The sequence below is a fragment of the Desulfovibrio sp. ZJ746 genome (assembly GCF_011039155.1).
GTDB lineage: Bacteria > Desulfobacterota > Desulfovibrionia > Desulfovibrionales > Desulfovibrionaceae > Desulfovibrio.
Map to the genome: position 1 here is coordinate 446,316 of NZ_JAAKEK010000001.1, position 223,500 is coordinate 669,815.

Genomic DNA, 223,500 nt, shown 5'->3' on the forward strand with positions numbered 1-223,500 from the left:
GCAGCCGGGGAAATGGATGCAGATCAAAGTGCGGAAGAAGACGAAAGCGCGAAAACGCCGCCGGCCCCGGCCCTCAGGCCCCTCACCGAAGCCGACGCCACCACCAGCCTTTTCTCCGGCATTCCCATGCTGAACGAGCTCATTGCCGTCATCAAGCTCACCTGGAAGCTCATGCGCCGCACGCGCTAGCGGAAAGCGTCGCGCCGCCTACGAAAGCCCGAGCAGCCTGGGCAGGAAGGTGGAAAGGCCCGGAAAGAGCACGATGACGATGAGCGCCAAAAGCGCCGCGCCAATGAGTGGCAGCGCCGCCTTGCTGATCTGCTCCATGGTCAGGCCGCTGATATTGGCGCCCACATAGAGGTTGACGGCCACCGGCGGCGTGACCTGCCCGACGGCGAGGTTGACGGTCATCATGATGCCGAACCAGATGGGGTCCCAGCCGAAATGGGCCATGATGGGCAGCATGAAGGGCAAGAAGACATAATAGATCGAAATGGCGTCCAGCAGCATGCCCGCGAGCAGCAGGATGATGTTGATCATCAAGAGCACGACCCACGGGTCGCTGGAGACGGAAAGCAGCAGCGCCGACCCGCGCTCCACAAGCCCTACCGTGGACGCCACCCACGAATAGAGCCCCGCGCACGTCACCACGATCATCACCACCGCCGTGGCCTGCATGCTGGCGGAAAAGATCTCGAACAGTATCTTCACGCTGTTGATGGTGCGGTAGATGAAGATACCTACGAAGAGCCCCCAGAAGACCGCCACAGCCGCGGCCTCGGTGGGCGTGAAGATGCCGCCGTAGATGCCGCCGAGGATGACCGCCGGGGTGAGCACCCCCCAGAAGGCCTCCCGAAAGGCCTTGCCCACCGGCTTGGTGCCGCGCTTGCCGCGATAGCCCTTCCTGCGGGAGATGAGGTACACCGCGCCCATGATGCACAGGGCCACGATGAGGCCGGGCACGAAACCGGCGGCAAAGAGCGCGGGAACGGACACGTTGGCGATGCCGCCGTAGACGATGAAGGCGATGCTCGGCGGGATGACGATGGCGAGGCCCGAGGTCACGGAGACCGTGGCGGCCGCGAAGTCGCGGTCATAGCCCACGCGCGTCATGCCGGGGATGAGGATGAGCCCGAGCGCAGCCACGGTGGCCGGCCCCGAGCCGCTCACCGCGCCCCAGAAGGTGGCGACGGCAACTGTGGCGATGGCGAGGCCGCCCGTCATGGTGCCCATGAGCGATTCCATGAGGGTCACGATGCGCGAGGCGATGCCCGCGCGCTCCATGATATAGCCCGCAAGGATGAAGAAGGGGATGGCGAGCAGCGGAAACTTGGCGATACCCGCGAAAAAGTTGTAGGAAAGCATGTTCAGGCCCATGTCCCACTTCCAGACGACCATCAGCGCCGCAACGCCCAGGGAGAGCGCGATGGGAACGCGCAGGATGAGCGGCACGAGGAAGAGCGTCAAAAGCCAGAAGGCGGGGTCCTGAAAAAGCGTACTTTCCATGGCAGGTTCGGGGGCGCGCCGCGGCCAAGGCCGTAACGCGGGCGCGGGGTTTCGGCCGCGCCGTCGCTAAAAGTTGCCCGTGCGCAGGTCAAGCCAGGAGCGCTGGCACATGCGCACGATGATCAGCAGCGAAAACAGCGGCGTCGCAATGGTATACCACCACACGGGCACGCCGAGGGACTCGGAAATGGAGTCGAGCTCGTATTCATCGAGGACTTCAAGCGTGCCCGTCCAGCAGAGCGCGCCGAAAAAGAGCACGCAAAGGGCGCAGCCGAGCCAGTAGCACGCCTTGCGGGCCGGCTTAGGCAGCGCCTCGTACACGATGTTCATGCCGAGGTGCGTGCCCTGGCGGAAGGCGCGCGCCGTGCCGAGCAAGACCACCCAGACAAAGAAGTTCACCGTCAGTTCCTCGCTCCAGGCAAAGGAAAACGAGGTGCAGTAGCGCACGATGACATTGATGAAGGCCACCGTGGCCATAACGGCGAGCAGGATGGAGCCGAGCACTTCCTCGAAATGCTCGTTCAGGTAGTGGAGCGGGTGGCGCATGGCCTACCTCCCGGCAGTCCCGGATGTCTGCGTGGGCGCTTGCGGGGAGCCGATGTCCTCATCGTTGATGACGACAAAAAAGATGGCCGAGCCGAGAATGATGAGCGCAAAAAGAAGCAGCATCTTGGGAATGGGGCGCATGGTTCGTTCCTCCCTCGCGGCCCCGCGGCCGCCCCGGCTGATGCGCGGGGGGCCGCAGGGCGCAAACGTCGCGCCGTGCTACTTGACGGCGGCCATGTCGCTTTCGGCCGCCTTCACGAGGTCGGGCCCGATCTTGGCCGTCCAGTCGTCACGCACCTTCTGCGTGGCCTTGTGGAAGGCCTGGATCTGCTCGGGCGTGAGGCGGGTGACGGTCATGCCGTTTTCCTTCATGGTGGCGTAGGGGTCCGCCGCTTCGGGCAGTTCGCCGATGCTCTTCAGGTAGGCGGCGGAAGCGCCGTCATCCATGCCGAGGCGCGAAAGCGCCTTGCCGTACTTTTCCGCTTCGGCCGCGCATTCCACGAGCAGCTTCTGGTCCTCGGGGCTGAAGCTCTTCCACACCTGCGGGTTCACGCCCATGAGCAGGGGGTCGATCATGTAGTGCCAGTCGCTGTGGTGCTTGTGGAAATCCCAGATCTTGAGCGGGATGTTGATGCCGTTGGTCGGGTTTTCCTGGCCGTCCACCACGCCCTGCTGGAAGCCCGTGGTGGCCTCGCTCCAGTTCATGTTCACCGGGTTGGCGCCCAGCTCGCGGAAGGTCTCGATGAAGATGGGGCTGCCCACCACGCGGATCTTGAGGCCCTTCATGTCCTCGGGCGAGGCGATGGGCCCCTTGCTGGTGGTGAGCTCGCGGAAGCCGTTCTCGGCCCAGCCGATGATCTTGACGCCCTTGTCCTCGATGGCGTCCACCATCATCTTGCCGGACTTGCCGGCCTCAATGGCGTCCATGGCCTTGTAGCGGTCGGGCTGGGCGGCGATGAAGAAGGGCAGCGCGGGGAGGTTGAGTTCCTTGATCTGCGGCGACCAGTTGATGGTCGAGGCCAGCGCGAAGTCAATGGCGCCGTTGCGCAGCATGAGGAATTCCGAGGTCTGCTTGCCGGAGAGCAGCTGGCTCGAGGGATAGACCTTGATATTGATGCGCCCGTCGGAGCGCTTGCGTACGAGGTCCGCGAAATAGGTGGCCGTCTTGCCCCAGCCGGAGGTGGCGCCGGGCACCACGCTCAGCTTGTATTCGCCCTTGTACGGTTCCGCCTTGGCGGCCGTGAACGGCGCCGCCACAAGGCAGGCGCAGGCCGCCAGGGCGAGAAAGAGTTTTCCGCGTTTCATAAGACCTCCTCGGGTGTTTGCGCCCGTGCCATTTTTCGCACGCGGCCCGGGCAAGTGCCCTACAGGGCGGGCAGAAGAAGCAACAGGAGCGGCAGCACGGCCACCAGCCCCAGTGTGCTGAAGATCCAGCAGGCATTGGCAAGGTCGACATCAAGGTGGAAGAGGGTCGGCGGCACCAGTGCGGTCATGGCCACGGGCATGGCAGAGAGGATGGCCACCACCCTGAGCGGCAGGCCGCCCTCCATATTGCCGAAGCCGAGCGCCGCCGCCAGGCTGATGATGACCACCGGCACCGCCACGAACTTGATGGCGCAGACGGCAAGGCTCGGCGCAAGATAGCACGAGAGCCGCGAAAGGCGCAGGCTCAGGCCGATGGCGAAGAGAAAGAGCGTGGTCGCCAAGATCATGGCGCCCGAGGCGAGCGGCCCGCAAAAGTCCGGCCGGGGCGCGCCCGCGAGGTTGAGCAAAAAGCCCGTGCCGAGCGCGCAGACGATGACACAGAGGATGGGGTCGAGCCTGAAGGCGCGGAAGGAGAGCTTCGTTTGCGTATTTTCCGGGCTGTACCAGCGCGCGATGGGGAAGGAAACGCTGAAATAGTAGAGCTCTTCGCAGAGGCGGTAGAGCGCCACGAGGGCGATGGAATTTTCCCCCAGGAAAAGCAGGCTCGTGAGCCCGCCCACGGCGCCGATATTGGTGAAGGTGCCGCAGCAGTAGAGGCTGCCCGTCTGGGGGCGGTCGAGATGGAGTTTTTTCGCGGCCACAAGGGCGATGGCGCCGCCGAGCACCCAGGCGGCGAGCCCCAGGACGGGCAGGGCGATGAGCCGCGGGTCGGGCTTCGGGAGGCCCCAGAGCGAGAGCATGGCCGAGAGTGGGATGAGCACGAAGACCGCCAGCACCTGCATCTTCTTGCGGGCCTCCTCCATGCGGGCGGCGCTCCAGGGCAGCTTCCCGGCCTCCACTGCATGGCGCGAGGCATAGCCCGCGGCCAGGCTGGCGAAGATGATGCCGAGAGTGAGGAGGAGCCGTTCCATATTTCTCCCCGGTGGCGGCCGGCGGGCCGGCGCCCCTGCGGGCACCGAAAAGGCGCGCCCGTGGGCGCTTGCGATGCGGAAAGGGAACACATAGCCCCGGGCGCCGCTTTTGTCAAAAAAACCACATGCGTTGCAGAGGCATTTTCGGCCTTTCGGCTTGCAGGAGTTTGGGACAGCCTGAAGGGCACGGACAACGCCGCCTTCCGTTTGCAATCAGTTGTCCTTCGCGCCCTCGTGCAAGGTGGAGGAGATTTTTTCCAAAAGGCGGATGACAGTTTCCACCTCTTCAGGTGTCATGTCCCGGCAGGCGCGGGCCACGGTTTTGCGGATGGCGCCGTCCAGCAGCGGCCGAAGATCTTCGGCCTTTTGCGTCAGGAACACGCCCTTGGTGCAGCCGTTGAGGGGCGCGCGGCGCACGAGCCCCCGCTTTTCGAGATAGTCGAGCGAGCGGCTGATGGCGGCGCCGTCCTTGCCGGTTTCACGCGCGAGGCCGTTCTGGCTTATGCCCGGCTTGCGGCTCACGGCCTGGAGCACGGAAAATTGCGGATGCGTGAGGGAAAGCCCGGCCGCGCGCAATTCCGCGTGCAGGGTCTCGGTGAGCGCGGCAAAGGCCCGGTGCAGGTGATAGCCCAGGGCGTTTTTTTCGTCATCGGCCTCGCTCATTGACACGCCTCCTGAAGCATTGATATATCAATAGTCACGTTCCGTCGAGCGGCAAAAGCACGGAACGGGAGGGAAGCATGAAGATCATCGCCCTGGAAGAGCATATCGTTTCCCAGCCAATTTCAAAAGCCACCGCCAAGGCCGTGGCGGACGCCTATCCCTACGCCGAGACTTTCCTGCACCCGGCGGCCGCTGACATGCCGGATGTGGCGCAGCTTTTCAGCCTCGGCGAGCAGCGCGTCGCCATCCTGGACAAGGCCGGCATCGACATGGAGGTGGTTTCCTACACCAATGCCTCGCAATGGCTCACCGGGGCGGAGGCCGCCACGCTGACGAAGCAGCCAACGACGACATGGCCGCGGCCATCAAGCCATGGCCCACGCGCTTCCGCGCCTTTGCGACCCTCCCCTGGGCAAGCCCGCAGGAGGCTGTGGCGGAGCTGAAACGCTGTGTTTCCGAGCTCGGTTTCGTGGGTGCGCTCATTTCCGGGCGCCCGGGCACTGGCCCGGTCTTTCTGGACGACCCGCGCTTCGAGCCCGTGTGGCAGGCCTTCTGCGAGCTCGATGTGCCGCTCTACGTCCATCCCAGCTTCACCTGCAAGGAAGTGTGCCCCGCCTATTACAGCGGCCTCGGCGAGCAGGTGGACACCATCGTCAGCGCCTATGGCTGGGGCTGGCATGTGGAGGCGGGCGTGCAGATGCTGCGCATGATCCTGCGCGGCGTGTTCGAGCGCTTCCCGGGGCTCAAGATCATCTCGGGCCATTGGGGCGAAGTGCTGCCCTATTACCTCACCCGGCTCGACCAGATGCTCTCCCCGGCGGTGACGGGCCTCCCGCAGACCATCTCGGAGTACTACAAGGATCATGTCTCGATAACGCCCAGCGGCGTCTGGGACTATGACTGCCTTGAATATTGCCTGAAAAAGGTGGGCATCGGCCACTTGCTCTATTCCACGGATTTTCCCTACATGCCGGAGAAGGGCGCCAGCGCCTTCCTTGAGGACGCGCCCCTGACGGAGGAGGAAAAGATCCAGTTCGGGAGCGCCAATGCGGAGAAACTGCTGCATATCAGCTGAAGTGGGAAAGCTGCGCCGCGGCCAGTGGCATGGCGTAACGAAGGAGTGACCGTATGGACTTTGAAGAACTCCTGGCCCGGCGCCGATCCACGCGCAAGTATCAGGACCGGCCGCTTACGCCCCGCCAGATAGGGAGCGTCATCGCCTCGGCCAGCCGCGCGCCCGTGGGCAGCAATCTGTACAAGGATGTGCACATCACGGTGGTGCGGGACCAAAAGCTGCTGCACCGGCTGTGCGAGGCCGCGTGGAAGCGCTTTTCCACGAAGGAAAAGGTGAAGGAGATAGCCGGCGACACGGCGGACGGGGAAAACCTGCTCAAGCCCAACCTGTTTTATGGCGCGCCGGCGGTCTTCTTTGTGTCCCACCGGCGGCAGGACGTGCAGCCCGGCATCGAATGGGCCAATGTGACCACAATCACCTGCATGATGCACCTTGAGGCCGTAAATCTCGGCCTCGGCAGCGTCTTCATGTGGGGCGCGCTCGAATCCATGCGCCTCTTCCCCGAGCTCGACCACACCCGGGAGCTGGAGCTGCCCGAGGGCTTCGTGCCGCTCATCGCCCTGGCGGTGGGCTATCCGTGCGAGGCGCCCGGGCCGGCCAAAAAACAGCATGTGATTGCGGTCAATTATATTCCCCTGAGGCGGGATGACGACAAGTGGAGCTGCGGGGCGGGGATTTTTGCGGGCGCGCTGCCCCCGGGGGCTGCCTGTAGCTCCGGGGCCTCCACTTTCTGAAGTTTGTGGGAGCACACCATGGCAGTCCTGAAAAGCCGCGGCATGAAGATCTTGAAGATAGTTCATCTTCTCGGCGTCGCCTGCTGGCTCGGCGGCGCGGTCTCCATGATCATGCTCAACTTCTCCAGCGGGCAGGCCGCCCGCGAGGGCATGCTCTACGGCATCAATTTTTCGAGCCATGTTGTTGACATGTGGGTGGTCATCACCCTTGGCCTCGGCACCTGCGTGCTCACGGGCCTCCTCTACGGCCTGCTGACACCGTGGGGCTTCTTCCGCCAGCGCTGGGTCGCGGTGAAATGGCTCGTCACCGGCCTGTGCTTCGTGAGCGGCTGGCTCTTCCTCGGCCGCTGGGAGGGCGCCCTGTTCGCCATGAGTGAGGCGGCCGGCAACGCGGCCCTCCAGGAGGCGGCCTACCGGCAGGTCCGCGCGCTCCACCTCGCAGGCTCGCTTGTGCAGGCGGCCCTGCTCATCTTCCTTGTGGCCATCTCGGTCATTCGGCCCTGGAAGCGGCGCTGACGGCTCCGGGGCCGCGCTCTTTCTTCTCTCCTCCTGTTTTTTCTGCACCGTCCCCGAAAAGGGGGTCATTTTTCTGGTCATGCGCCCTCTTTTGCGATAGGTGGAAAGGAAAGGGGCACGACAAGCCCGCACCGTTTTTGTTTCCCACCATATCGAGCCGCAAGGAGGGCCCATGAATTCACGCAAGTACATCTTGGCCTTGGATCAGGGTACAAGCAGCTCCCGCGCCTTGGTTTTCGACAAGGGGGGCAATATCTGCGCCACGGCGCAGCGGGAATTTCCGCAGATCTTCCCGCGCTCGGGCTGGGTGGAGCATGACCCGCACCAGATATGGGCCTCGCAGGCCTCGGTGGTGGCCGAGGCCATCTCGACCATCGGCATCAACGGCCACGACATCGCGGGCATCGGCATCACCAACCAGCGCGAGACGACCATCGTCTGGGACAAGGAGACCGAGGAGCCGGTCTACAACGCCATCGTCTGGCAGGACCGCCGCACCGCCGACTATTGCGACCACTTGCGCGAAGAGGGCAAGGTGGACTTTATCCGCGACAAGACCGGCCTCATCCTCGACGCCTACTTCAGCGCCACCAAGGTCAAGTGGATTCTCGACAACGTGCCCGGCGCCCGTCGCCGCGCCGAGGAGGGCAAGCTGCTCTTCGGCACCGTGGATTCCTGGCTCGTGTGGCGGCTCACCCGCGGCGAAGTGCATGTGACCGACGTGAGCAACGCCTCGCGTACCATGCTCTACAACATCCACACGCTGGACTGGGACCAGGAGCTGCTCGACCTCTTCGACATTCCGCGCTCCATGATGCCGGATGTGCGCTCGAGCAGCGAGGTCTACGGCCACACCACCACCACGCTCTTCGCGCACAAGCTGCCCATCTCGGGCATGGCGGGCGACCAGCAGGCCGCGCTCTTCGGGCAGATGTGCATCGAGCCCGGCTCGGTGAAAAACACCTACGGCACGGGCTGCTTTTTGCTCATGAACAGCGGCGACAAGCCCATCCGCTCCGAAAACGACCTGCTCACCACCATCGCCTGGAAGATCGGCGACAAGGTCACCTACGCCCTTGAAGGCTCCATCTTCGTGGGCGGCTCGGTGGTGCAGTGGCTGCGCGACGGCCTCAAGTGCATCCGCAGTTCCGAGGAGGTGGAGGAACTGGCGGCCTCGGTGCCGGATACGGACGGCGTGTATTTCGTGCCGGCGCTCACCGGCCTCGGCGCCCCCTGGTGGGACCAGTACGCGCGCGGCTCCATCTCGGGCATCACCCGCGGCACCACCACGGCGCACATCGCCCGCGCGGCGCTGGAGGGCATCGCCTTCCAGACCTATGACATCGTGCGCGCCATGGAGCGCGATTCGGGCCTTCCCCTCGCCAACCTCAAGGTGGACGGTGGCGCCTCGCGCAACAACCTGCTCATGCAGTTCCAGAGCGACATCCTCGCCTGCGAGGTACTGCGTCCGCGCATCACCGAGACCACGGCGCTCGGCGCCGCCTACCTGGCCGGCCTCGCCGTGGGCTTCTGGGAGAGCATCGGCGAGATCCAGTCGCAGTGGCAGGTGGAGCGCGCCTTCTCGCCCTTTGGCGACACGGCCCGCGTGGCCAAGCAGATCGAGGGCTGGCACAAGGCCGTGGAAGCGGTCATCTGCCAGTATCCCAAGTAGACGGCCGACCGCTTTGTTGCAACGCACACCGGCGCTGGGCGGCCGCCCCGTTGAGCCGCCCCGCCGGGAAGACACCAGGCACATATCCGACGCGAAAACAAGGAGCGCGCTATGGAAACCAGCCTGTTCGTGAAATGCATTTTCGAGCTTCTCGGCACCTTCGTCATGATCCTCTTGGGCTGCGGAGTGGTGGCCTGCTGTAATCTCCAGGGCTCCAAGGGCCAGGGGGGCGGCTGGGTGGTCATCACCCTCGCGTGGGGCCTCGCGGTCATGTGCGGCGTGCTCATCGCCGGGCCCTATTCCGGGGCGCACCTCAACCCGGCGGTCAGCATCGGCCTTGCCGCGGCCGGCAAGTTCCCGTGGGGCTTTGTCATCCCCTTCATCATCGCCCAGATGCTCGGGGCCTTCCTCGGGGCCGTGGCCGTCTATGTGTTCTACAAGGACCACTTTGACGCCACCGAGGACAAGCCCACCAAGCTCGCCGTCTTCTCCACCATCCCGGCGATACGCAATTACCGGCGCAACCTCGTCTGCGAGGTGCTCGGCACCTTCGTGCTCGTGCTCGTCATCCTCTACATGAGCGAGACCGGCAACACCGCCGAGGTCGGCCTCGGCAGCATCGGGGCCATCCCCGTGGCGCTGCTCGTGGTGGTCATCGGCATGTCGCTCGGCGGCACCACGGGCTATGCCATCAATCCCGCGCGCGACATGGGCCCGCGCCTCGCGCATGCGGCCCTGCCCATCAAGGACAAGGGCAGCAATGACTGGGAATACAGCTGGATCCCCATCCTCGGCCCCATTCTCGGCGCCGTGACCGCGGCCATCGTCTTTGCCGTGGTGAAAAGCATGATGTAAGGCCGCCCTCGGGCCAAAACGAAAAGGCTGTCCACTCCCGGAAGGGAGTGGACAGCCTTTTCGTTTTAACGCATGCCCCTGCCGTCAGGGCAGGGAACGGCTAACGCCTAAATCCCCTGGGCGATCATGGCGTCGGCCACCTTGCGGAAGCCGGCGATGTTGGCGCCCATGACGAGGTTTCCGGGCTCGCCGAATTCCTTGGCGGTGTCGGCGGCGTTCTTGTAGATATTGTCCATGATGCGGTGCAGCTTTTCGTCCACGGTGGCGAAATCCCAGCTCTGCATGCTGGCGTTCTGCGCCATCTCGAGCTGGCTCGTGGCCACGCCGCCCGCATTGGCGGCCTTGGCGGGCCCGTAGGCGATGCCGGCCTTCACGAAGGCATGGACGGCGTCCAGCGTGGAAGGCATGTTGGCGCCTTCGGCCACGCACTTGCAGCCGTTCTTAAGCAGGGTCTCGGCGTCCGCGAGGTTGAGCTCGTTCTGCGTGGCGCAGGGGAAGGCGGCGAAGCAGGGCACGCTCCACACGGCGTTGCGCCCCTTGGGATAGTCGGCGACGGCCGTGTACTTGGCCGAGGGCACGAGCTCCGCATAGCGCGTGAGCGAGGCGCGCTCCACTTCCTTGACCTGCTGGAGCACATCCACGCGGATGCCGGACGGGTCATGGATCATGCCGCGCGAATCGGACACGGTGACGGGCTTGGCGCCGATCTGCTGGAGCTTCTGGCAGCAGTAGATGGCCACGTTGCCCGCGCCGGAGACCGCGCATTCCTTGCCTTCCAGCGTTTCGTTGCGCGCCTTGAGCATGGCCTGCGCGAAGTAGACCACGCCGTAGCCAGTGGCCTCGGTGCGCGCGAGCGAGCCGCCGAAGAGCAGGTTCTTGCCGGTGAGCACGCCCTCATAGCTCTTGGTGAGGCGCTTGAACTGCCCGAAGAGGAAACCGATCTCGCGGCCGCCCACGCCGATGTCGCCCGCGGGCACGTCGATGGTGGCGCCGATGTGGCGGAAAAGCTCGGTCATGAAGGCCTGGCAGAAGCGCATGACCTCCATCTCGGACTTGCCCTTGGGGTCGAAGTCGGAACCGCCCTTGCCGCCGCCGATGGCAAGGCCGGTGAGCGAGTTCTTGAAGATCTGCTCGAAACCGAGGAACTTGAGGATACCGAGATTGACGCTCGGGTGCAGCCTGAGGCCGCCCTTGTAGGGGCCGATGGCCGAATTGTACTGCACGCGGTAGCTGCGGTTCACCTGGATCTGGCCCTTGTCGTCCACCCAGTCCACTCGGAAGGCGATGATGCGCTCGGGCTCGGTGATGCGCTCAAGGATGCGGTATTTCTCGTATTTGTCATTCCTTTCCAGAATGGGCGTCAGGCTCTGCAAAACTTCCTGCACAGCCTGGAGGAAGACCGGCTCGCAGCTGTAGCGTTCCTTCAGGTTGTCCATCACGCGCTGCACGTATGTCATTCTCTGCTCCTTTGCTCGGGCGCCTCTGCGCCTGGGTTCACATATCCGGGAAATTTCTTAGCCGTATTCCGCGCCGCTGGCAAGCGCGCGAGCGCCGCCCGGCGCGGCAAAATGGGGTCGTCTAGAGGGCCGGTTCCCAACGGGGGCCCCCGGGCAAGGCGCCGTCCCCTTCGCCACCCTTGGGCAACTCGGGGGTATCGCCCACGCCCGGCGCCTCGGTGGAGAGCAGGTGCGCCGGCACCTCGCCGGGGCCCGGGATGACAAGGGTCTCGGGATTGAGGCTGTACCACGCGAACCACATGGAATAGACCCCGAAAAACTCCTTCATGGAGGCGCCGCGCATATTGCCGGCCGTGGCCTTGCCCGTGGCCGTATCCCAGGTGCTTTTGGTATTGATGTCCATGAGGTTGCCGTCCTGCATGACGAACAGGAAGGGCTCGGCCCAGACCTGGCGGCTGTAGATGCGCACCACGTCGAGCCTTTTGTCATGCACGGCCAAAAGCGGCGCCGGCCCGAGAAAAAAATTCACCGCGCCCTTTTTTTTCACATAGGCGATGTCCACGGCGAGGAGGAAATGGTCATACTCCAGGCAGAGCATGGGCGTCTTGCGGTGAAAGCGCCTGTCGAGCCAGCGGGGCTGGTAGGCGAGGGTGTCGTTGTCATAATAGGTGTCTTTTTTCAGGTAGCTGCCGTAGGGGTCGCGCCCGTACGGGCGCCTGCCGCGCGGCTTGGCGAGCACGGGCGCGTCGGGATAGACGTGGCTCGCCGCGCCCCATGTCGTCCAGAACACGGGCAGCGTGGGCATGCCGCGCCCGAGCAGCGGGCCCTCGAAGGCCATGCCCATCTCCTGCAGCCACAGGCTGCCGGAATTGCGGTCGGTGAGGATGCTGTTGCCGTCATAGAGAAAGCCGGCCGTGCCGCCGGTGCCGCTGTGGCTCTCCACGTCGAAGATCAGGTTCAGGCCCTGCATGGAGGCGTCATATGCCATGAAGGTGCCCGTGATGGGGCAGTAGGTGACGGCATAGGCGTGGTCGTTGATGAGCTCGTTGACCACCTGGTGCCAGACGAGATAGCGTTGCGGATAGATGCGCGGCCCGTCCGGGAAGATGACCACGAAGGCCGGCTCGTTGTGCGTCATCTTGAGGTCGGCCTCGGCGACGGTGTCATAGCGCGGCCGGTAGAGCGAGGTGATGGTCCCGGGCATGGGCACGTCGACGAGATAGCGCGTGATGTCGGCGAGCTGCTGGAGGTCCTGCGGGCGCGCCTCGGCCGGGGCGGCGCCAAAAAGGAGGAGCAGGAGCGCGGCAAGCCCGGCGAAGAGGCCGGCCGGAAGCATGGTCGGCCGCCGCATCAGCGGGCGCTCCCCCCCTCGGCGCCCGCGTATTCGCTGAAGAGGTATTCCCGAAGCGCCCGGGGCCACGGCCGGGGCTTTTCGCCCAAGAATTCCGCGAGTTTGCTGTTGTCGAGCGCGGAATTGGCGGGCCGTTCCGCGGCCTGCGGCCATTCGCTCCCCGGGATGGGCTCCACCCGGCAGGGGCCGGAGGTGAGGGCGATGGCTTCGCTCGCGAGCTCGCACCAGCTCGCCACACCGCTGTTGACCGCGTGCCAGATGCCGGTGGCGCGGGCCCGGGCCAGCTTCTCGGTCCAGCGGGCGAGGTCGAGGGTATAGGTGGGCGAGCCGATCTGGTCATGCACCACGCTCACGGCGTCGCGTTTGCGGCAGGCATTGAGGATGACATCCACGAAATTGGAGCGCCCGGGCCCGAAGAGCCACGCCGTGCGCAGCACGCAGCTCCGCTCCGGGAGCGCGCTCAACACGGCCTCCTCGCCGGCGAGCTTGGTGCGCCCGTAGACGCTCTTGGGGTGCGGAGTGTCGGTTTCGCGCCAAGGGCCGTCATGGGGCCCGGAAAAGACAAAATCCGTGCTGAAATGGACGAGGTGCCCGTACCCGAGAGCGGCCAGCGTGCGCGCCAGCGCGTCCGGCAGGGTGCGGTTGGCGATGAGCGCTTCTTCGGGATGCTCTTCCGCAGCGTCCACGCGCGTCCAGCCGAGGGCGTTGAACACCACGTCCGCGCCGGCCTCTTCCAGCAGGCCGCGCAGAAACTCAAGGTCGAGCAGGTTGCCGTCCGTGCGGCTGAAGACGCGCGTTTCCCAGCCCGCGTCCGTGAGCGCCCGCGTCAATGCCTGCCCCACAAGGCCGGTGGCCCCGCCGAGAACCAATGCTTTCGCCATGCCCGGCCTCCTGCCGTTCCATGCGGCGTTCTCACGCCTTTGTTCCGTATGGCGCGACTCTAGCCCCAAGCCACAGCACGGTCAACATGGCTTGGCTGCCCCCCGGCTGCTTGCGGGCGGGGGGCAAGTGACGTACAAAGAATGCGCATGAGAAGGGCGATTCTTCTGGCGGCGTTCGGCGCGGCCACTCCGCAAGGGCGCCAGGCCCTGCACGCCTTTGACGCCATGGTGCGCGAGAGGTTCGCCGGCTGGTCCGTGCGCTGGGCCTTCACCTCGCCGCTGTTGCGCGAGCGCCTTGCCCGGGCGCGCCAGAAAAGCGACTCCGTGCGCAAGGCTCTTATGCGGCTCAGCTTTGAGCGCTATGAGCGCGTGGCCGTGCAGCCCTTGCAGGCCATCGCCGGCGCGGAGCATGAAGAAGTCTGCGCCGCCTGCGCCGAGGCCGTGCGGAAGCTCGGCCTCTGCTGCCGCGTGGGCGCGCCGCTTCTGGCGGAGACCGCCGATGTGGAGGCCGCTGCCCGGGCTTTGGCCGCGCATCTCCCCGAAGGGCGCCTCCCGCATGAGGACGTGGTGCTCATGGGGCACGGCGCCCGGCATGCCGGGGGCGCGCGTTATGGGGACCTCGCGGCGGCCATGCGGCAGCTGGACGCCCGTGTCCATGTGGGCACCATGGGCGACGCCATGGCGCTCACGTCCATCCTGCCGAGGCTCACGTCGGGCCGGGTGTGGCTCATGCCCCTGCTCTCGGTGGTGGGGCAGCACGCCCTGCGCGACATGGCGGGCGACGGCGCCGGCTCGTGGCGCTCGCGCATCGAGGGCGAACAGCGCGAGTGCGTGCCCGTGCTCAGGGGACTGGTGGAATATCCGGGCGTGGCCGGGATCTGGCTGCGCCATCTGGAAACCGCCGCGGCTGAAGCCTGCGGTGAAACTTTGGGGTAATTCAGCAACGAGGTGGAAGATGCGCGGGAAACTTGTGCCCACACTGGTGATGACGCTCATGCTTCTTGGCTGCGCCGCGGGCGGCAGCGGCGGCGGAAGTGAGGACGTACCGGCCGCGCCCGATCAGGCGGCGCTTTCCGGGGGCGCGCCCGGCGGCGGGGCCAATGCCTTCAACCCCTACATGCAGGCGAAACTCCCCAATACGCGCGAGTTCACCAGCGAAGGGCAGCAGATGCTCGGCGCCATGGGCGGCGGCCAGCCCACCATCGAGGGCGAAGCGGCGCACCGCAAAAACTGGCGCGAAGAGATCTATCCCGTGGTCTTCGGCGAGCGCACGGCGCCGCACGAGATTTTGGTGCTTCTCAATTTCGCCAATCCCAAAAGCGCCGAGGTGTGGAAGGCCGTGACCACGGCGAGCCGCTCCCTCTCGCCGAAGGAGTGCAAGATCGCCGTTTTCGCCAACAGCACGGAACAGTACGGCACAGACCTTATGGGCCTCGCCATCTGGATCGCCCATTCGAGGCCGGGGCAGGCCATGCCCTATCTCACCTACGCGCTCGACCGCTGGAACGAGGTCAAGGCGGCGCAACGCCGCGCGGGCTCCGTGAAGACCTTTAAAAATGAATATGACGCCACCGCGCAGCCCACGGACTATCCCATCCACTACGCCTATCTTTCGCGCGTGAAGCCGCCGGTGCCCGCGCAGGAGGAGCTCAAGGTGGCCAAATACTGCTACGATGCCGGCAATGTGAACATGTACCAGACCACGCAGCTCTGCCAGTATTACGGCGTGCGCGAGCTGCCGGCCGTCATCGTGGACGGCAGGGTGCTCGCCAAGGTGTCGGCCGACGCCATCCTCAAGGCCCTGAAATAAGCTCTTGCGGACAATTCCGCCAAAAAAACGGGCGCTCCGGGAGTTTCGGGGGGCCCGTTTTTGCATGCAGGCTGCGGCCGCCTAGAGCGAGAAAAAGCGTAGCGGCGGCACGGCGGCGATGATGCCGGCAGCCGCGAGTTTTTCATAAAACAGGTTGAGGCCGCGCAACTCTTCCGCCCCCAGGCTGTAAACGAGGCCTTCGCGGTAGTAGAAGGCGAGGTCTTCCCGGCTCAGCGGGCAGCCGTGGCCCGTGAGGTCGAGGATGACATCCATGTGTGCGAGGCCCCAGTCGCGCCCGCGGCGCAAAAGCTCGCCCGGGTCGTCGTGGAAGAGGCCGCGCTCGGCGGCGTCCCGGCTCACCACCCAGACGCCGAAAATGAAGGGCAGGCCCGTCCAGTCGCGCCAGGCCTCGGCGAGGTCCACCCGGTTGGGATAGTCGGGGTGCTGCCGGAGGCGCAGGGCCTCGTCGCCAATGGCGAGAAAGGCCGTGGGCGGCGTGGCCGAGCGCAGGGCCGGCGAGACCTGGCCCGTCCTGTAGGTGACGGCCTGCCGGTAGCGGTCGCGCATGAGCAGGCGCAGGAGGGCCACGGAAGTGTGGCTCTCGCCGCTGATGAGGATCTCATGTCCGCCAAGCTCCTCCACGGGCACGCGCGAGAGCAAAAGCACGCTCATCACCGGCCCGCGCGAGCCGATGGAAAGGTCATCCACAAGGTAATACCGCTCCGGGCGGCGCGCGTACTCGAAGCAGGAGCAGGAGGAGACATGCAGCTCGCCGCGGCCCATCATGTCGTTGAGCAGCGCGGGCGGGCCGGCCACCAGTTCATAGTCGTGCGGCAGGATGCCGGCCTCAAGCGGATGGTAGATGGGCAGCACGTTGAGATAACTGATGCGCCCCATGCGCAACACGGTCTCAGGCATGGACGCCCGCCTCGCCCACGGGGCGGTAATCCATGGTGCGCTGCACCGGCGTGAAACCGGCGGCGCGGATGACGGCCTCGATCTCCTTGCGGGTCATGCGGTAGGAAACGCCGGCCGCGGCGACCACGTTCTCCTCGATCATCAGGGAGCCGAAATCGTTGGCTCCGTAGAAAAGCGCCAGCTGCGCTATCTGCGGCCCCATGGTCACCCAGGAGGCCTGGATATTGGGGATGTTGTCGAGCACGAGGCGCGAGACCGCGAGCAGGCGCAGATATGCCGGCGCGGGCAGGCTCTGGCAGCGGATGCGCGTGTTCGCCGGCTGGAAGGTCCAGGGGATGAAGGCGGTGAAGCCGTGGGTTCTGTCCTGCACGGCGCGCAGGGCGAAGAGGTGGTCGAGCCGGTGGCCCGGCTCTTCCTCATGGCCGAACATCATGGTGGCCGTGGTCTTCATGCCGAGGCCGTGCGCGGCCTCCATGACCGCAAGCCAGGCGTCCGCCGAGCACTTGTTGGGCGAGACCTGCCGGCGCACGTCATTCTGGAGCACCTCGGCGCCGCCCCCGGGCACGGAATCGAGCCCCGCTTCCCTGAGCCTGCGCAGAACCTCCACGACGGGCAGGCCGAATTTTTCGGCCCAGAACCAGATCTCGGGCGGCGAAAAGGCGTGGATATGCAGCGTGGGCCAGGTGGCGCGCATCCAGCGCAAAAGATCCTCGTACCACTCCAGCGGAAGGTCGGGATGATGCCCGCCCTGCAGCAGGATCTGGGTGCCGCCGAGGCGCAGGGTCTCCTCGATTTTCTGGGCCAGCTCCTCGCGGGTGATGACATAGCCCTCGGGGCTTTCCGGCGGCCGGAAAAAGGCGCAGAAGCGGCAGCCGCACACGCAAATGTTGGAATAATTGATATTCCTGTCGCCCACATAGGTGACGACGGGCTCGGGATGCAGCCGAAGGCGCATGGCGTTGGCGAGGCGCGCCAGGGTGAGCAGGCTCGCGCGGTAATAGAGGGCTTCGGCGTCCGCGCGCTCGAGGCGTTCGCCGGCGGCGGCTTTTCGGGCGGCGCGGGTCACGTCCGCATATGCGGGCGTGTCGTCGTCAAAGGGGCTGTGCGCGGGGGCGAAGTCCATCAGCATGTCTCCTTGCGGGGGCGCGCCGCAATGGCGGCCTCCCCGCCATTCCCGGGCATGGCCTCAAAAACGGCGTTGCGGCGCACCGGCCTGAAGCCGGAAGCGCGGATCATGGCTTCGAGCTCGTCGATGGTCAGGCCCTGGGCCGAGGCCGCGCCCGCCATGTGGCCGATGCGCTCCTCCACGATGGTGCCATCGAGGTCGTCCGCGCCGTACCAGAGGGCGGTCTGCGCGAGCTTGGGCCCGAGCATGATCCAGTAGGCCTTGATATGCGGGATATTGTCGAGCAAAAGCCGCGAAACGGCCACCGTGCGCAACTGGTCGAGCCCGCGTACCGGCCCGGAACGCTCCCCGGGGAGCTCGAGGCGGCTGTTTTCCGTGAGGAAGGGCAGGGGGATGAAGCAGGTGAAGCCGCCGCTCTCGTCTTGCTGAGCGCGCAGCCTGAGCAGGTGCTCCACGCGCATGGCGGGGCTCTCGAGGTGGCCGAAGAGCATGGTGCAATTGGTGACGATGCCGAGGCTGTGCGCCTCGCCCGAGATGCGCAGCCAGGCCTCGGCGTCGGCCTTGTGCGGGCAGATCTGCGCGCGCAGCTTTGCATCGAATATCTCCGCGCCGCCGCCGGGCATCATCCGAAGGCCACAGGCCTTGAGGCGCTGAAGCACCTCAAGGGTGCTTATGCCTTCGAGCGCCGCGAAATGCGCGATCTCCACCGGGGTAAAGGCCTTGAGCGGCAGGTCCGGCCAGCGGTCGGCCACGGTGCGCAGCACGTCCTCGAACCAGGCGAGCCCGAGCTTGGGGTGGCAGCCGCCCACCATGTGCATCTCGTCAAGGCGCAGTGTGCCGCCCTGGGCGGCCTCGAGCCGGGCGAGGATATCCTCCTTGCTGAGCTGGAAGGCCCCGTCCTCGTCCGCATGGTCACGCCTGAAGGCGCAGAAGAGGCAGCCGTTGACGCAGACATTGGTATAATTGACCTGCCGGTTCACCACATAGTAGGCCGCGTCGCCGTGCAGGCGAAAGCGCACCTCGGCCGCCAGCGCGCCCACGGCCGTGAGGTCGGGGCAGGCGAACAGGGCCAGGCCGTCCTCATAGGAGAGGCGTTCGCCGGAAAGCACCTTGTCAAGGATGGACGAAAGGCCGAGGGCCGCATAATATGCTTTGTCTGGCATGGATGTCCTTGTGGCCGCGCGCCCGCAAGCCCCGCCGGCGGATTCCGGCGGCGCGGATGCCGGTGGCCCGGCAGGCGGGAGCATCCGCCAGCATATCGCCGCGCAAGCGGCATTGTCAACGTGAGGTGGAAATGTCCGCTCAGGAGCTCGTGCTTTCCCTGGGGCTCTCGCCCTGCCCCAACGATACCTTCATCTTCCACGCCCTGCTCGAGGGCCTCGTGCAGGTGCCCGCGCCGGCCCCGTGGAGCGGCCCCATCCGCTTTGTGCCGCACTTCGCCGACGTGGAGGAGCTGAACAGCATGGCCGTGGCCGCGCGCCTCGACGTGACCAAGCTCTCGCTGGGCGCCGTGGCGCGCATCATGGAAGAGTATGCGCTCTTTTCCTCCGGGGCGGCGCTCGGCTGGGGCTGCGGCCCGCTGGTGGTGGCGGGAAAGCCCCTCACGCCGGAGCAACTGGCAGGAGCCAGCGTGGCCGTGCCCGGCTTCATGACCACGGCCAACCTTTTGCTCGACCTGCACGGAGGTTTCAGGGGTCCGCGCCGCGAACTCCTCTTCAGCGACATCATGGACGCGGTGGCGCGCGGCGAGGACGAGGCCGGGGTCATCATCCACGAGGGCCGCTTCACCTATGCGGCCCACGGCCTCACCAAGATCCTCGACCTCGGCGAGTGGTGGGAGGGCGCCTTCCATTTGCCGCTGCCGCTCGGTGCCATCGCCGGCAAGCGCGGGCTGCCGCTCTCCGTGGCCCTCGCCGTTGAGGCGGGCATCGCCGAAAGCCTGCGCCACGCCTGGGCGCATCCCGAAGCCTCGCGCGACTTCATCCGCGCGCACGCGCAGGAACTGGACGACGCGGTGACGAGCGCTCATATCAAGACTTTCGTCACGGCCTACAGCGAAGACCTGGGGCCGGCCGGCCGCGAGGCCATCACCACGCTGGTGCGGCGCTCGGCCACGCTGCTCGGCGCGCCCATGCCGGCCGCCGGGCTCTTCTGGCCGGGGGCGGCGTGAAGGGAGCGGGCTGCTGCGTCCCGTATTGAGGTGCGGCGCGTGAAGAATATCTTTTCCTGGGCCGAGGCCCGGCGCTACTTCGTCATCGGGCTGCCCATCTTCATCGCCCAGCTCTCGCAGACGGGCATGAACTTCGCCGATACCGCCATGACCGGGCAGTACAATGCCGAGGACATGGCGGCTGTTGCCGTGGCGGGCTCCATCTGGGGGCCGGCGGCGGTGTTCGGCATCGGCTGCCTTTTGGCGCTGCCGCCGCTCAGCGCGCAGTTCGTAGGCGGTGGCAAGCGGCGCAGCGCCGCGCACCTGCTGCGCCAGGGCATCTGGCTCACCGTGGGCCTCTCCCTCGTGCTCATGGCCTTTTTCTACGTCATTTCCTGGCATCTCGAGGCCTTCGGGCTCGCCCCGCAGATGGCCGACCTCGCCGGCGGCTATCTGCGCGCCCTCTTGTGGGGCCTGCCCGGCTTCATGTTCTTCGTGAACCAGCGCAGCTTTCTGGAGGGCTTCTCGCGCACGCGGCCGGCCATGATCATCGGGCTCCTGGGGCTCGCGCTCAACGTGCCCTGCAACTACATGCTCATTTACGGGAAGTGCGGCTTCCCGGCCATGGGCGCCGTGGGCTGCGGCGTGGCCTCGGCCGTCTGTTACTGGTTCATGGGTCTCGCCATGATGTGCTTCTTGCGGCGCGACCCGCAGTACCGCGACCTGCGGCCGCTCTTCGCGCCGTGGCTCCCAAGGCGCAAAAAAAGGGGTGAAGACGCGGCTGCGGGGCAGGGCGCCGGGGTCCGCGAGGCGACCGGCCCGGTCTTTGACTTCCCGCTCATGTTCCGCGCCTTGCGCATCGGCTTCCCGAGCGCGCTGGCGCTGTTTTTCGAGGTCTCGCTCTTCGCCCTGAGCGCCATTTTGCTGGCGCCGCTCGGCACGGTGATGGTGGCCGGAAACCAGATCGCCATGAACTTCAGCGCGCTCATCTTCATGGTGCCGCTCGCCATCGGCATGACGGCCACCATCCGCGTGGGCTACTGCCTCGGCGCGCGCAAGGTGGCGCAGGCGAAACTTTCCGCGCTCACGGCCATGACGCTCAGCGTGGTCTTCGCCCTCCTCATCTGCGCGGGCACAGTGCTCTTCCGCGCCAATATCGTCCATATATACAACGACGACCCCGCGGTGACGAAGCTCGCCATGCACCTTCTGCTCTTCGCGGCGGCCTACCAGATCGTTGACGGGCTCCAGATGGCCGGCATCGGCGTTTTGCGCGGCTACAACGACACGCGCATCATCTCGGTCATCTGCTTCGCGGCCTACTGGATCATCGGCCTGCCGCTCGGCTATGTGCTCGCCCGCACCGACTGGCTCGTGCCGGCCATGGGCGCAGAAGGCTTCTGGATTTGCTACCTGGCGGCGCTCGGCTTCAGCGCCGTGGCGTACTGGCTCAGGGTGCGCTATCTGCACTCCCTGCCGCCGGAAAAAGTGCTGGCGCGGGTGCGGAGGTAGGTGGCACTTCCGCAGAGGACGCTGGAGCTTGGAAAAGAGCTTTCCTATGTCTTTGGGTTGGTGGTGCACCTGTGCTGCATGGGTAATGCCGAAATTATCCGTCAAAAACAGCCTTGCTCCAGCCGTTGCGACGAAGGAAGCTACGGATGGAGACAGCAGTTAGTTACCGCGCTGGTCAGCCAACGATGCCACTGTCGCTATCCGTAAGCCCGGCAAGCCGGGCAACGGCTAGCGCTTTACTGCTGGCTTCGTCAGAGAAAAATTTCCTCGGCCGAGTACTTAAGTACACGCCCTTCGGAAATTTTTATCTTCCTTGCTCCAGCCGTTGCGACGAAGGAAGCTACGGATGGAGACAGCAATTAGTTACCGCATCAGCTAGTCAACGCAACCGCTGTCGCTATCCGTAAGCCCGGCAAGCCGGGCAACGGCTAGCGCGCCAGCAGCAAAAAATCTTATTTTTTAGGATTCTTCCGGCACAAGCACCCGTCTTCCGCTTCGCTCCAGACGGATTTAAGGAATGCCCATCAACAACCCAAGGTAATATAACTTGAATAATGGTGAATATCATATTTAGGGCGAAATATTTAACAGTATGAACCCTCTTTACACGCTCTTGAACCGATTGAGCACCATGGTGAGGAATGCCTGGGCCGCCGGGGAAAAGAGATTCTGCTTTCTCCAGGCAAAGTAGAGGGCCACAGGCAGGGCGGGCTTGCAGGGGCGAAAGCAGATTTCGGGGTCATTGCTCACATTGATGAGCCTGTCGAGGCCCAAGGCGATGCCGAGGCCCTTGCGCACCAGTATTGAGGCATTGTAGAGCAGGTTATAGGTGGCCGCGATGTTCAGCTCGGAAAATTCCCTCCGCATCCATTTGGAGATGTGCCATTCCATGTAGGACTGCTTGGAGATGATGATCGGCTCGTGCCACAGGTCTTCGGGGGCGATGGCTTCTCTCGAGGCAAGGGGGCTTTCCTTGAGCATCAGCGCGCCCCACATGTCGACTTCGGGCAGGCGGATGGATTCATAGGCCGACACGCGCGCGGGCTCGATGAAGAGCCCGAAATCGAGCAGCCCGTTGTTCAGGCGTTCCGAGACCTCATCGCCGTCGCCGCTGAACACATGGAAGCGCACGCGCGGCGAAAGCGCGCGCAGTTCTTTCATGATTTCCGCGACCCTGCCCAGGACCCAGCTTTCCCCGCTGCCGAGATAGATATCCCCGGAAAGCTCGTTTTCGGGCTGCCGAAATTCGCACTGCGTCCTGTTCACCAGCTCCAAAATCTCTTCCGCGCGTTTTTTGAGGCGCACGCCGGCGGCGGTCAAGGTGAGCCGCCTGCCGCCGCGCTCGAAGAGCAGAGCCCCGAGCTCTTCCTCAAGGGCCGCCAGCTGCCGCGAGAGGGTGGGCTGCGTCAGGTTCAGGAACTCCGCCGCCGCTGTCATGTTCGCCATGCGCGCGAGCACGAGGAAGTTCTGCAAAATCTTTATTTCCACACCTGTTATCCATGTATTTTTTGTATATATTAGTATAAAAAATAAGTATTGTACATAGCTCGCGGGACTGACTATTTCAATTCCAATCTCGCCCGAAGCACTGGGCGCGGCTCGCGCGGCCCACCACCCTGGAAATCCAACCAAGGGGCAAGCTCATGAATTTTTGCAGCAAAAATCTTCCTCTCGTCCTTGCGGTGTTCCTGTTTCTGTCGGTTCCCTCTTTTGCGGCAGATGGCGCAGAGAATGTGCCGGCGGCGCGGCATGGGGTGAGGATCCTCTTCGAGGGCGGCGAAGCCGTGGCGGTGCTGTACGATACTCCTCCCGCCGAAGCATTTTTGCGGCTGCTGCCCCTGGAGGTGGAATTCAGCGACTTTGCCGGAGCGGAAAAGATCTTTTACCTCGCGGAAAAACTGCCCGTCCGCGGCACGCCCAATGCCGACGAGCAAAAGGGCGACTTCTGCTATTATGCGCCGTGGGGAAATATTGCGGTATTTTACAAGGGCTACGGGCACGGGAAGAACCTCTATGTCCTGGGGAGCCTCGCCTCGGGGAAAGAAAAGCTCGCTGCAATGAAGCAGGATTTCAAGGCCCGTATCGAAGTTCTGGAGGAAGGGAAGAGCAATAATTAAGGCCCGCATGCAGGGGGAATTTTAACTTTTTCGCCTTAAAATTAAAGAGAACTGAATATTTTTTCATGCGTGATAACTGTGGTAACACTGTTTTGCAGGAAGATACAAGGCTACTGGACAGAGTGCATTCAAAAAGGAGGAGGAGGATATGAAGAAATGGTGGCATCTTGTGCTTTGCCTTGCGGCTCTGTCCATGCCGCTGGCCGCTTCACAGGCTCAGGGAGGAGAAACCGCCATGGAAAAAATCAATATCGGGAAAAAACTGGCCCTCTACCCCAGCGTCGTCACCGTGGTGGGCGCCGAAGTCAAGGGCAAGGTCAACTGGCTCACGGTGGCCCACACCGGCACCATAGGGCACAACATGATCCTGGTCAGCATGAGCCAGTCCCACTATACGAACCAGGGCATCATCGAGAGCGGCAAGCTGTCGCTCAACCTTGTGGAAAGGCACATGCTGCCCCAGGTCGACTATGTGGGCACGGTGAGCGGGGCCAACGCCGACAAGTCGGGGGTGTTCGCCTGGCACAGGGGCGAAAACGGCTCGCCCCTCATTGCCGCCTCCCCCGTGTCCATTGAGCTCAATGTGGTCGACAACTACAAGGCCGGCGGTTTTGACAATTTCATCTGCACCATCGCCAATACGTACGCGCGCAAGGATGTTTTGGATGCAACGGGCAAGCTGGACTACCATGTGCTGAAGCCCGTGCTGTTTGAATTCCCCACCTATTCCTATCTCGCCACGGGCGAAATGCTGGGGAAATGCCGCCAGTATGCGCAAAAGCCTTCCATGGGGGCCAAGCTGCCCATGACGGAGAGCGGCATCACGCGCCTTTCGCGTATCGAGGTCGATCCCCAATATCTGGAGGAATACAAGAAATTCGCCGCCGAGGTGGGGGAAACTTCCCTGCGCACCGAGCCCGGCGTGCTCACCATGTATGCCGTGGCCGACAAGAAAAACCCCTGCCGTATCACCATCCTCGAGACCTACGCGAGCAAGGAGGCCTATGAGAAGCACATCGCGTCGCCGCATTTCCAGAAATACAAGCAGGGCACGCAAAAAATGGTCAAGGAACTGGTGCTCGACGACCAGGTGCCGCTCAATGAAAACAACAGGCTGACGAACTACATGGTCATCCCCTACTGAGCAGAGAGAACTTCAGGAGAAGGAGGCGCGCGATGCCCGCGATCATCATGGAACTCGCCCCGCTGGAAAAAGAAAAGAGGGCCCGGCTTGTCCGCGAAGTCACAGAGAGCACTTCCCGGGCCACCGGGCTCCCGCCCGAGGCGATTTTTGTGTTCATCAAGGAGAACAGCCTGGAAAATATCGGCGTTGGGGGAACCTTGCTCGCCGACCGGCGCTGATCCCGGCTTGGGCGGGGAACCGCCAGCACAAGATGGAACGGGAGCGGAGCCCGGGCAGGGAACCCGATTCCCGGAGGCGACGGCGGCCCCTTGATGCGCAGGGGCCGCTGCCGGCTTAAAAATCGGGCCGCAGCCCGGCAAGCGTCAGTCCTTTTCCGTCTCCCGCTCTCCGTTCCCCTCCCCGCCGAGCGCCGCGGCGTCCAGCGCGCGCCACAGCTTGTCGATGCCCTGGCGGCGCGAAGCCGAGGTGATGATGGGCGCCACGCCGAGGATGTCCCGCCATTCACGGCGCCGGGCCTCGCGCTCGCGCTGGCTGCACTTGTCGGCCTTGGTCAGGATGGGCAGCACGGGCAGCCCCTTGGAGGAGGCGAAGGCCGCGAGGTCCATGTCCAGCTTTTGCGGGGGCAGGCGGCAGTCGAGTAAAAGCGCCAGCGCCCTGATGTGGCGGTCGGTGCCAAGATAGGCCTCCAGCGTTTTCGCCCACTGGCGGCGCTCCTCGTGGCTCGCGCGGGCATAGCCGTAGCCCGGCAGGTCAACGATATAGTAGTCCTGCGGGCGTACGCGGTAGAAATTGACCGAGCGCGTCTTGCCGGGCTGCGCGCTCACCTTGGCGAGCTTCTTGCGGCCGGCGAGGGCGTTGATGAGCGAAGACTTGCCCACGTTGGAGCGCCCGGCGAGCGCGATCTGCGGGCGGTCGAGGGTGGGGAGCTGGCCGGTCACATAGGCCGTGGTTTCCAGTTCAAGGGTGCTTTCCATACCTATTCTCCATTGATATGCGCCGGCCGCCTTCCGCGCGCCGCCGGGCGCGCCTTGACAGCGGGGCGTTTTTGCATAGACTGGTGAACCCGGATTTTCGGGACGATGCGCCACCCCGCGCAGGGTAGCTTTCGGCGCCCGTCCCCGCAACCGCCATGACAGGAATTTTCGCGGCAGGCCCCGCCGGCCGCAGGAGGAAGCATGTACTCAACCACGGACTTTCGCAAGGGGCTCAAGATCGAAGTGGAAGGGACCCCGTATGAAATCGTCGAGTTCCAGCACTTCAAGCCCGGCAAGGGCGGCGCCATGGTGCGCACCAAGCTGCGCAACATCCTCACCGGCCGCATGCAGGACATCACCTTCCGCTCGGGCGACAAGGTGGGAAAGCCCGACATGGAAACGCGCGACATGCAGTTCCTCTACCGCGAGGGCGACGACCTCATCTTCATGGACATGACCACCTATGAGCAGCTGTCCATGCCCGTGGCCACCACGGGCGGCAAGGAGGGCTTTCTCAAGGACGGGCAGGAATGCCGCGTGCTCCTCTATCAGGGACGCCCGCTCGACATCGACATTCCGCTCTCCCTCGTTCTCGAGATCACGGACACCGAGCCCGGCGCCAAGGGCGACACGGTGAGCAATGTGACCAAGCCCGCCACCCTCGAGACGGGCCTCGTGGTGCAGGTGCCCATCTTCGTCAACATCGGCGACAGGATCAAGGTCGACACCCGCACCAAGGAATACCTGGGCCGGGAATAAGCCCCCTTGCCGCTGGAGGAAAAGCCCACGGATATTCGCAAGTTCCTGCGCGAGCTGTTCGGCCTGTTCCTGCTCTTCTGGGCCCTGCTGCTGCTTTTGAGCCTGTTGAGCTTCGACGCGGGCGACCCGAGCTTCAACCATGTGGTGAGCTCGCAGGGCCCGGTGCACAACAAGGCGGGGCTGTTCGGCGCTTACGCGGCCGGCTTCCTCAACGACATCTTCGGCGTGGCCGCCTTCCTGTGGCCCCTGGTGTTCGGGGCCCTGGGGGCGGCCTACGTCTCTTCCGGCTATGCCCTGCACTGGTGGCGCTGGTGCGGCTTCTTCCTGCTCACCCTCTGCCTCCTGGTGGCGGGCTCGTGGTGGGATCTCTCCGCCGGCGACCTCGCGGGCGGCGGCATGGTGGGCAGCGCCCTCTACGACAACGCGCGCCACTACCTGAGCCCGGTGGGCTCCACCATGCTCTGGGTGTTCGTGCTCCTCGTGGGCCTGCAACTGGCCTGCAACTTTTCGTGGTTCAGCCTCGCCGCTAGGTTGAAGGCCTGGGCCGCGGCCCTCCTGGAGGAACGGAAGGAGCGCAAGCTGGCCGAAGCCGCAGAGGCGGCGCCGGAATATCTTATCCCGGGAGAGGATGGGGGAGGGGACAAGACTGGCGGTGCCCCGTGGTGGAAGCGCCTCGCCGCGCGCCTGCCCCTGCCTGATACCAAGGCCCTGAAAGAACGCTTCGGCCGCTGTCGCGATGTTCTGGGCAGCATCAGGCCCACAGCCGGCAAAATGCCCGAGCTGGACTTCCCCGAGGCGGAAGGGACGCCTGAGAAGGGAGAAGGCGCCGACGGGCAGAGTGCAAGCGAGGTTTCAGGCGCCCCCGAGGAAGATCTCCAGCCCGCAGCGCAGGCACCCGCGCAACCATCTGCTCCCGAGGCCCCGGCTCACGCGCCGGCAGCCGCCCGGGCCCCTCACGACGCACCCCGGGCCGCGGAACCGCCCAAGGGGCGGCGCGCCAAGATCCCCCTGCCCGGCCTCGACCTGCTCACACCGCCGGCTCCGGGTGGCGCCCGCGCCCGCGAGGATCACGAGGCCAGGGGCGCGGCGCTCATGGGCTGCCTCAAGGATTTTGACATCCAGGGCGACCTTGTGCGCGTGACCCCGGGGCCTGTGGTCACCATGTATGAGGTGAGGCCGGCGCCCGGCATCCGCGTCAACCGCATCGCCAACCTGAGCGACGACCTGAGCCGCGCGCTCATGGCGCCGGCCGTGCGTATCCAGGCGCCCATCCCCGGTTCGGACACCGTGGGCATCGAGATCCCCAACGAGCAGCGCGAGACGGTCAATTTCCGCGAGCTCGCGGCGTCCGAGCCCTTCCGCCGGGGCTGCGGGCCGCTGACCATGATCCTCGGCAAGGACATCGCCGGGCGCCCGGCAATGGCCGACCTCACGCGCATGCCGCACCTGCTGGTGGCCGGCGCCACGGGCGCGGGCAAGAGCGTGTGCCTCAATTCCATCCTCGTGAGCCTGCTCTACCGCACCCAGCCGCAGGACTTGCGCCTCTTGCTCATCGACCCCAAGCGCATCGAGATGGCGGTGTATGCGGACGAGCCGCACCTCGTGCACCCGGTGGTGACGGAAATGGCCGACGCCAAGAACGCCCTCGAGTGGGCCGTCCATGAAATGGACAACCGCTACCGCTCCATGGCGCGCCTCGGCGTGCGCAACGTGGCGGCCTACAACCAGAAGCTCGCCGCCTTCAGGAATGACCTGCCGCCGGACCTCGCCGACCTCGAGCGCCTGCCGTATCTCGTCATCGTCATCGACGAGCTCGCCGACCTCATGATGACCGCCGCCCGCGAGGTGGAGACCAGCGTGGTGCGCCTCGCCCAACTGGCGCGCGCGGCCGGCATCCACATGATCCTCGCCACGCAGCGCCCCAGCGTGGACGTGGTGACGGGCCTCATCAAGGCCAATTTCCCCTGCCGCATCTCCTTTCAGGTCACGTCGAGGCACGATTCGCGCACCATCCTCGACCAGATGGGCGCGGAGCAGCTTCTCGGGCGCGGCGACATGCTCTTCAAGCCCAGCGGCGGCCGCCTCCAGCGGCTGCACGGGCCCTTTCTCGCCGACGAGGAGGTGCAGGCCGTGGTCAACCACTGGAAGCGCCAGCTCGCCCCCACCTATGAGGTGGACTTCTCGCAGTGGAGCGCGGCCGCGGCCGCGGGACCCGGCGGCGGGGGCGACGCCTCGCAGGACCCGCTCTACGAGGAGGCCCGCGCCTTCGTGCTGGAGTCGGGCCGGTCTTCCATTTCCACCTCGCTGCTCCAGCGCCGCCTCCAGGTGGGCTATAACCGCGCCACGCGGCTCATGGACCAGTTCGAGGCCGAGGGGCTGGTCGGGCCGGCCAACGGCAGCAAGCCCCGCCCCATTATCCGGGGCTAGTTGCCCTCGGCGCTTTTTTGCCCGAAACTGCCATGCCACACCCGTGAAGGAGTGCGCCATGCGAACGAAAACGCTGACCGCCGCCGGCGGCCTGCTTGCCGCCCTGCTTCTGCTCCTTGCGCAGCCGGGCGCCTGCGCCGATGAAGCCGTGCGCTACGCGGACCTCATCCGCACCAAGTATGAAGCCCTCAAGTCCTTCGCAGCGGACTTCGAGCAAACGCTCACCCACAAGGAGAGCGGCGCGGTGGAAAAGCGCAAGGGGCGCCTCCTCTTCCAGAAGCCGCTGCTCATCCGCTGGCAGACGGAAAAGCCCCACGAGGAGACCATGGTCGTCACCGGCAAGGAGATCTGGGACTATCTCCCGGACGAGGACATCGCCTACCGCTATCCCCCCAACCTCGTGCAGGATTCACGCAGCATCATCCAGGTGCTCACCGGCCAGTCGGCCATGAACCGGGATTTCGATGTCAAGGTCGCGGGGAAGGACGGGGGCCTCGTCCGGCTTCTGCTCTATCCGCACGAGCCCACGCCGCAGATGGTGGAGGCGGCCATCTGGGTGGAGCCGGAGACGGGCTATATCCGCCGCGCCAACATCATCGACTTTTACGGCAACGCCAATGACGTGCGCTTCACGTCCTTCAGGCCGGACGCGCGCGTGGCCCCGTCCGAGTTCCGCTTCACGCCGCCGGCCGGCGTGGAGGTGGAAGACCGCATCGACCGCACCATCGAGGAGCGGGAACTTTTCAAGTAGCCCAGAAAAGGAGGGGAGGGCCGCCCGGCGGGGCGCACCCGCCCTCCGGCCAGCGCCCCGGAGCCGCCATGCCTGACTTTGTCCATCTCCATTGCCATACGGAATACAGCCTTCTCGACGGCGCCATCCGCATCCGGGACCTCTGCGCCCGCGCCAAGGACAACGGCATGGAAGCCTGCGCCATCACTGACCACGGCAATCTCTTCGGCGCGGCCTATTTCTACTCCGCCTGCAAGGATTTCGGCCTCAAGCCCATCCTCGGCTGCGAGGTCTATACCTGCGCCGACCATACGGACAGGTCTCCCGAGACCGGCAAGCTGCGCAACCATCTCATCCTGCTGGCGCAGAACGACACGGGCTACCACAATCTCGTCAAGCTCGTGAGTCACGGCTTTCTTGAGGGCTTCTACTACAAGCCCCGGGTGGACAAGGCGCAACTGCGCAAATATTCCGAGGGGCTGGTGTGCCTTTCGGCCTGTATCGCCGGCGAGATACCGCGCGCCGTCCTCGCCGATGACATGGACAAGGCCCGCGCCCTTGCCGATGAATACGCCGCCATCTATCCGGGCCGTTTTTACCTTGAACTCCAGTCCAACGGCCTCCCCGAACAGGAGCGCGTCAACACGGCCCTCATGGAGCTCGCCGAAAGCGCCCGCCTCCCGCTCGTCGCCACCAATGACTGCCACTATCTCGAGGCCGGCGACGCGGACGCCCATGAAGTTTTGCTCTGCATCCAGACGCAGACCACCATGGACGACCCCCGGCGCATGCGCTTTGAGACGCGCGAGCTCTATTACAAGACCGCCGAAGAGATGGAGCGCGCCTTCAGCCATGTGCCCGAGGCGCTCGCCAATACGGCGCGCATCGCGGAATCGTGCAACGTGGAGCTGGATTTCGGGCACCATTATTTCCCGGTCTATCCGCTGCCCGAGGGCGCGAGCATGGAGTCCGAGTTCCGGCGCCTCGCCGAGGAGGGGCTGGAAAAGCGCCTCGAGGCTCACCCCGACCGCGCCCATATCGACCCCGACCGCTACCGCGAGCGCCTGCAGCACGAGATAGCGGTCATCCTCGAGATGGGTTTCCCGGGCTATTTCCTCATCGTGCAGGAATTCATCAACTGGGCCAAGAACCACGCCATCCCCGTGGGGCCCGGGCGCGGCTCGGCCGCGGGCTCGCTGGTGGCCTGGGCGCTCAAGATCACCAACCTCGACCCGCTGCCCTACAACCTGCTTTTCGAGCGCTTCCTGAATATCGAGCGCGTCTCCCTCCCCGATATCGACGTGGACTTTTGCGAGCGCCGCCGCGGCGACGTGATCAGGCACATGGTGGAGACCTACGGCGAGGGCTCTGTCGCGCAGATCACCACCTTCGGCACCATGAAGGCGCGCGGCGTCGTGCGCGACGTGGGCCGGGCGCTCGGCATGAGCTTCGCCGAGACCGACCGCATCGCCAAGCTGGTGCCCGAGAGCCTGAAGATGACCATCGACAGGGCTCTCGAGCAGGAGCCGGAATTGCGCCGCCTGCGGGAGGAGGACGAGCAGGTGCGCCGCCTGCTCGACACGGCGAAACGCCTTGAGGGGTTGGCGCGCCACGCCTCCACGCATGCGGCGGGCCTTGTGGTCTCGGACAGGCCCATGGAGGAGTATCTGCCCCTCTATCTCGGCAAGCGCGGCGAACTCGTGACCCAGTTCGACGGCCCCATGACCGAGAAGGCCGGCCTCGTCAAGTTCGACTTCCTGGGCCTCAAGACCATGACCCTCATCCAGGACACGCTGGACAACATCGCGCGCCAGGGCGCAGAGCCGCCTGACCTCGACACCCTGCCGCTCACGGACGCCCCCACCTACGAGCTCTATGCCCGCGGCGACACGGACGGCGTCTTCCAGGTGGAGAGCTCGGGCATGCGCCAGTACCTGCGCATGCTCAGGCCCAACTGCTTCGAGGACATTATCGCCATGCTGGCCCTCTACCGCCCGGGCCCGCTGGGCTCCGGCATGGTGGACGAGTTCATCAAGCGCAAGCACGGGCAGGTGCCGGTCATCTATCCGCATGACTCGCTCGGCGAGTGCCTGCGCGACACCTACGGCGTCATCGTCTATCAGGAACAGGTCATGCAGATCGCCCAGATCATCGCGAGCTACACCCTGGGCGGGGCGGACCTGTTGCGCCGGGCCATGGGCAAGAAAAAGCCCGAGGCCATGGCCCGAGAGCGCGTGACCTTCGTGGCCGGCGCGGAGAAGAACGGCATCGCCGCGGAAAAGGCCAACGAGATCTTCGACCTTATGGAAAAGTTCGCCGAATACGGCTTCAACAAGTCCCATTCGGCGGCCTATGCGCTCATTTCGTATTTCACGGCCTATCTCAAGGTCCACCACAAGGTGGAATTCATGGCCGCCCTGCTCACCTCGGAAATGGGCAATCAGGACAAATTGCTTAAGTATGTGGCCGCCTGCAAGGACATGGGCATCGAGGTGCGCCAGCCCTCGGTGAACGAGAGCGAGCGCGAGTTCTCCGCGCGGGAAGGCTCGGTCGTCTTCGGCCTCGGCGGCATCAAGAACGTGGGCGACGAGGCCATCCGCGAGATCATCGAGGCCCGCCGCGAGGGCGGCCCCTACGGCTCGCTCTTCGACATGGCCAGCCGCGTGAACCTGCGCAAGGTGACGAAGCGCGTGCTGGAATCGCTCATCAAGGGCGGCGCCTGCGACTGCTTCGGCGTGCCGCGCGCGGCCATGCTCGCCGCGCTGGACCTCGTCGTGCTGCGCGCGCAGAAAAAGGCCCGGGCCATGAATTCGCCGCAGGTCTCGCTGCTTGCCATGGCGCCCGCGCAGGAAAGCGCGCCTCTCCCCGGTGTGGGGCTCGACTGCCCGGAGGCGGCGCTCCCGGAAATGGCCGACGACCTCAAGCTCAAGGCGGAAAAGGAGGCCTTGGGCTTCTTCCTGACAAGCCACCCGCTCCAGCCCTTCCACAGCGAGATACCGCGCCTCGGCCTCACCACGCTGGAGGCCCTGCGCGAGCTCTTTGCCGGCGCGCGGGTCAACTGCGCCGTCCTCGTGACCAGCGTGCGCGAGGTCGTCACCAAGCGCGGCGACCGCATGGCCTTCGTGGCCGTGGAAGATTTCACCGGCCATGCGGAAGTGACCTTCTTCCCCAGGGATTACGCCGAGGCGCGCGAGCTCATCAAAAGCGAGCAGCCGCTCTGCCTTACCGCGCGCCTGGAGAGCCAGGGCGAGGCCAACCCCGAAAATCCCGAGGAGGAGGATGCGGAAGCCCCGGCCGCGGAATGCAAGCTGCTCGGCCAGCGGGTTCGGCTGCTCGCCGATGTCTGCGCCGAGAGCGATTCGCCCATCGAGGTGGAAATCCCGGCGCACCGCCTCGGCCGGGCGGACATCCTCGCCCTGCGCAACATCCTTGAGAGCCATGCCGGCGATGTGGAGGCCCGGGCCGTGGTCTGCCTGGACGGCTGCCACTGCCACTTGCGGCTCGGCGACGCCCTCAAGGTGCGCCCGGGGCCCGAGCTCACCCGCGCCCTCGCGGCCTGGTCCGCCGGTGACCAAAACGCGGTGGCGTAGGGAATGCGGGCACGCTCGGGAACTTCCCTGCAGCTGCAAAATTGTTTTTTTATATAGAATATATTTATCGTATGTGCGTTCTGATGTGACGGACTGCATTACAGCATGTCACATATGGAAGTTCTGCGGGAAGGGCCACCATCTTCGCCCTGTGGAACAGGCGTTGGAGGCGGGTGGAGCGCAACGTGGCACTTCCTGAAATGTTCCCCATGAGAAGGATTCCCCGTTCTCCCGGGCCAAAAACAGGTGGCTCTTAGCACTTCCCAATGAACAAAACGGAAGTGCTCTGCTGCGCAGGGGCGTCGAAAAATGGCAGTACAGCGCCTGCCCTTCCCCAGCCCATCAAATATTTTTCCTTGAAAGTCAGGGAGAAGAATTGACGCTGCCGGGAAGGTTGTGTAGCCTCTATCGGTGTTCGGTGGTAAATTTTGCCCGCGCGGTTGTCAGAGACATGTAGTTTTTCCGTGCTCAGGTTGCCGCACATTTTTTTCCTTTTAAAGACTGAGGTGAACATCATGGACGATTATCTCAAAGAAGCGCTTGAAATTGCGCGTGCCCAGGCCGGTGTGCGTGTCATGAGTGAAGAGGAAGTCACGGCCTACATCCAGAAGCTCGCTGCCGGCATCCGCGCCATCGCGGAAGATGTCGTCCCCGATGAGATGGACTGTGCGGAAATGGCCCAGGAAGCCCGCAAGTCCATCAAGGAAAAATCCGTCACTTGCCTTGAATGCGGCAAGAGCTTCAAGATCCTCACGCGCCGGCACCTGGCGAGCCACGGGCTCGACAGCGCCGGCTACCGCGAAAAGTGGGGCCTGAAGAAAGACACGCCGCTCGTGTGCAAGTCGCTCCAGCGCGAACGCCGCAAGAAGATGAAAGACATGAAGCTGTGGGAAAAGCGCCGCAAGGCCAGCTAGGATACATCGGCAAGCCCGCCCCACGGCGGGCTTTTTCGTCTCCGCGGGCAACTGTCACCGATGCTTGTGGCGGGCGCGCCGGGGAAAACCGCCGAAGGCGCTTTCTGTTTTACTGATAGTTGCATTCCTGGATACTGCATGGGTTCTTTCTCTGTCACGGCCCCCGGGGAAGCGCTGGCACTGCTCGCGTTGCCCGATGCCGAGCTCTTTTCCCGCGCGGAACAGCTCCGGCGCGAGGCCAGCGGGCATTCGGTGCATCTGTGCGCCATCATCAATATCCGCAGCGGCCATTGCGGCATGGATTGCCATTTTTGCGCCCAGAGCCGGCACAATCCCGTGCCGCAGGCCGGCTTTCCGCTGCTTGAAGAGGCTGTGCTGCGCGAGCGCATCCTCGACCTGGCGGCCACGCCGGTACGCCGCATCGGCCTTGTGGCGAGCGGCGCGGCGCTGGACGGCGAGGATTTTGAGCGCGTGCTCAGGCTTGTGGCGGCGTTGCCGGCCCCCGTGCGCGGGCGCCTCTGCGCCTCCTTCGGGCGGCTGGATGAAAAGCGCATGGCGCGCCTCGCCTCGTCTGGCATCACCCGTTACCACCACAATCTGGAGACCTCGGCGCACTACTATCCACAGATATGCTCCACCCAACTCTGGGAGCAGCGCCGGGACACGGCGCGCCGCGCGCAGGCCGCGGGCCTCAGCCTCTGTTGTGGCGGTATTTTCGGCCTTGGTGAAACGTGGGAGGACCGTATCAGCGTGGCCTTCGCCCTGCGCGAACTGGGCGTCAGCCATGTGCCGCTGAATTTTCTCCATCCCCTACCCGGTACGCCGCTGGCAAGGCGGCCCCCTCTCCGCCCGGAGGAAGCCCTGCGCATCATCGCGGTGTTCCGGCATGTCCTGCCCGGGGCCGCGCTCCGCATCTGCGGCGGCCGCCCGCTGGCGCTCGGACGGCGGCAGGGGGAGATATTCGCCGCCGGCGCCAATGCGCTCATGACCGGCGACTACCTCACCACCAGCGGGGAAGCGCTCAGCCATGACCTTGACCTGATCGCCACCTGCGGCATGGAGGCGCCTCGTCGTGCCTGAGAGCGCCGCCCCCCTTCGCGCCGTCTTTGTGGCCGGCACGGGCACGGATGTGGGCAAGACCGTGGTCACGGCCGGCCTCTTGCGCGCGTTGCACGGCCTCGGCGTGGCGGCGCAGGCGGTCAAGCCGGTTCAGACAGGCATCCCGGCTGCGGACAAGGCCCCCGGAGCACCCCTTGCCGGGGATGCCACGGTCTATACGGCGGCCGTGGCCGACCTGGCGGCCACATCACTTCCGCCCGCAGCGGTGCTCCGCACCTTCGCCCTCCCGGCCTCGCCCTTTTTGGCGGCGTCCGAAGAAGGCGCCATGCTGGACGCCGCCGGCCTTGCGCGTGATATCCGGGGGCACTGGGCGCGCGTGGCGCCTGCAGCCGAAGTGCTGCTTCTGGAGGCCGCGGGCGGCCTGCTGGCGCCGCTCAATGCGCGCGAGAGCATGCTGGACCTCATGGCGAGGGTGGGCGCGCCGGTGGTCCTCGCCGTCCGCAACGAGCTGGGCGCGCTCAATCATGCCCTGCTTTCACTGGCGGCCTTGCAAGGGCGCGGCCTCGCGTTGGCCGGCCTCGCCATGGTGGAGCCGCCCCGCGCAGTGCGCGAGGCCAGCGGGAACCGTATTCTGGAAGACAATATCCGCTTTTTGCGCGACCGGCTGAAGCAGGACTGGCCCGGCGCCGTGCTCTGCCCCGTGCCGCAGGCGGAACTTTCCGCCCCGCAGGGGTGGGAGCTCGTAGCCCGGGCGCTCCTGCCGCTGGCGCGCGCGCTGTGGACAGGCCCGGTTCACCCCGGGGGCGCCAGTTCCGGCGACATGGAGTCCCGCGACCATGCCGCGCTCTGGCATCCCTATGCCTCGGCCACGCGCCTGCCGCCGCTGGAAACCGCGGCCCTGAGCCATGAGAACCGCATCGTCCTCGCCGACGGCCGGGAACTGGTGGACGGCATGTCCTCGTGGTGGGCCGCCGTGCACGGCTATAACCACCCGCGCCTCATCGCCGCCCTGCGCGCGCAAAGTAGCCGCATGCCGCACGTGATGTTCGGCGGCCTCACGCATGCGCCGGGGGTCATACTTGGGGAACGGCTGCTCGCCGCCATGCCGCCCGGCCTTTCGCGGCTGTTCTTCGCCGATTCCGGCTCCGTGGCCGTGGAAGTGGCCCTCAAGATGGCCCTCCAGTGCCAGCAGGGCAGGGGAGAGCGGCGGCGCACCCGTTTTCTCGCGCCGCGCGGCGGCTATCATGGCGACACGCTGGGGGCCATGTCCGTCTGCGACCCGGTGACGGGCATGCACAGCCTCTTCGCCGGCCTCGTGCCGCAGCAGCGGTTCATGGAGCGCCCGTCCTGCCGCCTTGACGCGCCCTTTGCGGATGCCGCGCTCGACGACGCGCGCCGCGTTTTTGCCGAGCACGGCGACGAGATAGCCGCCGTCATCCTCGAGCCCGTGGTGCAGGGCGCCGGCGGCATGTGGTTCTACCATCCCGGCTATTTGCGGGGCCTTGCCGACCTGTGCCGCAAGGCCGGCGCGCTGCTCATCTTTGACGAGATCGCCACGGGCTTCGGCCGCACGGGCCGCTTCTTCGCCGCGGAGTGGGCCGGAGTCACCCCTGATATCCTCTGTTGCGGCAAGGCGCTCACCGGCGGCGTGCTGACCCTGGCGGCCACCGCCTGCACCGCGGCCGTGGCCGAAGACATCTGCCGCGAGGGTCGCGTCTTCATGCACGGGCCGACCTTCATGGGCAATCCGCTCGCCTGCGCGGTGGCCGGCGCCTCGCTTGACATCTTGGAGGAAGGGCACTGGCAGGAACAGGTGGCGGCGCTTGAGCGGCAACTTGCCCAAGGGCTCGCGCCCTGCCGTCAGTTCGAGGGCGTGGCCGACGTGCGCGTGCTCGGCGCCATCGGTGTGGTGGAAATGGAGGCCCCGGTCAACGGGCCGGCCCTGCAGCGCTTCTTTGTGGAGCGCGGCGTCTGGATCCGGCCTTTCGGCCAGCTTATCTACCTCATGCCGCCCTATATCACGCCGCCGGAAGACGTGGCGCGGCTCTGCGCGGCCGTGGCAGAGGCGGTGGCCGGGGGTGCCTGGCGCCTCGCGGACGGCTAGGGGGCGCCCAGCACTTCAGGCGTCGCCGGCTTTTTCCGGCATAAGGGCGGGATTGAGCCCGCGATAAATGAGCCGGGTGGCCGCCTCATCGGCGAGCTCGCCTATATCCATGAGCTTTTCCAGCAATTCCAGCAAATAATGGCGGTCGTTCTCGCAGCCGTCATGAAAGTCCTTTTCCAGCTCGCCCGAGCGGATGTAGTTCTCAAGTTCCTGCAAGTCTTCCATTTTCAGCATGGGTTGTCACTCCTTGTATGCAGGGAAGCAAGGCATGCCTCCACGAGCCGGCCGGCCAGCATTTCCACCGCGGCGAGCTCCTGCCGGGTGATGGCCTCGAAGTGGATGCCGCAGCTCACGCTCACCGCGCAGCCGAGCCCCGCGCAGAGTCGCCCGGCAACGAGGCCGGCAAGCGGCCCTTCGCGATGTCCCGGCCGCTCGCGTACCAGTGGCGCCTCCCCGGGCGCGGCCAGGGCCGTGGCCCCAGCATGCCCCGCGCCGCCGGCCAGAATGGCGTGCACATCGCGCCCCTGCGGGATGAGCCGGAGGGTGAGGTCGAGCCGGCCTTCCTTCACGCGAAATTCCTGCGGGAGACGCCGGCACGGCGCTGTCCTTTCATCCATGCGCAAGTGTAACGGAAACGCGCCGCCGCGCAAAGAGCCCGGCGCCCCTCAGGCTCAGTCCCGAGCGCGCCTCCGCAGCACGGCGAGCCACGCGGCGAGGCACAGGGCGGAAACGACCGTGGAAATGCAGCCCACGGCCAGTATGGCGCCGGGCCACACCGAAAGGCTCGCCAGCAGCATGGACAGCGCGCCGAAGAGCAGGCCTGTGCAGTTGATGAGCGAGGAGACGATGCCGTTGTCGCCCTCGATGCTCTCCATCATCAGCACGGTCGAGGGCGCGCGCAGGGCGCTCCCCAACAGGGTGAGGAGCGCGAACAGCAGGGCGAAGGTCCACGGGCCGTGGCTTCCCCAGCAAATGACGCTGATGCCCGCAAGGCACATGGCAGAGAGGTGCCCGGCAAGCACGCGGTTCCTGTTCCAGTGGCGGAAAATACCCATGTGCAGGAAGGGTCCCAGCAGGGAAGCGGAGGCGTTGAGCGCGAAAAACAGGCTGTATTCCTGGGGGGACACGTGAAAGGTATCCTGAAAGATAAAGGCCGACACCGCGAGGTAGGACATGAAAGGCATGGACATGGCCGAAAAGATGAGCAGCGGGTAGAGAAAGTTCCTGTGGCCGAGCGCCACGCCCATGCGCTTGAAAGTCGCCCCGAGGGTGAGGCCGCCGCTGCGGGGATGGGTCTCCCTGAGCCAGAGGGTGCCGATGAGCGCCGCCACGCCGCACAGGGCGAGGCAGAGGAAGATGCCCCGCCAGTCCACCATGAGCAAAAGCCAGCCACCGAGCACCGGGGCGGTGAGCGGCGCAATGATGACCGTGGCCTGCATGACGGTCACCACTTTTTCCATGGAGCCGCCGCGCAGCACATCCTTGACGATGGCGAGTGACATGGCGCTGGCCGCCCCGCTGCCCACGGCCTGCACGCCGCGCCAGGCGAGAAAGGCCCCGATGGAGCCCGTGAGGCAGAGGGCGATGCTGGAGACGATGTAGAGCAGGGAACCCGCCAACAGGACGGGCTTGCGGCCGTATCTGTCGCTTACCGGCCCCCAGAAGAGCATGGAGACGGCAAACAGCAGCATGAAGGTGCTGATGGTGGCGCTCGCGAGCTCGTTGGTGGTGGCGAAGGTGCGCGCTATGGAGGGGAGCGCCGGCAGGTACATGTCCGTGGAGATGGGGGCGAAGGCGCTCAAAAAGGACAGGTAGAGGATGAGAAAACGGTTGCCCGGGTAAAAGAGGCGGCGGTTTTTCATGGCGCGAGCTTATGCCCCAAGCGGCGGGGTGGCAACTCGCCCTTCGGGGGCGCCGTGCGGGCGTCTCAATGCGCGGCGTATTTTCCCCTGCGGGGCAGCCTGAAGCGGCGCATGTCCGCGCCTTCCAGCTCCAGAAGCCGTATCTTCCGCTCAATGCCCCCGCCATAGCCGGTGAGGTCGCCGCCCGCGCCCACGACCCGGTGACAGGGGATGATGATGGAGATGGGATTGCGGCCCACGGCGCCCCCCACGGCGCGGCTGGACATGCGCTCCTTGTGCAGGGCTTGCGCGGCGTTACGGGCGATGGCCCCATAGGTGGTCCATTCCCCGTAGGGGATGGCGCGAAGGAGGCTCCAGATGAGCTTCTGGAAGGGCGTGCCCGCGGGCGCCAACGGGAGGGCGCCGGTACCGGGCCTTTTGCCAGCGAAATAGGCGTCGAGCCATTCCCGGGCCAGCTTCAGGAGGGGGGCGTCGGGCCATTCCACCGCAGGGGCCGCCCCCATGGCCTCAAGGGCGGCCTCGCGCTCCAGCCACAGTCCCACCAGGGCTTCATCATCGCAGGCGAGGGCCAGTTCTCCGAGCGGGGAAAAATACCTATCGATGTACATGTCGCCTCCTTGCGCTGGGGGGCGGCGAGCGTCCCCCCGGTCGTTTCGCCGAGCCTACAGGTTTTTTGCCGGGCCGTCCTCCTGCCCGCATGGGCAGGGAAGGCATTCCGGTCCCGCGGCGCCTCCTTCCATTGTCTTTCGGCGTGAGGTGCGGTAGCATCAGCGACTTCATTCTCCACTGCGAGTTCAAGGAGCATACCATATGACCACAGAGGAACAGCGCAACAGCCCCGCGCCCGAAGACGGCGGCGAAGATTTTGCCGCCCTCCTGGCCGCGCATGACGAGGCCTCGTCCGGCCAGGTGCAGCCCGGCCAGAAGGTGAAGGGCACCATCATCGCCGTGACAGGCGAGAATGTTTTTGTCGATGTGGGCCTCAAGGAAGACGGCATCATGGACCGCAAGGACCTGCTGGATGCCGACGGCAAGGAGATCGCCGGCCCCGGCGAGACCGTGGAGGCTTGGGTGGTGGCCGCGAGCCCGCAGGGCATCGTGCTGTCCCGCTCCATGAGCGGCAGCGGCGTCGCCGCGCTGGAAGAGGCCCGGGACGCCGGCGTGCCCGTGGAAGGACGTGTCACCGGCACCTGCAAGGGCGGCTACCTTGTGGAGGTGCTGGGCAAGTCGGCCTTCTGCCCGGGCAGCCAGATGGACGCCGCGGCCTCGGACGGCGAAGGCCCGGTGGGGCGTACCCTCCAGTTCCTCGTGACGCGCGTGGAAAACCGCGGCCGCAATATCGTGGTCTCAAGGCGCGCTCTCCTCGACCGCGAGCGGCGCGAGAGCCTGGAAAAGCTCCTCGAGACGCTGAAGCCCGGCGACATGGTGGAGGGCCGCGTCACGAGGCTCGCGCCCTTCGGCGCCTTCGTGGAGCTTGCTCCGGCCGTGGAGGGCATGATCCACCTTTCGGAGCTCGCGTGGTCGCGCGTGGCAAGCGCCGAGGAGGCCGTCTCCGTGGGCGACCCGGTGCGCGTCAAGGTGCTTGGCATCACCACCAATGAAAAAGGCCAGACGCGCATCTCGCTCTCGCGCAAGCAGGCCGAGGGCGACCCGTGGCAGGATGTGCCGGCGCGCCTCGCCGCGGGCAGCGTCGTGCAGGGCAAGGTGCGTCGCCTCGCGCCCTTCGGCGCCTTCGTGGAGGTGCTGCCGGGCGTGGAGGGCCTCATCCATATTTCGGAACTGTCCTGGGCCAAGCGCGTGAACAAGCCGGAAGACGTGCTCGCCGTGGGCGACGAGGTTTCCGTCAAGGTCAAGGACGTGAACCCGGAGACGCGGCGCATTGCCTTGAGCCTGCGCGACGCCGAGGGCGACCCCTGGCAGGACGCGGAGCAGCGCTTCCCCGTGGGCGCCACGGTGGAGGGTACGGTGGAGGGCCGCAGCCAGTACGGCCTTTTTGTGACGCTCGCCCCGGGCATCACGGGCCTCCTGCCTGCCGGCGTCATCAAGAACAGCAAGAAGCCCGAGCTCGCCAAGCTGGACAAGGGCGACAGCGTGACCCTTGTCGTCCAAAACATTGACAGCGGCGCGCGCCGCATCAGCCTCACCTATGAAGGCGCCGACAATGACCCGCAGGCCGCGGGCGCCGGCCCGCGCGGCGCCGGCGGGGGCGGATGGAAGCAGCACGCCGTGTCGGGCGCTCCTGTTACGGGAATCATGGCACAGGCTTTGCAAAAGGCTATGCAAAAATCTTCCAAGGAGCGTTCATGAGCATGAAAAAATGCCTTGCGGCCCTTCTGGCTGTGGCCTTTCTGGGCACGGCCTCCCTGGGCCTTGCGGCGGATCTCCCGGATTTTAGCGAGCTTGCGGCCAAGTGCGGCCCGGCTGTGGTCAACATCGGCACCGAGCGCAAGGCTTCGGCCGCCGGCGCCGAGGACTTTTTTGGCGAAATGTTCCGTAACATGCCGCCAGGCTTCGAGAAATTCTTTGACCAGTTCGGCGATCGCAAGGGCCGCAAAGCCCCCGGCGGGAAGCGCTCCCAGCGCAAGCAGAAATCGCTCGGCTCGGGCTTCCTCGTTTCCGCCGACGGCTATATCGTGACCAACAACCATGTGGTCGCCGAGGCTGATGTCATCCACGTCACCCTCGACGAGCGCAACGGCAAGGGCCAGCACTTCAAGGCCACCCTCATCGGCTCCGACGAGGAGACGGATCTCGCCCTGCTCAAGGTGGAATCCAAGAATCCGCTGCCCTATCTCGTGTTCGGCAATTCCGATGACCTCAAGGTGGGCGAGTGGCTGCTGGCCATCGGCAATCCCTTCGGGCTCGACCACACGGTGACGGCGGGCATCCTCTCCGCCAAGGGCCGCAATATCCGTTCCGGCCCCTTTGACAACTTCCTCCAGACGGACGCCTCCATCAATCCCGGCAACAGCGGCGGCCCGCTGCTCAACATGCAGGGCCAGGTGGTGGGCATCAACACGGCCATCATCGCCAGCGGCCAGGGCATCGGCTTCGCCATCCCGAGCAACATGGCCGCCAAGATCATCGACCAGATCAAGAACGGCAAAAAGATCAGCCGCGGCTGGATCGGCGTGACCATCCAGGACGTTGACGAAAATTCCGCCAAGGCTCTGGGCCTCAAGGAGCCTGCGGGCGCGCTCGTTGGCTCCGTCATGGAAAATGAGCCCGCCGCCAAGGCCGGCGTGCAGGACGGCGACGTGATCATCGCCGTGGACAAGAAGAATATCGACGACTCCGCGGCGCTCCTTCGCGCCATCGCCGACAAGGCCCCGGGCAGCACCGCGGTGCTCACCGTCTGGCGCGACGGCAAGACCCAGGAGATCACCGTCACCCTTGGTGAGCGCAAGAGTCCGCAGGCCATGGGCAAGGACGGGAACGGCCAGAAGCAGCAGGACGAAAGCCTGCTCGGCCTCTCCGTGCGCCCGCTCAAGAAGGAGGAGCGCAAGGAGCTCAAGATCGCCAAGGACGAAGGCCTGCTCATCGTCAGCGTTGACCCGGACAAGGCCGCGGCCGAGGCCGACCTCCAGCCCGGCGATGTCATCCTCAAGGCCAACCAGGTGCCCGTGAACAGCGCGGCCGACCTCTCCAGGATCGTCAAGGAGGTGGGCGTGCAACGCGGGGCCGTCATGCTCCAGATCCAGCGGCACGGCGACACCTATTTCCGCGCGGTGCCCATCGGCAAGTAGCGGTCTTTCACCCGAACCATGATTTCAGGGGGCGCCTTCAGGGGCGTCCCCTGTGTTTTTAAGGGCGCGGTCGGCGCCTCTTGCGGCTGGCGGCTTTCCGGCGTAAAATTTGGCAGCGTCTTCAGAGCATCTTCAGGAGGTGGACCATGCCCGTTGTTCATTGTGATGCCGGTCATCTGCCCGCGCCCGAAAAACTCGAGCGCATCCCCGCGCTGATGAGCGCCTACTATACCGAATTTCCCAATCCCAAGATCCCGGGGCAGCGTGTGTCTTTCGGGACTTCGGGGCATCGCGGCTCCTCGCTGCTCCATACCTTCAACGAGGAGCACATCTACGCCATCACCCAGGCCGTGTGCGACTATCGCGGCGCCAAGGGCATCGACGGCCCGCTCTTCCTCGGCGGGGATACGCACGCCCTTTCCGAGGCGGCCTTCCGCTCGGCCCTCGAGGTGCTGGTGGCCAATGGCGTCAATGTGCGCATCTCCAAGGACGGCGCCTATACGGCCACGCCGGCCGTGTCGCACGCCATCCTGCGCTGGAACGCCGGGCGCGAGCGCGGCCTTGCCGACGGCATCATCATCACGCCCTCGCATAACCCCCCGCGCGACGGCGGCTTCAAGTACAATCCGCCCCACGGCGGCCCGGCGGAGACGGATGTCACCAGCTGGATTGAAAAACGCGCCAACGAATACCTCGAGTCCGGCAACCGCACGGTGAAGCTCGTGCACCTGCGGGAGGCGAGGAAATCGCCGCTCGTGGAGGAGTTCGACTATACCCGCGCCTATGTGGATGACCTCCCCAAGGTGCTCGATATGAAGGCCATCGCGGCCTCGGGCCTCAAGCTCGGCGTTGACCCGCTGGGTGGCGCGAGCCTGCCCCTCTGGGAGCCCATCGCCGAGACCTACGGGCTCGACCTCACCGTGGTCAACAAGGAGGTGGACCCCACCTTCCGCTTCGTGCCGCTGGACAAGGACGGACAGATCCGCATGGACTGCTCGTCGCCCTATGCCATGAGCCGCCTGCTTGAAATGCGCGGCAACTTCGACCTGGCCTTCGCCTGCGACCCGGATTCGGACAGGCACGGCATCGTCACCCGGCAGGAACTGATGAACCCCAACCACTCGCTCACCGTGGCCGCGTGGCACCTTTTCCGCACGCGCACCGGCTGGCCGGCCGAGCGCGGCATCGGCAAGACCGTGGTCACGAGCGCCACGCTGGACCGCGTGGGCGAGCACTTGCACCGCCCGGTGGTGGAAGTGCCCGTGGGCTTCAAGTGGTTCGTGCCCTATCTCTTCAGCGGCCGCTGCGGCATGGGCTGCGAGGAGAGCGCGGGCGCGTCCTTCCTCTGCTTTGACGGCGCCCCGTGGAGCACGGACAAGGACGGCCCGCTCATGTGCCTTTTGGCTGCGGAAGTCATGGCCAAGGAAGGCAAGTCGCCGAGCGAGGTCTACAAGGACCTGACGAAGATCGTGGGCGACCCCATCTACCAGCGCCTCGACGCCCCGGCCGACGACAGGACGCGCGCCCTGCTCAAGGCGCTCACGCCGGAGCAGGTGAAGCTCAAGACCCTGGGCGGCTCGCCGGTGACGAGCGTCATCACCCGCGCCCCCGGCAATGACGCGCCCATCGGCGGTGTGAAGGTGAGCAGCGCGGACGGCTGGTTCGCCGTGCGCCCCTCGGGCACCGAGGCCATCTGCAAGGTCTATACGGAGAGCTTCAAGGGCGAGGACTACCTGACAGCCTTGCAAAAGGACGCCATCGACTTCCTGGAAAAGCTGCTCAAGGAAGGCGAAGGCGCGGAATAGCCGAGCCTTGGGGATAGACAACGCAAAAAAGCCGCCCGGCGCAATGGCCGGGCGGCTTTTCTGTGCGCGGTCATCGGTCATTTCCCTGGCGTAACCGGCCTTTCGGCGCCTGACATCTCCGCCAGCAGGGCGGAGAGGCGCAGAAAATCCGCCACAGAAAGCGCCTCGGGCCGCAGTTGTGGCGAAAGGCCGAGTTCCGGGAGCGCCCCGGCGAGCTCAGCCAGGCCCGCACGGGCGAAAACGCCGCCCAGTTGCTTGCGGCGCTGCTGAAAGCAGGTGCGCAAGAGGCGCTCCAGCGCGGCCGGATGGCGCGGCCGGGCCTCCTGCGGCAGCGGCGTGAAAGACAGGACGGCCGAATCCACCTTGGGGGGCGGGGAAAAGGCCCCGGGCCCGAGGATAAATTCGAGGCGCGGCCGGCTATAGGCCTGCACCCACACGGAGAGCGCGCCATACTGGCGCGAACCCGGGGCGGCGCAAAGCCGCTGGCCCACTTCTTTCTGCACCATGAAGACGCAGCGGGCCGCGCCGCTTTGCGAAACGATGTCCCAGATAAGCGGCGAGGCCACATTGTAGGGCAGGTTGCCCGCGATCTTCCAGCCGGCCTCAGGCGAAAGGCGCCGCCAGTCGAAGCGAAGGGCGTCCATGAGCACGGCCTGTGTTCCGGCCGCCGCCTCGCGCTGGCGCTCCGCCGCCCAATAACGGTCTTTTTCCAGCAGCAGCAGGCGTTCATGCGGCTGCGCTTCCAGCGCGCGCGTGAGGGCGCCCGGGCCCGGGCCGATCTCAAGCACTGTGTCCCCGGCCTGCGGGCGCAGCAGGGCCGCGATACGCTGGCAGATCCCCTCATTACGGAGAAAATGCTGGCCAAGGCTTTTCTTGGCGCGCGGCGCTTCTGGGGCGGCGGGGCTCATGCGGCAGAGTGGGTCCGTATTGATGCCTGGAGAACGGCGCGCCAGCCGGCAAAGGCGCGCGGCGGGCCGGAAATACCATGCCGCCCCGGTGCGCGAACCGTGCAAAACGGCGGGCGCAAGCCGGGGCGGCGACAACGGGAAGCGGGCCGGATGCCAGAGGCATCGAGCGGCGCGTGATCCCCGGGGCGGGTGGGAACCTCTGGGTTCCGCCGGGGCGCCCCCATGGCTGAAAGGGGCGGACCGCGCCTTGCTTATGCTCTCCTATCGGCGCCTACCAGAAAAAGTTGAGAGCTTTTGGCGAAAAAATTTCAGCCCTGCGCAAAAATCTTTTTCGCGCCGCTCGCGCGCGTGCCCCTTAGCCTTGGGCGTCGCGCTCCGCCTGCTCGCGCACCTTGTAGTGCAAGAGCTTGCCCGTCGCCGTATGCGGCAGCTCCTTCACGAGCTCATAGAAACGGGGCCGCTTGAAGGGCGGCAGCATGGGGTGTGCCGCGCAATGGGCGCGCAGCTCCTCCACGGTGAGGCTTTCGTCGGCCGGCACCACATAGGCGGCCACGCACTGCCCGTGCAGGCGGTCGGGCCGCCCCACCACCGCGCACTCGGCCACCTTGGGGTGCTCGTTGAGCGCGGCCTCGATCTGGGTGGGATAGATGTTTTCGCCCGCGCAGATGATCATGTCGTCCTTGCGGCTGACCACGGTGACAAATTCGTTCTTGTCCCAGGTACCGATGTCGCCCGTATAGTGGAAGCCCTTGTAGAACTTGCGGCGCGACATCTCCTCGTTGTTCACATAGCAGCCGGCGGACTTGGCTGGGGCGCGAATGATGATCTCGCCGATCTCCAGATTATCCTTGGCAACCATGTCATCGGGTTCGGCGTGGGCGCCATCGGGCAGGATGCGCACCAGGCGCACATCGTCGTCCGTGCAGGACATGCCGGCGCTGCCCGCCTTTTCCGGCAGGTCATAGGGCCGCAAAAAGGTGTTCCAGAAGGTCTCGGTGGTGCCGTAGCCGTTGAAGATGTTGGGCGTGAAAAGCTCCATGTAGCGCTCGCACGCGGCTTTCTCAAAGGGGCTGCCCATGGTCACGATGCCGCGCAGGGCGGAAAGGTCCACCGGGGCGCGCTCCTGCGCGCGGGCCAGGAGCGCGATGATGGAAGGCACGCCGATAAGGAAGGTGACGCGCTCCTTCGCGGCGAGTTCGAGGCAGCGCCGGGGGTTGAACTCGCGCAGGATGACCACCTCGCCGCCCGCATAGAGAGTGGGCGTGGGCCCCCCGGAGTGCAGGCCCCCCCGGTGGAACCACGGGGTCATGTTCATGGTGCGGTCATTGGCGTTGAGCGGGAAGTGCATGAGCACGTCGTGGGCCGAGAGCACCTCGTTGATGTCGTTGATGGGCACCGCCTTGGCCCGGTTCGTGGTGCCCGAGGTGTAGAGGCGCGTGGTCTCGTCATAGATATGTTTGCGGTGGCCCGGTGCGGGGTCGGTCTCGGGCTGGCCGGCCACATAGTCGGCATACGCGGTCGCGCCGGGGGCGGCGTGAGGGGCCGCGGCCTCGGAAACCACCACCACGCGCCCGGGCTTGAAGGCGGCCATGGCGAGTGCCTGTTCCGCTGCCGGGGCAAAGGCGGCGTCATAGATGAAGACCGCGGGCTCGCTGTCGTCGATGAGCAGCGCGAGCTCCCCGGCGGAAAGGCGGTAGTTGACCGGGCAGCCGATGGCGCCCAGCTTGTGCCCGGCAAGGTAGGCGAACACGAATTCCGGGCTGTTAAAGAGCATGTACATGATGACGCTGTTCTTTCCAACTCCATCGGCCTTGAGGGCGTGGGCGAGCCGGTTGGCATCCTTATTGAGCTCCCGGTAGGTCCATCGGCGCTCACAGTCGGGAGCATACAGGGCACGGTGATCACCGAAACGGCCCACATTGCGCATAAAACCGTTCAGCCAGGTGAATTCGTGCTCAAAATTGTCCCGAAACTGCTCCACGTCATAGGTATGCGTCATTGGGAAATCTCCTCTGCGGGCCGCGTGACGATGATGCTCGAATTCTGGCCTCCGAAGCCCAGCGAATTGGACATGGCCGCGTCCACCCGCGCTTCCCGCGCCGTGCGCGGCACGTAGTCGAGGTCGCATTGCGGGTCGGGCGTGTCGAGGTTGAGGGTCGGGGGCAGGATGCCTTCGCGCAGGGCCATGATGCAGGCGATGATTTCGGTGATGCCCCCCGCGCCCATGAGGTGCCCGGTGGCGCCCTTGGTGGAGCTCACGGGCGGGGCCGTGTCCACGCCGCCAAAAACTTTCTTGAGCGCCACTGTCTCGGCGATGTCGCCCAGGCCCGTGGAGGTGCCATGCGCGTTGACATAGCCGATGGCGGAGGGCGCAAGCCCGGCGCGCCGAAGGGCCGCGCGCATGCAGGCGGCAGCGCCTTCGCCCGTGGGGTCGGGCGCGGTGATGTGGTGGGCGTCGAGGCTGTTGCCCCAGCCGGCCAGCTCGGCGAGCACCCGGGCGCCACGCCCCCGCGCGTGGGCCAGCGTCTCAAGGACCAGCGCGCCGCCGCCCTCGCCGATGACAAAGCCGTCCCGGTCCCGGTCAAAGGGGCGGGACGCGGCCTTGGGCGCGTCGTTGCGCCGGGAGAGGGCGCGCGCCTGGGCGAGGCTCGAGACCACGCTCGGGCAGAGGATGCTCTCGCCGCCGAGCACGAGCATGGCGTCCGCCTCGCCGGCCCTGAGCAGCATGGCGGCGGTCATGATGGCGTCGCCGCCGGCGGAACAGGCTGTCTCCAGCGTCATGCCCGGCCCGTGGATGCCGTAATGGATGGCAAGGTGCGCGGCCGCCATGTTGCCGATGATCATGGGCACGAAGTGCGGGCTCACCTTGCCCGTCTTGCTGCCGAGGAAGGCCGCTTCGCCGGCGCTGGCCTCGGCGATGCCCGCGAGGGCGGTGCCCATGGTGATGCCAACCCTTTCGGGGGCGGCCGCAATGTCCAGGCCGCTCTGGGCGAGCGCCTCCGCGCCGGCCACGAAGGCATAGCGCATGAAGCGCGCGGCATTGCGGGCCACGGCGCGCGGGAGGTCATCCTCGGGGAGGTCTTGCACCTCGGCGGCGATGCGCACGGGAAGCAGGGAAGCGTCAAAGCGCGTGAGCACGTCCACGCCGCATACGCCCTCAATGAGCGCGCGCCAATAGTCGGCCACGCCGATGCCAAGGGGCGTGACGGCGCCCATGCCTGTGATGACGATGCGGCTTGCGCTCATGGCCGGGGCTCCGAAACCGAGGGGGTTGGGGCCGCAGCGGCCGCCGCCGGCCCTTGGGCCACAAGGTCGCTCAGCGCGAGGATGGTATTGGCGTATGTGCGGGAGTGATTGTAGGTCATGAGCAGGGCGTGCTGGCGTTCACGGGAAAGCCCGGCCTTCCAGCCGTGGCGGGCAAGATAGTGGGCGAGGCTCGCGATGGCGTCCGGCGCGGTGAAGAGGTCCACGCGGCCGTCGCCGTCGCCGTCGGCGCCATAGGTGGAAATGTTGGAGGGCATGAACTGGCACAGGCCAACGGCGCCGTAAATGGAGCCCGGCAGCCCCTCGGGAGCGATGCGGTCGCGGAGCATGTGCTCCATCAGGGCCTTTGTTTCCTTGTAGGCCCAGTCGGCGCGCTTGTGCAGTGTCTCCGTGAGCCAGGGCATGTGCTTCTCATAGCCGGGCAATTGGGGGAGCCACTGGCTGATGTCCTGCGGCGTGGTGCTCACCGCCATGCTGGCGAGGGTGTAGAAGGCGTTTTCCGGCACATCGCCGAGCACCTTGCCAAGGCGCGTCTCCACAAAGAGCAGAGAGGCCGCGATGGCCGGCGGCACGCCGTAGCGCGCGTCCGCGGCGGCAAAGGCGCCCTCGTGCGCGGCGATAAAGTCGCGGCAGAGCGCGGCATTGGCCGCGGTGACCACGCCCTTGTAATATTGGGGCGCGGGCTTGGCCGTCGCCGGCCGCGGCAGGAAGCGGCGGCGGTACAGCTCGCGGATCTTGCGGCCCATGGGCGACTGCGTGGGCGTGGGCGCGAGCCTCGCAAGGAGGGCGTCCACGCGCGGGCCGGAAAGGCCGTCGGCCGCAAGGCGCGCGGCCAGCGGCTGCCAGCAGGGAGCCATGCCTCCTGCGGGGCCGTCCGCGGTGAGTGTTTCGGTATGGGGTCTTGCCTCGTCCGCAGCCGCGGAGGAGGCGGCCGCCAGAGCCTCTTCCGCCGGGTCGGCCATGTCCGGCCCCTTGGCCGTGCGCGCGCTGCCGCAGGCCGCCAGAAGCAACGCGCAGGCGAGGATCAGGGCGAGCAGGTCAGCCGGGCGCCGCGCCGCCGCAAGGCGCCCTTGCGCGGCGGGCGCAGGGGGCAGGATGTGCCGGAAGTGCGGCGCCGCCATGCTAGAACTCCTGCAGCGTCCAGACCACGCGCCCGAGAAGCCGCTGGCGCAGGATCTCCGGCGCAAGCACCGTTTCAGGAAATTCGGGGGCCTCCGAGCGCAGCAGGTAGCCCGTCTGCGCGCCGTCAAGGAAGATGCGGCGCAGCACAAGGCCCTCGTTGGGCGCGAACAGCGCATAGATCTTGCCCGAAGTGAGGGCGTTCTCCCGCGTGTCCACGCCGAAACGGGCTCCCTGCGAGATGAGCGGGGCCATGTTGTCTCCGCGCATGCGAAACACGAGCACGCCCGGCCGTACCAGCGAAAGCGGCAGCGAGATCTTGCCCTGCGGCGTGAATTCGGGCCGGTCGCCGGCGTCCTCCCAGACGGCGGGCATGGCAAATTCGGTGCACACGAGGTGCTTGGCCTGGTCGTCGCCGTAGACGGCGGTATTTTCCGCCAGGAAGGCCGGCGCGTCCTGCGGGGCATAGCCTTCTTCGGTGCGCAGGTACATGGGGCCCATGCCCTGCTTGAGCCAGTCGGGATTGAGCCCGAACTTCTCAAAAAGCTTCATGTACCAGTCGCCGGGCACGGAGTTGCGCCGCTTGGCGTCAGAAATGCTGGACTGGCGGATGTCGAGCACTTCGGCCAGTTCCATTTGCGTCCGGCAATTGGTCGCAAGCGTGATACGGCCATATATTTCCGCAAATGAGGACATGCCAGAACTCCTGACGCCGCTACTGCTGGAGGTTGAGCAGCGGCGCTTCGTTGGTGAGGACCATCTTGCTGTTTTCCTTGAAGGATTTGCGCATGGCCTCCAGCCAGCGCTGGTAGGCGTAGAAATCCGGCGACTTGCTGTAGGCGCCCGCATAGGTGGCGGCCGCCTTGGCATCGCCGCGGCCGCGCTCCACCTGGGCCTCGCGTGCCGCCTCGGCGAGGATGAGGGCGCGCTGGCGGTCGGCGTCGGAGCGGATGCGGGTGGATTCCTCCTCGCCCTCGGAGCGGTACTGCTTGGCCTGCCGCTCGCGCTCGGCGCGCATGCGCTCGAAGATGGCGCGCTGATTTTCCTGCGGAAGGTCGGTGCGCTTGATGCGCACGTCCAGTACCTCCACGCCAAAGGGCTTCATGAGCTCCGAGACCTTGTCGGTCACTTCCTTCATGATGTTGGCGCGGTGCGAGGAAACGACCTGCGTCAGCGTGTAGGCGCCCACGAGCGCGCGCAACTGCGAATACACCACGTCGTCGAGGCGCGCCTGCGCGCCGGGTATGGTGCGCATGGTGCGGTAGAACTGGAGCGGGTCGATGATGCGCCAGCGGGCATAGTTGTCGAGCACGATGGCCTTCTTGTCCACGGTGAAGGCCTCGCGGGAGCGGGCCTCGTAGTCGAGCACCCGCGAGTCGAAATAGACCACGTTCTGGACGAAGGGCAGCTTGAAATGCAGCCCCGGGCCGTAGACCTCGGGCAGCGGCTCGCCCAGCTGGAGCACCAGCGCCTTCTGCGTCTGGTGCACGGTGAAGAAGCACTGGCTGCCGAGCGCCGCGAGCGCAAGGATGAGCACCACGAGCAGGAAGGGATTTTTTTTCATGGCCGTTCTCCTGCCGGGGCTTGGCCCGAAGTGCCCGCGCCCGGTGCGGGCTGCGCCTGCTGGCGCACTTCGGGCGCGGCGCGCCGCTCGGGGCTGGCGCCCTCGGGCAGCCTGGGCGCGCTCAGGCTCGGGAGCGGCAGGTACGGCAGTGCCTTGGAGGCAGCCGCGCCGTCCATGAGCACCTTTTCGCCGGAGCCTGAGAGGATGTCTTCCATGGTCTCGTAATAAAGGCGCTGCTTGGTGACCTTGGGCGCCTTGTCATACTCCACGCGCAGGGCGTCGAAGCGCTCGGCGTCGCCCTCCGCGTGGCGCACGCGGGTGGCGCTGTAGGCTTCGGCCTGGTTCTTCATGGCCGCTGCCTGGCCGCGCGCCTTGGGCAAAAGCTCGTTGCGGTAGGCCTCAGCCTGGTTGATGATGCGGCTCTTGTCCTCCCGGGCGCTGGCCACGTCCTTGAAAGCGTCAATGACCTCCTTGGGCGGGTGCACGTCCTGCAGCTGCACCGCGATGATCTGGATGCCCGCGCCGTAGCGGTCGAGGATGTGCTGGAGCAACTGGGTGGCCTCGCTCTGGATCTTGAGCTTGCCGTCCGTGATGGCGGAATCTATCTCGCTGTTGCCGATGACCTCGCGCATGGCCGCTTCGGCAGCGTTGCGCACGAGAGCCGTGGGCGCGCTGACGTTGAAGAGATATTGCACCGGGTCGCTGATCTTGTACTGCACGCTGAACTGGACATTGACGATGTTCTCGTCGCCAGTGAGCATGGAGGCCTCTTCGGCGATGGTGCGCACCTGCCCTTGCTGGAAAGTGGCGGACTGCCCAACGGAGCGGAAGCCCACCTCGCTGCGCAGCACCTGCGTGACCTGTGGCTTGTAGACCGTTTCAAAGGGGGCGGGCAGGGCATAGTGAGGCCCCGGATCCACCGTGCGGTCATAGCGGCCGAAGCGGAGCACCACGCCCTGTTCGTCGGGATTGACGATATAGATGCCGGAGAGCAGCCAGAGCACCACCGCGGCGATGCCGATGAGCAGCACGAGGCGCCCGTTGGGCAGCTTGAAGCGGGAAAGGCGCTCAAAGGGGTTGTTCGGGCCGCCACCCCGGCTCTCGTTGAGCAGGTAACGCTGGTTGCGCGGCTTTTCGCGGCCGGCCTCCACGTCGTCGCCGTCCGGCTCTTCCGGGCGGCGCGGCGGTCGCTGGGCGCCCTGCTGGCGCTGCCGCTTTTCCTGTAGCTTGTCCCAATCCCAGTTCATGATGGAGATGATCCTTGGCTGCTGGTGGGGCGGCGCCGGGGCGCCGCAAAACCGCTGCAAAGAGGGTTATTTATAGGCTACACGGCCTTGACGGTCAAGAAGCAAGCCGCCTTGCGGCCGCGGCGCCGCGCTCAGGGCCCCGGCGCGCGCAGCATGTCCTCGGGGATCTTGCGCCCGCGCGGGATGGTCTCCATGGCGAGGTCATGGAAATAACCCGCCTTCCCGAGCAGCCAGCCGGCGTAGGCCGTCATGACGGCATTGTCGGTGCAAAGCCTGGGCGGCGGCACGAGGCAGCGGCCGCCGCGTGCGCGCATGAGTGCCGCCGCGCGCTCCCTGAGCAGGCTGTTGGCGGCCGCGCCGCCGGCCAGGACGAGGGTGCGGATGTCGGGGTTCCGCCGCAGGGCGCGCTCCGTCTTGGCGCACAGGGTGTCGACCACGGCCTCGTTGAAGGCGGCGCAGAAATCGCGCAGGGCCTTTGGGGCTTCCTCCGGGGAGGGCAGGGGCCTGGGCCACCGCTCCGGGCAGGACTTTTCCAGCCAGAGGGCTGCCGCGGTCTTGAGGCCGCTGAAACTGAAATCAAGGGTGTCGTTGTCCAGATAGGGCCGGGGCAGCGCGATGTCGCCCGGGTCGCCCGTGCGGGCGAGCCTGTCGAGCAGCGCGCCGCCGGGATAGGGGAGCCCCGCGAGCTTTGCCGCCTTGTCAAATGCCTCGCCGGCGGCGTCGTCCAGGGTGCGGCCCAGGGTGAGGAAGCGCCAGGGCGCCTCCATGCGGTAGATGTGGGTATGGCCGCCCGAGACCAGCAGCCCGAGCGAGGGGAAGGCCAGGTCATGGTCGATGCCCGCTGCCAGCAGGTGCGCGTGCAAGTGGTCGACGCCGAGGAAGGGCACCCCGAGGCCCAGGGCGAGGGCCTTGGCAAAACCCACGCCCACGAGCAGGCTGCCGAGCAGCCCGGGCCCGCGCGAGGCGCAGACAAGGTCGATGGCGGCGGGCTCAAGGCGCGCGCGCCGCATGAGCTCGTCAAAGAGCGGCCCCATGTAGCGGTAATGCTCGCGCGAGGCCAGTTCCGGCACGACGCCGCCGAAGAGGGCGTGGATATCGGCCTGGCTGGCGAGCACCGAGGCCAGCGGGCGCCCCGCTTCCACGAGGGCGAGGGCGGTCTCATCGCAGGAACTTTCGATACCGAGAACGAGCATGCTCAACCGAAAATGCGCGGGCGCGAAAAGTTCCGCCCCCCACCCGGAGCCCTCAGGACGGGGAGGAGGGCGGAAATCCGTTCAGGAAGAGGTGAGGCGGGCTAGGATTGTTCGGCGTAGATGCGCTCCACGGCCTCCACGTCCTTGCGCGAGCCGATGAAGAGCGGCGTGCGCGCGTGCAGCCGGTCGGGCTTTTTCTCAAGGATGCGCTGGCGCCCGTCGCTGGCCCTGCCCCCGGCCTGCTCCGCGAGGAAGGCCAGCGGGTTGGCCTCGCACATCATCCGCAACTTGCCCTCGGGCTTGCGCTGGTCGGCCGGGTACATATAGATGCCGCCGCGAAGCAGGGTGCGGTGAAAGTCCGCCACGAGCGCGCCCACATAGCGGGCGGAATAGGGCTTGCCGTCCGGGCTCTCGCAATTGTGGAACCACTTGACCACCTCGCGCGTGGGCTGGTCCCAATAGCGCCAGTAGCCTTCGTTGACGGAATAGATATAGCCTTGCTCGGGGATCTGCATGTCGGGATGGGAGAGCAGGAACTCGCCCACGCCCGGGTCGAGCGTGAAGCCGTGCACACCCTGGCCGGTGCTCAAAACGAGCATGGTGGAGGGGCCGTAGAGGATGTAGCCCGCGCCCACCTGCTGGATGCCGGGCTGGAGTACCTCATCCACGGTCACTTCGCCGGTGTTGCCGGCGGGGCGCCGCAGGATGGAGAAGATGGTGCCCACATCCACATTGATGTCGATATTGGAGGAGCCGTCCAGCGGGTCGAAGATGAGGATGTAGTCGCCGCGCGGAAATTCGGGCCCGACGCGGATAAGCTCGGCCTCTTCCTCGGAGCTCATGGCGCAGAGCGCGCCGCAGCGCTCCATGCGGTAGATCATGATCCTGTTGGCGATGGCGTCCATTTTCTGGACATCCTCGCCCTGGACATTGACTTCGCCGGTGCCCCCCAGAATGTCGAGCAGGCCGGCCTTGTTGATGCGCCGCGCGATGGATTTGCCCGAGAGGATGAGGTCGTAGAGCAGGCCGGTGAACTGGCCCGTTGCGTGGGGCGAACGCTTCTGGTGCAGGAGAAGGTGCTCGGTAACCGTAATGTCAGCCATGAGAGCCTCCTTGGTTGGCCGGGCGCCCATGGCCCGGCATGGCCCGCGCGCAGGGTCGCGTGCGGGCGTCCTTGACAACAGTTCCTCAGTTGCGCGGCCCGAAGGGACTCGGCCTGCCCCCGGGGAGCAGCGCCGGCCCGGACTCGGACCCGGAATTTTCCGCAGGCGCGGCACTCTCCGCGGGCGCCTCGGGCGTGGCTTGCGGCGTCTCCGCGGGCCGCTCCTCGGGAGCAGCCGTTTCAGGGGCTGCGGGCGCTTCGGGCGCGGGCGAGGCCTCGGCGGGAGCAGCCGACGCCGCATCCTGCGTCGTTGCCGCCTCACGCGGGCCGAAGGGGCTCGGGCGCGCGGGCGCCGCCTGTTCCTCGTCGCGCGGGCCGAAGGGGCTGGGCCTGCCGCCCGGCAGGCTCGGCATCTCCTCGTCGGGGATGAGCTCCAGCGCCGGGGCCTGGCGCTGCGGCTTGGGCGCCGCCGGGCGCCGCGGCCGCTGGACCCGCTCCACCTGCACGTTCTCGCCTTCAAGCTGGCGCTCCTGCACGCGCCGGCGCTCCCGGGCCTTGCCCTTGAGCAGCACGCTGTCGCGGCTGCCGGGCTCAATGTCGTTGGGCGCCTTGCCCGTGCGGGGCGCGCCCTCACCGCCGGACACCGCATCGGCCGGCGTGGGGGCGGGTTCGGCGCCCTCAAGGGCGGAGCCACCCGCCAGCGCCGCGTCGGGCGCCTGGGGCTCGAAGGCGGGCACGGCGCCCTCCTCCTTTTTGGTGCGTTCGGGCAGGGGCGGCGGGGGCAGCTTTTCGCGCTCCTGCGGGAAGAACTGGGCGCCCTGCTGCACGTCGCCATTGCCCTCGGGGAAGTCGCCCTTTTCGGGCACCGCAAAGATGAGTGGCAGGTTGCCCAGATAGCGCACGAGATAGAAGAAGGAGCCAGTGGCGTTGGTGCAGGTGCCGGCGGTGCTGTGCTTGACGATCTCGCTCCAGTCGAGGCCGGCCAGGGGCGTGGCCGCGAACTCGTACTTGCCCGGCCAGAGCAGGGCCGCGGGCGAGAGCACCACCATGTCCTCCGGGTGCTCGGAATAGCGCATGAGGGCGCGCATGTCGAAATACGCGACCACGATGCCGAGGAAGTCCACCCCGTCATAGAGCGGCGTGGCGAGCATGATCTCGGGGCCCAGCGGGCTTGGCTGCACATCGGCCCTGAGCGCGCGGCTGTTCTGCTTTTTGTCTTCGTAGAGCAGGGGGATGAAGTCGAGCTCCTTGAGGGCGTCCGCCGGCTCCTGGCCGAGGATGGTGCCGTCGTACTTAACGCCGGCGAAGCCGCTCAGCCAGGGGAAGGTGGCGAAGAGATTGCTGAGCCATTCGCGGGTCGGGGGCTTGTCGGCGTTCTGCATGACGCGCTCAAGTTTGCCCAGCTCCACGTCGATGCCGATCATGCCGGTGGAAAGCGCGAGCGCCTGCGGCGGCAGGTTGCCCTTTTCCTCATAGTCCACGCTGGCCGGCGGGCTCACATAGGTGTTCCAGAGCCCCTTGGTGGTCTTCCAGACATTCTTGGTGGGCTGGTAGGCGTTGCAGCCGCAGAGGACGCCCACCGCGAGCAGGATGAGCAAAGCGCGCATACAGAAATGTGACACCGTGATTCTCCGATTCTCCCATACCTTGTGCGCCAGGGAGGGCCGCTCAGCCCCTGGCCCTGGCCTCCACCCGTTCCGCAAGGGCCTCAAGCATGCTGATGAGCCGGTCGGTGCTCCGGCCGTTCTCCTCCTCGGCGGGGGCGGCTGGCTGCGGCGCTTCGGTCTGGTGGCCGAGGCGCGCGGTGAGGGTGGCGATGCGGTGCTGAAGGTCCGCGCATTCCTCGGGGAGGGTGGCCGCGGCCGCGAGCTCATTGTAAATATCCAGCGCGCCGCGGATGTCGCCCTGCTCGGCGAGCACTTCGGCCATGGAGCGCGTCCTGAGCGAGAAATGCTCCTCGCTGTCATCCTCGGGATGCGCGGTGTCGGCCGAAAGGGTGCTTGCGGCCTCAGCGGGCGCTCCTTCCCACAGCGGAGCGGCCGCGGCTTCCTCAATGCTCACTTCGCTGGCCGCCGGGGCCGCTTCCATGCGCTCTTCCACGATCTCTTCCGCAGGCGCGGCGACAGGCGCAGGCGGAGCTTTAGGCGCGGCTGCCGCGGGCTTCATGGGTTCGCGGGCCGGGGCGGCTGCCCGTGGGGCGCCACCCTGCTCCAGGCTGTCCAGCCCGCGGTTGAGCACCTCGTGCAGCGAAAGCGGGCCGTGAACGAAGTGGGCCGCCAGAAAGCGCAGCACCGTGGCCGTGTCCGCCTCGCCGTCCACTTCGGAAAGGCAGGCCGCCCACGCCTGCCAGAAGCCGGCATAGGCGGAAAACATGGCACTCAGCCGTTCTATCTGCCGCGCGCAGGCATCCTGCCGGCCGGTCCTGTACAAAAGCTCGATGAGGAAGAGCCGGGCTTCCAGAAATTCGCTGTGGCGCTCGAGGCCGTGTTCCAGAGCGGCGATGGCTTCGTCATCGCGGCCTGCGTCGGCGAGCAGCCGGGCGAGCGGGAAGAAGACCTTGGAATTGGGCTCGAGCTCGAGCACCTCTTTATACCATTCAATCTTTTCCGTCATGGGCCGGGGCTCCGGGGCTGGTTTGGGCCGAGCTTCCAAAGAGGTAGAGCACCTCGTTGTCCCGCATGTAGTGCAGGCGCTGGCGGATCATTTTTTCCACATACTGGCTGTCGGACTGCAAGAGCCGGATATCCTTGCTGAGCGCCCTGTTCTGGGCGTCGAGGTCGCTTATCTGGGTGAGCAGGGCGGCGTGCTGGCGCTTGAGGTCGCGGTATTCCACAAGCCCGGTGGGGCCCCATATCATGCGGCTGAACAGGGCAAGGTTGAAAACACCCAGAATGAGCAGGATGGTGACGCGCCAGAACATTATTGCAGCAGCCGCTGGCCGTGGGCGTTCCAGCGGGGGGAATGCCCGAGTTCCGCAAGCAGGGTGCCGGTGACGCCTTCGAGCCGCCGGACATCTTCCTCCGCCAGATTCATGCTGTCGATGCGCGTAAGGAAGCTCTTGAGGGAGGCGAAATCCTCGTCAAAGCTGCGGCCCGCACCGGCGGCGCGCATGCCCGGTTCCAGCTCGAGGATCGTCTGGATGCAGTTCTTGAGGCGGATCTGCAACCTGCTCATGCCGATTTTCCCGAAGTGACGCTGGCAGCGGCATGCCGGTAGAAATACCGGCAATAGTTGACGCCCGAGAACACGGCCACGGCCATGGAGGCATAGAGCAGCGCCTCGCCGATGGGCCAGAGCCTGAGGCCGAAAAAGGGATAATGGAGCGTGATGGGGATGATGGCCGCGATCTGGAGCACCGTCTTGGCCTTGCCGAACTTGTCGGCGGCGAGGACGATGCCCTCGTCGATGGCCATGGCGCGCAGGCCCGTCACCACGAGCTCGCGGCAGACGATGACGATGACCACCCATGCGGGCGCCCAGTCCAGCTCAACGAACATGATGAGCACGGAGCAGATGAGCACCTTGTCCGCCAGGGGGTCAAGGAATTTGCCCATGCTCGTGACCATGCCGGCATGGCGGGCGATATAGCCGTCCATCCAGTCGGTGATGGCGGCGAAAATAAAGACCAGCGCGGCCACGATACAGAGCTTCGGCCCTTGGAAATACAGGAGGACGACGACGAGCGGCGCCATGAGGATGCGCAGCAGGGTGATTTTATTGGCAAGGTTGAGCATTGCCTCTCGCTCGCGCTGATAGGGGGTGTGCCTTCCTTTGAGGCATAGCATAAAGCCACGCAGGAGAAAAGAGGAAAAACGCGGGCGACAGCCGGGCGTGCATGGAGTTGTGCGGTTGGGGGCATGGAACGCGCCCCTGTGATGTGGAAGCCGACCCTGTTGTGAGGCAACGGCGTGCGAGGGCGCCGACAAAATGTGGCCGCCGGCCCTCTCTTCTTCAGGGCTTTCCGCCGGTTGCGTTTCGCCCAAATGTAGACCACTCTGCCGTGTGACGCACGCGCGCAGGAGTTTCGCAGGGCGCCTCGGGTGCCCCTGCGCTGCCGGCCATCACTGTCTTCCCCACCGCATTTCCTGAGGAGCTGATTTTGGATCGGGAAAAATATATTTGCCGCGTGACCCTGGCGGGGAGCGCCGTCAACCTGCTCCTCGTGGCCTTCAAGTTCATTGCCGGCATCCTCGGGCACAGCTCGGCCATGGTGGCCGACGCCGCTCATTCGCTCTCCGACTTCGCTTCGGATGTCATCGTCCTCCTGTGCCTGCGGGTGGCGGGCAAGCCCGAGGACGAGGACCACGCCTACGGCCACGGCAAGTTCGAGACACTGGCGTCCGTTGCCATCGGCCTCCTCCTGCTTGCCACCGGCATTGGCCTGTTCTGGGACGGCGCGGGGACGATCCTCGCCTTCGCGCGGGGCGAATCGCTCATGGCGCCCACCGGCCTCGCGTTGGCGGCGGCGGTGATCTCGCTCATCGTGAAGGAAACGCTCTATCACTATACCATGGCGGCAGCCAGAAAGGCCGATTCCTCAACGCTCAAGGCCAATGCCTGGCATCACCGAAGCGACGCCCTGAGCTCCATCGCGACGCTCGTCGGCATTGGCGGGGCCATGCTCCCGGGCGAGGGCTGGCGCATCCTTGACCCCTTGGCTGCCTGCCTCATCAGCATCTTTATCGTGGTGATGGCCTTTTCGCTCATGAAACCGGGCATCGACGAACTCATGGAAAAGTCGCTTCCCGATGCGGAAAGGGCGGAAATCGAGCACATCATCGCCTCAACAGAGGGCGTTCTCGGCTTCCATCGCCTGCGTACGCGGCGCATGGGCGTGAACCGCGCCATCGAGGCGCATATAAAACTGGATGGCAGCCTTTCCTTGCGTGAGGCGCATGACATTGCCTCGCTGCTCGAGAAACGCTTGAAGGACCGCCTCGGTGAGAAGACGCATGTGGGCATCCATATGGAGCCCGCCGCTGCGCAGAAAGCACAGGCATAGCGCGTGGAGGGAAAACCCCGCGCGTGTGGCGCCCCGCGTCAAAGCAGCACGGGGCCGATGCTGTTGAAGATCCAGCCAATGAGCGTGAATATCACCCACAGGCAGCCGATGAAGAGCGCCTGAAGCCGGAAGGTCATTATCTGTCGCAGAAGCATGACTTCCGGGATGCTCGCCGCCACCGCGCTCATGCAGAAGGCGAGCGTGGTGCCGAGCGGCAGGCCCTTCAGCAACAGGCTCTCCATCACCGGCACGATGCCCGTCACATTGGAATACAGCGGTATTGCAAGAAGCACGGCCCCGGGCACCGTCCACCATTGGCCCGCGCCGAGGTGCTCGGCAAACCAGTTGTCGGGCACAAAACCGTGCAGCGCGGCCCCCGCGGCAACCCCGAGGATCACCCATTTCCAGACGCGGGCGAAAATCGAGCGCATCTCGCCCCAGGCAAAGACGTGGCGCTGGCCAATGCCCAACTTCTGGCTTTTCCCGCTGCGGGCGAGCAAGGGAGGAGGGAGGCGCCTGGCATCGAGGATGAAGGGCTGGAGCCAGCGCTCCGCCCTCATGGCATCCATGAAAACGCCGCCGGCCATGCCCGCAACGATGCCCACAAGCACATAGAGGAAGGTGAATTTCCAGCCGAGGAGGCCCCACAAGAGCACCACGGCGATTTCATTGATGAGCGGCGATGTGATGAGAAAAGCCATGGTGATGCCGAAAGGAATGCGCGCCGTGGTGAAGCCGAGGAACAAGGGTATGCTGGAGCAGGAGCAGAAGGGCGTTATGGAGCCGAACAGGGCCCCGAGAAAATACCCGAGAACGCGCCGCTTGCCTACAAGATATGCGCGCACGTGCTCCACATGGAACGAAGCGCGCAGCCATGCTATTACATAGATGAGCGCAAAGAGGAGCAAGAGGATTTTTGCCGTATCATAGAAGAAAAATTCGAGCGCTTGACCAAGATGCGAGCCGGGGGAGAGCCCGGGCAGGGAAAAGACGAGCCAATGGGCAGCCGGCTCAATGGCGCAATAGGCGAAAGCCCAGAGGAGGGCGACAGCCGCAGCCTTGAGGATATACCGGCGCCTCCCTCCGGCACCCTGAGCTGTGTCGCCCGGGCGCGTCGCTGGCCTTGAACAACAGCACGTCGCCGCTTCGTTGCCGGGCGGTGCCGGTTTTTTCTGGGTCGAGGATAAACGAGGGTCAAGCGGAGTCATGAGCACCCCTGATGTTTGTCTTTTTGGCTAAATTGCAAAATATTGAAGTGGAAGTCAAGTATCGCGCGCAGCATAATCCCGTACACATGAGCCCAGTTTCGTAGGAGCACCCCCGGCCCTGTCTCGAAGGATATGCCTTTCCCGAAAGCGGCAGACTGCCGGGGCCGTGGAAGGAGGGGCCCTACCGCGACTGCACTGCCTTGAGCTGTTCCCGTGCTTTCTGCTGAACCGCGGCGGCTGTGCAGTGGAGAAACTGGTCCAGGCAGCCCAACCGCAGGCGGTAATAGATGCTCGTCCCGCGTTTTTCGCTCGTGACCACGCCGGCTTCACGCAAGACGGCGAGATGCCGCGAGATGGTGGACATGTCATCGCCCACCAGTTCCCTCAGTTCGCAAACGCACTTCTCGCCATCGCGGAGGGCGTCGACCATGAGCAGGCGGCTGGGATGCCCCAGAGCCTTGAATATTTTTGCCTGCTCGGCGATGGAGCGTTTATGCCGCTCTCGCATGGAATCCACACCGCACCGGCTTCCTGCCTGAAAAAGGGACTGCACAGTGCTGCGACTTGAGAAGAACGCGGGTTCTTGAACAGGTGGTGGGAGAGAGTGGTGCGCCCGGCAGGAATCGAACCTGCGGCCTACAGCTTAGGAGGCTATCGCTCTATCCAACTGAGCTACGAGCGCACGTCGGTACTGGTAGGCCGGAAAAGCCCGGCTGTCAAGGTTTTTGTGAAATGGAAGGCGGCCCCCCCCTTAGGGGCCGGCCGGTTCGGCTGTTCCGGGGGGTGAAAATGAAAAAAGGCGCTGCCCCGGTGGTGCAACGCCTTTTTGCCAAGGGTGGCGGTATATCGGGCAGCGCGAGCCGCTATTTCTTTGTGGCAGGCGCCGACAGGGCCTCGAGGCTGCTGTCGCAGGCTTCGGCGATGGCGTCCGCCAGCGCAAGGAAGGCTGCCTTGGCCGGGCAGTTCCCTTCGAGGTTCACCACGGGCACGCCCCGGTCGGCGGCCACCACCGTGGCCGGGTCCAGCGGGATGGCGCCCAGGAAGCGGATGCCGCAGCTTTCAGCCAGCTCGCGGCCGCCGCCCTTCTTGAACAGGTCGATCTCGGTGCCGCAATTGGGGCACACAAGGCCGCTCATGTTCTCCACCATGCCGAGGATGGCCGCATCGGCGTACTGGAGGAAGTTGATGGCCTTGCGCACATCGGCGAGCGAAATCTCCTGCGGGGTGGTCACGACCACGCACTGGGCGTCCGGGATGCTTTTCAGCACGGTCATGTGCTCGTCGCCGGTGCCCGGAGGGGAGTCGATGAGCAGGTAGTCGAGCGCGCCCCATTTGACATCGGCCAGAAATTGCCGGATGGCCGAGGCTTTCTTGGGGCCGCGCCAGAGGATGGCCTGGTCCCTGTCCTCAAGAAAGGAATCCATGGAAATGACCGAGAGATCGTCCGTGCACACGGCCGGCAGCATGAGCCCGGTTTCCGGGTCGATCTCCACCGCGCCCTTGAGCCCGAGCAGGTTGGGCACGCTCGGCCCGTGCATGTCCACATCGAGGATGCCGACCTTGTGCCCGTGGGCGGCGAGGGCGGCCGCCGTATTGACGGTGACGGAGCTTTTGCCCACGCCGCCCTTGCCGCTCATGACGAAGATCTTGTGGCGGATGCCGGCGAGGGTCTGGGCGATGCGCCTGTCCTGGAGGGCGAGCTGGTCATTGCAGTTGCCGTCGCCGCCATGGGAGGTGGAGTGCGAGCAGGACGCGCCCGAGGGGCAGGAGGAGCAGGAGGACATGGCGGTTCCTTATGGCTGGATGTTGAGGGGCGCTTGGCGCTCATGGGCGCCAGCCGTGGTCGCCCACAAGGTCCACAAAGATGACGGGGCCCAGGTCTTCGGTATCGGTGCGCCCGAGGTGCTTGCGCACCCGCAGGAGGCGTTGCGTGCGCGGCCGCGAGCCAACCGGAATGACAAGGATACCCCCCTCGGCCAGCTGGTCAAGCAGCGGCGCGGGCACCTCGGGCCCCCCCGCGGTGACGATGATGCGCTCAAAGGGCGCGGCAAGGGGCAGCCCCTTGGTGCCGTCGCGGCAATAGGTGCGCACGGCGGAAATTTGCAGCGAGTGCAGCAGGCTGCGCGTGGCGTTGTGCAGCTTCTGCATGCGCTCCAGCGAAAAGACCGTACAGCCCATGGCGGCGAGGACGGCCGCCTGGTAGCCCGAGCCTGTGCCGATCTCGAGCACGCGCATGCCCGGCTCTGGCCCCAGCATGGCGGTCATGAGCGCGACGATGGACGGCTGCGAGATGGTCTGCCCGAAGCCGATGGGCAGCGGCGTGTCCTCATAGGCATGCGCGCGGAGCGCCTCCTCCACGAAGAGGTGACGCGGCACAGAGCCCATGGCCGCAAGCACGGCCGGCGCCTCCACCCCGCGCTGCGCAAGCTGCCGGGCCAAGCCGTCCACCATGCGCTGCCGCAGCCGCCTGGGGTCCACCTGCGGCGCGCGCGGGGCACGCCTTTCCTCTCCGGTAGCATGCGGATGTCTGCCACTGTACATATGCCGGAAGTGAGAACAGATTTTCCGGCGCAAGTCAATGCGCGGCGCGGTCGCGCGGCGGGGCGGCGCGCCATGCCGTCTTGAAAAAAACAGGCCGCTGTGCAACCATTGACGCCTGTTGCAAGGAGTTGCCGATGCGTACCACAAGCATCCTTTCCATGGCGCTGGCGGTCCTCGTCATTGGCGCGCTGGCCGTTGGCGGTTATGTGTTTTTCAAGGACCTCGACGGCCCCACCATCCAGATAACGCCGGCCACCGGCCGCGTTTCGCCGGCCACCGTCCTTGAGGTCACCATGAAGGACCCGGCGGGCATCCGCTCGCTGGTGGTGGGCATCCGCAAGAACAACGTCCTCAATGTCATTTTCAACCGCCATTTTGACGACTATCTGCCCGAGCGCACGGTGAGCGTCCCCCTCAAGGACGCCCAGTTGCGCGAGGGCGCATTCGAGATGGAGATCCGCGCCACTGATGGCTCGCTCGCCGGCTTCGGCCAGGGCAATACCCGCACCGAGCTTGTCCCCATGCGGCTGGACACCCAGGCGCCGCGCATCTCCGTGAGGACGCTGCCGCCCAATGTGCGGCGCGGCGGCTCTGCGGTCATCCGCTATACCATTGATGAAGAGGTCAGCCGCAGCGGCGTGCTCATTGCCGGCTATTTCGTGCCCGGCTATCTGCAGAAGGACGGAAGCTATCTCTGCTTCTTCCCGTTCCCGTATACCATGACCGCGCGCGACTACAAGAATTCTGTGGAGATCACGGCCACGGACCTCGCCGGCAACACCACCAAGAGCCGGCTTTCGGTCATGGCCTTTGAGCGCACGTTCAAGAGCGACAATATCGACCTCAAGGACAACTTCCTGCAGGCGGTGGAAAACAAGCTCAGGCACCTCGCGCCCGGCGCCGCCAATCCCCTGGAGTGCTACCTCTATATCAACAACGAGGTTCGCGCGGCCAATGTGCAGACCCTGCGCGAACTCAGCCGCGACACCGCCGCCGCCATCCTCTGGCGCGGGGCCTTCCTGCGGCTGCCGCGCTCCGCCGCGCGCGCCGGCTACGCGGACCACCGCTTCTTCCGTTACCAAGGGCAGCTCGTGGGCGAGTCATACCACCTGGGCTTTGACCTCGCCTCGGTACGCAATGCCGAGGTGCCCGCCGCCAACAGCGGCCGTGTCATCTTCACCGCGGAGCTCGGCATTTACGGCAACCTCATCGTCATTGACCACGGCCTCGGGGTCATGTCCCTCTATTCGCACCTGAGCGAGATCCTCACCGAGGCGGGCAAGGTGGTGAACAAGGGGCAGGTCATCGGGCGCACCGGCAGCACGGGCCTCGCCTTTGGCGACCACCTGCATTTCGGCATTCTCGTGGGCGGCGTCGAGGTCACGCCGCTGGAATGGATCGACCCCAAGTGGATTCGCGACAATATCGTGGAGCGCATCGGCGCGGAGTTCTTCGCCGGCAGCTAGGCGCCGGTTTTTCCGGCTTTCCCTGAAACTTCGGCCAAGTGTCCGAAAAAAGCCCCCGATGGCACGGGGGCTTTTCCTTTGCGGGAAGTGGCGTGGGAGACGTGGCGCCCTAGGCCGCCTGCGTCCGCGCATGGCTTACCGCATGGTGCGCCCGGTGCTGGTGGGGCCGGCAGAGCTTGCTCATGAGGCGCAGGTACTGCATGTGCTTGCTGAGGAAGAAAGCCAGCGGCGGCGAGAAATTGCGTCCCAGAAGGCCGTCCACCAGCATCTGGCTTATCTCGCGTTCGCGCGTGAGCACGAGCTGCGCGCGCGCGAGCACGTGGCGGTCGGCGTCGGGCATGGTAACGAGCATCTTGCGGAAGGCATCCTGCGCCCGCGGCTGGTAGTACCAGAAATACATGAGGTCGAGGGCGTTGATGATGAAGGCCTTTTCAAGCTCCCGCCCCCTTGAGCCGCCGTGCCCCTTGAGGCCGCCCGGGCGCGCCAGCATGACGAGGGCGTCTTCCTGTGGGAAGAGCAGCTCGAGGCGCGTATAGCAGGCGAAGACATTGGCGATCTTGCTCTTGTAGTCCCAGCGGCGCATGCGCAGGTTGACCTGGCTGTCCGCATAGCCCTCGATGATGGCCGCCACCGTGTCGGACGCCATCTTGGAGACCACGGCCGCGCTCGGCACGAGGTAGATCTCCGGTTGGGCCACGCCCACGGCGAGGAGGAGCTGGAAGAGCAGGAAATCATACAGCGAGGACACCGGGATGGCGAGGCCGCTGCGGAAGAAGTTGCCGATGGCCGCCTCCTTGGGGAAGCCGCGGAAGACATTGTGCGCGCAGATGTAGAAGCCGTTGACGATGTTGAGCACCGTGAAGACAAGGGTGGAATGGTTTTCCACCGAATAGCCGAGCCAGTCCTGCAAGAGCCACACGCGCACCATGACTTCGAGGAGCAGGACGGAAATGCCCGTATACATCAGCGAATCGCAGATCCTGCTGATGCTGACCTGGTCCTTCCAGTGGATGAGCGTGCCCCGTGAAAAGCCGTTGGCCGCGAACATCATCTGCACCACGTTGCGCACGCCCGTGATGCCGAACCAGATGAAGGTGCCGAACCAGGCGAGGAACCACCAGTCCTGCGTATAGATGAAGGAGAAAAAGGCCGGGATGAAGCCCAAAAGCACCTTGAGCCAGTTGCTGATGGAGCTGTTGAGATAGGTGAGGCCGAGGCGCGTATGACCGCCGGACTTGCTCTTGCCGAGCAGGTCGTTCTGCCGCGCCTGGTTGAGGCCGCCCAGGTTGGCGATATTGCCGTGCTTGCAGATGCGGCAATACTCGCTGGCCGTTTTCCATTCGCTCTTGCGCTCCATGCCCAGGTGCCGGCAGCCGGGGATGCGGCGGAAATGCGCGGCCAGCCGCTGCCAGAAGGTCGGGTTTTCCGGCTCGCGGAAAATTTCCGTCTCTTCCACCGGCGAGCAGAGGGGAATGGGCCGCGCCTGCTGCGGCTTGCGCCTGAGCTCGGCCAAGGCGCGCGGGGAAAGCGTCTCCTTGAGAACCAGGCCCATGCCGTAGGAGCGGCGGCCGCCCGAACTGGTGCCCAGGCGCGACTTGAGCGGGCTGTGGCGGTAATGCTCCCAGAGCTTGGGCACATTGCGCAGGATATTCTTGAACTTGGCCGCGCGCGCGTCGTCGCCCACGCGCTCAAGGTGCCGCCCCATCTGGCGGATCATCTGCTTCACGCGGGGGCCGAGGCCGAGGTTGAGGGCCCGCTGCAATTCGCCGATGGCCTCAAGGTCGTGCAGGCGCCCCTCCAGCCACGCGCGCATGTTGAAGATCTCGAGATGGGTGATGGCGCCGTGGCAGTCGGAAAGTATCTCGGCCACGTCCTCCACGCGCAGGTCGGTGAGGCCCAGCACGAGGCGATAGCCGGGATTGAGCTCCTGGAGCTCGCGCACCAGCTCGTGCGGGGAGAGGCGCAACAGTTCCGGCACGTCCTCGAGGCCCGGCTGGAGGAGTTCGCGCACTTCGGGCAGCGCCTCGGCGCTCAGCCATTCGTCGGCGATGATGTCCGCGCTCAGGTTTTCCAGCGCGTCGATCTCTTCCTTGGCCGCGCTGCCCTCGGATGTGCCCCCGGCGATGCTCTTGGCCAGGCGCTCCGCCCTTTCCCGCGCCGCAGGCAGGACATGGCGGTGCAGGAATTCGGAAAGATGATGCATGGAGGGCTGGCCGCGGCCCACGAAATCGAGAAAGTCCTGCTGGTCGAGGGGAGGCACCTCCACGCCCCAGGCTTCGGACAGGCGCGGCCGCTCCCGGTCGTTCCAGGCGTTGAGGATGCGCAGGATGCGCGCCTTTTTCCAGCTGAGGACCTCGCGGCCCTTCTTCATCATGTCCGCGAGCTTGGGGTTGTGGAGAAATTCCAGGAAGTCCTCGTTGGAGCTGAAACCGCGCGGTATCCAGAACAGGCGCGCATAGTGCCCGTAATAGGGGACCTGGTACTCGATGCCGATACGCACGGTGAGGCCGGTGATCTCCGAAGCGCGCAATATCTCCCGCGCGGCGTCCGGGGGCACCCAGTATTCGTAGCCGATGGTGATGTCGCGGATGCCCTTGATCCAGGCGTCCATGATGAGGTGCGTGGGCGTTTTGCGGCCCTTGGTGTTGGCGTCGTAAACGTGGTCGTCAAAGGCGATCTGGTTCCATTCCTCGGGCATTTCCGGCAGGTGGTAGCGCGCGAGCATGTGCCGCACGATGCGCGGCGTGCCCTGCACGGTGCGCCGGAAGTCATGCGCCAGCTTGAGCTGGGTCAGGCGGTCGCCATGGGCGCGCACCATGTCTTTCATGATTTGCATGAGCACGCGCGCGGTATTGCGCCGAAGCAGCGAGTGGGCGCTGTTGAGCACCTCGTCGTAGAGCACCTCGAGGGCGAGCAGCCTGTCCCTGGCCTGTGCGTCGCCCGCCTCGAGGTTGCGGAGCAGGTTGACGACGGCCGAGGCCATGCGCGCCACCGGGCTCGCCGCCAGCTCCTTGATGCCGTGGGGATGGAGATTCGGGTCAAAAAGGCCGTTGTCGGACGGGCCGGTACGCGAATCAAGGATGTGGTTGACGAGGGCCAGGATGTCCCTGTCCTGCTTGTCAAAATAGATGTCGCTCCAATGTTCCGCCACGCCGCGCCCCCTTGCTGGCCGCCGTGTTGAATCGCTCACCGGCAAATGCCCGCCGGGGCGCGGAAGGCTGCCCACCCTCGCGCGCCCCGTGAGCCGTGTCCTGCGCTAGATGAATTCGTCCATGCGGCCCGAGCGCACCTTCTGGAGAAGGCGCTCCGCCGCACCGCGCTCATGCTCCGGCAATTGCTCCAGCTTTTCGGCGATGACCTTTTCGCCGAGCTGGCGCGTGTAGGGCGTGGCGTAATTGATGAGGAATTCCATGAAGCCGGCCATGGAATTGGGCCCGCACTGGGACTTGATGCTGCCGTTGCGCACGAGGGAGATGAATTCCCGGCCGCTGCGGCCGAGGCGCGGGCAGGCCGTGCAGAACGAGGGCAGGTGCCGCGCTTCTTCCAGAAGGAAGCGCACCACCTCGTCGAGGTGGCATTCCTCGCCGATGGGGAAGGGCGCTTTTTCGCCGGGGGCGTCCGTCCAGCTCTCATAGGGGTTGGCGACACTGCCGGTGAGCAGTTGCGAACAGCCGATATTGCAGGCCTCGCGCCACACGCCGGCGGGCTCGCGCGTGGTGAGCAGGATGCCCGTATACGGAATGGCCAGGCGCGTGATGGCCACCGCGCGGAGGAATTCATCGTCATTCAAGGCATAGGGCGCCTGGAAGTCGCAGCCGGGCGCGGGGCGCACCCGATGCAGGTTGACGGTGCGCGCGCCCGCGCCGTAGGCCTGTGCCAAGTGCGCGGCGTGGGCGGCGAGGCCCAGAAGGTCGAATTCCCACGGGCCGAGGCCGAGCGCGAGCCCGAGGCCTACGTCGGGCATGCCGGATTCGAGCGCCACGCTCGGGCCGGCGAGGCGGCCGGCAAAGTCGCTCTTGGGGCCGTCAGGGTGGGCGTTGTGATAGCTCTTTTCGTGGTAGGTTTCCTGGTAGATGTTGACCGTGCCCGCCTCGGTGCGCTTGAGCACCGCGTATTCTTCCGGCGTGAGCACGCCGAGGTCGAAATTGACGCGCCTGATCTCGCCCATGCCGTCATAGAGCCTGAGCAGGGCCTCCGTGGTCTCGGCCCAGTACTCCACGTCGGATTCGGTGCTCTGCCCGCTCACGAGCACCACGCGCTTGTGACCCTGGCGGATGAGCTTGCGCGCGGCCTCGCGGATCTCAGCCGGGTTGAGGCGCTTGCGCTGGACCGCGGTATTGCCCTTGCGCGAGGCGCAATAGCGGCATTCGCTGGCACAGGTGTTGCTGACGTGCAGGGGGGCGGTGAGCACGATGCGGTCGCCATAGACCTTTTGCTTCACAAGGTCGGCGGTGCCGAAAATGAGGGTGAGGTCCTCGGGCTTCCGCACGCGCAAAAGGGCCACGATCTCGTCCGGGCCCAGAGGCTCCAGGGCCAGGGACTTGTCGAGGATGTCGCGGACGACCGCGGTTTCGGGCGCGCTTTCACGGGCAAGTGCCGTTTCGATGGCAACGGGGTCCAGCCAGGACGGAGCGGAAGCGGAAGTGCCGGGCATGAGTGCATCCTTCAGGTGGCAAAAGGTGAGCCCGCGGCCATGGGCTGCGGGAAGGGACGGATGTCTGGATGGCGGAAATCTAGCATGTTGCGGAACAAAACGCCAGCCGCAAGGAATGCGCCCGCGTCAGGACAGGTTGCGGGCCTGTCGGGAGCGCCGCTTCTTGGGCTTGGCCGGCGCCGCGGGGGCCGGTTTTTCCGGGGCGGCCGGCGTGAGGTCTGGCGGGGGCGGGATGTGCGGCACATTGCCGGCGCTCCCAAGGTGCCGGAGAAAGAAGTCCGTGAGCGCGGCGTCGAGGCGGCGCCCCAGGGCCGAGCGTGTTTCGGCCGTGACCGAGGTGCACAGCTCGGGGAGCTCCGCGGCGATGGAGGGCGGGCACGGGGCCATGAGTGCCCCGGTATCGGCCTCGGGGAGCTCCAGCACCGTGGCCTTGAGCCCGGGCAGGCGCGCGATGGCGCCGGCATGGAGCTCGGCCCTGTCCACCTTTTCCGCCCCGGCCACCACGAGCAGGAGCGGCGGATAAAAATGGCGGAAGGATCCGGGCCCGAACAAAAGCCCGTAGCCGGGCGCCACCGCGGCCACGGCCTTGACGCGCTGGTCGGCAAGGCTGCGCGTGAGGGGGAAGCCCGCGCAGATGGCGTCGATCTTGCCCCTGACCCAGGGATTGCAATAGGCGTCTCCGGGGCCGGCCCGCGCGCAATACTGGCCCCAGGGCGCGCAGTCGGGGAGCGCCCCCCCGAGCAGCAGCGCCGCGGCCGCCCCGGTGCCGAAGCCGAGCACGCCGATGCGCGCAGGGTCGATGGAGGCCGAGAGTTCCTTGTCCGCAAGCAGCACGTCGATGGTGCCCGTGAGCTCCTTCACCCGGTTTTCGAGCTGCGCCCAGGTGAAAAGGTCGTCCATGTTGTGCATGCTGTCCCGGGCGTGGGCCGGGGCGGCCACCACGAAGCCGCGCGCCGCGAGCCTGGCCGCCGTGTCGTGATAGGAAAAGCGGGTGCCCGGCGTCGCGTGCGAGAGCAGGAGCAGGGGAAAGCGCCCCTCGGCCGGGCGCCCGTTGCGCGCGGCGTAGAGCGTCCACGGTGTGTAGCTGAGTTCGCGCGGCGCGCGGGTGCCCGGATACCAGACATTGATGTCCAGGCGCAGGGCCGGCTCGCCCGTGAGCTCCCCCAAGGTGCGGAAGGCCGGCTTGTATGCCTCGGCGGCGTTGGCGCCCGTGATGGACGCCTGCAGCAGGAGGAGGGCGGAGAGGGCGGCCGCGCAGAGCCGCGTCCAGTGATGGCAGCGCATGGCGCCTGTTGTGCCACAGGCGCCCGTGGGGTACAAGAGGCGGGCGGGGCGCCGGCGCGGCTTCGCGCAGCGTGCGGACGCCGGGCAAGCGCCCGCCCAGCCGCGGCCCCCAGCAGGAGTGAGTGATGGAAACATTGAGCTTTTTCCTGGATTTCGTGCTCCACATCGATGTCCACCTTTTCGAGCTGGTGGACCAGTACGGCATGTGGATCTACGGCATCCTGTTCGTCATCGTGTTTTGCGAGACAGGGCTTGTGGTCACGCCCTTCCTGCCCGGGGACTCGCTGCTTTTCGCCTCGGGCGTGGTGGCCGGGGCGGGGCTCATGGGCTACCCCGAGATCATGCTCGTCCTGCTCGCCGCGGGCATCAGCGGCGACGCGGTGAACTACTGCATCGGCCGGCATGTGGGGCCGCCCATCTTCGCGCGCGACACAAGGTTCATCAAGAAGGAATACCTGCTCAAGGCGCACCATTTTTATGAGCGCCACGGCGGCAAGGCCATCGTGCTCGCGCGCTTCATCCCCATCGTGCGCACCTTCGCGCCCTTCGTGGCCGGCATCGCGCTCATGAACCCGGCGGTGTTTTTCTTTTACAACATCATCGGCTGCCTGCTCTGGGTGGGCGCGCTCGTCTCCGCCGGCTTCTTCCTCGGCAACCTCGCGTGGGTGCGCGAGAATTTCAGCCTCATCGTCTATGCCATCATCCTCATTTCCGTGCTGCCGGTGGCCATCGAGCTCGCGCGCGGATGGCTCGGGCGCGGGAGGGAAGCCCCGGCGCACAAGGAGGACGACGATGGCTCCCGCTAATAAAGGCCCGGCGCCGGGCACTGAGCCGCCGGAGGGGCGGGGCGCGCCCAAGGGGCTGCGGCCGCATATCGCCCTCGTGGGCCGGCGCAACGCGGGCAAGTCCTCCCTGCTCAACGCGCTGGCCGGGCAGGCCGTGTCCATTGTGTCGGAAACGCCGGGCACCACCACCGACCCCGTGGCCAAGACCATGGAGCTCGCGCCGCTCGGGCCCGTGGTGCTGCTGGATACGGCGGGCATCGATGACGAAGGCGCCCTCGGCGGCCAGCGTGTGGAGCGCACGAAGAACGCCCTGCGCGGCGTGGACGCCGCCCTGCTCGTCACGGACAGGGGCCGCTGGGAGGCGCCCGAGCGCGATCTGGCGGCCCTGCTTGAGGAACTGGCCATCCCCTTTGCCGTCATCCGCAACAAGGCGGATAGGGATGGGGAGGGGGCAGATGAACTCCCCGGGCAGCATGGCGAGATCCCCGTATCCGCCAAGTCGGGCGCCGGCGTGGGCGCCGTCGTGGCGGCGCTCGCGCGCATCCTACCCGAAGCGGCGCTTGCGCAGCCGCCGCTCCTCGCGGACCTGCTGCCCGCAGGGGCGCTCGCCGTGCTGGTGGTGCCACTGGATTCGGGCGCGCCCAAGGGGCGCCTCATCCAGCCGCAGGTGCAGGCTATCCGTGACTGCCTGGACGGCCATGCCAGCTGCCTCGTCACCACGCCCGGGGAATATGCGGGCGCGCTTGGGCGGCTGGCCGTGCCGCCGGATCTTGTCATCTGCGATTCGCAGGTCGTGCGCGAGACAGTGGCGGCCACGCCGGAGGATGTGCCCCTGACGACCTTTTCCATCCTCATGGCGCGCCTCAAGGGCGACCTCGCCGAGCTCGCCGCCGGGGCGGCCGCCCTGGAGGGGCTTGCGCCCGGTGATACGGTCGTCATCCAGGAGGGCTGCTCGCACCACCCGCAGGCGGACGATATCGGCCGTGTCAAGCTGCCGCGGCTGTTGCGCGCGCTGGCCGGCGGGGACGTGAAGGCGGTGGTCGCCGCGGGCACGGAATTTTTCGCCTACCCAGAAGGCGCCCGGGCCGTCATCCATTGCGGCGGCTGCGTCATCACGCGGCGCCAGATGCTCGGGCGCATGGCCGCCGCCCGAGGCATGGGCCTCCCCATGACCAATTACGGCGTGGCCCTCTCGCTTGGGCAGGGCGTGCTCGAGCGCGCGCTGGCGCCCTTTCCCGACGCGCTTACCGCCTACCGGGAGGCCCGGGCCAGGGCGCGGAGAGGGGAGCCCGGCACGCGCCCGGGGCGCGCCTGAGGCTTGCCAGCGCTGGCGCCAGCGGCTATGAAGGGGCGAGAATGACGCAAGGCGAGTGCCCAAGCGAGAGGAGAAGCGCGTGAATATCGTGTGCCCGCAGTGCGGTTTCAGCCGTCGTCTGCCGGAGGACCGCCTGCCCGGCGAGGTGGTCATCGCCACCTGCCCCCAATGCGCCTGCCGTTTCCGTTTCTCCGTCCGCGACGGGGTGCTCGGCGTGCTGCCGCCGAGGGAAGAGGCCGGGCCCCGCGTTGTTCCCCTGCGGCAGGGCGGCGCCTCCGCCCATGGTGCTCCCTCCGACTTGCCGCCGGGCGCCGTTATCCCCGGTGCCACCAGTGAGCCGCACGAGGAGCAGCCTGCGCGCGACGCGGGGCCTGAAACCGAGGAAGAGGAAGACATCCGCGAGACGGCCCGGCGCGCCTATGCCCGCGAGGCTGCCCGGTTCGCGCAGGGTGACGAGGAGGCCCGCGCCCCGGGCGATACCGTCCTGCTGGACGTGAACCCCTGGGACGCCGCCCCGGCCAATGGCGGCTGGCTCCAGGCCTTTTACCAGACCGTCCTGCGGGTCATGTTCGCCGCGCCGCGCTTTTTTGCGGGCTTGAGGCCGCATGCGCGCCAGCTGCGGCCCCTCGGCTTCTATCTCGTCATCTGCGTCATCCAGACCGTGGTGGAGCGCTTCTGGGGCTCGATGCTCGTTTCCGCGCTCAGCCCGGCGGCCGCCACGGACCCGCAGCTCGAAAACCTGCTCACGCTGCTCGCCCCCAAGACCGACCTGGCCCTGAGCCTGCTGTTGCGCTGCGGCCTCCTCGTGCTCCAGCTCTATGTGTTCTCGGCGCTCATGTTCCTCGCCTACCGCATCGTGGCGCGCGAGCGCACGAGTTTTTCGCTCATCTTCCAGATCATGGCCTACAGCTCGGCGCCGGCACTGCTCTGCATCGTTCCCGCGCTGGGCTCGCTGGCCGGCATGGTCTGGGGGCTCGCCTGCCTGGCCGTGGGCTGCCGCGCGGCCTTGAGGCTCAACTGGGCGCAGACGCTCTTCGGCTTCGTGCCCCTTGCGCTCGTCTTCGGGCCGATCGTGCTCCAGGCCATGACGGCGCTTCAGGGCTGAAACCCGCGGCGCGCCATGGGCGCTGCTGGCATGGATTTCGCAGCCTTTCCACCTGATGGTGGGAGCCGCCGCATGGCCAGCCCCTCCACTGCGCGAAATCGACTGAAGCCGGGCGCCCACGCCTGAGGGAGATACTGTCATGACTTCGACGCCAAACGCTTGCGCCTGCGCAAAAACCTGCGGCAATTTCCTTGCGCGGGCCATCGCCGCCCCGTTGCTTGCCATCCTCGTGGCCCTCGCCGCCGCGGGTTGCGCCAAATCCCCGGACGACAGCCGCTCGGCGGTCACCCTCACGGGCGACTTGAGCACGCCCATCCAGATCCAGACGGACAATTTCGTGCGCCGCCAGCCGCCCGTGGCCTATGTTTCGCCCACGGCCCCGCTGGGGCACAAGCCCACGGCCCTCTTCGTGCCCCTGCGCATGGTGCAGCAGACCACCAATGCCGTGACCTTCAGCGACCTGCTCTCACGGCAGATATGGCAGGTCTGGCTTTCGCTCGGCGCCTTCAAGACGCTTGAATACGCGCCCTGGGCCGGCCCCTTCGAGCGGGAGCGCGCGCTCGCCATCGCGCGCCAGCAGGGGGCGGAGTTGCTCGTCGGCGGCTACATCAATCATTTCATGGATGGCGGCTCGGGCGGCGAAAGCTCGGTCTCGCTCTCCATGGAGGTCTATGACGTGAAGACCGGCACCCTCTTGTGGTCGCTCGCCGAGGGCGGCAGCATGGAGGCCCGCAAGGTGCACGATTTCTATCTCTTTTCCATCACCGAGCGCAATCCGGCCGATCCCTCGGGCCTTATCACGCGCAGCCTCGCGTGGGACATGGGGCGGCTTATCCTTGGCTGGGTGGATCCCACGGCCGTCCAGTTGCAGGGCGAGCCCTCGCTTTGGGACAGGATCACGGGGAACGAGGCCTTCTAAAAGACGCGCCCGAAAAAGGGCGGCATTCCTTTGCTGACGCGCAAAAAACGCTCCCGGGGCGGAATTCGCCACGGGAGCGTTTTGCGATACTGAATGTGTAGTGGGGCGCGGGCCGGCTCGCACCCTCAGCTCTTGGAGCTTGTTCTCGTGCTTTCCCGTGAAGGGGTGAGGTTGTCCGTCTCCAGGGCGAGGTTGCGGTTCCAGGCGCGGATGGCGGCGCCCTGGGTCACGGACCATTGCTGGAGCGTCTGGCCGCAGGCGCAGACGACGCGCCAGACTTCTTGGCGGCGCCCGGGGGGCAGCATGGATTCGAGATGGGCGTCCGTGCCGCCGCAGGCAAGGCAGGGGCGGATGGCGTGCGGGTCGAGTTCCTTCATGGAGGCATTCTAGCAAGTTTGGGCCTGCCGCACAAGGGCACAGGCGGCCAAGCCTGCGCGCCGGAAGCGGGCGTGCCGAAAAAAATCCTGGTATTTCAAGAAGGTGGAAAGGGCATTTCTTCTCCGGGAAGACCGTGTCCCCGGGCGCGCAGCCTTGCGCGGCCCCGGTGCCTGTGCTAGTATGCGGAACAGCCGGTCAGTCGTGTGCGTGGCCGGATATCGGCGCCCCGGGCTTCGGGGCCGCGGCGAAAACCCGTAAACGCGCCCCAGCGCGAGAAGGATCTCCCCATGGCTCTCATTCCTGAAAATCTGCGCTACAGTAAGAATCATATGTGGGTTCGCCTGAAGGACGGCGAGGCCGTCATCGGCGTCACCGACTACGCCCAGGCCCAGATGGACGGCATCACCTATATGCGCATCCCCTCCGCCGGCTCCCATCTTGCCGCCGGCGAGGTCTGCGGCATGGTGGAATCCTCCAAGCCCACCAAAGACCTTATTTGCCCGGTGAAGGGCGAGGTTGTGGAAGCCAACGTGGCCCTCGACTCCACGCCCGAGCTCTGCAACAAGGACCCCTACGGCAAGGGCTGGGTCCTGCGCATCAAGGTGGCCGAGGCCCCCAAGGACCTCATGGACGCCGCGGCCTACGACGCTTTTTGCAAAACGGCCTCCAAGTAACCTTGCGCCGCGCCCTGCGGCCACACTAGCGAGGTTGGCACGCGGGGCGCGGCGTCTTTTTACGGCTGGACTTCCTCCACGAGAGCGCCGGCGAGCACGGCGCCGTCTTCATCGTAGAGCGCCAGCACCTGGCCCGGCGCCGTGGGGAAGCAGGTTTCGCCGAAGCGGACATGCAGTTTCTGTCCGCTCGTCCCCTCCTCAAGGCGCACCTCTGCCGGCACGACGCCCCCGCCATAGCGGCAGCGGACAAGGGGGCGCTCGGGCCAGAAATGGGCCCCGGCCAGCACGTTTACCTCTCCCGCCACGCAGCCGCGCATGCCGAGCAGGGAGCGCGGCCCCACCAGAAGCGCGTTTGCCGCTGTATCCTTACGCAGCACATGCAGCGCCTCGGCATGGGCGATGCCGAGGCCGCGGCGCTGGCCCTCGGTATAACGCCACAGCCCGGCATGGGTGCCGATGCGCCGGTGCGGGCGCGCTGCTTCAGGAGTTTGTCGTAAACTCCGCGGCTCTTCCGCGGGCTCTCCTGCGGACGCGGCCCCCCCGCAGAGCAGCACCGGCCCGGGCCCCGCGGGCGTGAGCCCCAGTTCCTCCCATTTCCGCTCAAGAAAATCGCGGTAGGCATCCACGCCGCCGGGCGCGAAGCAGATGTCATGGCTCTCGACGGGCACAGGCACCGCGAGGCCGGCTTCGGCCACCAGGGCCGCGCAGCGTTTCTTGGTGAACTCCGCGAGGGGGAAGAGCACACGCGTGAGCCTTTCCTGCGGCACGAGGGAGAGAAAATAGCTTTGGTCCTTGGGCGCATGGGCGGCCATGGCCAGCAGCGGCCCGGGTGCCCCGCGTAGCGAATGCGGCGCAAGGCGCGCATAATGGCCGGTGGCCAGCGCTTCGGCGCCGAGCCCCAGCGCCACATCCAGCAGGGCGCCGAACTTGATGTGCCGGTTGCACAGGGCGCAGGGGTTGGGGGTGCGCCCCTCGGCATAGGCCGCCGCGAAGGGGGCGATGACCTCGCTGGCGAAGCGGCCGCGCAGGTCCGCCACATGGAGCCGCACGCCAAGGCTGCGGCAGGCGGCGGCAAGCCCTTCAAGGGGCGGGGGCGCGCCTCCCCAAGGCTCGGCCAGGAGCGCATGCAGGGCGAGCACATCATGCCCGGCGCGCCGCAGGAGGAGCAGGGCGCAGAGGCTGTCCACGCCGCCGCTGACGGCTACGGCGATGCGCATGGGCGGCGGGGCGGAACCTAGAGGATCTGGTTGAGGAACTGGCGCAGGCGCGGATGGCGCGGCGCGGTGAACAGCGTCTCGGGCTTGCCGGCCTCCACGATTTGCCCGTGGTCCATGAAGATGCAGCGGTCGGCCACGGTGCGCGCGAAGCCCATTTCGTGGGTCACGCAGATCATGGTCATGCCTTCCTCGGCGAGCGTCACCATGACATCCAGCACTTCGCCCACCATTTCCGGGTCCAGCGCGGAAGTGGGCTCGTCAAAGAGCATGATGGCCGGCTGCATGGCGAGGGCGCGGGCGATGGCCACGCGCTGCTGCTGGCCGCCCGAAAGCATGGCCGGGTACACATTGGCCTTGTCGCTGATGCCCACCTTCTTGAGCAGGGTGAGGGCGCGGGCCTCGGCCTCCTCGGCGTGCAGGCCGAGGAGCTTGATGGGCGCCATGGTCAGGTTCTGGAGCACGGTCTTGTGCGGGAAGAGGTTGAATTGCTGGAAGACCATGCCGAGGTTGCGGCGCACCTGGTTGATATTGTTCTTCGGGTCGTTGATGTTCTCGCCCTGGACGCAGATCTCGCCCTTGTCGATTTCTTCCAGCCGGTTGATGGAGCGCAGCAGGGTGGACTTGCCCGAGCCCGAAGGCCCGATGATGACCACGCGCTCGCCGGGGGTCACGTTGAGGCTCACGTCCTGGAGCGCGGGAAGCTGCCCGAAGTATTTCCAGACATGGCTGATGGTGATGATGGGGGCGGTCTCGCGGTCTTCCGTGGCGGTGCTCATGGTGCGGTCCGGGTGAGGGTGAGGGGGCTTTCATGGGGGGCGCAGGCTTTCGAGGCTAGAGGAATGTGGCATTTTCGTCAAGAAAGTGCGGCTGCACAGGGCCGGCCCGGGCCGTGATTTGCCAAAGAGGACAAAAAGCCCTAGCATAGCCTGTTGCGGAAAAGGTATTTTTCCGCTGACTCCACGCCGATTACCTCCTGAGGAGTTTCCATGGTCGGTTTCCTGTTCAGAAAAATATTCGGCAGCAAGAACGAGCGCTATCTCAAGCGCCTGCGGCCGCTCGTGGCGAAGATCAACGCCCTCGAGCCCGAGATGCAGGCGCTTGCCGACGAGGACTTCGCCGCGCGCATCGCGCAATATAAGGTCGAGGTGCAGGAGAACGGCAAGAGCCTGGACGAGCTGCTGCCCGAGGTGTTCGCGCTGGTGCGCGAGGCCTCGCGCCGGGTGCTCGGCATGCGCCATTATGATGTGCAGCTCGTGGGCGGCATCGTGCTCCACAAGGGCAAGATCGCCGAAATGAAGACCGGCGAGGGCAAGACCCTCGTCGCCACCCTCGCGGTGGTGCTCAACGCGCTCTCGGGCAAGGGCGTGCATGTGGTGACGGTCAACGACTACCTCGCCACGCGCGACGCCGAGTGGATGGGCAGGCTCTACAGCTTCCTCGGGCTCACCACGGGCGTCATCGTGCATGGCCTCGAGGACGAGGAGCGCAAGGCCGCCTATAATGCGGACATCACCTACGGCACCAACAACGAGTTCGGCTTCGACTACCTGCGCGACAACATGAAGTTCTATGCCAACCAGCTTGTCCAGCGCGGGCACAACTTCGCCATCGTGGACGAGGTGGACTCCATCCTCATCGACGAGGCGCGCACGCCGCTCATCATTTCCGGCGCGTCTGAAGAATCCGTGGGCTTTTACCGCACTGTGGACGACATCGTGCGCAAGCTCGGGCCCGAGCACTATACCGTCGATGAAAAGGCCAAGACGGCCATGCTCACAGACGAGGGCGTGGCCCGCTGCGAGGAGCTTCTTGGCATCGAAAACCTCTTTGACCCGGCCAACATAACGGCCCAGCACCATGTGTTGCAGTCGCTCAAGGCGCACCAGGTGTTCAAGCGCGACGTGGACTACATCGTGCAGGACGACCAGGTGGTCATCGTGGACGAGTTCACGGGGCGCCTCATGGCCGGGCGCCGCTATTCCGACGGGCTGCATCAGGCGCTGGAGGCCAAGGAGCATGTGACCATCGCGGCCGAAAACCAGACGCTCGCCTCCATCACCTTCCAGAACTATTTTCGCCTCTATGACAAGCTCTCGGGCATGACCGGCACGGCCGATACCGAAGCCGTGGAATTCCAGCAGATCTACGGGCTGGAAGTGGTCAGCATCCCGCCCAACAAGCCCATGATCCGCAAGGACATGCCGGACCTCATCTACCGCAGCCGCAAGGAAAAGTTCGACGCCATCGTGGAGGCCATAGCCGACCTTTACCAGCGCCAGCAGCCGGTGCTCGTGGGCACCATCTCCATCGAGACCTCGGAGATGCTTTCCAAAAGGCTCACCAAGCTCGGCATCCCGCACAATGTGCTCAACGCCAAGCAGCACGCCAAGGAGGCCGAGATCGTCGCCCAGGCGGGCCAGAAGGGCAGGGTGACCATCGCCACCAACATGGCCGGCCGCGGCACGGACATCGTGCTCGGCGAGGGCGTGGTGGAGCTCGGCGGCTTGCACATCCTGGGCACCGAGCGCCACGAGAGCCGCCGCATCGACAACCAGTTGCGCGGCCGCTCCGGCCGCCAGGGCGACCCGGGCTCCTCGCGTTTTTACCTCTCGCTTGAGGACGACCTCATGCGGCTCTTCGGCTCGGACCGCATCAAGGGCCTCATGGAGCGCCTGGGCCTGCGCGACGGCGAGGCCATCGAGAACAAGATGGTCACGCGGGCCGTGGAGGGCGCGCAGAAGCGGGTGGAGGCTCACCACTTCGAGATCCGCAAGACCCTGCTCGACTACGACAACGTGATGAACCAGCAGCGCGAGGTCATCTACGCCCTGCGCCGCGAGCTCATGGTGGAGGACGACCTCTCGCCCGTGCTCGAGGAGTTCCTGGGTGACGTGCTCGACGTGGTCTATGCGCCGCTGGATGCGGCCACGCCCGACACCCTGGCCGAGACCCAGGCGGCGGTCATGGCGCGCCTGCGCGACATCTTCAACCTCGACCGCGTGCTTGCGCCGGACGCGCCCCTGCCCGAACGGGAGCAGACCGAGGCGCTCGTCCACGGCATGCTCGACGAGCTCAAGGCGGCCGCCGGCGAAAGCTACAAGGACATCGAGCGCTACTTCCTGCTGGAGGAGCTGGACCGCTGCTGGAAGGAGCATCTGCGCAACATGGACGCCCTGCGCGACGGCATCGGCCTGCGCGGCTACGGCCAGCGCGACCCCAAGCTGGAATACAAGCGCGAGGGCTTTGAAATGTTCCAGGACATGCTCTTCCAGATCCGCGAGAGCGTGTTCCGCGCGCTCACCCGGGTGCGCGTGCAGCTGGTGAGGCCGGAGGAAGAGGAGGCGAGGGCCCAGGCCGAGCGCGAGGACATGGCCCGGGAATTCCGCCACCGGGAGGAGCCGGCCGAGCTTTCCTATTCCGGCGGCGGGGAGACCGTGGGCGAGGCCCCGGCGCGCAAGCCCGTGCGCGCGGCCCCGCGTGTGGGCCGCAACGACCCCTGCCCCTGCGGCAGCGGCAAGAAATACAAGAAGTGCTGCGGAAGGGGACAATAAGGCCAGTGCAGCGCGAGGGCGCAAGGAGAAAGAAGAAAACCCCGGGGCGTTTCGGCTCCGGGGTTTTTCGTCACTGGTGAAAGGGGGCCTCAGCGGCGGTGGCGCCCCACGGTGCAGCCGCCGTGCCAAGAGCAGGACTCGCCAGGCTCCATGTCCACGCCAAGGTCGCGCATGGCGTCCTCAAGGCGGGCGGCCACGGTCTCATAGTGCACATAGCCGCGCGAAACCGCGTCGCGCTTGTTGCCGCGCACGAGGAAGACGCTCGGGTAGGCGCCGATCTCGCCCATGAGGGCCGCGGCCCTCGCGTGCGCCTGCTGGGCGGCTTCTTCGACGGGCTGGGATTGCACCGCGTCCATAAGCGCGTCGGGCGCGATGCCCCAGCGGCGCGCGAGGGCGGTGATCGTCTCGTCCGTGAAGAGATCCTGCCCCTGGCCGTAGAAGACATCCTCCAGCGCCACCATCTGGTCGAGCTCGTGGCCGGGCGCCAGCGTCTTGAGGGCCGTGAGCACGAGGTCGGCCCCGGGGGAGGACATGCGGATGTCTCGCCCTTGCTCCACGGCCGCGATGGCGCCGGCGAGGGAGCGGCCCGAGGTGTGCTCCACCTCGCGCCAGAAGTCGGTGAGGCCCGGGGAATTGGCCGCGTCTTCCTCAAGGGTGATGGCCTCGCTGATGAGGTTGCCGCCGAGCACATGCACGGGGATGTCGGGATGCTCCGCAGTGAGCCTTTGCATGATGGGCGCAAAGGCATAGCACCAGGGGCAGTAGACATCGGCGATATAGACAAAATGCGTTTCGTTCATGGCGTCTCCGGTTGGGGTGCAGGTTTTTGGTAGCGGGCGTGGAGCGCGGCAATGCGCTCCCACGACTTCCTGACCCGCTCCTTCGGTATGCTGCCATCTTCCACAAGGCCGCGCAAGGTTTCAAAGACTTTTTCGGGAAGGCCCTCTTCCCATTCAAGATTATTGCCATAGAGCAGGATATCGACCCCGGCGCGCACGGCCAGGAGGATGCTCTCCCGAAGCCCGTAGCGCCCGCTGATGGCCTTCATCTGCATGTCGTCACTGATGACCACCCCCTGCCAGCCAAGGCCCTGGCGCAAGAGCCCGGTCACCACCATGGGCGAGAGCGTGGCCGGGAGCTGCGGGTCGAGCCGGGCGTGGAACAGGTGCCCGGGCATGACCATGCCCGGCCAGCCGGCGCGGAAGATCTCGGCATAGGGGAAGAGGTCGGTGGCGCCGTCCCAGCATTGGGTGATGTCCGTAAGGCCGAGGTGCGAATCCTCTTTCGCGCACCCCTGCCCGGGAAAATGCTTGAGCACCGGCGCCACGCCGCGCGCGGCCAGCCCCTGGCCGAAGGCCAGCGCGTGTGTCGCAACGATGGCCGGGTCGGAACTGAAGGCGCGCCCGAGGCGCCCGATGACCGGGTTGTGCGGGTTGCTGTCCACATCGGCCACCGGCGCCATGTCCACATTGATGCCGAGGCCGGTCAGCTCCTCGCCGAGGCGTTCGGCGGTCTCCCGCGTTTCGGGGATGCTGCCCTGCCCGAGGCGCTGGGCGGCCGGCAGGTCGAGAAAGCCCTTTTGCGGCTTGAGGCGGCGCACCTGGCCGCCCTCCTGGTCCACGGCGATGAACATGGGGCCGGGCGCGGCCGCGCGCAAGGTTTCTGTCAGGCGGCGCACCTGCCCGGGCGAGCGGATGTTGCGCTCGCCGCCGGTGGTCACGTCGCGGTCAAACAGGATGACATTGCCCACGCGGCCAGCCTTCACGGCCGCAAGAAAGGGATCGTCCGGGCCGAGCTGCGCCCCGCGGAAGCCGCACATGAGCATGGCCCCGAGCATGCGCTCAAGGGGCGGCTCTGCGGGCACCTCGCTGGCACCCTGAGCGAGCGCCACACCCCCCGAGCATGCCCCGAGGAGAAGGAAGAGGGCGGAGATCTGCTGAAAAGCGCGCCTCAGCACGCAAGCCCCCGGGCGCGGCGGCGCGCCTTGAGCGCTTCCAGCGCGGTCGCGGGCACGCGCAGGGCTCCGTAGCCCGTGCCGAGCTCAAGCCCGGGCTTGTTGGCGCCGTGGTAGTCCGAGCCGCCGGATAGCCCCAGGCCGTAGCGCGCGGCGAGCTCCACGCAGTGCCGGGTGGCTGCGTCCGAATGGCTGGTGTGCCACGCTTCCAGGGCGTCGAGGCCGCTGGCGGCGAGGCGCTCTGTCAGGGCATCGACTGCCTCCTCGGGTGGCGAATTGAGGCAGGGATGGGCGAGCACGGCGGTGGCGCCCACTTCGGTGAGGATGCGAACGGCCTCTTCCGGTGCCGGCACCCGCTTGGGCACATAGGCCTTGCCGCCTGAGCCGAGATACTCGCGGAAGGCCGTGCCCGTGTCGGGCACATAGCCCTTGTCCACCAGCGCCGCGGCCATGTGCGGGCGCCCCACGCTCCCCGAGGCGCGGGCGCGGAGGTCTTCCATCGTGATGCCGAAGCCGAGCGCGCGCAGGCGCGCCACCATTTCCGCATTGCGTTCGTTGCGGCGCCGAAGCACCGCGGCAAGCCAGTTTTCCAGCGCGTCGGCCTGTCGGGGCACCCAGAGGCCGACGATATGGTGCTCGCCGGCTTCGGAACGCGTCGAGATCTCGCAGCCGCGGATGAAGGGGAGCCCGAGGTCGCGGGCCGCGCTTTCGGCCTCGTCGAGGCCGCCCAGCGTGTCGTGGTCCGTCAGGGCGATGGCGGCGAGGCCCAGGGCATGCGCCCGAGCCATCAGGCCGGCCGGGCTGTCCGTCCCGTCCGAGGCGGTGGAATGGGTATGCAGGTCAACAAGAAGCGTCTCCATGCCCCCTTTGTATGCCCTGCCGCGCGCTCCTGCAAGCGGGCCGGCGGAAAGAGCATGTCTGCGGGGAGGCGGAAGTGCCGCTCGCCCGGGCGCGCCAGCTTCATTTCACAAAGGCATTTTTCTTGCATAAAATTCCATGGAAAACTGCCGATACAGTTCAGGAACGCATGTCCGCCGGATCTGCCCCCGCCGGAGTTTTTGTGTTCCGCGGCGGATTCTGGTAGAAGTCTTGAGAGTGCTTCCTTCGGAAGGGCGCACCCACGCCGGAGAGTCCGGCACCTTCCGCCGGGAAAGGATGTTCCATGTCGCAATTATCGCAACTTCTGGCGCGCTTGCCCGAGGGCAAGGATGTCCATATGAGCACCATGGGCCATGTGCTCTGGGTGTGCTGGCAGGGAAATCTCCCGCAGGCGGTGAACCAGACGCTGCTCAATTATGGCGGCATGCTCGTGGGCGAGGAGCACGGGCAGGCCATCTGGTTCTTCTTTACCGACGACGTTTTTCTGGCGCTGGCGCGCCTGCGCATCTGGGGCAATTTCAACGAGCTCCCCGTGAGCATTGAGCTCTTCCCCGGGCGCCTCCAGCTGAGCAGCAAGCGCGAGGCCAGCCTGCTCGTGGACGGTGTCCTCTCCGCCCAGGAGATCCACCCCCGCGAGACGCTGGATATCTGGATCCACCCCAAGAGCCGCGAGGGCCGCAACGTCCTGCCGGGCATCACCTTCGCCAACGCCACCGGCCAGCAGGGCATGGCCTCCGTGGCCTGGGCCGAGCCCGAGGTGGACGTGCGCATGCCCTATTCCTCCACCCAGGCGTGGTTCGCCGTGCTGCACCCGCTGGGCAGCCCGCTGGACAAGGCCTTCCAGGCCGGGTGGAGCAACATGTTCATCAAGCTGGAGGGCCTGCTCCAGGAGCTCAAGATCAAGTCCATCGTGCAGGAAGGCTTTGTCATGCTTGCCATGGACAATTTGCTCATGTTTCGCACCTTCATGCGCAAGTATCTTGAGACCTTCGACAAGGAAAAGCTCGACGAGGGCGAATACTGGCCCTGCGTCTGCGTTGTCGCCGACCGCAACAACCTCAATTTCAACAGTGACCTCCCCAAGAAGATCGGCCTCAAGTGGGACAATCTCATGCCGGATTTCCCCTACCTGAGCTACCGCAACGCCTATCTTCTGGGCGAGGGTTTTTCCGTGCGCGACCTGCGCTATACCGGCGGCCAGACCAGCATGGACAGCTGGTGCAATGTCCTTCTGGATGAAAACCGCATCAGCAGCCGTTCCATCCCGCTCATCATGTCCGGCCAGCTGGCCGCGGGCGCCGCGGGGGGCTCGTGCTTTTATTGCGGCCTGCCCAACCACTCGGCCGCGGAATGCCCCACGCGCACCTATTTCCCCTCCCGCGCCGAGACCTGGCAGCAGGTGGAGGGCATGGACCTCGAGGTCATCAACGAGGCCTTTCGGCGCATCGAGACGGTGCTGAGCGAGAAGGGCGTGGAGGGCTTTGACGAGCTGCTCGAGGGCGAAGAACCGACGGCCGTGCTCCTCCAGGCCATCTTCGACCTCAACGGGCCCTGCCAGCTCCGCAACGTGCCGCGCAACTGGCTCTACCGCATGCGCGAGCCCGACCCGGACGAGGACAAGCCCGCGCGTGACGAGAGCCCGGCCTGGGACCTTCTGGAAAAGCTCTCGCGCAGCGCCCCGGAAGAACTTTCGGAGCTCGACAAGGAGATCGTCCAGACCATCGCGCGCCACCAGCGCGACCCGCGGCTGCGCATGGTGCGTGCCTTTCTCCAGATCGAGCGCGGCGACACCACGCAGGCGCTCAACTCTTTCCGCGAGGCAGCGGGCATGACGCCGTGGCCCTCGCTCCAGGCCTGGAACGAGTATCTGCAGGGGCGCCTTCTGGAGGAACAGGGCCAGCTCGCCCAGGCGAGCACCCTGTACACGCAGGTTCTGCGCGTCATGCCGCAATGGCGCGAGGTCATGTACCGGGGCATCATCTGCCGCGTGAAGATGGGCTTTGCCGAGCAGGTGCTCGATCAGGTGGTGGAGCTCGTGCGCGCCGAGCCGGAATATTTCAACCGCTTCCTCATCGACCCGGCCCTCGAGCGCGGGCGCCTGCTCGTGCTCTCCGCGCTGTTCGACCTCTGGGAAGAGGCCCGGAAGAACGCGGAAAACGAAAAAAGCGCCGTCCACGCCATGCAGGAACGGCTCATGGCCTGGTTTCCCGAAGACCATCCCGTGCAGGGGCGCCTCGGGCAGAAGGTGCATGCGCTCGACGCCCTCGGCAGGGTCGACAACTACATGGCCTTTTTCCGCATGGTGCGCCAGCGCCCGCAACTGGAAAAGGAACTGGAGGAGAGCATCCAGCGCGAGGTGGAGGAACTGCGCAACCGCTACAAGTCCTACCTCGACGTGCTGGAGGAGATCCGCGACGAAGCCTCGTGGTTTCCCTTCCCCTCGGCCCTGCGGGACTTCAGCGCGGATTTCAACTCGAGCGCGGGCATCATCAACTGGGCCTTTGCGAGCAATTTCAACGAGGCCGAGACCTTCAAGCGCGCGCAGAACGCCATCCCCCGCCTCGACGAGCTGCTCCAGAACCTGAAGACCCGGCTCAAGTTCCTGCGCACCGTGCGCGACGGCACCCTTTTCGGCCTTACCATGTTGCGCACCTTCATATGGGTGGAGATCGTGGGCCTCGTGCTCTGCTTCGTGGGCGTGCCTGTCATCGTGTTCTGGGGCGAAAAAATGGGCCTTGGCTGGCTCAAGTACCTGCTCGGGGAAAACCAGTGGTCGATACAGAAGGTGCTCGTCATCATCGTGACCATCGTCGCCGTGGGCGTGGGGGCCCTGCGCACCACCCTGGTCTTTGACCGCAAGCGCGAGAAACTGCTGGAGCAGGCAAGGGAGCAGCGCCAGAAGGCGCAGCAGACGCGCATCGACAGCATCCGCAAGCAGCGCCTCGCCGAGGCGAAAAAACTGCGCCGCCAGCAGGAGGCCGCGCAGCAACTGGAAAACCGCCGCCAGCTCAAGGCGCGCATGCAAGGCTGACAGCCGGCGCCCGGGAGCGCGCCGCCCCAAGGAAGGAACCCTCCATGCCGACACTCAAGGATTTTGCGCTCTATCCCATCGACTGGAACCTGACGCCCGAACACGCCGTCACCATGTACCTGGAGTGGGGCAACAACGACTGGCAGGACGAATACCCGCCAGTCCGCTCCAAGGAGGACGTTTCGCATTATTTCGTGGTGGACAGCTGGCAGGACCCGCCGGTCATCCGCCTCGTGCGCCGCAATTCAGAGGCCGCGGAAGACCTTGTCACCGTGCCCCTGCCGGACGAGCTTCTGCCCGGCTGGCGCGAGGCCAATGGCGACCTGCGCGGCGTGAGCGCGCCGACGCCGGCCATCAAGGCGTGGCTGAAGGAGCAGCTCGGGCAATAGCGGTTTTTGCAGCCGGGCGCCCCTGAAGCCCCGGCCCTTTGCACCCGGAAACAGGTTTCGGGAGCGGCCCGTGCGTCTCATGCGGCGCCCGGGCCGCTCTATTTTTGGGGCGCCGTTTAGGTGAGCCACAAGTCCATGCCGGCGCCCATGCTGCCCTCGGGGCGATCGGTAAAGCCGAACTTCTTGTAAAAGCCCTCGTTGCCGGCCGTGGAAATAAGCACGACCTTTATCTTCCACCCCGGGCGGCGCTGCCCCTCCACCCAGCTCAGCGCCAGTTGGGTGAGCTTTTTGCCGATGCCGCGCCGTTGCCATGCGGGGAGCACCATGAGGTCGGAGAAATAGGCGATATACCCGTGGTCCCACACGATGCGCACCGCGCCAATGACCTCGCCGTCCCGCCGGCAGGAGGCTATGTACGCCGAATGGCGCAAGCCGGCGGCCGCCTCCTCCAGCGGCAGTTCAGGCCAGCCCACGGCCTTGCGCAAGCGGCAATATTCCTCAGCGGAAAGGGATGGGGAGTAGTCACGGTCGTCCATGCAAGCCTGCCTTGAAGATAGTCGGGAGAGGCGTCAGGCACAGGCACGCCCGGCGCGCCAAAACGCAACAGGGCGTTCGCCCGGCCCGTGCGGGAAAACGCCCTGTGCAAAACCGTCAAAGCCCAGCTCAGGCGCCGGCCGGTGTTTCCACGCGGGCCTTTTCTTCCTTGGCGAGGCGCTTTTCCAGCGAGGCCACCCTGGCGCGCAGCTCGCGCGTGTGCTTTCTTACGCCCGCATGGTAGAGCCAGAGCAGCCCGAAGATGAGTAGTGAGGCCTCCACGAAAAAGAAGAAGATCCACTGCCAGTGCCGTTCCTGGCCGGCCGGGCGCTCTTGGTGCAGCCATTTCTGCGCCAGGGCCTCGCGCTCCTGCGGGGTCACCTGCGCGAGGGCCGTGGTGATGACGTTGAAGAGCTCGGGCCGGTCGCGGCGCACGGCCACGGCGTGCCCGTAGGAGGAATCCACCTTGCCCGCGGTCTGCATCTGGAGGATGCCGCCGGTCTGGATCTTTTCCAGCAGGTTGAATTCATAGTCGAGAACGGCGTCGGCCTCGCCCGCGGCCACTTTCTGCAGGGCCTCGAGCGTGGTGGCCGAGGGCACGGCGATGACCTCCGGGTGGAACTCCTTGAGGAAGTCGTGCCAGGAATAATCCTGCACCACGGCGACCTTCTTGCCGGCGAGCGAGCTCATGTCGGCCTTGTCGAGGCCGCTGCCGCGCCGGGTCATGATGATGCCCGGCTCGGTGATATAGGGCGCGGTGAACAGCATGTACTCGCTGCGCCGCCCGGTCTTGGCGGCGGCCATGAAGAGGTCGACCTTGCCTTGCCGCGCCAGTTCCTCCGTGGCGGCCCAGTCGCTCGTCGCCAGCGGCCGGAAGTCAAGGCCCGTCATCTTGGAGAGCAGGCGCAGATAATCGCCGCCGAGGCCGGTATAGCGGCCGCGTTCGTCAAACATTTCCAGAGGATAGAAGTTGGGGTCAACGCCCACGGTGACAATCGGGTTCGCCGCAAGCCACGCGAGGTCTTCCGGGGCGATCTTGTCGAGCACGGAAGTTTTCTCTTCAAGGAGCTCACCCAGTGTATCCTCCCGGCTGGCGCAGGCCTGCGGGTAAAAGGTCTGCACGCCGAGCAGCACCTGGATGCCGATGATCGTAAGGCCGAGGCAAAGTAGCAGCAACTGTCGCATGTATTCTCCACAAAATTCCTGCGCTTGCCGGCGCCACGTGCGGGCGCCGCGTTCGCGGCGCGTTCAGCGGTCGGCGGCGTTGGCCGTCTTTTCCTTGGGGGCTTCTTCCTCGTCTTCCTCGGGATCGAAGAGAACAGGGCAGTTGCTCCTGCCGAAAAGAAGATAGCGCAGGCGCGAATGCGGGATGTGCAAGAGCTCGCCGCGCCGGTTGGCGAAGAAGATGCCGCCGAGCCCCACCCAGATAAAGAGCATGATCCACGAGGGCACGCTGATGGCGGCCGGGGAGCTCGGGAAAATGAGCAGGAAGAAGCAGACGATGGACGTGGCCGAGCCGATGAGGCAGATGGGCTTGCCCCAGGCGGCTTCGGGGATGCGCGGATGCCGGGTCAGGTATTTGTAGGCGGTCATGCTGGTGAAGAGATAGGCCATGGCCGTGCCGATGGCCGACATGTCCACGATCCAGCCCAAGGCCGCGCGCCCGAACCACGGCACCACGAGGCAGAGCGCCAACGTGAAGAGCACGCTCTTCCACGGCGTGTTGTAGCGCGGATGCACGGAGGCGAAAAACTCCGGCAAAAACTTGCTGCGCCCCATGCTGAAGAGCAGGCGCGTGGTGGCCATGAAAAAGCCGTTCATGCCCGTGAGGATGCCGGCGAGCACCGGCACGGTGAGCGCCACGCCGCCAAAGCGGCCGAAAACCTGGTCCGCCACCCAGCCGGTGGCCCAGGCGTGGTTCTGGCTGAGCAGATCCTTGTAGGGGATGTAGCCGGCCACGCACAGCGTCACCAGAGCGTAAAGGATGGCGCCGCAAATGATGGACAGCAGCATCAGGTCGCGTGCCTTGGCCGGCGAGAACTTGAATTCCTCCGCGGTCTGCGGGATGGTGTCAAAGCCCACATAGAGCCACGGCGTGAGCGCCAGCACCACGAGGACGCAGGCGAGCGGCGAGCGGTCTTCAGCAAAGAGCGGCTGGAAGTTCTCCATGCTCGCCGAGTCGGTGAGGAAGGTGCCGGTGGCGAGCACGAGCACGCCGGCCGTGAGCGCCAGGGCGAGAATGACCTGGATGGTGCTCGCCGCGTTCATGCCGCGGTAGTTCATCCAGCCGAAGAGCAGGAGAATGGTGGAGACGAAGGCCAGCTCGCCCCCGTTGATGTCCCAGCCGGCGATGGAATAGAGATAGCCCACGTCAAAGACGCCGGGCAAGAGATAGCGCGTGAGCAGGATGAGCGCCATAGCATTGGCCGCGATGACGCATATATAGCTGAGCACCAGCGCCCAGCCGCACACGAAGGCCCCCCGCGTGCCGAAGCCCGCGTAGGCGTAGGCGAAGGCGCCGCCCGCCACGGGGTAGGGTTTCACGAGGAAGCTGTAGCTCAGGGCAACGATGCACTGGAACAGCGCGCCCACAAAGAAGGCAATGATGGTGCCCATGGGGCCCGCATCCGGCAGGAAGCGGATGGCGGGCAGGATGAAGCAGCCCCAGCCCACGATGGCGCCGAGCGCGAGAGCGAGCACTTCGATGGGGTTGAGGGTTTTTTCCAGCTCTTCGCGTTCGTGGCCCTTGATTGCATGCTGCGGCGTTTCCCCCATGCTCCCTCCTGGATCCGGCGTGTGCGCCCAAGCGGCGCCATCCCGCAAAAGCAATCCTTGTGCCATAAGGCACATGGCGCGCCGGGCCTTGATTTTTGGGCCTGTCGGTGCCGTGGCCTCAAGAAAGGCCACAGAAAGCGCCCGCTTCCAAGTCAGATTAGACTTGTACAGGGCGAAAACGCCCAAAAAATTCGAGGCGTTTTTGACTTATTGCGCAAAAATGACTCATGCGTTTTTGGGAACAAGGGAGCGCCGGCATCGTGTGTTTTTTCGTAAGGGCCTGCTGTCTCCCCGCCGGCCTCAGCCGAGGCGGATGATCATGGCGCCGGCCATGACGAGCAGGATGGCCGTCAGCCGGAGCAGGGTGAGCCGCTCGCCCAAAAAGATGACGGCCATGATCATGCCGAAGATGACCGAGGTCTCGCGCAGGGCGGCCACAAGGGCGATGGGAGCGAGTGTCATGGCCCAGATGGCGATGCCGTAAGAGCCGAGCCCGCACAGGCCGCCGGAAATGCCGGGCACCGCCCGTCGCTTCAGGTAGCGCAGGTAGTCGCGCCCGTAGCGCGCGAGGATGTAGATATGGAGCGGAAAGATATTGAGGAAGAAGATCCAGCAGGTGTAGCTCACGCTGTCGCCGGCAAGCCGCGCGCCGTAGCCGTCGGCCAGCGTGTAGCCCATGATCACGAAGGACGTGCGCAGGGAATAGAGCACCCCCTTGAGGCTCCCCTTGTGGGCCAGCTTCTGCTCCAGCGCCAGCGTGAGGATGCCGGAGCAGAGCAGGATGACGCCCCCCCAGCCGGCAAGCCCGAGCGGCACCCCGATAAGACAGAGCGCCAGCGCCGTGAGCATGGGCGCGGTGCCGCGCATGATGGTGTAGCCGAGGGTGAGGTCGGCCACGCGGTAGGCGGCGGCGACGCAGAGATAATAGGTGAGGTGGCAGCAGCAGGAGAGCGCCAGGAATCCCCATGCCGCCCGGTCGGGAAAGGGGAAAAAGGGCAGGATGACGAGAGCCCCGAGGCCCCCGCCAAGGGCGTTCATGGCCGTCTCGTAGAGCTTGTTCTCGCCGCCCTTGACGATGATGTTCCAGGTGGCGTGGAGAAAGGCCGCGCCAAGCACCAGAAGGATGACTGTGCCGGACATGTTCCCCTCCGCGCGGTGATACGCCCCTGCGCCGTACAGGCTTACGGGGCGGCGCCGCTATGCCTTCCCCGTCGCCGCGCCCAGGTGGCGCCTGGCCGAGCGCACGGTGTTCTGCATGAGCATGGCGATGGTCATGGGGCCCACGCCGCCGGGCACGGGCGTGATCATGCCCGCCACCTCGCGGGCGGCGGCGAAGTCCACGTCGCCGGCGAGGATGGCCTTGCCCGTTGTTTCATTGAAGCCCACGCGGTTCACGCCCACGTCGATGACCGTGGCGCCGGGCTTGATCCAGTCCGCCTTGACGAGGCCGGGCACGCCCGCGGCCACGATGAGCACGTCCGCGCGGCGGCAATGGGCGGCGAGCTCACGCGTGGCGGTATGCGTGAGCGTCACCGTGGCGTTGGCGCCAGGGCCTTTCTGGCCGAGCATCACGGAGAGCGGCTTGCCCACGATGTTGGAGCGGCCCACGATGACCACTTCGGCGCCCGCCGTCTCCACCCCGGAGCGCACGAGCATTTCCTGGATGCCGGCCGGCGTGCACGGGCGGAAGGTCACGGCCTCGCCGCCGATGAGCAGGTTGCCGAGGTTCACCGGGTGGAAGCCGTCCACATCCTTCTTCGGGTCGAGGGCGTGGAGCACGCGGGTCTCGTCGATGTGCGCGGGCAACGGCAGTTGCACGAGGATGCCGTGGATGTCCGGGTCCGCGTTGTAGCGCTCGATGAGCGCCAGAAGCTCGGCTTCGCTGATGCTCTCCGGGCAATTCTCCTGCACTTCGTGAAAGCCGAGCGCATGCGCCGTGCGCGCCTTGCGCGTGACGTAGCTCACCGAGGCCGGGTCCTCGCCCACGAGGATGGTGACGAGGCCCGGCGCCTTGCCGTGTTTTTGCCTGAGTTCCGCTGCTTCGGCGCCGAGGCTGGCGAGGATGTCGCGGCTCATGGCCACGCCGTCGAGGATCTGGGCTGGCATGTGTCTCCTGTGGGTCGACGCTGGTGCGGGCCGCTCAAGCGGCCCCTAGAAAATGCCCTTGACGCGGCCGGTCTCGGTGTCCACGTCCACGCGCCGGAAGGCCGGGTTGGAGCCTGTGCCGGGCATGAGGGTGATCTTGCCCGAAACGGGCACCACGAAGCCCGCGCCGCCATAGATGAGCACGTCGCGGATCTTGAGGCGCCAGCCCTTGGGCGCGCCCTTGAGGGTGGGGTCGTCCGAGAGCGAAAGGTGCGTCTTCACCATGCACAGGCCGAACTCGTCGGCGTCCTCGCGCTCCTGGATCTTTTGGAGCTTGGCCTCGGCCTCGCCGGAAAAGTCCACGCCGTCCGCGCCGTAGATCTCGCGCGCCACGAGCTCGATGCGTTCCCTGAAGGGCATGTCCCAGCTGTAGAGTGGCTTGAAGTCGGTCTTTTCGTTGCAGGCGTCCATGACGGCGTCGGCCAGCTCCAGCGCGCCCTCGCCGCCAAGTTCCCAGTGGCGCGAAAGTGCCACGCGCGCGCCGGCGGCCTCGCAGAGCTCGCGCACCCTGGCGATCTCGGCCGGGGTGTCGGTGACGAAGGCGTTGATGCAGACCACCGGCGACACGCCGGACTTCTTGACGCTCTCGATGTGGTGCAAAAGGTTGCAGCTGCCAGCTTCCACATAGCCCACGTTTTCTTCGGAATATTCGCGGGGCAGCGGCCGGCCCGGCACGGGCACGGGCGCCCCGCCGTGGCTCTTGAGCGCGCGCACCGTGGCCACGATGACGGCCGCGTCCGGCGAAAGGCCGCTGTAATGGCACTTGAGGTTCCAGAACTTCTCATAGCCGATGTCCGCGCCGAAGCCGGACTCCGTGACGTGGTAGTCGCTGAGCTTGAGGCCCACGCGGTCGGCGATGACCGAGCTCTGGCCAATGGCGATATTGGCGAAAGGCCCGGCATGCACGAAGACGGGCTGGCCCTCGATGGTCTGGATGAGGTTGGGGTTGATGGCCTCCACCATCCAGGCGGTCATGGCGCCGTCCACCTCAAGGTCGGCGGTGGTGACGGGCTTGCCCGCGCGGTCATAGGCCACGATGATCTTGCCCATGCGCCGCCGCATGTCCGCGAGGTCGCGCGAGATGGCGAGGATGGCCATGACCTCGCTCGAGACCGCGATGTCGAAGCGCGAGCGCATCATGAAGCCGTCCGACTTGCCGTTCACCCCGTCGATGCCGGTGATGATGTTGCGCAGCTCCTGGCAACAGAAATCCATGACCCAGCCCATGTTCACATTGGTGGGGTCGATGTTGAGCCGTGGCATCTTCGAGAGCGAGAGCAGCTTCTCGTCATCGTAGTTGCGCTCGTGCTGCATGCGCGAGGTGAGCGCCACCATGGCGAGATTGTGGGCGTTCATGACGGCGTTGATGTCGCCCGTGAAGCCGAGGGAATATTGTGTCAGCGGGATGCACTGCGAAAGGCCCCCACCCGCCGCCGAGCCCTTGACGCCCATGGTGGGGCCGCCGGAAGGCTGGCGGATGGCCGCGGAGGCGCGCTTGCCTCGCCGGCCCAGCCCCTGCACGAGGCCGATGGTGGTGGTGGACTTGCCCTCGCCGAGGGGCGTGGGCGTGATGGCCGTGACATCGATGTATTTGCCGTTGGGCCGGTCGTCCAAGCGGTCGAGCACCTTGCGGAAGTCCACCTTGCCCATGTAGTGCCCGTAGGGCAGAAGCTCGCTTTCCTCGAGGCCCAGGTCGCGCCCGATCTGGGAGATGGTCTTCATGGTCTTTTCGGCTTCCTGGGCGATTTCCCAGTCGGCGTGGCCTTTCGGGTCAAGCATGGTCTGCTCCTCGGGGTTGTGGGGCGCCCCCGCCCGGCTCTGGCGGAAAAATTATCAGGGGCCCGCCGCGCGTCGTGTGCACGACGCAGGGCAGGCCCCGGGGGCTAGATCTTTTCCAGTTTGTATTCGCGGCTGCCGAGGCCGATGGCCTCGCCGTAGCTCAGCTGCACCTCGCCCCTCGTGTGCGGCCAGCGGGCGGTGAACTTGTCCGTCTTGGCGTCGGCGATCTTGGGGTCAAAGGCCGGGGCCTTGTTCACGAGGTCGTAGCAGGCCTGGTCCAGCGCCACCGGGTCCATGGAGGCGAGGATGCCGAGGTCCGGCACGAGGGGCATGTCGCTCCAGCCCACGCAGTCACAGTCCGGCGTGACATTGAGGACGAAATTGATATAGCAGATGTGCTTCTGCTTGCCTTTGACCACGCCGTACGCGTATTCGGTGAGGCGCTCCACAAAGGGCACCATCTCGGCGCTCCAGTCGATGCTGATGGCCTTGTTCGGGCGCACCGGACAGACGGTGATGCACTCGAAACAGCCGATGCAGCGGCTCACGTCCACATGGCTCTTGCCGTTGACGAGCGAGAGCGCCTTTTGCGGGCACACCTTGACGCAGCGGCCGCAGCCCACGCAGAGGGACTCGTCGATCTGCACATGCACGCCGTGCTGGTCGCGCTTGCCGGCCACCGAGGCGCCGCCCATGGCGAGGTTCTTGATGGCCCCGCCGAAGCCGGCCATCTCGTGCCCCTTGAAGTGCGAAAGCACCACCATGGAGGGCGCGCGGCGGATGGCGGCGGCGATGCGCACTTCCTTGAAGTGCTTGCAGTTGATGCGCACGGGCACGTCCTCCTCGCCGTAGAGGCCGTCGGCGATGATGACCGGCGCGCCCACGGTCTCGGGCGTGAAGCCGTGCAGGTAGGCGGTGTGGAGATGGTCCACGGCATTGTGCCGCGTGCCGGAATAGAGGGTGGTGGTGTCGGTGAGGAAGGGCTTTACGCCCGCGGCCTTCATCTTGTCCACGGCGACGCGCGCGAACATGGGCTTGATGTGGGTGTCGTTGCCGTATTCGCCGAAGTGGATCTTGACCGCGGCGAGGTCATTGCGCTTGAGGACTTTTTTCAGCTGGAGCGCGTCGCAGAGCCGCGCCACCTTGGCGCACTTGTTGTTGTCCAGCGAGCGGCTGTGCATGCCGGTAAAGTAAACCGTGGATGCCATGACTTCCTCCTGAAGCTGTTTGAGTCAAACCATCTGCGGCCGCCGCTACCAGCCCCGGCAGCGCGGCCACCTTGCTTCCGCCTCCGCCCCGCGGCAGAGGTGGACGGCATCAAAACCCGAAGCTGTGGCGCAGGCGTGGACGGGCAGGATGCGCAACAGCGTCCCCACGGGGAGCGCGGGGACGGGCGTGCCCGGCGCCGCGCTGACGATGCCGTGCTCCTGGTTGGTCTCCGTCACCATAAGGCCGGGCAGGAGGACGCCGTCCCCGTCCATGACGAGCCCGTAGCCGAACTGGGCGAAGCGGCCGGGAAGGCCCGTATCGCGGGAAAGGGCCGTCCAGCCCGCGTCCGTCACGAGGGCCCCGTCGCGCCCGCGCCGCCCGATGACCGTGCAGAGCACCGAGAGGGCGATGTCCTCCACGGCGCAGACGCCAAGGCCGGCCATGACGAGATCCTGCACCATGTGGACGCCGGCGCGCACTTCCGTGACGCCTGAAAAATCTTCTCCAAAGAGTGCCGTGGGCGTGGAGCCAACGCTTACCACCGGGCAGGCGTGCCCTGCAGCGCGCAGGGCCTCGGCAGCAGCCACGGCCGCGGCGCGTTCCTGCTCCGCCAGCGCCGCGAAAGCCCGGGCCGAGGGCGCCGCAAGGTCATAGGCCGAACCGGCGTGGGTGAGCACGCCGGCCACGCGCTGGCCATGGGCCGTCAAAATGGCCGCCGCTTCCACAAGGGCGGCGTCCTGTGGCGCGAATCCCGCGCGGTGGCCGTCGCAATCCACCTCCAGCAGTACGTCGAAGGCATGGCCCCGGGCCTCCCCGAAAGCCGCCAGCGCCCGCGCCGCCTCCACGCTGTCGAGCAGCAGGGTGAGCGCCGTCCCGCGTTGGCGCAGCGCCAGGGCGCGCCCGAACTTGCCCGGGGCGATGCCCACGGCATAGCATATATCGGCAACGCCCCGCTCCGCAAACCATTCCGCCTCGGCGAGGGTGGAGACGGCGAGCGGGCCTTCGGGAGTGGCCATGCCCCGGCGCGCGGCCTCCGCGCACTTGAGGGTCTTGCCGTGCAGGCGAAAGCCCACGCCCAGCGCGTCGAGGCGTTCAGCGAGGCGCCGGATATTGCGCTCCATGCGGGCTTCGTCCAGCAGGAGAGCGGGGGTGGAAAGATTCCGGATATGCAAGCTCGCCTCCATGCACCGCCTACAGCAAAAGCGCCGCGCTGTAAACCGCCCCGCGCCCCACGCCAGGGCCTTGCTCCGGGCGGGGCTTTTATTCCGGCCGGCCTTCTGCTACACTCGCCGGCGTGTGAACTGCCCTCACGGGGGCCAAGCCGGGAGGCGGCATGCAGACCATCATCATGTGCGGCGGCAAGGGCACGCGCCTGCGCGAGGAGACGGCCATCAAGCCCAAGCCCATGGTGGAGATCGGTGGGCGCCCCGTGCTCTGGCACATCATGTCCATCTATGCGCGCTTCGGCTTCAGGGATTTTGTGCTGCCCCTGGGCTACAAGGGCGAGGTCATCAAGCAGTATTTCCACGACTACCGCAGCCGCAACGCGGACTTCACGGTGGACCTCAAGACAGGCAACATCACCGTGCACCCCACCTTTATTGAGGACTGGCGCGTCACCCTCTGCGACACCGGGCAGGAGACCCTCAAGGGCGGCCGCCTCAAGCGCGTGGCCCGCTATATTGAGGGCGACCGATTCATGGTCACCTATGGCGACGGCGTGGCGGACATCGACATCGACCGCCTGCTGGAATTCCACAAGAAAGCGGGCACCATCGGCACCTTCACCGGCGTGCGCATGCCCTCGCGCTTCGGCACCGTGCGCACCGGCGAGGACGGCAAGATCATCTCTTGGGAAGAAAAGCCGGTGCTCAACGAATATATCAATTGCGGCTTCTTCGTTTTCGAGCGCGCCTTCCTTGACTACCTGAGCGAAGACGAGGGCTGCGACCTTGAGAAAGAGCCTCTCCAGCAACTGGCGGCCGAGGGGCAGCTTTCCATGTATCCGCACCCCGGCGAATGGCAGTGCATGGACACCCTGCGCGATGCCATCCACCTTAATAAGCTCTGGGACAGCGGCCGGGCCTTCTGGGCCTGAGGCCGGGCGCACGAAGCAATCTGCAGCAATCTCCACAAGGAAAGAGCATGTTCGCTGACCTCTACGGCGGGCGCCGGGTCTTCGTCACCGGGCACACGGGCTTCAAGGGTTCCTGGCTCTCGGCATGGCTGCTGGCGCTCGGCGCGCGCGCGGCCGGCTTTTCTCTCGGCGTGCCGACAACGCCCTCGCATTTCGAGGCGCTGGACCTCGCCCGGCGCATGGAAGACCTGCGCGGCGACATCCGCGACCGGGCGGCAGTCACCCGCGCCATGCAGGGCTTTGCGCCCGAGGTGGTCTTCCACCTTGCGGCGCAGGCGCTGGTGCGCCGCTCCTATGAAGACCCGGCCGGCACCATCGAGGCCAATGCGCTCGGCACCATGAACGTGCTCGAGGCCGTGCGCGCCTGCCCCTCGGTGAAGGCCGTGGTGGTCATCACCTCGGACAAGTGCTACCGCAACGAGGAGTGGGTCTGGGGTTACCGTGAGACCGACCACCTGGGCGGCGCCGACCCCTATTCGGCCTCCAAGGGCTGCGCGGAGATCATCGCCCACTCGTATTTCCAGAGCTTTTTTGCGGCGGGCCCGGGCTGCGCCACCGTGCGCGCCGGCAATGTCATCGGCGGCGGCGACTGGGCGGCCGACCGCATCGTGCCCGACTGCGCCCGCGCCTGGGCTGAGCACAGGCCTGTCGCCATCCGCAGCCCCTGGGCCACGCGGCCGTGGCAGCATGTGCTCGAACCGCTCTCCGGCTATCTCTGGCTCGGGGCGCGCCTGCTCGACAACAATGCCGGCCTCCGCGCCGGGGCCGAGGCGCCCTTCGACCCGCGCGGGCAGGCCTACAATTTCGGGCCCGCCGCCGACGTGAACAATACCGTCGCCGAGGTGGTGGAAGCGCTCGCCGTGCACTGGCCCGGCTTCAAGAGCGAGATGGACGCCGCCGGCCACGCGGGCAAGAAGGAGTCCACCCTGCTCAAGCTCTGCTGCGACAAGGCGCTGGCCGAGCTTGCATGGAAAGCGACCCTCGATTTTGAAGAGACCATCCGTTACACGGCGGAGTGGTACGCCCGCTATTATGAGGGCGGCGCGGGCAAGGGCGCCATGTGGGACTACACGCAAGGGCAGATCACGGCCTATGGCGGCAAGGCGGCGCATCGCGGCCTCGCCTGGGCGCACTGAGGCCGCCATGGAAGGCGATGTCATCACCACGGGCATCGAGGGCGCGCTGTACCAGCCGCTCAAGGTCATTCCCACGCCCGGGGGGCCGGTGCTGCATATGCTGCGCCCCGGTTCGCCGCTTATGCCCGATTTTGCCGGCGGCTTCGGGGAGATCTATTTTTCCGAGGTGTTCCCCGGCGCGGTCAAGGCATGGAAGCGGCACACCCGCCAGACCCAGCTGTTCGCCGTGCCCATGGGCCTTCTGCGCATCGTCCTCTATGACGACAGGGCGGCCTCGCCCACGCGGGGCGCCCTTGTGGAGCGCCGCCTCGGGCGCCCCGGCGAGTACGGGCTTCTGCGCATCCCGCCCCTCGTGTGGTACGGCTTCACCGCCGAGGGAAGCGCCCCCGCGCTCATCTGCAACTGCGCGGACATGCCCCACGACCCGGCGGAGGGCGAACGCCTTGCGCCGGACGACCCGGCCATCCCCTATGCGTGGCCTTCGCCCGGGGTCGCTTCCGCGCGTTCCTGAAGCCGCTCCCCGGATTTTCCCGTTCCCCTTTCCGAGATCAGCAGGCCGGCGATGGTCAGCGCCATGCCCACGCCCGAGAGCCATGTCAGGCGCTCGTGGAGCACCATGATGGACGCGAGCACCGTCACTACGGGCACCAGATAGATGTAGAGCGAGGCCTTCACCGCGCCGAGCCGGCGCACGCAGAAGGTCCATGTGACGAAGCAGAGCGCCGAGGCGCCGAGCCCGAGAAACAGCAGGTTCGCCCAGTTGAGCGGGCGCAGCAGGGCCTCCGCCCGGAAGGAAATGCCCGAAAACGGCAGGATAGGCAGCATGCAGACAAGCCCGTAAAAAAAGATGCGCCGCGTCGCGGTAAGGCTGCCATAGCCCCGCGCCGCCAACAGGCGCACCACGATGGAATAGACGGCCCAGGCAAGCGCCGCCAGGAGGGCGAGGCCGTCCCCGGCCGGCTTGAGGGAAAGTTCGCTTGTGCCAAGGCTGATGCAGGCGATGCCGGTGATGGCCGCGGCAAAGCCGGCCATGAAGAAAGCTCCCGGGCGCGCGCCGCCGAGATAGCGCCAGGCGAGCAGGGCGGTGAAAAACGGGGCCACGGCCACGATGACGCCCACGTTGGAGGCGAAGGTCAGGGTCAGGGCCACATTTTCCATAAGGAAGTACAGGCTCACGCCCGAAAGCCCCGCCACGGCGAAAAGCAGCTCGTCCTTGCGGCTCTTGACCGCCAGCGCATGCGGGCACACCGCCCAGAGCGCCAACCAGCCGATCAAGAAGCGCAAGAGCAGAATCTCCACGGGCGTGAAGTCCTCGAGGAGCATCTTGGTGGAGATGAAGGTCACGCCCCAGATGATGACCGTGCCCAGGGCCACGAGATGGCCGGGGAGCTGTCCGGGCGCGCGGGCAAGGGCCGTGCTCACGGGCGCCTCCGGCAGGCGCCGGGCGTGACGCCGAGGCGCGCCCGGAAGGCGCGGGCAAGGTGGGACTGGTCGCTGAAGCCCGCGGCGAGCGCCGCCTCGGCCGGGGCGAGCCCGCGCTCAAGCAGCTCCTGCGCGCGGTTGACGCGCGCGCTCTCCAGATAGCGGTAGGGCGTGGCGCCCGTCAGGCGCGCAAAGGCGCGCAGCAGGCGAAACTTGCCCATCCGCGCCATGCCGGCCATGTCTTCGAGGCTGAAACGTTCCGGGGCGTGGCTTTCGAGATGGACGCGCAGCGCCTCCAGCCCCGGTTCTGCCGGCCGGGGCGGCTGGGGAGGACTATGCCTCTTCCGGGGCGTTAAGCCGGCACCGAGGCGGTGGAGCGCCTGGCTGAGCCGCGCCTCTTTTTGGGAGGGTGAGGCGCGGCCGCCCATGAGCGCGTGCGCCGCCAGCAATTCGTCAAGCAAGTCACCGGCGGGGAAGACGGGCCCTGCGTCCCGCGCTTCGGTGAGGAGGCGCACCTGTTCCGCCCCGGCGCTTCCCGGGCGGAAATGGAAACCCCGCCAGACAAAGGGCGCGCTCCCGGCCGGGGCGCAGGCGTGCACCTCGCCGGGCCTGAAGATGACCACATCGCCGGGGCCGGCGTGATAGGGTCGCCCCTGCACCATGAGCGTGCGCCGCCCGGAAAGCACGCAGCCGAGCACCCAGGCCGGGTGAAAATGCGGCGCAAAGGCGCGCCCCGTGAGGCTGAAGCTGAACGCATCCGCCCCCATATCCACGTCATGGGCCAGAACAGTCGTTTCCGCAGGCATGGTCCACTCCCTGTTGCGGCCACCTTGCCTGCCTTGCCGCGGCCTGTCTTGTACCATATTGCGGCCCCGGGGGACGCCCGCTTCAGGAGCGCCGGCGGCTGCGGCCAAGCTCCATGAGCCGTTCCAGCAGGTGCGCGAAGGAAATGCCCGCGGCGGACGCCTCCTGCGGCACGAGGCTCGTGGCGGTCATGCCCGGGAGGGTGTTGACCTCCAGCAAGGTAAGGCCGTCGGCGTCGTCGAGGATGAAGTCCGTGCGGCTATAGCCGGAAAGCCCGAGGGCCCGGTGCGCGGAGAGCGCCAGCTCCCGCGCGCGGGCCGTGGCTTTTGCGCTGATGGGGGCCGGGCAGAGCTCGCGCGCGCCGCCCTTGGCATACTTGCTTTTGTAGTCGAAGAAGTTGCCGGCCAAAGGCTCGATGAGCAGCGGCGGCAGCGCTTCCTCGCCAAGCACCGCGCAGGTGAGCTCGCGGCCCGGGAGTTCCGTCTCCAGCAGGGCCTCGTCCCCGGCGGCGAAGATGGCGGAAAGCGCGGCATCGAGCTCGACCCGGTTTTCGGCCCGGCCGAGCCGGAGCGAGGAGCCGCCGGTATTGCTCTTCACAAAGAGCGGATAGGGGAGGCGCGGCTCCCAGCCCGCGGGCGGCGGCTGGGGCAAAAATTCCCAGTCCGCGGTGGGGAGGCCCGCCTGGCGGAAGACCTGCTTGGCCGCGGCCTTGTTCAGCGCGAGGAACGAACCCGCCGGCCCCGAGCCCTGATAGGGGCAGGAGGCGGCATCGAGGAGCGCCTGCACCAGGCCGTCCTCGCCGGGGGCGCCGTGGAGGCCGATGAAGGCGAAATCGTGCCTGCGGGCCTCTTCCATAAGGCGGTCAAAGCCGGTGAGGAGGTCAAAAAAGGTGATATCGTGACCGGCCTCGCGCAGCACGCCCTCGACGATGCGGGAACTGTTCAGCGAGACCTCGCGCTCACTGGACCAGCCGCCGGCAATCAAAAGTATCTTCATGGAGATCCCGTCCCAGTTGCGCCGCAAGGGCGCGTTCAATGGCGAGAGCCTGCTCGTGGGCCGCGCGGATGCCGGCCCGTGCTCGCTCGTCGCGCCCGTAGCGGGCGAGCAGGTCCTCGAACCGTTCCTCAAGGGTCACGCAGGCGTCGTGGCGCACGCGCTTGTCGGCATAGATGACGAAGAAGGGGAGCGCGCAGATGCCCGGGCCGTCAGGAACAGCCCAGGGCCAGTGCACGTGGAGAAGCACCCCCCGGGCGATGGCATAGTGCCGTGTTTCGGCGAGCACCCACGATGCGCCGAGCTGCGCGTGGCTGCCGCCATGGAGCAGGCAATAGGTCTTGGCAAGGTCGTGCAAAAGGGCCGAGGCGCGCACGGTATCGACGCGCACGGGCAGCCCAAGCTCGGCCGCGCGCGTTGCGAGTGCCGTAGCGACCTGCGCCACCATGCGCGAATGCCGCTCCACATTGGGGAGCATGCCATACTTGCGCCAGAGCGCGTAACAGGCCGCGTCGTCAGGTGGCGCCGGGAGGCGCGCCTCGGCGCACTCGGCGAGATCGGGGAGTTCGGGCAGGCGCGAATAGGGATGAACGTCAGCTTCGCAAGACTGGTCGGATGGCTGCATGCGCGCGACTCTATCCTTGATGTGCCGCAGTGGCAAGCCGGGAGCGGGTTGCCTGTGTGCGGATGCGGAGATCCTGTCTTGTGGCGCAGGCATTGACGCCGGGCCAGCGAGCTCCCCCACCGCGTTACCAGGCGGGGCTTGGCGTATGGCCCGCTTGCGCGTATGCTTCCGGCTTCCCCGGCAGTTTGCCTGATGTCCCGGAGGCACCATGCCCGCGTCACCGCACCCTTCTACCAAGTTCCTCGCATGGGCGGCGGCCGCGCTGGTGCCGCTCGCGTATCTCGTGCTTTATACGCCCTACGGCATGGACACCACGGATTTCGGCTATTTTTACGGCTATGCCTGGCGCATCCTCGAAGGCCAGGTGCCGTACCGCGACTTTTCCTACATCAAGCCGGCGCTCCCGCTCTACTGGCATGCCTTCTGGCTCTGGCTCACGCCCGAGAACTGGGGCGTCCTGGCCGGCAAGGCCGGCTTTCTGGCCACCATGCTGGCGGCGTCCTGGTGCGCCGCTGGCTGCCTCGGGCGCATTTTCCGCCTTGAGGCCATGGGCCTTCCGCTTCCGCTGCTCGCCACCTGCGGCTTTGTCTGGGGCGTGCATTCCTTTCCGCATATGCCGTGGCACACGGCGGACGGCGTGCTTTTCGCCGGGGGGGCCTTGCTGGCCGCGGTCTCGTCGTGGCCGCTTCTGGCGGGCCTGCTCGCGGGCTGCGCCATGCTCTGCAAGCAGTCCTTCCTGCTCGTGCCCCCGGCGGTGGCGCTGCTCGTATGGGTGGAGAGCGCCTCGTGGCGCGAGGCCGTGCGCTGCCTGCTTGGCTGGCTGGGGGCGTTATGCGCCGTCTGGTTCTTCCTGAGGTCTGTGGGCGCGTGGGAGGCTTTTTCGCGCATGACCACGGGCCAGCTCGATGTCCGCGAGGCGCTGGACGCCGGCATTCTCATCTACCTGCGCCAGAACTGGCTCCTGCCGCTGCTGGCAGTGGCGCCGTGGCTGCTCGCCCGCCTGGCCCGCAAAAGGCTGCCGGCGTGGCTCTTGCCCTCCTATGTATATCTCGCGCTGCTCACGGCCTGGTATGTGCGAGACGTGCTCCTGAAGCAGGGGTGGATCGGCTACGGCACCTCCTGGCCCACGCTCTTTGTGCTGCTCGGGGGCCTGTGCGTGCTCTTCCCGCAGGTCTTTCTCGTGCGTTGGCTGTACTGCGCCGATGGGCGCCTGCCACGGCTGCGCGCGGCCGTGGGCCTTGGCGCGCCGCTCGTGGCAGCGTGGTCGGTGGCCATCAGCGGCGGGTACAAGATCCCGGCCTTTTTCGCGGTGCCATTGCTGTTCTCCCTCTTTGCCGTGCATGCGCGCCTCGGCGGCCGCGTGCGGTCACTCGCCTGGGGGGCGCTGGCCGCGGGCCTTGTCATGTTCGGCATGGGCTACCAATATCCATATGTCTTCCCCGAGCGGCCCATGCCCCGCGCGGCCCTGGCGCATGACGCGGGGAGCGTCTATCCGCGCGCCTCGGGCGTCATGGTGGACGCGGACATGCTGGCGCGCCTCGCCGAGCTCAAGGAGCTGCGCGAAAAATACGGCCCTGGCTACAAGACCCTCCCCGGCTTTTCCTTCGCCTACTATCTCAACGGCGACAGGCCGGCCTACAGCTCAGACTGGCTCATCGACTGGGAGATCAATGGCGAGGTCGACCGCCTTTATGAGGAATTGCTGAAGAAAAAACTCACGGTCTTCATGGAGCGCGACCAGCTGGAGGCCGAGCGCGCGGACGCCTATGACCGCGCGGGCTATGGCGTGCCGCAGCGCGTGCGCCGCCACTGGCGCGTGGTGGAGGAAACGCCGCATTTTGTCGTCTTCCAGCCGCCGGAAGCCCCAGAGAAGGAGGACAGGGGCGCCTACGCGGACACTGCGCCCCGTTGATGAGAGCGAAACCTTGCCACCAGGGGCGCCCGACGGTAAACTGCGGTCATCGCGAGCGCGCCCTCCGTATCCGCCCGAGGTTTCCATGCCGCCCTTTGCCACCAGCAGCGAAAGCACCCGCCTTATCCTCGACAGCCTGCCCATGGGCGTGCTCTTTTGCGACCGCGAGGGCGTCATCCGCTTTGTCAACAAGGCCTATGCGGCCCTTCTTGGAGAGGCGCCGGACGCGCTGCTGGGGCGAGACATCACCGAGGTCATCCCCCATTCGCGGGCGCAGGTGGTCATGCGCGAGGACAGGCCCGAAATGGGCGAGCTTTGCCAGCTCGGGCCGGGCAGCGCCCAGCCCGTGGTGGTCAACCGCATCCCCGTGCGGGACAGCGCGGGACAGGTGGCGGGCATGGTCTCGCAGGCGCTGTTCAACGACCCGCAGGAGCTCCAGCGGCTTTCCGCCAAAATCGAGCGGCTCGACCGCAAGATCAGCCACTACAAGCGGCGCATCCAGGCAAGCCTCGCGCCGCAGCACAGCCTTGCGAGCATCCTCGGCGAAAGCGCCGTCATGCGTCGCCTCAAGCGGCAGGCGCAAAGCTATGCCCGCCTTGACGAGCCGGTGCTCATCCTCGGCGCCACCGGGGCCGGCAAGGAGCTTTTCGCCCATGCGCTCCACGCGGAGAGCCCTCGGGCCGAAGGGCCCTTCGTGTGCATCAATTGCGCGGCCATCCCCAAGGATCTCTTTGAATCCGAGCTTTTCGGCTATGCGCGGGGGGCCTTTTCCGGGGCGCGGCAGGACGGCAAGATCGGCCAGATCGAGCTGGCGGACAAGGGCACGCTCTTCCTGGACGAGATCGGCGAGATGCCGCCCGAGATACAGGCCAAGCTCCTGCGCGTGCTGGAGAGCCGCAGCGTCTGCCGCGTGGGCTCCGTCACCGCGCATACCGTGGACTTCCGGCTGGTGGCGGCGACCAACCGCCACATGGCGGCCATGCTCCACGCGGGCTCTTTCCGGGAGGATCTCTACTACCGCATCAATACCTTCGTGCTCGAGATACCGCCGCTGTGCGACCGCGCGGAAGACATCCCGCTCATCGCCCGGCACACTCTGGCGCGCATGGGGCTCGAGCAGGTGCGCTTCTCGCCGCGCGCCGAAGAGGCCATGCTGGCCTTCTCCTGGCCGGGCAATGTGCGCCAGCTGCACAATGCCGTGGTGCATGCGGCCACCATGCGCCAGGGGGAGGCCATCGAGGTGGAGGACTTCCCGCCCGAGACCCTGCCGGGCATGGCAGCGGCGCCCCCGCGCATGGCCGGCCAAAACCCTGCCGTGAGCCCGCATCAGGAGAGGGGCGCCAGCAGCGGCGCGGACAGCGAGCTCCACGGCATCATGGCCGACGCCGAGGCCGTGGCCATCCGCCAGGCGCTCGCCGCGCATGGCGGCAATGTCTCGGCCACTGCGCGCACCCTCGGCATCGCGCGGGGCACGCTCTATACCAAGCTGGCGCGCCATGGCATCGCGCCCGAGCGGGGCGGTGCCTTTGGGCCCGCAAGCCGCTGAAGCGGAGCGGGCATGGGCTCAAGTGCCAAGCTTCCGGCCAACGCATGAAGTGGCCTGAAGCCAGCATCACGACGCCGGAGGGGCCCAAGGCAGCCATTGCGCCCCTTGTCATCTCGGCGAGCCGCGCCACCGACATCCCCGCCTTCCACGCCCAATGGTTCATGGAGCGGCTGCGGGCCGGCTCCTGCCTGTGGCAAAACCCCTTCAATGCGCGCCAGCGGCACTATATTTCTTTTGAAAAATGCGCGGCCATCGTTTTCTGGAGCAAGGATCCGTCTCCTCTTCTGCCGTATCTTGCCGAAATTGAAGACCGCGGCTACGCATTTTATTTTCAGTATACCTTGAATGACTATGAGCGGGAGGGGCTGGAACCGAATGTGCCGTCACTCGACCGGCGCATCGCAACGTTTCAGGAACTCGCCGCGCGGTACGGGCGACACCGCGTGATCTGGCGGCATGACCCCGTCATCCTTGGCAATGGCCTGGGCATCACGGCCATTCTTGAACGGTTGCACCGCGTAGCCGAACAGCTCGCGCCGTACACGGAAAAGCTCGTCTTCAGTTTTCTTGACATGTACAGGAAGACAGCGCTGCGTCTTGTGACACATGCCCCGGGCTTTCGGGCGCCCGATGCGGGGGAGATGATCGAGCTTGCCGAGGGCATCGCGCGGATGAATGCCAGCCTGCAAACGCCGCTCCACCTCGCCACGTGTGCTGAAACGGTGGACCTGCATCATCTCGGAATCGAGCACAACAGGTGTATCGACCCCGCGCTCCTGCTGCGGCTTTGCCCCGAAAACGCGGAACTTGCGCGCATCTGCGGCGCCACGGCGCGCAAGGAGCAGGCAAGCCTTGTGGCGCTCCCCCCGAGCGCGTCCCAGCGCCCGCTGAAGGACAGGGGCCAGAGGGCGGCCTGCGGCTGCGCGCCCAGCAAGGATATCGGACGCTACAATACCTGCCCGCATTTTTGCGTCTATTGTTACGCCAATGGGTCGAAAGCCGGGGTGGAGCGGTCGATGCGCGCGACGCAGGGCGAAAGCCGGTAGGGGAAGCCGGCGGCGCATCCGCCGCGTAGCATGCACGGGAAAAACAGCGGCCCGGGATTGGTGCGCCGAAAAGCGCGCCAGCCCCGGGCCGGAGTGTATCTGGAGTTTTCAGCGATTATGCCGGGCGGCGCCCTTCGAGGCGCGCGCGCAGGATGCTCACAGGATGCAGGGCCTTCTTGCCGCTGCCGTGCTGGATCTGCACGCGGCAGGTGCCGCATTCGCTGGTGGCGAAGTCCGCGCCGCTTTCACGCACCACATGGAAGAGCTCGGAGCCAACCTCCTGGGCGATGTCGTACTTTTCCTTCTTGAAGCCGTAGCTGCCGGAAATGCCGCAGCAGCCGGCATCCGCATTGCGGGCGCTCACGCCCTTGAGCCGCTGGAGCAGCTTGAGGCCCGGGAGCCCGTTACCCTGCGCGCGCAGGTGGCACGGGGCATGGTAGATGAGGGAGAGGTCTCCGGGGGCCTTGTCCTCCAGCTCGAGCTCGCCGCGATCCACGCAATCGAGGAGGAAGTCCTGCGCGTCTTCCAGCACGCCCGCGCCGTGCTTCTCCACGAGGTCGGGGAAGAATTCCGGCAGGTCCTGGCGGAAGGTGAGGGCGCAGCTCGGGCAGCCCGTGACCACCGGGATGCCCTGGTCGCGCCAGCGGGCTATTTCGGCAAGGTTGCGCTTGGCCTGGCGGCGGCTGTCCTGCCAGAAGCCGTTGGCGATCATGGGCAGGCCGCAGCAGCCGAACTTCTCCGGCGTGATGACCTCATAGCCCGCGCGGTTGAAGGCCCAGATCATGTCAAGGCCGGTCTGCGGGTCATAGACATCCACAAAACAGCCGGGGAAGAAGACCACCTTGCGCGGCAGGGAGGGCTGCTCCACCTTGCGGGCCATCTGGCGGAAGGTCTTGGGGGCGAACGCGGGCAGCGGGGCGCGCTTGTCGATGCCGAACATGTCGAGCACCTTGCGCGTCACCGGGTTGAGCATGCCGAAGTTCTTGAGCGCCGCCGGGATAAGCTGGAGCAGCTTCGCCTGCAGCTCGCCGTGGGCGAGCACCCAGTCGCGCATGCTGGTGCCGTGTTTCTTGCAGTGCTCCGCGCGGGCCAGCATGTTGATGCTCGAGACCGGCACGCCCTGCGGGCAGGTGATGTCGCAATTCTTGCAGTTGGCGCAATAGGTGAGGGATTCGTCTTCCGCGAGGCCCAGCAGGCGGAAGCGCTCATAGGCGGGGCCTATCATGCGCGGCCCGAGGAATTTGGGCGTCACCCGGGCCACCGGGCAATGCACCACGCAGGTGGTGCATGCGATGCACTTGTCAGGACTGACGCGAACGCTCATTGCTCCCCTCCAGTGGCGGCTTCCCCGGTGTTATGGGCGGCGGCCGCTAGTTCCGCGGCGGCGAGGCCGGCCTGCCAGCCGGTGGCCAGGGCCACGCCGTAGCCGCTTTTCTCAACGGCGGGGTCATGGGCGCCCAGGCTGCGGCCGGCAAAGAAGACATTTTCCAGCGCGAGCGCGCCGTTGGCATCCAGCGGGCGCAGCTTGTCATCCACGCGCACGCCGACCTTGGAAACGGCCTGGCTGCCGAAGATCTCGGGCTCTGTCCACTCGGCCACGTCCGCGGGCAGCGCAAGGTCGAGCCCGAAGACGCGCTCGATGGCGCGCCCCGGCTCGAGCAGGACGCCGCCGCCGAGGATGCCGCCCGTGGCGAGCACATAGGCCCGCGCCTTGGTGGCATAGTTGCGGCCGGTGCTGGAAATATCGAGGGAAAGACACTTGCCCTCGGCAACACCCGCGCCGATGACATTGGCGTTTTCCACCAGTTCCACGCCAAGGGCGGCGAGCTCGCGCATGAGCGCGTCACGGATGCGCAGGCCGCCCACACCCGGCGGGATGGAGAGCATCTCGACCACCGGGCAGCCAAGAGCCTCGCGCAGCTCGCGCGCAAGGGGGCTTCCCGCATGGCGGCCGCAAATGGGCGGCATGAGCACGAGGTCACAGCCCTCGGCCCGCTCTTTCAGCGAGCCGATGAGCCATTCGCTGCCGCCGGGCCGTTCGGCGGCACGGGCGAGGTCAAGGGCGTTGAGCGCCCGGTGCGCGTCGTCGAACGGCGTGGGGATGAGGCAGGGGAAATACTCCTTGTTCGCCCAGTCGGGATAGCGGCGCAACTGGTCGATGACGAGGGCCGGGCGGCAGTCGCGGAAGCCCATCACGCTCGCCACCAGCACGCGTTTCGCCTTCCCAAGGTCATCCGGCTCAAAGGTGTCCGGCATGAGGTAGGTGGGCTTCAAGGTGCCCATGATGGTGGGAACGCGCGTATTGCGGGGCTTGCCGTCGCGGCTCGCCGGCCGGAGCACGAGGCCGTGCCTGGCCGTCGTCTCCGTGAGCGCGTCAAGCCCTTCGCGGACTTTCTCCGCCCCGAGCAGGGAATACGGATGCGCGGGCGCAAGCTCAGCCATGGCCGCCCACGGGTCTTCCACGCTGGCCCCGTCGGGCGCGTAGCCGAGCAGGTCCACGCAGCCGGTGCCGATGGCGAGGCAGCCCGTCCCTTCGCTGATGATGCGCACTTCACGCCCCTGGCGGGCCGCGGCCAGCGCGGCCATGAGGCCCCCGAGCCCGGAGCCCACCACGATAACGTCAGTTGTTCTGCTCATGCATGGCTCCGTCAAGATTGAGGATTCCGGCATAAACGGCCCGGCTGAACTCCATTTCGCGGGCCTGCTGGCCCCAGAGCACGGGCCGGAGACCCTTCCAGCGCTCCTGGAGGAAGCGGCACATGCTGTCCGCCGGGGCGAATTCCAGCGGGATGCCGTGCTCCACGAGCGAGGCCACCGAGCGCAGGGAACAGAAGGTGCCCTGGCAGGTGCCCATGCCGAGCCGGGTGCGCAGGCGGATGTCGGTGAGCGAATGGGTGGAGGGGTCGCGGGCCACGCATTCCACCTCGGCGAGGCACACCATCTCGCACTCGCAGAGCAACGGATTGCCACCGCCGAAATCGGTGATATGCGTGTTCTTGGTGTTCTTTGCCGCCACGGCCGCCACTTCGGCGATCTGCAAGGTTTTCGTGAGGTCGTCGCCCAGGCGGTCGGCCATGAGGTTCAGGGCGCGCACCGGGAAGAGCTTGGCCGCCCGCGCGAGCACGGCCGGGTCCGGCGTCTCGATGAGCGGTTCCTCGGCCGTGCGGCAGGGGGTCGTCACCTTGAGGCGCCGGCAGACATCGTCCGTGACGCGCTCGGCCATGAGGCGGTAGGTGGTGAGCTTGCCGCCGAAGATGGAGACCATGCCATCCAGGCCGTCGGCCGCGTGGTCCACCACGTTGAAATTGCGGCTCGCCTTGCGGCCGGAGGCGCCGCCGGGCGTATAGAGGGGCCGCGTGCCCGCGAAGGCGCGCAGGATGCGGTATTCATGCACCTTGGGGAAGAGCGGCTCGCCGATCTCGAGCAGGCGCGTCACCTCGGGATAGGTGGGTGTGGTGTCGTCGGGGCGGTCCGTGGGCATGGAGGTGGTGCCGAGGATGGTCACGGAGCCGTGCGGCACGAAGATGTCGCCGTCGGAGCTCGGGTGCAGCCGGTTGATGACGCGCGAGGTGAAGCGGTGGTTGAAGACGACGAGGGTGCCGCGGTCCGGCGTGATGGCCGCTTCAAGCCCGGCCATGGCCGCCACTTCGCCCGACCACGAGCCCGCGGCGTTGACCACCACGCGGCAGGCGATCTCCATGAGCTCCCCGGTCATGAGGTTACGGGCCGTCACGCCACAGATTGCGCCATTGCGCTGCTTGATCTCCTCGACCTTGTGATAGAGGTAGGCGCGGCCGCCGTAGCGCTCGGCCGACATGCGGTTGTGGAGCACCAGCCGGAAGCCGTCCACGCAGGAATCCGGCACGCGGAAGACCCGCTGGATGTCGGGGGCGAGGTTGGGCTCGAGCTTGAGGGCCTCGGCGGGCGTGATCTCCTTGACCTTGATGCCCGCGGCATCGCAGCCCTTGAGCCAGGGCTCCACAAAGTTGGAGTCATCCTTAGGGGTGAGGACGAAAAAGCCCTCGGTGACCTCCACGCATCCCTTGCCGATGCGGCGGAGGATCATGTTTTCCTCGATACACTCGTGGGCCGATTCAGGGTCATTGACGACGTAGCGGCACCCGCTGTGGAGCAGGCCGTGAAAGCGGGAGCTCGTGCCGTGGGCGATGCCGCCCTGTTCCAGCAGAATGGCTGGGACGCCGCGCATGCTCAGGTCGCGCAGCGTGCCCATGCCGGTAGCGCCGCCGCCAATGACGACAACCGTGGTCTCCAGCATGGAGCCTCCTGTGAGGTTTCACAAAATGCGCCGCGCCTGCCGCTCGCCCCCGCAGGCGGGCGGCAGCCGCATATGGTCAGCCATTGTCTTTGAGAAAATTTTTGCGAGTTTTGCCGGCATTCGTCAAGGGGTTTTCGCGTTCGGGCGGGCGGGTCGCGCGTTGCCGCCGGCGGGGGCCTGCCTTGGGCGGCGCTTGCCTCGGGCAACGCTTTTTCCTAAATTTTGGCATGGCAAAAACCCGAGAGATTTACCGCTGTACGGAATGCGGCGCCCAGAGCCCGCACTGGCGGGGACAGTGCCCCGGCTGCCAGGCCTGGAACACCCTTGTGGCCGAAGCGCGGCCCGCAGCCCCCAAGGGCGGAGCGGCCCCCCGCGGGGGCGCCGGCTCGACGACGCGCCCGCGCGTCCTGCGCGACGTGGCCGACGGCGATCACCGGCCCTTCCCGAGCGGGCTCGACGCGCTGGACAGGGTGCTCGGCAGGGGGCTCGTGCCGGGGGCGTCCATCCTCGTGGGCGGCGAGCCCGGCATCGGCAAGTCGACCCTTTTGCTTCAGGTGGCCGGGGCCGTGGCGGCGCAGGGGCGCCCGGTGCTCTACGCGAGCGGCGAGGAATCCCTCCCGCAGATCAAGGCCCGGGGGGAGCGCCTGGGCCTGCTCGGCCCGCGGCTCCTCGCCATGGCGACTTCGCGGGTGGAGGACGTGGTGGACGCGCTGGAAAGCGCCCCGGAAGCGGAGCGCCCGGCCCTCGCGGTGGTGGATTCCGTCCAGACCCTCACGAGCCTCGAGGCCGAAGGCCTGCCCGGCAACGTGGGCCAGGTACGCGCCGTGGCGACGACCCTGCAGGAGGCCTGCCGCCGCCTCGGCGTGGCGCTCATCCTCGTGGGGCACGTGACCAAGGACGGCGTGCTCGCGGGCCCTCGCCTGCTCGAGCACATGGTGGATACGGTCATCTCCCTCGAGGGCGACCGGCGCCAGATGTTCCGCCTCCTGCGCGTGTTCAAGAACCGCTTTGGCCCCAACGAGGAGCTTTTGGTCTTCCGCATGGGCGGCGGCGGCATGGAGCTCGTGGACGATCCTTCCACCTTTTTCCTCGGCGCGCGCGACCCTGCGCTTTCCGGCACGGCAGTGGTCATGGCCGTGGATGGGCAGCGCCCGCTGGCCGTGGAGGTTCAGGCGCTCGTCGCGCGCACCTTCCTCAGCATCCCGCGCCGCGCGGCGCTCGGCTTTGACGCCAACCGCCTCCACCTTTTGCTCGCCGTGCTGGAAAAGCGGCTCAAGCTCAATTTCGGCCAGGTGGATATTTACGCCAAGGTGGGCGGGGGCATGCGCCTGCAGGAACCGGGGCTCGACGTCGCCCTCGTGGCGGCCGTGCTGTCCTCCTATTATGATGTGCCGCTGCCCGAGCGCAGCATCTTTTGGGGCGAGGTGGATCTGAATGGCCAGGTCCGCCCGGTGGCCGCGCAGGCCATCCGCGTCGCCCAGGCCAAGAGGCTGGGCTTTTCGCCCATCGTGCGCCCGCCTTCCGGTGACGACGGCCGGGAGGACAAGGCGCCCGGCTGCGTGCGCACCATTGCCGAGTTGCAGCGTCGGCTCTTCAACCGTTCCTGAAAGGCGGGCATGATGGCTCTTGAGATCGAACGCAAATATCTTGGCGTGGATTTTGACGAGCTTCGGCGCGCCCTTGCCGAAGCGGGCGCGGAAGACCTGGGCGCGCATTTCGAGGCCAACGTGGTCATGGACACGCCGGACCTGAGCCTCTGGACCTCGCGGCGCCTTTTGCGCGTGCGCAGCCAGGAATGGCCGGAGCGGACGCGCCATGTGCTCACCCTCAAGCTCCCGATCGCCAACCCCGCCAAAGGCTTCAAGGCTCGCGAGGAGCGCGAGCTTGAGGTGGAGAGCGCCGCGGTCATGCAGGGGGTGCTTGCGGGCCTCGGCTTCACGGAAAGCGCCCGGTATGAAAAAGTGCGTTCCGTCTGGCGCCTGGCCGCGAAAGATGGGGGCGCCGTCCTCGTCGAGCTGGACGAGCTCCCCTTTTGCCGTGTCGTTGAAGTGGAGGGTTCGCCGGAGGCTCTTGAGGCCGTTGCGCGCCGCCTCGGCCTTGACAAACACGAAATCAGCACCAAAAGTTATCATGCGCTCCATCAGGAATGGCGGAGCGCGCAGGGCTTGCCGCCGGAACGCTCCTTTGTGTTCGGGCCCGAAGAACGGCGCCGTTTGCGGCGGCAACTGGGCCTCCCCGACGGGGCGGTCGCCTGTTCCTGAAATCTTGCGGCTCTCCGGGAGAAATCGCGCATGCCGTCCTACGCATCAGCAGGGGTGGATACCGAGCGCCCCACACGGCTGGAAAAAGAAGTGCGGGAGCCCGCGCGTTACCGCGTGCTCCTGCATAACGACGATTACACGAGCATGGACTTCGTGGTGGGCATCCTGCGCAGCATCTTTCGCAGGACGCTGGAGGACGCCACAGCCATCATGCTCGATGTGCACCAGCATGGCGTCGGCCAATGCGGTGTCTATACGCGCGAAGTGGCGGAAACCAAGGTGAGCCAGGTGCACAAGGCTGCGCGCCAGGCTGGCTTTCCGCTCAGGTGCAGCCTCGAAAAGTTGTGACGGACCGCCGCAGGCGCGGCGGGTAGTGGGGGCCAGCCGCCCCCGTGGAGTGTCTATGCTGAGCAAAAGCGTGCAGGAGGTCCTTCGGGACGCCGTCATGGAAGTGCAGCGCCGCGGCCACGACATGCTGACCGTGGAGCACCTTCTTTTCTCGCTGACCAAGAACACCAAGGGCCGGATCATCCTCGAGGGCAGCGGCGCGGGCGTGGGCCTGCTCCGTGAGCAGCTGGAGGGCTTTTTCCGCTCCGAAATGGAATCCGCCCCGCAGGCCGGGGATTACCGCATCGCCCAGACCGAGGGCGTGCAGCGGGTGCTCGAGCGCGCGCTCGGGCATGTGCGTTCCTCGGGGCGCGCCGCCGTGGAAATGGGCGACCTGCTCATCGCCATCATGGACGAGGAGGAGAGCTATGCCCGCTATTTCTTGCGCAAGCAGGGCGTGAACCGCCTCGACGTGCTGACCTTCATCTCGCACGGCATGGAGCGCGAAGGCGGGGAGCGCAAGTGCGAGGAAGGCGCCAAGGGCGAAAAGGACCCGCTCGCCGAATTTACCGTCGACCTCACGGCCAAGGCCCGCGAAGGCAAGATCGACCCGCTGGTGGGCCGCGCCCAGGAGCTTGACCGCGCCATCGAGATCCTTTGCCGGCGCCGCAAGAACAATCCTCTCTTCGTGGGCGAGGCCGGCGTGGGCAAGACCGCCATGGCCGAAGGCCTCGCCCTGCGTATCGCCGAGGGCAAGGTGCCGGAGCTCTTCGCAAAAACGCGCATCTTCGCCCTCAACATGGGCCTGCTCGTGGCGGGCACGCGCTACCGCGGCGATTTCGAGGCGCGCATCAAGGGCATCGTGGAAGCCTTCAAGAACATGCCCGACGCCATCCTGTTCATCGACGAGATCCACACCCTCGTGGGCGCCGGCGAGACCTCGGGCGGCTCGCTGGACGCGGCCAACATGCTCAAGCCCGCGCTCGCCAACGGCGAGATCCGCTGCATCGGCTCCACCACCTACGAGGAATACCGCAAGCATTTCGAGAAGGACCGCGCGCTCGCCCGCCGCTTCCAGCGCATCGACCTGCGCGAGCCCAGCGTGGAGGAATGCTTCGCCATCCTGCAGGGGCTGGAGGGCCGCTACGCCGAGCATCACGGCGTCCGCTACACGCCCACCGTGCTCCGGGCCATGGCCGACCTTTCAGCGCGCCATGTGCGTGACCGCCTGCTGCCGGACAAGGCCATCGACGTGATGGACGAATGCGGCGCCGCCGTGCGCCTGCGCCGCGAGGCTGAAGTGGGGGAAAATCCGCGCCCGGCCGTGACCGTCGCCGACGTGGAGCGCATCGTGGCCCGCATGGCCGGGGTGCCGCCACGCACGGTCTCGGGCAGCGAACGCGGGCGCCTCGCCCACCTCGAGCGCGACCTCAAGCGCCGTGTCTTCGGGCAGGACGAGGCCATCGAGCTCACGGTACGCGCCATCCTGCGCGCCCGCGCGGGCCTGAGCCGCGAGCGGCGCCCCTCGGGCTCCTTCCTCTTCTACGGGCCCACGGGCGTGGGCAAGACGGAGGTGGCCCGCAGCCTCGCCGAGATCCTCGGGGTGGAGTTCCTGCGCTTCGACATGAGCGAATACATGGAAAAGCACTCGGTCTCGCGGCTCATCGGCTCGCCTCCGGGCTATGTGGGCTATGACGAGGGCGGCCAGCTCACCGAGGCCGTGCGCAAGGCGCCGTATTCCGTCATCCTGCTGGACGAGGTGGAAAAGGCGCACCCGGACATCTTTAATGTGTTACTTCAAGTCATGGATTATGGCACGCTGACTGACAATTCCGGCCGCAAGACGGATTTCTCCAACGCCATCATCATCATGACCTCCAATGCCGGGGCCTTCGAGATGTCCGGATCGCCCATCGGCTTTGGCGAGGCCGCGCCCACGGACGCGGCGCGCAAGGGCCTCAAGGCCGTGGAGCGCCTCTTCGCGCCGGAATTCCGCAACCGGCTCGACGCCATGGTGCCCTTCCACAGCCTGACCCAGCCCATGATGCTCCGCATCGTGGACAAGTTCCTGGACGAGATCCGGGCAACGCTCACCGAGCGCAAGGTGGAGCTGCGCGTTTCCGAGCCGGCGCGCCAGTGGCTGGCGGAGCACGGCTTTGACCCGGCCATGGGCGCGCGGCCGCTGCGGCGCCTCTTGCGCAACCAGCTGGAGGACAAGCTGGCGACGGAACTGCTCTTCGGCTTCCTGAAGAAGGGCGGCGTGGTCAAGCTCGGCCTCAAGGACGACGCGCTCACGCTGGCTCCCCGCGCGCCCGCCGGCAAGCGCCGCGAGAAGGCCCCGGCCACGGCCGCCCCGGCTGTCTAGATCCTGACGGGAGAGGCTGCCATGTTGGCCATGTTTTCCCGGCTGGCAGCCCGCTTTCCCGACCCGGCAAACGCACCGGCCGACGCGCCCCTCTGCATGGGGGGCGATCTCGGGCCGGTGCGTTTGCTTGCGGCCTACAGCCTTGGGATCTTTCCCTGGTACGGGCCGGGGCTGCCGCTGCTCTGGTGGTCGCCGGACCCGCGCTGCGTGCTGCCGCTGGAGGACTTCCACCTGCCGAGGCGCAGCGCCCGCACCATGCGGGCCTCGCCCTTCACGCTCACGCTCGACGCGGCCTTCGGCCGGGTCATCAGCGCCTGCGCCGCTCCCCGTTCAGGCCCGGAGCCGCCGGGCACGTGGATCACGCCCGAGATGCTGACCGCCTATGAGCGGCTGCATTCCTACGGCTATGCCCATTCGGTGGAGGCGTGGCGCGACGGCAGGCTGGTGGGCGGGCTCTACGGCGTGGCCCTGGGGCGGGCCTTTTTCGGCGAGTCCATGTTCCATACGGAGCCGGAGGCCTCGCGCGCGGCGCTGGCCGGCCTCGTGGCGCTCCTCAGGCGGCGCGGCGCCACCCTGCTGGACTGCCAGCAGGCCACGCCGCATATGGTGCGCATGGGTGCCAAGCTCCTGCCGCGCAACGAATTTTTGCGGCAGCTTTCGGCCGCGCTGGCGTCCGAAAACGGGGCGCCAGCCCCGCCGCAGGATGACAGTGAGCCCCGCTTCTGCCCGTGGGAGCCCTGGCGCGAGCGCTATGTGTTCGTGGGCCCCTGCGGGGACACCTCGCCCTCGGTCTGGAAAGAGAGGTCATAAAAGGCGCGCGCGGCAAAGGGCAGGTCATAGCCCGGGGCCGCGTCAAAGTGGATGAAGCCGGTCTCGCCGCCCTCGGGTATTTCGCCGAGCGGCCCCACGCCCAAGGGCACGGGAAGGTCCAGCGGGCAGATGACGAGCTTTTCGATCCTGTCGGCGTAGCGCTTTTGCAGCCATGCGGCCAGGGCCTCGCTTTCTTCGGCGGTGAAGGCCTCGAGCAGGCAGGCGAGGGCACGGTCCTCGGTGGCGCCTTCGAGGAGCGCCGCCGGCATGGCCGGGTCTGGCGCGGCCACGAGGCCCTTGCCGCGCAGGGCGGCGAGCTCCTCTTCGGTGGCGCCGTGGCGGATGATGTGCGTTTCCACATGGCGCTTGCCGCGAAAGGCCTTCAGCGTGGCGCCGAGCACATAGATCCTGTCGCAAAGGGGCTTTCCCGGCGCGTCTAGGCGCAAAATTTCCATAGCGTCCCCGCGGTTTGCGGCCTTGCGGCCGAGATTCGGATGAGTTGGGCACAGCCGGAGGGCTCACATGCACCTCAATGACGGTAATCTAAATATCCCGGTTTTGGAAGCGGGGGCGCCAGCGCCCTTCAAGCTGCAAACCAATTATGCCCCCATGGGCGACCAGCCGCAGGCCATCGCCGAGCTCGCCGCCAATATCCGCGCCGGCGTGCCGGCGCAGGTATTGCTCGGCGTCACGGGCTCCGGCAAGACCTTCAGCATGGCCAATGTCATCGCCGCCTGCCACCGGCCCTCGCTCGTGCTCGCGCCCAACAAGACGCTGGCGGCCCAGCTCTACAACGAATTCCGCGAGCTCTTCCCGCACAATGCGGTGGAATATTTCGTCAGCTATTACGACTATTACCAGCCCGAAGCCTATGTGCCGGCGTCTGACACCTATATCGAGAAAGATTCTTCCATCAACGACAATATCGACAAGCTGCGCCACGCGGCCACGCATGCCCTGCTCACGCGGCGCGATGTCATCATCGTGGCCTCGGTCTCCTGCATCTACGGCCTGGGCTCGCCGGAATATTACGCCAAGATGGTGGTGCCCGTGGAAGTGGGCCAGCACTTTCCCATGGACGAGCTCATCAGCCGCCTTGTGGAGGTGCACTACGAGCGCAATGACGTGGACTTCCACCGCGGCACCTTCCGCGTGCGCGGCGACGCGCTGGAGATCATCCCGGCCTATCACCACGAGCGGGCGCTCAGGCTGGAATATTTCGGGGACGAGATCGAGTCCCTGCGCGAGATCGACCCGCTCACCGGCGAGACGCTGGCCGAGATCGGCAAGACAGTGCTCTACCCCGCGAGCCACTTCGTTTCCGCGCAGGACAATCTTCACCGCGCGGCCAACGACATCCGCACGGAGCTCGCGGAGCGCCTCGCGTGGTTCAAGTCCCAGGGCAAGCTCGTGGAGGCGCAGCGCCTCGAGCAGCGCACCCAGCTCGACCTCGAGATGCTGGAGGAGCTCGGCTACTGCAACGGCATCGAAAACTACACGCGCCACCTTGACGGCCGCCGGCCCGGCGAGGCGCCCTCCTGCCTGCTCAACTATTTTCCCAAGGATTTTCTCCTGTTTGTGGACGAGTCGCACATCACGGTCCCGCAGGTAGGGGGGATGTTCAAGGGCGACCGCTCGCGCAAGCAGACCCTCGTGGACTACGGCTTCCGCCTGCCCTCGGCGCTGGACAACCGGCCGCTCCAGTTCAACGAGTTCACCGGCCTCCTCAACCAGGTGGTCTATGTGTCGGCAACACCGGGACGCTATGAGCTCGACCAGGCACAGGGCGTGGTGGCCGAGCAAATCATCCGGCCCACGGGCCTTGTGGACCCGGAGGTGGAGGTGCGCCCGGTCAAGGGCCAGATGGAAGACCTGCTCGCAGAGTGCCGCGCCCGCGTCTCGGCCGGGGAGCGCGTGCTCGTGACCACGCTCACCAAGCGCATGGCCGAGGACCTTACGGAATACTGCTGCAACATGGGCGTCCGCGCGCGCTACCTGCATTCGGACATCGACACGCTGGAGCGCCTGCAGATCATCAAGGCCCTGCGCATGGGTGAATTCGACGTGCTCGTGGGCATCAACCTCCTGCGCGAGGGACTGGATATCCCCGAAGTTTCGCTGGTCTGCATCCTCGATGCGGACAAGGAGGGCTTTCTCCGCTCCACGGGCTCGCTCATCCAGACCTTTGGCCGCGCGGCCCGCAACGCCAAGGGCAAGGTCATCCTCTATGCGGACACGGTGACGGCCTCCATGCGCGCCGCCATGGACGAGACGGAGCGGCGCAGAACCAAGCAGATCGCCTTCAACGAGGAGCATGGCATCACCCCGCGCAGCACCACGAAAAGCCTTGAATCGCCGCTGGACTCGCTGTATGTGGAGAACGAGCCCGGCAAGCCCAGGAGCCGCGGGCGCGGCAAGGCCAAGGCCGCCGAGGACGAGGTGCCGCTGACCGCCGAGGCCGTGGCCGCGCTCGTGCAGAAGCTGGAAAAGGAAATGCGCCAGGCCGCCAAGGATCTCGAATTTGAGCAGGCCGCCCAGTTGCGGGACCGCATCCGCGCACTGCGCACCCGGCTTATCGCCCTCCCGGAGTGAAAAGGTACCCATGACGGACGACACCCGGCCCCCCGCTAACGAACCCCGGCAGCCCGAAAAGGGGGACGCCGCCCCGCCGGAACCCGTGCTCCGGCGCGCGCGCTTTCTCGCCTCCGAGCTCGCGCGCCACAACCATCTGTACCATACGCTGGACGCGCCGGAAATCAGCGACGACGCCTATGACGCGCTCTATAACGAGCTCGCGGAGCTGGAGCGTCGCTGGCCCGGGATTACCGGCGCAGATTCGCCCACGGCCAAGGTGGGCGGCAAGTTGCTGGACGGCCTTGCCAAGGAGCGCCACCGCCAGCGCATGTACGGGCTCGACAATGTGTTTTCCGCCGAGGAATGGCGCGACTTCGCCGAGCGCATGCGCCGCGCCTGGGACGAGGCCCTCAACGGCCCGCTGCCGCTGGACTTCTGGTGCGACCCCAAGCTCGATGGCCTCGCCGTGGAGCTCGTCTATGAAAACGGGCGCCTCGTGCGCGCCCTGACCCGGGGCGACGGCGAGACGGGCGAGGTCGTCACCGAGGCAGTACGTACCATGGCGAGCGTGCCGCAGGCGCTGGCCGGGGAGGGCGTGGCACCAGCGCTTCTGGAAGTGCGGGGCGAGGCCGTCATGTTCCGCGAGGATTTTGACCGGCTCAACGCAAGGCAGGAAGCGCTCGGCCTCAAGACCTTCGCCAACCCGCGCAACGTCGCAGCGGGCAGCCTGCGGCAGCTCGATCTTTCCGTCACCGAATCCCGGCCCCTGCGCTTTCTCGCCTACAGCTTGGGCTCGACGGAGTGGGGCGCGTGTGCCCCCTGCCGCACGCAGAGCGAGCTCATGGCCCGGCTCACGGCCTGGGGTTTCCTCACGCCGCCCGACGGGCGCCTTTGCGCCGGCCTCGAACAGGTGGTGGACTATGCGGAATGGGTGCGCGCCCATCGCACGGACTTCCCCATGGAGATCGACGGCGCCGTGGCCAAGCTCGACCTTTTGGAGGGCCAGCGGGTGCTCGGCTTCACGGCCCGGGCGCCGCGCTTTGCCGTGGCCTTCAAGTTCCCGGCCATCCAGGCCGAGACCAAGTTGCTCGCCATCGAGATTCAGGTGGGCAGGACGGGCGCGCTCACCCCTGTGGCCATATTGGAGCCCGTAGCCGTGGGCGGGGTGATGGTTTCCCGCGCGACCCTGCACAATGAGGACGAGATCCATGCCCGTGACGTGCGCGTGGGGGACACGGTCATCGTGCAGCGCGCCGGCGATGTCATCCCGGAAGTTGTGGGCTCTGTGCCCGCCAAGCGGCCGCCCGGCACGGAGCCCTTCCATTTTCCGCACAAGTGCCCTGCCTGCGGGCAGCCCGTGCACCGCGAGCCCGACGAGGCGGCGTGGCGCTGTGACAACCTCGCCTGCCCGGCCAGGCGCCTGCGCGCCATCACGCACTTTGTCTCCAAGGCAGGGCTTGACATCCAGGGCGTGGGCCAAAAGTGGGTGGAACAACTGGTACAGGCCGGGCGGGTGCAGTCCCCGGCGGATCTCTTCACCCTGAACGAGGCCGCCCTCCTCGGGTTTGACCGCATGGGCGAGACCCTTGCGCGAAAATTCCTCGCCGCGCTGGACACGGCGCGGACAACGGCCAGTCTTGCGCGCCTCATTTGCGCGCTTGGCATCCGCCATGTGGGCGAGCAGACCGCGCGCATGCTTGCAACGCGCTTCCGCGATTTGGACGAACTTGCGGCCGCTTCCACCGACACCCTCCTGGAGCTCCCCGATGTGGGGCCGGAAGTGGCGGCGTCCATCAGGTATTTTTTTGAGACCCCGGCCAACCGCATCGTGATCGAGCGCCTGCGCGAGCTCGGCCTGTGGCCGGTGTCGGCCGGGGCTGCCCTCGCTGAGCCAGCCGCGAAAAAGGAAACGCCACTTTCCGGCAAGACCATCCTGTTCACCGGCACCATCTTCCTGCCGCGGGGCCGCGCGCAGGCGCTGGCCGAGGCCGCCGGCGCCATCCCCGTAAGCTCGGTGAGCAAAAAGCTCGACTATCTCGTTGCCGGCGAAAAGCCGGGCAGCAAGCTCGCCAAGGCCGAGTCCCTCGGCATCACCGTGCTCGACGGCGAGGCTTTTCGGCGGCTTTTGGCCGAATCAGGGATAAAAATTCCCGAGGAAGAACTTAAAGAATAACATGAAATAGTGGAAATTTACTCAAGGAGTCCGCTGAGATATGCAGGAAAAGACGTGCATCATCATTGTGGGGGCTGCCGGCCGCATGGGCAGGACCATCCGCCGCCTTGCGGAGGATGCAGGGGATTTCGTCATCGCGGGCCTTGTGGACCGGGAGGAAAGCCTCGCCGGCCTTGAGGCGGGCGGCGTGCCCGTGAGCGCAAGCCTCGAGGCTCTTGGCGCGCAGGCTGCCGAGGCCGTTGCCATCGACTTCACCGCGCCGGACGCGAGCATGGCGACGGCGGCCATGGCGGCCGTTCTCGGCGTGCCGCTCGTCATCGGCACCACCGGCTTCAGCGGGGCGCAAAAGGCGCAGTTGCGGGAGCTCGCCCAAAAAACGCCGCTCTTCTGGTCGGCCAACATGAGCGTGGGCATCAATGTGCTCATGCGGCTTTTGCCCGAGCTCGCGCGCGCCCTCGGGCCGGCCTATGACATGGAAATGGTGGAGATCCACCATGGGCGCAAGAAGGACGCCCCCAGCGGCACGGCCCTGGCGCTCGGCGAAAAGCTTGCGGAGGCCCGCGGCTGGGAGCTCCCTGAGGTGCGCTGCTCCGCCCGTGACGGCATCATCGGCGCGCGCCCGCAAAAGGAGATCGGCATCCAGGCCATGCGCGGCGGGGATGTGGTGGGCGTCCACACCGTGTATTTTCTCGGGCCCGGCGAGCGCATCGAGGTAACGCATGAGGCCCACTCCCGCGAGAATTTCGCCGGCGGCGCCCTGCGCGCGGCCCGCTGGCTCTCGGGCCGCAAGCCGGGCAGGCTCTACTCCATGGAAGACACCTTTGACCTGCAGGGCGATGGGCAGCGCTAAGCCCCGCGCCGGTGCCGGCCCCACCTTCGGGGAACAGGTGCTGGCCTTCAACGCGGGGCTTTCTTTCGACGCGCCGCTGCCCCCGGGCATCGAGGTGATGAACCCGTTTCAGGGCAGCCCCTGCGCGCTTGCAGCCTCGGCGGCATTTTACCGCAAGTATTATGCCGACCACCGGGAGCGGCACATCATCCTCGGCATCAATCCCGGCCGCTTCGGCGCGGGCCTCACGGGCGTGCCCTTCACCGACCCCAAGCGGCTTGCCAGCGCGTGTGGCATCCATATCGCCGCCTGCGCGCCGGCGCACGAGCCGTCAAGCGTGTTCGTTTATGAAGTCATCGACGCCATGGGCGGCCCGGAGGCTTTTTACCGCGACTGGTATATCAACTCCATCTGTCCCCTGGGCTTCGTGCGCGTGGACGCCAGGGGCCGGAAGAAGAATTACAACTATTACGATGACCGGCGCCTTGAAGAGGCCGCCACGCCCTTCATGGTGGAATGCCTGCGGCGCCAGCTCGCCTGCGGCATCCGCAGGGATGTGTGCTATTGCCTCGGCACGGGCAAGAACGCGGCCTTCATCGAGCGCCTGAACGCGGAGCACGGCTTCTTCGGGCGCGTGGTTCCGCTGGAGCACCCCCGTTACGTCATGCAGTACAAGAGCAAGGAACTCGGCGCCTATGTGCGCAAATATGTCACCCTGCTGGGCGAAGCCGCCGGAGCGGCCCCGGTGCCCTGAAAAAGGGAGGAGCAAGCAATGGATGAACTGGTCTTTCTTGGCATTTGCGGCAGCCTCAGGCGCGCCTCGCGCAACATGGGGCTCTTGCGCAAGGCGCAGGAGCTGATGCCCGCTGGCAGCCGGCTCGAGGTCGCGGATATTCACGACCTGCCGTTCTACAACGAGGACATCGCCAAGCCCGAGAGCGTGCGGCGCCTTGTGGACGAGGCCGAAAAGGCCGACGGCTTTCTCTTCGCCTCGCCCGAGTACAACTATTCGCTCGCGCCGGCCCTCAAGAACGCGCTGGACTGGCTCTCGCGCGAGCCGGGCCTCAAGCCTTTCGCCGGCAAGCCGGCCGCCATCGTGGGCGCCGGCGGCGGCATGGGCACCTGCCGCAGCCAGGCGCACCTGCGCCAGGTCTGCGTCTATCTTGACCTGCACCTCATCAACAAGCCGGAATTCTTTTCCAACGCGTTCTCGCCGGCCTTTGACGCCGCCGGGAACCTTGTGGACGCGGAACTCACGAAAAGGCTGGGGGAACTCCTCCAGGCGCTGGTGGACTGGGCCCGGGTGCTGAAAAAGGGGCGCGCATAGACCCCGGAGCTCCGCCCAGGGGAAGAGCCCATGGAAGAAGCCCGCTATCCCTCAGTCATCCTCGATGACACCGAGTATGAAGACGAGGCCATCCTCCCGCAGCGCCGCAAGGAGGCCGCGGCGCTGCCCCCCCTGCTCGCCAGCGCGCGGGCTCTGGCGGAAGGGGATTTCCCGGCATCGCGGCAGGAGATCTTCCTCAGGCAGGGGCGCCTGCTCGCCGACTATGCGGACGATTACCGCTACACGGGCGACCCTGTCCGCTACTATCCCACCTACCAGTCGCTCACGGATGAAGAGCTGCGCGGCTATTTCAGCTGGCGCCCGAAGGTGCGCGCGAGGCAGGTGGAATACGCGCCACTGACCTTCATTTTTCTCTACATTTATGAACTCATCAACTGCATCGGCGTTGAAAGCGCGGAAGAAGCCTATGAGCAGCTTCTCTTCCTGAAGCGCAGCTATTCCACCTTCGGCTGGGCCGTCAGCGCCTATCTTGACAGGTGGATCCCGGATTTTGTCGTTTACTATGATCTTGCCCCCGCGCTGCTCGCGGACTCTACGGAAAAAGTGTATAATCGGTGCATCCATGTCCTGGAGAACATGGATCAGGAGCCGCGCGAGAGCGTACTCGACGCGGTAAAGCAGATCGCGCCCAAATGGCTCGGCCGCTCCCGCTTTTACGCCGCGCATTTTGAAGACATGGACGAGGTGATATATACGGTCTTGAAAGGCATGGCCGCGCATTATGCGGCAGGCTGCAAGCGCAGCCTTGTTGACCAGCTTTTCGGCGCGCGGCTGCCCGGGCATATGCACATCTTCAGCCAGGCCATCTTTTGCAATCCCCTCGGTCGGAAAAATTACCAATATACCGTTGACGGGATGTGCGTCTACAGTTGCGAGAATGGCATCTGGACCTCGAAGTGGCGCCCTGTCACCTCCCGTTCGGGCCGCAAGCTGGAGGCCGTGCTCAAGACCATCGACCAGATGATGCGCGAGGAATACGCCTTCGGCCATCCCATCAAGGGCGATATTTCCCACCGCTGGATACTCAAGCTCATCACCGAGACCACGCAGGCCCTGCTTGCCAAAAAGGCGGAGGCGGAAAAGAATCGCATCCGCATAGATTTCAGCCTGTTGAACAAGATCCGCTCGGATGCGGACATCATCCGCGAAAAACTGGTCACAGAGGATGATGTGGAGCCGGACGCGCCCGCCATGGCTCCGCCGCCGGAAGCCGCAACCCCGCCGGCGGCAGCGCCCGCGGGCCTTCCCCAGCTTAGCGGGCCCGAGGCGCGCTTCCTCGCCTGCCAGCTTCAGGGGGGCGATACCGGCTGGCTCAGGGTGGAGGGGCTGATGCCCTCGGTGCTCGCAGACGCCATCAATGAAAAGCTCTATGACCTTTTTGGCGACACGGTCCTGGACGCGGATGGGCGCCCCGTGGCCGACTATGTGGATGAGCTGAAGGAGATGCTGTCTATATGACAATACCCCGGCGTATCGCCCAGACCCTTGTCAATTCGCTGAAAGGCGGCGTTGTGCCCCGCGTGGGGCTGCCGTATGTGACGGTGGGCCGCAAGGAAGAGATTGAGGCACTCTTGCGCGATGTGGACATCATCGCCGAGGGCGGCGCCGCGTTCCGCTTCATTTGCGGCAAGTACGGGAGCGGCAAGAGCTTCTTGCTCCAGACCATCCGCAACCATGTGCTCGCCAAGAATTTCGTGGTGCTGGATGCCGACCTCTCGCCGGAGCGGCGCCTGCAGGGCACGCGCGGGCAGGGGCTCGCCACCTACAAGGAGCTCATCGCCAACATGTCCACCAAGACGCGGCCCGAGGGCGGCGCGCTCTCGCTGGTGCTCGACCGCTGGATAAACAATGTCCAGCAGGAAGCGGCCATGGAGGCCGGGCTCAGCGTCACCGACCCGGGCGTGGGGCCGCTGGTGGAAAAGAAGATCGCGTCCATCATGGCCTCGCTCAATGAAATGGTGCACGGTTTTGACTTCGCGCGGCTGCTGACCCTCTATTACCAGGCCCATATCAGCGGCGACGAGGTGACGAAGGCCCGGGTGCTGAAGTGGTTTCGCGGCGAATACGCCACCAAGACGGAGGCGCGCCAGGACCTCGGCGTGAACATCATCATCACCGATGACGACTGGTACGACTACCTGAAGCTCTTTGCCTCCTTCCTCAGGCAGGCCGGGTATGCGGGCATGCTGGTGCTCATCGACGAGCTCGTCAACATCTTCAAGGTGCCCAATGCCATCACGCGCCAATACAACTATGAAAAGATCCTGACCATGTACAACGATACCATGCAGGGCCGCGCGAGCCATATGGGCATCATCCTCTGCACCACGCCGCAGGCGCTGGAGGACCCCCGGCGCGGGGTCTACAGTTACGAGGCCCTGCGTTCCCGGCTGGCCGAGGGGCGCTTTGCCGGCGGCCACAAGGACCTGCTCTCCCCGGTCATCCGCCTGCAGGCGCTGACGCAGGAAGAAATGCTCGTCCTCGTGGAAAAGCTCGCCGACATCCATGCGGGCCTCTACGGCTACACGCGCGGCATCAGCCAGGAAGACCTCGTGACATTTATTGAAATCGAATACGGGCGCATCGGCGCCGACGAGCACATCACGCCGCGCGAGATCATCCGCGATTTCATCGAGGTGCTGGACATCCTCTACCAGAACCCGAAGACCGACGTGCGGGAACTTTTGGGCAGCGACGCCTTCATCTTTGCCAAGAATGCCGTGGAAGAAGCCCCGACGGCCGAGCAGTTCGCCGAATTTGAGGTGTAGGAGGCCGCACGATGGGAATTTTTGAGCGCTACGCGCCGTTCGTGCAGGACTACATCTACAGGAACCGCTGGGAGAACCTGCGCGCCATCCAGGTGGCTTCCGCCAATGCCATTTTCAATACCGACGACAATGTGCTGCTTTCGGCCTCCACGGCCTCCGGCAAGACGGAAGCCGCGTTCTTCCCCATCATCACGCTGTTTGCCGAAAATCCTCCCACCTCCGTTGGCTGCCTCTATATCGGGCCGCTCAAGGCGCTGATAAACGACCAGTTCATGCGCCTGACGGACTTGTGCGACCAGGCCGGCATCCCGGTGTGGCACTGGCATGGCGATGTGGCCCAGACCCACAAAAGCCGGCTCATGAAGCGGCCTTCGGGCATCCTCCAGATCACCCCGGAATCCCTTGAAGCCCTCCTCCTGCACAAACATGCCGCCATCCCGAAACTATTTGGCGACCTGCGCTTCGTGGTCATCGACGAGATCCACTCCCTGCTGCGGGGCGACCGCGGCGGCCAGACCCTTTGCCTCATCGAAAGGCTGGGGCGTCTCGCCGGCGTCAACCCGCGGCGCATCGGCCTGTCCGCCACCATCGGCGAGCCGGCGCGGACGGGCGAGCTTTTGTCGTCCGGCACGGGAAGGCGCACCATCATCCCAAAAATCGATGCCAAGGGCATGAAATGGCGCCTGAGCATGGAACATTTTTACATGAAGGAGGAAAGTTCCGAGAGCGAAGCCGCCGATATCGACGCCCTGCCTGTGCTGGAGGAAAAGACGGATACCGCCCCGCCCAGCGCGGACCCGGGCCTCGGCTATATATTCGAGCATACCGCCGGGAAAAAGTGCCTCGTGTTTTCCAACTCGCGTGAGGAGTGCGAGGCCGTGACCTCCACCCTGCGCCAGTATTGCGAGCTGAGGAACGAGCCTGACCGCTTCCTCATCCATCATGGCAATCTTTCCTCCTCCTACCGCGAGACCGCCGAGGAGGTGATGAAGGACGACGCCCAGTGCATGACCACCGTCACCACATCCACGCTGGAGCTCGGCATCGACATCGGGCGGCTGGAACGGGCCTTCCAGATCGATGCCCCGTGGACAGTCTCCTCCTTCCTGCAGCGCATGGGGCGCACCGGGCGCCGGGAGCTGCCGCCGGAAATGTGGTTCGTCATGCGCGAGGACGAGCCGGACGCCCGCGCCCTGCTGCCCGCGACCATCCCGTGGAAATTGCTGCAGGGCATCGCCATCGTCCAGCTCTACATGGAAGAGCGCTGGGTTGAGCCCCCCCGGCTCGACAGGCTCCCCTACAGCCTGCTCTACCACCAGACCATGGCGACCTTGGCCTCCACCGGCGAAATGGCGCCCAAGAACCTGGCGGAAAAGGTGCTTTCGCTGAGCTATTTTCACCGCGTGAGCCAGGACGACTACAAAGTGCTGCTCAAGCACCTGCTGAAGCATGAGCACCTGCAAAAAACCGAGCAGGGCGGCCTCATCATCGGCCTCAACGGCGAGAAGATCATCAATTCCTACAAGTTTTACGGGGTATTCAAGGAAAATGAGGAATACACCGTGCGCTGCGAAACGCAGGAGCTGGGCACCATCGTCTCGCCGCCGCCCATCGGCGAAAAGATCGCCATCGCCGGCCATGTGTGGACGGTGCTCGATGTGGACCACAAGCGGCACCTCGTGTATTGCGAGCAGGTGAAGGGCAAGATCCCCGCGTATTTCGGCCTCTGCGCCGGCGACCTGCATACCCGCATCGTGCAGCGCATGCGCGGGGTGCTTCAGGAGGACGGCAGCTATCCCTATTTGATGAAAAACGCGGTGAAAAGGCTCGAAACCGCGCGCATAGCCGCCCGCAACGGCGGCATGGACGTGAACCCCCTCGTGAATCTCGGGGGCAACATGTGGTGCCTCACACCATGGCTCGGCACCTATCCCTTCATCACGCTGGAGCGCATCCTGCGCCTCAAGTGCGCCGAGAGCCTGGGCCTCAGGAACCTGGACACCGCCCGCCCCTTTTATATGCAGTTCAACATGGATGCCGATGAGAATGGCTTTTTTGAAATCCTGAAGGCGGAACTCGCCAAGGACATCGAGCCCATGGAACTCGTCTATCCCAACGAGTTGCCGCTGTTTGACAAATATGACGAATTCCTGCCGCCGGAGCTGGTGTGCAAGGGCTTTGCCCATGGCGTGCTGGATGTGGAAAAAGTGCGAAACACTGTGGCCCGCTGGGGCTGAAAGAGGGCGGCGGCCCCGCAGGGCGCCGACGCGCCCCTGACGGGGCGCCATGACCGGGCGGCTTCTTCACCAGCCGTCACACGGGCTTCAAGTTGTGCTTGAACTTTTTTGCCGGTCAGGCCTTCTCCTCGGCTGCGCCCGGGCTTTCTGGCTTTTCCCGGTTCTTGTTGCGCAGCATGTCGCCCGCCACCACGATGCCCCGCATGCCCGCGTCGCCCGCCTGCCGGGCCAGCTCTTCCAGTGGCGTGTCGCGCGAGGTGCAGACCTTGAGCAACATGGGCATGTTGACGCCCGTCACCACCTCAACCCTGTGGTTGCCGAGCAGCGAGAGCGCGAGATTGGCGGGCGTGCCGCCGAACATGTCGGTGAGGATGATGACCCCGGCGCCCTTGTCCAGCCTTTGCGCGGCGTCCTCAAGGCGGCGTACGGTCTCGGAAACTTCATGTGCCGCATCAACACTGATGGAACTGCAATCGCTGACGGGCCCGAGGATGAACTCCGCCGTGCGCAAAATCGCCGAACCGTAATCCCCGTGTGAAACGATGATGATCCCCACCTGCGGGGAGGAGTCTTGCTCTGGCATATCAAGCCTCGAATGGCGTCGGCCTTTTGCTCTCAGCCGAGTTCAAGATGTCGGTGCTCAAGCGAAACGGGATAGCCCGCCTGGCGCACACCCTGCGCCAGGTGTTCCGCCATGGCGACGGAACGGTGCCGGCCGCCGGTGCAACCAAGCGCGATGGTCACCCGGTAGCGCCCCTCGCCCTCCATGAGCGGCAGGAGAAAGAGCAGCAGGTCCAGCAGCTTGGCCCCGTACTCCCTTGCCTCCGGCGAGGAGAAAACATAGTCGGCCACCGGCTTGTCCTTGCCGCTCAGGGGGCGCAGGTCTTCCACAAAATAGGGATTGGGCAGGAAGCGGAGGTCGAAGACCATGTCCGCTTCATGCGGGATGCCGTACTTGAAGCCGAAAGACATGATGTTGACGCGCAGGGAGCGCCCCGAGCCGGACTCGCTGCTCCAGCGCTTCTGGATGGCGCGCCTGAGGTCGTGGATGGAAAAGCGCGAGGTGTCGAGAACGAGGTCCGCCATGCCGCGCAGAGGCTCCAGGCGCTCGCGTTCCGCACGGAGCGCCGCCTCGAGCCCCATGCCCTCGCGTTCCAGCGGATGCGGCCGGCGCGTGGCTGCATAGCGGCGCATGAGCGTCTTGTCGTCCGCCTCGAGAAAAAGCAACTGCGGGCGGATGCCCATGCGCGCGAGCTCGCTAAGCGCGGCATGGAGTTCTTCGGGAAAATTGCCCTGGCGGATGTCCATGCCGAGGGCGATCCCCTTGAAATGCCGCATGGAGTCGCGTTGCATCATGGCCGCCATTTCCGGAGCCAGGCTGGCAGGGAGGCCGTCCACGGCAAGGTACCGCAGGTCTTCAAAAACGCGCAGGGCGGTGCTTTTACCGGCGCCGGAAAGGCCCGTCACGATGCTGACCCGGGGGCTCTCCCCGCAGGGTACGGAGGGGCCCGGTGCGGGCGCCGAGGCCGTGGCCTTGGCCGCGTCTTCAGGAACGGAACGGGGCATGGCAGTCCTCCCCGTTATGCCGGCCCGCGGGCGAACTGCGGGCCGGCGGGCACCATGGCTAGAGGATGGGGTCGATCAGCGCGTAACCGCTCGTCCGGCGGCGGTAGATGACGTTGACCCGCCCGTTTTCCGCATTGAGGAACACCAAAAACTCGCTGCCGATGGAGTCGAGCTGCATGAGGGCCTCGTCCAGATGCAGCGGCTTGGGCGCGAAGCGGTCGGTGCCGACCACGGCCGCGTCGTCCGCCGCCTCGGCCACGTCCGTGGCCTCGCTGTCGAGGTTGTAGGTGAACACGTCGATCTCGGCGTTGCGGGCCTTGCGGCGCTGCTCCTTGACGCGCGAGACCTTGCGCTTGATCTGCGATTCGACCTTGTCCGTCACGAGGTCGATGGCGGCATACATGTCCGGCGCCTGCTCCGTGGCGTTGATATGCAGACCCTCGCCGCTGACGTTCACTTCGCAACGGTGCCGGAACTTGTCCACCGTGAGGATGACATTTACCTCCAGCCCGGCAGCCTTGCCGAAAAAGCGGCCAAGTTTTTCCATGCGGCGGCGCGCATATTTCTTGAGGTGATCGGACGCCTCGAAATTCTTGAAGGCGAAAGTGATATTCATGGTTCCTCCTTGGGGTGCTCCTGATGGCAGGCCCGGACGCAACGCCCGATTTTCAGAAATGCTCCTTGCGCCGCGAGGACGAGGGGATGTCCAGCGCGGTGCGGTACTTGGCCACTGTGCGGCGGGCGATATTCACCTTCAGGCGTTCCTTGAGCATTTCGCCGATGCGCTCGTCGCTGAGGGGATTCTTGGGATCCTCTTCAGCGATGAACTTCTTGATAAGCGCCTTGACGCTCTCGGAGCCCACCTGGGTGCCGTTGTCCAGCGCGAGGCCACTATTAAAGAAAAACTTTAACTCGAAGATGCCGTGCGGCGTGGCCACGTACTTGTTGGTGGTGATGCGGCTCACCGTGGATTCGTGCATGCCGATGTCGTCGGCGATGTCCTTGAGGATGAGCGGCGCGAGCTTGGTGACGCCGTCTTCAAAGAAAGGCCGCTGGTGGCGGACGATGCTCTCCATGACCTTGTACAGGGTGCGCTGCCGCTGGTAGAGGCTCTTGATGAGCCAGGACGCGGAGCGGACTTTTTCGGCGCAATATTCCTTTTCCTTTTCCGAGGCGCCCTCCATGTCCATCTGCGCGAGCGATGAGAGCTGGAGCTGCGGCAGCCCGTCCTCGTTGAGCAGGATGACGAAGTCGTCACCCATCTTGTAGACGAACACATCCGGGCTCACATAGGTGGGCTCGCCCCCGCCGAAACCGGCGCCGGGGAGTGGGTCGAGGCTCTGGATGATGTCCAGGTATTCGCGCAGTTCCTCCATGTCGAGGTGAAATTTCTTCAAGAGCGGCTTGTAGCGCTTGGCCTCCAGGTCTTCCAGGTGCGATTCCACGAGCTCGCGGAGGATGGGGTCGCGGTCATAGCCGAGATTTTTCAGCTGGATGAGCAGGCACTCGCTGGCGTCCCGCGCGGCCACGCCCACGGGGTCGAACTGCTGGATGCGCTCAACCACCGGGCGCACGGCAGCCGGGTCGCAGTGCGCGAGCTCCGCAATCTCCTCATCGGTGGCCGCCAGATAGCCGGAGGAGGACAGGTTGCCGATGATGACTTCGCCGATGGCCTTCTGATCGTCCGTGAGTGGGGAAAGCCTCAACTGCCACAGCAGGTGCCCCTCAAGTGTGGGCTTGGCGGCATAACGGGCCTCGAGGGGCGAAATCTCCTCCGCGGACTCGAATTCGCGGGACTGTGAATCGCGCGGCGTGCTGGCGAACTCGCCCATGTAATCTTCCCAGGAGGCGTCCTTGGCGAGCTCCCGGTCATAGGCGTCTTCCTCAATGCCCTCGCGCTGCTCCGCCGGCGCCTGGTCGCTTGCGTCATCACCCGAAAATTCTTCAAGAAAAGGATTTTCCAGCATCTCCTGCTGGACGGTCTCGAGAAGCTCCACGCGCGAAAGCTGGAGCAGCTTGATGGCCTGCTGCAACTGGGGTGTCATCACCAGTTGCTGCGCAAGCTTCATTTGTTGGCGCAGTTCCAGGGCCATTGCGAGTTATGTCCGTCGTTGCCGTGAGTTGCACGTGGCGCAACTGTGGCCAAAGCCGCAGCCACGCGTGGTTTTGGTGCCGCGTTTCAATAACTGTGCCACACTTAAAAAAAGAACGCAACCGGCAGGGCGCCAGCGCGTGGGAGAAGCGTGCTGATCCGGGGCCTCATATTCGCGTCCAGCCAGTGCAGATTGCCCCTGCCGCAGAACCTGCGTTGACCTGTGTGGAGAAAATGCTTGCCAAGCTGGACGAAACCCTCTATAACTCCATTCCGAGCCGAAGTGGTGGAATTGGTAGACACGCTAGGTTCAGGGTCTAGTTCCCGTTCGGGAGTGGGAGTTCGAGTCTCCCCTTCGGCACCACCAGAGAGTCCAAAAAAGTCCCGCAAGGTCTAAAAAGCCTTGCGGGACTTAGCTTTTTGGGCAATGGGTTGTCCAACAGGGTGTGGTGAAAACCAGGGACAAATCGCAAAAAAGACGGTATTAGGAACGGTACGAGCCGAAAAGGAGGAAAGGCGTCCAGAAAAATACCGTCAGCCCCAAACCCATTGCCAGCAAAGGATTTGCGCCATGCCACTGAACGACACCATGCTCAGGAATTTGAAGTCCGACGGTACTCCGGCCAAGCTCGCCGACTCCGAAGGCTTGTATCTCTATCTCTCCGCTTCCGGGGGAAAACTCTGGCGGATGGACTACCGTTTTGGGGGAAAGCGAAAGACGCTCAGTTTCGGCGCGTACCCCGCAGTTCCCCTGAGAGAAGCCCGGCGCAAGCGTGACAAGGCCAAGGAACTGCTCGCCAACGACATCGACCCCGGCGCGCAGAAAAAGGCCGCCAAGGAAGAAGCGGCAGCTGCCGCGCGGGAGCAGGCGCTCACGTTCGCGGTTGTGGCCAAGGAATGGTTCGCCACAAAGCAGGACTCCTACGCGGCCGCACATATCAAGAAAAAACAGTGGCTCATTTCCCTTCTCAATGAGCGCATCGGCGAAATGCCCATCACAAAGCTCACCCCCGGGGATATTCTTGGAGCGATACGACCGGTGGAAGCCGCGGGCCATTCAGTAACCGCACACAAGCTGGCCGAAACCGCAGGGCAGGTCTGCCGCTTCGCCAGAACATGTGGCTATATCGTTTACAACCCGGCGGACGGCCTCAAGGAAGTACTCAAGCCCATCAGGACAAAACACTACGCCACCATGACAGACCCGACCGCTGTGGGGCACCTCCTGCGCTGCATAGATGAATACCAGGGTGGGGGCGTTGTCGGCTACGCGCTCAAGATATTGCCCTATCTGGCGCTGCGCAGCGCCGAGCTTCGCGGCTGCAGGTGGTCGGAAATTGATCTGGACAAGGCGCTCTGGATTGTGCCCGCAGCCAGACGGGAAAATGCCAAGGACGGCGGCGGTATGAAGATGCGAATCGCCCATGCCGTGCCGTTGCCCACCCAGGCGGTCAAACTTTTCCGCGAACTGCACCTGCTCACAGGTACCGGCGAACTCTGTTTTCCGGGACGCCATTCAGCCACGCAATGTATTTCGGATATGGCGCTTTTGAACGGTATCCGCAGGATGGGTTTCAGCAAGGAGGAGATGACCATCCACGGTTTCCGCGCCATGTTCTCCACCATCCTGAACGAGAAAAAGCTGGAATGGGGCTTTGACGGCGACATCATCGAAGCCCAGCTTGCCCACAAGGAGCAGAATACCGTTCGGGATGCCTATAACCATGCCTCCTATCTGGATAAACGCCGTGAAATGCTTCAGAGGTGGGCCGACCATCTTGACGAACTCCGGAGCCAGAGTGTGAAGAAAAACTGAGATACTTCTGAAAACAAAACACCTCGTTTTTTGGAGGCAGGGCGCTGTGGCTATGGCTGCATTGCCCTGCCTTTTTCTTTGGGCAAATCGTATGAACAGCCAGATGGGAACTGGCTCAAATGAAGGCTTCTGAGCCTTATATTCGTTTGAACTTGAGGTATTACTTTAAAAAATAGAATCCCCTTTTTCCGGTTCAGACAATGGCCAATCAAGGCCAAGGATTTTTTGCCTTTTCCCACGCCGCCCGTACTACCTCCGATAGAAGAACGCGGGGGCCTTTATTTACAGATCACCTATGGGAGTGTCTGGGACTATCATGAAAGTCCCATACCGAATCGGCTCAGGTTTCGGCGTGGGCTTTGCCTCATTCTCCGATGAAGGAGTGGTGTCTTTTGCCATCTCGGCGCCCTCTATTTTCTGGGAAGGAACGATGCTGCTTCTCTCGTCACGGCCACCCTGTTCCTCGGGCTTGAAATCCCCGTTTTCACCAGCCTCCTCTACGGGTTCCTGATAGCGGGCAATCAGGCGTTCCGGGATGATGATCCGCGCTTTTTTCAAGAGGGCACATAGCTCTTTTGGTGTGTAGCCTTTCGTGAACGCCCGCTTGAAATCCTTTTCAAGAAATACCGCCGCCCCCTCGCGGGAGCAGCGAGTATCCTTCACCGGCAAGTCTCTTAAAATCCTGCGGGCCGACCTCAGTTGTTCGCGCGTGATTTTTCCGGTTTTCCCCACGACTGCGCCTCCTTTTTCAAAGATTGAGGCCAGTATAACGAAAATTTTTTCACCCCTGCAAAAAAGCCACTGCACGTTGGGGGTTCTTCGTGGCAAGATGACACCAGTGCTACTCACTGGTGTCATCTTGCAAAAGGGGCGCGCCCCTCTTGACTCCCCAAGGGCGCTCGGCGCTGTGCTTCTCGCACCCGAAAGGCGAAAGATATGAAAGGCAAAAGGGCAGCGGGCTCGGCCAGAAAGCTGAGTAGTCGTCCGGGCGAGACGTGGCCCTTGAGGCTTTGAAAAACAGGGCAGGTGTTCCATGATAGTCAAGAAAATTAAGTACACAAAAAACACCAAGCCCAAGGAGTGGCAGATCGGCGACCTTGTGGACTATATTCGCAATCCCTCAGTGAGAAATCGCGGCGAAAAAATCGAACATGCGGGAAGCCGTAATTTTTTAACCGATACCCATTCCGCGCAAAAACTGGAAATGATTGCTCTGGCAAGGGAGACAGTGAGGAGCAAGATGCCAGTCAATCACTGGGTATTTTCCTGGCCCGAAGGCGAGCAGCCCACGCGAGCTCAGGTTGATGAATTGGTCGATATATTCTTGGAAAAGATGGGCCTCAAAGAGCATCAGGCCATCTACGGGCTGCATTGCGACACGAGAAATTATCATGTGCATATCGCCGTGAACCGGGTACATCCTGAAACCTTAAGAGTGGTTCGCACCAACAACGGTTTTGACATCTGGGAGGCCCACAAAATCAAGGCGTTCATCGAGAAGAAACAGGGATGGTCGGAGCTGGCAAACGCCCCATTTGTGTACACGGAAGATGGCGAGTTGGCCGAGAGAAAGCTCCTCGACTCCAGCGTGAAACCGACCTCGAGAGCTCAGGATTTTGAGCGGGCAACAGGTGAGAAATCAGCCCAGAGAATTGCCCAGGAGCGCGGCCATGACCTCATCAAAAACGCACAGTCATGGGCCGAATTACATGCCGGCCTGAAGGGGGCGGGGCTGCGTTTTGAAAAGAAAGGTTCAGGCGCAATCATTTGGGTCGGGGAGCAAGCGGTCAAGGCATCTTCGGTTGATCGCGCGTTCAGCATGGGGAAGCTGTGCAAGCGACTGGGGGATTTTGTGGGAGGGGATTACGAGGACGTAGCCCCAAGTCCCGCGCCTGAGCCCCTCTATCCGGCCCTACGGCCCGCATGGGAGATGTACCGAGGTGCAGTAAGGGCCGAAAGGGAAGCCAAGAAAGAGCTTGAGGAAAAAGTCAGGGATGAAGTGAACCGCCTCAAGGAACACCAGGCTAAGGAGCGCCGGGAAAAGCTGGCCCGAATTGCGAAATATGGAGTGCCTTTTTTAAATATTGGCCGTCATTGCCTGAAACTCGAACATGTTGAGCAGTTGCGGCGTCTGCGGGATAGGTTGAAAGCGTCGTTATCGCACCGAAGGGTAAAACGGTTTTCTGACTGGCTGAAAACCCAAGGCCTACCGTTCCATCACCTTCATACCGTTACCTATGAGGCTACAGATAAAACCAGACATACCCCCGCCCCCATATCCTCGGAAGCCGCGTCATTGCCCCAAGCAAAGCTGTTTCTTGAGTATGTGAAAGCCGTCAATGCTGATCGCTACCGGGTGACAGCCATTAAAATGGGCGCAAAAGGTGAAAAGAAGGTGATGATCCTCGACAAACGGAACGGGGAAAGCCGGGGTTTCACTCCTGAAGAATTGCTCAGGCGAATGCCGGAAATCGTGAAACTGGCTAGACGTGGGGAAAATATCTACTACACGCCTCTTTCCGAGCAGAAGCACCATATCCTCCTAGACGACATGAGCCCGGAAAAGGTCATGCAGCTCCAGAAAGACGGCTTCAAACCTGCGGTGTTTCTGGAAAGTTCACCGAATAATTATCAGTGCATCCTTACCTTTCCCAAGTTTCAAGGGGATTTTGACCGTGAAATTGGCAATCACCTGGCCATGATTCTGAATAAGCGCTATGGCGACCCGAAACTTTCAGGTGCCGTTCATCCGCACCGCGCCCCAGGCTTTGAGAACCGTAAGCCAAAGCATCAGCGAAAGGACGGCACTTTTCCTCGCGTCAGCTTGAGTTATGCCGTCCGACAGGAGTGCCAAAAAGCCTTGATTGAAGCACGAAAAATTGAGCAGGCATTCGCCACGGCGAAGCACCAGAGGGAACAGCAGGCAAATCGCTCGACCCTCTTAGCCACTCAAGGGGCAGCTAGCCTGCATTTAGCCTATTTCAAGCATTGGGAGGACATAAGCGCGCATATCAACATCAAGGACTTCTCACGGGTGGACGCCATGATTGCCCTGCGCCTTCGCTCCAATGGCCATAGCCAGAAAGAAGTGGAAGAAACTCTCCGTGCCTGTGCCCCGGCTATCCGTGAAAGACGCGCGGGCCGTAACTGGCAACGCTACGCCGAGCGCACGGCGGCATATGCTTTTGGCTATGCCGGTGATAGGGATATGGAAAGACATTCGCGGTATAGGAAATTGTGGGGTAGAATTGAAGGACCAAAAGAAGTGCAGAAAATTAGATGTGAGCCCTGAACCAGCTAACTAGATAGCAGATCCTTTAGGCCTTAGATAAGAAGGGATTACGGTGGAGGGAAATGGGTACGAAGATTCCACAGGAGCAAAAAAGCTTATTCGAAGTGTAGATTAAATCTTCATAAAAGCATGAATGAGTATTCAAGCATGAATGAGTATCTTGACGGACATAGCAATCTAGATGGAGGAAACTCTTTGAAACAAAGGCATGATAGCCAATTTTTTATAAATATTCTGAAAGAAGAGTGGGAAAAGTACGACCCGATGTCCTATTCCCACATCGTGGCTAGAAGTAGCATGTTTGGTGGAACCTTTCAATTTTGATAGACGGTTTATATAAGGCTATGGAAAGAAAATGATTGAGTACCATAAAATTTTATGCTTAAATGAATTTTTCTCCTATGCAATAGGACTAAGTGGTTGTCATGAATTATTCATATCGGCGGACAAAATTTGGTGACGATACCATCATCGATCAGGTTGTCAGCCTTGCTGATTCTAATAAAAAAACACTTGGATTTCTTCCAGAGAGTGCCATCAGGGAGAGGTGTGAAAAAGGAGAGGTATTTGTTTGCTTGATACAAAATGAGCTTATTGGTTATATTTTATTTTCACATTCTAAGAGGAATCATGTTATAAGGATACATCACTTATGCATAGAAAAAGATAAAAGGAATAATGGTTTAGCAAAATTAATTTTTAAAAATTTCTTGAAAAATATCCAGAACGCATATTTTATTGAGTTATATTGTAGAGAAGATTATCACATGGATAGATTTTGGCATCATCTTGGTTTCAATATAATAAAGGCATGCGAAGGTCGTGCTACAAATGAACTATCAATATTACATCTGTATAGATATCAAATTCAGAAAAATCTCATAAATATTATTGAAGATTTAGAAAATAGACCAAAGGTTTTACTTGATGCTTCTATTGTACTTGAAATGAATCGAGAAGTAGAAGGCTTTACAGAGAGTAATTCTCTTCTTATGTATTTTAATGATGTCGTATTTTTCGTAGCACCTGTTATTTATAAATATATAGAACGACAGAGAAATGAATATATTAAGACAAGTTCTATAGATAAAGCTAATTACTTTAAGACACTACCTTTCTCTACTGAAAAAATGGATGCTGCACGTAGTTCTATTCAGAGTGAATTTCCTGCTATTAAAGAAAGTGATAGAGACCAACTTGCATGTGCGATTACAAATAAAGTAAATTTTTTCATTACGCGTGATGGTCAATTACTTAATGAAAAGGTTGTCCAAAGATTTGCTGACGATTATAATATTATGATTTATTCTCCAGCAGAATTTTTACATAATATTGATTTTATACTTAACCGGGAGGCTATTAAAACCAGCTTGCTTCCAACGACCCTTGGAAAATTAGTTGATATTTTTCTTGATGAGGCCGAACTTTGTGACAAATTTTTAAATACATCCAAAGGAGAACGAAAATATTTATTTATTGAAAAAATTAAAAATAATGTAAAAAATGCCAAATTGAAATCAATAATAATTTCAAATAGGGATTTTGGAATTATATATTATAGCATAGAATGCAATATTCTAAGAGTACACCTACTACGTACAAATATAGGCTGCGAAAGTTTTGCTAAAAGTGCTACATTTTTTATCCTTGAACAATTAATACAAATCGCAACACAAAAATATGTTTCGTTAATTATTATCGAAGATGTCTATGCTAATTTGGATATTGGTGAAATAAGTAAAGGATTAGGTTTTTTTAATAATAAAAAGATATCCCTGAGGTATATTGGTAAAGCCAGTAAGTATCTAGATTTTGTTGAAGATAAATTACCTGATTGGGCCTTTTCTGAGTTAAAAGAACATGTTCAACCTGTATCTGAGGCTAAAGACATTTATTCACAAGTAAGGTTGGAACGAAATTTTTCACCAGCAAAATTTACTGATATTGATATCCCTGCATATATTATACCGATACGAGTACAATGGGCCAAAGATTTAATATCCCCCGCTGTTATTGATCAGCATGAACTCTTTGCCTCCTCGACATCTAATGTTTTAATGCATGAGCTGAATGTATATTTTACTGGTACAAAAACACGAATTTCAGCACCTAGCCGAATTTTATGGTATATAACGAATTGTAATAATAAATATCGAGAAACAAAATATATCATAGCATCTTCTTATTTAGACGAAGTGTACACTGGTTCAAAAGGAGATATTTTTAAGAAATTTTGGAAGATTGGTGTATATAAATGGAAGGATATTAATAAAAATAGCTTCACCACCTGTAAGGCACTCCTGTTTTCCAGAACTGAAATATTTCCCAACAAGGTTTCTTATGAATTTATGAAAGATGTAATAAAACGACATATGGGGAAGGGGCTTACTGCCATTTCTGCCGTCACTATATCTCAAGGAGCTTTTTTTGAGATTTATAAACAAGGATATAATAATGAATAGATTTGATAGTCCAGTATTAATATCGGTTAAACCACACTTTTCACAGTTAATTGCTGATGGAAAAAAGACTGTTGAACTGCGAAAAAAAATCCCAGCCAATTTAATTGGGAGGATGGTATATATTTACTCTACGCGTCCAGATGCAAAAATTATCGGTTTTTTTGAAGTAAAAGCTGTTGAATATCTTCCCATTGAAGATTTGTGGCTCCGTGTCCGGGCAGTGGCCTGTATGAATGAAAATGATTTTTTTTCGTACTATTCTAAAAAAACAACGGGGTATGCAATCTTTTTCCAAGAGTTTGTTTCTCTTAAAAAACCTATTTCCTTGTGTACTCTACGCAAGCGTAAGCCTGGATTTATTCCACCTCAAAATTATCATTATATTAATCCAGATGAACTCCTAAAGGGTGAATCTCCAAAATTGTCATTATAAATTATCTGTGAGCATATTCCGGCGAATAATGGTGAGATGTCTTCCGAAACTTTTTCCATCACGCTAATATGCGTTGAATGGATTAGAGACGAACGCTGGAGCTCGCTCTCCCCGTTAGCAGCCAGCCGCCTCTTGTCATCCCCCGTTGCCTGCCTCTATACTCCCTAGCTGATACTCCCTCTGACCAAGGACGGCACATGGCACGCCCCAAGAAGGAAACGCCGCAGGAGCCGCTGGAAAAGCAGCTCTGGAGCGCGGCGGACAAGCTGCGCAAAAACCTGGACGCCGCTGACTACAAGCATGTGGTGCTCGGGCTCATTTTCCTTAAATATATTTCGGATTCCTTTGAGAGCCTGCGGGCGCAGCTTCTGGAAGGCAAGGGCGAATTTGAGGGCGCCGACCCGGAGGACAGGGACGAGTACAAGGCCAAGAATGTCTTTTTCGTGCCCCAGCCCGCGCGCTGGAACTGGCTGCGCGACAATGCCAAGAAGCCGGACATCGGCGTCCTCGTTGACGCCGCCATGGACGCCATTGAGAAGGACAACCCCGCGCTCAAGGGCGTTCTGCCCAAGGTGTACGCCCGCGACAATCTGGACCCGGCCACGCTCGGCGCGCTCATCGACCTGGTTTCCGGCATCGCCCTGGGGGACGCCAAGGCGCGCAGCGCCGACGTGCTGGGCCATGTTTTTGAGTATTTCCTTGGCGAGTTCGCGCTGGCCGAGGGCAAGAAGGGCGGCCAGTTCTATACGCCGCGCTCCATCGTCGAGTTGCTGGTGGCCATGCTGGAGCCGTTCAAGGGCCGCGTCATGGACCCCTGCTGCGGCAGTGGCGGCATGTTCGTGCAAAGCGAGAAATTTGTGCGCGAACATCGGGGCCGCATCCGGGACATCAGCATCTACGGGCAGGAGAGCAACCAGACCACATGGCGGCTGGCCAAGATGAACCTTGCCATTCGCGGCATCGAGAGCTCGCAGGTCAAGTGGAACAACGAGGGCTCCTTCCTCAAGGACGCGCTCAAGGATGTGCGGGCCGACTACATCCTCGCCAATCCGCCCTTCAATGACAGCGACTGGAGCGGCGACCAGCTCCGCAAGGACGCCCGCTGGCAATATGGCACACCCCCTGCGGGGAGCGCCAATTTCGCATGGCTCCAGCATTTCGCCTTCCACCTTGCCCCGGCCGGGCAGGCCGGGATCGTGCTCGCCAAGGGCGCGCTGACCAGCAAGACCAACGGCGAGGGCGAGATACGCCGCCGGATGATAGAGGACGGCAACCTCATCGACTGCATCGTCAACCTGCCCGCCAAGCTCTTCCTGAATACCCAGATTCCGGCGGCACTGTGGTTTCTGGCGCGCGACCGCACGAACCACCGCTTCCGCAACCGCAGCGGCGAGATATTGTTCATTGACGCGCGTAACATGGGGACGCTCATCAACCGGCGCACCCGCGTCCTGACGCCGGAAGACATCCAGACCATCAGTGACACCTACCACAACTGGCGCAATGTGGACGGCGAGTATGAGGATGTGAAGGGTTTTTGCGCCTCGGTGCCGCTCTCAGAAGTGGCGGCGAAGGACTATGTGCTCACCCCGGGCCGCTATGTGGGCCTGCCGGATGAGGAGGATGACTTTGATTTTGCCGAGCGCTTCGCCAGCCTGGAAAAAGAGTTTGCGGCGCAGCTTGAGGAGGAGAAAAAGCTGAACGCGGCGATTCTGGAGAGCTTGGGGAAGGTGAAGATATGAACCAAGACTTGGGAAAATTTCCGAGTGAATGGCAATTCAAAACTGTCGATGAAATTAAGAGTAATTGTAAACATGCTATAGCAATGGGACCTTTTGGATCCAATATAAAAACTGAGAACTATGTTTCTTCAGGAGTTCCCGTTATTCGTGGAACGAATTTGAATTATTATAAATATCCAGATGGAATGTTTGTATTTGTGTCAGAGCAAAAAGCAAATGAATTAAAAGCAAGTCTTTGTGTACCAGATGATTTAATTTTTACTCATAGGGGTACACTCGGCCAAGTTGGACTTATACCATCTAATAAGTATGCGAAATATTTAGTTTCACAATCGGGAATGAAGCTTTCTGTTAATAAAGAAATAATTAATCCGCTTTTTGCATTTTATTTTTTTAAATCCGAGCTGGGTCAAAATCAATTATTGCAATATGAGTCTCAGGTTGGAGTCCCTGCTATAAGCAACCCCTTAACTTCACTTAAAAAAATTATTCTCCCAATTCCCAGTCTTGCCGAACAACGCGCCATTGCCACCGTCCTCAGCAATCTAGACGACAAAATCGACCTGCTCCGGCGTCAAAATGCCACGCTGGAGGCTATGGCCGAGGCGTTGTTCAAGCAGTGGTTTGTGTTGGATGCTAAAGAAGAATGGGAGGAAACAACGATAGAGGAGGCTATTACTTTTTATGATAAACGCCGGATTCCTCTTTCCCAAATAGAAAGAGATAAAAGAAAATCGGGTATTTTGTATCCGTACTATGGTGCAGCACAAATTATGGATTATATCAATGAATATATTTTCGATGGTGATTATTTATTGATTGCTGAAGATGGAACTGTACGAACAGATGAAGGATATCCTATTATCCAGAGAACCTCCGGGAAATTCTGGGTTAACAACCATACACACATCATACAGGCCAAAAAACCGTACACTAATGATTTTATATACATTTATTTACTCAAGAAAAATATAGATAAAATAGTAACTGGCGCTGTTCAACCCAAAATTTCCCAAGGGAACCTTAAAAAATTAGATTTTTATAGATATCCGAGTAGTCTTATATCCCAATATACCCATCGTACCAAACCATTTTTTGAAAGGATACGTTCCAACCAAACGCAAATCCGCACCTTGGAAAAACTCCGCGACACGCTGCTCCCCAAGCTCATGAGCGGGGAAGTGCGCGTATCCCTGGACTGACCGCTACGGGAGCATCATGCTGATATATATGGATACCTGCTGCTTCAACCGGCCCTATGACGACCAGTCCCCCATACGCAATTCCCTTGAGGCGCAGGCGAAGCTCCACATCCAGTCGCGCATCAGGTCGGGCCATCTCCGCCTGGCGACATCGTATATTTTAGGGTATGAAAACAGCCAGAATCCCTTTATTATGCGAAAAACGGCCATCAGCGCGTTTTTGCGCCAGTATGGCAGCGTGTATGTTTCCAGCGAGCGCGGGCCAATCGTGCAGGAGCTGGCCCAAGACATCATGCGCAGCGGTCTCAAGGCCAAGGATGCCCTGCATGTGGCCTGCGCGCTCGATGCCGGGTGCGCCTACTTCCTCTCTACGGATGACCGTTTGCTGCGCTACAGGCACGAGCACCTCCTCCTGCTGAATCCCATGGACTTCATCCGCATGGAGGCCGACAAGCAATGAGCATGAGCACTGAAGAACTGATGGACAGGGGCATGCGGTATCTTGTGGAAAAGCTGGGCACCGTTGACGCGGAAAAGTTTATCGCGGCCGTGCTGCGGGAGCGGTTTGATTATACAGAGTGGCAGCGCACCCGTTTTGACGATGAGGGGCTGGAAAGGCTCAACGCCTCAGCCATGGCCTGGGCGGCGGAGCATGAGGCAAAGGCAGCTACGGAATAGTCACCAGCGGGGAGAAAACGACCGTGAGCCCGATGCACGAAGCGGATATCGAGGAACTCGCGCTGGAGCGCCTGGAGGCGCTTGGCTATGCCCGCTATTTCGGGCCGGATATTGCGCCGGACGGGACAACGCCCTTGCGCGCCTCCCTGGCAAGCCCCATTCTGGAAGGCGTGCTGCAGGAGGCCGTGGACCGGCTCAACCCGCATATTCCCGCCGCAGCCCGGCAGGAAGCCGTGCGCCGGGTGCTCCGCGTGTCCGGCCCGGACCTCATCTCCACCAACGAGGCGTTTCACCAGCTTCTCACGCGGGACGTGACCGTCAGCTACCAGAAAGACGGCGCGGAGCGCGGCGACAAGGTGTGGCTGGTGGATTTCAACACGCCGGAGAACAACGAGTTCACGGCGGTCAACCAGTTCACCTTTGTTGAAGGGAATGTGAACAAGCGGCCGGACGTGGTGCTGTTTGTCAACGGGCTGCCGCTGGTAGTCATTGAGCTGAAGAATCCGGCGAGCGAATCCGCCACCCTCACGAGCGCCTATCAGCAGTTGCAGACCTACAAGCAGGTCATCCCGTCGCTCCTTGCCTACAACGGGCTGCTGGTCATTTCGGACGGGCTGGAGGCCAGGGCCGGTTCGCTTTCCGCCGGGTATTCGCGCTTTTCCGCATGGAAAAGCGAGGACGGCTCCAAAGAAGCGCCGCGCCTGAAAAGCCAGCTTGAGGTGCTCATCAACGGTATGTTGAACAAGGCGACCCTGCTGGACCTCATCCGCTTTTTCACGGTGTTTGAAAAGATGAAAACGGAGGATGCGCAGGGGCTGGCCAGCGTGGAGACCGTGAAAAAGATCGCCGCCTATCACCAGTACTATGCGGTGAACAAGGCTGTGGCCTCAACGCTGGAGGCGGCGCGGCGCAACGACGCGGGGCGCGGCAAGGGCGGCGTTGTCTGGCACACGCAGGGGAGCGGCAAGTCGCTTTCCATGGTGTTCTTTTCCGGCAAGATCGTTTCACTGCTGAATAATCCCACGATTGTGGTGCTGACGGACAGGAACGACCTTGACGACCAGCTTTTCGACACTTTCGCCGCATCGGCCCAGCTTTTGGGGCAGGAGCCGAAACAGGCGGAAAGCAGGGAAGACCTCAAGACGCTGCTCAAGGTGGCCTCCGGCGGCATCGTGTTTTCCACCATGCAGAAATTCCTGCCCGAAGACGGAAATACGCATGAGCTGCTGTCCGACCGGCGCAATATCGTGGTCATCACGGACGAGGCGCACCGCACCCAATACGGCTTCAAGGCGCGCGAGGCCAATGTGCGCGACAGCGAGGGAAAGGTCATCGGCAAGAAAACCGTCTATGGCCTTGCCAAATATCTGCGCGACGCCCTGCCCAACGCCACCTATCTCGGCTTTACCGGCACGCCCATTGAAAAGAAGGATGCCAATACCCGCGCGGTTTTCGGCGACTACATAGATATTTACGACATTGCCCGCGCCGTGGAAGACAAGGCCACGGTGCCCATTTATTACGAAAGCCGCATGGCGAAGATAGAACTGCCGGAGGAGGGCAGGCGGCTCATTAGTGAGCTGGACGAGGAATTGGAGGAGGGGGACGCGGAACAGGCGGACAAGGCCCGCAGCAGGCGCGCGCGGCTGGAGGCGCTCATCGGCAGCGAGAAACGCCTGGCCACCATTGCGCGGGATATTGTGGAGCATTTCGAGGCGCGGCAGGCCGTCCTCTCCGGCAAGGGGCTTATCGTGTGCATGTCGCGGCCCATCGCCGCCGCTCTCTATGGGCAAATCATTGCCCTGCGGCCCGATTGGCACGATGACGACCTGAAAAAGGGCGCGATCAAGGTGGTGATGACGGCCAGTTCCGCCGACGGGCCGGAGCTGGCGAAGTTTCACACCACCAAGGGGGAACGCCAGAAACTGGCCGCGCGGATGAAAGACCCGGACGACCCGCTGCGGCTGGTCATTGTCTGCGACATGTGGCTCACCGGCTTTGATGTGCCCTGCCTGCACACCATGTATCTGGACAAGCCCATGAAGGGGCATACGCTCATGCAGGCCATTGCGCGCGTCAACCGCGTCTTTGGGGACAAGCCCGGCGGCCTCGTGGTGGACTACCTGGGCATCGCCGCTGACCTGAAAAGGGCGCTCGCCTTTTATGGTGAGGCCGGGGGCCAGGGAGATCCGGCCCAGACGCAGGAGCAGGCCGTGGACATCATGCTGGAGAAGCTGGAGGTCACGGCGGCGCTGCTGCATGGTTTTCCGTATCAGGAATATTTCACGGCCGATACGTCCCGCAAGCTGGCAATCATTCTTGAGACCGAGGAGTTTATTCTCGGGCTGGAGAACGGGAAAAAGCGGTTTATGGACGCGGTGACGGCCCTTGACGCGGCCTATGCTTTGGCGGTGCCTCACCCGCAGGCGATGGCGCGTGCGAGGGAGGTTTCCTTTTTTAAGGATGTGAAGGCGCGGCTCGCCAAGTTTGACGGCGGGGGCGACGGTGCCCGAAGCAGCGCGGAGATGGAAAGCGCCATCAAGCAGGTCATCGACAAGGCGCTGGTTTCCGACCAGGTGATTGATGTCTTTGACGCGGCGGGCATCAAGAAGCCAGATATTTCCATCCTTTCCGACGAGTTCCTGCTGGAAATGAAGAACATGCCGCACAGGAACATCGCGCTGGAGGTGCTCAAGAAGCTCCTCAATGACGAATTGCGGGCGCGCTCGCGGAAGAACCTGCTGCAAAGCAAGAAGCTCCTGGAATTGCTGGACGGGGCGCTCAAGCGCTATCACAACAGGATCATCACCGCCGCCGAGGTCATTGACGAAATCATCAACATCGGCAAGCAGGTGCGCGAGTCCGACAAGGAGGCCGGGGAGCTGGGCCTCACCGATTATGAGTACGCCTTTTACATGGCCGTGGCCGACAATGACTCCGCCCGCGAACTCATGGGCAAGGACAAATTGCGCGAGCTTGCCGTGGTGCTAACTGATAAAGTGCGCGCCAACGCCTCTCTTGATTGGAACATCAAGGAGGATGTGCAGGCGCATTTGCGGGTCATCATCAGGCGCACCTTGCGGAAATATGGCTACCCGCCGGATATGCAGGAGCTGGCTACCGAAACGGTGATGAAGCAGGCCGAGTTGATGGCGGAGGGTATGAATCAAATATAAAATATGTGAGATGGCAATAAATTTCTTGGCATTCTATTTTAACTTGAACGGAATGCTACTTTGGGTCTTGTCTTCCATTTCTGGATGATTATCTAAAATTTATTAGAGAGGAATGTGTCAATCGTTTTATGGTGTACCTCTTCTAAATTCAGGAGGATAGTCATGGCTAATGGAAAGACAAGAAAGGTTGGTAGGGATGCTGGGAATGGACAGTTTATACCCCTCAAAGAAGCTAAAAAAAGGCCGGGGACGACTGTGATTGAAACTGTCCCCGTGCCAGACAAAAAGAAGAAAAATAATTTGGAGGGCATAGTCCTTCTGCAGATAGGAGGGGAGAGTTTTCCATCCTTTTAGTGTCGATGCCCCGGCTTTGCCGAGGCACCGCAGCTTAAACATCGCAAGCTTGGTTTCGGAGGAGCTTCCAATTAGGGTCTCATTTTGAGCCGTGGCTACCTGCCAGTATGGTAAGACGGATTTATGATTCTGAGAATTAACTATTTGATAACCATGTTGAATATTTAGTGAAAAATATTTCATTTAGGTTCTTGATATGAGAATTGAACTGATAACATATCATCCCAACATCAATTTTAACCTCAATAACCATTTGAATTTATTAGTCTTGAGTTCCCATTTACAGACTGCAAACTCAAAGAAATTTTTTCAATAAGTCCAGCAGGCTATCCATAAAAAACAGTTGACGGTACTCGGAACGGTATTTACAAACGCCCTCCACATGGTTTAGTTTTGATTCCAGTGCGATAGGTCTTGCGATTTGGTCTCCCCTTCGCACCAGAAAGACGTCCAAAATAGTCCATAGAAGGCCGAAATCACTGGAAAAACGTGGTTTCGGCCTTCTCTTTTTGTCCAGCAAAATCCAAGTACCCACGTGGACACCCTCAAAAATCGTTGGTAAATCTACGGGTACCAATACCACCACGCCATTTCGGTAGGGCGAAATACCAGCTTCATAAAAATCTTCTTTGAATTCAAAAGGATGGAGGTGAATTTTTCTGGTTTTCGCCGCACACTTCTGGACTATTTTGGAGGGTACCAACATGAAGCTTTCGGATGCCTCTGTGCGCACCGCCAAGGCCAACGGCAAGGTGCAAAAACTCTCTGACGGCGGCGGCCTCTAGCTGCATGTCACGGAGAAAGGCAGCAAATTATGGCGCATGGCCTACCGCTTTGAGGGCAAGCAGAAATTATTGAGCTTCGGGGCGTATCCGGCCGTCTCGCTGAAGGATGCGCGCCAACGGCGCGACGCCGCCAGAGAGTTGCTCGCCAAGGGCATTGACCCGGGTGAGGAGAAAAAGCAGGCCAGGGAAGCCAAGCCCGCTCAAGAGCGGGAGGAGCGGGATACCTTCGAGCATGTGGCGCGGGAATGGTTCGCCAAGCACGGGCCGACGCTTTCCGAAAAACACGCGCAGAAGTTGCAGCGCTACTTGGAAAATATTCTTTTCCCGGCCATTGGGGCCAAGCCCGTCACGCAACTTGAGCCAGCGGACTTTCTGCGGGTTGTTGAACCTTCGGAGCGCCTCGGCCACAATGAAACCGCCCATAAGCTCATGCGCCTGTGCGGGCAGGTGACGCGCTATGCCCGCATCACTGGCCGCGTCAAATACGATGTGGCCGCAGGGCTCACCGAAGCCCTGACCCCTGTGAAGCGGACGCATTTCGCCGCCGTTATCCTCCCGGACGACATCGGGCAGCTTTTACGGGATATTGACGCCTATGTGGGCTATACCTCGGTTGTCTATTGCCTGAAAATCCTGCCATATGTGTTCACGCGGCCTTCGGAATTGCGGCTTGCCCACTGGAATGAATTTGACGTTAAAAAAGCCACATGGGTCATTCCTGCTTCGCGCATGAAGATGCGGCGCGAGCATGTTGTGCCGCTCTCCAGGCAGGTGCTGGCCCTGTTGAACGAGCTTCACGCCTTTACGGGCAATGGCGACTTGGTTTTTCCCAGCGCCCGCGCGCGGGTCGCGCCCATCAGCGATGCCGCACCTTTGGCGGCTCTGCGGCGCATGGGCTACGGCAAGGACACCATGACCCTGCATGGCTTCAGGGCGATGGCAAGCACGCGCCTCAACGAGCTTGGCTTCCGCTCGGATGTGATTGAAGCACAGCTTGCCCACAAGGAGCCCGATACCGTGCGCCTGGCCTATAACCGCGCGGAGTATATGGATGAACGTCGGCAGCTCATGCAGCGCTGGTCTGACTATCTGGACGAGCTTCGCTCCGCCAAGGGCTAACGCAAATCAGAAAGTAGGGGAGTGATATTTGCGGGCAGGTATTCTTGCCGGGTGTCTGCCCGCAAATATCCGCATGGCCTGTATCCGTGTTGTCGGAAACCGGCGTTAGCGAGCTTCTTTCAACGCTTTCTTCATGAAAGCCGTCAAGATATATCTTGACATTTCATGATACCCTGCCATCGTCTGGATACAGGAGATCAACATGGAACAGGCTCAGAAAGAAAAAACGGCAAAGGTCAAATTCGCCACGCAGGCCGACCCGGTCGTGCTGCAAACCCTGAAAAGCATCGCGGCGAGCGAAGGTCGCCAGATTCAGGCCTTGGTGGATGAGGCCTTGCGCGACTATATCGAGCGCAAAACCGGGACTGCTCCCCGCAGGCATGTGATGGACGCGCTCAGGCACAGTATGGAGCAATACGACAGCCTGTATCGAGAGCTGGCCAAATGAGGGAGTACCCGACCCTGCACGAAGTTCTGGCTATCCACGCCGAAGTCATCAGGGCATACGGCGGCTCCACTGGCGTGCGCGACCCCGGAGCCATTGAAGCGGCGCTGTTTCGGCCGCAAAGCGGCTATTATGCGGACATCATCGAAGAAGCCGCCGCGCTTATGGAAAGCCTGCTCATCAATCATCCGTTTGTTGACGGCAACAAGCGGGCAGCCTTTGCCATCTGTCACGTCTTTCTGGACATCAACGGGTACCGCATGGATGCTGATACCCAATGGCTGTACGACAGAATTTTGCATTGGCTTGAAGAAAAAGACGGACGATTTGAGACCATGGTGCGGGATCTGCGCACCTGCGTCACCAAACGTTGAACCCAAAAACTATCTGCTTATGCACGGCCTCCTGAATCCTCTGCCGGAGACCTTTTTTGCAGCCAGCATTTTGCCCATACTCTTAAAAATTCACGCTGCCTGTTTTTAGATTGTCCGAACATGGTGTTTGCGCTATTTTTCCCTCCATGTTGGACCAGCAAAAAATATCCCTCGGCAGGGTGCGCCAAGCGTACGGACTGACCTCGAATGAGGTTGAAACCATCATTCAGGCACTGTGGCCTCATGCCGTTTTTCCCGTGGAGTTATGGCACAGAGCGCATGAAGCCTACTGGAAAGACTTCGCTGACAGCAATCAGACCATATATAATATAGGAATCCCCATTCTTCCGCAGCAATGTCTGTTAGACAAACGTCTCCATACCTATTTATTGGGATGTGATATTATGAATTTTTTTTCGGAAACTTTCGATGAATCTTCCCGTCAATCCATTGTATCAAGGGCTAAAATATATCCTTGAAGAAACATATGAGGAAATCGACACGATATTTCCAGAGGAACGGCAGAGTATGTTCGACTCATTGAGAAGGCTGGATACAGAAGACTTCGCGCGTCAATACGAAGCAGACTCGCCACTGCGTGAAAAAGCACTATTTGCCATACCCACATCAAGGTATCATTTTATTTCACAAATTTTTGGTGATACGATTTTGGTCAATCGGGAAGAGGCCATCAGATTTCTCCGCAGCTATCCCTTGCGCGTGGAAGTAAAAGGCATCACCCGTGCGCTTGTGGAGTCCATTCTCACGAAAACCACGCCAGAAATCCCCGTTCCTGAAGTCCCTAAATCACAGGCGGACTCCTGTGTGGTGGAGGAGGTGGAGGACGGCAGGCTCATCTTTCGGATTCCGGCGGCTGTCTGGAAGGGCAAGCCGGATCACGCTGTCCACGCTGCCATGAAAGACACCTATCCCCCTCCTGTGATCGCGCATGTGCTGTTCTACTGGTGCGCCCCAAAACCCGAAGCCGGGCACAAGACCAGGGCGGGCAGAAAAACGCGGCTCGGCCGTCTGTTCACCCAAAAAGAATACAGCGATCCTAAGTCGTACCGAAATTTATTTAATGTACTCCTTGAAGAAGCTGATACCTACACCATCATCGAAGGATGATTTTTGCGCTCCATTTTCCCGCATTTTCCCATTTTCCCGTCTATTTCCCGCCAAATTCCCTCACGGAAATCTTGCAGGGTGTGCCAGAACCTCCTGAAACCCAACAACCTTGAGGAGGTTTCCCATGGCTCAACGCAAACTGTCGCTCCCCGAATTCGGCTTTGTCCGGCTGCCCCAGATTCTGGCATATATCCCTGTCTGTGAAAGCGCATGGTGGGAGGGCTGCCGCACCGGCCGCTATCCCAAGCCCGTGAAGCTCGGCCCCCGTACCACGGCCTGGAGGGTAGAAGACATTAAAGAACTTATTGAACGTTTGGGTAAAGGCGAATGCAGTGGCAAGTAGCCCGTGCCGCCATGCGTAAGCGTGGACGCGGTAATTCTGCGTGACTTGCCGAGCGCCTATGCACAGCGGGTGTGGAGGTCGAGGCCGTTCTGGCTGACGACCTCCAGCCCTGCTGCGGCATAAATGACTAACCCCGGCGCAATGCTTGCGGCTCAAAACCTCATCCGTGTTTTTTGTTCAGCGCCATCCTCTCCCTCAACGCGCCGCCAAAGTTCCCGATACCGCGTATTTCGTTCCATCTCCCTATCACCGGCATAGCCAAAAGCATATGCTGCTGTCCGCTCGGCGTAGCGTTGCCAGTTACGGCCCGCTCGTCTTTCACGGATTGCCGGGGCGCAGGCGCGGATGGTTTCTTCCACCTCAGGCTGAGTGTGGCCGTTAGAGCGGAGGCGTAGGGCAATCATGGCGTCCACCCGTGAGAAGTCCTCGATGGTGATATGTTCCCTGATGTCCTCCCAATGCTTGAAATAGGCTTGCTGAAGACTGGCCGTCCCTTGAGCGGCTAGGCTGGGCAAGAGGTTTGCCTGTCGTTCCCTCTGCTGCTGGGCTGTGGTGAATGCCTGCTCAATCTTTCGCGCTTCTATCAAGGCTTTTTGGCACTCCTGCCGGACGGCATAACTCAAGCTGACGCGAGGGAAAGTTCCGTCCTCTCGCTTATGCTTTGGCTTGCGGTTCTCAAAGCCTGGGGCACGGTGCGGATGAACGGCCCCCGAAAGTTTCGGGTCGCCATAGCGCTTATTCAGAATGACGGTCAGCCTATTACTGATGTCACGGTCAAAAACCCCTTGAAACTTGGGAAACGTGAGGATGCACTGGCAATTGCCGGGCGAACTTTCCAGAAACACCGCGGGCTTGAAGCCGTCTTTCTGGAGCTGCAAGACCTTTTTGGGGCCCACATCGTCAATGAGGATATGGTGCTTCTGCTCGGACAAGGGGGTATAGTAGATATTTTCCCCACGTCTAGCCAGTTTCACGATTTCTGGCATCCGCCTGAGTAATTCTTCTGCAGTGAAACCACGGCTCTCCCCGTTCAGCTTGTCCAGGATCATCACCTTCTTCTCACCGTTTGCGCCCATTTTAATGGCCGTTACCCGGTAGCACTCAGCATTGACGGCTTTCGCATACTCCATGAACAGTTTGGCCTGTGGCAATGACGCGGCTTCCGTGGATAGGGGGACGGGGGTGTGTCTGCCCTTTCCTGTGGCCTCATAGGCAACAGCATGAAGTGGATGGAACGGTCTGCCATGGGTTTTCAGCCAGTCAGAAAACCGTTTTATCCTTCTGCTCGGCAACTCTGCTCTCAAGCTGGCCCGTAGCTCTCTCAACTGCTGGACATGTTCGAGTTTCAGGCAATGGCGACCGATATTTAAAAAAGGTACTCCATATTTGGCAATCCTGGCCAGCTTTTCCTGGCGTTCCTTGGCCTGTTGTTCTTTGAGGCGGTTCACTTCATCTCTGACTTTTTCCTCAAGTTCCTTCTTGGCTTCCCTCTCGGCCTTTAACGCGCTTCGGTACATCTCCCATGCGGGCCGCAAGGCCGGATAGAGCGGCTCAGGCGCGGGACTGGGGGCTCCGTCCTCGTACGCTCCGGCCACAAATTCGCCCAGCCGTTTGCATAGCTTTCCCATGCTGAACGCGCGATCAATCGAAGATGCCTTGACCGCTTGTTCTCCGACCCAAATGATTGCGCCTGAACCTTTCTTCTCAAAACGCAGCCCTGCCTGTTTCAAAGCGGCGTGTAGTTCGGCCCATGACTCTGCGTTCTTGATGAGTTTGTGGGCGCGTTTCTGGGCAATCCTTTGGGCGGATTTTTCGCCGGTCGCCCGCTCAAAATCTTGGGCTTTCGAGGTTGGCTTTACGCTGGGGCCAAGGATTTTTCTTTCGGCCAACTCACCGTCTTCCGTGTACACATATGGTGCGTTCGCCAGCTCCGACCATCCCTGCTTCTTCTCGATGTACGCCTTGATTTTGTGGGCCTCTCTGATGTCAAAACCGTTGTTGGTGCGCACCACTTTTAAGGTTTCAGGATGTACCCGATTAACGGCAATATGCACATGATAATTCCTCGTATCGCAATGGAGCCCATAGATGGCCTGATGGTCTTTCAACCCCATTTTTTCCAAGAAAATATCCACCAATTTATCAACCTGAGTGCGCGTGGGCTGCTCACCTTCTGGCCAGGAAAATACCCAGTGATTGACCGGCATTTTGCTCCTGACGGTCTCTCTTGCCAGAGCGATCATCTCAAGTTTTTGCGCCGTATGGGTGTCGGTTATAAAATTACGGCCTCCCGCATGTTCGATTTTTTCGCCTCGATTTCTCACCGAGGGATTACGGATATAGTCCACCAAGTCGGCGATCTGCCATTCCTTGGGCTTGGTGTTTTTTGTGTACTTAATTTTCTTGACTATCATTGAACAGCAGACCTCGTTCTTCACGGATTACCCATAACCTTCTGGCCGACCTCACCATGCCTTTTGCCTTTCGCCTTTCGGGTGCGAGAAGCGGAGCGCCGAGCGCCCTTGGGGAGTCAAGAGGGGCGTGCCCCTTTTGCAAGATGACACCAGGGCGTAGCACTGGTGTCATCTTGCCACGAAGAACCCCCGACGTGCAGTGGTAGTTTGACAGGGGTGGGAATTTTTTGGTTATGCTCGCCCTCAATCTTTGAAAAAGGGGACGTAGCTGTGGGAAAAATCGGAAGGATCAGACCAGAGCAACTGAGGTCTGCCCGGAGGCTTTTAAGGGAATTACCGGTGAAGGATACTCGCTGCTTCCGCGAGGAGGCTGCAGCATTTCTTGAGAAGGATCTCAAGCGGGCTTTCAGGAAAGGCTACACTCCAAAAGAGCTATGTGTCCTTTTGAAAAAGGCGGCCATAATCATCCCGGAACCACTGATTGCCCGCTATCAGGAACTCGTAGAGGAGAATAGGAAAACAGGGTTTTTGTCCCTGAGAGAATACTTGGGCCGGACGTGAGAAATTATCCTGCCCCCCATCGGCAAACGGCGAATACCACGGCGGCAAGAGGCATCACACCCTCAGCTGAAAATGAGGTGGCAGCCGGGTCGAAAACTGAACCGATACGGTATTGGGAATACATACTAATCGGTGAACTCAAAAAGGAAAAACGCGAAGAAAGAGCCCGCTATCCACTTCCGTGGGAAGCAAAGAAAGCGAGGAAAAAGGTGACAGATTCCTCACACAGATTTGGTGCCATGTGAAGCCGGTTATCATGGGAGAACAAAAAATGGCAATTGCCATGGAGTAACCCAACCAATCCAACAAGAATGGAGCAAAATTCTGCCACCATCCCATGGGACAAGAAGTTGAAACCCGGAAATTTTCTTGATATTTTCAAGAACTCGCAACAGCCTTTCTCCCCAGGAGTTTCCCCCCATGCCCGACAACAAAAAAGAGCAGGAGCGCGCGGAGCTGCACCGCGTCATCTGGAATATCGCCAACGACCTGCGCGGCAGCGTGGATGGCTGGGATTTCAAGCAATATGTCCTGGGGATGCTCTTTTACCGCTATATCTCCGAAAACCTGACCGCCTATCTCAACGCCCGCATGGCCGAGCTTGGTCACAAAGATTTCGACTACGCCAACATGTCGGACGCCGAGGCCGAAGCCGCCCGCGAGGAGATGGTCGGCACCAAGGGTTTTTTCATCCTGCCGAGCGAGCTTTTCGTCAATGTCTGCCGCAACGCGGCCCAGGACGACAATCTCAACGAAACGCTGGAAAAGACCTTCCGCCATATCGAGCAATCCGCCGTGGGCTCCGAAAGCGAGGACAATTTTCGCGGCCTGTTCGACGACATGGACGTGAACAGCAAGAAGCTCGGCGACACGGTGGCCAAGCGCAACGAAAAGCTGGTGCGCCTGCTCCACGGCGTTCAGGACATGAAGCTCGGCAACTATCAGGACAACACCATCGACGCCTTTGGCGACGCCTATGAATTTCTTATGGGCATGTACGCCTCCAACGCGGGCAAGAGCGGCGGCGAATACTACACGCCGCAGGAGGTCTCCGAGCTGCTGGCCCGCATCGCCACCGCCGGCAAGACCTCGGTCAACAAGGTCTATGATCCGGCCTGCGGCTCCGGCTCGCTCCTGCTCAAGTTCGCCAAAATCCTCGGCGTGGAGAACGTGCGCGACGGCTTCTTCGGGCAGGAGGTGAACATCACCACCTACAACCTTTGCCGCATCAACATGTTCCTGCATGATGTGGGCTACGACAAGTTTGACATCGCCCTGGGCGACACCCTCACCGAGCCGCAGCACTGGAACGACGAGCCCTTTGAGGCCATCGTTTCCAATCCCCCCTATTCCATCAAGTGGGCCGGGGAGGACAATCCCGTGCTCATCAATGACCCGCGCTACGCCCAGGCCGGAGTGCTCGCCCCAAAGTCCAAGGCCGACCTCGCCTTCATCATGCACGCGCTTTCGTGGCTCTCCACGGACGGCACGGCGGCCATTGTCTGCTTCCCCGGCGTCATGTACCGGGGCGGCAAGGAAGGCAAGATCCGCAAATACCTCATAGACAACAACTATGTGGATTGCGTCATCCAGTTGCCCGCCAACCTCTTTTTCGGCACCACCATCGCCACCTGCATCATGGTGCTGAAAAAATCCAAGCGGGACAATACCGTGCTGTTCATCGACGCATCCGCCGAATGCGTCAAGGTGACCAACTCCAACAAGCTGACCGAAGCCAATACGGAAAAAATTCTCGACGCCTACGTCAAGCGGCAGGACGTGCCGCACTTCGCCCGCGTGGTCAAGAGCCGCGAAATCGAGGAGCAGGGCTATAATCTCTCGGTCAGCGCCTATGTGGAGCAGGAGGACACGCGCGAGGCCATCGACATCCGCCGCCTGAACGCGGAAATTGCGGAAATCGTGGCCCGGCAGCAGGTGCTCCGCGCTGAAATCGACAAAATCGTGGCCGAAATCGAGGGCTAGGGGAGCGGGGCATGGATATTGACGCGGCCAGCTTGGAAAACGCCCTGCGCCTTTTTGAAAGCGGCGACATCGACCGCATGGAAGTGGGCACAACCAGGGGGCTGCAACAGATCCACGCCTATCTGTTCGACGGGCTCTACGACTTCGCCGGGCAACTGCGCGAGGTCAACCTCTCCAAGGGCAATTTCCGCTTTGCCAACTGCCTGTACCTGAAAGAAATCCTGCCCGTCATCGAGAAAATGCCGGAATCGACCTTCGAGGAGATCATCGCCAAGTATGTGGAGATGAACATCGCCCATCCCTTCAGGGAAGGGAACGGCCGCGCCACCCGCATCTGGCTGGACATGATGCTCAAACGGAGCCTCCGGCGCGTGGTGGACTGGCAGCACATAAGCCGGGAGGCGTACTTGCAGGCCATGGAGCGCAGCCCGGTCAATGACCTGGAATTGCGCGCGCTGCTGGAGCCCCAGTTGACGGACAAAATCAACGACCGCGAAGTGATTTTCAAGGGTATTGAACAATCATATTTTTATGAAGGGTACAAGAAATGAGCCGGCTTGAGGAGTTGATGGCGGAGCTATGCCCGGATGGGGTGCCTTACAAGTGTCTTTCAGAGATATTAACCATCAAAAATGGTAAAGATTATAAGGAATTTAATAGAGGCCCATTTCCTGTTTATGGATCTGGAGGAATTATAGCATATATTGATACCTTTGTTTACGACAAACCCTCAGTCTTACTCCCAAGAAAAGGTTCCATTGAAAAATTATACTATGTTGATATTCCTTTCTGGACAGTGGATACTATATTTTATACAGTAATAAATAGAAATATTGTAATAGAAAAATATGTCTTTTATGCACTACAAGTCCAACATATTGAAAAATTGAATACAGGTGGTGGTGTGCCAAGCTTGACTCAATCAGTCCTAAATAAAGTGATGATTCCAGTTCCCCCTTTGCCAATACAAGAAGAAATCGTCCGGATACTTAATACATTTTCAGAGCTTACGGCAGAGCTTACGGCAGAGCTTACCAAGAGAAAGGAGCAATGTCAATATTACAATGAATCTCTTTTGGATTTTGGCTTACCAGATAAAGTATCACGTGAAAATAGTAAATGTGCACAATGGCGATTCCTTAGAGATTTAGCAGATATAGGAACTGGAAATAGTAATACCAATGAAGAATTAGATGATGGGACTTACCCTTTTTATGTTCGCTCCCAAGAGGTTCGTAGAAAAAATAATTGGGAATATGATGAAACTGCGATTATCACAGCAGGAGATGGCGTGGGAGTGGGAAAAGTATTTCATTTCGCGGAAGGGAAATATGCGCTTCACCAACGCGCCTACCGTATCCACATTACTGACAAAGCGCTCCTGCCGAAGTTCTTTTATTACTATATGAAATGTAATTTTCTTACATATATTACTAAAAATGCGGTTCACGCATCAGTGACATCAATACGCCGTCATATGCTCGATAATTTTCCTGTTCCTATTCCTCCGCTCGAAGAACAGGCCCGCATCGTCGCCATCCTCGACCGCTTTGACACGCTGTGCAACGACCTCACCAGCGGCCTCCCGGCGGAAATCGAGGCTCGCAAAAAGCAGTATGAATACTACCGGGACAAGCTCCTGACCTTCAAGGAAGCCGCGCAATGACCAAGTTCAACATGGTGGCCCAATGCCCGGAATCCACCGTGGTGGCGGAATATACGCCGTCCGAGGTGCGCTCGGATTCGTACCAGAGCGAGGCCGAGCTGGAAAAGTGCTTCATCCGCCAGTTGGAATCCCAAGGCTACGAATACCTGCCCATCCATAAGGAAGCCGACCTCATCGCCAATTTGCGGCGCCAGTTGGAGCTAGTCAACGACTACCACTTCACGGACAGCGAGTGGAAGACGTTTTTCCGCCAGCATCTCGCCAATGCCAATGAAGGCATTGTGGAAAAAACGCGCCGCCTCCAGGTGGAGGGCGTCATCAACCTCACGCGGGATGACGGAAGCACCAAGAACATCACCCTGCTGGACAAGAAAAATATCCACAACAACCGGCTTCAGGTCATCAACCAGTATGAGGAGGGGGAGGGGGCGCACGCGGCCCGCTATGACGTGACCATCCTGGTCAACGGCTTTCCCATGGTGCATGTGGAGCTCAAGCGCCGGGGCGTGGCCATCCGCGAGGCCTTCAACCAGATCAAGCGTTACCAGCGCGACAGCTTTTGGGCGGCCTCGGGCCTGTTTGAATATGTGCAGGTCTTCGTCATCTCCAACGGCACGCACACCAAGTATTACTCCAATACGACGCGCGAGGCGCACCTGAAGGAGCAGGCCGCCGGGGGCAGGCGCAGGAGCAAGAAGACCAGCAACTCCTTTGAGTTCACGTCCTACTGGGCGGACGGCAACAATACCATTATTTCCGACCTTGTTGACTTCACCAAGACTTTTTTTGCCAAGCATACCCTGCTCAATATCCTCACTCGCTTCTGCGTATTCACCACCGAGGAATTGCTGCTCGTCATGCGGCCGTACCAGATCACGGCCACGGAGCGCATTCTCCAGCGCATCGAGATCGCTAACAACTACAAAAAGTCCGGGACGCTCGAAGGCGGCGGCTATATCTGGCACACCACGGGCTCCGGCAAGACCTTGACCTCGTTCAAGACGGCGCAGCTTGCCACGAAACTCCCCTATGTGGACAAGGTGCTGTTCGTGGTGGACAGGCGCGACCTCGATTACCAGACCATCAAGGAATATGACCGCTTTGAAAAGGGCGCGGCCAACGGCAATAATTCGGTAACGGTGCTGACAAAGCAACTGAGCGACCCGGACAGCCGCATCATTATCACCACCATCCAGAAGCTCGGCATCTTCATTAGCCGCAATCCGGGACACCCCATTTTCCAGAAGCGCGTGGTGCTGGTGTTTGACGAGTGCCACCGCTCCCAGTTCGGCGACCTGCACATGGCCATCGTAAAGGCGTTCAAGAACTATCACTTGTTCGGCTTCACGGGCACGCCCATTTTTGCGGTCAATTCGGGGCAGGGCGGCAATCCGCTGCTGAAAACCACGGAACAGGCCTTCGGCGACAAGCTCCACACCTACACCATCGTCAACGCCATCAATGACGGCAACGTGCTGCCCTTCCGTATTGATTATATCAACACGGTGAAAATGGCCGACGGCGTGAAAGATTACAAGGTACAGGCCATTGACAGCGAAAAGGCGCTGGTCGCGCCGGAGCGCGTGGCAGGAGTGGTGGATTATATCATCGAGCATTTTGACCAAAAGACCAAGCGCAACAGCTTTTACTCGCTCGAAGGGAAGCGGCTGGCCGGCTTCAACTCCATTCTGGCGGTGAGTTCCATTCCCATGGCCATGGCGTATTACAAGGAACTCAAGAAGCAACTGGCCGAGCGGCGGAAAAACCTGAATATAGCCACTATTTTCAGCTATAACCCCAATGAGGCGGACCCGGAGGACACGAGCTTCGATACCGAGAGCCTGGACTCGACTTCGCGCGATTTTCTGGACGCGGCCATTGACGACTATAACAAGACCTTCAACACCAATTATGACACTTCGGGAGACAAGTTCCAAAATTACTACAAGGACTTGTCGCTGCGGATGAAGAAACGGGAGATCGACCTGCTGGTGGTGGTCAACATGTTCCTCACAGGCTTTGACGCCACCACGCTCAATACCCTGTGGGTGGACAAGAATCTGCGGCATCACAGCCTGATTCAGGCGTATTCGCGCACCAACCGCATCCTCAATTCGGTCAAGACCTTCGGCAATATCGTTTGCTTCCGCGACTTGCAGCAGGAGACGGACGAAGCCATCGCCCTGTTTGGCGACAAGGACGCGGGCGGCGTTGTCCTGCTCAAGACCTATGCCGACTATTACAACGGCTTTGACGAGGAAAAGCCGGATGGCAGCGTGAAGCACTCGGAGGGCTACAGCGAGCTGATAGCCAAGCTGCTGGCGGCCTTTCCCGATGAAGGGGCCATCGTTGGCGAACAGTTGGAAAAGGAGTTCATCGTCCTGTTCGGCCATATTCTGCGGCTGCGGAATATCCTGACGGCGTTTGATGACTTCAAGGGCAATGAAATCCTGACGCCGCGCCAACTTCAGGATTACCAGAGCATCTACCTCGACCTGTACCAGAAACACCGGCAGGGCAAGGTCGAGAAGGAAGACATCAATTCCGATATTATTTTTGAAATGGAACTCGTGCGGCAGGTGGAAATCAATATTGACTATATCCTCATGCTGGTTGAAAAATATCGGGAAACGCATTGCAAGGACAAGACTATTCTGGCCTCCATTAACTCGGCGGTCAATTCGAGCATTGAGCTTCGCAGCAAGAAGGAACTGATTGAGGGCTTCATTGAAAATATCAATGTGGCCGCTACCGTTGCCGAGGAATGGCAGCGCTATGTCCGCGAACGGAAGGAAGCTGACTTGGACGCGCTCATCACACAAGACCACCTGAAGCCGGAGGAAACCCGAAAATTCCTGGAGAGCGCCTTCCAGAGTGGGGAGTTGAAAACCTTGGGCGAAGGTATCCAGAAAATCATGCCTCCGACAAATCCTTTTGATAAGTCGAGCAGCGAAAAGAAGAAGGGAAGTATTGAGCGGTTGAAGGCATTTTTTGAGAAGTATATAGGGCTTGTCTAAATCTTTAGTTTCAGATTAACTGTCGGTGGGAATTGCTATGGAACGGGTCAATGGGTTAGTTATTAAGCTCCAAAAGTCGCGTATAAAACTATTAAATGACCTATCTTCTGATAATCTTATTTTCTCAGAGCCTGTTCCATGGTTTACACATGGAAACAAAACACCTCTTTTGTGTTTTGTATTTGATTCAGACTATATGACGCACATTTCTTTGGGCAATGCAGGTAAAATGGCGGGGACAAACCTTAGAAGGGTAAATCTATATCACGTTGTAAAACTCAATCACCCTATAAGTATTGATAAAATTATCGAAGGAGTTAAGAGAACTACCAAAAACTATTTGTGTGAACCCTGAAAGAAGGTGGAATTCTGACAAAAGCGAGTCTTAACCATATTATACAAATTTTATTAGAAATAGATTCAGATACTTATCAACTCCTTTTTCGCTTTACTGAATCTTTTGAATCATTAATTAATAAATTTTCTAAGCAGGTGAAGATGAACCTTGCGTTACAGAAAGAAGCTTTACTAACGGCTTTTTTATTAGCAGGACAAGATTTTGATAAAACGATAATCCAGCAATGGGTACCCTCACAAAAACCATCTTGCTTTCTTGATGGATTAGAAGTGCAAAGGAGTGAAGAAAGTCAAGTCATTATGAATGATTTTCAAAAATTACCAGGATTTAGCGCGCTTTCTGGAAAATTCAAAGGGACTGCAATATTTTTATCACCATCTGAAAAGATGACAGTTATTTATGCTGATAAATTACCCTTAGAGCAGCTTACAGGAGCTGACTTAATATACTATAATGAAACATATAATAGTTTTGTTTTTGTTCAGTATAAAATGCTAGACGGTAAGTATTACAGACCTGATAAAAATTTATATACCGAGATTAGCCGAATGGAGGAGTTAATAGCTGGGTGGGACCAAACCGGCCCAAGCTCTTGTGCTGACTTTAGACTACACAGCAATCCATTTTTCTTAAAACTTTGTCCGCGTGTGGACTTCGCTCCTGAGTCCCTATCTCTTAGTCAGGGAATGTATCTGCCTTTGGAATATTGGAAAATTCTTGATTCATCCAAACAAATAGTCGGCACACATGGCGGTAAAAGAGTCAGCTTTGATAATGTTGGTAGATATCTTTCCAATACAGAATTCGCAGTACTTGTTGCAAAAGGATGGGTTGGGAGTGATCCTAAGCTATCAATACATCTTGGCGAGCTTATTAAATTAACTATTAGCAGGGGACGTACTATTGTCTACGCAGTGAAACAAAGATGTACATAGTAAGCTTTTCCCTAGTTATAATCTATATCCACTCAAAATTTTTTACTACTGAAAACTTGTATCCATAATTACTAATAGGTATTCTGCGAAGTTACGCAGACTCTGGTCAATTCCTCCAATAAAAGTTCTAATATTCTTTGCTGGTGATCTCCTCACCCGTATAATTCGACCGCAAATTGCACCTTCTTCGCGAAGGAGGCCAGAAGCTTTTTCTCTACGTCGCCGGTCAGCTGGTTCACGGACAAGCATTATTCGTGAGTCTACATTTGAAACTACGCCTGTGCGACACTAACAAAAGTGTGTTCCTCAAGGAATTCCTAGTTCAGCTGTTGACAATTGCCTATTTTGCATATGCTTTATCTCGCGCCGCACGAATAAACATATCAAAGCTGATTTTACCCGTCGTATAGTCGCGAATGATTTCAATGCCTCGCCTAGTTGGCTCGTAGCCCTCGAACATATTTGACCCGATGGCAGATGCCGCGCTTTCCCAGGCTTCCAGAGAGGGGAAGGGCACATCCATAATGGTCAGGGCTTCGCGATCTATGGGGATGGGCATGTAGGGCATCCTTATGCTCCTTGGCGCTTGTCCTAAATCATATCAGGGGGAACTTGAGCCAGCAAGGGTGAGCAGACGGGAGGCATGGCTCTTACGTGCTAAATTCCGGTTATACGAAATAAAGCTGATAGAATCCTAATCCCCCTTTCGGGTGTACCAAACCCCACGGCCCTTGCCGTGCATGGCAAGTTGGCCGGCGGCTACCAGCTTTCGAAAATGCTCTTTGAGAGTATTGCGGCTTACGCCCGTCAGAGCGACCACATCCTTCAATGTCACACGTCCATGCTCACGAGAATAGTCCAGAATTTTGAGTGAAAGCTCGGGCAGAGCAGCCAGAGAAATATGCTCCTGCTCCATTTTTCTTTCGAGGCGCTTCATCTGTTGGTGCAAGGCCCTGAGAAAAAATAACAGCCACGGCTCCCAGTTCGGTGAATCCGTCCGGATGCTTGATTGAGTTTGCCGCAAAGCCAGGTAATACCCATCTTTGCTATTCTCGATAACACTTTCCAGTGAACTGTAGGGGATATAGGTGTATCCGCACCTTAGTAACAAAAGTGTGGTCAGAATGCGCGAGAGTCTGCCGTTACCGTCCTGGAAAGGATGAATTGCCAAAAACGATACGATAAAAATCCCTATGACGAGGAGAGGATGAAGGTCGCGCACCTCCAGCGCGGCATTAGCCCACTCCACAAGCTCCTGCATGAGCCGTGGCGTCTCAAAAGGCGTTGCCGTTTCTACGATAATGCCAATCTGTCGCCCTTGGGCATCAAAAGCGGCAACACTGTTGGGAGCATTTTTATATTGGCCCCTGTGGCGCTCGTCCTTATAACTGTGTCGCAGCAAATCTCGGTGAAGCTGGCGGATGTGGTTTTCTGTCAGGGGAATAAATTCCCACGATTGAAAAACCTGTTCCATGGTTTCCGCATACCCTGCCACCTCTTGTTCATCGCGCGTGGCAAAGGTCTGAATGGAAAGGTTGGCCAGAAGGTTTTCGACTTCCCGATCAGAAAGTTTCCCTCCTTCAATGCGCGTGGAGGAGCCGACGCTTTCGATGGTGGCCACCTTGCGTAGGGCAGTAAGGCGCTCCGGCGCCAGAGTGCCCAATGCCCTCCATGCGCCCTTGAATTCGTCAATTTGGGCGATGAGCCTGAGCATCTCCGAGGTGATGTGTAGATTATCAGCAGTAAGCATATCCAATAAATCATCCAAAAACATCCATTTGGTCAAGCCTAAAAATCCGCAGCATATGTCAGAGTATGTCCAGCCCCTGACAATGACCACGAGCATCAAAATGCGCGTCACGGTGGTTGCCGGTTCTCCGGTGTATGGTCAGCAACGGAGGGGAGTGTGGATTACTCTTGCGCAGTAGATTTAAAGGTGAAATACTGTAGACGTAGATGGACAAAAGTGGATTTTAAAATATAAATATGGTTGACAGGTATAGATAATAAGTACTATAATACTTTAAGTTTGATGGTACGGAAACTGGTATGAAAAATTTTTAATATTTTTTACATCAATTATATCAAATAGATACAAAAATAAAAGAGTCTCCCCTTCGCACCACTAGATAGTGCCAAAAGTTCCGAAGGGTCTAAAAAGCCTTACGGGACTTAGCGTTTGGGGCAACGGTAGGGTAAGCCGGCTGGCGCGAGAGAACGGGAGCAAACAAAAATAAGGGTATTGGGAACGGTATGTGCCGACATGGACGACATGAGGCTCGAAAAATCCGTCACCTTGAACTCCATTGGCGGCAGAAGATTTAAGCCCCCACCCAACTGTACGGTACCCGGAAATTTGGTGTACAACGAAATCTTGGGTACTCGCCGAGTCCTCCAGCACAAGCTACCACCGCATGGTTCAATAGGTGCCACCTGACTATTTTGCGCACGCCCGTGGGCGGAGGGGGAGAGTGCAAACGACGCCCAAAATGTGTCGCGAGGCTATCATCACTAGCCTGTCATTGCCGCATTATGCCAGCCCCTGCGACAAGGTGGCAGCATGAGGACCATTGCCAAGGTGCCCAAAACATATTAATATATGTGAACGATACTACGTGAATAGTGTAAACACTTATCAAGCTTTCTTAGACAGTAAAGCGATTGGCATTAATATTTTAAGGGATTTCACTGTGTATAATAAATTGTATGCTCATGCAAAAAGGTGAGAACTCTCCATCATCTGTCTCTTGCGAGATAGGCTAAAACAGTGGAACAAATCAGGTGACGTAATGGCTAAAAATACGCTTGAAAAGATACTCTATGGCAATGCCTGCATTTTGGCTGCCACTATTTTTTGGGGGGTCAATTATCCTTTTACAAAGGCATTAATTCCTGACTTTATGAGTTCGGAAGGAGTAGCCGCATTCAGAGTTCTGGGCGCCTGCCTGTTGTTCTGGCTCAGCTCTTTATTCATCAAGAATGATAAAATTGAAAAAAGAGATTTTATAAAAATTATTATCGGGGGCGCATTTGGGCTCTTTGGCTGTATTTATCTTTTTGTAATCGCCCTAAATTATGGGAGTGCTATCGATATAGCGATAATAATGACCTTACAGCCGGCATTTGTCATGCTCATAGAGGTTATTTTTTTACATCGCAGGCCTGACTTACCAGAGTATGCTGGGCTTGCCATTTCTTTTGTGGGGGCGGCCCTTGTGATTTTGACAGATCATACTGCAACAGTCCATGCGAATAACCTTTTGCTTGGAGATTTTTTTGCCGTCTGTGCTGGTGTGTGCTTTGCTATTTATCTGGTAATTTTGCAAAAGCCTACTCAAAAGTATAAGCCCATATCTCTCTTGCGCTGGGTATTTTTATTCGCGGCGCTCCCCGGCCTTTTTCTAGTGCCGGCCCTACCTGAAATGGCCATTTGGAAATCCGATATGGTGGTTCCTTGGCTTGAAATCGCGTTTATTGTTCTGTGCCCCACCTTTTTCGCATATCTTCTTGTGCAACCTGCCAGCAAGGCAATCGGATCTGTTCTTGTGGCACTTTACCAGTATCTGACACCTGTTGTGGCTGCTCTTGCGGCAATCTGGATGGGGGTCGATCACTTACGTTGGGCGCAGGCTGTAGCAATGCTGGTTATAATTGTGGGAATGCTCTTAACAAATTGGGGTAAATCTCGAAAAAATGCGTGATGTTACTCTGGGGCTGGGGTAATATCCCAGTTTGATATGGGCTCTTTCACGTGCTGCTGGGATAAAAGTCACAACAGCAGTGCTGTACGGCCGAGCCGTCTACGAATGACGCCGCCCAGGAAGCGCTGGACAGGGCGCAGGCCGACAACGCGCTGACGGAAGCGGCCGAGGCCTCCTCGCCCCGCTCATGGCCGAACTGGAGGCCGGTCTTTCCCCGGAGGCCCTTGAGGCGCGCCTGGGCGAACTCTATCCGCAGATGGACGCAAGCCAGCTTGCCGACATTCTGGCGCGCGCCCTGTTTGTGGCGGAAGTCTGGGGCCGCATCCATGCTCAATAAGCCCGGAGCCCGCCCGGGCGTGGACCTCTCCGTGGCCATGGGCCTGCCTCCGCGCGAGGCCATCCACTATTTCGAGAGCAAGGGCCTCAAGATTTCTTTCCGCTGGCAGGAAGTCTGGCGCGAGGCCCACGCCCGCAGCTTTACCGTGGCGGGCGTCACCCGCCTGGACCTTCTGGCCGACATCCAGCGCGCCACGGCGGACGCCATTGCCGAGGGGCAGACGGCCGCGCAGTTCCGCAAGGCGCTCACGGCCACGCTCAAGCGCAAGGGCTGGTGGGGCAAGGGCGAGATCAAGAACCCCGAGACCGGGGAGGTGCGCATCGGCGAGCGCGGCTCTCCGGCGCGCCTCAACCTCATTTACCGGCAAAATCTCCAGGGCGCCTACAACGCGGGCCGTTACCAGCAGCAGGAGGAATTTTCCCGGGCCGCGCCCTACTGGCGCTATATGGCGGTCATGGACGCGCGCACGCGGCCAAGCCACGCGGCCATGCACGGCCGCGTCTATCGGTGGGACGATCCAATCTGGGGCACGCTCTACCCGCCCAACGGCTGGAATTGCCGTTGCCGCGTGGAGACGCTTTCCGAGCGTGCCTTCCGGCGCGGCGGCTACACGCTGGAAAGCGGGGAGGGGGAAGAGGTCGAGAAAGGTGTGCCCATCCGCAACCCGCTGACAGGCACGCCGGAAATGCGGCCCGTCAAGGGCTGCAAGGTGGGTGACGGAAATGTCTTTTTTCCGGACGCCGGCTTTGACTACAATCCAGGCCAGACCTTTTTGCGGGACCTGAAGGCCAATATGCCGGAGCCGCCCCAGACGCAGGCAACGAACTGGAAGGCGCTCGGGCTTCCCCGCCTGCGGGACGTGCCCGTCGAAGAACGCCTGCCCATGCCCGCGCTCCTTCCTAAAGCCGCCACCAGAGAGGGGGCAGAGCAAATTCTGGCAACTGCCCTGGGCTTTACGGGGGCCGCGCGCTTGCTCACAGTTACGACGCCCCTGGGCAAGCGCACACTATGGCGCGATAAACTTGCTCATATAGTGATGAAGGAGGCGGATGCGAGGGAACGGTATGCCAACTTTGTGCTCCCCACACTCCACTCCCCCTATGAAATTTGGTTAAAGGAGCATGAGGACGGCAAGTTGAGGGAAAACTATGTGGGGCTTTTCCAAACGGGGAAAAATGCCTTTCTTGTGGTGATACGCATAAATCGTGATGGCTCGCTGCTGTGGAATATGATGCAGCGGGACATCAAGGGGCTGGACAGCATGAGGTGCGGCTGGCTGGTTTTTAAAAAGAAAAGCTGACGTGCGGTCAGTCACCAGAGCCAACTTGACGGCATTGCTCCAGTCTTTCAGGCAGATATGGCCCCGTCAGGCATCTGCTTTCGCGCACACGTCAGCCTTCTTTAAAAAAGAGAATAAGCATGGTCACTATCAAAGTCAATCTGGATACCCGGGAACTGCGGGACGCCCTGGGGCGTGTGGTCGATGCCATGCAGGATACCACGCCCCTCACGCGGGACCTGGCGCAGGTTATGGCCGAGGCCACGGACCGCGCCTTTGAAAGCGAAACCGACCCCGTCACTGGCGCAAAATGGGTGAAGCTCAACCCGGACTATGAGGCGCAGCTTTCCCCGCGCGGGTTCACTGGCACCATGCTCCAGCGGCACGGCCACCTCAAGAGCAGCATCCGGCTCGAGGCCGGCCACCTCTACGCCCGCATCGGGAGCAACCTGCTCTACGCGGCCATCCATCAATTCGGGGGCATCACGCGCCCGCATATCATTCGCCCCAAAGACAAGAGGGCGCTGGCCTTCCGGCGGAATGGCAAACTCTACCTGCGGGGCAAGGTCTGCCACCCCGGCAGCGAGATACCGCGCCGCCGCTTCCTGGGCATTGGCCCGCAAGACCGACAGGACATGAAAGAGATCATCGTGGACTACCTGCGGGAGGCGTTTTCCGCAAAGAAATAAAATCGCCCCTGCGCCGCGTTTTGGCCCTCGCCTGGCCTTGGCTCCGCGCCCGCGCCCTTCCGCAAAATCTAACGCCCCTCTAACGGCCTTCTCGCGGGTGTTCCGCCTTTTCCCTCAAAGCTCCTCGCAAGGCCACCCCCCAAAAAGTAAAAGCAGCGCTGGCACCGGCCAGCCTTTTTTGTGGCGAAGGCCCTGCTACAAGCAGGGCATGGCAACCTCCACCACCGTTGACTCCCTTCTCGTCAAGGCGGCGCACTTGGCGCCCCTCCCGCCCGAGGCCCCCGGAGCTTCCGGCGTCCCCCCCGCCGCGCAACCTGGGCGCATCCAGCTCTTCCCGGCCGGCCATTTTGTCGCGCGCGATGGCCGGCCGGGATGTCTCAAGGGCGTTTCCGCCACCAGCTTCCGGCTCGGGCCGGAGGATATGGTGGCGGTCATCACCCGCTGGAAGATTCGCGCCACGCCGCTGGTGGTGGACTACGAGCACCAGACGCAGCACAGCGCCGAAAACGGCCAGCCCGCGCCCGCCGCCGGCTGGATCACGCAGCTTGAGGCCGCTGGCTCCGGCCTCTACGCCACCGTGGAATGGACGGCCCGCGCCCGCGAGCACATCCGCGCGGGCGAATACCGCTACATCTCGCCCACCTTCAGCTTTGACCGCAAAACCGGGGCCGTGCTGGAACTCCACAGCGCGGCCCTCACCAATACCCCGGCCCTCGACGGCATGGACGCCGCCAGCGCCAGGCTCCAGGCGTTACGACGCAGGAAGTTACGCATGGAGACAGCAACTGGTTACTGCGAAGGGGAGTCAGAGGAACCACTGTCGGTATCCGTAAGCAGGCAGAGCCTGCCAACGGCTACCGCAACTTCTACCAATGAGGATGCAACGATGGACAAACTGCTCGCCGCCCTGCGCGTGCTCCTGGGCCTGCCGGACCTGAACAGCCCCGAACAGGCCGCCGAGGCGCTCGCAAAGCACCTGCCGCAAGCCAACCTCGTGGCCCTGCTCCAGAGCAAGGACGATGCCCTCACGGCCGCGCAGGGAGAGCTTGCCGAGGCCAAGGCCGCCCCGCCGGACCCGGCGCTCTATGTGACGCTTTCCACCTTCCAGGCCGTACAGGCCGAGGCAGCAAACCTGCGCGCCGCCGTTTCGAGGCTTGAGGCCGAAAAGGCGGCCGCCGGCCTTGAGGAGGAGATAGCGGCGGCCCTCAAGGACGGGCGCCTCGCCGCCGCCGCCGAGACCTGGGCGCGCGACCTTTCCCGCAGCAATCCCGAGGCCCTGCGCGCCTTCCTCAAGGCCGCGCCGCCCGTGGCCGCGCTGGCGGGCACACAATCGGGGGGCAACGCTCCCAAGGATACGCCCGGGGGCGCCCTCGAGGCCGAGGAGGCTTACGTCTGCGCCCAGCTCGGCATGACGCACGAGGAATACATCAACGCCAAGGCCACGGAGGAGAAGTAAATGGCTATCGTCAACAACGCGCTCGTTTCCGCCCTGCGCCCGGGCTTTTCCGCCGCCTTCGCGCGCGGCAAGGCCAAGGCCCCCAGCCAGTGGCAGCTTATCGCCACCAGGATGGCGAGCGCCAACAAGAGCACCACTTACGGCTGGCTGGGGCAGTTCCCCAAGCTCTCCGAATGGGTGGGAAGCCGCTCGGTCAAGAACATGGCCGAGCACGGCTACAGCATCGTGAACAATCTCTACGAGGGCACCGTGGGCGTGAAGCGCACGGACATCGAGGACGACAACCTCGGCATCTACACGCCCCTCTTTGAGGAAATGGGCTACGCCACGGCCACACACCCGGACGAGCTCGTGTTCGCGCTGCTCGGCAAGGGCGTCTCCACGGAGTGCTACGACGGGCAGAATTTCTTTGACACCGACCACCCGGTTTATCCCGATGTGGACGGCACCACGGGCACGCCCGAAACCGTGAGCAACCTCATCGACCCGGCCCCGGCCAAGGAGGGCGAAAGCGCCACGCCGCTCACGCCCTGGTATCTGCTGGACGTTTCGCGCCCGCTCAAGCCGCTCATCTTCCAGGAGCGCACGGCCCCGGAAATGACCAGCCAGACGGACGCGCGCACCGACAACGTCTTCATGGCCGACGAATACCGCTACGGCGTGCGCTACCGCTGCAACGCGGGCTTTGGCTTCTGGCAGCAGGCCATCTGCGTGCGCGACAGCCTGAACCAGGCCAACTTCCTCAAGGCCCGCACCCTCATGCAGTCCTTCCGGGCCGACGGCGGCCGCCCCCTGGGCCTCGGCCGTGGCGGCAAGGCCGGCACCCTGCTCGTGGTGCCCGCGTCGCTCGAGGCCGACGCCATCAAGCTGGTGGATCTCCAGCTCATCAACGGCGGCGAGAGCAACCCCTGCTACAACATGGCCACCATCGTCAACTGCGCGTGGCTGTAGGAGGAGTGTGTGATGCGTATCCATGTCAAGGCCCGTCCCCCGTTGGCGCGGCGCTGCCGCTGCGGCTACTGCTTCGATGCCGAAGGGCAGGAGCTGGTGGTCTCGGAGCGGGAACTGGCCGCGCTTACGGCCGACCCCAAGCTCGTGGTGACGGTGCTCGAGGCCCCCGAGGCCCAGCCCGACCCCGAAGGTGAGGCGGCATAAATGACGCCCATGCCTGACGCCCTGCCGCCGGTGGCCGTGCTTCCCGAGTCGCCGCCCTATGGCAGCGTGGCGACCCTGCTCGCGCACTTCGGCCGGGACGAGCTCCTCCAGCTCGCCCCGGCCCAGGGCGGAGAAGGCCCGGAGCTGGAGGAAGGTCAAGAAGAGGAACTGGACGAGGCCCTCCTGCTCCGGGCGCTCCGCCGCGCGAGCCGCGAGGCGGACAGCTGCCTCGCCACGCGCTACAGGGTGCCGCTCACCCCGGCTACGGGCGAGGACGGCGCGCGCGTCCTCGGCGCCTTGAGGCCCTTTGTCTGGCAGCAATGGCTCCCGGACTGGGAGCGCGTTTACGGGCTGCCCGGCCCCTGTACCCGTGGCGGCCAGCTCTTGCAGGTGCGCATGGCGCTCCTGGCCCTGGCCTTTCAGGAGCGCGGCGGCATCTCGCGCCGCTGGCTCAAGCGCTATGCGCTTCTGGCGGGCTATGAGGTGGATATTGCGGGCTTCCGTCCTTTCAGGGCCGGCCACTCGCAAGCGGGCGACCCGCTCACCAACGGCCTCTGGATTTTCGCCTTTCAGGTGACAGCCCGGGGCGACGTGGCGCGCGTGTTCAAGGGCGGCCAAAGCCCGGCCGGCGACGCCCTGCGCCACTGGGGCGACCCCATCCTCGAGTGCGTCATCGCCTGGCGCAAGCCAGCCCACGCCATTGCCATCATTTCTTACGCTACGGAGGCCCCATGCACCGCATAGACTGCCCCACGGCCACGCCCGACAACAAATTCACCGAAGGCGACCCCACCATCCCCGTCGCCGCCACAACCGTCACGGCCGACTGGCTCAACGCCGTGCAGGAGGAGCTTTGCGCGGTCATTGCCGGCGCGGAACTCTCGCTGGACAAGGCAAACAATACCCAACTCCTGCAAGCCCTGCACAAAATCCTCGACCTTCGCGCCCCCTTGGCAACGCTCCTCCGGGCGGGCCTCATGCAGCCGGACGGCAAGACCACAACGGTGGACGAGGCGGGCCTGCTCTCGGCCCTCGGCGGCAACCTGCTGCTCAACAGCGAGCAGTGGATCACCGAAAGCGGCACCTTCAAGGCGCCGATGGAGGGCTGGTATGCGGTCTTGTGCATCGACGGCGGCAGCGGCGGCTTGTACAACATTCCCTTTAGTGGGCTGGCTGGCGGCAATTCGGGCGCCGTGTACTCCGGCATGGTGTATCTCAAGAAGGGGGAGAGCGTCGAAATCACTGTCGGTGCGGGAGGCCTGGGCGCCACAACTTCCCAGGGCTACGGACTCATAAACGGCGGCAAGACGAAATTTGGCGACTTCGGGCTTGCCTGCATACGGGGAAGTATCCCCGCTCACCATACGCCGTCTTACGGCGCCAACCTGCCGTCGGGTTTTAATTACATCTATGCCGTGGGCGGTGGTCCCGGCGGAGGTGGCCCCTCGCAATGGCAATCGGATGATACGCAGCAAACGATAAATGCCAAGAATGATGCCTTCTTTTTTGGCGGGGGCGGTGGCGCGACCTTGAGCTACCTCAAGCAATACGCTGTGGGCGCGGGCAAGCAGGGCGTTGTCCTTATGCGCTGGCATGACCCGACGAAAGCCGCAGGCCCCCAGCCCGCGCCCGCGCTGCTCTCGGCCCCGCGCATGGCGCCGCGGGCCAGTAGCGCGCCTGTCACCGTCAACCTGTATGACCCCGCAACCGGGCAACGCTCGGTGTGGCGTGAGGAGGATGCCCCGGCCAAACTCGCCGAGGGCCTGATCACCGAGGACGCGTGGCAGGCAATCTGCGCCCAAAACGGCGCCGAGGATTATGCGGCGTGGCTCGCCAGCCCAGGCACCGAGGCCGAGCGCTTCAGCCTGCTTCAACAGGCATGCGCGGCCAAACTTGCGGAGACCGACAAGCTGACCCTGCCGGACTATCCCATTTCAGATGAGACGCGGGCCGAAGTGAACGCCTACCGCAAGGCCATCCGGGAACTGAATCACCAGCCGGGCGCGCCCTGGGACGGCGGGGGCGAGGCCACGCCGTGGCCGGAAGAGCCTGCGGTGACGAAAATGCAGGAGTCCCAATGATCCCCCGTGGCCTGCCGTTTTGGGGGGCCGAGTGCCCCGTTTGCGGGCATTCCTTGCGCTTTGTACTGATTGCTGGCGCCTCATGCTGGTCTGCCCGTGCTGCGGATTTACACGCCGCTGATTTTGCTATTTGACAATCGCAGAGGGCTTTAAGGAACCTTTGGCAGAGGCGGGGGCCCTTCGACGGCCTGCCATCGGACTCGAAATATGCCAGACAGGCTGGAACTTCTGGCCCCTGTTTGAGCCGCATCACTATCTAAGGCCAACCCACATGGTCGCGGCGACCTGCTATGTGGCTTTTATCGGAGGCGTCCCTGTGGCGCATCTTGCCGTAAGCACCTGCCAAGGGGACATCGAGGCCCGGGCTGCGCGGCTCGTCGTGCTCCCGGACTGGCAGGGCATAGGCATCGGGACGGCATTTCTCAACGAGGTGTGCCGCATGTGGCGCGCGGGAGAAAACCGCTTTGGCAAGCCCATGCCCACGCTTTTCAACACTTCACACCCCGGGCTGTGCCGCGCCTTGCGCCGCTCGGCGCTCTGGACACAAGTGTCGGCCCTCCTGCACGGGAGCAACAAAGCGCGCAGCGCACGGTCCATTACCAATTCACGGAAGCGCTCGGGCAGCATTGCAACGCTTGGCAAAGGCTGGGGCTATGGCGGCCACTTCCGCGCCATCCAGGGCTTCCGCTACCTAGGAGAAAAGCAGGAGGTCTAAAAAAACAAAAAAAACCGCCAGGCCATTTTTCCGCCCGGCGGTTTTTTGCAGCTCAACTTGTGCCATTCTATCCGCAAAACAGTGCCAACTTGCGTGTGCAGCGACACGTAGCGCCGGGCTTTATAGCGACCCGGACGCGATCCTGAGCGCCCTTGGCGAAAGTGGTATTGGGCAGGCGGCAAGTATGCTGCTGGAAAAGAAAATGCCCCACGGCGAGGGTCGCCATGAGGCATTTGTAACCAGAACCGTGTAACCACCTCGGTTCTGTAACCAAAGAGTCGGTGTAACCCTTTGAAATTCTTTGGCGTCACCAACGGGATTTGAACCCGTCTTAGCGGCTTGAGAGGCCGCCGTCCTAACCGGATAGACGATGGTGACAGCGCTTTATTTCTATCGGTTGAGGCAGGATTCGTCAAGAGATATTTTTAGGAGGCCATCAGGTGGATTATTTTCTTGTTGTATGGGGCCGGTGCCGTCAGCGCTTGCGGACTTCGGCGTCATGGGCGGCCGGTGCGCCATCGACAAAAAGCCAGAAGAGGGCGGCACGTTCCACGGGCTTGAGCTCGCCACCCGGCCCCTTGAGCGGGGGGCCGTCGGTCAGAGCCTCGCAGCCCCACCAGCCGGGCTGGGCGAGCAGGAAGGAAAATTCGCCGGCTGTATTGCTCACCGCGGCCAGGTCTTCATGCCAGGGAGTAGGCGTCACGGCTCCGTCCGCATTGATGCGGACCATCCTCACCTTGGCGTCTGCAAGCGGTTTGCCGTCCAGAAGGATGCGCCCTGAAAAGAGCGCCGGGGCATGCAGGCCAAAGGGACGCGTGAGGGGCAGGATTTCGAAGCCTTGGCCGGCCGGTTCATTCCAGCCCCGGTCCACGCCATGCACCGGGAGCACCATGGTGGCCTGATGGCGCAAAAATGTTTGCCGCTCTTCGTCCCACCAGGGGCGCCCCTCCACGATGAACTGGTACAGGCCCGGCTTGTCGAGTGCCACATTGGCACCCCAGGCCTTTTGGTCGAGATAGCGGATTTCTTCCACGTCCCCCAGCAGGTCGCGCCGCTCGGGCTGCGCGCCACCGTGCTCTGCCGCGGGGTCGGCATCATGCCGCAGCACAGCAAAAAGCTGCGGCATGTCCACCTCAACACCGGCATGGAGGAAAGGACGCATCATGGAAAGAAGAATATCGACCTCTTCCGGCTCGGCGGCCGCGGCAGTGGAGTCACCTGATGCCTTGGCTGGGGCAGTATTTTTTTCAGCAGTCGACCCGCCGCCCTTGGCCGTAGCAGTGTTGGGCGCCGGGGTGGCGCGCTTGCTCACGACAGGACGGCTCGGCACCAGCAGGGTGAGCGGCGCGTCCGCCCATGCAGGGACGCCTGCCAGAGAAAACAGCGCGCACAGCGCCGCCAGTGCCGCCCGGCGCCCGTGCCTCAACCACAAGAAAACTAGGATGGCGCGCATGTTGTGTGCCCTCTTTGCTACGCCTTGGCCGCCACTGTCGGCCCATCTACGGGAAAAGACGCTATCAAAAAGCCTTTCTCCTGTCATGTGGCGCGTCCGCCGGCTCGCCGAAATTTTTCGTAAACAGCGGCTTTCGCTGCGAAGCGTCCCTGTCAGCACCCACGGCTTCTTCAGGCAGCCATCTTCGGCGTCCGCGCAACGGCAAGGACGCATACCTCTGCAGCCCCGGCCTCGAGCAGCGTTCGCGTCGCCTCGCGCAAGGTGCTCCCCGTTGTCATCACATCGTCAATAAGCCAGAGGCGCAGCCCGGCCACGGACGCGTCGGCGCCGAAGACGCCGCGCACATTGACGGGTCGCTCCGCGGCATTGAGGGATGCCTGCGGCGCGCTGTCCTGTTTGCGGAAAAGAAGATCCGTTCTTAACGGGATGCGTGTGGCCGCGTGGAGCGCACGGGCAATTTCATGCGCCTGGTTGAAACCTCGCCTGAGCAGGTGGGCCGGATGCTGGGGCATCCCCACGAGAACGTCGGGGGCCGGCAAGCACGCGGCGGCGTTTTCAAGCCACGCGGCGAGCAGCCGCGCGAGTGCCAGGTCACCGCCGAACTTGAACCGCAGGATAAGCTCCCTGAGGGCGCCCTTGTATAGCCCATGATAGGCCAATGCGTGCCATGGCGGCCGCGCGGTGAGGCACGCGCCGCAAGGCGTGCTGGCTGTTCCGCCAGTGTCTGTCGCCGCTCCCGGATAGGGAAAACCGCAGTGCGGACAGCGGGCGCCGGTGTAGGGAGCCAGAAGCGGCCGGCATTCTGGACAGAGGGGCAGGGGATTCTGGAATGCTTCTGCTGAAGAGCGCGAAAAGGGCTGCTGGCAGACGCAACAGCGGATCTCGTCCAGCCCCAGGGCACCAAGCCAGCGGCGAAGGCTCCCGAAGCTCATTGCGGAGGGACGTGATGCTGCTTTTTTTCAGCGTCCGCCAGGCAGCGCCCCCAGCTGCGTCCCCACTCGCGCAGGCCAGACAAGTCCTGTGGGCGGCCACAGATGTCTTCACGTCGGTCGAGCCCGCGGAAAACGCGATTTTCTGCCAGATGCGCGCCCAAGGCGCCCGCGAACCAGGCAAGCGTGCGCAACGCGCCGGAAAAGAGCTCCTCGCCGCGCGGGCGCGCAGCGGCAAGTGCCGCAAGCACGGGCTTCTCCCCAGCGTGGGGCGGAGTGGGGGAATCGGCTGCCCGGATTCCTGCGGCTCGGGCAGCCCAAAAGCGCTGGCCCCTGTCAATCCATGCCTTGAACGGGGCTGGCAGGGCATAAAAATAGATGGGCGAAGCCAAGAGCACCAGCGGCGCTTCCGCAAAACGCGCGAACAGCCACTCCGCTTCGTCCCTCCCGGCGAGGGCACAGGCGTGCGGCGGCTGGGCGCAAGCGGCGCATCCTGTGCACGGCTCGACGGGATGCGCGCGCAACGGCACGCGGGAAGCCGGGCAGCCGCCCTCCTCGAGGCCGGCGGCAAACGTCTCGGCCAGCAGGTCCGAAACCCCGTCCGCATGCGGACTGCACATGAGGACGAGCGCCGCTCTCACTCCTCGAACTCGCCGCAGAAAGGGTTGTGGCGCCGTTCATCGCCGATGGTGGTGGCCGGGCCGTGGCCCGGATACACGGTCACGTCATCGGGCAGGCGGAACAGGGTATCCCGGATGGAGCGCAGCAACTGGTCCTGGCTGCCGCCCGGGAAGTCCGTCCTGCCCATGGAGCGGTAAAACAGCGCATCCCCGGTGAAAACCGCCTTTTCCGCCGGAAAGTAGAGGGAAACGCCGCCCGGCGTGTGGCCCGGCGTTTCGAGGACGAGGCACTTCATGCCGCCGAACTGCGTCTTGCCAAGGGGCATGGGCACACTGGCAAAGGGTGTTACCGGCGGCATGCCCCAGATGCCCCCCATGCCGGACTCGGTGTTGGCGATCACGTCATCCCCAGCCGGTGAATAGACCGTGGCGCCCGTTGCCGCGGCGAGGGCGGCCACGCCGTACACATGGTCAAAATGCCGGTGCGTGAGGCAGATGGCCTCCAGCGAGAGCTTGTGGGCCGCGAGATATTCAAGGATGGGCGCGGGGTCACCCCCCACGTCGATGGCGACCGCGTTCGGCCCCACGTTCAGGATATAGCTGTTGGTGCCGAGCGGGCCGAGAGGGAAGGTGGCGATGGGCATTATGACATCCTTTTTATAAAGAAAAGGTTTGTGGCGACGCGCCCTCATGGGGCTCTACGGGCAACGGATGCTACCGCAGGGCTGGCCCGGCGGCAAGCCCGGGCGCCGCTGGTGATGGCAGCGCTTCCAGCGTGCGCGGCCTTTCGCCGCGGCCGTGCGCGGATTGCTCTTGACGCCCCCCAATGCGTGGCTACAATGCCTGGGGGGGAGGCCATCAGGCGGCCCGGGCAAGCCAAAGGAGCGCGCGTGAGCGAAACGACCATTACCGAGCATCGGCTGCAACCGTATTTTGACATCGAAGAATTCATGGGCCTGTGCCAGGAAAAGCGCCTCGGCGGCGCTGTGCTGGAACGGCTCCTCGGCAAGTGGGAGGCATGGCAGCCCTTGCTCAAGGCCGCTCAGGTGAAGTCGGGCTCATCCTCGTGGCTCGCCGTGTGGCTGCCTGAAGAGGTGGAGACCGCCGTGGACGAGACATGGGCGCAATCGGCTTCGGAGGGCTTCCAGCTCAACGCGCTTGCCCAATATCTCTGCATGAGCGCCATCCAGGATGTGTTGCCCCAGGTGGCTGCCGGCGGGTGCGCGCCCTCGCCGAAGCCTTCCCCGGAGCTGCGAACCGCCCTCGCCGGGCTGGGCCTGCCCTATAAGGACGAGGATTCCAGCGCGCTCGGGCGCCGCTATGCGGTGCTCACCTATTATCCGTTCAAGGGCGGCTGCGAGGTGTGTTACATGCGGCCGCAGTGCCCCAAGGGGCAGGGGCGGGGCGAAAATGCCACCGTCGTCCTGCCGGGCTATGAGCGCAACGGGGACAGCGCCTGAAGCCGTGCCGGGGCCACGCGGATGCAGAAAGAGCTGCGGTGCCGTCCCGGGGACGCCGCATTTTTGAGGAGTGCGCCGGGCTGCGCTCAGCGGCCTTCCATGACCAGGGTGCGCCGCGTTCCGTCAGGCGCCCGCACCACCACTTCGATGGTGCGTGAATTGCGGGCCACGCTTTCCACAAGGCAGGTCTGCGTGGTGTCCGAATCATAAGAGCGCACATCCACGGTTTCCCCGGCACTGGGCAGCCTATCGGGCGTCAGTTCAACGAGGTCGGTGCTGTCGGCGTCAAAGCCGTCCCACGCGGCGGCCGCCTGCGGCAGGAGCAGGCAGCCCACGAGCAGCACCACTGGGAAGAAATGGTTCATACCGCGTGGTGTAAATCCATTTTGCCGTCTTGGCAATATGCCCGGCGCGTGTGCGGCTGGCCGGTCACAAAAGGGCGGCGCGCCCGGTCCGGGGGCGTCACCCCTTTGCAGGAGCAACATGATCGCCTATCTTGAAGGCCGGCTCGGCGAAGCCTGGGGGAATGCCTGCCTCGTCATCACCGAGGCAGGCGTCGGCTATGCCCTGGCCCTCCCGGCGCACACCTTCGCCGCATTGCCGGCTGCGGGCGGCCAGGTGGCCTTCTATACTTTTCTCTGCGTGCGCGAAGATGCGCTGGAGCTTTTTGGCTTCGCTACCTTTGAGGAGCGCCAGACCTTCGAGACCCTGCTCTCCATCTCCAAGGTGGGCGCGCGCACGGCCTTGGGCATCCTCTCCACCTTCCGGCCGGCCGAGTTGCGCCGGCTGGTACAGGAAGATGATGTGCTCGCGCTCACGCAGGTCACGGGCATCGGCAAAAAAACGGCGCAGCATATTTTTCTGGAGCTCAAGTACAAGCTCAAGACCGACGCTGCGCCGCAGGCGGTCATACTGGCGCCGGACGGCAGGCCAGGCTCCGTGTTTCGCGATGCCCTCGCCGGGCTCGCGAACCTGGGCTATTCGGAAGGGGAGTGCGGCCCGCTGCTCCGGGAGATACTCCATGACGAGCCCGACCTCGATGTGACGGGCGCGTTGCGCGCGGCCCTCAAGGCCCTGGCGAAGGGGAAGGCATGATGGAGGCTTTCGGCGAAATGAGGGGCGGCATGCCCGCCGCCAGCGCCGACGACAGCGTGCGGCCGCGCAGCCTGGACGACTTCATCGGCCAGGATGAACTGCGCGCCAACCTGCGCGTGTTCATCGATGCCGCCCGCGAGCGCGGCAAGGCGCTGGACCATACCCTCTTTTATGGCAATCCGGGGCTCGGCAAGACGACCCTCGCGCAGATCATGGCCTCCGAACTCGGGGTCAACCTTGTCTGCACCTCCGGCCCCGTGCTGGAGCGCAGCGGAGACCTTGCGGCCATCCTCACTAATCTCTCGCGGCACGACATCCTCTTTGTGGACGAGATCCACCGCATGCCCGTGGCGGTGGAAGAGGTGTTGTACCCGGCCATGGAGGATTTCAAGCTCGATCTTGTCATCGGCCAGGGGCCAGCGGCCCGCACGGTCAAGATTGACCTCGAGCCCTTTACCCTGGCCGGGGCCACCACGCGCATGGGGCTCATTTCTTCCCCGCTGCGCGACAGGTTCGGTATCGTGGCGCGGCTCGAATACTACCAGCCGGCGGACCTTGCGCGCATCGTCAGCCGCTCGGCCCGCATCCTCGGCGTGCCCATCACGCCCGACGGCGCGGAAGAGATCGGTCGCCGCTCCCGCGGGACGCCGCGCATCGCCAATCGCCTCCTGCGCCGCGTGCGCGACTTCGCCTTGGTGCATGGCAGCGGCAGGATCACCGCGGCCGAAGCAGGGGAGGCGCTTGCGCGCATGGATGTGGACGAGCTGGGCCTCGACCAGATGGACCGCAAGCTCCTTGAGGTCATCATCACCCATTATGACGGCGGCCCCGTGGGCGTAAAAACGCTGGCCGCCGCCTGTTCGGAGGAGGTGCGCACCATCGAGGACATCTACGAGCCCTATCTCATTCAGTGCGGCTTCCTCAAGCGCACCCAGCGCGGGCGCATGGCCACGGCGCGCGCCTACCGGCACCTGAAGCTGCTGCTTTCCTGAACCGCTTTTCTCTCTCGCCAGACGCAAAGAGGGCCGGAATTCCGGCCCTCTCGCATATCCATGGCGGGCAAGGCCCGCGACGTTCCGGTTGCTACCAGCGGCGGCTCTGCTCATGGCCGACGATGCCGCCGGCCAGCGCGCCCACACCGGCGCCCGCCAGGGCGCCCCAGCCGGCCATGCCGCCTGAAATGGCGGCGATGCCCGCTCCGCCGAGGGCGCCCAGCGCCGCGCCGCTGGCAACACCCTGCTGGGTGCGGCTCATATTGGTGCAGCCAATGCCGGAGGCGAAAACCACGGCCATGATGCCAATGATCAGTGCTTTTTTCATATCTGGCTCCTGATGGGCCGGCCCGGGCCGGCCGCATGAAGGGGGTGTTTACTTCTTGGCGGCAAGGCGCGGCGCGATGAGCTCATACCAGATGACGCTCATGACCGGCCGCTGCAGATCCTTGGGATGGGCCGCATACCATTCGTCGATCATCTTGATGGCGTCGGCGCGCGAAACGTTGGCAAAGGCCTCCATCCAGCCCTTTTCAAAGGGCGAGAGGGTGTAGACGGGCTTTTTGCCGGCCTTGGTGGCATTTTCCGCCATCTTGGCGTTGACGAAATATTCCACCGTCACGGCCGAGTCGATGCCGAACAGATAGGCTTTCTTGTCGGACTCGGAGGTATTGACCCAGATTTCCCCGGTGAACTGGTCGACGGGGTTGCCGGCGGCGTTCATGGCTGGGGCAGCCGCGCTGCTATCGGCCGGGGCCGGGGCCGCGGCCTGCGCGGCGGCGCATGTCAGGGCGAGAACCAGTGCCAGACCAAGGCGCAAAAGCGATTTTTTCACACGAGGCTCCTTTGCGTTATCTCGACGGCCGCACAGCGGCTGCCGGCGGCGGGAGCGCGCGCTCCTGAAACGAGTATAGCCGGAACTTCCTTGAACAATCAAGGTTTTTCCGTGCCGGAACCATTCACCGGCACGGCACGGGAGTCTACTCCACGGGGCGCTAGCTTGCAGGGGGCGCCTCCCACCCCTGTTGCCCCTTTGACGCCCCGCGGCATTTGTGGCATGGATTTGTCAGGCGGTTCACCGCAATCCTGCGGATTCCCGAAGAAAAATTCCCACCACATACACCGGGGCGTCGATGTCGTCCCTCTGGAGAAACCATGCCGGAAAACGACACCACCATGGAAGAAGAACAGAGCAGCAGCGCGCAGCCAGCCCCCGAGGGCGGCGAAACAGCCGCGGCCCAAAAAACCGAGGATGTCTTCACCTTTCGCCGCATGAGCGGCCTTGACCAGGCCATCCTGCAAACCGACTGGGAGTGGCGCAACCTCGCGAGCCTCGACCAGAAACTGTGGATGGCCATGAGCTGCCCCACGCACGGGCTGGAGTTCGACACAAGGACGCTCGAGCTGCTCGACCCGGACAAGGATGGCCGCATCCGCTCTGCCGACATCCTGGCGGCCGTTGCCTGGGTGTGTGACAGGGTGAAGCATCCGGCAAAGCTCAGGGAAGGCGGAGAGGCGATGCCCCTCGACAACCTGCGCGATGACACGGACGCCGGCAAGGAATTGCTCGCCGCCGCCAAGCTCACCCTTGAAAAAAGTGGCGCCGCGGACGCGCAGGAGGTCACCCCGGCGCAGATCGAGGCCGTGCTTGCCGAAGCCGAGGGCTATGCGTTCAATGGCGATGGCATCGTGCCCGTCTCTTCCGTGCCTGAGGCCGACGAGGACCTCGCCGAGTATGTGCGCGCGGCCCTCGCCGTGGTCGGCGCCAGGAAGGACGCCTCGGGCAAGCCGGGGCTCGATGCGGAACTCGCGGACGAATTTGCAAAACGGCTTGAGGCCACGCGTGACTTCCGCGCGCGGGTGGCCGGGGCGGCACTCCCCCTCGGCGAGGCGACGGCGGCGGCATGGACGTTGCTCACGCGCCTCGGGCCCAAGATCGACGACTATTTCAACCGCTGCCGCATGGCCGATTTCGCGCCCGGCACCCTCGCCGCGCTCAATGAGGACACGGCCCTCGCCAACGCGGGGCTGGGCCCGGACGGCATCAGCCCCGACCAGAATGGGGAGCTCATCAAGGAGAACCTTGCGGCCACGCTCGTGCGCATGCCGCTGGCCCGCGTGGAGGCGCGCAAGCCGCTGCCGCTCAACCAGGGCCTCAACCCGGCGTGGCTCGCCGACGTAAAGGAATTTTGCAGCCTGCTCGCGCCGCTCCTCTCCAAGGGCGCCCAGACCCAAGACCTGACCGAGGAGGAATGGGCAAAGATCAAGGCCGGCTTTGCCTCCTATGCCGGCGCGCTGGAAAGCAAGCCGGTCTATGACCTGCCGCCGGCTGACGCCAGCCGGCTGGAGCTGCCCGACCTTGCGCCGCTGGCCTTCGCGCCCGCCGATGACCCGCTCAAGCGGGTTTGGATGCCTGTCACGCCCAACGAGAACCTGGACAAGCTGGATGACGCCCAGATCGCCCGCTTCCTGGATGCCGCCACGCGCAAGGCCTTCGCGGACCTGGCGCAAAAAGACCTGGCTGCCCCGAAAATGGCCGCCATCCAAGACCTGGACAAGCTGGCCCTCTTCCATGCGCATCTCTATACACTGCTGATGAACTTCGTTTCGTTCATCGACTTTTACGAGCCCAGCAAGCGTGCCATTTTCCAGTCCGGCACCCTCTATCTCGACAGCCGGGAGTGCCGCCTGTGCGTGCCCGTGGGCGACCTTGAGACCCATGTGCGCCTTGCCGCGCAAAGCCACCTGTGCCTGATTTATTGCGACATCCAACGCACCGAGCAGGACGGCGCCGTGTCCACCGGGTCCATCTCGGCCGCGCTCACGGCGGGCGACCTCGCCGCGCTCATCGACGGCCGCCACGGCCTGTTCATCGACAATCATGGCAAGGAATGGGATTCGGTCATCACCAAGGTGGTGCACAATCCCATCAGCCTGCGTGAGGCAATGTGGGCGCCCTATATCCGCATCTCCAACCTCATCAGCGAGCAGGTACACAAGTTCCTCGCCGCCAAGGAGGAAAGCGTCAGCAAGGCCAGCGCCGAGGCCGTGGCCTCGGCGGCGGCAAAACCGGCGGAAGCCAAGCCGCCCTTCGATTTCGCCAAGGGCGCCGGCATCTTCGCAGCCGTCAGTGTGGCCCTCAGCGTGCTCAGCGCGGCCTTTGCCTATATCGCCAATTCGCTGGCCTCACTCGGCTGGTGGTGGCCGCTGGCCCTGGTCGGGGTGTTCATCTGCATTTCCGGGCCCTCGGTGATCATCGCCTGGTTCAAGCTCAGGCGCCGGAGCCTCGGGCCCCTGCTGGACGCTTCCGGCTGGGCCGTCAACCAGGGCGCGCCCATCAACCTTGTCATGGGCCAGACCCTGACCAGCGTCGGCAAGATGCCACCGCATGCCAGAAGGAACATGGACGACCCCTACAAGCTGACCGCCCGCATGCGCAAGACGCGCAACAGGATAAAGTTCTGGTTCTGGTTCCTCTTTATCCTGGCGCTCGCCATCGGCACCTTCGCCCTGTATTGTCACTGGTTCGGCCTGCCCGCGTGGCTGGCTGGCCTGCTCGCCCACAAGCCGGCCTAGGCTTGCGTGCATGGGGCGCCTTGACGACGCTCCCGGTTTAACCAGAAAACCTCCCGCCAGCGGGAGGTTTTCTGCAGAGAAAAGGGGCTGCCGGCAACGGCAGCCCCTTAAGACACTCGTGTGGCGGAGAGGGGGAGATTCGAACTCCCGGTGGTGTTACCCACACACGATTTCCAATCGTGCTCCTTAGACCAGCTCGGACACCTCTCCGTGAACTGTTCCCGGCAGCAGGAACGCTGTTATTTACACCAGTTCACGCAGGAACGCAAGCCTTGCGGCGGCTTCAAAAAATATGGCTGGCGGGGGACCACTCCCGCAGCGGCGGGGCATGTGCCCCCCTCACCACAATTGTTCGGGCTTTTTCCCTTCCGGGGGCGTATCGCCGTTTTCGCGCCATTTCAGGTGCGCCACGTAGGGCGTACAGGGGCAACGGTGCGCGAAGGGCGTCCCCTTGGTGCCCTTTCTGATGAGCCACGCGAGGGCCGCCACCAGCACAATGACAAGAATGCTCCAGAACATGGATGCCTCCGCACTATTTCCTGACTGCGAACCCGGCAGCGGGGCCAGTTCGTGCCGGCTATTCCCCGTCGTCCTCACGGCGCCCCGGCCGTTCCTCAGGGCGACGGCCGTTCTTGCGCGCCTCGGCACCTTTTTGGAAGGCCCAAAGGCCGAAGAGGGCGAACAGGGCGATGCCGATGGCGTTAATATAGTCCATGGCGTTCCCCTCATCCCGGTCAGGTGGGCGCCCCCACGAGCGTCTTGACGGGCTGATGCCGCTCCCGCTCCACTTGACGGGCCATGGGCCGGGTTCGCGCCCTAGGCGGCCCCGATCTGGTTGAAGCCGCTGTCCACATAGATGGTGGCACCGGTGACGCCGCGCGACAGCTCCGAGGCGAGGAAGACGGCGGCGCCCCCCACGTCCATGGTGCTGACATTGCGGCGCAGGGGCGAATTGGCCTCCACATGGGTGAAGATGTCCTTCAGGCTGGACACGGCCGAAGCGGCCAGCGTCTTGATGGGGCCCGCGCTGATGGCGTTCACGCGTACGCCCTTGGGCCCGAGGTCATAGGCGAGATAGCGTACCGAGGCTTCGAGCGCGGCCTTGGCCACGCCCATGACATTGTAGCCCGGGATGATGCGCGTGGAGCCCAGATAGGTCATGGAGATGACCGAGGCGTTTTCGGAAAAGAGCGGCTCAAAGGCCCGGCAAAGCCCGGTGAGGGAATAGGCCGAAATGTCGAGGGCCAGCTTGAAGCCGTCCCGCGAGGTGTCGATGAAACGGCCCACGAGATCCTCGCGGTTGGCGAAGGCGAGCGAATGCACGAGAATGTCGAGGCCCCCCCAGTGCTCCTTGACGAGCTCCGCCGCATGGGCGATCTGCGCGTCGTCGGTCACGTCGCACTGGAAGGTGAATTCGCCGCCCAGTTCGGCGCTCAGGGGCTCCACGCGCTTCTTGATGGCGTCGCCCACATAGTTGAAGGCCAGGCGCGCGCCGTGGGCCTTGAGGCTGGAGGCGATGCCCCAGGCAATGCTTCTGTTGTTCGCGAGGCCCATGATCAGGGCTTTCTTTCCTTCGAGCAGCATAGTTCCTCCTTTGGCGCTTGGCAGAAGGCTCCGGCGGGGCGCCGGCGTCACTTCGTCAGTATGTCGTAGGCTTCCTGGTAGCGTTTTGCGGTGGCGTCGATGACATCCTGGGGCAAGGTGGGGGGCGGCGGCTCCTTGTTCCAGGGCTGGGCGCTGAGCCAGTTGCGCAGGTATTGCTTGTCAAAACTGGGTTGCACCTTGCCCGGCGCGTAGCTGGCCGCCGGCCAGAAACGCGAGGAATCCGGCGTGAGCACCTCGTCGATAAGGTGCAGGGTGCCGTTGATGAAGCCGAACTCGAACTTCGTGTCAGCCATGATGATGCCGCGCCTCGCCGCATGGGCGCTCCCCGCATTGTAGAGCTCGAGCGCCAGGGACGAAACTTTCCTTGCGGTCTCGTCGCCAAGCAGCGCCGCCGCCTGGGCCAGGGTGATGTTTTCATCGTGCTGGCCGAGCTCAGCCTTGGTGGACGGCGTAAAGATGGCCGGTTCAAGCTTGTCCGCCTCGCGCAGCCCGGCCGGGAGCTTGTGCCCGCAAATCATGCCCGTGGCTTCATAATTTTTGAGGCCCGAGCCGGTGATATAGCCGCGGACGATGCACTCCACGGGCAGCGGCTCGGCCTTGCGCACGATGACGGCCCGGCCCTCGAGCTCGTCCTTCCACGGGGCGAGCGCCGCGGGGAAGCGGTCCACGTCGCTTTCAAGGATGTGGTTGGGGACGATGTCCTCAAACTTGCGCATCCAGTAGAGGGTGAGCTTGTTGAGGATCACGCCCTTGTAAGGAATGGGCTCGGCCATGATGACATCAAAGGCGGACATGCGGTCAGTGGTCACGATGAGCAGGGTGTCGGCGTCAATTTCATAGATGTCCCGCACCTTGCCCCGCGAACGCAGGGGATAGGCGGTGATGTCCGTTTTTGTGACAACTTTCATGACTGCTCCTTCCTTGTGTGCCGCGATGGGGCAAGCGCCTTATTTCAACAGGGCGCCCCCGCGCTTGCGCCGCGCCTCCACGGAGCGGGCATGCGCTTCGAGCCCCTCCAGGCGCGCGAGGCCCGTGATGGCCTCGGCATTTTTTTCAAGAAACGCCGGCGACGCCGCGATGATGCTCGTTTTTTTGCAAAATGTCTGCACGGAGAGCGCGGAGGAAAAACGCGCCGTCCCAAGGGTGGGCAGCACATGGTTGGGCCCCGCGTAATAGTCCCCCACGGGCTCAGGGCTGTGCTGCCCAAGGAAGGCCGCGCCCGCGTGCCGGATGTGCGGCAGCATGGCCCACGGGTCACGCGTGCAAATCTCCAGATGCTCCGGCGCCACGTGGTTGGCGATGGCCACTGCGGTGGAGAGGTCGGGCACCACGGCGATGCAGCCCCAGTCCGTGAGGGAGCGCGAGGCGATCCCGGCGCGCGGGAGCTCGACGCACTGCCGTTCCAGCTCCTGCGGCAGGCGCTCGGCGAGGCGCGGCGAATCGGTAACGCAGATGGCGCAGGCGAGGGTGTCGTGCTCCGCCTGGGAGAGCATGTCGGCCGCCACCCAGGCGGCATTGGCACTGTCATCGGCGAGGATGAGCACCTCGCTCGGGCCCGCGATCATGTCGATGCCCACCATGCCCTGCAAGAGGCGCTTGGCCGTGGTGACATAGATGTTGCCCGGGCCCGCGATAACATCCACGCGGGCCACGCTTTCCGTGCCGAAGGCCAGCGCCGCGATGCTCCATGCGCCGCCCACGCGGTAGACCTCCTCGATGTCGAGGAGGTGCGCCGCGGCAAGCAGGTGAGGGTCCACGCTGCCGTCGGCGCGCGGGGGGGTGCAGATGGCGAGCCGCGGCACCCCGGCCACCTGTGCGGGGATGGCGTTCATGAGCAGGCTCGAGATGAGCGGCGTATTGCCACCCTTGCCCCCGGGCACATAGAGGCCCACCGCGTCCACCGGGAGCACGCGCTGGCCTAAGATGGTGCCGTCCGGGCGCGTCACGAACCACGAGCGGTCCATCTGCGCTTCATGGAAGGTGCGGATATTGGCCGCGGCGCCGTAAATATATTCCCGGCTTTCCACCGGGACGGAGGCCGCGGCCCGCGCGATCTCCTGCTGGCTCACCCGGACGGGCAGGGTGAATTCCGGGGAGTCGAACTTTCGGGTGTAGTCCACAAGGGCGGCGTCGCCGTGCTCGCGTACAGTGGCGATGATCTCGCGCACGGCGGTCTCCACGCCAGCGTCGGGCGTGGTGCGGCCGGCGAGCCACGCGGAGGCCTGGGCCCAGTCTTTTTCATTCTGGATGTGGAGCAGGCGGCATGTCATGGATGGTCTCCTCGCATCGTGCAAGTGGTGTACAGGAATGCCGGGCGAATGTCGAGCCGCGCGCCGCCTTTGGGCGGCCCCATCTTGACACTGGCTCCGCTCAAACGTACCACAATGGCAACGCGCCGCGGGCCGGGCGCTTCCCCGGCCGGCGCATCCAGCCATGAGGAGGAACCAAGATGCGTCACAAGATGCACCCTTATTATAGCGCACACTCCCCGCATGAGGCACGGCGCCATGAGGCGGAGCGGGAGATGGAGCGCCCCGATGCCGCCATGGAGGACGCCCCCTTCGGCGCGCCCGGCGATGCCCAGGGCGACGATTTGGCCGCCAAGGCCGACGCCGTGCGCGACGTGTCGGAGGGCGCCGAAAAAGAGGACGCCCCGGCGCCTGAAGCCACGCCCGCGGACGACGAGGCGCTGGCCCGCTGCAAGTCTGAGATGGAAGAACTGCGCCTGCGCACCGCCGCCGAGATGGAAAATTTCAAGAAGCGGCTCACCCGCGAGCATCAGGAGCAGATGCGCTTCGCGGCGGAGCGGGTTCTCGGCGACCTGTTGCCGAGCCTCGACAACCTTGATCTCGCCCTGCAGTACGGCAGCCAGCACGAGGCCTGCAAGGACATGCTGCAGGGGGTCTCCATGACGCGCAAGCTCCTTCTGGACGCGCTGGAAAAGAATGGCCTCAAGGCCCTTGGCGAGGTGGGCGAGGAGTTCAACCCTGAAGTCCATGAAGCCGTTGGCTTTGAGCCCAACCAGGATCTCGCCCCCGGCTCGGTGACGCGTGTCATGCAGCGCGGCTACAAGCTCAATGACCGGCTGCTCCGCGCCGCCAAGGTGATGATCAACCAGTAGTCCCGGCAGCAGCCCTGGCCGGCGAAGGCCCGCGCAATGGTGGACATTCGCCGCACGTTCCAGTAGGAACAGCTTTTTACGGCGCCCGGCGCGCATGGCTGGCCCCGCTACATGCAAGGGCCGGCCATGCGCTGGCGGGCGCATTGGCCTTTTTGGCCGTGGCGTTCACTCTTTCTTTCGCAGGTCCTGCGCCATGCCCGTCGACATCCCCCGCTTTGAGGTTGGAAGCGTTCCTTCCACTGTTCCCACCACTGTTCCCGAAGTGCGCCTCACGGCGGACACGAAGCTCGAGATCCGCCCGGCGCGTGTGTCCGACGTGCATGGCATGTCGGCGCTCATCAACCAGTATGCGTCCTCCAATGTCATGCTGGCGCGTGGCCCGCAGTATCTCTACCAGCATATCCAGGACTACATGGTGGTGACGGCGCCCTCGGCGGAAAACGGCGCCGAGACGGTGGTCGCCTGCGGCGCCCTGCATGTGCTCTGGGCGGACCTCGCCGAGATTCGCTCCATCGCGGTGCACCAGTCCTGCCAGGACAGGGGCCTCGGGCGCAGCCTCGTGGCCGCCCTGGTGGAGCGCTGCCGCGACCTTGGCATCCCGCGGGTCTTCGTGTTCACGCTGGTGGCCTCGTTTTTCCGCAATTGCGGCTTCAGGGAATTTGAGCGCGAGAACCTGCCCCCCATCGTCTGGGTGGAGTGCAGCAAGTGCCCCAAGTTCTACCGCTGTGACGAAATCGGCATGATCCGCTCCCTCACGGCCTGAGAACGCGCCCAAGGCAGCGGCATCGGCACATCACTTCCATTAAATCACAGCCGCCCAAGGCGAGCGGAGCCCTCTATGAACAGGCTTGCAGGCAGGGATTTTCTTAAAGAGATCGACTTCACCCCCGAAGACCTCGTCTATCTTCTCGACCTGGCGGCGCGGCTCAAAGCGGCCAAGAAGGCCGGGCGCGAGCCGCGCTTTCTCGAGGGGCGCAATATCGCGCTGCTCTTTGAGAAGGACTCCACGCGCACCCGTTGCGCCTTTGAGGTCGGCGCCCATGACCAGGGCGCGCACGTCACCTATCTCGGCCCCACGGGCTCGCAGATGGGCAAGAAGGAATCCCTGGCGGATACAGCGCGCGTGCTCTCAGGCTTTTTCGACGGCATCGAATACCGCGGCTTCGGGCAGGAGCGCGTGGAGGCGCTCGCCGAATATGCCGGCGTGCCGGTGTGGAACGGCCTGACCAACGAGTGGCACCCCACCCAGTTGCTCGCCGACATGCTCACCATGCGCGAAACCTGCCCGAAGCCCTTGGGCCAGCAGCGCCTCGCCTATCTGGGCGACGCGCGCTACAATATGGGCAATTCGCTCATGGTGGGCTCGGCCATGCTGGGCGTGGATTTTTGCTCGGTGGCGCCCCGGGAGCTCTGGACCTCGGACGAGGTCTACCAGATGGCGCGCCACATCGGCGAAAAGACGGGCGCGCGCATCACGCGCACGGAAAGCGTGGAGGAGGGCGTGCGCGGCAGCGATTTTCTTTATACGGATGTGTGGGTCTCCATGGGCGAGCCCGACGAGGCCTGGAAGGAGCGCATCCGCCTGCTCACGCCCTACCGCGTCACGGAAAGGGTCATGCAGCTCACGGGCAATCCCGGCTGCCGCTTCCTCCATTGCCTGCCGGCCTTCCATGACCGCAAGACCGAGATCGGCGAGCAGATTTACCGCCGCTTCGGCATCGAGTGCATGGAGGTGGACGACGCGGTGTTCGAGTCCCCCCGCAGTGTGGTCTTTCAGGAGGCGGAAAACCGCCTCCACACCATCAAGGCCGTCATGGTGGCCACCCTGGCCACCAGGCCGCTGGAATTTTCGGAATAGGCGACGCTTGCGGCCGCGCCGCCACGGCGCCGCACTCCGACCGGAGGACAGATGCCGACCATTCGCAAGAACCTGCTGCAGCTGCTTTTTTCCGGCGCCTATCTCCTTCGCTGGAACGACAAGCTGCGCCCCGTGGAATTGCAGGAGATCGACAAGCAGGCGCACAAAATGCTGCTCGCCTGCGCGCTCTGGCAGGAAAATTCGCGCGACATGCCGGCGCCGGAACGCACGGCCCTCGGGCAGAAAATCATCGAGGGCGGCCTGTTCGACTATTTTTACCGCTGCATCATCACGGACATCAAGCCGCCGGTTTTCTACAAGATCAAGGAAAATCCCGAACATTACCGCCAGCTCACGGAATATGTGCTCGGCCGCCTCGAGCCCGTGCTGGCGCCGCTCGGTCCCTTCTGGGAGCGCATGCGCGCCTGGCATCTCGAAGGCGCGGGCGAGGACAGCCTTGCCCGCCGCATCCTCACCGCGGCCCATCTCTACGCCTCGCAGTGGGAATTCCAGATCATCAGGCCGCTCAATGGCTTTGACGATGAAATGGATTCCATCGGGCAGTCCTTCGTGGAGCGGCTCAACACCCTGCGCGGCCTGCGCGGCATGGATTCGCTGCTCATCCCTGGCACGGCGCTCGCGCGCTTCGCCAACCTCTGCGGCCAGTTGCGCTTCCAGATCCGCTGGACGCAGGCTCCGCGCATCCCCGCCACGTCCGTGCTCGGGCACATGTTCATCGTGGCTTCCCTGGGCTACTTTTTCAGCCTCGGGGTGGGAGCCTGCCCGGCGCGCTCGGTCAACAACTTTTTCTGCGGCCTGTTCCACGACCTGCCCGAGCTTTTGACGCGCGACATCATCTCCCCGGTGAAGCAGTCCATCTCAAGCCTGCCCCAGCTCATCAAGGAATATGAGGAGGACGAGCTCGAGCGGCGCATCCTCGGGCCCTTGCGCAAGGAGGGCTTCGGGGAGCTCGTGGCGCGCATCGCCTATTATCTCGGGCTCGAAGTGGGCTCGGAATTCCAGGAGTGCCGCCGCGAGGGTGGGGCCGTCGTGGCCGTGGACGGCTTTGACGAGCTCCAGCGCCGCTACAACCGCGACGAGGACGACCCCAAGGACGGGCAGCTCCTCAAGATCTGCGACTGGCTGGCCGCCTTTCTCGAGGCGCATAGCTCCATCCGCAACGGCGTCTCCTCGCCGCATCTGGTGGCGGCCGAGGCGCGCCTCAAGGGCAAGCTCAACGAGAGCAGGCTCGAGCCCGTGCTCCAGCTCGAGGCGCTGCTCGCGGATTTTGACTGATGCGCGGCGCAGCTGCCCTCGCCCTCGCGTTCGCGCTGCTCATGGTGGTACCGGGCCGCGCAGCCGAGATGCAGCTTTCCAAGGGCATGACACACTACGCGCGGGACATGGAATTCTATTACCAGAAGCCCCGGCCCGAGGTCTTGCCCGGACTTGTGCGCACGCTGGCGACCCAGGGAGTGCTCGGGCACGGCGAAAAGCGCCTCGTGGTGGCGGCCTTTCTGGGTGAGCTCGCGGCGCAGCGCAAGGCCTCGCTGGAGGCGCTGGCGGACGGCGCGCAGTCCCTTCCGGGAGGAGCGGCGGCCGATGCCCGGCGCACCCTGGCCTGGGCAGCGCATCTCGGGGGGCTTTCGCGGGAGCGGCAACTGCTCGACAGGCTGCTCACGCCGGCCGACGCCACCCTGCGGGCGCATATCGGCCGCAGCCCGGCGCCGCTTGCCGCGTGGCAGGTGGGCGAGCCCGCGGTTCCGCGCATGTTCTGGGGCGCCTACATGGCCTCGGGCGACGCGGCATGGCTCGACCGCCTCATTGACGCGGCCCTCAGCTATGCCCGGCTCAATGCCGCCGGCAGGCAGGGAGAGGCGGGTTTTGCGGGCAACGCCGCCGCCGCTGCCCTGCTCTATGACATGGCGCCACGGCATGCGGCCGTGCAGGAGCGCGTGCGGGCGCGCGTTGCCGGCGCGAGCGGGCCCGAGGCCGACACCCTGCGCCTTATCCTGAGGGAAAACAGCCGGTGAGGCTCAGCGCTCGAAGCGCTTGGGGCAGGCGTGGCAGGCCGTGTCAGGCGCATTGCGGACGAGGGCTTCCCGAAAGGCCGCAAATGCCGGCTTGTTCCAGATATCCCACGGCGCCTCGGCGCGCACATCGCCAAAGACCCTGCGGCGCCCGTCGCCGCCGCCCCGCTCGCCCGGGCGTACATCCGGCGCGTTGTCCGGCACATTGAGGTACACGCAGGGCGAGACCTTGCCGTCCGCGTCCACATAGCAGCTCCGCGCCACGTTTTCGCGGCAGCCGCCGGCGTCGGCCACGGCCTCGGCGCCGGGCAGGGCGAAGTGGATGATGCGGCCCCGCGAGTCGGCCTCGGCGGCGATGTGTTCCAGTATCACGCGGGCCCGCGCGATCTTTTCCGCCTCCCCTGGGGCGAAGGCGAGCTCCCTTTGCCCGGGGAGCGCCAGGTAATCCAGCGTGCTCACCACGGCCATGTCCACATCCAGCTCATCCATGAGCGCGGGCAGCCCGCGGGCGGCCTCCATCCTGTCGGCGAGCATCAGGTAGGCAAAATGGATCTCCAGCGGCTCGCCGTCGGCAGGGGGGCCTGCCTCCCTGATGGCGGCGCGGAGCTGGCGCACGCTTTCGCACACGCGCGCAAAGGGCGCTCCGGCGCGCGCGTCATTGCTGGCCTCGTCCGTGCCCACCAGCGAAAACGCCAGGAGATCCATGCCGCTTTGCGCGAGCTTTTGCGCGAGCTCCGCGTCCATCCTGAGCCCGCAGGAGGTGCTGGACACGGCGCAGCCGGCCCGGCGCGCGAGGGCCACATAATCGAGGAAGCGCGGGTGCAGGAAGGGTTCGCCCCAGCCTTGCAGGTGCGCCCGCTGTGCGCCGCGCAGGAAGGGCCAGAGGGCCGCGAAGACCTCGTCGGGCATGTGGCGGCTCTTCCAGGAGGGGCCGGCCGTGGTGTGTGGGCAATAAATACAGCGCCCGGCGCAACGCGAAGTCACTTCCACCTGCAGGCAGTCGAGCGGACGTTGCACGCCCAGAAAGGCCTCGCGCAGCCGCTCGAGAAAGCCGGGCGCCCGGAAGGCCGGGTCGGCCAGCGGGTCGCGGCCGGGCGCAGGGGTGGAGCTTGGAGCCTTGTTTTTTGTATCGCGCATGGCGCCTCCCATCAGTGCCCGAAGATCCTGCCGAGCCAGCCGCGCTTCTTTTCCGGTTGCGGGCTCCAGCTCGTTTCCACACAGGGCAAAAAGGGCGTGGCGCCCCACTTTTTCTTGAAAAAGCTGACGCCCGCGCCCATGCCGAGGCCGAGGTTGAGCAGGCAGTGCCCCCGGGCCGCGCCGTCGGCGGCAAGAGCCGCGAGGAGGGCGTCGGCCGTGCCGGGGGGCGCGTCCGGCGAACGGAAGGCGAACATGTAAAAGGCCGTCGAGAAGGAGGAATAATCCCCGATGGCGCAGGCGAGGAGGCGCCCGGCCGCATCCCGCGCGGAAAAAAGGCGCGCGTCCGGCGCGGCGGCCAGATAGTCACCGAGCTTGCGGAAAATGTAGCTGCTGCCCTCGTCCACCTCCGCGCCCTTCCTCACCATGAAGGCTTCGGCGAGCGCTGCGTGCTCTGTCGTCCAGGCGCCCGGGCCGCCGCTTTGCACGATAGTCGTTTCCCGCGCGGCGCGACGCAAAAGGTTGCGGATCTTCTGGCCCGCGCGACCCGGTGGAACCTCGAGGGGCAGGGGAAGAGACCAGTACGCGTCTTCCGTGCTTTCCGCATGCGCGGGCGCCGCGCCGGGGCGGGCAGCCGCGATAACGGTCAGGCGCTCCAGCCCGGGGAGCGCCAGGGCCTCGGCCACGGCGGCGTCAACGGCGCTGCCATCGTCCGGCTTGCCGGCGGGATAGGCCACCAATACCGCCTGTCCGCCCCCGTGGTGGAGCGCGCAGCCGCCACAAAGGCTGCTCTCCAGCCCGGAAACGGCGCGCACATAGGGGAGCAACTGGTCGGGCGTGAGCGCGGCCGCCGTGATGTGTGCGAGATGTGAAGCCCCGGCTACCATGCCACATCCTCCCCGCCGCGCCGCATGCGCCGCAGCCTGAGCTTGAGGCGCGGCAAAAGGCCGAACGGCGCCTGCCGGACGTTGAAGCCGTCTTCGACCAGCATGTGCCGCAAATTGACCATGTGCGCCGAGCCCACAAAGACCGCGGCCCTGCCTTCCTCAAGATAGGGGCGCATGCGCTCCCTGAAGCGCTGGTCACGGCGGCTGATGACGTATTCCGTGCGCGTGGGGAATTCCGCGCTCGAGCCCATCATGCCTTCGAGGTCGCCGGCGAGATAGGCGCGCATGTTTTTGCGCGAGAGCGCCTTCCAGCCGCCGCAGGCCCGGAAGAAGCGCACCACGCGCTCGGGCGGCAGCGAACCCAGCGAGTCCAGCTGCTCTTCAAGGCTCTCCATGCCCACCACGTTCTTGCCCATGGCATGCGCCACGCGCCAGGCCTCCATGTCCACGGATTCGCGCCAGCCCTGCCGCTCCAGAAAGGCGGTCCAGAGGCTGAAAAAGGCGCACCAGGGCCGCGCATGGGCGAGCAGCCACCGCACATCCACCTTGCGCTCGTGCACCAGCCCGAAACTTCGGGCGAGCGCCCCCTGCGGGCCGTGCACCACGCGTTCGAGGCGGCGCACATCCGCCTCTTCCAGCAAATCAAGAATGGGCGTTGCCCCCGGGAGCGGCGTGCGGCCCGCGCGGTCCACGTCGGCCATGAAGCCTTCGTCCAGCGGTCCCTCGAAGAGCACATGGTCCACCTTGCGGAAGAGGCGGCGGAACGAGGGCTCGAAGGAATGGCAGAAAAAGTGCGCCGTGCCCGCCACCCAGGAGGTGCGGCCGTTCTTCTCCACCTCCCAGAGCATGGCGAAGGGGCGGCGGCTCGGCCTGTCCTCGATGATTTTTGGCCGCTCGGCCGGCGCGCGCAGAAAGGCGAGCGCCACATCCTGGAGCACGCTACCCCGGGGCGGCCCGGCAGTGGCGCCAGTCTTTGCCGGGGTGCTGGGCGCTTCGGTCCATTCCGCCATGACATAGGGAAAGGACGCCCGGGCGCCCCATTTGCGCTTGAAGCGCAGGATGCCCTCATTGACGCCGAGACCGAGATGGATGAAACGCTTGCCTTCGGCCTGCGCGCGTTCGAGCATGGCGGCGAACAAAAGGTCGGAAGCGTGAGGCACGGGATGGGCGCGGGAGTGCGCGCCGAGCACATAGCTCACGAAGTTCTCAGGGGCATAGTCGAGGAGCAGGGAGGCCGCGAGCCGGCCCTCGCCGTCCCGGGCGTCCAGCAGCCGCAGGCTGCCGCCGGCCTCGGCCAAGGCCTCGGGGGTGCGCGCATAGAGCGCGGCCACATGGGGCGCCATGGGTGCGGCCTCGCCGCGCTGGATGCGGCCGAGAAATTCGGCCCAGAGGCGCCGGTGCTCGGGCGTAAAGACCGTGCCTTCGGTCACGGTGAGCACTTCCGCCGCCTTTTTGAGCGGACCGCGCAGCCGCGCTGGAGGCCTGGCGTGGGCGGAAAGGACGTAATAGCGGTCCTTGTCCGTCACGTGCCCGGCGAGAGAAGGGGGAAGGTCGGGCCCGATGGCCCAGCAGGCCGTGGCGCCCGTGCGCTCCAGCGCTTCTTCAAGTGTCGCTTTAAAGGTCTCGTGGCTGTAGCGCCCCGTAAGCGGGTAGGCAACGGCCATGAGCCAGTCTTCCGCGGCGAGGAAGAGATACGGCCCGATGCAGAAGGGCAGCCCTTGCGAAAGGGCCGTCATGAGCGGCAGCGAATGCTCGGGCACGCGGGCGAGGGCGGCCATGCGCGCAAGCATGTCCGTCATGGCGGGAGAGTTGAGCCCCTGGGGGTTCGCGGCCGGCCCAGGCATGTCAGGCGGCGTCCATGCCGCGTTCAAGGTCCGTGCGGATGTCGTCCCAGGCTTCAAGGCCCACCGAGAGGCGCACCGTGCCCGGCGTGATGCCGGCGGCCGCCAGTTGCTCGTCCGAAAGCTGCCGGTGCGTGGAGGTGGCCGGGTGGAGCACCGACGTGCGGATGTCCGCCACATGGGTCTCCAGCGAGATGAGCTCGAGCGCGTCGATGAAGCGCGCCCCGGCCTCCCGCCCACCCCTGAACGAGAAGGAGACAACGCCGCTGCATCCGTGGGGGAGGTACCTGGCGGCGAGCTTGGCATACGGGTCCCACGTGAGGCCCGGATAGCGCACCCATTCCACCTTGTCCTGGCCTTCCAGCCAGCGCGCGGCTGCCTCGGCGTTTTCCGAGTGCTTCTGCATGCGCAGGGGCAGTGTCTCAAGCCCGAGATTGGTATAAAAGGCCCCCTGCGCGCTCTGGCAGCAGCCGAGGTCACGCATGAGCTGCACGCGCGCCTTGGCGATGTAGGCCGCCGGCCCGAAGGCATCGGCATAGACGAGGCCGTGGTAGGAGGCGTCCGGCTCGGTAAATTCCGGGAAGTTGCCGTTTCGCCAGTCAAAATTGCCGCTGTCCACGATAACGCCGCCGAGCTGCACGGCGTGACCGTCCATGTACTTAGTGGTGGAGTGGATGACCACATCCGCGCCGAACTCGAAGGGGCGGCAGAGGATGGGCGTCGCGAAGGTATTGTCCACGAGAAGCGGCAGGCCGCGTTCGTGCGCGAGCCTCGCGAAGCGCTCGATATCCAGCACGCTCAGGGCCGGGTTGGCGATGGTCTCGCCATAGACGAAGCGCGTGTTGGGCCGGAAGGCGGCGGCAAGCTCCTCATCCGTGGCGCCCTGGTCCACAAAGGTGGTTTCGATGCCGAAGCGCCGGAAGATGGTGTTAAAGAGGTTGAAGGTGCCGCCGTAGACATTGGTCGCGCTGACGATGTGGTCGCCCGCGCGCGCGAGATTGAGCGCCGCGAGCATGACCGCCGCCTGCCCGGATGAGGTGCAGAGCGCGCCAACGCCGCCCTCGAGCGCGGCGATCTTCTGCTCCACGGCGTCAACGGTGGGGTTGCCGATGCGGGAATAAAAGAAGCCCGCTTGCTCAAGGTCGAAAAGCCGGGCCACCTCGGCAGTGGAATCGTAGACGTAGGTCGTGCTCTGGACGATGGGCACCACGCGGGGCTCGCCGTTTTTCGGGCTGTAGCCCGCATGGAGGCACTTGGTGGCTTCTTTCATGGCTGTTCTCCTGGGCTCGAGGGAAGAGGCGGCGTTTGGGGCAGGGAAGAGCCCCCCGCTCGCGCAGTATTTGTGAAAAATAGCGCAATGCATCCTCCCTGGCAAGCAGCCATGATACGCGGAAATGCCGCGGACGCAACGCTGGACGGCACGGGCCGAACGGGATATAAATCAGGGCTTCCGAAACAGCACCGCCATAAGGCGGCAACGCGCAGGAAACCTTCATGAGCATCATCCACCACACGGGCGGCGACCGGGCGCTTTCGCTCCAGGATACGGCCGAGCCACGCCTCTTCCGGGAACTTTTCCCTTACACGAGCATCTGCCGGACCTCCTTTGACGAGGTGCTGCTTTCGCCGCGCCCGGCCGCGCAGATGCGCATCACCGACACCACCTTCCGCGACGGCCAGCAGGCGCGCCCCCCCTATACGGTGCGACAGGTGGCACGGATGTTCGATTTTCTCCACCGCCTCGGCGGCAAGACCGGCCTCATCGCGGCCTCGGAGTTTTTTCTCTATTCCCCGCGCGACCGCAAGTGCGTGGAGGTGTGCCGCGCGCGCGGCTACCGCTTCCCGCGGGTGACGGCGTGGATACGCGCCAACCGCGAAGACCTCAAGCTCGCGCGCGACATGGAATTTGACGAAACCGGCATGCTGACCAGCGTTTCGGACTACCACATCTTCCTCAAGCTCGGGAAGACGCGCCAGCAGGCCATGGACATGTATACCGACCTCGCCGCCCAGGCCCTGGACTGGGGCATCATCCCGCGCTGCCACTTCGAGGACGTGACGCGCGCGGACATTTACGGCTTCTGCCTGCCGCTCGCGCAGCGCCTCATGGAGCTTTCGCGGCAAAGCGGCATGCCCGTCAAGATCCGCCTCTGCGATACCATGGGCTATGGCGTGCCGTGGCCGGGGGCGGCGCTCCCGCGCTCGGTGCAGCGCATCGTGCGCGCCTTCACCGACGAGGCCGGCGTGCCCGGGGAGTGGCTCGAGTGGCACGGCCACAACGACTTCCACATGGCGCTCGCCAATGGCGTCACCGCGTGGCTCTACGGCTGCGGCGCGGTCAACAGCACGCTCTTCGGCTTCGGCGAGCGCACGGGCAACACCCCGCTGGAGGCGTTGCTTGTGGAATACATCTCCCTCACGGGCGACGACGCCGCGGCGGACACCACGGTGCTCAGCGAAGTGGCGGAATTTTTCGAGCGCGAGCTCGATTACCGCATCCCGCCCAACTATCCCTTTGTGGGGCGCGACTTCAACGCCACCAGCGCCGGCGTGCATGCGGACGGCCTCGCCAAGAACGAGGAGATCTATAATATTTTCGATACGAAGCGCCTGCTCGGGCGCCCGGTGCCCATCATCGTCACCGACAAGACGGGCCGGGCGGGCGTCGCCTACTGGATCAACACAAGCCTTGGCCTCCCCAAGGAACAGCAGGTCTCCAAGAAGCACCCGGCCGTGGGCAAAATCTACGACGCCATCATGGCGCTCTATGCCGACAGCGGCCGCACCACGAGCCTTTCGCACGAGGAGATGGAATCGCTCGTCCAGCAGCACATGCCCGAGCTCTTTGCGAGCGAATTCGACCGCATGAAGAAGCTCGCCGGCGAGCTCGCGGCCAACCTCATCCTCCGGCTGGCGGCGAGCCCGGCGCTCTGCCGGCTGGACGCCGAGGCCTGCGCCGCGCTGGACGCCTTTGTGGCCGAATATCCCTTCATCCAGTTCTGCTGCCTCACCGACGACGAGGGGCGCATGTGCTGCTCGGCCATTGCGGATTCAGAATACGCCGCCAACTATGCCTCGCTCCACCCGGGCTATGACTTTTCCGGCCGCGAGTGGTTCAGGATGCCCATGCAGACGGGCGATTTGCATATCATGGACGTGTACCAGTCGCACTTCACGTCGAAGCTCGTCATCACGGTCTCCTGCGCGGTGACGGACGAGAATGACCGCATTGTGGGCGTGGTGAGCGGCGACATCCAGCTTGAGCAGTTGCTCAAGCGGGCGCGCGCCCTCAGGCGCGAGGCGGTTGAAGGCGAGGACGGCGAGGACGCCGCAGAATAATTCCCAATGGGCCGCGGGCCCCGGAGAAGGATTTTCATGCGCAAGACCATCTACTGGATCGAGGGCGACGGCATCGGGCCGGAAATCTGGCGCGCGGCGCGGCCGGTCATCGACGAGGCGCTGGCCGCGGAATCGGATATGCGGCTCGACTGGCAGGAACTGCTCGCCGGCGAAAAGGCCCGCGAAGCGGAGGGTACGCCGCTCCCCGAGGCCACGCTCACTGCCCTGCGCGGGGCCGACATCGCCATGAAGGGCCCTCTCGGCACGCCCGTGGGCACGGGCATCCGCAGCCTCAACGTGGCCCTGCGGCAGGGGCTCGACCTCTATGCCTGCATCCGCCCGGTGCGCCATATCCCGGGGCTGGAAACGCCGGTCAAGCACCCGGAGCGCGTGGACATGGTCATCTTTCGGGAGAACACCGAAGATGTCTATGCCGGCGTTGAGTTCGCCGCGGGCACGCCCGAGGCGCGCAAGCTGGCGGAATTTTTGCGCGACGAGCTCGGCGTGACGCGCGTGGCCGAAGTGGCGGCCATCGGCATCAAGCCCATGACCGAGTCCGGCTCCAAGCGCCTCGTGCGCCGCGCCCTGCGCTACGCGCTGGAGAACGGGCGCCCGAGCCTGACCCTCGTCCACAAGGGCAATATCATGAAGTTCACGGAAGGCGCCTTCCGCCAGTGGGGCTATGATGTGGCGGCGGAAGAGTTTGGGAACCAGACCTGCACCGAAAAAGACCCGGTCCCCGGGCGCCTGGTGGTCAAGGACCGCATCGCCGACGCCATGTTCCAGGAGGCCCTGCTCCGGCCCGAGGCCTACAGCGTGCTCGCCACGCCCAACCTGAACGGCGACTATATTTCGGACGCGCTGGCCGCGCAGGTGGGCGGCCTCGGGCTCGCGCCGGGCGTCAACATGTCAGACTCGCTGGCCTTTTTCGAAGCCACGCACGGCACCGCCCCGGCCATCGCCGGCAAGGACAGGGCCAATCCCGGGAGCATCATCCTGTGCGGGGCACTGCTCATGGAGCATCTGGGCGTGCCCGCCGCGGCGGACCGTATCCGTTCGGCCGTGGCCAAGGCCATCGCCGGCAAGGCCGTCACCGAGGATCTTGCGGCCCAGGTTCCGGGGAGCCGCGTGGTGGGCTGCAAGGAATTCGGCGAGATCATCGGCGAGAATCTTTAAGCGTCACTTGAAGTTTGTCACAAAGGGGAGGCTATGCTGCCGCTGGAAAACCTGCTCCTCTTTGTTCCGGCCATGGCGCTCCTCGTCATGCTGCCCGGGCCGGACTTCGCGCTCGTGAGCCGCGTGGCCCTGCTGGAGGGCGCGGGGCCGGGCAGGGCGGCGGCCTGCGGCGTGGCGCTCGGCATCACCGTGCACACGGCGTGTGCCATTGCCGGCATCTCTGCCGTCATCGCGGCCTCGGCCACGCTGTTTCAGCTGCTCAGGTATGCCGGCGCGGCCTACCTCTTCTGGCTGGGCGTCCAGTCCTTCCGGCAAAAGGCGCAGCCCATTGAAGCCAGAGGGGAGCAAGAGGCAGTGGTAGCGCGAGGGCAGCAGGCCCCGTTGCGGCGCGCGTTCCGACAGGGTTTTTTGACCAATGCGCTCAATCCCAAGGCCATCCTCTACTTTCTCACTCTGTTGCCGCAATTTATTTCCCCGGTTGCGCCGGCAGAGCCGCAGCTGCTGGAGATGGGCGTTATTACCGCCGTTGAGTGCCTTGTCTGGTATCTCTTTCTCGCGCAAATCCTCGGCCGCGTGCGCCGGGTGTTCGCTGCTCCGCGCTTCCAGCGCTGGCTCCACCGCGTGACCGGCGCCATCTTTCTCGGTTTCGGCCTCAGGCTGGCCCTTGCAGGGAACGACTAGCCAACGATCTCCACCCCAAGAAAAGGAGCGCCCATCATGATCACCCTTTCCGCAGAAAAAACCGTCATCAACGAGGGGCAGCTCCAAAGCGCCGCCGAGGCCCAGGCCAAGGGCGTCGACCTTGGCAAGGCCGCCCGCAACACGCTGGCCGCGCGCATCCTCGCCGCCCACCAGGCCAAGGACGCGCCAAAGGACGGCCAGGTGCACGTGCATTTTGACGCGCTCGCCTCGCACGACATCACCTATGTGGGCATCATCCAGACCGCCCGCGCCTCGGGCCTCAAGGAATTCCCGCTGCCCTATGTGCTCACCAACTGCCACAACAGCCTCTGTGCCGTCGGCGGCACCATCAATGAGGATGACCATCTCTTCGGCCTTGCCGCCGCCAAGAAGTACGGCGGCATCTTCGTGCCCCCGCATCTCGCGGTCATCCACCAGTACATGCGCGAGATGATGACGAGCTGCGGCGGCATGATCCTTGGCTCGGACAGCCACACCCGCTATGGCGCTCTCGGCGTCATGGGCGTGGGCGAGGGCGGGCCCGAGCTCGTCAAACAGCTACTCGGCAAAACGTGGGACGTGGCCGAGCCCGAAGTGGTGGCCGTGTGGCTCGAGGGCGAGCCCGCCCCCGGCGTGGGCCCGCAGGACGTGGCGCTCGCGCTCATCGGCGCCGTGTTCAAGGACGGCTTCGTCAAGAACAAGGTGCTCGAGTTCATGGGCCCGGGCGTGGGCGCTCTTTCCGTCGACTTCCGCTGCGGCGTGGACGTGATGACCACGGAAACGGCCTGTCTCTCGTCCATCTGGCCCACGGACGCCAAGGTGCGCGACTGGCTCACCCTGCACGGGCGCGCCAACGACTTCAAGGAGCTGCGCCTTGAAGGGCCGGCCTGTTATGACGGCCTCGTGCGCATCGACCTTGCGGCGGTGGAGCCCATGATCGCCTTGCCCTTCCACCCGAGCAACGTGCACACCATCGCCGAAGTGACCGCCCATGCCGAGGAGCTTTTGGGCGACGTGGAAGAGGAGGCCGTGCGCCTCTTCGGGGACGCGGGCAAGGGCCTCAAGCTGCGCGACAAGATCCGCACCGGGGCCATCGTGGCCGACCAAGGCATCATCGCCGGCTGCGCTGGGGGCACCTTTGAAAATATCAGCCTCGCTTCAGCCATCCTCGGCACCTGGAAGGAGCCCAACCCGCACTTCACGTTCTCCGTCTATCCGGCGAGCGTGCCGCAGGCCGTGGCGCTGGTGAACAACGGCGCGACAGAAAGGCTCATGACGCTCGGCGCCAACGTCAAGACGGCCTTCTGCGGGCCCTGCTTCGGCGCGGGCGACACGCCGGCCCACGGCGGCCTCTCGCTGCGCCACACCACGCGCAACTTCCCCAACCGCGAAGGCTCCAAGCCGGGCGAAGGGCAGATCGCGGCCGTTGCCCTCATGGACGCGCGCTCCATCGCCGCCACCGCGGCCAATGCCGGCCGTCTCACGCCGGCCACCTCGCTCGACTGGAGCTCGCCTGACCTCAAGGTAGACCTCAAGTACCACTTTAACCCCGAGGTCTACCAGCGTCGCGTGTACAACGGTTTCGGCCATCCCGACCCGCAGATGGAGCTCGTCTTCGGCCCCAATATCGCCGACTGGCCCGAGCTCACGCCGCTGCCGGAACATCTGGTGCTCGAGGTGGCGAGCGTCATCACCGACCCCGTGACCACCACGGACGAGCTTATCCCCTCGGGTGAAACGTCCTCCCTGCGCTCCAACCCGCAAAAGCTCGCGGAGTTCACGCTTTCCCGCAAGGATCCGGGCTATGTGGGGCGCGCCAAGGCGGCGCAGTCCCTGGAGAAGAAGCGGCTCGCCAACCCCGACGACGCCGAGGTGCTGGCCAAGGTGCGCGGCCTGATTGACATCTGCTCGGAGCAGCCCGCCGTGGCCTCCATGCTGGCGGACCCGCATCCGCTCAGGCAGGTGGGCATCGGCTCACTTGTCTTCGCGTTCAAGCCCGGCGACGGGTCGGCGCGCGAGCAGGCGGCCTCCTCGCAGAAGGTGCTCGGCGGCTGGGCGAACCTCGCCGTGGAATACGCCACCAAGCGCTACCGCTCCAACCTCATCAACTGGGGCATCCTGCCTTTCCTGGTGGAAAAGGAGCTTGCGCGCGACCTCAAGCCCGGCGACTGGCTCATGGTGCCCGATGTGCGCGCCGCCATCGCGGCGGGCAGGTCGACCATCCTGGCGGCGCTGGTGCATACCGGGGTGGAGGCCGGCAAGAAGCCTTGGGCAGAGCAGGTGGCTCTTTCCCTGCGCGGCCTGACGGAAAATGAGCGCCAGATACTCCTCGACGGCAGCCTCATCAACCACTATGCCCGGTCAAAGGGCATCTAGGCGCCCATGATTTGTGCGGCCCCGGGCGCAGTGCTGCCGCCCGGGGGCGTCGCCTTTCAGGAGCCGGCACATGAGTCTCATGTGGTGGGTCATCGCCGGGGCCGTGATGCTGGCGGGGCTCGTTTTCTGTTTCCGCATCATGCGGCGCGGCATGAGCACCCTGGACGATGACCGGGGCAAGTTTCTCGCGCGTATCCGCGACGGGGAACACAAGCTCGAGGAAGAGCAGAAGCAGGTCGCGGCGGACGAGCACATGGCCCTCATGCGCGCGGCCGTGGAAGACCTGTTGCGCCTGGCGGATTCGCCCCCGGGCTACCGCATGGAAACGGCCGGCCGGACCATCCTTTTGCACACGCCGAAAGGGACATGGCGGCTTGAGCTCGCCATGCGCGAGATTGGCCTAAAATCCCGGCAAAAAGTGCTCCACGGGCGCCCGCGCTGGCTTTTGAGCGGCCCGGGCCATGAGGAGCAGCATGCGGACGCGGCCGCCGTCATGCGCAGCCTGGACGCCCACCTGCGGACGGAGGGTGAGCTTGCCCCGGAGCCGCCCCACCTTGCGCGCCGGCTGGAGCCGGGCACGCAAGCCCAGCGGCGCGCGCCGAGGCCGGCCCCGCACACGGCCGCGCCTGGGGGGCGGAAGCGGCGCACGGGCCTCGCCGCATCCGCCAGGGGCTTGCCCGCTCAGGCTTCAAAAAAGGCGCGGTAGGCCTCCACCGTGGCGTAAAGGTCCGCGGCGCTCGCAAGCTCAAAGGGGCTGTGCATGGAGAGGAGCGCGGGCCCAAGGTCGATGACGCGCATGCCGTAGGCCGCCAGGAAAAGCGCCACGGTGCCGCCGCCGCCCAGATCCACCTTGCCAAGCTCCGCCGCCTGCCACGGGATGTTGCGGCCATTGAGGATGCCGCGCAGCTCGCCGAAAAATTCGGCGTCCGCCTCGCTCGCCCCATACTTGCCCCGCGAACCCGTGAACTTGGAAAAGCAGGGGCCGTGCCCGATGAGCGCGGCGTTCTGCTTTTCGTGCACCTCCTGAAAATCCGGGTCGAGGGCGGCCTGCACATCGGCCGAGAGCGCGCGGCTATTGAGCAGCACATGCGAGGCCGAAGTGCCGGGCGCCCAAGCCGCCGCGAGATCCTCCACGCAATACTGGAAAAAGCGGGAGGCCGCGCCCGTGGCGCCGTCCGAGCCGATCTCCTCCTTGTCCCAGAACATCACCGCCATGGGCCCCGGGGCAGCCGCGTCCGCGGTGAGCAGGGCCTCGAGCGCCGCGAACACGCAGATCCGGTCATCCTGCCCATAGCCCCCGAGCAGCGCCCGGTCAAAGCCCACGAAGCGGGCAGCCCCCGCGGGCACGGCCTGAAGTTCGGCCGTGATGAGGTCTTCTTCGCTGATGCCGTATTTTTTGTGCAGCAGCCTGAGGAGCGCGTCCTTGAGGCTGTCGTCCTTGTCATCCTTTTTGGCTCGGCGGGAGGGCTTGGGGCCGTCCGGCGCATGGCCGAGGATGATGTTCAGCTTTTCCGCCTCGAAAGCCTCGCTGAGCTTCTGCCCGGCCTGTTTCTGCGCGAGGTGGGGCAGGAGGTCGGCGATGCAGAAGACGGGTTCCCCCGGCTTTTCGCCGATGCTCACGTCCACGCGCTCGCCGTTCTCCCGGATGACGACGCCGTGGAGCGCCAGGGGCCTCGCGAGCCACTGGTATTTGCGGATGCCGCCGTAATAGTGCGTTTTCGCCTGCACCACGCCCGGCTGCTCCACCAGCGGGTGCTGCTTGAAATCGAGCCGCGGGCTGTCCGCATGGGCGGCGATGAGGGCGAGGCCGTCCTTGAGGGGCGCTGTTCCGCGCCGCGCCGCAAAGAGCGCCTTGCCCCGCAGGGGCCGCATGGCGCGGGCCGCGCCGAAATCCTCCCCATAGCCCGCTTCGGCAAGGCGCCTCTGCACATAGGCGACGGTCTCGCGCTCGGTCTTGCAATTGCTGATGAAGTCGAGATAGCGCCCGGCGAGCGCCTGCACGTCCTTGCGGGCGTCGGCATAACGCTCCAAGGCGTTGGGGGGGGTGTAGGCGAGTTCGTTTTTCATGGCTGTGACTCCCGTGAGGAAGAAGGTGGATCGAGATAGCCGGGATAGCGGCCAAAAAATTCGGCCAGCAGGTAGAGCGAACCGGTCATGAGCGTGACGGCATCGCTCGCTGGAGCGGCACCGCCTGCCGCGGCGAGCGCCCGCCCAAGCGCATCCGGGCCATCCAGCGCAACGGCAGGCGCGGGGGAGAGGGCGGCAAGGAAGGCGGCCACTTCGGCTGGCTCAGCGGCGCGCGGATTCTCCAGGGCCGGGATAAAGACGGGCACGTGCGGGAAGCGGCGCCGAAGCATCCCGGCCGAGCTGCGCCAGTCCTTGTCGCCAAGGCAGGAAAAGATAATGGCCGCCGGCGGGGTTGCCATGAGGCCCGGGGCGCCCCCTTCACCATCAAGCGCCCGCAACAGGGCCTGCATGCCGTGCGGATTGTGCGCGCCGTCCAGCAGGAGCGCGGGATGCTCCGCCGTGCGCGGGAGGAGCTGGAGCCGCCCGGGCAGGAAGGCGCGGGCCAGCCCCAGCGCCTGGGCTTCGGCATCGTCCGAGCGACAGCCGAGCAGCGGGGCGACGCGCCCCCAGGCCGTGAGCGCCAGCGCGGCGTTGCCCAACTGGTGCGCGCCGGCGAGGCCGAGGCGCGGCAGCCAGTCTTTGGGGAGGGGTGACGCTCCAGTCAGGGGGGCATCCGTGGCGTTTGCGGCAGCCCGCAGGGTTTCTGCCGCCAGCGGGAACTGCTCCGCCGTGCACACCGGGGCCGCGCTGCGCACGGCCGCCGCCTTGTCGCCGGCGATATGCGCAAGAGTGGGCCCCAGCACGGCCGCGTGATCCATGGCGATGGGCGTGAAGCAGAGCACATCGGCGGCAATGGCGGTGGTGGCGTCATTGCGTCCGCCGAGGCCGGCCTCCATGGTGGCCACGTCCACCCCGGCCTCCCGGAAGAGGAGGAGCGCTAGCACGGTGAGAAATTCAAAATAGGTGAGGTGCTCCCCCCCGCAGGCTTCGAGGACGGCACTCGCCGGTGCGGCCCACAGCTTGCCGGGGACGGGGCGCCCGTCTACGCGGATACGCTCTTCCGGGAAAACGAAATGCGGCGAGGTATAGAGCCCGGTGCGGCAGCCGTGCGCGGCGCAGAGGCTGGCCAAAAAGGCGGAAGTGGAACCCTTGCCGTTGGTGCCCAGCACCTGCACGACCGCGAAGGGCGGCCGCTCCAGCCCGAGCGCCGCGAGCACGCGCCGCATGCGCTCAAGGCCGAGCTCCATATGGAACATGCCGAGAGCGTCCAGATGCTGGCGGACGCCCTGATAACTACGAAAGGGCATCGTCTTCTCCGCCAGCGGCCCCGGCCTCCAGTTCCGACAGGTGGGCGCGGGCAAAGTCCAGCGTGGGGTCGAGTTCCAGCGCGGCAGTGAGTTCGCGCCGCGCGTCCTGCGGCCTGCCCAGGAACTTGTAACAAATGCCCAAATTGGCGCGGTCCATGGCCGAGCCCTTGTCCAGCTTGAGCACGGCTTTGAAGGCTTCGGCCGCTTCCGCATAGCGCCCGGTCTTGTAGAGCGCTACGCCGAGCAGGTTGCCGTATTCCTTCATCTCGGGGCAGAGGCTCACCGCCTGTTCGAGCAGGGGCACCGCCTCGGCCCAGCGCCCGCGCAGGGTTCCCGCATGGGCGGCATAGAAGGCGGCAAGCCCGGCTGCCTCGGCATCGGGCTGCAAAGGCAGCGCGGCGAGGAAAAGGTCGCGCGCCTGTTCCGGCTCTTCCCGGCGCAGGGCCAGCATGCCCTGAAAAAAGGGCAGGTAGTGCGCCCCCGGCGAGAGCTCGGCGAGGGCCACGAGCCCGCGGGAAGCCGTTTCCGCATCGCAGGTCTCCGCGAGCTTGCGGCCCACGAAAAGGCCGAGGCCCTGGTTCGTGTCGCGCTCGCGGAACTGGAGGCCGGGAACGATGGTATAATGCGCGGGGATGCCGAGGGCCGGATGCGTGGTCGCCACCGCATAAACCTCAAGGGGCTTGAGGCCGTCAATGGCGGCGAGCAGTTCGTCGCGGATGTCCGGCGCCTCCACCGAGGGCAGGCTCTCCAGGGGGATGGCCGGCCCCGCGAGCAGCCATTCCGCCTGCGCAAGCTGCGTGAACTTGGGGAGGCCCGAAGCCTCGTAACAGGCGCCAGTGCAGAAATCGCCCCCAAGCTGCGCCACTTCGGTGACGGCGCGGATGGTGGCCTTGGCCGGCGAGGAGGCCGTGCCCGCCGTGAACACGATTTCCGAGCGTTCGGGAAAGGTGGCAGGGTCCCACGCGAGCGCCCCCACGGTGGGGAGCGGCATGCCGAGCGACAGATCCTTGAGCACGAGCCGGATGCCCTCTCGGGTGAAGGCGTCCAGAAGGCCGCGCAGGGTCGGGTCTTCACAGCTGGCGGGGTCGATGGTCGGCAGGGTGGGGCGCTCACGGTCGGCAATGCAGCACACATGGCGTTCCACCAGTTCGGAGAGGCCCTGGAGCAGGGATTCCTCCACGCTGTTGCCGGCGGAGGAGCCGTTGAATTCCCCAAGCATGCGGAACCAGTCGAGCGGCAGCCAGACCGTGCGGCCGCTGGCGAGGTGCGTTGCCGGGTGGAATTCCCAGGCAGTGAGGTCCATGATGCGCCTTGCGCGCTCGACGGGCATTTTGTCGCCCACGGAAAGCAGCACCTCCTCCAGCGGCAGCAGGGCGGCCCCGAAGCGTGCCTCGGCCTCGCTCCATGTGCCGCTGAAGGTCTCGCGCGGGCGCTCCCAGAAGCTGAAAAAGGCAAAGCGCTCCATCACTTCCATGAGCGCCGAGGCCAGCGCCTGCTCCTCCGACGAGCCCTTGCCCATCTGCTTGCGGGTGGGCATCACCGCGCGCGCGTCGCTGCCGCAAATGCCGAGGTAGACAGGGATGCCGAGGCGCCCCACGTCCACCCGGCGCGCGCCCGCAACCACGTCCAACCCGGCCCGCGCGAGGCTCGCGCGCACGCGTTCCACGGTGACAGCCGGGCTCACGGCCTTGTCGAGGTCGCGCGTATACCCTTTGGGGCAGGCGGCGAGAAGGATGGCCGGCGTCTTCATGGCCGCTCCAGGATGCAGATAGTGTAGATGCGCCGCTGCTCCACGCCGTCTTCGTCACGGCTTTTCACACCGATCTTGCCCTCCTGCACGTTGAATGACTTGGCCGCCAGCTTGGCGAAACGGGGCTTGGCGCGGGCGAGGTCCGTGCAGAACAGGGCCTTGCCGCCGGCGGCCAGGTGGCGCTCGAGAAATTTCAGGAGCGGCCGGTGCAGGTCATCAAGATAAAGCAGCTCGGAAGCGGCGATGATGTCGAAGCCCCCGGGAAAGCGCGCATCCTGCCCTGGCGTGGTGACATCCAGATGGCGCACCTCGATGCGGTCTTCCAGATGGTTTTTCAGCACGTTGGCCCGGGCAAAGGCGAGGGCGTCGGCCACATTGTCGCTGGCCACGATATGCGAAAATCCGTAGCGCGCGGCCACCATGCTGCAAATGGCGCAGCCCGCGCCGATCTCCAGCAGGCGCTTGCCCTCCGGCTCCTGGGTGCGGAGGAAGCGTCCGAGCACGAAGGAGCCGGGCCACACCTTGGCCCAGAGCGGCAAATCGCGCATGGGGTCATGGATGGCGCCGCGCCGCAGCAGATTATCCAGATGCCGGGGCATGTCGCGTACGGTGAGCACGTCCAGCGTGCCGTCGTCCACCTCAAGGGGCTCAAAGTCGGCGTCAAAGGTCTTGCGGATGTCGGCGAGCAGGCCGTCGAGCTCGTTTTGCGAGGATGGAGCGGAGGAGGGCGCCGTCTCTTGGGCGGTGACAGTATGGGGAGCGCTGGGCATGGGCTTTCCTTGGGGTTTTGGGCCCGCGCAGGGCCGTCGGGGCAGGAGCCTACAGCGGACAGGGCCGTAAATCAATGCCTTGCCAATGGTGCCGCAAGGACGCATGCTTCCGGCAGCAACCAGGAGGCACACATGCCTGAAACGGATACGCCGGCCCTGTTCCGGCTCGAGATCATTGCGGAAGACGAGGATTTCGACCGCGTGAGCGGCGTGCTCGCGCTCGAAGCGGCCTTCGGCTGGGAGGAGGAAAGCCTCCCCGGCGGCGAAACGCGCTTCACCGTGCATTGCGAATCGAAAGAACATCTCCGTCGGCTGCGGGAGCAGGTGGTTCTCACCGCGCCGCAGGCGGGGACGAGCCTCACCCGCGTGGAGAAGCAGGACTGGCTCGCGGCGTGGCGGCTGTTTTTCACGCCTGTGCTGTGCGGCTCGCGCTTTGTGGTGCTCCCGCCGTGGCTTGCCGGCACGGAGGACTTTCCGGGCCGCATCCCCATCCTCATCGAGCCCAAGAGCGCCTTCGGCACCGGGCATCACGCCACCACGGCCTTGTGCCTCTGCGTGCTTTCCGAATTGCTGGACGCCGGGCGCGTAAAGGCCGGCCAAACCTTTCTCGATCTGGGCACGGGCTCGGGCATCCTTGGCATCGGCTGCGCCAAGAGCGGTCTTGGCGGCGCAGGGCTCGACATTGATCCGCTGGCGGTGGACAACGCGCGCGAAAACCGGGCGCTCAACGGCGTCGCCCCCGCTGCCTTCGTCATCGACGCCGGCAGCGTGGACGCGGTGGCCGGCCGCACATTCGACCTCGTGCTCGCCAATATCCTCGCCCGGCCGCTCATGGAAATGGCGCCGGCCGTTGCCGCTGCGCGGGCGCCCGGCGGCTGTCTCGTGCTCTCCGGGCTCCTGGAAAGCCAGGCCGATGCGGTGGAAGCCGCCTATCGTGAACAGGGGCTGCCCAAGGCGCGGCGCAGCATCGACGGCGAATGGTGCGCGCTCGTATGGGAGTGAGTTGACATGGCCGGCCCGCTGGTGCAGCCTTTTTAGAGGCGGTGGCAAGGTGCCACCCCGCAAAACTTCAAGAAGAACTTTAAGCCTCAGGGAGGAGAAGAGCTATGGATACCGTGACTTTTCAGGGCACGCCCCTGCACCTCATGGGCAAGCAGCCAAAGGTTGGCGCACCCGCGCCGGACTTCACCCTGACGGCCAATGACCTCACGCCGCGCACGCTCAAGGATTTTGCCGGCAAGATCCTCGTGCTCGCCTGCGTGCCCTCGCTTGACACCCCGGTCTGCGACCTCGAGATGCGGCACTTTAACAACGCGGCGGCCAAACTTTCCGACAAGGTGCGCATCGTGGCCGTGAGCCGCGACCTGCCCTTTGCGCAGGCTCGCTGGTGCGGCGCGGCCAATGCCAAGGCCGTGGAGACGCTTTCGGATTACAAGGAGGGCGGCTTCGGCCTCGCCTATGGCGTGCTTATCGAGGAGTTGCGCCTGCTCGCGCGGGCCGTCTTTGTGGTGGCCCCGGACGGCACGCTCACCTATAGCCAGGTGGTGCCGGAAATGACCCATGAGCCGGATTATGCCGCCGTGCTCGACGCCGTGAAGGCGCTTTCCTGATTGCGAAGCTTCCCGCACAGCGCCCGGGGCGTGCCGAACATCCGGCGCGCCCTTTCTTTTTGAAATTCCCAAAATTCCGTGATTCTACACGTCGAAGAGCATTTCGAGGTCTTCACGCGTAAGGGACTTCCACGTGTCCTGCCCGGGGATGATGGCCTCGGCCACGCCGCGCTTGGCCTCCTGCAGCTTGAGGATCTTTTCCTCCACCGTGTTCTGGCAGATGAGCTTGTAGGAAAAGACCTGCCGCGTCTGGCCGATGCGGTGGGTGCGGTCCGTGGCCTGGCTTTCCACCGCCGGGTTCCACCACGGGTCGTAGTGGATGACGTAATCTGCCGAGGTAAGGTTGAGGCCAGTGCCGCCCGCCTTGAGCGAGATGAGGAAAATGGGGATGTCCGGGCTGTTGTTGAACCTGTCCACCTGCTCGAAGCGGTCCTTGCTTGCGCCATCGAGATAGCAGAAGGGCATCTGCGAAAATTCCAGCCATTGCCGGATGATGTGCAGCATCTGCACGAACTGGGAAAAGACGAGCACTTTGTGGCCGCCCTCCACGATTTCCGTCACCATGTCCTTGAAGGCGTCGAACTTGCCCGAGGGCAGGTTGTTGGAAAAGCCCGGCAGGTCCATCTTGAGCAGCCGCGGGTGGCAGCAGATCTGCCGGAGCTTGAGCAGGGCGTCGAGGATGGACATCTGGCTCTTGGCGAGGCCCTTTTCGTCCACGTCGGCAAGCACCTGCGCGCGCAGCTTGCGCGCGAGGGCGGAATAAAGCTCGGCCTGGGCCTCTTCCAGCGCGCAGCAGGTGACGCTCTCCACCTTGGGTGGCAGGTCCTTGGCCACTTCGGCCTTGGTGCGCCGGAGAATGAAGGGGCGCACGCGCGTGCGCAGGTAATCGAGGGTCTCGGCGTCGCCGTCCTTGATGGGCTTGACGATGCCCCGCTGGAAAGCATGCTGCGAGCCGAGAAAGCCCGGCATCAGGAACTCGAAGAGCGACCAGAGCTCAAAGAGGTTGTTCTCGATGGGCGTGCCCGAGAGGCAGAGGCGCATGCGGGCGTTGATGCGGCGCACGGCGCGGGCCGTGATGGTGTTGGGGTTCTTGATGTTCTGGGCCTCGTCCAGGATGACGGTGTTGAACTCGTGCTTCTCGATCTCCTCAAGGTCGCGCCGCAGGAGGGCATAGGTGGTGATGATGAGGTCGGAGCTCTCGATATGCTTGAACATGCCCTCGCGGCGCGTGCCGTAGATGATGAGCCGCCTGAGCCTGGGCACGAATTTTTCCGCCTCGCGCTCCCAGTTGGGGAGCACCGAGGTGGGCACAACGATGAGGTTGGGGCCTTTGGGATGGCTCTCCACCATATATTGGATGAAAGCGAGCGTCTGCACCGTCTTGCCGAGGCCCATCTCGTCCGCGAGGATGCCGCCGAAGCCGTATTCCGACAGAAAGTTCAAGTAGGAGAGGCCCTGCGTCTGGTAGCCGCGCAGGGAAGCGTTGAGCCCCTTGGGCGGCGCGATGGGCCGAACCTCGCGGAAGGAGCGGATCTTCTCCCTCAGCTTGTTCCAGAACGAATCCGTGGTGGCGCCGGGCAGGTCTTCCAAAAGGCTGTCGAGCACCGGGGCCTCGAACTGCTTGAACTTCTGCTGCGGCGGCTTGCTCGGGTCGAGCCCGAGGGCCGTGAGCTTGTGCGAGAGCTTTTCGAGCCACGCCTCGGGCAGACTCGTATACGAGCCGTCCTTCAACTGCACATAGCGCTTGCCGCGCGCCCAAGCCTTCCAGATCTTTTCCAGCGGCAGGGACTGGCCCTCGTAATCCACGGTAATGTCGAGCGAGAACCACTTTTCCTTTTCGTTGCTCGTGACCTGCGCCGTGATGGTGGACTTGGCCGTGCGCATCTTGTAGCGCGAGAGCGCTTTCTCGCCGTAAACGCGGTAATTTTCCACAAGGCGCGGATAACTGTCGAGCAGGAAGGCGATGGCCTCTTCCGGCTCCAGAAACCAGAGCTTGTTGGAACGCGCCTGAAAGTCCATGCCCGCAAGCTCGTTCATGAGCTGGGCTTCCTCGTCCTGGTGCCGGCGCACGAGGTAGGTCTGGCCCTCGTAGGTGTAGCTGCCGGTCTGGAAGTCGGGGTTCGGGCCGGGCAGGGTGAACTCGCCGTGGCGCGTCTCGTAGATATTGTCGATCTCCAGCGTGAGCAGGCTGCCTTCCTCATCGAGAAAGAGCTTGGGATTGTAGGTCGCCGGCTGGAAGACGGGCTCCATGAGCTTGAGGAATTCCTGCGGCTCGTAGAGCTCGGACGAGGGCAGGCGCGTCCACACGCGGTCGAGAAATTCCGAGATCTCCTCGTGCGGCACCACGGGCCGGTCATGGATGAGGTTATGCACGAGGGAGGGGTACAGACCCGTCTGCACGGGATAAAAATTGTGCTGGTAGCACACCCAGAGGGGCATTTGCCCGTGGAAGGTTATGGGGCAGTCGTCGCCGGCCTCGTTTTCATCCTTGCCGGGGCGGATGGGGAGCGGCGCCCGGCCCTCGCGCTTGAGCAGCACCTCGAAATGGAAGCCCGCGTCGTCCAGGCGGGGCTTGAGCTTGAGCGCAAAGGGCGCGCTCTCGATGCGGCAGGGCTTGTCCGTGTCTTTCCAGAGCAGGTAGTATTCCTTGCGCACGGCCCAGAAAAACCAGGAGGTGAGCCCGTCGGGGATCTCCACACGATGGCCGTAATAATCGAGATGCTGGCCTATCTGCCGCGCCACATGCGGGAGCTGGGGGGAAAATTCGCTCCAGTCCGGGTTCTGGATGATCTGCTGGAGCGTCACCTCGGAGTGGACGCTGGAGAGGCCCGACTTGTTCTGCCGCCCGCGAAAGAAGGACACGAGCAGGCGCCCGGGCTCGGGCTCGAAACGAAAGATGAGATAATGCCGCCCCGGCTCGGGCTCCATCTCGGTGGAGAAGAAGTTGCGGAAGCTCTGCTTCCAGTCGGCGAGCGGCGCGGGCAGGTCTTCGGCCTCGCCCTGCTCCTTGCAGAGTTCCTCCACAAGGCGCAGCCCGAGGGCGGCCACATGGCGGCACACGCCGGAAAAGGCGTCCGAGCAGTTGCACTGCTGGCGCGCGCTCCTGTCGGTGATGGTGAAGCTCAGGGAGGGGGTGTAGACCTGCAAATCCTCCCCCTGGATGACGCCCTGCACGTCCCAGGTCTCGCCTTCCTGGATATTAATTTTTTGCACCCCGCCCTCGGAGAGGATATAGTACGCCGCATCGCGGATATATTCCGGGACACTGTCATGCAGGAAGGTCTGGCACATTTCCCTGACGACATTCTGCTCTGAACGGCTCATCTTCCCCTCGCGGACGCGGCGCTCCCCCTTGCGGAACGGGGGCCGTTCCGCCACTCGGGAATGCGCGGGCATCTGAAGTTCACGAATTGGGATTCTTTAGCACACCTTCCGCGGCACATGCAACTATCACCTTGCGAACCATGAAAAAATTTTCCCTGCTCCTCCTCGCAGTCCTTCTGGCGGGCCTTTTGCGGCCCATCGTGTGCGAATTTTCACAGGCGCTGGGCGCCTCCGGGGGGCCCGAAGAGCTCCCCGTGGAGGCCGGCGACCTCACCCCGCAGGACAGCGGGGAGAAGCCCGTGGACGGCGGCCGCATCTTTTTCGGCACCATCGGCGAGGCCTCCAATCTCATTTCCTACCTCACCACGGATTCCGCCTCGCACGAAGTGGCGGAACTGCTCTTTGTGGCGCCCCTGCGCTACAACAAGGATCTCGAGCCCGAGCCCTGGGCCGCGGAGCGCTGGAGCATGGAAGACGGCGGCAAGCGCATGCGCTTCACCCTGCGCAAGGGCATCCTGTGGGAGGACGGCACCGAGCTCACGGCCGAGGATGTGGCTTTCACCGTGCGCGTGATCACGGACCCGGCCACGGCCAGCCCCTATGCCGAGGATTTTTCGCGCATCAGGGAACTGCGCGTGGTCGACCGCTACACCTTCGAGGCCGTGTATGACGAGTTTTTCGCGCGCGCCGTGGCCTCGTGGATGAGCCCCATCCTGCCGAAGCACATCCTTGAGGGGCAGAACATCCGCGCGACGCCCTTTGCGCGCAGGCCCGTGGGCGCCGGCCCCTACCGGCTGAAAGCGTGGGACGCCGGCAGCAGCATCACGCTCGCCGCGTCGCCCACCTATTTCGACGGGCGCCCGCATATCGACGAGGCCGTGTACCGCATCATCCCGGACGACGCCACCATGTTCATGGAGACGCGCGCCGGGCGGCTCGACGTGATGAACCTGAGCCCGCTCCAGTACCTGCGCCAGACCTCGGGGCCCGTGTGGGAGCGGGAATTCCACAAATACCGCTATCTCGCCTCGGTATATGTCTTTCTCGGCTTCAACCTGGAGCATCCCTTTTTCAAGGACGTGCGCGTGCGCCGGGCGCTCTCGCTCGCCATCGACCGCCACGCCCTCGTCAAGGGCGTCCTGCTGGGGCAGGGGGTGGCCGCATTCGGCCCCTACAAGCCCGGCTCCTGGGCGGCGCACCCCACGCTCAAGCCTGTTGTCCAGGATGTGGCCGAGGCGAAGCGCCTGCTCGCCGAGGCGGGCTTCACGCCCGGCAAGGACGGGATGCTCAGGCGCGACGGCAGGCCCTTTGCCTTCAGCATCCTCACCAACCAAGGCAATGAGCAGCGCATCCTCACCGCCACCCTCATCCAGAGCCAGTTGCGCGCCATCGGGGTGGACGCGCGCATCCGCACGGTGGAGTGGGCGGCCTTCATCCGCGAATTTGTCAACAAGGGCCGCTTCGACGCCGTCATCCTTGGCTGGACCATCCCGCAGGACCCGGATATTTTCCAGATCTGGCATTCCTCGCAAGCCCATGACGGCGGCCTGAACTTCATCCATTACATGAACCCGCAGGTGGACGGCCTGCTGGAGCAGGCGCGCACCACGCCCGACAGGGCAAAACGCGCCGCCCTCTACGCCCGCGTGCAGGAGATCCTCGCGGACGAGCAGCCCTATTGCTTCCTGTTCGTGCCCTATGCGCTGCCCGTGGTGCAGCGGCGCTTCATGGGCATCGAACCGGCGCTCGCTGGCATCATGTACAATTTTGAAAAGTGGTGGGTGCCCAGGGCCCTCCAGCGGCATGCGCTGGCGCCCTAGGCGCGGGAGACGGGGAAGGCCGTTCAGTGGCTGGCCGCGGTTTTTGCATTGCGCTTCCGCTTTTCAAGCGCTTCCTTAATAAATTTGCCCGTCACGCTCTCCGCGTTGGCGGCGACGCTTTCCGGCTGCCCCGCCGCCACCACGGCGCCCCCGGCCTTGCCGCCGCCCGGGCCCATGTCGATGATGTAGTCGGCGTTGAGCATCATGTCGCGGTCGTGCTCGATGACGACCACGGTGGCCCCTTGGGCGAGCAGCGCCCGGAAGACCTCCAGCAGGCCGCGCACATCCAGCGGATGCAGGCCGATGGTGGGCTCGTCGAAGATGAAGAGCGCGTCCCCCTGGGCGCGGCCCATCTCGCTCGCCAGCTTAAGGCGCTGGGCCTCGCCGCCGGAGAGCTCCGGCGTGCCCTCGCCGAGAGTGAGGTAGCCGATGCCGAGCCGCTGGAGGGTGCGCAGGCGCTCGGCAACCGCTTTCCACGCGCCGCACACCTCGATGGCGGCGTTCACATCCATGGCCATGAGTTCCGGCAGGGACACGCTCGCGCCCGAGGGGAGCGCGTGCCGCGCAAGGTCGGCTTCGCGCGCGTAGCGTGAGCCGCGGCACTCCGGGCAGGGGATGTCCACATCCGGCAGGAACTGCACATCCAGGCTGATGACGCCCGTGCCGTCGCAGGTTGGGCAGCGCAGGGAGCCGGTATTGTAGGAAAAATCCCCGGCTTTCCAGCCGTGCTCGCGCGCCCCGGGCGTGCGCGCAAAAATCTTGCGCAGGGCGTCGTGAATATCGGCATAGGTGGCGATGGTCGAGCGCACATTGACGCCGATGGGCGTGGCATCGATGAGGCGAACGCGCGTGATGCCGCCGGCGTCCAGCTTGCGCACATGCGCGGGCAGGGGCTTGCCAGCGCATACGGCCTCCAGCGCCGGGGCAAGGCTTTCGAGCACAAGGGTTGTCTTGCCCGAGCCGGAAACCCCGGTCACCACGGTGAGCCTGCCCTTGGGGATGTCCACCTCCAGCGGGCGCACGGTATGGATGCCGCCGATGGCGAGGTGGATGGCGCCCTCGGCGAAGAGAGGGGCGTCTGTGCGCGGCCCGTGCTCCGCCACGGGCTCGCCCGCGAGGAAGGGGCCGATGCGCGAGGCCGGGTCCTGCTCGATTTGCGCCACTGTGCCCTGCGCGATGATCCTGCCGCCGGCCGCGCCCGCGCCGGGCCCGAGCTCGATGACCCAGTCCGCGCGCTCGAGCAGCTGGACATCGTGGTCGACAAGCACCACGGAATTGCCGTCGGCCACGAGGTCGCGCATGATGCCGGCCACGCCGGCGAGGTTGGCGGGGTGCAGCCCGATGGAGGGCTCGTCGAGCACATAGAGCACGCCCGTGGTGCGGTTGCGCACCGCCCGGGCGAGCTGCATGCGCTGGCGCTCGCCCGTGGAGAGGCTTGATGCGCTGCGCTCCAGCGCCAGGTAGCCGAGGCCGAGCTCGAGCAGTCGTTTCGCCGCGCCCTCAAAGGCGTCCGCGATGTCGCGGGCCATGGGCCGCAGGGGCTCGGGGAGCCCCGGCGCGATACCGTCCACCCACGGTGCGAGCTCGTCCAGCGGCAGCCGGCAGACGGCATCCAGCCCGAGCCCGCGCAGCCGTGGCGCCCGCGCCGCGTCGGAGAGGCGCGAGCCGCCGCAATCCGGGCATTCCTCCTGCTTGAGGAAGCGCCCCACCCGCTTCATGCCTTTTTCGTCCTTGACCTTGGCAAGCGCGTTTTCCACCGTGTACACGGCATTGTAATAGGTGAAGTCGAGCTCCCCGGCCTGGTTGCTGTTTTTCGGCTTGTAGAAGATGTGCTTCTTGACCGCCGGCCCGTGGAACACGATGTCGCGCTCCTCGGGCGTCAGCTCGCGGAAGGGCACGTCCGTGCGCACGCCCATGGCGCGGCAGACATCCGTCATCAGCGACCACATGAGGCTGTTCCACGGCGCGACGGCGCCTTCGTCGATGGTGAGCGACTCGTCGGGCACAAGGCTCGCCATGTCCACGGTATGCACGGTGCCCGTACCCCCGCAGGTGCGGCAGGCGCCCAGGCTGTTGAAGGAAAGCTCCTCCGCGGAGGGCGCGAAAAAACGGGCCCCGCACTCCGGGCAGGCCAGCTGCCGCTCCGCTGCCACGTCCAGTGTGGGCTCGAGGTAATGGCCGTTAGGGCAGCGGTGGCTTGCCAGCCGCGAGAACATGAGACGCAGGCTGTTGAGGAGCTCAGTGCCGGTGCCGAAGGTGCTGCGCAGGCCGGGCACGCCCGGGCGCTGGTGCAGGGCGAGCGCCGCGGGCACGTAAAAGATCTCCTCCACCTGGGCGCGGGGCGCCTGCGTCATGCGGCGGCGCGTATAGGTGGAGAGTGCTTCCAGATAGCGGCGCGACCCTTCCGCATAGAGCACGCCCAGCGCCAGCGAGGACTTGCCCGAGCCGGAAACGCCCGCGACGCCGACGATGCGGTTGAGCGGCACATCCACGCTGATGTTTTTGAGGTTATGGACGCGCGCCCCGCGGACCTTGATGCAGGCCGGAACCTGCGCTGCTTCGCCGTTCATGTGCTCTTCCTTTTGACCAGCTAGCCCAGGTTCCTGAAACCCTCGATGCCTTTTGCGATGAGGCAATCGGCATAGTCGATCATGGCCTCCATGGGGATGGCCTTGCCGGAAAGTATCCATTGCCGGTACAGGCCGGCCCCGGAATTATAGATAAAACACAGCACGATGTCCTGCCTTTCCCGTGAAAGCGAGGTGAACCAGCGCGAAGTGCACCATGTGCCGCGCACAAGGCGCATCATGAGCCGTGTGCCGATGCGCTGGTAACTGTCGCTGCACACGAGATTGTCATAGTATTTTCCCTGCCTCGTGGAAAATTCGTAGAATTTCCGGGTTATCTCCCTGATATGCTCCGGGGCGGAATATTCCTCGATGGAATGCAGATAGTCCCGGGTGATTTCTTCAAGGATCTCTTCAAAAAGGCTGTCGAGGGAGGAATAATAGACATAAAAGGTCTTGCGCCCGATCTGCGCCTGCGCGCAGAGCGCCGAGACCGTCAGCTGGTCATAACTGCTTTCAGAAACCAGCTTGAGAAAGGCCGCCCTGATGCGCGCCAGCGTTTTTGTGACCCGGAGATCCCTTGGCTTCCCGTCCACGCGCTGCCGCCTTTTCGTAACAGTTTTCGCCAAAATGGCGCATAAGAAACAGTTTGCGCCCCCATGTTGTTGTCGCCGAAACAGCCTGTGGGTTAAGAAGCATATGTTTCCGAACATTGTCAAATTTTGGAGGGAAAATGCCAACCATCTTCATCACGGGGGCTTCATCAGGCATTGGCAAGGCGGCGGCGCGGCTGTTTGCGGAAAAGGGCTGGGAGGTCATCGCCAACATGCGCCACACCGAGAAGGAAGGGAAGGTCGGCGCCCTCCTTTTGCGAGGGGAAACGCTCAGGAGCAAAGGAGAGGCTTGATGAAAAAGGACGTGGTGCTCCTCATGGGGGCCGGCCAGATAGGCATGGCCACCGTGCGCCGAGTCGGCGCCGGAAAGTCGATCATCGTGGGCGACAAAAGAGAGGAAAACGCCCGCTCCATCGCAAAGATCCTCACGGGCGCCGGCTTTGAAGCGCTCCCGCTTGAGGCGGACCTCGCCTCGCGGGAGTCGGTCAAAAACCTCATTGCCGCCGGCGAGGCTCAGGGAGAGATCGCCATGCTGGTCAATGCGGCCGGCCTTTCCCCGAGCCAGGCATCCATCGAGGCGATTTTGCGGGTGGACCTGTACGGCACTGCCGTCCTTCTGGAAGAAGTGGGCAAGGTCATCAGGCCCGGGGGCACTGGCGTCACCATCTCCAGCCAGTCCGGGCACCGGCTGGAGGCCCTGGGCGCGGAAAAGGACGCCCTGCTCGCCGAAACGCCTGCCGAAAAGCTGCTTGAGCTGGATTTTTTGCAGCCCGGGAACATCGCGGACACCTTGCGCGCCTACCAGCTTGCCAAGCGCTGCAATGTCAAGCGCGTCATGGCCGAGGCCGTCACGTGGGGAAAACGCGGAGCGAGGATCAATTCCATCTCGCCCGGCATCATCGTGACCCCGCTCGCCATTGACGAATTCAACGGCCCGCGCGGGGACTTTTACAAGCGGATGTTCGCCTCCTGCCCGGCGGGACGCCCCGGCACGGCGGATGAGGTCGCCAATGTGGCCGAATTGCTGCTGGGACCGCAGGGTTCGTTCATTACCGGGGCGGACTTTCTGGTAGACGGGGGTGCCACGGCGGCATTCTTTTATGGAGACCTTGGGCAGGAGAAGGGATAATGGCCGCACCAGCAGTTCTCATCGCCTACTTCTCTAATGCGGGGCAAAACTATGTTGATGGAAAAATCGTCGAGCTTCCCGTGGGGAATACCGAGGTAGCAGCAGAAAAACTGTCCGAAATCACCGGCGCCCGGCTGGTGCGTATCGAACAGGCGCAAACCTATCCCGGGGACTATCATGAGCTCACGGAAGTTGCCAAAAAGGAGCTCAGGGCCGGTGCAAGGCCGGAATTGAAAAGCGCCGTCCCCGATATGACGGGCGTGGACGTACTTTTCTTGGGCTATCCCAACTGGTGGGGCACCATGCCCATGCCTGTCTGGACCTTTCTGGACGCCATCCCCACAGCGGGCAAAGCCATAGCGCCGTTTTGCACCAATGAGGGCAGCGGCATGGGCCGCAGCGAAAAGGACCTGAGCGCCCTGTGCCCGGCCGCGACCATCCGGGCAGGCTTGCCCATCATCGGCCACAAGGTGCATGAGGCAGAGGCGCTTTTACGCAAATGGGCGCGGGACATCCTCGCGTGACGCAATATCTGCAAATGACGGCAAATACCGCGGTGGCATGAGAGCTGGCGCGAAATCCCCTCAACATCCACAGGAGAAAATCATGAACAACTTCGTCTTCCAGAACCATACCCGCGTTTATTTCGGCAAGGGCGTCGTGGGCAAGTATCTTGCAAAGCTCCTCGAGCCCTATGGCAAGAATGTGCTGCTCGCCTATGGCGGCGGCTCCATCAAAAAAACCGGCGTCTATGACGCAGTGACGGCGGCTGTGCGCGCGGCGGGCAAGACCGTTTTCGACTTTCCGGGCATCATGGCCAACCCCACCAAGGCGAAGGTCGATGAGGGCATCAGGCTCGTCAAGGAAAAGGACATCGACTTCATTCTCGCCGTGGGGGGCGGCTCGACCATCGACTGCGCCAAGGCCATGGCCATCGGCAGCCGCTATGCCGGCGACTGGTGGAACGATTTTTGGCTGAACCAGGGCAACGTCGATTTCGAGCAGCTTCCCCTCGGCGTGGTGCTGACCATTTCCGGCGCCGGCTCCGAATTTGACGGCGGCGGCGTTATCACCAATACGGAAACCAATATCAAGACCGGCCGCATCTACCCGGAGCTTTCGCCCATTTTCTCCCTGCTTGACCCGGACTACACGCTCACCGTGCCGGAACGCCAGGTGCGGGCGACAGCATTCGACACCATGTCGCACCTGATGGAATTTTATTTCTGCAAGCCGGATACAGACAATGTTTCCGACGACCTGCTCGAGGCCCTGCTGCGCGCGCAGATCCGCAATTTCCGCACATCCATGAAGGACCTGAAAGACTATGACGCCCGTTCCAACATCGAATGGATAAGCTCGCTCGCGCTCTGCGGCATCATGGGCCTTGGCAAGCAGCCGGATTTTGACTGCCACAACCTCGAGCACCAGATCGGCGCCTTCACGGACTGCGTCCACGGCGAAGGGCTCGCGGTCATCACGCCGCCCTATTATCGCTGGCTCCTGCCCCATGCGGTGGACCGTTTCGTGCGCTTTGCCGTCAATGTGTGGGGGCTGGCGCCGCAGGGCGATGACAGGGCGCTGGCCGCCGCCGGCGTGGAGGCCCTTGCCGATTTCATCCGCTCTGTCGGGCTGCCCACGACCATGCAGCAGCTTGGCGTGAAGGACATGGCCGAGCTCACGAAGATAGCCCGCTCGGTGCAGACCGTCCCGGGCACCTATTGCAAATGCACGCCGGCCGATGTGGAGGCCATTTTCAAGGCCTGCTGGGAGTAGGGCGGGGCTCAAAACTCCGGCCACGCTTGCGCGACACGCCAAACAGGCATAAGTGTGGGTAAAACCGCAGGAGCGCCTATGGAGACACGGGAACTGGGAAATTCCGGCCTTACGGTCGGCG

At 63.7% G+C, this 223,500-nt stretch carries 200 protein-coding genes and 4 tRNA genes (2 of these 204 running past the window's edge); 108 read left to right on the plus strand and 96 right to left on the minus strand.

The genetic code is table 11. The features are described 5' to 3' along the window. Window positions 1-189, plus strand: partial view of a histidine kinase gene (locus G7Y54_RS02025; RefSeq protein ID WP_165076582.1) — the final stretch only. 1,251 nt of this gene lie to the left of the window's left edge; only the last 189 of its 1,440 coding nucleotides appear in the window; its start codon lies off the left edge, out of view; it ends in the stop codon at window positions 187-189. Between the two features lie 18 nt (window positions 190-207). Here G7Y54_RS02025 and G7Y54_RS02030 read toward each other — a convergent pair whose 3' ends face one another. The 6 genes from G7Y54_RS02030 to G7Y54_RS02055 form a co-directional block, all read right to left on the minus strand. Then, window positions 208-1,506: a TRAP transporter large permease gene (locus G7Y54_RS02030; RefSeq protein ID WP_165076584.1), complete on the minus strand. Its 1,299-nt coding sequence runs from the start codon at window positions 1,504-1,506 to the stop codon at window positions 208-210. A 66-nt stretch (window positions 1,507-1,572) separates the two neighbouring features. After that, the gene (locus tag G7Y54_RS02035) at window positions 1,573-2,052 is read right to left on the minus strand and encodes a TRAP transporter small permease (protein ID WP_165076587.1); all 480 of its coding nucleotides are present in this window, start codon (window positions 2,050-2,052) and stop codon (window positions 1,573-1,575) included. Window positions 2,053-2,055: 3 nt separating this feature from the next. Continuing rightward, a complete protein-coding gene (locus G7Y54_RS02040) occupies window positions 2,056-2,193 on the minus strand; it encodes a hypothetical protein (protein WP_165076589.1) in 138 nt (45 codons plus the stop codon). Window positions 2,194-2,271: 78 nt separating this feature from the next. After that, window positions 2,272-3,357, minus strand: coding sequence for a DctP family TRAP transporter solute-binding subunit (locus tag G7Y54_RS02045; RefSeq protein ID WP_165076593.1), 1,086 nt, complete (start codon window positions 3,355-3,357; stop codon window positions 2,272-2,274). A 59-nt stretch (window positions 3,358-3,416) separates the two neighbouring features. Beyond that, entirely contained in the window at window positions 3,417-4,388 is a 972-nt protein-coding gene (locus tag G7Y54_RS02050) for a hypothetical protein (protein WP_165076597.1), read from the minus strand. A 213-nt stretch (window positions 4,389-4,601) separates the two neighbouring features. Continuing rightward, window positions 4,602-5,051: a MarR family transcriptional regulator gene (locus G7Y54_RS02055; protein ID WP_165076606.1), complete on the minus strand. Its 450-nt coding sequence runs from the start codon at window positions 5,049-5,051 to the stop codon at window positions 4,602-4,604. 77 nt (window positions 5,052-5,128) lie between these two features. On the opposite strand from G7Y54_RS02055, the gene G7Y54_RS02060 reads away from it, so the two are divergent. The 6 genes from G7Y54_RS02060 to G7Y54_RS02085 all read left to right on the plus strand — a co-directional run bounded on the left by G7Y54_RS02060 (window position 5,129) and on the right by G7Y54_RS02085 (window position 9,903). Then, window positions 5,129-5,494: a hypothetical protein gene (locus G7Y54_RS02060; protein ID WP_165076608.1), complete on the plus strand. Its 366-nt coding sequence runs from the start codon at window positions 5,129-5,131 to the stop codon at window positions 5,492-5,494. Next, the gene (locus G7Y54_RS02065) at window positions 5,404-6,126 is read left to right on the plus strand and encodes an amidohydrolase family protein (RefSeq protein WP_165076610.1); all 723 of its coding nucleotides are present in this window, start codon (window positions 5,404-5,406) and stop codon (window positions 6,124-6,126) included. Before G7Y54_RS02060 ends, G7Y54_RS02065 begins: the two co-directional genes overlap by 91 nt. A 53-nt stretch (window positions 6,127-6,179) precedes the next feature. Then, the gene (locus G7Y54_RS02070) at window positions 6,180-6,860 is read left to right on the plus strand and encodes a nitroreductase family protein (protein WP_165076611.1); all 681 of its coding nucleotides are present in this window, start codon (window positions 6,180-6,182) and stop codon (window positions 6,858-6,860) included. A gap of 18 nt (window positions 6,861-6,878) precedes the next feature. Continuing rightward, window positions 6,879-7,376, plus strand: a complete 498-nt coding sequence (locus G7Y54_RS02075; protein WP_165076613.1) for a hypothetical protein — start codon at window positions 6,879-6,881, stop codon at window positions 7,374-7,376. A 172-nt stretch (window positions 7,377-7,548) separates the two neighbouring features. Continuing rightward, complete coding sequence (glpK, locus tag G7Y54_RS02080) at window positions 7,549-9,048, plus strand: glycerol kinase GlpK (protein WP_165076615.1); 1,500 nt, start codon at window positions 7,549-7,551, stop codon at window positions 9,046-9,048. Between the two features lie 111 nt (window positions 9,049-9,159). Continuing rightward, complete coding sequence (locus G7Y54_RS02085) at window positions 9,160-9,903, plus strand: MIP/aquaporin family protein (protein ID WP_165076617.1); 744 nt, start codon at window positions 9,160-9,162, stop codon at window positions 9,901-9,903. Window positions 9,904-10,010: 107 nt separating this feature from the next. On the opposite strand, the gene gdhA is transcribed toward G7Y54_RS02085, so the two are convergent. From gdhA to rfbD, 3 genes are all read right to left on the minus strand, one after another. After that, a complete protein-coding gene (gdhA, locus tag G7Y54_RS02090) occupies window positions 10,011-11,360 on the minus strand; it encodes an NADP-specific glutamate dehydrogenase (protein ID WP_165076619.1) in 1,350 nt (449 codons plus the stop codon). Window positions 11,361-11,481: 121 nt separating this feature from the next. Next, window positions 11,482-12,696, minus strand: a complete 1,215-nt coding sequence (locus G7Y54_RS02095; protein WP_165076621.1) for a DUF3179 domain-containing protein — start codon at window positions 12,694-12,696, stop codon at window positions 11,482-11,484. A gap of 14 nt (window positions 12,697-12,710) precedes the next feature. Next, window positions 12,711-13,592: a dTDP-4-dehydrorhamnose reductase gene (gene rfbD, locus G7Y54_RS02100; RefSeq protein ID WP_165076623.1), complete on the minus strand. Its 882-nt coding sequence runs from the start codon at window positions 13,590-13,592 to the stop codon at window positions 12,711-12,713. 147 nt (window positions 13,593-13,739) lie between these two features. On the opposite strand from rfbD, the gene G7Y54_RS02105 reads away from it, so the two are divergent. Both G7Y54_RS02105 and G7Y54_RS02110 read left to right on the plus strand, forming a co-directional pair. Further along, the gene (locus G7Y54_RS02105) at window positions 13,740-14,528 is read left to right on the plus strand and encodes a sirohydrochlorin cobaltochelatase (RefSeq protein WP_165076625.1); all 789 of its coding nucleotides are present in this window, start codon (window positions 13,740-13,742) and stop codon (window positions 14,526-14,528) included. A gap of 19 nt (window positions 14,529-14,547) precedes the next feature. Continuing rightward, entirely contained in the window at window positions 14,548-15,402 is an 855-nt protein-coding gene (locus tag G7Y54_RS02110; RefSeq protein WP_165076627.1) for a hypothetical protein, read from the plus strand. An 81-nt stretch (window positions 15,403-15,483) separates the two neighbouring features. Here G7Y54_RS02110 and G7Y54_RS02115 read toward each other — a convergent pair whose 3' ends face one another. The 3 genes from G7Y54_RS02115 to mqnE are packed head-to-tail and all read right to left on the minus strand — an operon-like array spanning window position 15,484 to window position 18,609. Further along, window positions 15,484-16,320 (minus strand): menaquinone biosynthesis protein, encoded by an 837-nt coding sequence (locus tag G7Y54_RS02115; protein ID WP_165076629.1) that lies wholly within the window; start codon window positions 16,318-16,320, stop codon window positions 15,484-15,486. Then, entirely contained in the window at window positions 16,313-17,443 is a 1,131-nt protein-coding gene (gene mqnC, locus G7Y54_RS02120) for a cyclic dehypoxanthinyl futalosine synthase (protein WP_165076631.1), read from the minus strand. Before mqnC ends, G7Y54_RS02115 begins: the two co-directional genes overlap by 8 nt. Then, window positions 17,443-18,609 carry an aminofutalosine synthase MqnE gene (gene mqnE / locus G7Y54_RS02125; RefSeq protein ID WP_165076633.1) on the minus strand — a complete coding sequence of 389 codons (1,167 nt, stop codon included), beginning with the start codon at window positions 18,607-18,609 and terminating at the stop codon, window positions 17,443-17,445. The genes mqnC and mqnE overlap by 1 nt, the downstream gene beginning before the upstream one ends. Before the next feature lie 131 nt (window positions 18,610-18,740). Here mqnE and G7Y54_RS02130 point away from each other — a divergent pair, with 131 nt between their 5' ends. Beyond that, window positions 18,741-19,616 (plus strand): 1,4-dihydroxy-6-naphthoate synthase, encoded by an 876-nt coding sequence (locus tag G7Y54_RS02130; RefSeq protein WP_165076635.1) that lies wholly within the window; start codon window positions 18,741-18,743, stop codon window positions 19,614-19,616. Window positions 19,617-19,655: 39 nt separating this feature from the next. Beyond that, complete coding sequence (locus tag G7Y54_RS02135; RefSeq protein WP_241159326.1) at window positions 19,656-21,107, plus strand: MATE family efflux transporter; 1,452 nt, start codon at window positions 19,656-19,658, stop codon at window positions 21,105-21,107. A 603-nt stretch (window positions 21,108-21,710) separates the two neighbouring features. On the opposite strand, the gene G7Y54_RS02140 is transcribed toward G7Y54_RS02135, so the two are convergent. After that, window positions 21,711-22,595: a LysR family transcriptional regulator gene (locus G7Y54_RS02140; protein ID WP_165076637.1), complete on the minus strand. Its 885-nt coding sequence runs from the start codon at window positions 22,593-22,595 to the stop codon at window positions 21,711-21,713. Window positions 22,596-22,750: 155 nt separating this feature from the next. Between G7Y54_RS02140 and G7Y54_RS02145 the strand changes: the two genes are divergently transcribed. From G7Y54_RS02145 to dmpI, 3 genes are all read left to right on the plus strand, one after another. Further along, the gene (locus G7Y54_RS02145) at window positions 22,751-23,224 is read left to right on the plus strand and encodes a cyclophilin-like fold protein (protein WP_165076640.1); all 474 of its coding nucleotides are present in this window, start codon (window positions 22,751-22,753) and stop codon (window positions 23,222-23,224) included. A 148-nt stretch (window positions 23,225-23,372) separates the two neighbouring features. Then, window positions 23,373-24,368, plus strand: coding sequence for a flavin reductase (locus G7Y54_RS02150; protein ID WP_165076644.1), 996 nt, complete (start codon window positions 23,373-23,375; stop codon window positions 24,366-24,368). Window positions 24,369-24,400: 32 nt separating this feature from the next. Next, window positions 24,401-24,586 carry a 4-oxalocrotonate tautomerase DmpI gene (dmpI, locus tag G7Y54_RS02155; RefSeq protein ID WP_165076648.1) on the plus strand — a complete coding sequence of 62 codons (186 nt, stop codon included), beginning with the start codon at window positions 24,401-24,403 and terminating at the stop codon, window positions 24,584-24,586. Window positions 24,587-24,730: 144 nt separating this feature from the next. Here dmpI and yihA read toward each other — a convergent pair whose 3' ends face one another. After that, window positions 24,731-25,342 (minus strand): ribosome biogenesis GTP-binding protein YihA/YsxC, encoded by a 612-nt coding sequence (yihA, locus tag G7Y54_RS02160; RefSeq protein WP_165076651.1) that lies wholly within the window; start codon window positions 25,340-25,342, stop codon window positions 24,731-24,733. A gap of 201 nt (window positions 25,343-25,543) precedes the next feature. Here yihA and efp point away from each other — a divergent pair, with 201 nt between their 5' ends. From efp to bioA, 7 genes are all read left to right on the plus strand, one after another. Then, on the plus strand, window positions 25,544-26,101 hold the full coding sequence (efp, locus tag G7Y54_RS02165; RefSeq protein ID WP_165076654.1) for an elongation factor P: 558 nt from the start codon (window positions 25,544-25,546) through the stop codon (window positions 26,099-26,101). A gap of 6 nt (window positions 26,102-26,107) precedes the next feature. Beyond that, window positions 26,108-28,528: a DNA translocase FtsK gene (locus G7Y54_RS02170; RefSeq protein WP_241159843.1), complete on the plus strand. Its 2,421-nt coding sequence runs from the start codon at window positions 26,108-26,110 to the stop codon at window positions 28,526-28,528. 58 nt (window positions 28,529-28,586) lie between these two features. Beyond that, window positions 28,587-29,279 carry an outer membrane lipoprotein chaperone LolA gene (gene lolA / locus G7Y54_RS02175; RefSeq protein ID WP_165076656.1) on the plus strand — a complete coding sequence of 231 codons (693 nt, stop codon included), beginning with the start codon at window positions 28,587-28,589 and terminating at the stop codon, window positions 29,277-29,279. A gap of 68 nt (window positions 29,280-29,347) precedes the next feature. Then, entirely contained in the window at window positions 29,348-32,848 is a 3,501-nt protein-coding gene (gene dnaE, locus G7Y54_RS02180) for a DNA polymerase III subunit alpha (RefSeq protein ID WP_165076658.1), read from the plus strand. Window positions 32,849-33,363: 515 nt separating this feature from the next. Continuing rightward, entirely contained in the window at window positions 33,364-33,762 is a 399-nt protein-coding gene (locus tag G7Y54_RS02185; RefSeq protein ID WP_165076660.1) for a MucR family transcriptional regulator, read from the plus strand. Window positions 33,763-33,900: 138 nt separating this feature from the next. Beyond that, window positions 33,901-34,842 carry a biotin synthase BioB gene (bioB, locus tag G7Y54_RS02190; protein ID WP_165076662.1) on the plus strand — a complete coding sequence of 314 codons (942 nt, stop codon included), beginning with the start codon at window positions 33,901-33,903 and terminating at the stop codon, window positions 34,840-34,842. Continuing rightward, window positions 34,835-36,925, plus strand: a complete 2,091-nt coding sequence (gene bioA, locus G7Y54_RS02195; protein WP_165076665.1) for an adenosylmethionine--8-amino-7-oxononanoate transaminase — start codon at window positions 34,835-34,837, stop codon at window positions 36,923-36,925. The genes bioB and bioA overlap by 8 nt, the downstream gene beginning before the upstream one ends. A gap of 15 nt (window positions 36,926-36,940) precedes the next feature. On the opposite strand, the gene G7Y54_RS02200 is transcribed toward bioA, so the two are convergent. From G7Y54_RS02200 to G7Y54_RS02215, 4 genes are all read right to left on the minus strand, one after another. Beyond that, window positions 36,941-37,159 carry a hypothetical protein gene (locus tag G7Y54_RS02200; protein ID WP_165076667.1) on the minus strand — a complete coding sequence of 73 codons (219 nt, stop codon included), beginning with the start codon at window positions 37,157-37,159 and terminating at the stop codon, window positions 36,941-36,943. Further along, complete coding sequence (locus G7Y54_RS02205; protein ID WP_241159328.1) at window positions 37,153-37,494, minus strand: hypothetical protein; 342 nt, start codon at window positions 37,492-37,494, stop codon at window positions 37,153-37,155. The genes G7Y54_RS02200 and G7Y54_RS02205 overlap by 7 nt, the downstream gene beginning before the upstream one ends. A 102-nt stretch (window positions 37,495-37,596) precedes the next feature. Beyond that, window positions 37,597-38,787 carry a Bcr/CflA family efflux MFS transporter gene (locus G7Y54_RS02210; RefSeq protein ID WP_165076671.1) on the minus strand — a complete coding sequence of 397 codons (1,191 nt, stop codon included), beginning with the start codon at window positions 38,785-38,787 and terminating at the stop codon, window positions 37,597-37,599. A gap of 65 nt (window positions 38,788-38,852) precedes the next feature. Then, a complete protein-coding gene (locus G7Y54_RS02215) occupies window positions 38,853-39,395 on the minus strand; it encodes a methylated-DNA--[protein]-cysteine S-methyltransferase (protein ID WP_165076674.1) in 543 nt (180 codons plus the stop codon). Window positions 39,396-39,597: 202 nt separating this feature from the next. Here G7Y54_RS02215 and G7Y54_RS02220 point away from each other — a divergent pair, with 202 nt between their 5' ends. From G7Y54_RS02220 to G7Y54_RS02230, 3 genes are all read left to right on the plus strand, one after another. Then, a complete protein-coding gene (locus tag G7Y54_RS02220; RefSeq protein ID WP_165076676.1) occupies window positions 39,598-41,094 on the plus strand; it encodes a 30S ribosomal protein S1 in 1,497 nt (498 codons plus the stop codon). Next, window positions 41,091-42,533 carry a DegQ family serine endoprotease gene (locus G7Y54_RS02225; protein ID WP_165076678.1) on the plus strand — a complete coding sequence of 481 codons (1,443 nt, stop codon included), beginning with the start codon at window positions 41,091-41,093 and terminating at the stop codon, window positions 42,531-42,533. Before G7Y54_RS02220 ends, G7Y54_RS02225 begins: the two co-directional genes overlap by 4 nt. 146 nt (window positions 42,534-42,679) lie before the next feature. Next, window positions 42,680-44,338 (plus strand): phosphoglucomutase, encoded by a 1,659-nt coding sequence (locus tag G7Y54_RS02230; protein ID WP_165076680.1) that lies wholly within the window; start codon window positions 42,680-42,682, stop codon window positions 44,336-44,338. A gap of 77 nt (window positions 44,339-44,415) precedes the next feature. On the opposite strand, the gene rsmA is transcribed toward G7Y54_RS02230, so the two are convergent. The 14 genes from rsmA to pgsA form a co-directional block, all read right to left on the minus strand. Continuing rightward, the gene (gene rsmA, locus G7Y54_RS02235) at window positions 44,416-45,246 is read right to left on the minus strand and encodes a 16S rRNA (adenine(1518)-N(6)/adenine(1519)-N(6))-dimethyltransferase RsmA (protein WP_165076683.1); all 831 of its coding nucleotides are present in this window, start codon (window positions 45,244-45,246) and stop codon (window positions 44,416-44,418) included. A gap of 355 nt (window positions 45,247-45,601) precedes the next feature. Continuing rightward, window positions 45,602-47,245: an AMP-binding protein gene (locus G7Y54_RS02240; protein ID WP_165076685.1), complete on the minus strand. Its 1,644-nt coding sequence runs from the start codon at window positions 47,243-47,245 to the stop codon at window positions 45,602-45,604. Further along, window positions 47,242-48,492 (minus strand): beta-ketoacyl-[acyl-carrier-protein] synthase family protein, encoded by a 1,251-nt coding sequence (locus G7Y54_RS02245; RefSeq protein WP_165076687.1) that lies wholly within the window; start codon window positions 48,490-48,492, stop codon window positions 47,242-47,244. The genes G7Y54_RS02240 and G7Y54_RS02245 overlap by 4 nt, the downstream gene beginning before the upstream one ends. Further along, complete coding sequence (locus G7Y54_RS02250; protein WP_165076689.1) at window positions 48,489-49,631, minus strand: lytic murein transglycosylase; 1,143 nt, start codon at window positions 49,629-49,631, stop codon at window positions 48,489-48,491. Before G7Y54_RS02250 ends, G7Y54_RS02245 begins: the two co-directional genes overlap by 4 nt. A gap of 1 nt (window position 49,632) precedes the next feature. Further along, complete coding sequence (locus G7Y54_RS02255; RefSeq protein ID WP_165076691.1) at window positions 49,633-50,325, minus strand: helix-turn-helix domain-containing protein; 693 nt, start codon at window positions 50,323-50,325, stop codon at window positions 49,633-49,635. 19 nt (window positions 50,326-50,344) lie between these two features. Next, the gene (locus G7Y54_RS02260; RefSeq protein WP_165076695.1) at window positions 50,345-51,193 is read right to left on the minus strand and encodes a protease modulator HflC; all 849 of its coding nucleotides are present in this window, start codon (window positions 51,191-51,193) and stop codon (window positions 50,345-50,347) included. After that, window positions 51,190-52,440, minus strand: a complete 1,251-nt coding sequence (hflK, locus tag G7Y54_RS02265; protein WP_165076698.1) for an FtsH protease activity modulator HflK — start codon at window positions 52,438-52,440, stop codon at window positions 51,190-51,192. Before hflK ends, G7Y54_RS02260 begins: the two co-directional genes overlap by 4 nt. A 131-nt stretch (window positions 52,441-52,571) precedes the next feature. Next, window positions 52,572-53,633, minus strand: coding sequence for a tRNA (adenosine(37)-N6)-threonylcarbamoyltransferase complex transferase subunit TsaD (tsaD, locus tag G7Y54_RS02270; protein ID WP_165076712.1), 1,062 nt, complete (start codon window positions 53,631-53,633; stop codon window positions 52,572-52,574). A gap of 101 nt (window positions 53,634-53,734) precedes the next feature. Next, complete coding sequence (gene fbp, locus G7Y54_RS02275; RefSeq protein WP_165076722.1) at window positions 53,735-54,736, minus strand: class 1 fructose-bisphosphatase; 1,002 nt, start codon at window positions 54,734-54,736, stop codon at window positions 53,735-53,737. An 85-nt stretch (window positions 54,737-54,821) separates the two neighbouring features. Then, complete coding sequence (locus G7Y54_RS02280; protein ID WP_165076724.1) at window positions 54,822-56,342, minus strand: hypothetical protein; 1,521 nt, start codon at window positions 56,340-56,342, stop codon at window positions 54,822-54,824. A 61-nt stretch (window positions 56,343-56,403) separates the two neighbouring features. Next, window positions 56,404-57,348, minus strand: coding sequence for a tetratricopeptide repeat protein (locus tag G7Y54_RS02285; protein WP_165076726.1), 945 nt, complete (start codon window positions 57,346-57,348; stop codon window positions 56,404-56,406). After that, entirely contained in the window at window positions 57,332-57,655 is a 324-nt protein-coding gene (locus tag G7Y54_RS02290; protein ID WP_165076729.1) for a septum formation initiator family protein, read from the minus strand. The genes G7Y54_RS02285 and G7Y54_RS02290 overlap by 17 nt, the downstream gene beginning before the upstream one ends. Next, window positions 57,655-57,909, minus strand: a complete 255-nt coding sequence (locus G7Y54_RS02295) for a hypothetical protein (RefSeq protein WP_165076731.1) — start codon at window positions 57,907-57,909, stop codon at window positions 57,655-57,657. The genes G7Y54_RS02290 and G7Y54_RS02295 overlap by 1 nt, the downstream gene beginning before the upstream one ends. Next, on the minus strand, window positions 57,906-58,469 hold the full coding sequence (gene pgsA, locus G7Y54_RS02300; RefSeq protein WP_165076734.1) for a CDP-diacylglycerol--glycerol-3-phosphate 3-phosphatidyltransferase: 564 nt from the start codon (window positions 58,467-58,469) through the stop codon (window positions 57,906-57,908). The genes G7Y54_RS02295 and pgsA overlap by 4 nt, the downstream gene beginning before the upstream one ends. A gap of 365 nt (window positions 58,470-58,834) precedes the next feature. Here pgsA and G7Y54_RS02305 point away from each other — a divergent pair, with 365 nt between their 5' ends. Then, complete coding sequence (locus G7Y54_RS02305; protein WP_206214872.1) at window positions 58,835-59,737, plus strand: cation diffusion facilitator family transporter; 903 nt, start codon at window positions 58,835-58,837, stop codon at window positions 59,735-59,737. A 38-nt stretch (window positions 59,738-59,775) separates the two neighbouring features. On the opposite strand, the gene G7Y54_RS02310 is transcribed toward G7Y54_RS02305, so the two are convergent. The 5 genes from G7Y54_RS02310 to G7Y54_RS02330 form a co-directional block, all read right to left on the minus strand. Continuing rightward, the gene (locus G7Y54_RS02310) at window positions 59,776-60,945 is read right to left on the minus strand and encodes a permease (RefSeq protein ID WP_165076736.1); all 1,170 of its coding nucleotides are present in this window, start codon (window positions 60,943-60,945) and stop codon (window positions 59,776-59,778) included. Between the two features lie 181 nt (window positions 60,946-61,126). Beyond that, window positions 61,127-61,453, minus strand: coding sequence for a metalloregulator ArsR/SmtB family transcription factor (locus tag G7Y54_RS02315; protein WP_165077952.1), 327 nt, complete (start codon window positions 61,451-61,453; stop codon window positions 61,127-61,129). Between the two features lie 97 nt (window positions 61,454-61,550). After that, window positions 61,551-61,627, minus strand: a tRNA-Arg gene (locus G7Y54_RS02320). A 181-nt stretch (window positions 61,628-61,808) separates the two neighbouring features. Beyond that, the gene (locus G7Y54_RS02325; protein WP_165076738.1) at window positions 61,809-62,729 is read right to left on the minus strand and encodes an Mrp/NBP35 family ATP-binding protein; all 921 of its coding nucleotides are present in this window, start codon (window positions 62,727-62,729) and stop codon (window positions 61,809-61,811) included. A gap of 40 nt (window positions 62,730-62,769) precedes the next feature. After that, on the minus strand, window positions 62,770-63,396 hold the full coding sequence (locus tag G7Y54_RS02330; RefSeq protein WP_241159329.1) for a protein-L-isoaspartate(D-aspartate) O-methyltransferase: 627 nt from the start codon (window positions 63,394-63,396) through the stop codon (window positions 62,770-62,772). A 224-nt stretch (window positions 63,397-63,620) separates the two neighbouring features. On the opposite strand from G7Y54_RS02330, the gene G7Y54_RS02335 reads away from it, so the two are divergent. Further along, the gene (locus G7Y54_RS02335; protein WP_165076742.1) at window positions 63,621-64,952 is read left to right on the plus strand and encodes a M23 family metallopeptidase; all 1,332 of its coding nucleotides are present in this window, start codon (window positions 63,621-63,623) and stop codon (window positions 64,950-64,952) included. A gap of 109 nt (window positions 64,953-65,061) precedes the next feature. Here G7Y54_RS02335 and G7Y54_RS02340 read toward each other — a convergent pair whose 3' ends face one another. The 3 genes from G7Y54_RS02340 to G7Y54_RS02350 form a co-directional block, all read right to left on the minus strand. After that, on the minus strand, window positions 65,062-68,103 hold the full coding sequence (locus G7Y54_RS02340; protein WP_165076745.1) for a hypothetical protein: 3,042 nt from the start codon (window positions 68,101-68,103) through the stop codon (window positions 65,062-65,064). A 105-nt stretch (window positions 68,104-68,208) separates the two neighbouring features. After that, window positions 68,209-69,606 carry a [FeFe] hydrogenase H-cluster radical SAM maturase HydG gene (gene hydG, locus G7Y54_RS02345; RefSeq protein WP_165076747.1) on the minus strand — a complete coding sequence of 466 codons (1,398 nt, stop codon included), beginning with the start codon at window positions 69,604-69,606 and terminating at the stop codon, window positions 68,209-68,211. A 126-nt stretch (window positions 69,607-69,732) separates the two neighbouring features. Further along, window positions 69,733-70,890: a dienelactone hydrolase family protein gene (locus G7Y54_RS02350; RefSeq protein WP_165076750.1), complete on the minus strand. Its 1,158-nt coding sequence runs from the start codon at window positions 70,888-70,890 to the stop codon at window positions 69,733-69,735. Window positions 70,891-71,015: 125 nt separating this feature from the next. Here G7Y54_RS02350 and G7Y54_RS02355 point away from each other — a divergent pair, with 125 nt between their 5' ends. From G7Y54_RS02355 to G7Y54_RS02370, 4 genes are all read left to right on the plus strand, one after another. After that, a complete protein-coding gene (locus G7Y54_RS02355) occupies window positions 71,016-71,696 on the plus strand; it encodes a DedA family protein (protein ID WP_165076754.1) in 681 nt (226 codons plus the stop codon). After that, window positions 71,683-72,990 carry a [FeFe] hydrogenase H-cluster maturation GTPase HydF gene (gene hydF / locus G7Y54_RS02360; RefSeq protein WP_165076758.1) on the plus strand — a complete coding sequence of 436 codons (1,308 nt, stop codon included), beginning with the start codon at window positions 71,683-71,685 and terminating at the stop codon, window positions 72,988-72,990. Before G7Y54_RS02355 ends, hydF begins: the two co-directional genes overlap by 14 nt. 79 nt (window positions 72,991-73,069) lie before the next feature. Then, entirely contained in the window at window positions 73,070-74,095 is a 1,026-nt protein-coding gene (locus G7Y54_RS02365) for a zinc-ribbon domain-containing protein (protein WP_165076762.1), read from the plus strand. A gap of 139 nt (window positions 74,096-74,234) precedes the next feature. Beyond that, window positions 74,235-75,014: a hypothetical protein gene (locus tag G7Y54_RS02370; RefSeq protein WP_241159330.1), complete on the plus strand. Its 780-nt coding sequence runs from the start codon at window positions 74,235-74,237 to the stop codon at window positions 75,012-75,014. 125 nt (window positions 75,015-75,139) lie between these two features. Here the strand turns inward: G7Y54_RS02370 and G7Y54_RS02375 are convergent, their stop codons facing one another. Further along, on the minus strand, window positions 75,140-75,391 hold the full coding sequence (locus tag G7Y54_RS02375; RefSeq protein ID WP_165076765.1) for a hypothetical protein: 252 nt from the start codon (window positions 75,389-75,391) through the stop codon (window positions 75,140-75,142). A gap of 288 nt (window positions 75,392-75,679) precedes the next feature. Between G7Y54_RS02375 and G7Y54_RS02380 the strand changes: the two genes are divergently transcribed. Continuing rightward, window positions 75,680-76,066, plus strand: coding sequence for a glycine cleavage system H protein (locus tag G7Y54_RS02380; RefSeq protein WP_165076768.1), 387 nt, complete (start codon window positions 75,680-75,682; stop codon window positions 76,064-76,066). 59 nt (window positions 76,067-76,125) lie between these two features. Here G7Y54_RS02380 and G7Y54_RS02385 read toward each other — a convergent pair whose 3' ends face one another. Together G7Y54_RS02385 and G7Y54_RS02390 are read right to left on the minus strand one after the other, a co-directional pair. Continuing rightward, on the minus strand, window positions 76,126-77,283 hold the full coding sequence (locus G7Y54_RS02385) for a tRNA methyl transferase PRC-barrel domain-containing protein (protein WP_165076770.1): 1,158 nt from the start codon (window positions 77,281-77,283) through the stop codon (window positions 76,126-76,128). Window positions 77,284-77,300: 17 nt separating this feature from the next. Beyond that, entirely contained in the window at window positions 77,301-78,059 is a 759-nt protein-coding gene (locus tag G7Y54_RS02390; RefSeq protein ID WP_165076773.1) for an amino acid ABC transporter ATP-binding protein, read from the minus strand. Between the two features lie 210 nt (window positions 78,060-78,269). Between G7Y54_RS02390 and secA the strand changes: the two genes are divergently transcribed. Further along, window positions 78,270-80,834, plus strand: coding sequence for a preprotein translocase subunit SecA (gene secA / locus G7Y54_RS02395; protein WP_165076776.1), 2,565 nt, complete (start codon window positions 78,270-78,272; stop codon window positions 80,832-80,834). Window positions 80,835-80,923: 89 nt separating this feature from the next. On the opposite strand, the gene G7Y54_RS02400 is transcribed toward secA, so the two are convergent. Genes G7Y54_RS02400 through G7Y54_RS02410 form a run of 3 tightly spaced genes read right to left on the minus strand, consistent with a single transcriptional unit; the run spans window position 80,924 to window position 83,648 of the window. Further along, window positions 80,924-81,634, minus strand: coding sequence for a DsbA family protein (locus G7Y54_RS02400; protein WP_165076778.1), 711 nt, complete (start codon window positions 81,632-81,634; stop codon window positions 80,924-80,926). Beyond that, a complete protein-coding gene (locus G7Y54_RS02405) occupies window positions 81,631-82,791 on the minus strand; it encodes a glycoside hydrolase family 3 N-terminal domain-containing protein (RefSeq protein WP_241159332.1) in 1,161 nt (386 codons plus the stop codon). Before G7Y54_RS02405 ends, G7Y54_RS02400 begins: the two co-directional genes overlap by 4 nt. Further along, window positions 82,785-83,648, minus strand: coding sequence for a PHP domain-containing protein (locus G7Y54_RS02410; protein WP_165076781.1), 864 nt, complete (start codon window positions 83,646-83,648; stop codon window positions 82,785-82,787). The genes G7Y54_RS02405 and G7Y54_RS02410 overlap by 7 nt, the downstream gene beginning before the upstream one ends. 302 nt (window positions 83,649-83,950) lie before the next feature. Between G7Y54_RS02410 and G7Y54_RS02415 the strand changes: the two genes are divergently transcribed. Further along, on the plus strand, window positions 83,951-86,698 hold the full coding sequence (locus tag G7Y54_RS02415; RefSeq protein WP_165076784.1) for a hypothetical protein: 2,748 nt from the start codon (window positions 83,951-83,953) through the stop codon (window positions 86,696-86,698). Between the two features lie 44 nt (window positions 86,699-86,742). After that, window positions 86,743-87,087: a DVU0772 family protein gene (locus G7Y54_RS02420; protein WP_165076786.1), complete on the plus strand. Its 345-nt coding sequence runs from the start codon at window positions 86,743-86,745 to the stop codon at window positions 87,085-87,087. Window positions 87,088-87,203: 116 nt separating this feature from the next. On the opposite strand, the gene G7Y54_RS02425 is transcribed toward G7Y54_RS02420, so the two are convergent. From G7Y54_RS02425 to G7Y54_RS02460, 8 genes are all read right to left on the minus strand, one after another. Then, window positions 87,204-87,623 carry a GNAT family N-acetyltransferase gene (locus G7Y54_RS02425; RefSeq protein ID WP_165076789.1) on the minus strand — a complete coding sequence of 140 codons (420 nt, stop codon included), beginning with the start codon at window positions 87,621-87,623 and terminating at the stop codon, window positions 87,204-87,206. A gap of 127 nt (window positions 87,624-87,750) precedes the next feature. Further along, window positions 87,751-88,806 carry a transporter substrate-binding domain-containing protein gene (locus tag G7Y54_RS02430; protein WP_165076791.1) on the minus strand — a complete coding sequence of 352 codons (1,056 nt, stop codon included), beginning with the start codon at window positions 88,804-88,806 and terminating at the stop codon, window positions 87,751-87,753. A gap of 63 nt (window positions 88,807-88,869) precedes the next feature. Continuing rightward, window positions 88,870-90,396, minus strand: a complete 1,527-nt coding sequence (locus G7Y54_RS02435; protein ID WP_165076793.1) for an APC family permease — start codon at window positions 90,394-90,396, stop codon at window positions 88,870-88,872. Between the two features lie 300 nt (window positions 90,397-90,696). Beyond that, a complete protein-coding gene (locus G7Y54_RS02440; protein WP_165076795.1) occupies window positions 90,697-91,536 on the minus strand; it encodes a DMT family transporter in 840 nt (279 codons plus the stop codon). A 57-nt stretch (window positions 91,537-91,593) separates the two neighbouring features. Further along, the gene (gene folD, locus G7Y54_RS02445) at window positions 91,594-92,502 is read right to left on the minus strand and encodes a bifunctional methylenetetrahydrofolate dehydrogenase/methenyltetrahydrofolate cyclohydrolase FolD (RefSeq protein WP_165076798.1); all 909 of its coding nucleotides are present in this window, start codon (window positions 92,500-92,502) and stop codon (window positions 91,594-91,596) included. A gap of 45 nt (window positions 92,503-92,547) precedes the next feature. Continuing rightward, window positions 92,548-94,320: a formate--tetrahydrofolate ligase gene (locus G7Y54_RS02450; RefSeq protein WP_165076800.1), complete on the minus strand. Its 1,773-nt coding sequence runs from the start codon at window positions 94,318-94,320 to the stop codon at window positions 92,548-92,550. Window positions 94,321-94,424: 104 nt separating this feature from the next. Then, a complete protein-coding gene (locus tag G7Y54_RS02455; protein WP_165076803.1) occupies window positions 94,425-95,528 on the minus strand; it encodes a DUF362 domain-containing protein in 1,104 nt (367 codons plus the stop codon). Window positions 95,529-95,573: 45 nt separating this feature from the next. Further along, window positions 95,574-96,701, minus strand: a complete 1,128-nt coding sequence (locus G7Y54_RS02460; protein ID WP_241159333.1) for an alanine racemase — start codon at window positions 96,699-96,701, stop codon at window positions 95,574-95,576. Between the two features lie 161 nt (window positions 96,702-96,862). Here G7Y54_RS02460 and rfbF point away from each other — a divergent pair, with 161 nt between their 5' ends. Genes rfbF through G7Y54_RS02475 form a run of 3 tightly spaced genes read left to right on the plus strand, consistent with a single transcriptional unit; the run spans window position 96,863 to window position 99,313 of the window. Continuing rightward, a complete protein-coding gene (rfbF, locus tag G7Y54_RS02465; protein WP_165076807.1) occupies window positions 96,863-97,627 on the plus strand; it encodes a glucose-1-phosphate cytidylyltransferase in 765 nt (254 codons plus the stop codon). A 47-nt stretch (window positions 97,628-97,674) separates the two neighbouring features. Further along, window positions 97,675-98,802: a CDP-glucose 4,6-dehydratase gene (gene rfbG, locus G7Y54_RS02470; RefSeq protein ID WP_165076809.1), complete on the plus strand. Its 1,128-nt coding sequence runs from the start codon at window positions 97,675-97,677 to the stop codon at window positions 98,800-98,802. A 7-nt stretch (window positions 98,803-98,809) separates the two neighbouring features. Continuing rightward, window positions 98,810-99,313, plus strand: a complete 504-nt coding sequence (locus G7Y54_RS02475) for a dTDP-4-dehydrorhamnose 3,5-epimerase family protein (protein WP_165076812.1) — start codon at window positions 98,810-98,812, stop codon at window positions 99,311-99,313. Here the strand turns inward: G7Y54_RS02475 and G7Y54_RS02480 are convergent. From G7Y54_RS02480 to G7Y54_RS02495, 4 genes are all read right to left on the minus strand, one after another. Beyond that, a complete protein-coding gene (locus G7Y54_RS02480) occupies window positions 99,271-100,224 on the minus strand; it encodes a DMT family transporter (protein ID WP_165076814.1) in 954 nt (317 codons plus the stop codon). The genes G7Y54_RS02475 and G7Y54_RS02480 overlap by 43 nt on opposite strands. Further along, entirely contained in the window at window positions 100,221-101,030 is an 810-nt protein-coding gene (locus G7Y54_RS02485; RefSeq protein ID WP_165076816.1) for an AraC family transcriptional regulator, read from the minus strand. The genes G7Y54_RS02480 and G7Y54_RS02485 overlap by 4 nt, the downstream gene beginning before the upstream one ends. An 82-nt stretch (window positions 101,031-101,112) precedes the next feature. Further along, window positions 101,113-102,024, minus strand: a complete 912-nt coding sequence (locus G7Y54_RS02490; RefSeq protein WP_165076818.1) for a D-alanine--D-alanine ligase — start codon at window positions 102,022-102,024, stop codon at window positions 101,113-101,115. Beyond that, window positions 101,987-102,646: an HDIG domain-containing metalloprotein gene (locus G7Y54_RS02495; protein WP_165076822.1), complete on the minus strand. Its 660-nt coding sequence runs from the start codon at window positions 102,644-102,646 to the stop codon at window positions 101,987-101,989. Before G7Y54_RS02495 ends, G7Y54_RS02490 begins: the two co-directional genes overlap by 38 nt. 208 nt (window positions 102,647-102,854) lie before the next feature. Between G7Y54_RS02495 and G7Y54_RS02500 the strand changes: the two genes are divergently transcribed. The 3 genes from G7Y54_RS02500 (at window position 102,855) to G7Y54_RS02510 (ending at window position 107,150) form a co-directional block, all read left to right on the plus strand. Further along, complete coding sequence (locus G7Y54_RS02500; protein WP_165076825.1) at window positions 102,855-104,558, plus strand: hypothetical protein; 1,704 nt, start codon at window positions 102,855-102,857, stop codon at window positions 104,556-104,558. A gap of 85 nt (window positions 104,559-104,643) precedes the next feature. Beyond that, window positions 104,644-106,104 carry a sigma 54-interacting transcriptional regulator gene (locus G7Y54_RS02505; protein ID WP_165076837.1) on the plus strand — a complete coding sequence of 487 codons (1,461 nt, stop codon included), beginning with the start codon at window positions 104,644-104,646 and terminating at the stop codon, window positions 106,102-106,104. Window positions 106,105-106,148: 44 nt separating this feature from the next. Beyond that, window positions 106,149-107,150: a DUF1848 domain-containing protein gene (locus tag G7Y54_RS02510; protein WP_165076840.1), complete on the plus strand. Its 1,002-nt coding sequence runs from the start codon at window positions 106,149-106,151 to the stop codon at window positions 107,148-107,150. A gap of 115 nt (window positions 107,151-107,265) precedes the next feature. On the opposite strand, the gene G7Y54_RS02515 is transcribed toward G7Y54_RS02510, so the two are convergent. Genes G7Y54_RS02515 through glpA form a run of 3 tightly spaced genes read right to left on the minus strand, consistent with a single transcriptional unit; the run spans window position 107,266 to window position 111,426 of the window. Next, window positions 107,266-108,474, minus strand: a complete 1,209-nt coding sequence (locus tag G7Y54_RS02515; protein WP_165076843.1) for an anaerobic glycerol-3-phosphate dehydrogenase subunit C — start codon at window positions 108,472-108,474, stop codon at window positions 107,266-107,268. After that, window positions 108,471-109,787: an anaerobic glycerol-3-phosphate dehydrogenase subunit GlpB gene (gene glpB, locus G7Y54_RS02520; protein ID WP_165076846.1), complete on the minus strand. Its 1,317-nt coding sequence runs from the start codon at window positions 109,785-109,787 to the stop codon at window positions 108,471-108,473. The genes G7Y54_RS02515 and glpB overlap by 4 nt, the downstream gene beginning before the upstream one ends. Next, a complete protein-coding gene (gene glpA / locus G7Y54_RS02525) occupies window positions 109,771-111,426 on the minus strand; it encodes an anaerobic glycerol-3-phosphate dehydrogenase subunit GlpA (RefSeq protein WP_165076849.1) in 1,656 nt (551 codons plus the stop codon). The genes glpB and glpA overlap by 17 nt, the downstream gene beginning before the upstream one ends. Window positions 111,427-111,653: 227 nt before the next feature. Between glpA and radA the strand changes: the two genes are divergently transcribed. Genes radA through aat form a run of 5 tightly spaced genes read left to right on the plus strand, consistent with a single transcriptional unit; the run spans window position 111,654 to window position 117,189 of the window. After that, complete coding sequence (gene radA, locus G7Y54_RS02530; protein WP_165076851.1) at window positions 111,654-113,033, plus strand: DNA repair protein RadA; 1,380 nt, start codon at window positions 111,654-111,656, stop codon at window positions 113,031-113,033. A gap of 12 nt (window positions 113,034-113,045) precedes the next feature. Then, a complete protein-coding gene (locus G7Y54_RS02535) occupies window positions 113,046-113,687 on the plus strand; it encodes a class IV adenylate cyclase (protein ID WP_165076853.1) in 642 nt (213 codons plus the stop codon). A gap of 30 nt (window positions 113,688-113,717) precedes the next feature. Then, the gene (gene clpS / locus G7Y54_RS02540; RefSeq protein WP_165076855.1) at window positions 113,718-114,035 is read left to right on the plus strand and encodes an ATP-dependent Clp protease adapter ClpS; all 318 of its coding nucleotides are present in this window, start codon (window positions 113,718-113,720) and stop codon (window positions 114,033-114,035) included. Window positions 114,036-114,090: 55 nt separating this feature from the next. Further along, window positions 114,091-116,379 (plus strand): ATP-dependent Clp protease ATP-binding subunit ClpA, encoded by a 2,289-nt coding sequence (gene clpA / locus G7Y54_RS02545; RefSeq protein WP_165076857.1) that lies wholly within the window; start codon window positions 114,091-114,093, stop codon window positions 116,377-116,379. A 30-nt stretch (window positions 116,380-116,409) separates the two neighbouring features. After that, window positions 116,410-117,189: a leucyl/phenylalanyl-tRNA--protein transferase gene (gene aat, locus G7Y54_RS02550; protein ID WP_241159363.1), complete on the plus strand. Its 780-nt coding sequence runs from the start codon at window positions 116,410-116,412 to the stop codon at window positions 117,187-117,189. Here the strand turns inward: aat and G7Y54_RS02555 are convergent. Then, window positions 117,129-117,644, minus strand: coding sequence for a hypothetical protein (locus G7Y54_RS02555; RefSeq protein WP_165076862.1), 516 nt, complete (start codon window positions 117,642-117,644; stop codon window positions 117,129-117,131). The two genes, aat and G7Y54_RS02555, sit on opposite strands and share 61 nt — an antisense overlap. 67 nt (window positions 117,645-117,711) lie before the next feature. On the opposite strand from G7Y54_RS02555, the gene uvrB reads away from it, so the two are divergent. From uvrB to G7Y54_RS02595, 8 genes are read left to right on the plus strand one after another with little or no spacing between them, the layout of a single operon-like run. After that, window positions 117,712-119,781, plus strand: coding sequence for an excinuclease ABC subunit UvrB (uvrB, locus tag G7Y54_RS02560; RefSeq protein WP_165076864.1), 2,070 nt, complete (start codon window positions 117,712-117,714; stop codon window positions 119,779-119,781). Window positions 119,782-119,791: 10 nt separating this feature from the next. After that, complete coding sequence (gene ligA / locus G7Y54_RS02565; protein ID WP_165076866.1) at window positions 119,792-121,936, plus strand: NAD-dependent DNA ligase LigA; 2,145 nt, start codon at window positions 119,792-119,794, stop codon at window positions 121,934-121,936. Between the two features lie 40 nt (window positions 121,937-121,976). Next, a complete protein-coding gene (gene dapB / locus G7Y54_RS02570) occupies window positions 121,977-122,786 on the plus strand; it encodes a 4-hydroxy-tetrahydrodipicolinate reductase (protein WP_165076869.1) in 810 nt (269 codons plus the stop codon). Continuing rightward, complete coding sequence (locus G7Y54_RS02575; protein WP_165080166.1) at window positions 122,773-123,519, plus strand: uracil-DNA glycosylase family protein; 747 nt, start codon at window positions 122,773-122,775, stop codon at window positions 123,517-123,519. Before dapB ends, G7Y54_RS02575 begins: the two co-directional genes overlap by 14 nt. 18 nt (window positions 123,520-123,537) lie before the next feature. Continuing rightward, a complete protein-coding gene (locus G7Y54_RS02580) occupies window positions 123,538-124,092 on the plus strand; it encodes an NADPH-dependent FMN reductase (RefSeq protein WP_165076873.1) in 555 nt (184 codons plus the stop codon). 30 nt (window positions 124,093-124,122) lie between these two features. After that, window positions 124,123-125,571 (plus strand): TerB N-terminal domain-containing protein, encoded by a 1,449-nt coding sequence (locus G7Y54_RS02585; protein WP_165076875.1) that lies wholly within the window; start codon window positions 124,123-124,125, stop codon window positions 125,569-125,571. Next, a complete protein-coding gene (locus tag G7Y54_RS02590; protein ID WP_165076877.1) occupies window positions 125,568-126,881 on the plus strand; it encodes an ATP-binding protein in 1,314 nt (437 codons plus the stop codon). The genes G7Y54_RS02585 and G7Y54_RS02590 overlap by 4 nt, the downstream gene beginning before the upstream one ends. Window positions 126,882-126,892: 11 nt before the next feature. Then, entirely contained in the window at window positions 126,893-129,118 is a 2,226-nt protein-coding gene (locus G7Y54_RS02595; RefSeq protein ID WP_165076879.1) for a DEAD/DEAH box helicase, read from the plus strand. A gap of 115 nt (window positions 129,119-129,233) precedes the next feature. Here G7Y54_RS02595 and G7Y54_RS02600 read toward each other — a convergent pair whose 3' ends face one another. From G7Y54_RS02600 to rpoN, 4 genes are read right to left on the minus strand one after another with little or no spacing between them, the layout of a single operon-like run. Then, window positions 129,234-129,701: a PTS sugar transporter subunit IIA gene (locus G7Y54_RS02600; protein ID WP_165076881.1), complete on the minus strand. Its 468-nt coding sequence runs from the start codon at window positions 129,699-129,701 to the stop codon at window positions 129,234-129,236. Between the two features lie 32 nt (window positions 129,702-129,733). Then, entirely contained in the window at window positions 129,734-130,684 is a 951-nt protein-coding gene (gene rapZ, locus G7Y54_RS02605; protein WP_165076883.1) for an RNase adapter RapZ, read from the minus strand. A gap of 58 nt (window positions 130,685-130,742) precedes the next feature. Then, window positions 130,743-131,300 carry a ribosome-associated translation inhibitor RaiA gene (raiA, locus tag G7Y54_RS02610; RefSeq protein ID WP_165076894.1) on the minus strand — a complete coding sequence of 186 codons (558 nt, stop codon included), beginning with the start codon at window positions 131,298-131,300 and terminating at the stop codon, window positions 130,743-130,745. 52 nt (window positions 131,301-131,352) lie between these two features. Further along, window positions 131,353-132,777 (minus strand): RNA polymerase factor sigma-54, encoded by a 1,425-nt coding sequence (gene rpoN / locus G7Y54_RS02615; protein WP_165076897.1) that lies wholly within the window; start codon window positions 132,775-132,777, stop codon window positions 131,353-131,355. 276 nt (window positions 132,778-133,053) lie between these two features. Between rpoN and G7Y54_RS02620 the strand changes: the two genes are divergently transcribed. Further along, window positions 133,054-133,140, plus strand: a tRNA-Leu gene (locus G7Y54_RS02620). Between the two features lie 207 nt (window positions 133,141-133,347). After that, a complete protein-coding gene (locus tag G7Y54_RS02625) occupies window positions 133,348-134,592 on the plus strand; it encodes an integrase arm-type DNA-binding domain-containing protein (protein ID WP_165076899.1) in 1,245 nt (414 codons plus the stop codon). 282 nt (window positions 134,593-134,874) lie between these two features. On the opposite strand, the gene G7Y54_RS02630 is transcribed toward G7Y54_RS02625, so the two are convergent. Continuing rightward, complete coding sequence (locus G7Y54_RS02630; protein ID WP_165076902.1) at window positions 134,875-135,399, minus strand: hypothetical protein; 525 nt, start codon at window positions 135,397-135,399, stop codon at window positions 134,875-134,877. 226 nt (window positions 135,400-135,625) lie between these two features. On the opposite strand from G7Y54_RS02630, the gene G7Y54_RS02635 reads away from it, so the two are divergent. The 9 genes from G7Y54_RS02635 (at window position 135,626) to G7Y54_RS02675 (ending at window position 147,931) form a co-directional block, all read left to right on the plus strand. Continuing rightward, window positions 135,626-137,884 carry a DNA-primase RepB domain-containing protein gene (locus tag G7Y54_RS02635; protein ID WP_165076914.1) on the plus strand — a complete coding sequence of 753 codons (2,259 nt, stop codon included), beginning with the start codon at window positions 135,626-135,628 and terminating at the stop codon, window positions 137,882-137,884. Window positions 137,885-138,309: 425 nt separating this feature from the next. Next, window positions 138,310-140,346 (plus strand): GNAT family N-acetyltransferase, encoded by a 2,037-nt coding sequence (locus tag G7Y54_RS02640; RefSeq protein WP_165076916.1) that lies wholly within the window; start codon window positions 138,310-138,312, stop codon window positions 140,344-140,346. Beyond that, on the plus strand, window positions 140,339-140,779 hold the full coding sequence (locus G7Y54_RS02645; RefSeq protein WP_165076918.1) for an ASCH domain-containing protein: 441 nt from the start codon (window positions 140,339-140,341) through the stop codon (window positions 140,777-140,779). Before G7Y54_RS02640 ends, G7Y54_RS02645 begins: the two co-directional genes overlap by 8 nt. 197 nt (window positions 140,780-140,976) lie before the next feature. Then, complete coding sequence (locus tag G7Y54_RS02650) at window positions 140,977-142,521, plus strand: class I SAM-dependent DNA methyltransferase (RefSeq protein WP_165076920.1); 1,545 nt, start codon at window positions 140,977-140,979, stop codon at window positions 142,519-142,521. Then, the gene (locus G7Y54_RS02655) at window positions 142,518-143,723 is read left to right on the plus strand and encodes a restriction endonuclease subunit S (RefSeq protein ID WP_165076922.1); all 1,206 of its coding nucleotides are present in this window, start codon (window positions 142,518-142,520) and stop codon (window positions 143,721-143,723) included. The genes G7Y54_RS02650 and G7Y54_RS02655 overlap by 4 nt, the downstream gene beginning before the upstream one ends. 16 nt (window positions 143,724-143,739) lie before the next feature. Beyond that, window positions 143,740-144,183 carry a type II toxin-antitoxin system VapC family toxin gene (locus tag G7Y54_RS02660; protein ID WP_165076924.1) on the plus strand — a complete coding sequence of 148 codons (444 nt, stop codon included), beginning with the start codon at window positions 143,740-143,742 and terminating at the stop codon, window positions 144,181-144,183. Between the two features lie 2 nt (window positions 144,184-144,185). After that, on the plus strand, window positions 144,186-144,401 hold the full coding sequence (locus G7Y54_RS02665) for a hypothetical protein (protein ID WP_241159334.1): 216 nt from the start codon (window positions 144,186-144,188) through the stop codon (window positions 144,399-144,401). A 32-nt stretch (window positions 144,402-144,433) separates the two neighbouring features. Then, window positions 144,434-147,577: a type I restriction endonuclease subunit R gene (locus tag G7Y54_RS02670; RefSeq protein ID WP_165077958.1), complete on the plus strand. Its 3,144-nt coding sequence runs from the start codon at window positions 144,434-144,436 to the stop codon at window positions 147,575-147,577. Between the two features lie 162 nt (window positions 147,578-147,739). Beyond that, on the plus strand, window positions 147,740-147,931 hold the full coding sequence (locus G7Y54_RS02675; protein WP_165076930.1) for a hypothetical protein: 192 nt from the start codon (window positions 147,740-147,742) through the stop codon (window positions 147,929-147,931). Window positions 147,932-148,226: 295 nt separating this feature from the next. Here the strand turns inward: G7Y54_RS02675 and G7Y54_RS02680 are convergent, their stop codons facing one another. Continuing rightward, window positions 148,227-148,637, minus strand: a complete 411-nt coding sequence (locus G7Y54_RS02680; protein ID WP_165076933.1) for a hypothetical protein — start codon at window positions 148,635-148,637, stop codon at window positions 148,227-148,229. A gap of 79 nt (window positions 148,638-148,716) precedes the next feature. Between G7Y54_RS02680 and G7Y54_RS02685 the strand changes: the two genes are divergently transcribed. The 5 genes from G7Y54_RS02685 (at window position 148,717) to G7Y54_RS02705 (ending at window position 152,125) form a co-directional block, all read left to right on the plus strand. After that, a complete protein-coding gene (locus G7Y54_RS02685; RefSeq protein WP_346773627.1) occupies window positions 148,717-149,835 on the plus strand; it encodes an integrase arm-type DNA-binding domain-containing protein in 1,119 nt (372 codons plus the stop codon). Window positions 149,836-150,037: 202 nt separating this feature from the next. Next, window positions 150,038-150,283: a hypothetical protein gene (locus G7Y54_RS02690; protein WP_165076935.1), complete on the plus strand. Its 246-nt coding sequence runs from the start codon at window positions 150,038-150,040 to the stop codon at window positions 150,281-150,283. Continuing rightward, on the plus strand, window positions 150,280-150,654 hold the full coding sequence (locus G7Y54_RS02695; RefSeq protein WP_165076938.1) for a type II toxin-antitoxin system death-on-curing family toxin: 375 nt from the start codon (window positions 150,280-150,282) through the stop codon (window positions 150,652-150,654). Before G7Y54_RS02690 ends, G7Y54_RS02695 begins: the two co-directional genes overlap by 4 nt. A 429-nt stretch (window positions 150,655-151,083) precedes the next feature. Continuing rightward, window positions 151,084-151,782 (plus strand): hypothetical protein, encoded by a 699-nt coding sequence (locus G7Y54_RS02700; protein WP_241159335.1) that lies wholly within the window; start codon window positions 151,084-151,086, stop codon window positions 151,780-151,782. Window positions 151,783-151,906: 124 nt separating this feature from the next. Continuing rightward, entirely contained in the window at window positions 151,907-152,125 is a 219-nt protein-coding gene (locus G7Y54_RS02705; protein ID WP_165076940.1) for an AlpA family phage regulatory protein, read from the plus strand. A 152-nt stretch (window positions 152,126-152,277) separates the two neighbouring features. On the opposite strand, the gene traI is transcribed toward G7Y54_RS02705, so the two are convergent. After that, window positions 152,278-154,539, minus strand: coding sequence for a TraI/MobA(P) family conjugative relaxase (gene traI, locus G7Y54_RS02710; protein ID WP_165076943.1), 2,262 nt, complete (start codon window positions 154,537-154,539; stop codon window positions 152,278-152,280). 270 nt (window positions 154,540-154,809) lie between these two features. On the opposite strand from traI, the gene G7Y54_RS02715 reads away from it, so the two are divergent. The 7 genes from G7Y54_RS02715 to G7Y54_RS02745 all read left to right on the plus strand — a co-directional run bounded on the left by G7Y54_RS02715 (window position 154,810) and on the right by G7Y54_RS02745 (window position 163,059). Continuing rightward, the gene (locus tag G7Y54_RS02715; RefSeq protein ID WP_165076945.1) at window positions 154,810-155,100 is read left to right on the plus strand and encodes a hypothetical protein; all 291 of its coding nucleotides are present in this window, start codon (window positions 154,810-154,812) and stop codon (window positions 155,098-155,100) included. A gap of 420 nt (window positions 155,101-155,520) precedes the next feature. Next, complete coding sequence (locus G7Y54_RS02720; protein WP_165076947.1) at window positions 155,521-157,083, plus strand: type I restriction-modification system subunit M; 1,563 nt, start codon at window positions 155,521-155,523, stop codon at window positions 157,081-157,083. Between the two features lie 11 nt (window positions 157,084-157,094). Continuing rightward, complete coding sequence (locus G7Y54_RS02725) at window positions 157,095-157,634, plus strand: Fic/DOC family protein (RefSeq protein WP_165076950.1); 540 nt, start codon at window positions 157,095-157,097, stop codon at window positions 157,632-157,634. Continuing rightward, complete coding sequence (locus G7Y54_RS02730) at window positions 157,631-158,749, plus strand: restriction endonuclease subunit S (protein WP_165076952.1); 1,119 nt, start codon at window positions 157,631-157,633, stop codon at window positions 158,747-158,749. The genes G7Y54_RS02725 and G7Y54_RS02730 overlap by 4 nt, the downstream gene beginning before the upstream one ends. Beyond that, window positions 158,746-161,766, plus strand: a complete 3,021-nt coding sequence (locus G7Y54_RS02735; protein ID WP_165076954.1) for a type I restriction endonuclease subunit R — start codon at window positions 158,746-158,748, stop codon at window positions 161,764-161,766. The genes G7Y54_RS02730 and G7Y54_RS02735 overlap by 4 nt, the downstream gene beginning before the upstream one ends. A gap of 37 nt (window positions 161,767-161,803) precedes the next feature. Further along, a complete protein-coding gene (locus tag G7Y54_RS02740) occupies window positions 161,804-162,121 on the plus strand; it encodes a hypothetical protein (protein ID WP_165076956.1) in 318 nt (105 codons plus the stop codon). A 143-nt stretch (window positions 162,122-162,264) separates the two neighbouring features. Then, window positions 162,265-163,059, plus strand: a complete 795-nt coding sequence (locus tag G7Y54_RS02745) for a hypothetical protein (protein ID WP_165076959.1) — start codon at window positions 162,265-162,267, stop codon at window positions 163,057-163,059. A 340-nt stretch (window positions 163,060-163,399) separates the two neighbouring features. Here G7Y54_RS02745 and G7Y54_RS02750 read toward each other — a convergent pair whose 3' ends face one another. Next, complete coding sequence (locus G7Y54_RS02750; RefSeq protein WP_206214874.1) at window positions 163,400-163,627, minus strand: antitoxin VbhA family protein; 228 nt, start codon at window positions 163,625-163,627, stop codon at window positions 163,400-163,402. Window positions 163,628-163,753: 126 nt separating this feature from the next. Further along, window positions 163,754-164,920 (minus strand): DUF977 family protein, encoded by a 1,167-nt coding sequence (locus G7Y54_RS02755; RefSeq protein WP_241159336.1) that lies wholly within the window; start codon window positions 164,918-164,920, stop codon window positions 163,754-163,756. 928 nt (window positions 164,921-165,848) lie between these two features. Here G7Y54_RS02755 and G7Y54_RS02760 point away from each other — a divergent pair. The 10 genes from G7Y54_RS02760 (at window position 165,849) to G7Y54_RS02805 (ending at window position 174,472) form a co-directional block, all read left to right on the plus strand. Beyond that, window positions 165,849-166,760, plus strand: coding sequence for a DMT family transporter (locus G7Y54_RS02760; protein WP_165076961.1), 912 nt, complete (start codon window positions 165,849-165,851; stop codon window positions 166,758-166,760). Between the two features lie 187 nt (window positions 166,761-166,947). Next, window positions 166,948-167,097 carry a DUF935 family protein gene (locus G7Y54_RS02765; RefSeq protein ID WP_165076963.1) on the plus strand — a complete coding sequence of 50 codons (150 nt, stop codon included), beginning with the start codon at window positions 166,948-166,950 and terminating at the stop codon, window positions 167,095-167,097. Next, on the plus strand, window positions 167,087-168,397 hold the full coding sequence (locus G7Y54_RS02770; protein ID WP_165076967.1) for a phage minor head protein: 1,311 nt from the start codon (window positions 167,087-167,089) through the stop codon (window positions 168,395-168,397). The genes G7Y54_RS02765 and G7Y54_RS02770 overlap by 11 nt, the downstream gene beginning before the upstream one ends. 119 nt (window positions 168,398-168,516) lie before the next feature. Further along, window positions 168,517-169,065: a phage virion morphogenesis protein gene (locus G7Y54_RS02775; RefSeq protein ID WP_165076971.1), complete on the plus strand. Its 549-nt coding sequence runs from the start codon at window positions 168,517-168,519 to the stop codon at window positions 169,063-169,065. A 208-nt stretch (window positions 169,066-169,273) separates the two neighbouring features. Next, window positions 169,274-170,521, plus strand: coding sequence for a phage protease (locus tag G7Y54_RS02780; RefSeq protein WP_165076974.1), 1,248 nt, complete (start codon window positions 169,274-169,276; stop codon window positions 170,519-170,521). Further along, window positions 170,522-171,472, plus strand: a complete 951-nt coding sequence (locus G7Y54_RS02785) for a Mu-like prophage major head subunit gpT family protein (RefSeq protein WP_165076977.1) — start codon at window positions 170,522-170,524, stop codon at window positions 171,470-171,472. 12 nt (window positions 171,473-171,484) lie between these two features. After that, the gene (locus G7Y54_RS02790) at window positions 171,485-171,676 is read left to right on the plus strand and encodes an HI1506-related protein (RefSeq protein WP_165076981.1); all 192 of its coding nucleotides are present in this window, start codon (window positions 171,485-171,487) and stop codon (window positions 171,674-171,676) included. Further along, entirely contained in the window at window positions 171,677-172,420 is a 744-nt protein-coding gene (locus G7Y54_RS02795; RefSeq protein ID WP_241159337.1) for a putative phage tail protein, read from the plus strand. It abuts the gene before it with no gap. Beyond that, window positions 172,408-173,757 (plus strand): phage tail assembly chaperone, encoded by a 1,350-nt coding sequence (locus G7Y54_RS02800; RefSeq protein ID WP_165076985.1) that lies wholly within the window; start codon window positions 172,408-172,410, stop codon window positions 173,755-173,757. Before G7Y54_RS02795 ends, G7Y54_RS02800 begins: the two co-directional genes overlap by 13 nt. 271 nt (window positions 173,758-174,028) lie before the next feature. Continuing rightward, window positions 174,029-174,472: a GNAT family N-acetyltransferase gene (locus G7Y54_RS02805; protein ID WP_346773624.1), complete on the plus strand. Its 444-nt coding sequence runs from the start codon at window positions 174,029-174,031 to the stop codon at window positions 174,470-174,472. Window positions 174,473-174,774: 302 nt separating this feature from the next. Here the strand turns inward: G7Y54_RS02805 and G7Y54_RS02810 are convergent. The 5 genes from G7Y54_RS02810 to G7Y54_RS02830 form a co-directional block, all read right to left on the minus strand. After that, window positions 174,775-174,850, minus strand: a tRNA-Glu gene (locus tag G7Y54_RS02810). Window positions 174,851-174,947: 97 nt separating this feature from the next. Continuing rightward, window positions 174,948-176,138, minus strand: coding sequence for a DUF4198 domain-containing protein (locus G7Y54_RS12530; protein WP_346773625.1), 1,191 nt, complete (start codon window positions 176,136-176,138; stop codon window positions 174,948-174,950). Next, on the minus strand, window positions 176,096-176,584 hold the full coding sequence (locus G7Y54_RS12535) for a phosphoribosyltransferase family protein (protein WP_241159339.1): 489 nt from the start codon (window positions 176,582-176,584) through the stop codon (window positions 176,096-176,098). Before G7Y54_RS12535 ends, G7Y54_RS12530 begins: the two co-directional genes overlap by 43 nt. Window positions 176,585-176,853: 269 nt before the next feature. Further along, window positions 176,854-177,474, minus strand: coding sequence for a flavodoxin family protein (locus G7Y54_RS02825; RefSeq protein WP_241159340.1), 621 nt, complete (start codon window positions 177,472-177,474; stop codon window positions 176,854-176,856). 17 nt (window positions 177,475-177,491) lie between these two features. Further along, window positions 177,492-178,118 (minus strand): MBL fold metallo-hydrolase, encoded by a 627-nt coding sequence (locus tag G7Y54_RS02830; RefSeq protein WP_165077004.1) that lies wholly within the window; start codon window positions 178,116-178,118, stop codon window positions 177,492-177,494. 246 nt (window positions 178,119-178,364) lie between these two features. On the opposite strand from G7Y54_RS02830, the gene G7Y54_RS02835 reads away from it, so the two are divergent. Further along, window positions 178,365-178,934, plus strand: a complete 570-nt coding sequence (locus tag G7Y54_RS02835) for a hypothetical protein (protein ID WP_206214875.1) — start codon at window positions 178,365-178,367, stop codon at window positions 178,932-178,934. Window positions 178,935-179,020: 86 nt separating this feature from the next. Here the strand turns inward: G7Y54_RS02835 and G7Y54_RS02840 are convergent, their stop codons facing one another. After that, window positions 179,021-179,299: a DUF5334 family protein gene (locus G7Y54_RS02840; protein ID WP_165077006.1), complete on the minus strand. Its 279-nt coding sequence runs from the start codon at window positions 179,297-179,299 to the stop codon at window positions 179,021-179,023. A gap of 118 nt (window positions 179,300-179,417) precedes the next feature. Between G7Y54_RS02840 and ruvA the strand changes: the two genes are divergently transcribed. Together ruvA and ruvB are read left to right on the plus strand one after the other, a co-directional pair. Beyond that, window positions 179,418-180,029 carry a Holliday junction branch migration protein RuvA gene (ruvA, locus tag G7Y54_RS02845; protein ID WP_165077008.1) on the plus strand — a complete coding sequence of 204 codons (612 nt, stop codon included), beginning with the start codon at window positions 179,418-179,420 and terminating at the stop codon, window positions 180,027-180,029. Window positions 180,030-180,058: 29 nt separating this feature from the next. After that, window positions 180,059-181,021: a Holliday junction branch migration DNA helicase RuvB gene (ruvB, locus tag G7Y54_RS02850; protein WP_165077010.1), complete on the plus strand. Its 963-nt coding sequence runs from the start codon at window positions 180,059-180,061 to the stop codon at window positions 181,019-181,021. Between the two features lie 91 nt (window positions 181,022-181,112). On the opposite strand, the gene G7Y54_RS02855 is transcribed toward ruvB, so the two are convergent. After that, window positions 181,113-181,349 (minus strand): glycine zipper domain-containing protein, encoded by a 237-nt coding sequence (locus G7Y54_RS02855; RefSeq protein ID WP_165077012.1) that lies wholly within the window; start codon window positions 181,347-181,349, stop codon window positions 181,113-181,115. A 48-nt stretch (window positions 181,350-181,397) separates the two neighbouring features. Continuing rightward, the gene (locus G7Y54_RS02860) at window positions 181,398-181,856 is read right to left on the minus strand and encodes a hypothetical protein (protein WP_165077014.1); all 459 of its coding nucleotides are present in this window, start codon (window positions 181,854-181,856) and stop codon (window positions 181,398-181,400) included. 320 nt (window positions 181,857-182,176) lie between these two features. On the opposite strand from G7Y54_RS02860, the gene G7Y54_RS02865 reads away from it, so the two are divergent. Further along, on the plus strand, window positions 182,177-184,597 hold the full coding sequence (locus tag G7Y54_RS02865) for an ABC transporter permease (RefSeq protein WP_165077016.1): 2,421 nt from the start codon (window positions 182,177-182,179) through the stop codon (window positions 184,595-184,597). A gap of 121 nt (window positions 184,598-184,718) precedes the next feature. Here the strand turns inward: G7Y54_RS02865 and G7Y54_RS02870 are convergent. The 6 genes from G7Y54_RS02870 to hisD all read right to left on the minus strand — a co-directional run bounded on the left by G7Y54_RS02870 (window position 184,719) and on the right by hisD (window position 188,472). Then, window positions 184,719-184,807: transfer RNA gene (locus tag G7Y54_RS02870), tRNA-Ser, on the minus strand. A gap of 129 nt (window positions 184,808-184,936) precedes the next feature. Next, window positions 184,937-185,116: a hypothetical protein gene (locus G7Y54_RS02875; protein ID WP_165077018.1), complete on the minus strand. Its 180-nt coding sequence runs from the start codon at window positions 185,114-185,116 to the stop codon at window positions 184,937-184,939. A 58-nt stretch (window positions 185,117-185,174) separates the two neighbouring features. After that, the gene (locus G7Y54_RS02880; protein ID WP_165077020.1) at window positions 185,175-185,312 is read right to left on the minus strand and encodes a hypothetical protein; all 138 of its coding nucleotides are present in this window, start codon (window positions 185,310-185,312) and stop codon (window positions 185,175-185,177) included. Between the two features lie 101 nt (window positions 185,313-185,413). Further along, entirely contained in the window at window positions 185,414-186,181 is a 768-nt protein-coding gene (locus G7Y54_RS02885) for an enoyl-ACP reductase (protein ID WP_165077022.1), read from the minus strand. Window positions 186,182-186,228: 47 nt separating this feature from the next. Continuing rightward, window positions 186,229-187,110 carry a phosphoribosylaminoimidazolesuccinocarboxamide synthase gene (locus tag G7Y54_RS02890; protein WP_165077024.1) on the minus strand — a complete coding sequence of 294 codons (882 nt, stop codon included), beginning with the start codon at window positions 187,108-187,110 and terminating at the stop codon, window positions 186,229-186,231. A gap of 39 nt (window positions 187,111-187,149) precedes the next feature. Continuing rightward, a complete protein-coding gene (gene hisD, locus G7Y54_RS02895; protein ID WP_165077034.1) occupies window positions 187,150-188,472 on the minus strand; it encodes a histidinol dehydrogenase in 1,323 nt (440 codons plus the stop codon). A gap of 254 nt (window positions 188,473-188,726) precedes the next feature. Here hisD and grpE point away from each other — a divergent pair, with 254 nt between their 5' ends. The 5 genes from grpE to G7Y54_RS02920 all read left to right on the plus strand — a co-directional run bounded on the left by grpE (window position 188,727) and on the right by G7Y54_RS02920 (window position 193,214). Further along, on the plus strand, window positions 188,727-189,323 hold the full coding sequence (gene grpE, locus G7Y54_RS02900) for a nucleotide exchange factor GrpE (RefSeq protein ID WP_165077038.1): 597 nt from the start codon (window positions 188,727-188,729) through the stop codon (window positions 189,321-189,323). Between the two features lie 193 nt (window positions 189,324-189,516). Further along, window positions 189,517-190,086 (plus strand): N-acetyltransferase, encoded by a 570-nt coding sequence (locus G7Y54_RS02905; protein WP_165077041.1) that lies wholly within the window; start codon window positions 189,517-189,519, stop codon window positions 190,084-190,086. A 75-nt stretch (window positions 190,087-190,161) separates the two neighbouring features. Then, the gene (gene argF, locus G7Y54_RS02910) at window positions 190,162-191,181 is read left to right on the plus strand and encodes an ornithine carbamoyltransferase (RefSeq protein ID WP_165077044.1); all 1,020 of its coding nucleotides are present in this window, start codon (window positions 190,162-190,164) and stop codon (window positions 191,179-191,181) included. Window positions 191,182-191,232: 51 nt separating this feature from the next. Continuing rightward, window positions 191,233-192,477, plus strand: coding sequence for an HD domain-containing protein (locus tag G7Y54_RS02915; RefSeq protein WP_165077047.1), 1,245 nt, complete (start codon window positions 191,233-191,235; stop codon window positions 192,475-192,477). Beyond that, window positions 192,477-193,214 (plus strand): translation initiation factor 2, encoded by a 738-nt coding sequence (locus G7Y54_RS02920; protein ID WP_165077050.1) that lies wholly within the window; start codon window positions 192,477-192,479, stop codon window positions 193,212-193,214. Before G7Y54_RS02915 ends, G7Y54_RS02920 begins: the two co-directional genes overlap by 1 nt. Window positions 193,215-193,217: 3 nt before the next feature. Here G7Y54_RS02920 and G7Y54_RS02925 read toward each other — a convergent pair whose 3' ends face one another. Genes G7Y54_RS02925 through G7Y54_RS02940 form a run of 4 tightly spaced genes read right to left on the minus strand, consistent with a single transcriptional unit; the run spans window position 193,218 to window position 198,343 of the window. Continuing rightward, window positions 193,218-194,348: a radical SAM protein gene (locus tag G7Y54_RS02925; RefSeq protein WP_165077063.1), complete on the minus strand. Its 1,131-nt coding sequence runs from the start codon at window positions 194,346-194,348 to the stop codon at window positions 193,218-193,220. A gap of 11 nt (window positions 194,349-194,359) precedes the next feature. Beyond that, a complete protein-coding gene (locus G7Y54_RS02930) occupies window positions 194,360-195,232 on the minus strand; it encodes a GNAT family N-acetyltransferase (RefSeq protein WP_165077065.1) in 873 nt (290 codons plus the stop codon). Next, window positions 195,226-197,031: a TraB/GumN family protein gene (locus tag G7Y54_RS02935; RefSeq protein ID WP_165077067.1), complete on the minus strand. Its 1,806-nt coding sequence runs from the start codon at window positions 197,029-197,031 to the stop codon at window positions 195,226-195,228. Before G7Y54_RS02935 ends, G7Y54_RS02930 begins: the two co-directional genes overlap by 7 nt. Window positions 197,032-197,077: 46 nt before the next feature. Then, window positions 197,078-198,343, minus strand: coding sequence for an O-acetylhomoserine aminocarboxypropyltransferase/cysteine synthase family protein (locus tag G7Y54_RS02940; RefSeq protein WP_165077070.1), 1,266 nt, complete (start codon window positions 198,341-198,343; stop codon window positions 197,078-197,080). 224 nt (window positions 198,344-198,567) lie between these two features. Between G7Y54_RS02940 and G7Y54_RS02945 the strand changes: the two genes are divergently transcribed. The 5 genes from G7Y54_RS02945 to G7Y54_RS02965 all read left to right on the plus strand — a co-directional run bounded on the left by G7Y54_RS02945 (window position 198,568) and on the right by G7Y54_RS02965 (window position 205,351). After that, the gene (locus tag G7Y54_RS02945) at window positions 198,568-200,412 is read left to right on the plus strand and encodes a histone-lysine N-methyltransferase (protein WP_165080168.1); all 1,845 of its coding nucleotides are present in this window, start codon (window positions 198,568-198,570) and stop codon (window positions 200,410-200,412) included. 36 nt (window positions 200,413-200,448) lie between these two features. Then, the gene (gene icd, locus G7Y54_RS02950; RefSeq protein WP_165077074.1) at window positions 200,449-201,588 is read left to right on the plus strand and encodes an NADP-dependent isocitrate dehydrogenase; all 1,140 of its coding nucleotides are present in this window, start codon (window positions 200,449-200,451) and stop codon (window positions 201,586-201,588) included. Window positions 201,589-201,621: 33 nt separating this feature from the next. Further along, window positions 201,622-202,269 (plus strand): LysE family transporter, encoded by a 648-nt coding sequence (locus G7Y54_RS02955; protein ID WP_165077076.1) that lies wholly within the window; start codon window positions 201,622-201,624, stop codon window positions 202,267-202,269. A gap of 36 nt (window positions 202,270-202,305) precedes the next feature. Continuing rightward, entirely contained in the window at window positions 202,306-204,645 is a 2,340-nt protein-coding gene (locus G7Y54_RS02960; RefSeq protein ID WP_165077078.1) for a hydratase, read from the plus strand. Window positions 204,646-204,715: 70 nt separating this feature from the next. Continuing rightward, complete coding sequence (locus G7Y54_RS02965; protein WP_206214876.1) at window positions 204,716-205,351, plus strand: translation initiation factor IF-2; 636 nt, start codon at window positions 204,716-204,718, stop codon at window positions 205,349-205,351. Here G7Y54_RS02965 and G7Y54_RS02970 read toward each other — a convergent pair. From G7Y54_RS02970 to G7Y54_RS02985, 4 genes are read right to left on the minus strand one after another with little or no spacing between them, the layout of a single operon-like run. Further along, a complete protein-coding gene (locus tag G7Y54_RS02970) occupies window positions 205,327-206,712 on the minus strand; it encodes an aminopeptidase (protein WP_165077081.1) in 1,386 nt (461 codons plus the stop codon). The genes G7Y54_RS02965 and G7Y54_RS02970 overlap by 25 nt on opposite strands. Beyond that, complete coding sequence (locus tag G7Y54_RS02975) at window positions 206,709-208,019, minus strand: cyanophycin synthetase (protein WP_165077083.1); 1,311 nt, start codon at window positions 208,017-208,019, stop codon at window positions 206,709-206,711. Before G7Y54_RS02975 ends, G7Y54_RS02970 begins: the two co-directional genes overlap by 4 nt. Beyond that, on the minus strand, window positions 208,006-209,769 hold the full coding sequence (locus G7Y54_RS02980) for a YcaO-like family protein (RefSeq protein WP_165077095.1): 1,764 nt from the start codon (window positions 209,767-209,769) through the stop codon (window positions 208,006-208,008). The genes G7Y54_RS02975 and G7Y54_RS02980 overlap by 14 nt, the downstream gene beginning before the upstream one ends. Beyond that, complete coding sequence (locus tag G7Y54_RS02985; protein WP_165077097.1) at window positions 209,766-210,539, minus strand: methyltransferase domain-containing protein; 774 nt, start codon at window positions 210,537-210,539, stop codon at window positions 209,766-209,768. The genes G7Y54_RS02980 and G7Y54_RS02985 overlap by 4 nt, the downstream gene beginning before the upstream one ends. 132 nt (window positions 210,540-210,671) lie before the next feature. On the opposite strand from G7Y54_RS02985, the gene G7Y54_RS02990 reads away from it, so the two are divergent. Further along, window positions 210,672-211,541, plus strand: coding sequence for a 50S ribosomal protein L11 methyltransferase (locus tag G7Y54_RS02990; protein ID WP_165077101.1), 870 nt, complete (start codon window positions 210,672-210,674; stop codon window positions 211,539-211,541). Between the two features lie 104 nt (window positions 211,542-211,645). After that, a complete protein-coding gene (gene tpx, locus G7Y54_RS02995; protein ID WP_165077104.1) occupies window positions 211,646-212,149 on the plus strand; it encodes a thiol peroxidase in 504 nt (167 codons plus the stop codon). Between the two features lie 84 nt (window positions 212,150-212,233). Here the strand turns inward: tpx and G7Y54_RS03000 are convergent, their stop codons facing one another. After that, entirely contained in the window at window positions 212,234-215,473 is a 3,240-nt protein-coding gene (locus G7Y54_RS03000; protein WP_165077106.1) for a DEAD/DEAH box helicase, read from the minus strand. Window positions 215,474-215,613: 140 nt separating this feature from the next. Between G7Y54_RS03000 and G7Y54_RS03005 the strand changes: the two genes are divergently transcribed. Continuing rightward, on the plus strand, window positions 215,614-217,293 hold the full coding sequence (locus tag G7Y54_RS03005; protein WP_165077108.1) for a peptide-binding protein: 1,680 nt from the start codon (window positions 215,614-215,616) through the stop codon (window positions 217,291-217,293). A 23-nt stretch (window positions 217,294-217,316) separates the two neighbouring features. Here G7Y54_RS03005 and G7Y54_RS03010 read toward each other — a convergent pair whose 3' ends face one another. Both G7Y54_RS03010 and G7Y54_RS03015 read right to left on the minus strand, forming a co-directional pair. After that, on the minus strand, window positions 217,317-219,863 hold the full coding sequence (locus G7Y54_RS03010; protein WP_165077110.1) for an excinuclease ABC subunit UvrA: 2,547 nt from the start codon (window positions 219,861-219,863) through the stop codon (window positions 217,317-217,319). A gap of 20 nt (window positions 219,864-219,883) precedes the next feature. Then, complete coding sequence (locus G7Y54_RS03015; RefSeq protein ID WP_165077112.1) at window positions 219,884-220,456, minus strand: helix-turn-helix domain-containing protein; 573 nt, start codon at window positions 220,454-220,456, stop codon at window positions 219,884-219,886. 137 nt (window positions 220,457-220,593) lie between these two features. Here G7Y54_RS03015 and G7Y54_RS03020 point away from each other — a divergent pair, with 137 nt between their 5' ends. From G7Y54_RS03020 to G7Y54_RS12460, 5 genes are all read left to right on the plus strand, one after another. Beyond that, complete coding sequence (locus G7Y54_RS03020; RefSeq protein WP_165077114.1) at window positions 220,594-220,767, plus strand: SDR family NAD(P)-dependent oxidoreductase; 174 nt, start codon at window positions 220,594-220,596, stop codon at window positions 220,765-220,767. Beyond that, on the plus strand, window positions 220,767-221,603 hold the full coding sequence (locus G7Y54_RS03025; RefSeq protein ID WP_165077116.1) for an SDR family oxidoreductase: 837 nt from the start codon (window positions 220,767-220,769) through the stop codon (window positions 221,601-221,603). The genes G7Y54_RS03020 and G7Y54_RS03025 overlap by 1 nt, the downstream gene beginning before the upstream one ends. After that, window positions 221,603-222,127, plus strand: a complete 525-nt coding sequence (locus G7Y54_RS03030) for a flavodoxin (protein ID WP_165077118.1) — start codon at window positions 221,603-221,605, stop codon at window positions 222,125-222,127. The genes G7Y54_RS03025 and G7Y54_RS03030 overlap by 1 nt, the downstream gene beginning before the upstream one ends. A gap of 82 nt (window positions 222,128-222,209) precedes the next feature. Beyond that, window positions 222,210-223,379 carry an iron-containing alcohol dehydrogenase gene (locus G7Y54_RS03035; protein WP_165077120.1) on the plus strand — a complete coding sequence of 390 codons (1,170 nt, stop codon included), beginning with the start codon at window positions 222,210-222,212 and terminating at the stop codon, window positions 223,377-223,379. A gap of 78 nt (window positions 223,380-223,457) precedes the next feature. Beyond that, window positions 223,458-223,500, plus strand: partial view of a hypothetical protein gene (locus G7Y54_RS12460; RefSeq protein WP_206214877.1) — the start only. Its footprint extends 299 nt past the window's final position; only the first 43 of its 342 coding nucleotides appear in the window; the start codon lies at window positions 223,458-223,460; its stop codon lies beyond the right edge, outside the window.

What these genes read in the sequence shown, in the direction of transcription:
- G7Y54_RS02030 (WP_165076584.1), bottom strand. Translation starts at nt 1,506, where the DNA reads ATGGAAAGTACGCTTTTTCAGGACCCCGCCTTCTGGCTTTTGACGCTC.
- G7Y54_RS02035 (WP_165076587.1), bottom strand. Translation starts at nt 2,052, where the DNA reads ATGCGCCACCCGCTCCACTACCTGAACGAGCATTTCGAGGAAGTGCTC.
- G7Y54_RS02040 (WP_165076589.1), bottom strand. Translation starts at nt 2,193, where the DNA reads ATGCGCCCCATTCCCAAGATGCTGCTTCTTTTTGCGCTCATCATTCTC.
- G7Y54_RS02045 (WP_165076593.1), bottom strand. Translation starts at nt 3,357, where the DNA reads ATGAAACGCGGAAAACTCTTTCTCGCCCTGGCGGCCTGCGCCTGCCTT.
- G7Y54_RS02050 (WP_165076597.1), bottom strand. Translation starts at nt 4,388, where the DNA reads ATGGAACGGCTCCTCCTCACTCTCGGCATCATCTTCGCCAGCCTGGCC.
- G7Y54_RS02055 (WP_165076606.1), bottom strand. Translation starts at nt 5,051, where the DNA reads ATGAGCGAGGCCGATGACGAAAAAAACGCCCTGGGCTATCACCTGCAC.
- G7Y54_RS02060 (WP_165076608.1), top strand. Translation starts at nt 5,129, where the DNA reads ATGAAGATCATCGCCCTGGAAGAGCATATCGTTTCCCAGCCAATTTCA.
- G7Y54_RS02065 (WP_165076610.1), top strand. Translation starts at nt 5,404, where the DNA reads ATGGCCGCGGCCATCAAGCCATGGCCCACGCGCTTCCGCGCCTTTGCG.
- G7Y54_RS02070 (WP_165076611.1), top strand. Translation starts at nt 6,180, where the DNA reads ATGGACTTTGAAGAACTCCTGGCCCGGCGCCGATCCACGCGCAAGTAT.
- G7Y54_RS02075 (WP_165076613.1), top strand. Translation starts at nt 6,879, where the DNA reads ATGGCAGTCCTGAAAAGCCGCGGCATGAAGATCTTGAAGATAGTTCAT.
- glpK (WP_165076615.1), top strand. Translation starts at nt 7,549, where the DNA reads ATGAATTCACGCAAGTACATCTTGGCCTTGGATCAGGGTACAAGCAGC.
- G7Y54_RS02085 (WP_165076617.1), top strand. Translation starts at nt 9,160, where the DNA reads ATGGAAACCAGCCTGTTCGTGAAATGCATTTTCGAGCTTCTCGGCACC.
- gdhA (WP_165076619.1), bottom strand. Translation starts at nt 11,360, where the DNA reads ATGACATACGTGCAGCGCGTGATGGACAACCTGAAGGAACGCTACAGC.
- G7Y54_RS02095 (WP_165076621.1), bottom strand. Translation starts at nt 12,696, where the DNA reads ATGCTTCCGGCCGGCCTCTTCGCCGGGCTTGCCGCGCTCCTGCTCCTC.
- rfbD (WP_165076623.1), bottom strand. Translation starts at nt 13,592, where the DNA reads ATGGCGAAAGCATTGGTTCTCGGCGGGGCCACCGGCCTTGTGGGGCAG.
- G7Y54_RS02105 (WP_165076625.1), top strand. Translation starts at nt 13,740, where the DNA reads ATGAGAAGGGCGATTCTTCTGGCGGCGTTCGGCGCGGCCACTCCGCAA.
- G7Y54_RS02110 (WP_165076627.1), top strand. Translation starts at nt 14,548, where the DNA reads ATGCGCGGGAAACTTGTGCCCACACTGGTGATGACGCTCATGCTTCTT.
- G7Y54_RS02115 (WP_165076629.1), bottom strand. Translation starts at nt 16,320, where the DNA reads ATGCCTGAGACCGTGTTGCGCATGGGGCGCATCAGTTATCTCAACGTG.
- mqnC (WP_165076631.1), bottom strand. Translation starts at nt 17,443, where the DNA reads ATGGACTTCGCCCCCGCGCACAGCCCCTTTGACGACGACACGCCCGCA.
- mqnE (WP_165076633.1), bottom strand. Translation starts at nt 18,609, where the DNA reads ATGCCAGACAAAGCATATTATGCGGCCCTCGGCCTTTCGTCCATCCTT.
- G7Y54_RS02130 (WP_165076635.1), top strand. Translation starts at nt 18,741, where the DNA reads ATGTCCGCTCAGGAGCTCGTGCTTTCCCTGGGGCTCTCGCCCTGCCCC.
- G7Y54_RS02145 (WP_165076640.1), top strand. Translation starts at nt 22,751, where the DNA reads ATGAATTTTTGCAGCAAAAATCTTCCTCTCGTCCTTGCGGTGTTCCTG.
- G7Y54_RS02150 (WP_165076644.1), top strand. Translation starts at nt 23,373, where the DNA reads ATGAAGAAATGGTGGCATCTTGTGCTTTGCCTTGCGGCTCTGTCCATG.
- dmpI (WP_165076648.1), top strand. Translation starts at nt 24,401, where the DNA reads ATGCCCGCGATCATCATGGAACTCGCCCCGCTGGAAAAAGAAAAGAGG.
- yihA (WP_165076651.1), bottom strand. Translation starts at nt 25,342, where the DNA reads ATGGAAAGCACCCTTGAACTGGAAACCACGGCCTATGTGACCGGCCAG.
- efp (WP_165076654.1), top strand. Translation starts at nt 25,544, where the DNA reads ATGTACTCAACCACGGACTTTCGCAAGGGGCTCAAGATCGAAGTGGAA.
- lolA (WP_165076656.1), top strand. Translation starts at nt 28,587, where the DNA reads ATGCGAACGAAAACGCTGACCGCCGCCGGCGGCCTGCTTGCCGCCCTG.
- dnaE (WP_165076658.1), top strand. Translation starts at nt 29,348, where the DNA reads ATGCCTGACTTTGTCCATCTCCATTGCCATACGGAATACAGCCTTCTC.
- G7Y54_RS02185 (WP_165076660.1), top strand. Translation starts at nt 33,364, where the DNA reads ATGGACGATTATCTCAAAGAAGCGCTTGAAATTGCGCGTGCCCAGGCC.
- bioB (WP_165076662.1), top strand. Translation starts at nt 33,901, where the DNA reads ATGGGTTCTTTCTCTGTCACGGCCCCCGGGGAAGCGCTGGCACTGCTC.
- G7Y54_RS02200 (WP_165076667.1), bottom strand. Translation starts at nt 37,159, where the DNA reads ATGCTGAAAATGGAAGACTTGCAGGAACTTGAGAACTACATCCGCTCG.
- G7Y54_RS02210 (WP_165076671.1), bottom strand. Translation starts at nt 38,787, where the DNA reads ATGAAAAACCGCCGCCTCTTTTACCCGGGCAACCGTTTTCTCATCCTC.
- G7Y54_RS02215 (WP_165076674.1), bottom strand. Translation starts at nt 39,395, where the DNA reads ATGTACATCGATAGGTATTTTTCCCCGCTCGGAGAACTGGCCCTCGCC.
- G7Y54_RS02220 (WP_165076676.1), top strand. Translation starts at nt 39,598, where the DNA reads ATGACCACAGAGGAACAGCGCAACAGCCCCGCGCCCGAAGACGGCGGC.
- G7Y54_RS02225 (WP_165076678.1), top strand. Translation starts at nt 41,091, where the DNA reads ATGAGCATGAAAAAATGCCTTGCGGCCCTTCTGGCTGTGGCCTTTCTG.
- G7Y54_RS02230 (WP_165076680.1), top strand. Translation starts at nt 42,680, where the DNA reads ATGCCCGTTGTTCATTGTGATGCCGGTCATCTGCCCGCGCCCGAAAAA.
- rsmA (WP_165076683.1), bottom strand. Translation starts at nt 45,246, where the DNA reads ATGAGCCCCGCCGCCCCAGAAGCGCCGCGCGCCAAGAAAAGCCTTGGC.
- G7Y54_RS02240 (WP_165076685.1), bottom strand. Translation starts at nt 47,245, where the DNA reads ATGACGCATACCTATGACGTGGAGCAGTTTCGGGACAATTTTGAGCAC.
- G7Y54_RS02245 (WP_165076687.1), bottom strand. Translation starts at nt 48,492, where the DNA reads ATGAGCGCAAGCCGCATCGTCATCACAGGCATGGGCGCCGTCACGCCC.
- G7Y54_RS02250 (WP_165076689.1), bottom strand. Translation starts at nt 49,631, where the DNA reads ATGGCGGCGCCGCACTTCCGGCACATCCTGCCCCCTGCGCCCGCCGCG.
- G7Y54_RS02255 (WP_165076691.1), bottom strand. Translation starts at nt 50,325, where the DNA reads ATGTCCTCATTTGCGGAAATATATGGCCGTATCACGCTTGCGACCAAT.
- G7Y54_RS02260 (WP_165076695.1), bottom strand. Translation starts at nt 51,193, where the DNA reads ATGAAAAAAAATCCCTTCCTGCTCGTGGTGCTCATCCTTGCGCTCGCG.
- hflK (WP_165076698.1), bottom strand. Translation starts at nt 52,440, where the DNA reads ATGAACTGGGATTGGGACAAGCTACAGGAAAAGCGGCAGCGCCAGCAG.
- tsaD (WP_165076712.1), bottom strand. Translation starts at nt 53,633, where the DNA reads ATGCTCGTTCTCGGTATCGAAAGTTCCTGCGATGAGACCGCCCTCGCC.
- fbp (WP_165076722.1), bottom strand. Translation starts at nt 54,736, where the DNA reads ATGGCTGACATTACGGTTACCGAGCACCTTCTCCTGCACCAGAAGCGT.
- G7Y54_RS02280 (WP_165076724.1), bottom strand. Translation starts at nt 56,342, where the DNA reads ATGCGCGCTTTGCTCATCCTGCTCGCGGTGGGCGTCCTCTGCGGCTGC.
- G7Y54_RS02285 (WP_165076726.1), bottom strand. Translation starts at nt 57,348, where the DNA reads ATGACGGAAAAGATTGAATGGTATAAAGAGGTGCTCGAGCTCGAGCCC.
- G7Y54_RS02290 (WP_165076729.1), bottom strand. Translation starts at nt 57,655, where the DNA reads ATGTTCTGGCGCGTCACCATCCTGCTCATTCTGGGTGTTTTCAACCTT.
- G7Y54_RS02295 (WP_165076731.1), bottom strand. Translation starts at nt 57,909, where the DNA reads ATGAGCAGGTTGCAGATCCGCCTCAAGAACTGCATCCAGACGATCCTC.
- pgsA (WP_165076734.1), bottom strand. Translation starts at nt 58,469, where the DNA reads ATGCTCAACCTTGCCAATAAAATCACCCTGCTGCGCATCCTCATGGCG.
- G7Y54_RS02310 (WP_165076736.1), bottom strand. Translation starts at nt 60,945, where the DNA reads ATGACTCCGCTTGACCCTCGTTTATCCTCGACCCAGAAAAAACCGGCA.
- G7Y54_RS02315 (WP_165077952.1), bottom strand. Translation starts at nt 61,453, where the DNA reads ATGCGAGAGCGGCATAAACGCTCCATCGCCGAGCAGGCAAAAATATTC.
- G7Y54_RS02325 (WP_165076738.1), bottom strand. Translation starts at nt 62,729, where the DNA reads ATGTCCTCCTGCTCCTCCTGCCCCTCGGGCGCGTCCTGCTCGCACTCC.
- G7Y54_RS02330 (WP_241159329.1), bottom strand. Translation starts at nt 63,396, where the DNA reads ATGGTGGACGGCTTGGCCCGGCAGCTTGCGCAGCGCGGGGTGGAGGCG.
- G7Y54_RS02335 (WP_165076742.1), top strand. Translation starts at nt 63,621, where the DNA reads ATGCGTACCACAAGCATCCTTTCCATGGCGCTGGCGGTCCTCGTCATT.
- hydG (WP_165076747.1), bottom strand. Translation starts at nt 69,606, where the DNA reads ATGCCCGGCACTTCCGCTTCCGCTCCGTCCTGGCTGGACCCCGTTGCC.
- G7Y54_RS02350 (WP_165076750.1), bottom strand. Translation starts at nt 70,890, where the DNA reads ATGCGCTGCCATCACTGGACGCGGCTCTGCGCGGCCGCCCTCTCCGCC.
- G7Y54_RS02355 (WP_165076754.1), top strand. Translation starts at nt 71,016, where the DNA reads ATGGAAACATTGAGCTTTTTCCTGGATTTCGTGCTCCACATCGATGTC.
- hydF (WP_165076758.1), top strand. Translation starts at nt 71,683, where the DNA reads ATGGCTCCCGCTAATAAAGGCCCGGCGCCGGGCACTGAGCCGCCGGAG.
- G7Y54_RS02370 (WP_241159330.1), top strand. Translation starts at nt 74,235, where the DNA reads ATGACTTCGACGCCAAACGCTTGCGCCTGCGCAAAAACCTGCGGCAAT.
- G7Y54_RS02375 (WP_165076765.1), bottom strand. Translation starts at nt 75,391, where the DNA reads ATGAAGGAACTCGACCCGCACGCCATCCGCCCCTGCCTTGCCTGCGGC.
- G7Y54_RS02380 (WP_165076768.1), top strand. Translation starts at nt 75,680, where the DNA reads ATGGCTCTCATTCCTGAAAATCTGCGCTACAGTAAGAATCATATGTGG.
- G7Y54_RS02385 (WP_165076770.1), bottom strand. Translation starts at nt 77,283, where the DNA reads ATGCGCATCGCCGTAGCCGTCAGCGGCGGCGTGGACAGCCTCTGCGCC.
- G7Y54_RS02390 (WP_165076773.1), bottom strand. Translation starts at nt 78,059, where the DNA reads ATGAGCACCGCCACGGAAGACCGCGAGACCGCCCCCATCATCACCATC.
- secA (WP_165076776.1), top strand. Translation starts at nt 78,270, where the DNA reads ATGGTCGGTTTCCTGTTCAGAAAAATATTCGGCAGCAAGAACGAGCGC.
- G7Y54_RS02400 (WP_165076778.1), bottom strand. Translation starts at nt 81,634, where the DNA reads ATGAACGAAACGCATTTTGTCTATATCGCCGATGTCTACTGCCCCTGG.
- G7Y54_RS02410 (WP_165076781.1), bottom strand. Translation starts at nt 83,648, where the DNA reads ATGGAGACGCTTCTTGTTGACCTGCATACCCATTCCACCGCCTCGGAC.
- G7Y54_RS02415 (WP_165076784.1), top strand. Translation starts at nt 83,951, where the DNA reads ATGTCGCAATTATCGCAACTTCTGGCGCGCTTGCCCGAGGGCAAGGAT.
- G7Y54_RS02420 (WP_165076786.1), top strand. Translation starts at nt 86,743, where the DNA reads ATGCCGACACTCAAGGATTTTGCGCTCTATCCCATCGACTGGAACCTG.
- G7Y54_RS02425 (WP_165076789.1), bottom strand. Translation starts at nt 87,623, where the DNA reads ATGGACGACCGTGACTACTCCCCATCCCTTTCCGCTGAGGAATATTGC.
- G7Y54_RS02430 (WP_165076791.1), bottom strand. Translation starts at nt 88,806, where the DNA reads ATGCGACAGTTGCTGCTACTTTGCCTCGGCCTTACGATCATCGGCATC.
- G7Y54_RS02435 (WP_165076793.1), bottom strand. Translation starts at nt 90,396, where the DNA reads ATGGGGGAAACGCCGCAGCATGCAATCAAGGGCCACGAACGCGAAGAG.
- G7Y54_RS02440 (WP_165076795.1), bottom strand. Translation starts at nt 91,536, where the DNA reads ATGTCCGGCACAGTCATCCTTCTGGTGCTTGGCGCGGCCTTTCTCCAC.
- folD (WP_165076798.1), bottom strand. Translation starts at nt 92,502, where the DNA reads ATGCCAGCCCAGATCCTCGACGGCGTGGCCATGAGCCGCGACATCCTC.
- G7Y54_RS02450 (WP_165076800.1), bottom strand. Translation starts at nt 94,320, where the DNA reads ATGCTTGACCCGAAAGGCCACGCCGACTGGGAAATCGCCCAGGAAGCC.
- G7Y54_RS02455 (WP_165076803.1), bottom strand. Translation starts at nt 95,528, where the DNA reads ATGGCATCCACGGTTTACTTTACCGGCATGCACAGCCGCTCGCTGGAC.
- rfbF (WP_165076807.1), top strand. Translation starts at nt 96,863, where the DNA reads ATGCAGACCATCATCATGTGCGGCGGCAAGGGCACGCGCCTGCGCGAG.
- rfbG (WP_165076809.1), top strand. Translation starts at nt 97,675, where the DNA reads ATGTTCGCTGACCTCTACGGCGGGCGCCGGGTCTTCGTCACCGGGCAC.
- G7Y54_RS02475 (WP_165076812.1), top strand. Translation starts at nt 98,810, where the DNA reads ATGGAAGGCGATGTCATCACCACGGGCATCGAGGGCGCGCTGTACCAG.
- G7Y54_RS02485 (WP_165076816.1), bottom strand. Translation starts at nt 101,030, where the DNA reads ATGCCTGCGGAAACGACTGTTCTGGCCCATGACGTGGATATGGGGGCG.
- G7Y54_RS02490 (WP_165076818.1), bottom strand. Translation starts at nt 102,024, where the DNA reads ATGAAGATACTTTTGATTGCCGGCGGCTGGTCCAGTGAGCGCGAGGTC.
- G7Y54_RS02495 (WP_165076822.1), bottom strand. Translation starts at nt 102,646, where the DNA reads ATGCAGCCATCCGACCAGTCTTGCGAAGCTGACGTTCATCCCTATTCG.
- G7Y54_RS02500 (WP_165076825.1), top strand. Translation starts at nt 102,855, where the DNA reads ATGCCCGCGTCACCGCACCCTTCTACCAAGTTCCTCGCATGGGCGGCG.
- G7Y54_RS02505 (WP_165076837.1), top strand. Translation starts at nt 104,644, where the DNA reads ATGCCGCCCTTTGCCACCAGCAGCGAAAGCACCCGCCTTATCCTCGAC.
- G7Y54_RS02510 (WP_165076840.1), top strand. Translation starts at nt 106,149, where the DNA reads ATGAAGTGGCCTGAAGCCAGCATCACGACGCCGGAGGGGCCCAAGGCA.
- G7Y54_RS02515 (WP_165076843.1), bottom strand. Translation starts at nt 108,474, where the DNA reads ATGAGCGTTCGCGTCAGTCCTGACAAGTGCATCGCATGCACCACCTGC.
- glpB (WP_165076846.1), bottom strand. Translation starts at nt 109,787, where the DNA reads ATGAGCAGAACAACTGACGTTATCGTGGTGGGCTCCGGGCTCGGGGGC.
- glpA (WP_165076849.1), bottom strand. Translation starts at nt 111,426, where the DNA reads ATGCTGGAGACCACGGTTGTCGTCATTGGCGGCGGCGCTACCGGCATG.
- radA (WP_165076851.1), top strand. Translation starts at nt 111,654, where the DNA reads ATGGCAAAAACCCGAGAGATTTACCGCTGTACGGAATGCGGCGCCCAG.
- G7Y54_RS02535 (WP_165076853.1), top strand. Translation starts at nt 113,046, where the DNA reads ATGGCTCTTGAGATCGAACGCAAATATCTTGGCGTGGATTTTGACGAG.
- clpS (WP_165076855.1), top strand. Translation starts at nt 113,718, where the DNA reads ATGCCGTCCTACGCATCAGCAGGGGTGGATACCGAGCGCCCCACACGG.
- clpA (WP_165076857.1), top strand. Translation starts at nt 114,091, where the DNA reads ATGCTGAGCAAAAGCGTGCAGGAGGTCCTTCGGGACGCCGTCATGGAA.
- aat (WP_241159363.1), top strand. Translation starts at nt 116,410, where the DNA reads ATGTTTTCCCGGCTGGCAGCCCGCTTTCCCGACCCGGCAAACGCACCG.
- G7Y54_RS02555 (WP_165076862.1), bottom strand. Translation starts at nt 117,644, where the DNA reads ATGGAAATTTTGCGCCTAGACGCGCCGGGAAAGCCCCTTTGCGACAGG.
- uvrB (WP_165076864.1), top strand. Translation starts at nt 117,712, where the DNA reads ATGCACCTCAATGACGGTAATCTAAATATCCCGGTTTTGGAAGCGGGG.
- ligA (WP_165076866.1), top strand. Translation starts at nt 119,792, where the DNA reads ATGACGGACGACACCCGGCCCCCCGCTAACGAACCCCGGCAGCCCGAA.
- dapB (WP_165076869.1), top strand. Translation starts at nt 121,977, where the DNA reads ATGCAGGAAAAGACGTGCATCATCATTGTGGGGGCTGCCGGCCGCATG.
- G7Y54_RS02575 (WP_165080166.1), top strand. Translation starts at nt 122,773, where the DNA reads ATGGGCAGCGCTAAGCCCCGCGCCGGTGCCGGCCCCACCTTCGGGGAA.
- G7Y54_RS02580 (WP_165076873.1), top strand. Translation starts at nt 123,538, where the DNA reads ATGGATGAACTGGTCTTTCTTGGCATTTGCGGCAGCCTCAGGCGCGCC.
- G7Y54_RS02585 (WP_165076875.1), top strand. Translation starts at nt 124,123, where the DNA reads ATGGAAGAAGCCCGCTATCCCTCAGTCATCCTCGATGACACCGAGTAT.
- G7Y54_RS02590 (WP_165076877.1), top strand. Translation starts at nt 125,568, where the DNA reads ATGACAATACCCCGGCGTATCGCCCAGACCCTTGTCAATTCGCTGAAA.
- G7Y54_RS02595 (WP_165076879.1), top strand. Translation starts at nt 126,893, where the DNA reads ATGGGAATTTTTGAGCGCTACGCGCCGTTCGTGCAGGACTACATCTAC.
- G7Y54_RS02600 (WP_165076881.1), bottom strand. Translation starts at nt 129,701, where the DNA reads ATGCCAGAGCAAGACTCCTCCCCGCAGGTGGGGATCATCATCGTTTCA.
- rapZ (WP_165076883.1), bottom strand. Translation starts at nt 130,684, where the DNA reads ATGCCCCGTTCCGTTCCTGAAGACGCGGCCAAGGCCACGGCCTCGGCG.
- raiA (WP_165076894.1), bottom strand. Translation starts at nt 131,300, where the DNA reads ATGAATATCACTTTCGCCTTCAAGAATTTCGAGGCGTCCGATCACCTC.
- rpoN (WP_165076897.1), bottom strand. Translation starts at nt 132,777, where the DNA reads ATGGCCCTGGAACTGCGCCAACAAATGAAGCTTGCGCAGCAACTGGTG.
- G7Y54_RS02625 (WP_165076899.1), top strand. Translation starts at nt 133,348, where the DNA reads ATGCCACTGAACGACACCATGCTCAGGAATTTGAAGTCCGACGGTACT.
- G7Y54_RS02635 (WP_165076914.1), top strand. Translation starts at nt 135,626, where the DNA reads ATGATAGTCAAGAAAATTAAGTACACAAAAAACACCAAGCCCAAGGAG.
- G7Y54_RS02640 (WP_165076916.1), top strand. Translation starts at nt 138,310, where the DNA reads ATGAATTATTCATATCGGCGGACAAAATTTGGTGACGATACCATCATC.
- G7Y54_RS02645 (WP_165076918.1), top strand. Translation starts at nt 140,339, where the DNA reads ATGAATAGATTTGATAGTCCAGTATTAATATCGGTTAAACCACACTTT.
- G7Y54_RS02650 (WP_165076920.1), top strand. Translation starts at nt 140,977, where the DNA reads ATGGCACGCCCCAAGAAGGAAACGCCGCAGGAGCCGCTGGAAAAGCAG.
- G7Y54_RS02655 (WP_165076922.1), top strand. Translation starts at nt 142,518, where the DNA reads ATGAACCAAGACTTGGGAAAATTTCCGAGTGAATGGCAATTCAAAACT.
- G7Y54_RS02660 (WP_165076924.1), top strand. Translation starts at nt 143,740, where the DNA reads ATGCTGATATATATGGATACCTGCTGCTTCAACCGGCCCTATGACGAC.
- G7Y54_RS02665 (WP_241159334.1), top strand. Translation starts at nt 144,186, where the DNA reads ATGAGCACTGAAGAACTGATGGACAGGGGCATGCGGTATCTTGTGGAA.
- G7Y54_RS02670 (WP_165077958.1), top strand. Translation starts at nt 144,434, where the DNA reads ATGCACGAAGCGGATATCGAGGAACTCGCGCTGGAGCGCCTGGAGGCG.
- G7Y54_RS02675 (WP_165076930.1), top strand. Translation starts at nt 147,740, where the DNA reads ATGGCTAATGGAAAGACAAGAAAGGTTGGTAGGGATGCTGGGAATGGA.
- G7Y54_RS02680 (WP_165076933.1), bottom strand. Translation starts at nt 148,637, where the DNA reads ATGTTGGTACCCTCCAAAATAGTCCAGAAGTGTGCGGCGAAAACCAGA.
- G7Y54_RS02690 (WP_165076935.1), top strand. Translation starts at nt 150,038, where the DNA reads ATGGAACAGGCTCAGAAAGAAAAAACGGCAAAGGTCAAATTCGCCACG.
- G7Y54_RS02695 (WP_165076938.1), top strand. Translation starts at nt 150,280, where the DNA reads ATGAGGGAGTACCCGACCCTGCACGAAGTTCTGGCTATCCACGCCGAA.
- G7Y54_RS02700 (WP_241159335.1), top strand. Translation starts at nt 151,084, where the DNA reads ATGAATCTTCCCGTCAATCCATTGTATCAAGGGCTAAAATATATCCTT.
- G7Y54_RS02705 (WP_165076940.1), top strand. Translation starts at nt 151,907, where the DNA reads ATGGCTCAACGCAAACTGTCGCTCCCCGAATTCGGCTTTGTCCGGCTG.
- traI (WP_165076943.1), bottom strand. Translation starts at nt 154,539, where the DNA reads ATGATAGTCAAGAAAATTAAGTACACAAAAAACACCAAGCCCAAGGAA.
- G7Y54_RS02720 (WP_165076947.1), top strand. Translation starts at nt 155,521, where the DNA reads ATGCCCGACAACAAAAAAGAGCAGGAGCGCGCGGAGCTGCACCGCGTC.
- G7Y54_RS02725 (WP_165076950.1), top strand. Translation starts at nt 157,095, where the DNA reads ATGGATATTGACGCGGCCAGCTTGGAAAACGCCCTGCGCCTTTTTGAA.
- G7Y54_RS02730 (WP_165076952.1), top strand. Translation starts at nt 157,631, where the DNA reads ATGAGCCGGCTTGAGGAGTTGATGGCGGAGCTATGCCCGGATGGGGTG.
- G7Y54_RS02735 (WP_165076954.1), top strand. Translation starts at nt 158,746, where the DNA reads ATGACCAAGTTCAACATGGTGGCCCAATGCCCGGAATCCACCGTGGTG.
- G7Y54_RS02740 (WP_165076956.1), top strand. Translation starts at nt 161,804, where the DNA reads ATGGAACGGGTCAATGGGTTAGTTATTAAGCTCCAAAAGTCGCGTATA.
- G7Y54_RS02745 (WP_165076959.1), top strand. Translation starts at nt 162,265, where the DNA reads ATGAACCTTGCGTTACAGAAAGAAGCTTTACTAACGGCTTTTTTATTA.
- G7Y54_RS02750 (WP_206214874.1), bottom strand. Translation starts at nt 163,627, where the DNA reads ATGCCCTACATGCCCATCCCCATAGATCGCGAAGCCCTGACCATTATG.
- G7Y54_RS02760 (WP_165076961.1), top strand. Translation starts at nt 165,849, where the DNA reads ATGGCTAAAAATACGCTTGAAAAGATACTCTATGGCAATGCCTGCATT.
- G7Y54_RS02765 (WP_165076963.1), top strand. Translation starts at nt 166,948, where the DNA reads ATGGCCGAACTGGAGGCCGGTCTTTCCCCGGAGGCCCTTGAGGCGCGC.
- G7Y54_RS02770 (WP_165076967.1), top strand. Translation starts at nt 167,087, where the DNA reads ATGCTCAATAAGCCCGGAGCCCGCCCGGGCGTGGACCTCTCCGTGGCC.
- G7Y54_RS02775 (WP_165076971.1), top strand. Translation starts at nt 168,517, where the DNA reads ATGGTCACTATCAAAGTCAATCTGGATACCCGGGAACTGCGGGACGCC.
- G7Y54_RS02780 (WP_165076974.1), top strand. Translation starts at nt 169,274, where the DNA reads ATGGCAACCTCCACCACCGTTGACTCCCTTCTCGTCAAGGCGGCGCAC.
- G7Y54_RS02785 (WP_165076977.1), top strand. Translation starts at nt 170,522, where the DNA reads ATGGCTATCGTCAACAACGCGCTCGTTTCCGCCCTGCGCCCGGGCTTT.
- G7Y54_RS02790 (WP_165076981.1), top strand. Translation starts at nt 171,485, where the DNA reads ATGCGTATCCATGTCAAGGCCCGTCCCCCGTTGGCGCGGCGCTGCCGC.
- G7Y54_RS02795 (WP_241159337.1), top strand. Translation starts at nt 171,677, where the DNA reads ATGACGCCCATGCCTGACGCCCTGCCGCCGGTGGCCGTGCTTCCCGAG.
- G7Y54_RS02800 (WP_165076985.1), top strand. Translation starts at nt 172,408, where the DNA reads ATGCACCGCATAGACTGCCCCACGGCCACGCCCGACAACAAATTCACC.
- G7Y54_RS02805 (WP_346773624.1), top strand. Translation starts at nt 174,029, where the DNA reads ATGGTCGCGGCGACCTGCTATGTGGCTTTTATCGGAGGCGTCCCTGTG.
- G7Y54_RS12530 (WP_346773625.1), bottom strand. Translation starts at nt 176,138, where the DNA reads ATGCGTCCTTGCCGTTGCGCGGACGCCGAAGATGGCTGCCTGAAGAAG.
- G7Y54_RS02825 (WP_241159340.1), bottom strand. Translation starts at nt 177,474, where the DNA reads ATGTGCAGTCCGCATGCGGACGGGGTTTCGGACCTGCTGGCCGAGACG.
- G7Y54_RS02830 (WP_165077004.1), bottom strand. Translation starts at nt 178,118, where the DNA reads ATGCCCATCGCCACCTTCCCTCTCGGCCCGCTCGGCACCAACAGCTAT.
- G7Y54_RS02840 (WP_165077006.1), bottom strand. Translation starts at nt 179,299, where the DNA reads ATGAACCATTTCTTCCCAGTGGTGCTGCTCGTGGGCTGCCTGCTCCTG.
- ruvA (WP_165077008.1), top strand. Translation starts at nt 179,418, where the DNA reads ATGATCGCCTATCTTGAAGGCCGGCTCGGCGAAGCCTGGGGGAATGCC.
- ruvB (WP_165077010.1), top strand. Translation starts at nt 180,059, where the DNA reads ATGCCCGCCGCCAGCGCCGACGACAGCGTGCGGCCGCGCAGCCTGGAC.
- G7Y54_RS02855 (WP_165077012.1), bottom strand. Translation starts at nt 181,349, where the DNA reads ATGAAAAAAGCACTGATCATTGGCATCATGGCCGTGGTTTTCGCCTCC.
- G7Y54_RS02865 (WP_165077016.1), top strand. Translation starts at nt 182,177, where the DNA reads ATGCCGGAAAACGACACCACCATGGAAGAAGAACAGAGCAGCAGCGCG.
- G7Y54_RS02875 (WP_165077018.1), bottom strand. Translation starts at nt 185,116, where the DNA reads ATGTTCTGGAGCATTCTTGTCATTGTGCTGGTGGCGGCCCTCGCGTGG.
- G7Y54_RS02880 (WP_165077020.1), bottom strand. Translation starts at nt 185,312, where the DNA reads ATGGACTATATTAACGCCATCGGCATCGCCCTGTTCGCCCTCTTCGGC.
- G7Y54_RS02885 (WP_165077022.1), bottom strand. Translation starts at nt 186,181, where the DNA reads ATGCTGCTCGAAGGAAAGAAAGCCCTGATCATGGGCCTCGCGAACAAC.
- G7Y54_RS02890 (WP_165077024.1), bottom strand. Translation starts at nt 187,110, where the DNA reads ATGAAAGTTGTCACAAAAACGGACATCACCGCCTATCCCCTGCGTTCG.
- hisD (WP_165077034.1), bottom strand. Translation starts at nt 188,472, where the DNA reads ATGACATGCCGCCTGCTCCACATCCAGAATGAAAAAGACTGGGCCCAG.
- grpE (WP_165077038.1), top strand. Translation starts at nt 188,727, where the DNA reads ATGGAGCGCCCCGATGCCGCCATGGAGGACGCCCCCTTCGGCGCGCCC.
- G7Y54_RS02905 (WP_165077041.1), top strand. Translation starts at nt 189,517, where the DNA reads ATGCCCGTCGACATCCCCCGCTTTGAGGTTGGAAGCGTTCCTTCCACT.
- argF (WP_165077044.1), top strand. Translation starts at nt 190,162, where the DNA reads ATGAACAGGCTTGCAGGCAGGGATTTTCTTAAAGAGATCGACTTCACC.
- G7Y54_RS02915 (WP_165077047.1), top strand. Translation starts at nt 191,233, where the DNA reads ATGCCGACCATTCGCAAGAACCTGCTGCAGCTGCTTTTTTCCGGCGCC.
- G7Y54_RS02920 (WP_165077050.1), top strand. Translation starts at nt 192,477, where the DNA reads ATGCGCGGCGCAGCTGCCCTCGCCCTCGCGTTCGCGCTGCTCATGGTG.
- G7Y54_RS02925 (WP_165077063.1), bottom strand. Translation starts at nt 194,348, where the DNA reads ATGCGCGATACAAAAAACAAGGCTCCAAGCTCCACCCCTGCGCCCGGC.
- G7Y54_RS02930 (WP_165077065.1), bottom strand. Translation starts at nt 195,232, where the DNA reads ATGGTAGCCGGGGCTTCACATCTCGCACACATCACGGCGGCCGCGCTC.
- G7Y54_RS02935 (WP_165077067.1), bottom strand. Translation starts at nt 197,031, where the DNA reads ATGACGGACATGCTTGCGCGCATGGCCGCCCTCGCCCGCGTGCCCGAG.
- G7Y54_RS02940 (WP_165077070.1), bottom strand. Translation starts at nt 198,343, where the DNA reads ATGAAAGAAGCCACCAAGTGCCTCCATGCGGGCTACAGCCCGAAAAAC.
- G7Y54_RS02945 (WP_165080168.1), top strand. Translation starts at nt 198,568, where the DNA reads ATGAGCATCATCCACCACACGGGCGGCGACCGGGCGCTTTCGCTCCAG.
- icd (WP_165077074.1), top strand. Translation starts at nt 200,449, where the DNA reads ATGCGCAAGACCATCTACTGGATCGAGGGCGACGGCATCGGGCCGGAA.
- G7Y54_RS02955 (WP_165077076.1), top strand. Translation starts at nt 201,622, where the DNA reads ATGCTGCCGCTGGAAAACCTGCTCCTCTTTGTTCCGGCCATGGCGCTC.
- G7Y54_RS02960 (WP_165077078.1), top strand. Translation starts at nt 202,306, where the DNA reads ATGATCACCCTTTCCGCAGAAAAAACCGTCATCAACGAGGGGCAGCTC.
- G7Y54_RS02965 (WP_206214876.1), top strand. Translation starts at nt 204,716, where the DNA reads ATGAGTCTCATGTGGTGGGTCATCGCCGGGGCCGTGATGCTGGCGGGG.
- G7Y54_RS02970 (WP_165077081.1), bottom strand. Translation starts at nt 206,712, where the DNA reads ATGAAAAACGAACTCGCCTACACCCCCCCCAACGCCTTGGAGCGTTAT.
- G7Y54_RS02975 (WP_165077083.1), bottom strand. Translation starts at nt 208,019, where the DNA reads ATGCCCTTTCGTAGTTATCAGGGCGTCCGCCAGCATCTGGACGCTCTC.
- G7Y54_RS02980 (WP_165077095.1), bottom strand. Translation starts at nt 209,769, where the DNA reads ATGAAGACGCCGGCCATCCTTCTCGCCGCCTGCCCCAAAGGGTATACG.
- G7Y54_RS02985 (WP_165077097.1), bottom strand. Translation starts at nt 210,539, where the DNA reads ATGCCCAGCGCTCCCCATACTGTCACCGCCCAAGAGACGGCGCCCTCC.
- G7Y54_RS02990 (WP_165077101.1), top strand. Translation starts at nt 210,672, where the DNA reads ATGCCTGAAACGGATACGCCGGCCCTGTTCCGGCTCGAGATCATTGCG.
- tpx (WP_165077104.1), top strand. Translation starts at nt 211,646, where the DNA reads ATGGATACCGTGACTTTTCAGGGCACGCCCCTGCACCTCATGGGCAAG.
- G7Y54_RS03000 (WP_165077106.1), bottom strand. Translation starts at nt 215,473, where the DNA reads ATGAGCCGTTCAGAGCAGAATGTCGTCAGGGAAATGTGCCAGACCTTC.
- G7Y54_RS03005 (WP_165077108.1), top strand. Translation starts at nt 215,614, where the DNA reads ATGAAAAAATTTTCCCTGCTCCTCCTCGCAGTCCTTCTGGCGGGCCTT.
- G7Y54_RS03010 (WP_165077110.1), bottom strand. Translation starts at nt 219,863, where the DNA reads ATGAACGGCGAAGCAGCGCAGGTTCCGGCCTGCATCAAGGTCCGCGGG.
- G7Y54_RS03020 (WP_165077114.1), top strand. Translation starts at nt 220,594, where the DNA reads ATGCCAACCATCTTCATCACGGGGGCTTCATCAGGCATTGGCAAGGCG.
- G7Y54_RS03025 (WP_165077116.1), top strand. Translation starts at nt 220,767, where the DNA reads ATGAAAAAGGACGTGGTGCTCCTCATGGGGGCCGGCCAGATAGGCATG.
- G7Y54_RS03030 (WP_165077118.1), top strand. Translation starts at nt 221,603, where the DNA reads ATGGCCGCACCAGCAGTTCTCATCGCCTACTTCTCTAATGCGGGGCAA.
- G7Y54_RS03035 (WP_165077120.1), top strand. Translation starts at nt 222,210, where the DNA reads ATGAACAACTTCGTCTTCCAGAACCATACCCGCGTTTATTTCGGCAAG.